Origin of the sequence: Chryseobacterium sp. KMC2, assembly GCF_016756935.1 — a bacterium.
Lineage (GTDB): Bacteria > Bacteroidota > Bacteroidia > Flavobacteriales > Weeksellaceae > Chryseobacterium > Chryseobacterium rhizosphaerae.
The window spans coordinates 1-230,686 of record NZ_JAESIT010000008.1; the positions used below are offsets into that span (position 1 = coordinate 1).

The 230,686-nt window shown below is 35.3% G+C and carries 220 protein-coding genes, 1 tRNA gene and 1 other RNA gene (1 of these 222 cut by a window edge); 118 read left to right on the forward strand and 104 right to left on the reverse strand.

What is annotated here, in order from left to right:
* Together JML65_RS10810 and JML65_RS10815 are read left to right on the forward strand one after the other, a co-directional pair.
* A partial coding sequence (locus JML65_RS10810) for a trehalase family glycosidase (protein WP_262896495.1) occupies positions 1-348 on the forward strand: 348 nt, incomplete at its 5' end.
* Between the two features lie 24 nt (positions 349-372).
* The gene (locus JML65_RS10815; protein WP_202270883.1) at positions 373-2,796 is read left to right on the forward strand and encodes a TonB-dependent receptor; all 2,424 of its coding nucleotides are present in this window, start codon (positions 373-375) and stop codon (positions 2,794-2,796) included.
* Between the two features lie 114 nt (positions 2,797-2,910).
* Here JML65_RS10815 and JML65_RS10820 read toward each other — a convergent pair whose 3' ends face one another.
* The gene (locus JML65_RS10820) at positions 2,911-3,549 is read right to left on the reverse strand and encodes an MBL fold metallo-hydrolase (protein WP_084085437.1); all 639 of its coding nucleotides are present in this window, start codon (positions 3,547-3,549) and stop codon (positions 2,911-2,913) included.
* Between the two features lie 70 nt (positions 3,550-3,619).
* Here JML65_RS10820 and JML65_RS10825 point away from each other — a divergent pair, with 70 nt between their 5' ends.
* Complete coding sequence (locus JML65_RS10825) at positions 3,620-4,846, forward strand: type IX secretion system plug protein domain-containing protein (RefSeq protein ID WP_202270884.1); 1,227 nt, start codon at positions 3,620-3,622, stop codon at positions 4,844-4,846.
* A gap of 377 nt (positions 4,847-5,223) precedes the next feature.
* The gene (locus JML65_RS10830; RefSeq protein WP_202270885.1) at positions 5,224-7,182 is read left to right on the forward strand and encodes a M4 family metallopeptidase; all 1,959 of its coding nucleotides are present in this window, start codon (positions 5,224-5,226) and stop codon (positions 7,180-7,182) included.
* 82 nt (positions 7,183-7,264) lie between these two features.
* On the opposite strand, the gene hemH is transcribed toward JML65_RS10830, so the two are convergent.
* From hemH to JML65_RS10845, 3 genes are read right to left on the reverse strand one after another with little or no spacing between them, the layout of a single operon-like run.
* Positions 7,265-8,299 carry a ferrochelatase gene (gene hemH / locus JML65_RS10835; RefSeq protein WP_047490311.1) on the reverse strand — a complete coding sequence of 345 codons (1,035 nt, stop codon included), beginning with the start codon at positions 8,297-8,299 and terminating at the stop codon, positions 7,265-7,267.
* A 15-nt stretch (positions 8,300-8,314) separates the two neighbouring features.
* Positions 8,315-8,842, reverse strand: a complete 528-nt coding sequence (locus tag JML65_RS10840; RefSeq protein WP_084085435.1) for an NADPH-dependent FMN reductase — start codon at positions 8,840-8,842, stop codon at positions 8,315-8,317.
* An 11-nt stretch (positions 8,843-8,853) separates the two neighbouring features.
* The gene (locus JML65_RS10845; protein WP_047490317.1) at positions 8,854-9,732 is read right to left on the reverse strand and encodes a NifU family protein; all 879 of its coding nucleotides are present in this window, start codon (positions 9,730-9,732) and stop codon (positions 8,854-8,856) included.
* Between the two features lie 166 nt (positions 9,733-9,898).
* Between JML65_RS10845 and JML65_RS10850 the strand changes: the two genes are divergently transcribed.
* On the forward strand, positions 9,899-10,435 hold the full coding sequence (locus JML65_RS10850) for a gamma carbonic anhydrase family protein (RefSeq protein ID WP_047490320.1): 537 nt from the start codon (positions 9,899-9,901) through the stop codon (positions 10,433-10,435).
* On the opposite strand, the gene JML65_RS24000 is transcribed toward JML65_RS10850, so the two are convergent.
* Both JML65_RS24000 and JML65_RS10855 read right to left on the reverse strand, forming a co-directional pair.
* Positions 10,423-10,557, reverse strand: coding sequence for a hypothetical protein (locus JML65_RS24000; protein WP_262896496.1), 135 nt, complete (start codon positions 10,555-10,557; stop codon positions 10,423-10,425). The two genes, JML65_RS10850 and JML65_RS24000, sit on opposite strands and share 13 nt — an antisense overlap.
* A 63-nt stretch (positions 10,558-10,620) precedes the next feature.
* Positions 10,621-11,073, reverse strand: coding sequence for a hypothetical protein (locus JML65_RS10855; protein WP_202270886.1), 453 nt, complete (start codon positions 11,071-11,073; stop codon positions 10,621-10,623).
* Positions 11,074-11,155: 82 nt separating this feature from the next.
* Between JML65_RS10855 and JML65_RS10860 the strand changes: the two genes are divergently transcribed.
* A complete protein-coding gene (locus JML65_RS10860; RefSeq protein WP_202270887.1) occupies positions 11,156-13,282 on the forward strand; it encodes a helix-turn-helix domain-containing protein in 2,127 nt (708 codons plus the stop codon).
* 41 nt (positions 13,283-13,323) lie between these two features.
* Here JML65_RS10860 and JML65_RS10865 read toward each other — a convergent pair whose 3' ends face one another.
* Positions 13,324-14,172, reverse strand: a complete 849-nt coding sequence (locus JML65_RS10865; protein WP_202270888.1) for a M12 family metallopeptidase — start codon at positions 14,170-14,172, stop codon at positions 13,324-13,326.
* Positions 14,173-14,411: 239 nt separating this feature from the next.
* Positions 14,412-14,861 (reverse strand): hypothetical protein, encoded by a 450-nt coding sequence (locus tag JML65_RS10870; protein ID WP_202270889.1) that lies wholly within the window; start codon positions 14,859-14,861, stop codon positions 14,412-14,414.
* Between the two features lie 182 nt (positions 14,862-15,043).
* On the opposite strand from JML65_RS10870, the gene JML65_RS10875 reads away from it, so the two are divergent.
* From JML65_RS10875 to JML65_RS10885, 3 genes are all read left to right on the forward strand, one after another.
* A complete protein-coding gene (locus JML65_RS10875; protein ID WP_202270890.1) occupies positions 15,044-16,051 on the forward strand; it encodes an LLM class flavin-dependent oxidoreductase in 1,008 nt (335 codons plus the stop codon).
* 64 nt (positions 16,052-16,115) lie between these two features.
* Positions 16,116-17,237, forward strand: coding sequence for a 3,4-dihydroxy-2-butanone-4-phosphate synthase (gene ribB / locus JML65_RS10880; RefSeq protein ID WP_047490331.1), 1,122 nt, complete (start codon positions 16,116-16,118; stop codon positions 17,235-17,237).
* Between the two features lie 97 nt (positions 17,238-17,334).
* Entirely contained in the window at positions 17,335-17,916 is a 582-nt protein-coding gene (locus JML65_RS10885; protein WP_202270891.1) for a Crp/Fnr family transcriptional regulator, read from the forward strand.
* A gap of 82 nt (positions 17,917-17,998) precedes the next feature.
* On the opposite strand, the gene fmt is transcribed toward JML65_RS10885, so the two are convergent.
* The 6 genes from fmt to folK form a co-directional block, all read right to left on the reverse strand.
* The gene (fmt, locus tag JML65_RS10890) at positions 17,999-18,943 is read right to left on the reverse strand and encodes a methionyl-tRNA formyltransferase (protein ID WP_202270892.1); all 945 of its coding nucleotides are present in this window, start codon (positions 18,941-18,943) and stop codon (positions 17,999-18,001) included.
* A 106-nt stretch (positions 18,944-19,049) separates the two neighbouring features.
* Entirely contained in the window at positions 19,050-20,957 is a 1,908-nt protein-coding gene (locus JML65_RS10895; RefSeq protein ID WP_202270893.1) for an ATP-dependent DNA helicase RecQ, read from the reverse strand.
* 77 nt (positions 20,958-21,034) lie between these two features.
* Positions 21,035-22,471 (reverse strand): OmpA family protein, encoded by a 1,437-nt coding sequence (locus JML65_RS10900; protein WP_202270894.1) that lies wholly within the window; start codon positions 22,469-22,471, stop codon positions 21,035-21,037.
* Between the two features lie 220 nt (positions 22,472-22,691).
* The gene (locus tag JML65_RS10905) at positions 22,692-24,215 is read right to left on the reverse strand and encodes an OmpA family protein (RefSeq protein WP_202270895.1); all 1,524 of its coding nucleotides are present in this window, start codon (positions 24,213-24,215) and stop codon (positions 22,692-22,694) included.
* A gap of 43 nt (positions 24,216-24,258) precedes the next feature.
* Positions 24,259-25,371: a flagellar motor protein MotB gene (locus tag JML65_RS10910; RefSeq protein ID WP_084085425.1), complete on the reverse strand. Its 1,113-nt coding sequence runs from the start codon at positions 25,369-25,371 to the stop codon at positions 24,259-24,261.
* Positions 25,372-25,388: 17 nt separating this feature from the next.
* Positions 25,389-25,805, reverse strand: coding sequence for a 2-amino-4-hydroxy-6-hydroxymethyldihydropteridine diphosphokinase (folK, locus tag JML65_RS10915; protein ID WP_084085423.1), 417 nt, complete (start codon positions 25,803-25,805; stop codon positions 25,389-25,391).
* Between the two features lie 22 nt (positions 25,806-25,827).
* Between folK and sppA the strand changes: the two genes are divergently transcribed.
* Positions 25,828-27,582 (forward strand): signal peptide peptidase SppA, encoded by a 1,755-nt coding sequence (sppA, locus tag JML65_RS10920; RefSeq protein ID WP_202270896.1) that lies wholly within the window; start codon positions 25,828-25,830, stop codon positions 27,580-27,582.
* A gap of 81 nt (positions 27,583-27,663) precedes the next feature.
* Here the strand turns inward: sppA and JML65_RS10925 are convergent, their stop codons facing one another.
* From JML65_RS10925 to rpmB, 6 genes are all read right to left on the reverse strand, one after another.
* A complete protein-coding gene (locus tag JML65_RS10925) occupies positions 27,664-27,924 on the reverse strand; it encodes a GlsB/YeaQ/YmgE family stress response membrane protein (protein WP_202270897.1) in 261 nt (86 codons plus the stop codon).
* Positions 27,925-27,996: 72 nt separating this feature from the next.
* On the reverse strand, positions 27,997-28,950 hold the full coding sequence (ftsY, locus tag JML65_RS10930) for a signal recognition particle-docking protein FtsY (protein WP_047490360.1): 954 nt from the start codon (positions 28,948-28,950) through the stop codon (positions 27,997-27,999).
* A gap of 19 nt (positions 28,951-28,969) precedes the next feature.
* Entirely contained in the window at positions 28,970-29,371 is a 402-nt protein-coding gene (locus JML65_RS10935) for a RidA family protein (RefSeq protein ID WP_237390847.1), read from the reverse strand.
* 152 nt (positions 29,372-29,523) lie between these two features.
* Positions 29,524-29,676: a DUF4295 family protein gene (locus tag JML65_RS10940; protein WP_081989060.1), complete on the reverse strand. Its 153-nt coding sequence runs from the start codon at positions 29,674-29,676 to the stop codon at positions 29,524-29,526.
* 19 nt (positions 29,677-29,695) lie between these two features.
* Positions 29,696-29,878, reverse strand: coding sequence for a 50S ribosomal protein L33 (gene rpmG / locus JML65_RS10945; protein ID WP_027373683.1), 183 nt, complete (start codon positions 29,876-29,878; stop codon positions 29,696-29,698).
* 6 nt (positions 29,879-29,884) lie between these two features.
* A complete protein-coding gene (rpmB, locus tag JML65_RS10950) occupies positions 29,885-30,127 on the reverse strand; it encodes a 50S ribosomal protein L28 (protein WP_002976757.1) in 243 nt (80 codons plus the stop codon).
* 240 nt (positions 30,128-30,367) lie between these two features.
* On the opposite strand from rpmB, the gene JML65_RS10955 reads away from it, so the two are divergent.
* Both JML65_RS10955 and JML65_RS23845 read left to right on the forward strand, forming a co-directional pair.
* Complete coding sequence (locus JML65_RS10955; protein WP_237390849.1) at positions 30,368-32,077, forward strand: T9SS type A sorting domain-containing protein; 1,710 nt, start codon at positions 30,368-30,370, stop codon at positions 32,075-32,077.
* An 835-nt stretch (positions 32,078-32,912) separates the two neighbouring features.
* On the forward strand, positions 32,913-33,149 hold the full coding sequence (locus tag JML65_RS23845; protein WP_123863299.1) for a hypothetical protein: 237 nt from the start codon (positions 32,913-32,915) through the stop codon (positions 33,147-33,149).
* Between the two features lie 366 nt (positions 33,150-33,515).
* On the opposite strand, the gene lnt is transcribed toward JML65_RS23845, so the two are convergent.
* Entirely contained in the window at positions 33,516-35,150 is a 1,635-nt protein-coding gene (gene lnt / locus JML65_RS10960) for an apolipoprotein N-acyltransferase (protein WP_047490367.1), read from the reverse strand.
* A 55-nt stretch (positions 35,151-35,205) separates the two neighbouring features.
* On the opposite strand from lnt, the gene JML65_RS10965 reads away from it, so the two are divergent.
* Positions 35,206-35,619, forward strand: coding sequence for a VanZ family protein (locus JML65_RS10965; protein ID WP_047490370.1), 414 nt, complete (start codon positions 35,206-35,208; stop codon positions 35,617-35,619).
* On the opposite strand, the gene proC is transcribed toward JML65_RS10965, so the two are convergent.
* The 4 genes from proC to JML65_RS10985 all read right to left on the reverse strand — a co-directional run bounded on the left by proC (position 35,609) and on the right by JML65_RS10985 (position 39,289).
* Positions 35,609-36,412, reverse strand: a complete 804-nt coding sequence (proC, locus tag JML65_RS10970; RefSeq protein ID WP_047490373.1) for a pyrroline-5-carboxylate reductase — start codon at positions 36,410-36,412, stop codon at positions 35,609-35,611. The two genes, JML65_RS10965 and proC, sit on opposite strands and share 11 nt — an antisense overlap.
* A gap of 160 nt (positions 36,413-36,572) precedes the next feature.
* Entirely contained in the window at positions 36,573-37,586 is a 1,014-nt protein-coding gene (murB, locus tag JML65_RS10975) for a UDP-N-acetylmuramate dehydrogenase (RefSeq protein ID WP_202270899.1), read from the reverse strand.
* Positions 37,587-37,589: 3 nt separating this feature from the next.
* Positions 37,590-38,075: a hypothetical protein gene (locus tag JML65_RS10980; protein WP_228450329.1), complete on the reverse strand. Its 486-nt coding sequence runs from the start codon at positions 38,073-38,075 to the stop codon at positions 37,590-37,592.
* Positions 38,076-38,083: 8 nt separating this feature from the next.
* On the reverse strand, positions 38,084-39,289 hold the full coding sequence (locus JML65_RS10985; RefSeq protein WP_115917741.1) for a pyridoxal phosphate-dependent aminotransferase: 1,206 nt from the start codon (positions 39,287-39,289) through the stop codon (positions 38,084-38,086).
* Between the two features lie 225 nt (positions 39,290-39,514).
* Here JML65_RS10985 and JML65_RS10990 point away from each other — a divergent pair, with 225 nt between their 5' ends.
* Both JML65_RS10990 and JML65_RS10995 read left to right on the forward strand, forming a co-directional pair.
* The gene (locus JML65_RS10990) at positions 39,515-41,314 is read left to right on the forward strand and encodes a T9SS type A sorting domain-containing protein (RefSeq protein WP_202270900.1); all 1,800 of its coding nucleotides are present in this window, start codon (positions 39,515-39,517) and stop codon (positions 41,312-41,314) included.
* Between the two features lie 108 nt (positions 41,315-41,422).
* The gene (locus JML65_RS10995; protein ID WP_047490386.1) at positions 41,423-41,878 is read left to right on the forward strand and encodes a DUF1801 domain-containing protein; all 456 of its coding nucleotides are present in this window, start codon (positions 41,423-41,425) and stop codon (positions 41,876-41,878) included.
* Positions 41,879-41,997: 119 nt separating this feature from the next.
* Here the strand turns inward: JML65_RS10995 and JML65_RS11000 are convergent, their stop codons facing one another.
* The 5 genes from JML65_RS11000 to JML65_RS11020 all read right to left on the reverse strand — a co-directional run bounded on the left by JML65_RS11000 (position 41,998) and on the right by JML65_RS11020 (position 51,051).
* Positions 41,998-43,266 (reverse strand): TolC family protein, encoded by a 1,269-nt coding sequence (locus tag JML65_RS11000; protein ID WP_202270901.1) that lies wholly within the window; start codon positions 43,264-43,266, stop codon positions 41,998-42,000.
* Entirely contained in the window at positions 43,256-46,351 is a 3,096-nt protein-coding gene (locus tag JML65_RS11005; RefSeq protein ID WP_202270902.1) for an efflux RND transporter permease subunit, read from the reverse strand. Before JML65_RS11005 ends, JML65_RS11000 begins: the two co-directional genes overlap by 11 nt.
* A 106-nt stretch (positions 46,352-46,457) precedes the next feature.
* The gene (locus tag JML65_RS11010) at positions 46,458-47,561 is read right to left on the reverse strand and encodes an efflux RND transporter periplasmic adaptor subunit (protein ID WP_202270903.1); all 1,104 of its coding nucleotides are present in this window, start codon (positions 47,559-47,561) and stop codon (positions 46,458-46,460) included.
* 95 nt (positions 47,562-47,656) lie between these two features.
* A complete protein-coding gene (gene mgtA, locus JML65_RS11015) occupies positions 47,657-50,329 on the reverse strand; it encodes a magnesium-translocating P-type ATPase (RefSeq protein WP_202270904.1) in 2,673 nt (890 codons plus the stop codon).
* A gap of 23 nt (positions 50,330-50,352) precedes the next feature.
* The gene (locus JML65_RS11020) at positions 50,353-51,051 is read right to left on the reverse strand and encodes an MgtC/SapB family protein (protein WP_202270905.1); all 699 of its coding nucleotides are present in this window, start codon (positions 51,049-51,051) and stop codon (positions 50,353-50,355) included.
* A 532-nt stretch (positions 51,052-51,583) separates the two neighbouring features.
* Here JML65_RS11020 and JML65_RS11025 point away from each other — a divergent pair.
* On the forward strand, positions 51,584-52,429 hold the full coding sequence (locus JML65_RS11025) for an EamA family transporter (RefSeq protein ID WP_047490400.1): 846 nt from the start codon (positions 51,584-51,586) through the stop codon (positions 52,427-52,429).
* Positions 52,430-52,448: 19 nt separating this feature from the next.
* On the opposite strand, the gene JML65_RS11030 is transcribed toward JML65_RS11025, so the two are convergent.
* Positions 52,449-53,816, reverse strand: a complete 1,368-nt coding sequence (locus JML65_RS11030) for a sensor histidine kinase (protein WP_115917735.1) — start codon at positions 53,814-53,816, stop codon at positions 52,449-52,451.
* Between the two features lie 24 nt (positions 53,817-53,840).
* Positions 53,841-54,545, reverse strand: coding sequence for a response regulator transcription factor (locus tag JML65_RS11035; RefSeq protein ID WP_084085395.1), 705 nt, complete (start codon positions 54,543-54,545; stop codon positions 53,841-53,843).
* Between the two features lie 135 nt (positions 54,546-54,680).
* Between JML65_RS11035 and JML65_RS11040 the strand changes: the two genes are divergently transcribed.
* Together JML65_RS11040 and JML65_RS11045 are read left to right on the forward strand one after the other, a co-directional pair.
* On the forward strand, positions 54,681-55,307 hold the full coding sequence (locus JML65_RS11040; protein ID WP_237390850.1) for a YiiX/YebB-like N1pC/P60 family cysteine hydrolase: 627 nt from the start codon (positions 54,681-54,683) through the stop codon (positions 55,305-55,307).
* 158 nt (positions 55,308-55,465) lie between these two features.
* Positions 55,466-55,777, forward strand: coding sequence for an NIL domain-containing protein (locus JML65_RS11045; protein WP_047490408.1), 312 nt, complete (start codon positions 55,466-55,468; stop codon positions 55,775-55,777).
* Positions 55,778-56,012: 235 nt separating this feature from the next.
* On the opposite strand, the gene murA is transcribed toward JML65_RS11045, so the two are convergent.
* Together murA and JML65_RS11055 are read right to left on the reverse strand one after the other, a co-directional pair.
* Entirely contained in the window at positions 56,013-57,320 is a 1,308-nt protein-coding gene (gene murA, locus JML65_RS11050; RefSeq protein WP_202270907.1) for a UDP-N-acetylglucosamine 1-carboxyvinyltransferase, read from the reverse strand.
* Complete coding sequence (locus tag JML65_RS11055; protein ID WP_084085394.1) at positions 57,320-57,994, reverse strand: DUF4290 domain-containing protein; 675 nt, start codon at positions 57,992-57,994, stop codon at positions 57,320-57,322. Before JML65_RS11055 ends, murA begins: the two co-directional genes overlap by 1 nt.
* Positions 57,995-58,181: 187 nt before the next feature.
* Between JML65_RS11055 and JML65_RS11060 the strand changes: the two genes are divergently transcribed.
* Positions 58,182-59,621, forward strand: coding sequence for an alpha-amylase (locus JML65_RS11060; RefSeq protein WP_084085393.1), 1,440 nt, complete (start codon positions 58,182-58,184; stop codon positions 59,619-59,621).
* 180 nt (positions 59,622-59,801) lie between these two features.
* Here the strand turns inward: JML65_RS11060 and JML65_RS11065 are convergent, their stop codons facing one another.
* Together JML65_RS11065 and JML65_RS11070 are read right to left on the reverse strand one after the other, a co-directional pair.
* Complete coding sequence (locus tag JML65_RS11065; RefSeq protein ID WP_202270908.1) at positions 59,802-60,212, reverse strand: thiol-disulfide oxidoreductase DCC family protein; 411 nt, start codon at positions 60,210-60,212, stop codon at positions 59,802-59,804.
* A gap of 5 nt (positions 60,213-60,217) precedes the next feature.
* Entirely contained in the window at positions 60,218-60,685 is a 468-nt protein-coding gene (locus JML65_RS11070) for a heme-binding domain-containing protein (RefSeq protein WP_202270909.1), read from the reverse strand.
* 476 nt (positions 60,686-61,161) lie between these two features.
* Here JML65_RS11070 and katG point away from each other — a divergent pair, with 476 nt between their 5' ends.
* The 5 genes from katG to JML65_RS11095 all read left to right on the forward strand — a co-directional run bounded on the left by katG (position 61,162) and on the right by JML65_RS11095 (position 70,963).
* The gene (katG, locus tag JML65_RS11075) at positions 61,162-63,438 is read left to right on the forward strand and encodes a catalase/peroxidase HPI (RefSeq protein WP_202270910.1); all 2,277 of its coding nucleotides are present in this window, start codon (positions 61,162-61,164) and stop codon (positions 63,436-63,438) included.
* 823 nt (positions 63,439-64,261) lie between these two features.
* A complete protein-coding gene (locus tag JML65_RS11080; RefSeq protein WP_202270911.1) occupies positions 64,262-65,719 on the forward strand; it encodes a tyrosine-type recombinase/integrase in 1,458 nt (485 codons plus the stop codon).
* A gap of 798 nt (positions 65,720-66,517) precedes the next feature.
* A complete protein-coding gene (locus JML65_RS11085) occupies positions 66,518-66,811 on the forward strand; it encodes a helix-turn-helix domain-containing protein (RefSeq protein WP_202270912.1) in 294 nt (97 codons plus the stop codon).
* Between the two features lie 240 nt (positions 66,812-67,051).
* A complete protein-coding gene (locus tag JML65_RS11090; protein WP_202270913.1) occupies positions 67,052-68,446 on the forward strand; it encodes a hypothetical protein in 1,395 nt (464 codons plus the stop codon).
* Between the two features lie 102 nt (positions 68,447-68,548).
* Entirely contained in the window at positions 68,549-70,963 is a 2,415-nt protein-coding gene (locus JML65_RS11095; protein ID WP_202270914.1) for an ATP-binding protein, read from the forward strand.
* 379 nt (positions 70,964-71,342) lie between these two features.
* Here the strand turns inward: JML65_RS11095 and JML65_RS24005 are convergent, their stop codons facing one another.
* Positions 71,343-71,468 carry a hypothetical protein gene (locus JML65_RS24005; RefSeq protein ID WP_262896497.1) on the reverse strand — a complete coding sequence of 42 codons (126 nt, stop codon included), beginning with the start codon at positions 71,466-71,468 and terminating at the stop codon, positions 71,343-71,345.
* Positions 71,469-71,792: 324 nt separating this feature from the next.
* Here JML65_RS24005 and JML65_RS11100 point away from each other — a divergent pair, with 324 nt between their 5' ends.
* Complete coding sequence (locus tag JML65_RS11100; protein ID WP_202270915.1) at positions 71,793-73,055, forward strand: hypothetical protein; 1,263 nt, start codon at positions 71,793-71,795, stop codon at positions 73,053-73,055.
* 193 nt (positions 73,056-73,248) lie between these two features.
* On the opposite strand, the gene JML65_RS11105 is transcribed toward JML65_RS11100, so the two are convergent.
* The 3 genes from JML65_RS11105 to JML65_RS11115 all read right to left on the reverse strand — a co-directional run bounded on the left by JML65_RS11105 (position 73,249) and on the right by JML65_RS11115 (position 74,209).
* Complete coding sequence (locus tag JML65_RS11105) at positions 73,249-73,452, reverse strand: hypothetical protein (protein WP_202270916.1); 204 nt, start codon at positions 73,450-73,452, stop codon at positions 73,249-73,251.
* 60 nt (positions 73,453-73,512) lie between these two features.
* Complete coding sequence (locus tag JML65_RS11110; RefSeq protein WP_202270917.1) at positions 73,513-73,761, reverse strand: hypothetical protein; 249 nt, start codon at positions 73,759-73,761, stop codon at positions 73,513-73,515.
* Positions 73,762-73,879: 118 nt separating this feature from the next.
* Positions 73,880-74,209, reverse strand: coding sequence for a hypothetical protein (locus JML65_RS11115; protein ID WP_202270918.1), 330 nt, complete (start codon positions 74,207-74,209; stop codon positions 73,880-73,882).
* A 1,199-nt stretch (positions 74,210-75,408) separates the two neighbouring features.
* Between JML65_RS11115 and JML65_RS11120 the strand changes: the two genes are divergently transcribed.
* From JML65_RS11120 to JML65_RS11140, 5 genes are all read left to right on the forward strand, one after another.
* Positions 75,409-76,317: a ParB/RepB/Spo0J family partition protein gene (locus JML65_RS11120; protein WP_202270919.1), complete on the forward strand. Its 909-nt coding sequence runs from the start codon at positions 75,409-75,411 to the stop codon at positions 76,315-76,317.
* A 3-nt stretch (positions 76,318-76,320) separates the two neighbouring features.
* Positions 76,321-77,724 carry a recombinase family protein gene (locus tag JML65_RS11125; RefSeq protein WP_202270920.1) on the forward strand — a complete coding sequence of 468 codons (1,404 nt, stop codon included), beginning with the start codon at positions 76,321-76,323 and terminating at the stop codon, positions 77,722-77,724.
* Positions 77,725-78,188: 464 nt separating this feature from the next.
* Positions 78,189-81,269: an Eco57I restriction-modification methylase domain-containing protein gene (locus JML65_RS11130; protein ID WP_317194058.1), complete on the forward strand. Its 3,081-nt coding sequence runs from the start codon at positions 78,189-78,191 to the stop codon at positions 81,267-81,269.
* On the forward strand, positions 81,262-81,978 hold the full coding sequence (locus JML65_RS11135) for a hypothetical protein (protein WP_202270921.1): 717 nt from the start codon (positions 81,262-81,264) through the stop codon (positions 81,976-81,978). The genes JML65_RS11130 and JML65_RS11135 overlap by 8 nt, the downstream gene beginning before the upstream one ends.
* 59 nt (positions 81,979-82,037) lie before the next feature.
* A complete protein-coding gene (locus tag JML65_RS11140) occupies positions 82,038-82,601 on the forward strand; it encodes a hypothetical protein (protein ID WP_202270922.1) in 564 nt (187 codons plus the stop codon).
* Positions 82,602-82,815: 214 nt separating this feature from the next.
* Here JML65_RS11140 and JML65_RS11145 read toward each other — a convergent pair whose 3' ends face one another.
* From JML65_RS11145 to JML65_RS11155, 3 genes are all read right to left on the reverse strand, one after another.
* On the reverse strand, positions 82,816-83,388 hold the full coding sequence (locus JML65_RS11145; protein ID WP_202270923.1) for a DUF6705 family protein: 573 nt from the start codon (positions 83,386-83,388) through the stop codon (positions 82,816-82,818).
* A 9-nt stretch (positions 83,389-83,397) separates the two neighbouring features.
* Positions 83,398-85,071: a hypothetical protein gene (locus tag JML65_RS11150; protein ID WP_202270924.1), complete on the reverse strand. Its 1,674-nt coding sequence runs from the start codon at positions 85,069-85,071 to the stop codon at positions 83,398-83,400.
* Between the two features lie 327 nt (positions 85,072-85,398).
* On the reverse strand, positions 85,399-86,577 hold the full coding sequence (locus JML65_RS11155; RefSeq protein ID WP_202270925.1) for a T9SS type A sorting domain-containing protein: 1,179 nt from the start codon (positions 86,575-86,577) through the stop codon (positions 85,399-85,401).
* Positions 86,578-86,677: 100 nt separating this feature from the next.
* Between JML65_RS11155 and JML65_RS11160 the strand changes: the two genes are divergently transcribed.
* Positions 86,678-87,055, forward strand: a complete 378-nt coding sequence (locus tag JML65_RS11160; protein ID WP_237390851.1) for a helix-turn-helix domain-containing protein — start codon at positions 86,678-86,680, stop codon at positions 87,053-87,055.
* A 1,043-nt stretch (positions 87,056-88,098) separates the two neighbouring features.
* Here the strand turns inward: JML65_RS11160 and JML65_RS11165 are convergent.
* The gene (locus JML65_RS11165) at positions 88,099-88,794 is read right to left on the reverse strand and encodes a hypothetical protein (RefSeq protein ID WP_202270926.1); all 696 of its coding nucleotides are present in this window, start codon (positions 88,792-88,794) and stop codon (positions 88,099-88,101) included.
* Entirely contained in the window at positions 88,791-89,129 is a 339-nt protein-coding gene (locus JML65_RS11170; protein WP_202270927.1) for a hypothetical protein, read from the reverse strand. The genes JML65_RS11165 and JML65_RS11170 overlap by 4 nt, the downstream gene beginning before the upstream one ends.
* 417 nt (positions 89,130-89,546) lie before the next feature.
* Between JML65_RS11170 and JML65_RS11175 the strand changes: the two genes are divergently transcribed.
* Positions 89,547-90,071 carry an antirestriction protein ArdA gene (locus JML65_RS11175; protein WP_202270928.1) on the forward strand — a complete coding sequence of 175 codons (525 nt, stop codon included), beginning with the start codon at positions 89,547-89,549 and terminating at the stop codon, positions 90,069-90,071.
* Positions 90,072-90,219: 148 nt separating this feature from the next.
* Here the strand turns inward: JML65_RS11175 and JML65_RS11180 are convergent.
* Positions 90,220-90,290, reverse strand: a tRNA-Gln gene (locus tag JML65_RS11180).
* Between the two features lie 256 nt (positions 90,291-90,546).
* Between JML65_RS11180 and der the strand changes: the two genes are divergently transcribed.
* Together der and upp are read left to right on the forward strand one after the other, a co-directional pair.
* Complete coding sequence (gene der / locus JML65_RS11185) at positions 90,547-91,857, forward strand: ribosome biogenesis GTPase Der (protein ID WP_047487968.1); 1,311 nt, start codon at positions 90,547-90,549, stop codon at positions 91,855-91,857.
* Between the two features lie 157 nt (positions 91,858-92,014).
* Positions 92,015-92,665 carry a uracil phosphoribosyltransferase gene (upp, locus tag JML65_RS11190; protein WP_202270929.1) on the forward strand — a complete coding sequence of 217 codons (651 nt, stop codon included), beginning with the start codon at positions 92,015-92,017 and terminating at the stop codon, positions 92,663-92,665.
* A gap of 1 nt (position 92,666) precedes the next feature.
* Here upp and JML65_RS11195 read toward each other — a convergent pair whose 3' ends face one another.
* From JML65_RS11195 to JML65_RS11205, 3 genes are all read right to left on the reverse strand, one after another.
* Positions 92,667-93,353, reverse strand: a complete 687-nt coding sequence (locus JML65_RS11195; RefSeq protein ID WP_202270930.1) for an alpha/beta fold hydrolase — start codon at positions 93,351-93,353, stop codon at positions 92,667-92,669.
* 106 nt (positions 93,354-93,459) lie between these two features.
* Entirely contained in the window at positions 93,460-94,113 is a 654-nt protein-coding gene (locus JML65_RS11200; protein ID WP_084085873.1) for a ComF family protein, read from the reverse strand.
* Positions 94,114-94,213: 100 nt separating this feature from the next.
* Positions 94,214-95,686, reverse strand: coding sequence for a helix-turn-helix domain-containing protein (locus JML65_RS11205; RefSeq protein WP_084085384.1), 1,473 nt, complete (start codon positions 95,684-95,686; stop codon positions 94,214-94,216).
* A 126-nt stretch (positions 95,687-95,812) separates the two neighbouring features.
* On the opposite strand from JML65_RS11205, the gene aceB reads away from it, so the two are divergent.
* The 14 genes from aceB to JML65_RS11275 all read left to right on the forward strand — a co-directional run bounded on the left by aceB (position 95,813) and on the right by JML65_RS11275 (position 109,710).
* Positions 95,813-97,387: a malate synthase A gene (aceB, locus tag JML65_RS11210; protein WP_047487981.1), complete on the forward strand. Its 1,575-nt coding sequence runs from the start codon at positions 95,813-95,815 to the stop codon at positions 97,385-97,387.
* Between the two features lie 146 nt (positions 97,388-97,533).
* Complete coding sequence (aceA, locus tag JML65_RS11215; protein WP_047487984.1) at positions 97,534-98,814, forward strand: isocitrate lyase; 1,281 nt, start codon at positions 97,534-97,536, stop codon at positions 98,812-98,814.
* Positions 98,815-98,946: 132 nt separating this feature from the next.
* The gene (locus tag JML65_RS11220) at positions 98,947-99,519 is read left to right on the forward strand and encodes an OmpH family outer membrane protein (protein WP_202270931.1); all 573 of its coding nucleotides are present in this window, start codon (positions 98,947-98,949) and stop codon (positions 99,517-99,519) included.
* A 452-nt stretch (positions 99,520-99,971) separates the two neighbouring features.
* Positions 99,972-100,994: a terpene synthase family protein gene (locus tag JML65_RS11225; protein ID WP_202270932.1), complete on the forward strand. Its 1,023-nt coding sequence runs from the start codon at positions 99,972-99,974 to the stop codon at positions 100,992-100,994.
* Between the two features lie 54 nt (positions 100,995-101,048).
* Positions 101,049-102,032 carry a terpene synthase family protein gene (locus tag JML65_RS11230; protein ID WP_047487993.1) on the forward strand — a complete coding sequence of 328 codons (984 nt, stop codon included), beginning with the start codon at positions 101,049-101,051 and terminating at the stop codon, positions 102,030-102,032.
* 121 nt (positions 102,033-102,153) lie between these two features.
* Positions 102,154-103,161, forward strand: coding sequence for a terpene synthase family protein (locus JML65_RS11235; RefSeq protein WP_202270933.1), 1,008 nt, complete (start codon positions 102,154-102,156; stop codon positions 103,159-103,161).
* A 524-nt stretch (positions 103,162-103,685) separates the two neighbouring features.
* A complete protein-coding gene (locus tag JML65_RS11240; protein WP_047487998.1) occupies positions 103,686-104,069 on the forward strand; it encodes an acyl-CoA thioesterase in 384 nt (127 codons plus the stop codon).
* A 65-nt stretch (positions 104,070-104,134) separates the two neighbouring features.
* Positions 104,135-104,557 carry an SRPBCC domain-containing protein gene (locus tag JML65_RS11245; protein ID WP_047488001.1) on the forward strand — a complete coding sequence of 141 codons (423 nt, stop codon included), beginning with the start codon at positions 104,135-104,137 and terminating at the stop codon, positions 104,555-104,557.
* Position 104,558: 1 nt separating this feature from the next.
* The gene (locus JML65_RS11250; protein WP_047488004.1) at positions 104,559-104,942 is read left to right on the forward strand and encodes a hypothetical protein; all 384 of its coding nucleotides are present in this window, start codon (positions 104,559-104,561) and stop codon (positions 104,940-104,942) included.
* 92 nt (positions 104,943-105,034) lie between these two features.
* Entirely contained in the window at positions 105,035-106,477 is a 1,443-nt protein-coding gene (locus JML65_RS11255; protein ID WP_202270934.1) for a serine hydrolase, read from the forward strand.
* A gap of 70 nt (positions 106,478-106,547) precedes the next feature.
* The gene (locus tag JML65_RS11260; protein ID WP_047488007.1) at positions 106,548-106,991 is read left to right on the forward strand and encodes a 6-pyruvoyl trahydropterin synthase family protein; all 444 of its coding nucleotides are present in this window, start codon (positions 106,548-106,550) and stop codon (positions 106,989-106,991) included.
* Positions 106,992-107,018: 27 nt separating this feature from the next.
* Entirely contained in the window at positions 107,019-107,789 is a 771-nt protein-coding gene (locus JML65_RS11265; RefSeq protein WP_202270935.1) for a UDP-2,3-diacylglucosamine diphosphatase, read from the forward strand.
* A gap of 199 nt (positions 107,790-107,988) precedes the next feature.
* The gene (locus JML65_RS11270; protein WP_202270936.1) at positions 107,989-108,975 is read left to right on the forward strand and encodes an acyl transferase; all 987 of its coding nucleotides are present in this window, start codon (positions 107,989-107,991) and stop codon (positions 108,973-108,975) included.
* Between the two features lie 189 nt (positions 108,976-109,164).
* Entirely contained in the window at positions 109,165-109,710 is a 546-nt protein-coding gene (locus JML65_RS11275) for a hypothetical protein (RefSeq protein ID WP_202270937.1), read from the forward strand.
* Between the two features lie 54 nt (positions 109,711-109,764).
* Here the strand turns inward: JML65_RS11275 and aqpZ are convergent, their stop codons facing one another.
* A complete protein-coding gene (aqpZ, locus tag JML65_RS11280; protein WP_047488488.1) occupies positions 109,765-110,481 on the reverse strand; it encodes an aquaporin Z in 717 nt (238 codons plus the stop codon).
* Between the two features lie 221 nt (positions 110,482-110,702).
* Between aqpZ and JML65_RS11285 the strand changes: the two genes are divergently transcribed.
* The 17 genes from JML65_RS11285 to JML65_RS11365 all read left to right on the forward strand — a co-directional run bounded on the left by JML65_RS11285 (position 110,703) and on the right by JML65_RS11365 (position 130,013).
* Complete coding sequence (locus JML65_RS11285) at positions 110,703-111,323, forward strand: DUF5715 family protein (RefSeq protein ID WP_047488016.1); 621 nt, start codon at positions 110,703-110,705, stop codon at positions 111,321-111,323.
* A 65-nt stretch (positions 111,324-111,388) separates the two neighbouring features.
* A complete protein-coding gene (locus tag JML65_RS11290; protein WP_228406064.1) occupies positions 111,389-112,159 on the forward strand; it encodes a hypothetical protein in 771 nt (256 codons plus the stop codon).
* 13 nt (positions 112,160-112,172) lie between these two features.
* Positions 112,173-112,796 carry a hypothetical protein gene (locus tag JML65_RS11295; RefSeq protein WP_047488021.1) on the forward strand — a complete coding sequence of 208 codons (624 nt, stop codon included), beginning with the start codon at positions 112,173-112,175 and terminating at the stop codon, positions 112,794-112,796.
* A 50-nt stretch (positions 112,797-112,846) separates the two neighbouring features.
* Positions 112,847-113,581: a sensor histidine kinase gene (locus JML65_RS11300; protein ID WP_228450327.1), complete on the forward strand. Its 735-nt coding sequence runs from the start codon at positions 112,847-112,849 to the stop codon at positions 113,579-113,581.
* Positions 113,547-114,224: a response regulator gene (locus JML65_RS11305; protein ID WP_047488024.1), complete on the forward strand. Its 678-nt coding sequence runs from the start codon at positions 113,547-113,549 to the stop codon at positions 114,222-114,224. The genes JML65_RS11300 and JML65_RS11305 overlap by 35 nt, the downstream gene beginning before the upstream one ends.
* A gap of 158 nt (positions 114,225-114,382) precedes the next feature.
* Positions 114,383-115,738, forward strand: a complete 1,356-nt coding sequence (locus tag JML65_RS11310) for a T6SS phospholipase effector Tle1-like catalytic domain-containing protein (RefSeq protein WP_202270938.1) — start codon at positions 114,383-114,385, stop codon at positions 115,736-115,738.
* Positions 115,739-115,994: 256 nt separating this feature from the next.
* Positions 115,995-116,732 (forward strand): hypothetical protein, encoded by a 738-nt coding sequence (locus tag JML65_RS11315; protein ID WP_047488026.1) that lies wholly within the window; start codon positions 115,995-115,997, stop codon positions 116,730-116,732.
* Positions 116,733-116,777: 45 nt separating this feature from the next.
* Complete coding sequence (locus JML65_RS11320; RefSeq protein WP_047488029.1) at positions 116,778-117,419, forward strand: hypothetical protein; 642 nt, start codon at positions 116,778-116,780, stop codon at positions 117,417-117,419.
* Between the two features lie 6 nt (positions 117,420-117,425).
* The gene (locus JML65_RS11325; protein ID WP_047488033.1) at positions 117,426-118,451 is read left to right on the forward strand and encodes a hypothetical protein; all 1,026 of its coding nucleotides are present in this window, start codon (positions 117,426-117,428) and stop codon (positions 118,449-118,451) included.
* Positions 118,452-118,511: 60 nt separating this feature from the next.
* On the forward strand, positions 118,512-118,760 hold the full coding sequence (locus tag JML65_RS11330; RefSeq protein ID WP_047488035.1) for a hypothetical protein: 249 nt from the start codon (positions 118,512-118,514) through the stop codon (positions 118,758-118,760).
* A gap of 213 nt (positions 118,761-118,973) precedes the next feature.
* Positions 118,974-120,899: an ABC-F family ATP-binding cassette domain-containing protein gene (locus JML65_RS11335; protein ID WP_047488038.1), complete on the forward strand. Its 1,926-nt coding sequence runs from the start codon at positions 118,974-118,976 to the stop codon at positions 120,897-120,899.
* 147 nt (positions 120,900-121,046) lie between these two features.
* Complete coding sequence (locus JML65_RS11340; protein WP_047488041.1) at positions 121,047-121,403, forward strand: hypothetical protein; 357 nt, start codon at positions 121,047-121,049, stop codon at positions 121,401-121,403.
* A 355-nt stretch (positions 121,404-121,758) separates the two neighbouring features.
* On the forward strand, positions 121,759-124,080 hold the full coding sequence (locus JML65_RS11345; RefSeq protein ID WP_237390855.1) for a TonB-dependent receptor: 2,322 nt from the start codon (positions 121,759-121,761) through the stop codon (positions 124,078-124,080).
* 43 nt (positions 124,081-124,123) lie between these two features.
* Positions 124,124-124,714: a hypothetical protein gene (locus tag JML65_RS11350; RefSeq protein WP_115917709.1), complete on the forward strand. Its 591-nt coding sequence runs from the start codon at positions 124,124-124,126 to the stop codon at positions 124,712-124,714.
* A gap of 162 nt (positions 124,715-124,876) precedes the next feature.
* Entirely contained in the window at positions 124,877-126,211 is a 1,335-nt protein-coding gene (locus JML65_RS11355) for a trigger factor (protein WP_047488050.1), read from the forward strand.
* 120 nt (positions 126,212-126,331) lie between these two features.
* Positions 126,332-127,018: a hypothetical protein gene (locus tag JML65_RS11360; protein ID WP_047488052.1), complete on the forward strand. Its 687-nt coding sequence runs from the start codon at positions 126,332-126,334 to the stop codon at positions 127,016-127,018.
* 136 nt (positions 127,019-127,154) lie between these two features.
* Positions 127,155-130,013, forward strand: coding sequence for a M16 family metallopeptidase (locus JML65_RS11365; protein WP_202270940.1), 2,859 nt, complete (start codon positions 127,155-127,157; stop codon positions 130,011-130,013).
* 77 nt (positions 130,014-130,090) lie between these two features.
* On the opposite strand, the gene JML65_RS11370 is transcribed toward JML65_RS11365, so the two are convergent.
* Both JML65_RS11370 and JML65_RS11375 read right to left on the reverse strand, forming a co-directional pair.
* A complete protein-coding gene (locus JML65_RS11370; protein ID WP_047488059.1) occupies positions 130,091-130,675 on the reverse strand; it encodes a DUF3109 family protein in 585 nt (194 codons plus the stop codon).
* A 6-nt stretch (positions 130,676-130,681) separates the two neighbouring features.
* Entirely contained in the window at positions 130,682-131,587 is a 906-nt protein-coding gene (locus JML65_RS11375) for a DUF6427 family protein (protein WP_047488062.1), read from the reverse strand.
* A gap of 42 nt (positions 131,588-131,629) precedes the next feature.
* Between JML65_RS11375 and JML65_RS11380 the strand changes: the two genes are divergently transcribed.
* On the forward strand, positions 131,630-131,863 hold the full coding sequence (locus tag JML65_RS11380; protein ID WP_047488066.1) for a DUF6341 family protein: 234 nt from the start codon (positions 131,630-131,632) through the stop codon (positions 131,861-131,863).
* 83 nt (positions 131,864-131,946) lie between these two features.
* On the opposite strand, the gene JML65_RS11385 is transcribed toward JML65_RS11380, so the two are convergent.
* The 5 genes from JML65_RS11385 to JML65_RS11405 are packed head-to-tail and all read right to left on the reverse strand — an operon-like array spanning position 131,947 to position 135,063.
* The gene (locus JML65_RS11385; protein WP_047488068.1) at positions 131,947-132,384 is read right to left on the reverse strand and encodes a universal stress protein; all 438 of its coding nucleotides are present in this window, start codon (positions 132,382-132,384) and stop codon (positions 131,947-131,949) included.
* A gap of 60 nt (positions 132,385-132,444) precedes the next feature.
* A complete protein-coding gene (locus JML65_RS11390) occupies positions 132,445-133,050 on the reverse strand; it encodes a fumarylacetoacetate hydrolase family protein (protein ID WP_202270941.1) in 606 nt (201 codons plus the stop codon).
* 49 nt (positions 133,051-133,099) lie between these two features.
* Positions 133,100-133,522 (reverse strand): DUF2007 domain-containing protein, encoded by a 423-nt coding sequence (locus JML65_RS11395; protein WP_047488074.1) that lies wholly within the window; start codon positions 133,520-133,522, stop codon positions 133,100-133,102.
* Between the two features lie 3 nt (positions 133,523-133,525).
* Positions 133,526-134,290 (reverse strand): 3'-5' exonuclease, encoded by a 765-nt coding sequence (locus tag JML65_RS11400; protein WP_047488077.1) that lies wholly within the window; start codon positions 134,288-134,290, stop codon positions 133,526-133,528.
* A gap of 59 nt (positions 134,291-134,349) precedes the next feature.
* A complete protein-coding gene (locus tag JML65_RS11405; RefSeq protein ID WP_047488079.1) occupies positions 134,350-135,063 on the reverse strand; it encodes a CDP-alcohol phosphatidyltransferase family protein in 714 nt (237 codons plus the stop codon).
* Positions 135,064-135,152: 89 nt separating this feature from the next.
* Between JML65_RS11405 and JML65_RS11410 the strand changes: the two genes are divergently transcribed.
* From JML65_RS11410 to JML65_RS11475, 14 genes are all read left to right on the forward strand, one after another.
* Positions 135,153-137,081 (forward strand): LTA synthase family protein, encoded by a 1,929-nt coding sequence (locus JML65_RS11410; RefSeq protein WP_202270942.1) that lies wholly within the window; start codon positions 135,153-135,155, stop codon positions 137,079-137,081.
* 156 nt (positions 137,082-137,237) lie between these two features.
* Positions 137,238-137,657, forward strand: a complete 420-nt coding sequence (locus tag JML65_RS11415; RefSeq protein ID WP_047488084.1) for a DUF2147 domain-containing protein — start codon at positions 137,238-137,240, stop codon at positions 137,655-137,657.
* A gap of 101 nt (positions 137,658-137,758) precedes the next feature.
* On the forward strand, positions 137,759-138,256 hold the full coding sequence (locus JML65_RS11420) for an RNA polymerase sigma factor (protein WP_202270943.1): 498 nt from the start codon (positions 137,759-137,761) through the stop codon (positions 138,254-138,256).
* Position 138,257: 1 nt separating this feature from the next.
* Positions 138,258-138,875 carry a hypothetical protein gene (locus JML65_RS11425; protein WP_202270944.1) on the forward strand — a complete coding sequence of 206 codons (618 nt, stop codon included), beginning with the start codon at positions 138,258-138,260 and terminating at the stop codon, positions 138,873-138,875.
* 100 nt (positions 138,876-138,975) lie between these two features.
* Positions 138,976-139,956 (forward strand): pyruvate dehydrogenase complex E1 component subunit beta, encoded by a 981-nt coding sequence (locus JML65_RS11430; protein WP_047488092.1) that lies wholly within the window; start codon positions 138,976-138,978, stop codon positions 139,954-139,956.
* A gap of 117 nt (positions 139,957-140,073) precedes the next feature.
* Positions 140,074-142,065: a KUP/HAK/KT family potassium transporter gene (locus JML65_RS11435; RefSeq protein ID WP_202270945.1), complete on the forward strand. Its 1,992-nt coding sequence runs from the start codon at positions 140,074-140,076 to the stop codon at positions 142,063-142,065.
* Positions 142,066-142,132: 67 nt separating this feature from the next.
* Positions 142,133-142,606, forward strand: coding sequence for a Fur family transcriptional regulator (locus JML65_RS11440; protein WP_047386665.1), 474 nt, complete (start codon positions 142,133-142,135; stop codon positions 142,604-142,606).
* Positions 142,607-142,609: 3 nt separating this feature from the next.
* The gene (locus JML65_RS11445) at positions 142,610-144,352 is read left to right on the forward strand and encodes an OstA-like protein (protein ID WP_202270946.1); all 1,743 of its coding nucleotides are present in this window, start codon (positions 142,610-142,612) and stop codon (positions 144,350-144,352) included.
* 348 nt (positions 144,353-144,700) lie between these two features.
* Complete coding sequence (locus JML65_RS11450) at positions 144,701-145,606, forward strand: hypothetical protein (RefSeq protein WP_202270947.1); 906 nt, start codon at positions 144,701-144,703, stop codon at positions 145,604-145,606.
* Between the two features lies 1 nt (position 145,607).
* Positions 145,608-146,435, forward strand: coding sequence for a hypothetical protein (locus JML65_RS11455; protein WP_202270948.1), 828 nt, complete (start codon positions 145,608-145,610; stop codon positions 146,433-146,435).
* A 1-nt stretch (position 146,436) separates the two neighbouring features.
* Positions 146,437-147,213: a hypothetical protein gene (locus tag JML65_RS11460; RefSeq protein WP_202270949.1), complete on the forward strand. Its 777-nt coding sequence runs from the start codon at positions 146,437-146,439 to the stop codon at positions 147,211-147,213.
* Positions 147,214-147,346: 133 nt separating this feature from the next.
* Positions 147,347-148,522, forward strand: a complete 1,176-nt coding sequence (locus JML65_RS11465) for an aspartate aminotransferase family protein (RefSeq protein ID WP_115917757.1) — start codon at positions 147,347-147,349, stop codon at positions 148,520-148,522.
* Between the two features lie 189 nt (positions 148,523-148,711).
* Positions 148,712-149,098 carry an START-like domain-containing protein gene (locus JML65_RS11470; protein ID WP_034696870.1) on the forward strand — a complete coding sequence of 129 codons (387 nt, stop codon included), beginning with the start codon at positions 148,712-148,714 and terminating at the stop codon, positions 149,096-149,098.
* Positions 149,099-149,176: 78 nt separating this feature from the next.
* Positions 149,177-149,989 carry an aminotransferase class IV gene (locus JML65_RS11475; RefSeq protein ID WP_202270950.1) on the forward strand — a complete coding sequence of 271 codons (813 nt, stop codon included), beginning with the start codon at positions 149,177-149,179 and terminating at the stop codon, positions 149,987-149,989.
* A 79-nt stretch (positions 149,990-150,068) separates the two neighbouring features.
* Here JML65_RS11475 and JML65_RS11480 read toward each other — a convergent pair whose 3' ends face one another.
* Both JML65_RS11480 and JML65_RS11485 read right to left on the reverse strand, forming a co-directional pair.
* The gene (locus JML65_RS11480) at positions 150,069-150,650 is read right to left on the reverse strand and encodes an N-acetylmuramoyl-L-alanine amidase (RefSeq protein ID WP_084085338.1); all 582 of its coding nucleotides are present in this window, start codon (positions 150,648-150,650) and stop codon (positions 150,069-150,071) included.
* Between the two features lie 105 nt (positions 150,651-150,755).
* Complete coding sequence (locus JML65_RS11485) at positions 150,756-151,304, reverse strand: YqgE/AlgH family protein (RefSeq protein WP_084085336.1); 549 nt, start codon at positions 151,302-151,304, stop codon at positions 150,756-150,758.
* Positions 151,305-151,328: 24 nt separating this feature from the next.
* On the opposite strand from JML65_RS11485, the gene pdxH reads away from it, so the two are divergent.
* Positions 151,329-151,970, forward strand: a complete 642-nt coding sequence (gene pdxH, locus JML65_RS11490; protein WP_047488116.1) for a pyridoxamine 5'-phosphate oxidase — start codon at positions 151,329-151,331, stop codon at positions 151,968-151,970.
* A gap of 236 nt (positions 151,971-152,206) precedes the next feature.
* Here pdxH and JML65_RS11495 read toward each other — a convergent pair whose 3' ends face one another.
* The gene (locus JML65_RS11495) at positions 152,207-152,497 is read right to left on the reverse strand and encodes an HU family DNA-binding protein (protein ID WP_084085334.1); all 291 of its coding nucleotides are present in this window, start codon (positions 152,495-152,497) and stop codon (positions 152,207-152,209) included.
* 399 nt (positions 152,498-152,896) lie between these two features.
* Between JML65_RS11495 and panD the strand changes: the two genes are divergently transcribed.
* The 8 genes from panD (at position 152,897) to JML65_RS11535 (ending at position 160,386) form a co-directional block, all read left to right on the forward strand.
* Positions 152,897-153,247 (forward strand): aspartate 1-decarboxylase, encoded by a 351-nt coding sequence (gene panD / locus JML65_RS11500; protein ID WP_029294648.1) that lies wholly within the window; start codon positions 152,897-152,899, stop codon positions 153,245-153,247.
* 3 nt (positions 153,248-153,250) lie between these two features.
* Entirely contained in the window at positions 153,251-154,279 is a 1,029-nt protein-coding gene (locus JML65_RS11505) for a lysylphosphatidylglycerol synthase transmembrane domain-containing protein (protein WP_202270951.1), read from the forward strand.
* Between the two features lie 165 nt (positions 154,280-154,444).
* Positions 154,445-155,020, forward strand: coding sequence for a TerD family protein (locus JML65_RS11510; protein ID WP_047488127.1), 576 nt, complete (start codon positions 154,445-154,447; stop codon positions 155,018-155,020).
* Positions 155,021-155,046: 26 nt separating this feature from the next.
* Positions 155,047-155,721, forward strand: coding sequence for a TerD family protein (locus tag JML65_RS11515; protein ID WP_047488130.1), 675 nt, complete (start codon positions 155,047-155,049; stop codon positions 155,719-155,721).
* A gap of 88 nt (positions 155,722-155,809) precedes the next feature.
* Positions 155,810-156,448 (forward strand): vWA domain-containing protein, encoded by a 639-nt coding sequence (locus tag JML65_RS11520; RefSeq protein WP_202270952.1) that lies wholly within the window; start codon positions 155,810-155,812, stop codon positions 156,446-156,448.
* A gap of 18 nt (positions 156,449-156,466) precedes the next feature.
* Positions 156,467-157,510, forward strand: coding sequence for a TerY-C metal binding domain-containing protein (locus JML65_RS11525; RefSeq protein WP_084085330.1), 1,044 nt, complete (start codon positions 156,467-156,469; stop codon positions 157,508-157,510).
* Positions 157,511-157,599: 89 nt separating this feature from the next.
* Complete coding sequence (locus tag JML65_RS11530; RefSeq protein ID WP_202270953.1) at positions 157,600-158,868, forward strand: PP2C family serine/threonine-protein phosphatase; 1,269 nt, start codon at positions 157,600-157,602, stop codon at positions 158,866-158,868.
* A gap of 6 nt (positions 158,869-158,874) precedes the next feature.
* The gene (locus tag JML65_RS11535) at positions 158,875-160,386 is read left to right on the forward strand and encodes a helix-hairpin-helix domain-containing protein (protein ID WP_202270954.1); all 1,512 of its coding nucleotides are present in this window, start codon (positions 158,875-158,877) and stop codon (positions 160,384-160,386) included.
* A gap of 25 nt (positions 160,387-160,411) precedes the next feature.
* Here the strand turns inward: JML65_RS11535 and JML65_RS11540 are convergent, their stop codons facing one another.
* The 7 genes from JML65_RS11540 to JML65_RS11570 all read right to left on the reverse strand — a co-directional run bounded on the left by JML65_RS11540 (position 160,412) and on the right by JML65_RS11570 (position 165,735).
* The gene (locus JML65_RS11540; protein ID WP_202270955.1) at positions 160,412-160,849 is read right to left on the reverse strand and encodes a GNAT family N-acetyltransferase; all 438 of its coding nucleotides are present in this window, start codon (positions 160,847-160,849) and stop codon (positions 160,412-160,414) included.
* A 23-nt stretch (positions 160,850-160,872) separates the two neighbouring features.
* On the reverse strand, positions 160,873-161,394 hold the full coding sequence (locus JML65_RS11545) for a 3'-5' exoribonuclease domain-containing protein (protein WP_047488142.1): 522 nt from the start codon (positions 161,392-161,394) through the stop codon (positions 160,873-160,875).
* Between the two features lie 204 nt (positions 161,395-161,598).
* Positions 161,599-162,801, reverse strand: coding sequence for a tyrosine--tRNA ligase (gene tyrS / locus JML65_RS11550; RefSeq protein WP_202270956.1), 1,203 nt, complete (start codon positions 162,799-162,801; stop codon positions 161,599-161,601).
* 337 nt (positions 162,802-163,138) lie between these two features.
* Entirely contained in the window at positions 163,139-163,729 is a 591-nt protein-coding gene (locus JML65_RS11555) for an NAD(P)H-dependent oxidoreductase (RefSeq protein WP_202270957.1), read from the reverse strand.
* Between the two features lie 79 nt (positions 163,730-163,808).
* Positions 163,809-164,633: a helix-turn-helix domain-containing protein gene (locus JML65_RS11560; RefSeq protein WP_237390856.1), complete on the reverse strand. Its 825-nt coding sequence runs from the start codon at positions 164,631-164,633 to the stop codon at positions 163,809-163,811.
* Between the two features lie 5 nt (positions 164,634-164,638).
* Positions 164,639-165,106, reverse strand: a complete 468-nt coding sequence (locus JML65_RS11565; protein ID WP_202270958.1) for a GNAT family N-acetyltransferase — start codon at positions 165,104-165,106, stop codon at positions 164,639-164,641.
* The gene (locus JML65_RS11570; protein WP_052188590.1) at positions 165,103-165,735 is read right to left on the reverse strand and encodes a TetR/AcrR family transcriptional regulator; all 633 of its coding nucleotides are present in this window, start codon (positions 165,733-165,735) and stop codon (positions 165,103-165,105) included. Before JML65_RS11570 ends, JML65_RS11565 begins: the two co-directional genes overlap by 4 nt.
* A gap of 93 nt (positions 165,736-165,828) precedes the next feature.
* Between JML65_RS11570 and JML65_RS24010 the strand changes: the two genes are divergently transcribed.
* Together JML65_RS24010 and JML65_RS11575 are read left to right on the forward strand one after the other, a co-directional pair.
* Positions 165,829-165,963 carry a hypothetical protein gene (locus tag JML65_RS24010; protein WP_262896498.1) on the forward strand — a complete coding sequence of 45 codons (135 nt, stop codon included), beginning with the start codon at positions 165,829-165,831 and terminating at the stop codon, positions 165,961-165,963.
* Positions 165,963-166,349 (forward strand): hypothetical protein, encoded by a 387-nt coding sequence (locus JML65_RS11575; protein WP_202270959.1) that lies wholly within the window; start codon positions 165,963-165,965, stop codon positions 166,347-166,349. The genes JML65_RS24010 and JML65_RS11575 overlap by 1 nt, the downstream gene beginning before the upstream one ends.
* A 69-nt stretch (positions 166,350-166,418) precedes the next feature.
* Here the strand turns inward: JML65_RS11575 and JML65_RS11580 are convergent, their stop codons facing one another.
* On the reverse strand, positions 166,419-168,794 hold the full coding sequence (locus JML65_RS11580) for a TonB-dependent receptor domain-containing protein (protein WP_202270960.1): 2,376 nt from the start codon (positions 168,792-168,794) through the stop codon (positions 166,419-166,421).
* A gap of 135 nt (positions 168,795-168,929) precedes the next feature.
* Here JML65_RS11580 and JML65_RS11585 point away from each other — a divergent pair, with 135 nt between their 5' ends.
* Both JML65_RS11585 and JML65_RS11590 read left to right on the forward strand, forming a co-directional pair.
* The gene (locus JML65_RS11585; RefSeq protein WP_202270961.1) at positions 168,930-169,505 is read left to right on the forward strand and encodes a Crp/Fnr family transcriptional regulator; all 576 of its coding nucleotides are present in this window, start codon (positions 168,930-168,932) and stop codon (positions 169,503-169,505) included.
* Between the two features lie 59 nt (positions 169,506-169,564).
* Complete coding sequence (locus JML65_RS11590) at positions 169,565-170,584, forward strand: NAD-dependent epimerase/dehydratase family protein (RefSeq protein ID WP_237390857.1); 1,020 nt, start codon at positions 169,565-169,567, stop codon at positions 170,582-170,584.
* A gap of 23 nt (positions 170,585-170,607) precedes the next feature.
* Here the strand turns inward: JML65_RS11590 and JML65_RS11595 are convergent, their stop codons facing one another.
* Together JML65_RS11595 and JML65_RS11600 are read right to left on the reverse strand one after the other, a co-directional pair.
* Complete coding sequence (locus JML65_RS11595; protein ID WP_202270963.1) at positions 170,608-171,216, reverse strand: hypothetical protein; 609 nt, start codon at positions 171,214-171,216, stop codon at positions 170,608-170,610.
* A gap of 91 nt (positions 171,217-171,307) precedes the next feature.
* On the reverse strand, positions 171,308-171,763 hold the full coding sequence (locus tag JML65_RS11600) for a VOC family protein (RefSeq protein WP_237390858.1): 456 nt from the start codon (positions 171,761-171,763) through the stop codon (positions 171,308-171,310).
* 104 nt (positions 171,764-171,867) lie between these two features.
* Between JML65_RS11600 and JML65_RS11605 the strand changes: the two genes are divergently transcribed.
* Together JML65_RS11605 and JML65_RS11610 are read left to right on the forward strand one after the other, a co-directional pair.
* A complete protein-coding gene (locus JML65_RS11605; protein WP_202270964.1) occupies positions 171,868-172,419 on the forward strand; it encodes a TetR/AcrR family transcriptional regulator in 552 nt (183 codons plus the stop codon).
* Positions 172,420-172,458: 39 nt separating this feature from the next.
* A complete protein-coding gene (locus JML65_RS11610) occupies positions 172,459-173,871 on the forward strand; it encodes an MFS transporter (RefSeq protein ID WP_202270965.1) in 1,413 nt (470 codons plus the stop codon).
* A gap of 3 nt (positions 173,872-173,874) precedes the next feature.
* Here JML65_RS11610 and JML65_RS11615 read toward each other — a convergent pair whose 3' ends face one another.
* From JML65_RS11615 to JML65_RS11650, 8 genes are all read right to left on the reverse strand, one after another.
* Complete coding sequence (locus tag JML65_RS11615) at positions 173,875-174,960, reverse strand: serine hydrolase domain-containing protein (RefSeq protein WP_237390859.1); 1,086 nt, start codon at positions 174,958-174,960, stop codon at positions 173,875-173,877.
* 124 nt (positions 174,961-175,084) lie between these two features.
* On the reverse strand, positions 175,085-175,816 hold the full coding sequence (locus JML65_RS11620) for a class I SAM-dependent methyltransferase (RefSeq protein WP_202270966.1): 732 nt from the start codon (positions 175,814-175,816) through the stop codon (positions 175,085-175,087).
* Positions 175,803-176,225 (reverse strand): hypothetical protein, encoded by a 423-nt coding sequence (locus JML65_RS11625; protein WP_047488180.1) that lies wholly within the window; start codon positions 176,223-176,225, stop codon positions 175,803-175,805. Before JML65_RS11625 ends, JML65_RS11620 begins: the two co-directional genes overlap by 14 nt.
* A gap of 142 nt (positions 176,226-176,367) precedes the next feature.
* A complete protein-coding gene (locus JML65_RS11630) occupies positions 176,368-176,568 on the reverse strand; it encodes a YqaE/Pmp3 family membrane protein (protein WP_047488181.1) in 201 nt (66 codons plus the stop codon).
* A 29-nt stretch (positions 176,569-176,597) separates the two neighbouring features.
* Entirely contained in the window at positions 176,598-176,981 is a 384-nt protein-coding gene (locus JML65_RS11635; RefSeq protein ID WP_047488184.1) for a tetratricopeptide repeat protein, read from the reverse strand.
* A 122-nt stretch (positions 176,982-177,103) separates the two neighbouring features.
* A complete protein-coding gene (locus tag JML65_RS11640; protein ID WP_202270967.1) occupies positions 177,104-177,637 on the reverse strand; it encodes a hypothetical protein in 534 nt (177 codons plus the stop codon).
* Positions 177,624-178,064 carry a hypothetical protein gene (locus tag JML65_RS11645; protein WP_202270968.1) on the reverse strand — a complete coding sequence of 147 codons (441 nt, stop codon included), beginning with the start codon at positions 178,062-178,064 and terminating at the stop codon, positions 177,624-177,626. Before JML65_RS11645 ends, JML65_RS11640 begins: the two co-directional genes overlap by 14 nt.
* Positions 178,065-178,078: 14 nt before the next feature.
* Positions 178,079-180,097 (reverse strand): M3 family metallopeptidase, encoded by a 2,019-nt coding sequence (locus tag JML65_RS11650; RefSeq protein WP_047488516.1) that lies wholly within the window; start codon positions 180,095-180,097, stop codon positions 178,079-178,081.
* 210 nt (positions 180,098-180,307) lie between these two features.
* Here JML65_RS11650 and JML65_RS11655 point away from each other — a divergent pair, with 210 nt between their 5' ends.
* The 6 genes from JML65_RS11655 (at position 180,308) to rimM (ending at position 183,944) form a co-directional block, all read left to right on the forward strand.
* Positions 180,308-180,838 carry an SRPBCC family protein gene (locus JML65_RS11655; protein ID WP_047488191.1) on the forward strand — a complete coding sequence of 177 codons (531 nt, stop codon included), beginning with the start codon at positions 180,308-180,310 and terminating at the stop codon, positions 180,836-180,838.
* 151 nt (positions 180,839-180,989) lie between these two features.
* Complete coding sequence (locus JML65_RS11660; protein WP_047488195.1) at positions 180,990-181,439, forward strand: hypothetical protein; 450 nt, start codon at positions 180,990-180,992, stop codon at positions 181,437-181,439.
* Between the two features lie 42 nt (positions 181,440-181,481).
* Positions 181,482-182,117 carry a DoxX family membrane protein gene (locus JML65_RS11665; protein ID WP_115917655.1) on the forward strand — a complete coding sequence of 212 codons (636 nt, stop codon included), beginning with the start codon at positions 181,482-181,484 and terminating at the stop codon, positions 182,115-182,117.
* A gap of 46 nt (positions 182,118-182,163) precedes the next feature.
* The gene (locus JML65_RS11670) at positions 182,164-182,676 is read left to right on the forward strand and encodes a nitroreductase (protein ID WP_202270969.1); all 513 of its coding nucleotides are present in this window, start codon (positions 182,164-182,166) and stop codon (positions 182,674-182,676) included.
* A gap of 143 nt (positions 182,677-182,819) precedes the next feature.
* Positions 182,820-183,386, forward strand: coding sequence for a 30S ribosomal protein S16 (locus JML65_RS11675; protein WP_047488204.1), 567 nt, complete (start codon positions 182,820-182,822; stop codon positions 183,384-183,386).
* Positions 183,387-183,401: 15 nt separating this feature from the next.
* A complete protein-coding gene (gene rimM, locus JML65_RS11680; RefSeq protein WP_047488208.1) occupies positions 183,402-183,944 on the forward strand; it encodes a ribosome maturation factor RimM in 543 nt (180 codons plus the stop codon).
* Between the two features lie 205 nt (positions 183,945-184,149).
* Here rimM and JML65_RS11685 read toward each other — a convergent pair whose 3' ends face one another.
* The 5 genes from JML65_RS11685 to JML65_RS11705 all read right to left on the reverse strand — a co-directional run bounded on the left by JML65_RS11685 (position 184,150) and on the right by JML65_RS11705 (position 189,744).
* Positions 184,150-185,064 carry a helix-turn-helix domain-containing protein gene (locus tag JML65_RS11685; protein ID WP_084085865.1) on the reverse strand — a complete coding sequence of 305 codons (915 nt, stop codon included), beginning with the start codon at positions 185,062-185,064 and terminating at the stop codon, positions 184,150-184,152.
* A gap of 131 nt (positions 185,065-185,195) precedes the next feature.
* Complete coding sequence (locus tag JML65_RS11690; RefSeq protein WP_115917653.1) at positions 185,196-186,035, reverse strand: SDR family NAD(P)-dependent oxidoreductase; 840 nt, start codon at positions 186,033-186,035, stop codon at positions 185,196-185,198.
* Positions 186,036-186,302: 267 nt separating this feature from the next.
* Positions 186,303-187,946, reverse strand: coding sequence for a serine hydrolase domain-containing protein (locus JML65_RS11695; RefSeq protein ID WP_202270970.1), 1,644 nt, complete (start codon positions 187,944-187,946; stop codon positions 186,303-186,305).
* Between the two features lie 66 nt (positions 187,947-188,012).
* The gene (locus tag JML65_RS11700) at positions 188,013-188,816 is read right to left on the reverse strand and encodes a helix-turn-helix domain-containing protein (RefSeq protein ID WP_047488219.1); all 804 of its coding nucleotides are present in this window, start codon (positions 188,814-188,816) and stop codon (positions 188,013-188,015) included.
* A gap of 1 nt (position 188,817) precedes the next feature.
* Complete coding sequence (locus JML65_RS11705; protein ID WP_084085280.1) at positions 188,818-189,744, reverse strand: transcriptional regulator; 927 nt, start codon at positions 189,742-189,744, stop codon at positions 188,818-188,820.
* A gap of 106 nt (positions 189,745-189,850) precedes the next feature.
* Between JML65_RS11705 and JML65_RS11710 the strand changes: the two genes are divergently transcribed.
* The 5 genes from JML65_RS11710 to rpoN all read left to right on the forward strand — a co-directional run bounded on the left by JML65_RS11710 (position 189,851) and on the right by rpoN (position 195,732).
* Positions 189,851-190,486, forward strand: coding sequence for an LA_2272 family surface repeat-containing protein (locus JML65_RS11710; protein ID WP_202270971.1), 636 nt, complete (start codon positions 189,851-189,853; stop codon positions 190,484-190,486).
* A 21-nt stretch (positions 190,487-190,507) separates the two neighbouring features.
* Positions 190,508-191,167 (forward strand): LA_2272 family surface repeat-containing protein, encoded by a 660-nt coding sequence (locus tag JML65_RS11715; protein ID WP_202270972.1) that lies wholly within the window; start codon positions 190,508-190,510, stop codon positions 191,165-191,167.
* Positions 191,168-191,179: 12 nt separating this feature from the next.
* Entirely contained in the window at positions 191,180-191,779 is a 600-nt protein-coding gene (locus JML65_RS11720; protein WP_202270973.1) for a CDP-alcohol phosphatidyltransferase family protein, read from the forward strand.
* 881 nt (positions 191,780-192,660) lie between these two features.
* Entirely contained in the window at positions 192,661-194,109 is a 1,449-nt protein-coding gene (asnS, locus tag JML65_RS11725; RefSeq protein WP_047488235.1) for an asparagine--tRNA ligase, read from the forward strand.
* A 159-nt stretch (positions 194,110-194,268) separates the two neighbouring features.
* Complete coding sequence (gene rpoN / locus JML65_RS11730; RefSeq protein WP_047488238.1) at positions 194,269-195,732, forward strand: RNA polymerase factor sigma-54; 1,464 nt, start codon at positions 194,269-194,271, stop codon at positions 195,730-195,732.
* 68 nt (positions 195,733-195,800) lie between these two features.
* Here the strand turns inward: rpoN and JML65_RS11735 are convergent, their stop codons facing one another.
* The 10 genes from JML65_RS11735 to JML65_RS11780 form a co-directional block, all read right to left on the reverse strand.
* Positions 195,801-196,169 (reverse strand): cysteine peptidase family C39 domain-containing protein, encoded by a 369-nt coding sequence (locus tag JML65_RS11735; protein WP_202270974.1) that lies wholly within the window; start codon positions 196,167-196,169, stop codon positions 195,801-195,803.
* A 16-nt stretch (positions 196,170-196,185) separates the two neighbouring features.
* Positions 196,186-197,421 carry a DUF6625 family protein gene (locus JML65_RS11740; protein WP_084085270.1) on the reverse strand — a complete coding sequence of 412 codons (1,236 nt, stop codon included), beginning with the start codon at positions 197,419-197,421 and terminating at the stop codon, positions 196,186-196,188.
* A 1-nt stretch (position 197,422) separates the two neighbouring features.
* Complete coding sequence (locus tag JML65_RS11745; RefSeq protein ID WP_202270975.1) at positions 197,423-200,473, reverse strand: lantibiotic dehydratase; 3,051 nt, start codon at positions 200,471-200,473, stop codon at positions 197,423-197,425.
* Positions 200,470-201,627 (reverse strand): lanthionine synthetase LanC family protein, encoded by a 1,158-nt coding sequence (locus tag JML65_RS11750; protein WP_202270976.1) that lies wholly within the window; start codon positions 201,625-201,627, stop codon positions 200,470-200,472. The genes JML65_RS11745 and JML65_RS11750 overlap by 4 nt, the downstream gene beginning before the upstream one ends.
* A complete protein-coding gene (locus JML65_RS11755; RefSeq protein WP_084085264.1) occupies positions 201,620-202,537 on the reverse strand; it encodes an LLM class flavin-dependent oxidoreductase in 918 nt (305 codons plus the stop codon). The genes JML65_RS11750 and JML65_RS11755 overlap by 8 nt, the downstream gene beginning before the upstream one ends.
* A gap of 62 nt (positions 202,538-202,599) precedes the next feature.
* Entirely contained in the window at positions 202,600-202,785 is a 186-nt protein-coding gene (locus JML65_RS11760) for a class I lanthipeptide (RefSeq protein ID WP_047488251.1), read from the reverse strand.
* A gap of 200 nt (positions 202,786-202,985) precedes the next feature.
* On the reverse strand, positions 202,986-203,876 hold the full coding sequence (locus JML65_RS11765) for a carboxypeptidase-like regulatory domain-containing protein (RefSeq protein ID WP_202270977.1): 891 nt from the start codon (positions 203,874-203,876) through the stop codon (positions 202,986-202,988).
* A gap of 385 nt (positions 203,877-204,261) precedes the next feature.
* Positions 204,262-205,887 (reverse strand): AMP-binding protein, encoded by a 1,626-nt coding sequence (locus JML65_RS11770; RefSeq protein ID WP_202270978.1) that lies wholly within the window; start codon positions 205,885-205,887, stop codon positions 204,262-204,264.
* Between the two features lie 59 nt (positions 205,888-205,946).
* Positions 205,947-206,621, reverse strand: a complete 675-nt coding sequence (locus JML65_RS11775; RefSeq protein ID WP_047488257.1) for a hypothetical protein — start codon at positions 206,619-206,621, stop codon at positions 205,947-205,949.
* The gene (locus JML65_RS11780) at positions 206,614-207,105 is read right to left on the reverse strand and encodes an RNA polymerase sigma factor (RefSeq protein ID WP_027374652.1); all 492 of its coding nucleotides are present in this window, start codon (positions 207,103-207,105) and stop codon (positions 206,614-206,616) included. Before JML65_RS11780 ends, JML65_RS11775 begins: the two co-directional genes overlap by 8 nt.
* A gap of 138 nt (positions 207,106-207,243) precedes the next feature.
* On the opposite strand from JML65_RS11780, the gene rnpB reads away from it, so the two are divergent.
* Positions 207,244-207,568: RNase P RNA component class A (gene rnpB, locus JML65_RS11785), an RNA gene on the forward strand.
* 66 nt (positions 207,569-207,634) lie between these two features.
* Here rnpB and JML65_RS11790 read toward each other — a convergent pair.
* The 4 genes from JML65_RS11790 to JML65_RS11805 form a co-directional block, all read right to left on the reverse strand.
* Positions 207,635-208,165 carry a hypothetical protein gene (locus JML65_RS11790; protein ID WP_047488260.1) on the reverse strand — a complete coding sequence of 177 codons (531 nt, stop codon included), beginning with the start codon at positions 208,163-208,165 and terminating at the stop codon, positions 207,635-207,637.
* A gap of 57 nt (positions 208,166-208,222) precedes the next feature.
* On the reverse strand, positions 208,223-208,600 hold the full coding sequence (locus tag JML65_RS11795; RefSeq protein WP_202270979.1) for a hypothetical protein: 378 nt from the start codon (positions 208,598-208,600) through the stop codon (positions 208,223-208,225).
* A gap of 136 nt (positions 208,601-208,736) precedes the next feature.
* Positions 208,737-209,606 carry a polyphosphate kinase 2 family protein gene (locus JML65_RS11800; RefSeq protein WP_202270980.1) on the reverse strand — a complete coding sequence of 290 codons (870 nt, stop codon included), beginning with the start codon at positions 209,604-209,606 and terminating at the stop codon, positions 208,737-208,739.
* Positions 209,607-209,735: 129 nt separating this feature from the next.
* Positions 209,736-210,200: a DUF1573 domain-containing protein gene (locus tag JML65_RS11805; RefSeq protein WP_047488266.1), complete on the reverse strand. Its 465-nt coding sequence runs from the start codon at positions 210,198-210,200 to the stop codon at positions 209,736-209,738.
* A gap of 128 nt (positions 210,201-210,328) precedes the next feature.
* Here JML65_RS11805 and JML65_RS11810 point away from each other — a divergent pair, with 128 nt between their 5' ends.
* The 6 genes from JML65_RS11810 (at position 210,329) to JML65_RS11835 (ending at position 216,973) form a co-directional block, all read left to right on the forward strand.
* On the forward strand, positions 210,329-212,944 hold the full coding sequence (locus JML65_RS11810) for a valine--tRNA ligase (RefSeq protein ID WP_202270981.1): 2,616 nt from the start codon (positions 210,329-210,331) through the stop codon (positions 212,942-212,944).
* A 221-nt stretch (positions 212,945-213,165) separates the two neighbouring features.
* On the forward strand, positions 213,166-213,801 hold the full coding sequence (locus tag JML65_RS11815) for a DUF4241 domain-containing protein (protein ID WP_202270982.1): 636 nt from the start codon (positions 213,166-213,168) through the stop codon (positions 213,799-213,801).
* Between the two features lie 67 nt (positions 213,802-213,868).
* Positions 213,869-214,759, forward strand: coding sequence for a ribokinase (locus JML65_RS11820; protein ID WP_047488274.1), 891 nt, complete (start codon positions 213,869-213,871; stop codon positions 214,757-214,759).
* A gap of 89 nt (positions 214,760-214,848) precedes the next feature.
* A complete protein-coding gene (locus tag JML65_RS11825) occupies positions 214,849-215,694 on the forward strand; it encodes a serine aminopeptidase domain-containing protein (RefSeq protein WP_047488533.1) in 846 nt (281 codons plus the stop codon).
* The gene (locus tag JML65_RS11830; protein ID WP_084085252.1) at positions 215,691-216,335 is read left to right on the forward strand and encodes an HD domain-containing protein; all 645 of its coding nucleotides are present in this window, start codon (positions 215,691-215,693) and stop codon (positions 216,333-216,335) included. Before JML65_RS11825 ends, JML65_RS11830 begins: the two co-directional genes overlap by 4 nt.
* A gap of 38 nt (positions 216,336-216,373) precedes the next feature.
* Complete coding sequence (locus tag JML65_RS11835) at positions 216,374-216,973, forward strand: hypothetical protein (protein WP_081988979.1); 600 nt, start codon at positions 216,374-216,376, stop codon at positions 216,971-216,973.
* A 52-nt stretch (positions 216,974-217,025) separates the two neighbouring features.
* On the opposite strand, the gene JML65_RS11840 is transcribed toward JML65_RS11835, so the two are convergent.
* From JML65_RS11840 to JML65_RS11870, 7 genes are all read right to left on the reverse strand, one after another.
* Complete coding sequence (locus JML65_RS11840) at positions 217,026-217,256, reverse strand: hypothetical protein (RefSeq protein WP_202270983.1); 231 nt, start codon at positions 217,254-217,256, stop codon at positions 217,026-217,028.
* A 178-nt stretch (positions 217,257-217,434) separates the two neighbouring features.
* A complete protein-coding gene (locus tag JML65_RS11845; protein ID WP_202270984.1) occupies positions 217,435-218,325 on the reverse strand; it encodes a DUF72 domain-containing protein in 891 nt (296 codons plus the stop codon).
* Positions 218,326-218,426: 101 nt separating this feature from the next.
* Entirely contained in the window at positions 218,427-220,586 is a 2,160-nt protein-coding gene (locus JML65_RS11850; RefSeq protein WP_202270985.1) for a T9SS type A sorting domain-containing protein, read from the reverse strand.
* 222 nt (positions 220,587-220,808) lie between these two features.
* Positions 220,809-221,525, reverse strand: a complete 717-nt coding sequence (locus JML65_RS11855) for a hypothetical protein (protein ID WP_202270986.1) — start codon at positions 221,523-221,525, stop codon at positions 220,809-220,811.
* A 198-nt stretch (positions 221,526-221,723) separates the two neighbouring features.
* The gene (locus tag JML65_RS11860; protein ID WP_262484686.1) at positions 221,724-223,391 is read right to left on the reverse strand and encodes a ribonucleoside-diphosphate reductase subunit alpha; all 1,668 of its coding nucleotides are present in this window, start codon (positions 223,389-223,391) and stop codon (positions 221,724-221,726) included.
* Positions 223,392-223,438: 47 nt separating this feature from the next.
* A complete protein-coding gene (locus tag JML65_RS11865) occupies positions 223,439-223,729 on the reverse strand; it encodes a hypothetical protein (protein ID WP_047488308.1) in 291 nt (96 codons plus the stop codon).
* 103 nt (positions 223,730-223,832) lie between these two features.
* On the reverse strand, positions 223,833-224,807 hold the full coding sequence (locus JML65_RS11870; RefSeq protein ID WP_047488312.1) for a ribonucleotide-diphosphate reductase subunit beta: 975 nt from the start codon (positions 224,805-224,807) through the stop codon (positions 223,833-223,835).
* A 423-nt stretch (positions 224,808-225,230) separates the two neighbouring features.
* On the opposite strand from JML65_RS11870, the gene JML65_RS11875 reads away from it, so the two are divergent.
* From JML65_RS11875 to JML65_RS11895, 5 genes are all read left to right on the forward strand, one after another.
* On the forward strand, positions 225,231-225,920 hold the full coding sequence (locus JML65_RS11875; RefSeq protein WP_047488314.1) for an ABC transporter ATP-binding protein: 690 nt from the start codon (positions 225,231-225,233) through the stop codon (positions 225,918-225,920).
* Positions 225,921-226,003: 83 nt separating this feature from the next.
* The gene (locus JML65_RS11880) at positions 226,004-227,233 is read left to right on the forward strand and encodes an ABC transporter permease (protein ID WP_047488316.1); all 1,230 of its coding nucleotides are present in this window, start codon (positions 226,004-226,006) and stop codon (positions 227,231-227,233) included.
* 82 nt (positions 227,234-227,315) lie between these two features.
* Positions 227,316-228,587 carry an ABC transporter permease gene (locus tag JML65_RS11885; RefSeq protein ID WP_084085238.1) on the forward strand — a complete coding sequence of 424 codons (1,272 nt, stop codon included), beginning with the start codon at positions 227,316-227,318 and terminating at the stop codon, positions 228,585-228,587.
* A gap of 124 nt (positions 228,588-228,711) precedes the next feature.
* The gene (locus JML65_RS11890; RefSeq protein WP_047488322.1) at positions 228,712-229,917 is read left to right on the forward strand and encodes an efflux RND transporter periplasmic adaptor subunit; all 1,206 of its coding nucleotides are present in this window, start codon (positions 228,712-228,714) and stop codon (positions 229,915-229,917) included.
* Between the two features lie 136 nt (positions 229,918-230,053).
* Positions 230,054-230,686 carry the start of a glycosyltransferase family 39 protein gene (locus JML65_RS11895; RefSeq protein ID WP_202270987.1) on the forward strand. Its footprint extends 891 nt past the window's final position, so the window shows 633 of its 1,524 coding nt (coding positions 1-633); the start codon lies at positions 230,054-230,056; its stop codon lies beyond the right edge, outside the window.

Consider the following 230,686-nt stretch of genomic DNA (forward strand, 5'->3'; position numbering starts at 1 on the left):
GAACAGGCTGAAGGAGTAGCCGGAATTATTGCTGAAAAGTTCCTGTACCAGGGAGGATTGGTTACCACAACAAAAAAATCAGGGCAGCAATGGGATTTACCCAATGCATGGGCTCCTTATCAGTGGCTGGGTTTTAAATCTATGAAAAATTATGGGTTTAATGAGCTAGCAGAAAAAATAAAAAATAACTGGTGTTTGAATGTAGAGAGAGTCTACAACAATACCGGAAAACTTATGGAAAAATACAATGCATTAGATACAGAAACAATTGCAGGCGGAGGGGAATACCCCAATCAGGATGGATTCGGTTGGACCAATGGAGTGTATTTAAAATTACAACAAAACTGAAACTAACAACAAAAAAATAGGGCTATGAAAAATAAATCAATCTTTTTAATTGCCGCCACAGCTACATTGTATTTCAATAATGTGTATGCTCAGGAAACACCGCAAGATTCAGCGAAAGTTTCTTCTATCGATCAGATCGTTATTACAGGAAATTCTAATCCAAAGAAAAAAATAGAATCCAGTACTGCGATTTCTACTTTCAGTGCTAAGGAAATTCAGAAACAAAATCCTATCAGTGCTGCTGCTTTGCTGCAAAGAGTTCCCGGGTTTGCGGTAGAAACTTCCGGAGGGGAGGTAGGCAACAACCTTTTTGCAAGAGGAATTCCTTCTGCAGGAGCTTACGAATTTGTACAGGTACAGGAGGATGGTCTTCCGGTTTTTGAAGATGGAGCGCTCCAATTTGCCAATGCTGATAATTTTTTTCGTGTAGATAATACAGTAGGCCGCCTGGAGGCTTTAAGAGGAGGATCGGGTTCTATTTATGCCAATAATTCTCCCGGTGGATTAATCAATTTTATTACTAAAGAAGGAACTAACGACTTTAAGGGAACGGCGAAAATTGAAACCAGTACTTATGGATTAATGCGTACCGACCTCAATATAGGAGGAGCATTGGTAAAAGATCAGTTGTTCTTCAATATAGGAGGTTTCTACAGAACGGATGACGGAATCAGAAAAACGGGTTTTAAAGCCAATAATGGAGGTCAGATCAGAATGAACCTGAAATATGTCTTTGATAAAGGATATGTGAAAGTATATTATAAAAAACTGGACGACAGAAATACATTCTTCCTTCCAATTCCTTTACTTCAGAATGGAAATGATTTAAAAGGATTCCCTGGCTTTGATCCTAATTACGGCACGTATAGCTATAGAGCGATCAGTCAGTTGAATATCCCTCAGGCCGGAGGAGGATTTTTTAATAGAAATCTGGAAGATGGAATTCACCCGAAAGTGGATGTAGTAGGGGCTGAATTCAAATATGATCTGGGAAATAATTTCAGTGTTTTAAATAAGACGAGATATACCAATATCAATATGAATTATACAGGGATTTTCCCTGCCGGAAGTCCAAAGACAACTTCTGAGTTTGCAAAGGAGATGGGGATGTCCAGTTATCAGTATTCCCTTGTGAGTAATGGAGCCGTTGTTGATCCTGCGTATGTTCAAAAGTTAGGATTCTGGGCCATTGACAAGCAGATGAATAATTTTGTAAATGACTTACAGCTTAATTATAAATTTGACAAAGGAAATCTAACAGCAGGTTTTTATAAATCTAACTGGAAGTCTCATCAATACTGGAACTGGAGCAATATTTTGGCTACAGCTACAGACCGCCCTCAGCTGCTGAATCTTGTAGACCCTTCACTCAATCCTTCAGATACAGGATATTCTAAAACCTATAATGGGGTTACAGATATGACTTTCCTGCAGAGAGATACCCAGACGCAAGGGAGCTTAAATGATCTGTATTTAAATGTGGATTATAATGTGACAGAAGCACTGAGCCTGAACGGAGGTATCCGTTACAGTCATGATTTTTATAAGGGTAGTTTTGCCAATACGACAACATCCAATTTAAATAACTCAGGATTAACGACAGATGGAACTCATAGCTTTGCAACGACTACGGCTGATGATAACATGAGTGTATTAGGAAATAAATTTACATATTGGAACTACAATATAGATAAGGTGTCTTTCACATTAGCGGCCAATTATAAGATCAACCGAGAAAATGCAGTCTATGCCCGTTTCTCTAACGGTTTCAGATCACCCAATGAAGAAGCTTATTATAATTACTTTTCCAATCCAGCCCCTGATAAACCTTTAAAATCAGTATTAACCAATCAGCTGGAGGTTGGATATAAATATTACTCCCGTACTTTTGATGTGGCGGTAATTCCGTTCTATTCTACATTGAAGAACCTTTCCTTTACAGATATCTTTTCTAGCGGGAAGTCTGAAAACACTTTTGCCAATACAGAAAACTATGGGGTTGAATTAGAAGGGTATGCCCGCTTATTTAATAATATTCTGGAAGTTACATTCAACGGAACTATTCAGAATCCTAAATATAAAAACCTGGAAGCAGGAAGCCTTTTGGAAGGGAATACCGTAAGAAGAATGCCTAAATTTTATTTTAATATTGCTCCTGCAGTCAATATTACAAAATCCTGGAGAGCCTATGTAAGCATGAATTACTATGGAAAAAGATTTCAGGATGAATTAAATGTTCAGACGTTACCTTCTTTCTCAGAATTTGGAGCAGGAATGTCTTACCAGCTAGGGAAAATTCGTTTTGCTGTAGATGGGACCAATATTTTTAACACTATTGGAATTACAGAAGGAGATCCTAGAGCAGGCTCACCAACAGGTGACGGTATTATCATGGCCCGACCTATTATGGGTGCAGCAGCCAGAGCATCCGTTACTTTAGATTTTTAAACTCTATTTCTTTATAACAAGAAACCGTCAGGATTTTCCTGGCGGTTTCTATTTTTATAAGCTTTCACAGATCGGGCGGATGTTTGCACTCGCTGACCTGGTCTTGTATCCCGTTTATTTAAAAAATGGATTATACTGTTTTTCAAAACCGATTGAGGTAGGATTTCCATGGCCTGAAAATACCTGAGTGTCACTGTCCAGTACGAAAAGTTTCTTGGTGATACCTTCAATCAGCTGTTCATAATTTCCTTTATATAAATCTGTTCTTCCAATGCTTCCTTCAAAAAGTACATCACCTGAAATCATGAACTTCTGATTTTCATTGTGGTAGACTACACTTCCAGGTGAATGCCCAGGAACATGATAGATCTTAAACTTTTCTCCATCAAGATCCAGCTCGTCACCTTCTTTTACATAATTTACCTCTACTTTTACAGGATCTATAGTCATTCCGAATCTTAGTCCGCTGGCCTGAAGCATATCCAGTACCTCCTGGTCTTCCTGATGCATATGGACAGGTACTTTAAATTTGTCAAAAGCCCACTGAAGTCCCAAAACATGATCAATATGAGCATGCGTCAGAAGTATTTTCTGAATATGTAATCCATTTTCCGTGATGAAATTGTCAATAGCCTGAGTTTCCTGTGCACTCATATTACCCGGATCAATAAGCCATGCATTTTTATTTTCGTTGTAGATGATATATGTATTTTCGCTCGCAAAATTGAAAACGAAACCTTGAATCTGAAGCATATCTGAATATTTTTATTTCAAAAATACGATATTATTAAGAAAATGGCTATTTTTCGTTATCTTCGTCATAATGAAAACTTTGCGAATACTTTTACTCTCTTTGGGCGGATTGGTGTATGGACAAAATATCCAGAGTATCCAATTATTCAACCCACAAACGAATGACGAAACTCCTGTCATTAGGTTTAATTCAGATGAAAAACTGGTGCTCACCTTTGATGATCTCACTAATGCCAGTGAAATTTATCGATATACGATTAAACATTACGACAGAAACTGGAATGATGACAATCTGTTTTTTACAGAGTTTGCCACAGGAAGTATGAATGCACTTCTTGATCAGTTTCAATATTCTTTTAATACATTACAGGCTTATACTCATTATAAACTGACTTTTCCCAATGATAAAATTCAAGCGAAAATTTCAGGAAATTTTGAGTTGATTGTGTATAAAGATTCTGCGGATAAACCACTTTTCAAAAGAAGATTTTACCTGGTAGAAGATGCTGCTTCATTAGCTCTTAACATTACAAGAATAGCGGATGCCAAGAAACCTAATATCAATCAAAGGGTAGAGGTAAAAGCAGTGCCGAATGGGGGTGATCTTTCTTCCAATGTTAATTCTATGACCCTGAATGTGATGCAGAATAACAATCCGAATATGACCATTTCGGATTTGAAGGCAAGTAGTGTTTTAGGAAACCAGCTACTTTTTCAGCAGCTGAACCTTAGTTTTCCGGGAGATAATGAATTTTATTATTTTGATAATAAAAATATGAATACTCCAGCGGATATGGTTCGTACCGTAGAAGTGAAAGATGGAGTGAACCAGACGTATTTGCACCCGGTTTGGGCTTTTCCTTTAAATTATCAGTATCAACCAGATGTAAACGGAGCATGGTACTACAGAAGAAATGATTTAGGAAGAGAAAGAGATGCCGAAAGAGAAGCAGATTATTCATGGGTATATTTTTATCTGGATTCGGATCCTGTAGATAAAGATATATATATTCTGGGAGGATTTAACGGGTTCAAGCCCAGCAAAGAAAATCAGATGCAGTATGATGCCGCCACTAAACAATATGTGGCTAAAATTTTCCTTAAGCAAGGGTTTTATAATTATGTTTTGGCAACTAAAGAAAGTGATGGATCATTAAATTTTGGTGAAGTCAACGGGAATTTCTGGCAGACAGAAAACTTATATCAGGCATTTTTATATTATGCTCCATTCGGAAGAAATTATGATGGGCTGATGGGATACGGAGAATTTAGAACTCCAATTGGCAATAAACGCTAACGAATTCTTTACTTTTTAGAGGATAAAAAATATTATTTAGTATATGTAAAACAAAGGCTGTCTTATCTGAGACAGCCTTTGTTTTTTGTGAAGCCTTATGAATACTGGTTTTTAAGAAAATGAGCGATTTATTTCAGATGTAAAATATAATGCTAAGCATAATTAAAATTTTAATTCACAAAATTTTGATTTGTATTAATATTATCAATTAAAATCTTTTTTAATAATAAAATTATCTTTAATTAATCATTTTTTTTATAAAATCATAATTGTGTTTTGTTAATTGATTCATAATATCTATTGAATTTTATTCATCAAATTAATCATTTTGTTGTGAAAAGTTTATAAATTCGTTTTTCACACTAACAAAAATTATTATGAAGACAAAGTTTATTTTAGTGGCAAGCGTTGCTGCCTGCTCTTTTGTTTTTGGACAAAACACACCATCAAAATTAATTCCGGGTAAAGACGGATTGCATGCAGAATTCATGAGATTCGATAAAAATGCACCTACTTTTCAAGGAAGCCCGGTTTTATTTGATGAAACTTCTCAGAGACTTTCTACCGGACAGGCTCGTAAATTAGGACTTGAAAAAGATGCACTAGGTTTTGAAACTCAAAGATTTCAACAGACCGTTAATGGTATTCCTGTAGAATACGGAATGATGGCTGTACAGACGAAAGGAGGCAAAATTGTAGGGCAGTCCGGAAAATGGATTCTTAAAGTTTCTGAAAAAATTGAGAAGAAAGCAAATATCTCAGAAAATATAGCATTACAGAGTGCGTTGTCATTTGTAGGAGCAGACGCTTATAAATGGCAGAATAAAGAAGAGGAAGATTTTCTTAAAAAAGAATCTAATGATGCCAACGCCAGCTTTGCTCCAAAAGGTGAACTGGTATATTATTCAGATCCTACTGATGAAAAGCTGAATGATTTAGTATTAGCGTATAAATTTGATATCTATTCAGAGAAACCATTGAGCAGACAATATGTTTTTGTAGATGCTAAGAATGGAAAAGTGTTAGGAGTAGATGCCATCATCCATGAAGTAAATACTCCAGGAACAGCTACTACCGGTTACAGCGGAAATCGGAATATCGTAGCTGACTCTTACAATGGAAGCTACAGATTAAGAGAAACAGGAAGAAATGCAGGGACAGCTGTAGAAACCTATAATTTGAAAAAAGGGACCAACTATTCATCAGCTGTAGATTTTACAGATACTGATAATGTATGGAATAATGTGAATACCAATAAAGATCAGTATGCTACAGATGCCCATTGGGGAGCAGAGATGACTTTAGATTATCTGTATACAAAATTTGGAAGAAAAAGTATTGACAACAATAATTTTGCGATCAAATCCTATGTTCATTATTCAACCAATTATTTCAATGCTTTCTGGGATGGTTCCAGAATGACTTATGGGGATGGAAGTTCCACTACAAATGGAGGTAAGCCATTAACAGCGATTGATGTTTGTGGTCATGAAATCACTCATGGAATGACTTCTAAAACAGCTAATCTTGTGTATCAAAGAGAGCCGGGGGCATTAAATGAAGGGTTCTCCGATATTTTTGGAAATTCTATCGAACGTTGGGCAAGACCTACTCAGGCAAGCTGGACTTTAGGAGAAGATTTCAGCTATGTTATCAGAGATATGGCCAATCCTAATGCTTATAGTCAGCCGGATACTTATAAAGGGAAATACTGGAAAGATGCTACTACTACAGGCTGTGCCGTACCGGGACAAACAACAAACGATTATTGTGGAGTTCATACCAATTCAGGAGTCCTTAATTTCTGGTATTATTTATTAGTAACAGGAGGCTCAGGAACTAATGATAATGGATTTGCTTATAATGTTTCCGGAATCGGGTTGGATAAAGCTGGTGCTGTTGCTTACAGAACATTAACGTCCTATTTAACCTCAACATCTACTTATGCCAATGCGAGAACCTATTCTCTTCAGGCTGCCACAGATTTGTATGGAGCAGGAAGCAATGAAGTAACACAGGTTACAAATGCATGGAATGCTGTAGGTGTTGGAGGAGGTACTTCTGCGGCGGGACTTATTGCTACTGCATCAAAAGTTTCTCCATATACCATCAGCCCGAATCCTGCTACAGACAGGTTTACGGTAGAATTTGAAGCGAAAGCCGGAAATGGAATCGTAGAATTGGTAAGTTTAACGGGTAAGAGAGAACTTTCTGAAAAAGTGAACCTTACTGACGGAGGAAACAGAATCAATATACAGCTTCCTTCTAATATCCTTCCTGGTGTATACGTTGTAACCGTGAATGGTCAGAATGCAGGAAACTTGATTAAAAAATAATCCTTTAGTTATAATATAGTCAATTAAAAAAGGCCACAAGTACATTACTTGTGGCCTTTTGTATGTTTTTAGTAAAGTGAGATTACACTAAATAGAAATCATTCAGCTTTTCTTCGCAAAGCGTTTTTACTACTTCAATCCATCGGTCTTCATCATTCAGACATGGAATATAATGGAAGTTTTCACCTCCGCCATGCAGGAATTGTTCTTTTCCTTCCACAGAAATTTCTTCTAAGGTTTCAAGACAATCAGAAACGAAAGCAGGACAAACTACAGCAAGGTTTTTTACTCCTTTTTTAGGAATAGTTTCCAAGGTTTCATCTGTATAAGGCTCGATCCATTTGTCTTTTCCCAGTCTTGACTGGAAAGAAACAATTGTTTTTTCTTTTGGAAGACCCATTTTAGCAATGACTGCTTCAGTGGTTTTATAACATTGATGTCTATAGCAATAAGCGTTGTGCGTGTCTACCTGACTGTTGATACAGTTTGCATCATCAATTTTACAGGTTTTGGACGGATCTGTTTTATAAATATGCCTTTCTGGAACACCGTGATAAGAAAACTGCAGTGCATCAAAGTTTTCCGGAAGTTTTTCTTTAATACTCTCTGCAAGACAGTTAATATAAATATCCCTGTTATAGAAAGGTTGGATATAATTGATCTTTACTTTCGGGAATTTCTTCTTTCTTACCTCTTCTGCCATTTCAATCACTGTTTCCGTTGTACTCATCGCATATTGAGGGTACAGTGGGAAAAGTACGATCTCTGAAATGCCCTGATCCACCAATTTCTGAATACCGGTTTCAATACTTGGCTGGGCATACCGCATTCCGATTTCTACCGGAACATCTACAACTTTCTGAAGTTTCTTCTTAATTTTTTCAGTAATAACGATAAGTGGAGATCCTTCGTCTGTCCAAACTGTTTTATAAGCTTCGGCAGATTTTGCAGGTCTTGTGTTTAAAATAATTCCACGGACAAGAAGTGCTCTAAAGATCCAACGGTAATCAATTACCCTTTCATCCATCAAAAATTCATCAAGATATTCCTTTACGTCGTTTACCGCTGTAGACTTTGGCGATCCAAGATTTACCAGTAAAATTCCTTTTTTATCCAATATTTTTTATTTTAATTATGAAACAGACTTGTTGAAATCTGTTACTAATTCTGAGACTTTGGCAAATGTATTATTTTCAACTAAGCCATCGCTATTTAATTTCCCCTTTATTCCTTTTATCAGCAGCTGATGATCTGCTGCTATTGTTGCTCCGAGAGTTTTTAAAATCATTAATAGTTCTTCGTGACCTTTTTCTCCATTTGCCGAAGCAGTAATGACTGCTGCAGGTTTGTCAGAAAAAACAGTCGTAGAAACACACCATTCCAATAGATTTTTTAGTCTGCCTGGAATACTGAAAATATATTCCGGTGTACAAAATAAAACACCCTTTGAGTTTTTGATGTCTTCTCTTACGCTGAGTATTTCTTCCGGTGTATGATGATCTGTTAATGCAGTATCAAAATGAGGAAGAACAGAAAGATCTTCAATCATTTTGAAATCAACATATGGATGTTGCTCCAGCACCTGTTCTATCAGTTTCTGATTACTGGAGTTTTTTGAAGCACTTCCAATAACTACTATGATTTTATTTCCGGGAGGCATTTTTATTTCTGTTATCCGTTCACAGCCTCCACTCTTTCTACCAAATCAGGAACAAATTGTTTTAAAATGTTCTCAATTCCGTTTTTCAAAGTAGCGGTAGAGCTTGGACATCCTGAACAAGCGCCCTGTAGAAGCATTTTTGCAGTTTTACTCGCTTCATCATATTCCATTAAAGAAATTTTTCCACCATCATTTTCTACTGCGGGAGCAACATATTCATTCAGGATATCAGAAATCTTCTGCTCATCATCCGTATACTCTCTGTTGATGATTTTTTCAACAGGATTTTCATGTTTCTGAGGTTCAGCTTTTGATATTTCCCCTCCGTTTTGAAGATATTCTGCAATCTGGGCACGAACAGTCATCATTACCTGATGCCATTCTACAGAATGATCTTTAGTAACAGCCACGAAATTGTCAGAAATAAAAACTTCAGTAGCAAAATCAAATTCTTTGAAGATCGCTTCAGCTAAAGGAACTTCAGCGGCTGCATCTCTTGATTTTACTTCCACGAAACCATCCATCAGTAATTTGCTTGACACAAATTTCATCACGTTGGGGTTAGGAGTCATCTCAGAATAAATCTGATACATCTCCTTTTTCTTCTGAAGATAAATTCTTGGGTTTGCCAATAGCTCATCCTCAATCACATTTTTCAGACTTTCAGCTACATGTTCCCATTCTATGGTATCCTGTTTTGCGATAGCTACAAAATTAGCTGTAATAAAAATTCTTTCTACAAAAGGATAATTGAAAAGCTCTTGTGCTAAAGGAATTTCTGAAATATCTGAGTTTCTGTCCAATTCTAAAGATCCCGGGATAAGATTGTAATCTGCTACAAACTTCATCACTTTTGGATTTTCAGTTGGTTCTATAAGTACGGTACGCATTTTTTCGTTAAATTTGAGATACAAAAATACGCATTAGAAGTTAGAAGCTGAAAGTTGAGAGTTAGATTTTTGCTATCGCTTTAATTTAGAAGTTAGATACACTGAATAGAAGTAGGTAAATTATAATTTTCAAGTAAGCTTATTTTTTAAATTTCAAATTAAAACTATGGCACTTATAAAAGAACTTTTAGGGAAAATACCACAGATTGGAGAGAATACTTTTTTAGCAGAAACAGCAACCATTATTGGAGATGTTACCATGGGAAGAGACTGCAGTGTTTGGTATAATGCAGTGATCAGAGGTGATGTACATTATATTAAAATGGGAGATAAAGTAAATGTTCAGGATAATGCAATGCTGCACTGTACTTATCAGAAACATCCTTTGAATATTGGGAACAATGTTTCCATTGGCCACAATGCTATTGTGCATGGATGTACAATCAAAGATAATGTACTGATCGGAATGGGAGCTATTGTAATGGATGACTGCCTGGTGGAAGAAAATTCTATCGTAGGGGCGGGATCTGTAGTGACTCAGGGAACTCACATTAAATCCGGAGAAGTTTGGGGAGGAGTTCCTGCCAAGAAAATTAAGGATATTAATGCCCAATTGCTGGAAGGAGAAGTGAACAGAATTGCTGATAATTATGTGAAATACTCTTCGTGGTATAAGGAAAATGTAAAAGACTACGAATTATAATCGGGGATATCTGTTGCAGGTTTCGGGATGGAAATAATTTTCTCTTCTGAAACCAAAACTTCATTTATCGTTACATCAATATACAACAAAGCTCCATCAAAAGATGGAGCTTTGTATATCATCCTAGTATAAAAATTCCTTAAAAGAATTTGTAATGATTTGATTATAGAACCTTTGCTTTATTTTTAATTGATATCCGGGGTGATGAGTCTTATCTTTCCGTTAACACATTTAAGAGAGGTAGGAGGAGTGATCATCACACAATCAGACACAATATTATATTTTTCATTAAAAATTCTGACCTTATCCGTATAGTCTTTAATTCTTGATACGATAGAGGCTTCTATTTTTTTTGGGTAAGCAATATACTGCTGAGGTCCGCCGCATGATTTTAATCCCATTGGAGCAAATGCCCATTCATTGGCGTCAGTACATTTTTCACCGGAAACTTCAGATTCAATAGATGCTTTTAATTTATCCAATAATGCCTGGTCGTATTTTTGACTGTCCTGATCAGCAGGTCTTTCAGAAATATCTTTCGGAAGATTGGTATTTGCATTCTTTGAGGTATTACATGAAATAAGACTGAATGTAGTACATAATACTAACGCAGGAATAGGGATAATTTTTTTTTTCATTATAAACATTGTTCTTAGTAAGAATTTTCAAAACTTGTGCCAAGGTAAGAAAATCAAATTCATTTCCGTATTTTTGACAACGATGAACAATCATTTTTTTGACTTATTAGAGCACACGAACCGAAGTGTCTTTCTGACTGGAAAAGCCGGGACAGGAAAGACTACATTTCTTAATGACTTTGTAAAGCGGACAAAGAAAAAACATGTTGTGGTAGCACCTACGGGTATTGCCGCAATCAATGCAGGTGGTGTTACCATCCATTCGATGTTTGGATTACCATTGAGAACTTTTCTGCCCACTACGGAAAGGATAGATACCAGTTTGGCTAATAATATAGCTGATCTGATGCCCCATTTTAAATACCGGAAGGATAAACTTAAGCTTTTAAGAGAAGTTGAAATCATTATTATAGATGAGGTTTCTATGTTGAGAGCAGATGTTTTGGACATGATGGATTTCTCTTTACGGTTTATCAGAAGGAATAACCAAAGGTTTGGAGGAGTACAAATGCTGTTTATCGGAGACCTTTATCAGCTTCCGCCGGTAGTGAGGGATGAACATATTCTAAAAATGTATTACAATTCACCATTCTTTTTTGATAGCCATGCTATTAAAGATATTCCTTTGGTTACCATTGAGCTGACGAAAGTGTACAGACAGTCTGATGAAGAATTTTTGGAAATCCTGAATGCTATCCGTGATGGTGATGTGGCGAATATAGATTTTGATTACCTGAATAAAAGATATGATCCTGATTTCAATATCGGGAAAGAATCATACGTTTACCTTTGTTCTCACAACAAAATGGCTGATGAGATCAATCAGGAGAAATTAGTAGAAATAAAAGTAGATGCTCAAACCTATGAGGCTAAACTTGTAGGAGATTTTAAAGAAAATCAGTTCCCAAACGAACAATTTTTAGAATTGAAAATTGGAGCACAGATTATGTTCATCAGGAATGATATTTCCGGGGAAAAGAGATATTTCAATGGGAAATTGGGGGAGATTATCGGGTTGGATGAAAATGAAATCCGGGTTGTTCTGGATGAAAGTGAGCTTGAAATCACGGTGAAAAGAGAGACCTGGGAACAGAAAAAATATTTCCTGGATACCGATAAAACCATTCAGGAAGAGGTATTAGGGAGTTTTGAGCAGTTTCCGATAAAATTGGCCTGGGCAGTTACCATCCACAAAAGCCAGGGACTAACCTTTGATAAGGTGATCATTGATGCAGGAAAAAGTTTTACTGCCGGTCAGGTATATGTAGCATTGTCCCGTTGCAGAACATTGGAAGGAATTGTTTTAAAATCAAAAATTACTCCTGAAGTTATTTTTAAAGACAACAGGATTCTTCATTTCCATACAGATACAGTGGCTAATGATCATATTGAATCTATCCTGAATCAGGAAAAATATGATTACAGTATCAGAAAAGTACTTCGTACAGTAGATTGTTTATGGTTTTTAAAAGAGGTGGAAGACTGGAATAAGCTGTCTGTAGTTACCAAAAATTTAGACCATGTTAAAACCAATCAGCTGTACCTTCAGCTGAAACATGAAAGCGTAAATCTTGGAAAGATCTTTGAGAAATTAGAAAGAGTTATTTTCCAGAAGGTTAATAATTTTATTGAGAAAAAAGAAGAATGGGCTGAAATTGAGAGCAAAACAAAAGGGGCAGTTAATTTTTTCTTTGTAGAAACCAGAGATAAAATTTTTAATCCTTTGAAAGAATTTTATGCTGAGATCAAAGGAGCCAAAGGCCTAAAACAGTATAATGATGAATTCAGAAACTGGTTGGAGGATATTGAGGAATATTTGAACAGCCTGAAAGATATTCACCTTCTTGAAACGAAGCTTTTAGATGAAAAGAATGATAAAGAAATCAATCTGAAAATCGCTAAAGTGCCTTCACAGGTTTTAACTTTCCAGTTATTTGAACAAGGAAAAACCATTGGAGAAATTGCTTTGGAAAGAGGCTTGGTAAAAGAAACCGTAATCGGTCACCTTGCTAAATTTGCAGAACAGGGATTGCTGGATATTTCAAGAGTCATTACTTCCGATAAAATCAAAGCTTTTGAAACAGAGTTTTATAAAAATCCTCAGGAAACTTTGACAGAATGGAAGAATGTACTGCCAAGTAATTTTGAATTTAATGAGATCAGGATTCTGATCAATCACTATAATTATAAAAAGGAAAAGAATTCATGAGAATTCTTTTCCTTTTTTAATTGATATCTTGGTTACAAAAACTAAGGATACATCGCATTGATTGTATTAATATCTCCGGTTGTAAAACCTGTTCTGTTGTAGGTAAACGTAGTATTGTTGGCCCTCTTAATCGTAGGCTGTCCATTTTTAGAATAGGAATTAGGCCAATACATCATCACTGAATTAATATTGAAAGGGCCTATGTCTGTTCCGGAATTGTACATATTGAAATTATAAGCCTGCCCATCCTGAATATTGTTCCACTGGATACTCACATACTGATCCCTGTCTTTACGGGCATGTTCATGATAAAGCCCTACAGTATGCCCCATTTCATGGATCACAGATCCCACAGAAATATATTGATCCAAAGAAATAGTTTGTTTTCCTCCCTGATATCCGATATGAGCCCATCCATCTGATCCGGATGAACTTCCGAAAATAAATTCTACATAATTGGTCTGGTTGGTGCGGGGAATCCATTGGGTATTGGTTTTGGAATTATATTCATTAACCGCTGTAGTTATTTTATTGGCGTTGATAGAACCCATATTACCCGCAACAGTATAATAAATTTTAGCTCCCGGCCATCTTGAGAAACTGGCACCTCCTTTATGAAGAGCATTATCTCCTGCCAACTGTTGGTCGGAAAGTACAATGTCTCCCTGGAAAAAATTCATTCCATTCTTTCTTTCATACGTAATATCTTGCCCTCCCAGTCGTCCGTTTTTAACATTTTCGAGCTGTAAAGCATTGGTCTGGGTCTCTGTAGCCATTTCATCGTTATTTTTACTACAAGATGCTAAAGTAGCAGCGATAATGAAGCTCATAAAGACCATTCTTTTTGTCAACAGCTTCCGATACAGTAAGTCATTCAATTTTTTGTTCATAAGAATATTTTTAAGTGGTGTTAAAATGTATTTATTTTCTTTTTAAAGTACTAATATAATAATTTATTTCTCTTATAAATGAATTATTTTTATTAAAATGTTGATTATTGTGATAATTAGTTATTTTTAATTATAGACATTAAAAAAGAGAAAATCTAAACGTTATATCAAAGAAAAAGGCTTTGACCGCAGCCAAAACCTTTCTTTATATTTATTACTTGAAACAGCTTCTTTAAAATTCAGATATCTAAAATTAATTTTCTACGGTTGTTATCATAAAAAGTAGCATGATAACTGTTATCCCGGTATTCGGTTTTTGAGTTTTCTATTGTATTGAATCTTCTTTTATCCATGGTGATGAACTCAACGATCTCAAAGTGATTAACATCAATACTATTAAAATCTACTAATTTCAGATACTCATCAACCGAATTTTTATCCAGCATGATTTTTCCTCCACCGAACTGATGCCTATTTTGTCCATTTTTTTTAACACCAGAAACCCAGTATTCTTCTCCGGTTTCTATGTCAAAATAATTAGCAACATATTCGGGTCTTTTGAGTTTCTTTAATGCCTTATTATTAAAATAAAGGGTTTGTCCGGATTTTGAAAATTCTACAAAACCAATCCAAGCCGGTCCATAGTGGCCAAAGGACTTGTTTTCGATATACATTATTTTTGTTTTCATGATTGTAAGTTTTCTTGAGCAATTTACTTAATTTATAGCTGTAAGCAAAAGGAATCAAACAGCGTTTCAATTCCAATAGTTTTTGCCTGAACTAGGCGATCAGACTTATCAATTACAAAAAGTAACTAATGCAATTTTTATGTTTTAAATTTGTTTGGTTTTTTAAGCCCCAATTTATAATTATGAAAAATTTTGAAATTTCTGTTTTAGACCTTGCTCCGGTAAAGCAGGGAAAAAGCATTCATGATACGTTTCAGGATAGCTTATCTTTAGCTCGTCATACTGAAAACTTAAACTATACAAGATTCTGGCTTGCCGAGCATCACAATATGGAAAGTATTGCGAGTTCTGCCACCTCAGTTTTAATTGGTTTTATTGCCAATGGAACAAAAAAAATAAGAGTAGGTTCAGGGGGTATTATGCTTCCTAATCACAGTTCTCTGATTATTGCAGAGCAATTCGGAACTTTGGAATCTCTTTTTCCCGGAAGGATTGATCTCGGTGTGGGAAGAGCTCCAGGGACAGATGGATTAACAGCTCAGGCATTGGGAAGAAATCCAGCGATTATTAATGAACAGTTTCCAAGACAGATTTTAGAGCTTCAACGGTATTTTTCCAAAGAAAATGCTGATGCAATGGTACGGGCTATTCCGGGAGAAGGTCTTGATATTCCTATTTATATACTAGGATCAAGCACAGACAGTGCATGGCTGGCAGCAGAGCTTGGACTGCCTTATGCATTTGCCGGACATTTTGCTCCTGAGCAAATGGAAATGGCCTTTAAAATTTACAGGGAACATTTTCAACCTTCTCAATATTTAGATCAGCCTTATGTAATGGCTTGTGTGAATGGAGTAGCAGCAGAAACTTCTGAAGAAGCTCACAAGCTTTCTACCACATTATTCCAGGCATTTATCAATATTGTAAGGAATGACAGAAAGCCTTTTGCACCGCCGGTAGATGATATGGATGACATCTGGTCACCTATGGAAAAATCTATGGTTTTACAGAAGCTGAGATATACTTTTATAGGAGATCAAACAGAAATTCAGGAAAAAATTAAAGATTTCCAAAACAAATTCAACGTAGATGAGCTGATCATCAATTCTCATATTTATGATCATCAGAAAAGACTGAGATCTTACGAAATCATAAGAGAAGCGGTCAACTCTTTATCTCAAGCACAATAAACCATTGATATTAATTGGCAGATGCTTATTTTTATAAGTATCTTTGCAAAAATAAAAAGTAAAAATGTCCGATATTAAATTAAATACTATTCCAGAGGCTATTGAAGACCTTAAAAATGGTAAAATAATCATAGTGGTAGATGATGAAGATAGAGAAAATGAAGGTGACTTTCTTTGTGCTGCTGAACTGACAACTCCGGAAATTATCAACTTTATGGCCCTTCACGGTAGAGGATTGATCTGTATGCCTCTTCCTGAAAAAAGATGTGATGAGCTTGGATTAGAGGTTATGGTAAGCAGAAGCAGCGATCCTAAAGAAACTGCTTTTACTGTATCTGTTGACCTTTTGGGTAACGGAACTTCTACCGGTATTTCTGCTGGTGACAGAGCTAAAACAATTCTGGCTTTAATGGATGAAAAATCTAAGCCTACAGATTTTATGAGACCCGGACATATTTTCCCGCTTCGTGCAAGAAAAGGAGGGGTTTTAAAAAGAGCTGGACATACTGAAGCGGCTATTGACCTTACCCATCTTTCAGGTTTGAAAGAAGGTGGAGTAATCTGTGAGATTATGAATGAAGATGGTACCATGTCTCGTTTACCGGAACTTCACGCATTCGCCCAGAAGCACGATATGAAAATTGTTTCTATTGAAGATTTAATTCATTATCAGCTTAAAAAAGGAAATCTGGTTGAAAGACTTGAAGAGAAAAAAGTAAAAACACATTACGGTGATTTCGATTTCTACGCATTCAGAGAGACTTCAAATGACCAGATCCACTTTGCTTTGACAAAAGGAGCATGGACTGTGGATGAGCCTGTTTTAGTAAGAGTACAGTCTTCAGATTCCTATTTTGATGTGTTGACAAGATTAAATAACGGAGAAAAACCTTTATTGGAAAAAGTAACCGGTATGGTAAACGAAGCAGGAAAAGGAGCTATTATTTTCATCAATAACGTTTCAAACTCTGAAAATACATTGAGAAAACTTCAGCAGTTCCTGAATTATCAGGACGGGCAGGAGCAGCATCCTACTTTAGCATACAACTACAGAGATTATGGTATTGGAACACAGATCTTAAAGAATTTAGGAATTAATAAGTTTAAAGTAATCACTCAAAACCCTAATATCAAACCTCAGGTTGGAGGATATGATGTAGAAGTTACTGAGCTGGTTCAGTTATAACAAATAAATGATCAATAGAGGACCGGCTTTGCTGCGAATATATTGATGAATGAAAAAAGGTTTAGGATTTTTCTAAACCTTTTTTTATTTTTAAACCATGACTAAGGCTTTAAAGCCACACATCAGAGGTTATGTAGATATTCCAGATGAAAAACTGGAGCAATATTGCAATGCTTTTCATCTTCAGAAAATAAAGAAGAAAGATTTTCTTTTAAGAGAAGGAGATGTTTGTGGATTTGAAGGATTTGTTGTGAATGGGTGTTTTAAAGTTTCCCATACCGACCACAATGGTGCAGAACAGATACTGTACTTTGGGATTGAGAACTGGTGGCTTTCAGATATAGACAGCTTCATTACCGGTATTCCATCAAAACTTAATATTCAGGCTATTGAAGACAGTGAAATTCTTCTTATTTCAAAGCAAGATAAAGAAAGGTTTTATCTGGAAATTCCTGAGATTGAGAGATTGATGAGACTGAAGTTTCAACGGTCAATTATTGCATTACAACGTAGAATTATTGATAATCTAAGCAAATCGTCAGATGAACGTTATCTTGATTTTCTGAAGGAATATCCTGAAATAGCGCACCGTCTTACCAATATACAAATTGGAGCCTATTTGGGGGTAACTCCGGAGTTTATAAGCAGAATACGCAGGAAAATTGTAAGTAAGACTTAGTATTAACCACAAAAGGCTTTATCTTTTGTTTGAAATAAGATGGTAAGCCTTTTGTGATTGAAGTTTTAATATATAGCCAGACTTATAATGTTATTTCGTCAAAATTTCTGAAGCCGTTCAGAAAGTCTTTTACGGTCATTCTTTTCTTTCCTTCCAACTGAAGTTCCTGTGGAAAATAAACTCCATCCTGGGTATAAATCTTAAATTCATTTTTTGAGATATCTAGAGTTCCGGAAGATTTTCCATGGTCTGAAATTTCAAATTTACCACTGAATATTTTCAACCCTTTTTCATCTTCTCCAATTTTTAGAGTGGTGAAAGCTGCAGGATAAGGAGACATTCCAAGGATAAACTGATGAACGGTCTTAGAAGGAGCATTCCAATTGATTTTGGTATCTTCTTTAAAGATTTTATATGCGTTTTTTGGATGTTCTACTTGTGGCTGAGGTCTTTCTTTGATGGTGTTTTCAGCCAACCCATCCAGTGTTTTAACCACCAGTTTTGAACCCATTTCCATCAGCCTGTCATGAAGAGCTCCTGCAGTCTCGTCAGGTAAAACGTTAAGTTCTTCCTGTAGGAGAATATTCCCTTCATCTATTTTTTCATTGATAAAGAAAGTAGTGGCTCCTGTTTTTTCTTCTCCGTTAATTACGGCATAATTGATAGGCGCTGCTCCTCTGTAATCAGGTAATAAAGAGGCGTGAAGATTAAATGTTCCCATGGCAGGCATTTCAAAAAGAACTTTAGGCATCATTCTAAAAGCGACTACCACAAAAACATCAGCTTCAAGATTTCTAAGCTCTTCTAAAAATTCAGGGTTTCTCAGTTTTTCCGGTTGGAAAACAGGAATATTATTTTCCGAAGCATATATTTTTACAGGTGACTGGTGAATTTTCTGCCCACGTCCACTTGCTTTATCTGCAACGGTTACAACACCTACAACGTGATGATGAGATTGATGAATAGCCTCCAAAGAAGTCTTTGCGAATTCCGGAGTTCCTAAAAAAACAACTTTCAATGATTTCATAATACAAAGATAAGTTTTTCGCGGAAAGTTGCAGGTTTGAATGGGATAGAAGGTATATGTCCTATCAAAAAAAATACATCTTTATTCTCATCTCTAAACCTCCAGTCTATTCATGATTCAGTGCATATGTTCTGAAATTAAGCATTTTCACTTTTCCGGAATCCAACAGATAAATCAGGTTTTCTAAAATGTTTTCTTTAGAATGGTAGCTTAGCTGCACCGAAAGCTCTTCAATAGTTGCTGATCTTTTAGCCAGTAAATTGATAATTTGCTGAGAAATATTTTTTCCGAAAATAGATTGCTTATTCTTTTCACATACAGAACACTGGCCACAGTTTTTTGAGTTTTTTTCACCAAAATAGGAGAGGATCAGTTTCATTTTACAGTAGTCTTTATTTTCCACGTAAAACTTCATTTCTTCCCATTTCTGGATTTTGTTTCTCTGAATATGCTCAAAAAGTTTCCAATAGCTATGAGTAATGATTCTTTCGTCACGGGGTTTTAAAAACTTGATGCTGGCAAGCGCACCATCTATATATTCCAGATAGTTTTTCTGCTGAAGTTCTTTCAGGCGTTCTTTGATCAAAGGAATGCTTACTTCAATCTTATTGCTTACCTGCTGTTCACTGAACATTACTTTATGAGTGGTGAGACCGGATATGGTCCGGAAAAGAAGTTCAATAAAATAGGCGTCTTTCTGTGGCAGCTGATCTATTTCATCTGCTTTCATAAAAAGCTCCAGTGAAGAAAGACTTTTGTTGTCATTATAGTAAATGATTTCCTGATTGTGAAGGAAATTAAGAACATTATTAATTTTTGCTTTTGAGAGTCTGGTGAAATTCTGAATTCCGACAATATTCAGCTGAAAGGTTTTTTCCGGCTGCTCAAATTCAGCAACCTGGAAAATAGAGTAGAGGTAACTGATAATTTTTAAAAACTCAGCTTTATTGGGAATCTGATTTTTTAAGATCTGATCGAAGTTCAGCAGCTCCTGCTTATTCCAAAGCATAAAAGCGAAACTGTCTTTTCCGTCTCTTCCGGATCTACCTATTTCCTGGTAATAATTCTCCAGAGAAGCAGCAGGAGAGTAGTGGAGGACAAAACGTACGTTATCTTTGTCAATCCCCATTCCAAAGGCATTGGTAGAAATAAGAACGTGATTGTCACTTTTGTTCCAGGTATTTTGTTTTGTATTTTTCTCTTTTGTTGTTAAACCTGCGTGGAAATAATCTACATTTTTCAACTGGTTTTTCTTCAGAAATTCTGCTAATAATTCTGCTTCCTTTCTGGTCCTTACATAGATGATTCCGGAATCTGTATTGTATTTAAGGATGTCAAAAACACGCTGAAATTTATCTCCAACTTCTTCAGTGAAAATTTTAATATTGTCTCTTTTGAAGCTTTTTTGAAATACAGAAGGCTTTCTAAGTTCAAGTTTGTTTTTAATTTCTTCCAGCACCTTTGGAGTTGCTGTAGCTGTTAATGCAAGGCAAGGGATTTCAGGATTGTTTTTTCTGAAGTCCTTTATATTTTGATAGCTGGGACGAAAATCTTGTCCCCATTCTGAAATACAGTGGGCTTCATCCACAGCAATGAATGAGAGCTGAATATCCTGGATATTTTGTAAAAACTGGGTATTGGTAAGTCTTTCCGGAGATACATACAATAATTTTGTAAGCCCTTCCTTACAGCGGCCATAAATAGCTTCTGCATCATATTCATCCAATTCTGAAGACAGGTACTCTGCTTCAATATTTCGGAATTTAAGCTGATTTACCTGGTCTTTCATTAATGCCAACAGTGGGGAAATAACCAGGCAGGTTCCTTCCTTTAGCAAAGCCGGTAGCTGATAGCATAAAGATTTTCCGGCACCGGTAGGCAGTAAGACCAGTGTATCTTTTTCGTTAATAACAGAATTGATAATTTCTTCCTGAGAATCTCTGAAGTCATTGTAACCCCAGAAATACTTAAGAGTATCATATTTTAGCTTTTGAAAATCTTGTGGAGAAATCATAGGGTAAAAATAAGGAAAGTATTATAACAAAAAAAGCCACGCAATGCGTGACTTTTATATAATACTTAATAAGTTTATTATTTAGCTTCGAAGTATACTCTTCTGTTTGCTCTGTTTTTCCATTCAGGGCATTTTGTAGCTGGCTCACACTCAGGGTATTTAAGGTCTTTTTCACCTTTTCCTACTGCATTAAGTTTACCATTTTGAACTCCGTTTTTAATCAGATAGTTCTTCACATTATTAGCTCTTCTTTGAGATAATTTTTGGTTATAAGCGTCAGTACCTCTTGTATCAGTAGCACCAATTACACTGTAAGAACCATTTGAAGAATTGATATAATTAACAGCATTATTTAAGATTGGAGTATTTGATGGTAAAATTCTGTCAGAATTTAAGTCAAACTCAATACCTTCCAATTTAGTTTCAGTTTCTATTACTGGTCCTGTAGTAGTTGTAGGACAACCGTTGTTTTCCACAGGTCCTGGAACAGTTACACACTTATCGTAAAGGTCAATAACACCATCTAAATCTGTGTCAAGAGCAACACCTGCACCATCCACTCTCGCTCCTGCAGGAGTGTCAAGTTGTCTGTCCCAGTCGTCGCATACACCATCATTATCAGCATCACCTTTTTTACATACTTCAATATCCTGGTTTTTGTTAGCCAGAACGTCAAGTTTGTAATAGATTTCCTGAAGTGGGTCATGCCACATTAAGTGAGATTCGTGTTTTCCTAACTTGATGGAAAGTCCTAAAGTAGCGTTGAAGAAATTATCTGAAACCTGCTCAGAACGCTTGTTGATAGCGCTGTATGCATCTCCGCCACCGTCAAATTCATCATCACCGGTAACAACATACATCAATCTACCTTCAAGATCAATTCTTCTGTTTACTTTAAATTTAAGACCGGCACCAGCCTGCATAAACATAGAACCTAGTTTGAAAGGTTTTACTTCTGTCATTAATCTCTGTCCTTTGCTGTCTTTCTGATATGCTCTGTAGGCAATAGTACCTACCCCTGCATATCCGTGAAGAGCCCATCTGTATGTAGAATGGTTATCTACTCTTCTTAAAAGGTTAGAGAAGTTAATATCTCCCAAGATAGAGATTGCATCATACTGAGTTCTTGCACCTACAGCCGTAGCATCAGGAGCAGCATCTTTAGTATTGAACCAACCCTGTCTCGTTTCTCCTCTGTCATACTGTAGATTGATACCAAAAGCATGAGTAATGGCTTTATCGATACTTACATAAGCTGAGTATCCGAAAAGGTTTTTACCATTTCCATTCTTAATAGATGTCAAATCTGCTGATTGAAGGAGAGGAACACCCGCACCCACGGAAATTGACCAATCATTGAATCTCTTCGATTGATTAGTAAATGGGGAAACATTAGCAGATCCTGAAGAAAATGTATTAGGATACGTTCCTGTTGAAACTGCCGTTGAGTCTTGTGCATAGTTGGCGCCTGGTATAGCTAGTGCCAATGCAACAATTGCTAAACTTAATTTCATAGTGTTATTTTTTTAAGTTAAGTTATTTTAAATGATTTTATTTATTGAAAACTAATTTTATATTAATTTTTTTCTATATTGCTTAAAAATTACCTAATTATTATTTGCAAATACCAGAGTTTTAGCCCTGAAAATGATATAAAGATAAGTAAAAAAAATCGTAATTGGAAAAAAAAACCGAAAAGAAGAATTCTTTTCGGTTTTTAGTTGTTATAAAAAATTATTTTTTCTTTTTCTTAGCAGTAACTTTTTTTACTGATTTTTTTACAGGAGCATCTTCATAATCTTTCTTTTGGATAGAATTCCATTCAGAAGCTTCTATGAATTTTACAGTAACTTTTCTGTCTGCTAATCTCTCAGCATCAGAAGCTGATGCAGGGATTGTAGCTTCGGCAGAACCTACCCCTTTTGATTTCAGTACATTTTGACTGATACCTCTGTTTTCAAGAGCACCAACTACTGCAGCAGCTCTTTCTTTAGACAGTCTTAGATTATAAGCTGCATTTCCTTTGCTATCTGTGTGACCAGTCAGTAAATAATTACCTCCGTTTTCTTTGATAATTGAAGCAGCAAGATCTAATTTACTGTTAGATTCAGGTCTGATTGTAGCTTTATTGAAATTAAAGTAGATATCTTTAAGTGATTTCTCTACTTCTACTGCGGTTTGATTGTTATCTTTTTTGATCGGGCAGCCGTTGTTTTCCACAGGTCCTGGAACAGTTACACACTTATCGTAAAGGTCAATAACGCCATCTAAATCTGTGTCAAGAGCAACACCTGCACCATCTACTCTCGCTCCTGCAGGAGTGTCAAGTTGTCTGTCCCAGTCATCGCATACACCGTCATTATCAGCATCGCCTTTTTTACATACTTCAATATCCTGGTTTTTGTTAGCCAGAACATCAAGCTTGTAATAGATTTCCTGAAGTGGGTCATGCCACATTAAGTGAGAATCATGTTTTCCTAACTTGATGGAAAGTCCTAAAGTAGCGTTGAAGAAATTATCTGAAACCTGCTCAGAACGCTTGTTGATAGCGCTGTATGCATCTCCGCCACCGTCAAATTCATCATCACCGGTAACAACATACATTAATCTACCTTCAAGATCAATTCTTCTGTTTACTTTAAATTTAAGACCGGCACCAGCCTGCATAAACATAGAACCTAGTTTGAAAGGTTTTACTTCCGTCATCAATCTCTGTCCTTTGCTGTCTTTCTGATATGCTCTGTAGGCAATAGTACCTATCCCTGCATATCCATGAAGCGCCCATCTGTATGTAGAATGGTTATCTACTCTTCTTAAAAGGTTAGAGAAGTTAACATCTCCCAAGATAGAGATTGCATCATACTGAGTTCTTGCACCTACAGCCGTAGCATCAGGAGCAGCATCTTTAGTATTGAACCAACCTTGTCTCGTTTCTCCTCTGTCATACTGTAGATTGATACCAAAAGCATGAGTAATGGCTTTATCGATACTTACATAAGCTGAGTATCCAAAAAGGTTTTTACCATTTCCATTCTTAATAGATGTCAAATCTGCCGATTGAAGGAGAGGAACACCTGCACCTACTGAAATCGACCAGTCATTAAATCTCTTAGATTGGTTGGTAAATGGGGAAACATTAGCAGATCCTGAAGAGAATGTATTGGGATACGTTCCATTAGAAACTGCAATGCTGTCTTGCGCATATATAGCAGTGGGGATTGCCAGTGCTAATGCAGCAATTGCTAAATTAAATTTCATCGTGTATTATTATTTGATATTTTTTTTTGATAAATCGCTTACCTTATTTTGTTGGGCATCCGTTGTTTTCTACAGGTCCGGGAACCGTTACGCATTTATCATATAAATCTATAACTCCGTCAAGGTCCATGTCTAGAGCAACACCAGCACCATCTACTCTTGCTCCTGCAGGAGTATCAAGTTGTCTGTCCCAATCGTCACATACTCCGTCATTATCAGCATCTCCTTTTTCACATACCACAAGATCATTTGTAGCGTTTTCTAAAACATTAAGTCTGTAATAACCTTCCTGAAGTGGATCATGCCATGCTAAGTGAGAAGCATGCTTTCCTAGTTTGAAAGACACTCCTAAACTAACTGTCCATGCATTATCAGATCTTTTCGGATTAATCATGTTGTATTTTGAATTTTTTGACGCTGGATCATAATCATTGGCATCAGCCCATCCGCCACCGTCAAATTCATCATCACCACTAATGAGGTACATAGTTCTTGCTTCAATATCAATAAGTTTTGAAACATTGTATTTTACCCCTACACCTCCTTGATAGAAGATAGAGTTGATGTCAATATCCTGTTTGATAAATAGAGGAACTCTTTTGGGGCTATTGCTCCATCTGAATTCATCATTGTCATGCAATGAGGTTCTGAATCCTTGAACTCCAAGTCCTAAATATCCATGGAATGCCCATCTGTAAGGAGAATGATTATCAGTTCTTCTTAATAAATTTGAGAAGTTGATATCCCCTAATAAAGATATTTGATCAAATTGAGTTGTAGCGGTACCTACACCTGCTAACTGACCTGCTGCCCCTGGAAGCTGGCCTGTTTGCTTAGTTTCTCCTCTCATATACATTACGCTTAAAGCGAAAGTATGAGAAATTTGCTTATCTACGCTTACGTAAGCATTGTAACCCCAGTTCGTTTTGTCCTTATTGATTGATTTAAGATCCGAGTGGACCATAAATGCAGCACCTCCACCCACAGAAATTGACCAGTCATTGAATCGTCTGGATTTGTTGTCGAATGGTTGTACGTTAGCGGAACCTGAAGAAAAAGTATTAGGGTACTCAGTTGAAGAATTAACTGTAGTACTGTTGTTTTGCGCATAAGCTGCAATTGGCAGTGTAGCCAATAATAATAAACCTAATTTCATACAGTATGTTTTATGTTTTAAATAAAATCTTTTAATAATACTCTGGAAAATTCCCTTTCAAAAAGATGTTTTTTATGAGGGATTTCTAATCTTTCTGATATAAAATTTAATTCATTATATGTAATGATATCAATATCTATTATTCTATCAGCATAGCCTCCAGATACTTTTGAATCATTAATTCTTCCCATTTCAACTTCAATATCTTTAATAAAATCAAGCAGTTGAATTGGTGAAAGATGAGTGAATATTATTGCTGCAATATTACAAAAAATATTGGAACTGGCAAATTCTACGGGTTCAGACATTAAAAATTCGCTAATTTGTGAAATGTTATTTCCACCTTCGCTAATTTTCTGTAAGGCAAGCTCTAAATTTTTTTTTTGCTCTCCAAGGTTACTTCCTAGTAACAAAATCACCTTTTGCTGCGACATATTAAAAAAAATTGATTGATTTATGAGAAGTTTCTTTAAAAATGTTTTGGCAAATATAGTTGCAATTGTGATACTTTGCGCTTTATTTTTCATCTTTTTCATTATGATGCTTGTGTTCAGTTCTATGGGGAATGATAAGTCTGTGACGGTAAAAAAGAACTCGGTTCTTACGATTAATTTAAAAACACATATCATAGACAGCCCTACTGAAGAGGAAGGTGGATTGTTCGGAATTAGCAACCAGAACAAGAGTGTTCTTCTGTATGATGCGTTGGAAGCAATCAATAAAGCAAAAACGGATGATAATATTAAAGGGATTAGTATTGAAGTGGATGATTTAAATGCCGGGCTGACCCAGATTGATGATATCAGAAATGCTATTGAAGATTTTAAGAAAAGTGGAAAGTTTGTGTATGCTTATGGAAACGGGGTTTCACAATCTTCCTATTATCTGGGATCAGTAGCTGATCAGTATTATTTGAATCCAGCGGGTGGTATTGAGTTGAAAGGATTGTCTACAGAAGTTACTTTCTTTAAAGATTTTGCTGATAAGTATGGGATTGGTATTGAAGTAATACGTCATGGTAAATTTAAATCGGCAGTAGAGCCTTTTTTACGGAATGATATTTCTCCGGAGAACAAAGAGCAGCTAAGTACGCTTTTGAATGACCTTTGGAAAAATACATCCAATAAAATGGCTGTTTCAAGAAAAATTGATACTGCTCAGTTTAAAATGGTTGTAGACAGCTTATACGGAATGATTCCTGAATTGGGATTAAAATACAAGCTTGCGGATAAACTTGTTCAAAAGACAGAATATGAAGGTATGATCAAGTCGAAGCTAAGCCTGAAAGACAATGAAAAGCTAAATAAAGTTTCATTGGCTAATTATATAAGCTCTTATGCAGATGATGATAAGTCGGGAGAAAAAGTAGCGGTATTATATGCTTCCGGATCTATTAACAATGGTGATGGATATAATGATATCTATGCTGATAAATATGTAAAATACATCAAAAAACTTCAGGATGATGAGAAGGTGAAGGCGGTTGTTTTGAGAATCAATTCTCCTGGAGGAAGTGCTAATGCGTCGGATGAGATTTTATTTGAACTTCAGCAGCTGAAAAAGAAAAAGCCTTTGATTGTTTCTTTTGGGGACTATGCGGCTTCCGGAGGATATTATGTGGCAATGGCTGCGGATAAAATCTATTCAGAGCCTAATACACTTACCGGTTCAATTGGTGTTTTTGGAGTGATTCCTTATTTTAAAGATATTGCCAATAAAAACGGAATTCGTGCAGACGTTGTCGCTACCAATGCCAACTCTATGTATTATTCCGGGCTGAACGGAGTGACACCTTATGGAGTGAATATGATGACAAGGGGTGTAGAGGGTACCTATAAAAGGTTCGTGCATTTTGTAACGCAAAACAGAAAACAGACTTTTGAGCAGATTGATAATATCGGTGGTGGTAGAGTATGGAGTGGGGTACGTGCTAAGCAGATTGGTCTGGTAGATGATTTGGGAACCCTTAATGATGCCATAAAGTTTGCTGCACAGAAAGCAGGATTGAAATCTTACCATGTAGATTCATTTCCTAAAAGAATGTCTCCTTTCGAACAGATATTTAATGATCTGAATGAAGAAGATGTTTCTGCAAAATTGATTAAAAATAAGATAGGAAAAGCCAATTATGAAATCTTACAGCAGATTACTGACAAAAAGCTTCAGGCTGATGTAAAGATGGCAATGCCTTACGAGATTAGAATCGACTAACTAAATTATATTGTAAACAAAATCCCGGATCTGATTTCAGATCCGGGATTTTATTTTTTTATAATAAGTATTGGCTAAATATTAGCTTTTCTTTGTGGCCATTCCATAAATCCAGAGAATGATTAAAGCTCCTCCAATAGATAGGATCCAGCTTCTTGGATTCCAAAATGAGGCAATATCTCCCCAATGTAAAATATAAACTCCTATAGCTCCTCCTAAAAAGGCTCCCAGAATTCCCAGGATAATAGTGATTAGCCATCCTCCACCTTGAGTACCTGGCATGATCATTTTAGCGATAGCTCCTGCAATAAGACCGAATAAAATCCATGTTATTATTCCCATAGTTGTAAATTTTTTATTGTTAATATTTAAAAAATAATTTGTGTACTAATATAAGGGAAAACATGATATAAATCATCTTTTCTTGAAGAATGAGTCTACAAATTCCGTACCATTAAAAAGCTGTAAATCCTGCATTTTTTCACCTACGCCTATATATTTTACAGGAATCTGGAATTGATCTGAGATACCGATAACAACTCCACCTTTAGCTGTTCCGTCTAATTTGGTGACCGCTAATGCATTGACTTCAGTGGCTGCTGTAAATTGTTTCGCCTGTTCAAATGCATTCTGTCCTGTAGAACCGTCAAGAACCAGCAGAATTTCATGGGGAGCATCAGGAATAACCTTTTGCATAACTCTTTTGATCTTGGAAAGCTCATTCATCAGATTTATTTTATTGTGAAGTCTTCCGGCAGTATCTATAATAGCAATATCTGCATTTTGCGCTACAGCGCTTTGTACAGTATCAAATGCTACAGAAGCAGGGTCGGAACCCATCCCTTGTTTTACGATAGGAACACCCACTCTTTCACTCCAGATAGTAAGCTGATCTACAGCTGCCGCTCTGAAGGTATCTGCAGCCCCTAAAACTACCTTTTTACCTTCTGATTTGAATTGGTGGGCAAGCTTTCCGATAGTCGTTGTTTTCCCTACGCCGTTTACTCCTACCACCATAATAACATATGGCTTTTTGGAGGCGTCGATATTTCCGGTTCCGGCGTGAGGGTTTTCAAGAAGCAGTCCTGAAATTTCATCACGAAGAATTTTATCTAATTCGTTTACGCTAACATATTTGTCTCTGGCAACACGCTCTTCAATTCTTCCTATAATCTTAATGGTAGTAGAAGCACCTACATCAGATGCAATCAGTATTTCTTCAAGATTATCCAGTACTTCATCATCTACTTTACTTTTACCGACTACGGCTTTCGTCATTTTTTCAAAGAATCCCTGGCTGGATTTTTCCAATCCTTTATCTAAGGTTTCTTTTTCTTCCTTTTTGAAAATATTTTTAAACCAACTCATAGTTTTAGTTTATTCTTATTTATTTTTTAATAACTGCTGTGGCCTCTACTTCTATAAACACATCATTTCTGAACAGACCACTTACTTCTACAAGACTGCTTACCGGAGGATTTTGAAGATTGACATAGGCATCCCTGACTTTTCTGAAATCCGGTGTTTTAGAAATATCTGTAATAAATATCCCTAGTTTTATAATGTCTTTCGTTGTTCCTCCATATTCTTTCAGAACGTAGTCTATATTTTTGAATATCTGCTGTGTTTGCTCCTCTACATTGTTCCCTATCAGGTTTCCATCTGTATCAAGGGGAACCTGCCCAGACAATAAAACCATTTTAGAAGTTCCACAATCAATACTTACTGCTTGTGACAATCCTTTTATGTTGAAAACTTTTGGAGAACTTTTATATTCTAAGGTATTCATAGTTTTCTGACTGAATGAAAATAGAAAAATTGCTGTGCAAAACAGAACAAGAATCTTTTTCATATTTTATTGATTAATAATCTGGTGAACAAAGATAACAAAAAAACTACCCAAAATCTGAGTAGTTTTTTATATTGTAAATAAAGTCTTGATTATTTTTTCAAATAACCATCAACTTCGTCTGCATTCATTACTTTTTCTTCGAAAACGTAAGCTCCTGATTTAGAAGACTTAGTCATTTTCACCACTTTAGTCATTTTTTTAGACTGACCGCTTTGTAGGGTTGCTACTACTTTCTTTGCCATTGTAAATTATATTTATAAATTACTTGATTTCTTTGTGAAGGGTAGATCTCTTAAGAACAGGATTGTATTTTTTCAATTCCAATCTTTCTGTAGTGTTCTTTTTATTTTTTGTAGAAATGTATCTAGACATTCCTGGCATACCGCTCTCTTTGTGCTCTGTACATTCAAGGATTACTTGAACTCTGTTTCCTTTTTTTGCCATGATGTATTAATTCTTTTTAATCAATCCGTTTCTAGTAGCTCTTTCAATAGCTTCTTCGATTCCAATCTTGTTAATCACTCTCAATCCATGAGCTGATACTTTCAGTGTTACGTGCTTATCTTGCTCCGGAAGGTAAAACTTCTTCTCCAATAAGTTAATTTCAAAACGACGCTTCGTTTTGTTATTAGCGTGAGAAACGTTGTTACCAACCATTGCACGCTTTCCTGTTATTTGGCAAATTCTTGACATATCTCGATGTTCTTATTTGTATAATATTTGAGAGTGCAAAATAACGAAGAATTTTTTAGATAGACAAATCTTTTGGAAAATATTTGTAAATAACTTACTGATTAATAATATTGATTTTAAAATAGCCGAATTGCCGGAATTGGGTGGTAGAGCAGGCCTGATATATTTCATGCAACGTTTCTTTACAGAAAATAATTTAATAGCCTATCTTTGTTTTTAATTAATCTAAATAAAAATAACATGAAGAGAATTTATATTCTGTTGTCTATGGTGCCGATTTGTTTAGCTGCTCAGAATTTCACTGAAATACAGACGGGGATGAACAATTTTTATTATTCAGCAGCGGATATCGCTGATATTGATAATAACGGGACTATGGATATTGTATTCAATGGAGCTATAGATTCAGACGGAGATGGAACAGCAGATATGACTTATAACGAAGTTTATAAGAATAGTGGCTCAGGATTGTCTTCTTATGCGGGGCTTGGTGTAGGGCCCACGCATTTGGGAGATATCAAGTTTATTGATTTTAACAATGACGGACTGCTGGATATTGTCTCTACAGGACTTAGCTATATGGATGTGGTTAATTATAAACAATACAGATTCAGGAATACGGGAACAGGTTTTGTAAAAGAAGAAAACCTCTCGGGAAAAATTTATGGATCTCTAGAAGTTTTTGATTTTAATCACGACGGAAGACAGGATTATGCACTTAATGGAACTCAATACTCCCATGGGGGAGGTTTTAGAAACAGCCTGGATTTTTACCGGAATACAGGAGCTGGTTTTGACATGACTGAAAACTGGGTAGATGGAACTCAGAACGGTAGCTTTAAAATGGTTGATCTTAATAATGATCAGCTTTTAGATCTTGTCATCATTGGATCTGATATTAATGGAGCCCCCATCTCCAGGGTATACATGAATCAGTCCGGAGTTTTGACCTTCACCCAGGATTTTGAACCTCTGACAAGCGGAAAGATAGATTTTGCAGACTTTAATGCTGATGGTTTCCAGGATATTCTTGTGGCGGGAAAAGATGATAGTGATAACGGATATTTTGCTGTCTTAATGAATGACGGTACGGGTGCCCTAACGACTCATCAGCTTAGTCTGCCTGATATTTCCGATGCCTCTATAAGCATTGGAGACTTAAACAATGACGGTTATTATGATTTTATAATTGCCGGGAACGATAATGATGCAGCGGTAAAGACCTATCTGTATAATCCAAATACTCAAAACTTTACTGAAGGAACCACTACGGGAATATATAACCTGGGAGGTCCCGGAGTTGTTCAGCTGTTTGATTTTAATAATGATCACCATCTGGATATTTTGTTGAGCGGATTCGACTGGTCAAATTCTGATATGCCCTCCCTGACGAAGATTTTTAAAAATACATCTACGGAAACCAATGCAAAGCCTACACCTCCCACGAATCTGAATCTGACAAGAAACGGAAACAGGTTTAATTTTGCGTGGAGTGGGGCTACAGATGATAAAACACCTGTCAATGCTTTACGATATGAAATCAATGTTGGATCAACGCCGGGAGCAACAGATATTGCCAAATATATAGTGACAACACCATCATGGTTTCTGGAGCTGGATCCTTCTGTTCAGAATGTGTACTGGAGCGTCAAGGCAATAGATGCATCAAAAACCTATTCTAATTCTTCTGCAGAAAACAGTACATTAGGAACGCGTGATACGATGGCAAGACAGCAGCTTGTAGTATATCCGAACCCTGCTTCTGAGAAAGTATATATCAAAGGAGAAAAGGTTTCTGAAGCTGAAATGTTTTCAATGGATGGGAAAAAGCTGAATATTACTTTGAACAGTGACCAGTCTATTAATATCTCTCACTTACCAAAAGGAATTTATGTATTAAAACTGAAGATAAAAAACGAAATAACCACCAAGAAACTTACGATTAAGTAATTGAATCATTCTATCTTCTATCAATGAGAAAAGCCAGACGTCCAGCTGGCTTTTCTCTTTTTTTATAATTCTATATAACCTGTAACATTCATGAGGAAATATAACTCCTTAAAATCATTTATATAGAATATTTTTTTATTGTTAAAACAGTGTTTTGTTATTTAAATTAAGTTACCGTCGGAAAGAATTTATATTATTTCTTTTCAATAGAACTGATTGTATTTTACAACTGAAGTATTGAAATACAAAAAGAAAGAATAAAGGGAAATAGAATAAAAAATATCTTGGTAAAGGGGCTACTGAATAAAACAGTAGGTAAAATATAAATAATATCCCAAGAAATGCTGCTTGAAATGTAAAGCTTGATTTTAGCTTTTGAAATAATATATAAATTAACAGCAGATTGAAAATTAATAAACTAATACTGTATAAATAGGGGACTGTATTGCCTGAAAAATTATAGTTCCCCGGATAGTAATTCAAAAAATTAATTCCAATTTTTTTAAAACTATTCTCAATAAACAGTTTAGGATGTGATGCAATAAAATTCTTGTTGAGTTGATTGAGATAGCTATCTATTTGCTTTTCATTTTCATAATTAGCGCGAAGATACTCATCCGTTAATATTATTTTTTTTGACGGATCATAGGGGAAATTACCGCTTGAGAAAATATCATATTTTTCATGATTTCCTTTAGCAAAATTATAACTTAAAGAAGTTGAGTAATGAAAAGTTCCTATTTTTTCATAATTTCTTATACACCAGGGAAGGTATGTGATCAATATGAATGCGAACAGAATCAGGAGGCTGTAGTACTTTAATTTTTTATACAATATGAGTACGATTGTTGAGATAATCATTAAGAATAAAAATTCATACCGAATATATAATCCCAGTATTGATACGATTGAAACCAACACTATATTTTTGAGAGTGATTTTTTTTGATAATTTTAATATTAGAGCAAAGAAAACGCTGAATATTGAAACTGTTAGCGCAAAAGAACTAATTTTTGTACTGCCAAGAAGGATAGGGGGAAAGAAAATAATACACGCAAAAGCAATGAAATAATTATTCTTATTCTTGTCATTTTCTTCGAAATTTTGGACAAGTGATAAAACTGAAAAAAATAAAATAACAGACTGTAAAATACAGGATATCATTATCCATTGAGGGATTTTAAATATACTTTGTATCAAAAGTAAATAGTAGGGATATAGAGGAGGCATGTAGCTTGAGGGCTTCCCTAGATAATAATAGTCATGATAAACCGCAAAATCCTGTATAATGACTTTCCACTCAAATATGAGCGTTGCATTTTTACTTAGATAAGATACCATTATACAATAAAATAGAAAAATGATAGAATATCTGTATCTGAATATTTTTTCCTTCATTTGGGCTTATGCTCTAATAGGTTCAATCATTCTATAACAACTATCCTTTCTTTGCTCTGTTCTGGAACCTTTTAATCAGAAAATAAAATAGCAGGAAACCTAAGGCAAAGATTGAAAACCTTGAAAGAAGATCTCCGGCTCTTGTATAGAAAGTCATCGTATCATAAAGATTTACCTTAGCAAATAAAGTAGTCTGATCACCATAAAAAGTATCGGCTACAACTTCTCCTTTGGCATCAATATGTGCGGAAATTCCACTATTGGCTGCACGGGCAATTTCTCGTCTTGTTTCAATAGCTCTTAATCTGGCGTAAGATAAAAGTTGTTTGTGTCCTTCTGAAACTCCCCACCAGGAATCATTGGTCATGATCCCTAAGAAATTGGCTCCCTTTTTTACATAATCAGTAACAAATTCACCATAAATGCTTTCATAGCAAATGATAGGAGCTATTTTTCCCTTATTGTAAGGGTTTGAAAAAGCAAGCCTTTCTTTATCTGTGCTTAAGGAAGCTACTGTACCACCCAGATTGAGCATAGCATCTCCCAATAAAGGTTTAAGAACGCTCATATAAGGAAAGATTTCAACTCCCGGAACAAGTTTTCCCTTATGGTAAACCTGTGTTTTCTGATGGGGAGCTAGCTGAATGGCCGTATTGTAACTCGTCACCCAAACTCCGGAATTGATCTGGTAAGCTTCTTTTGGCGCTTGTAACGGATCAAAATAAAAGCGGTGTGAAGAAATTCCCGTAGCAAAAACAGATCCGGGATGTTTTACTAAAAAGTCTTTGATATTGTTTAGCAGTAAACTCTTTTCAAAACCGGTTTCTGAAATTGAACCTCTTCCCGGAATGGCTGTTTCCGGAGCAATGAAATAATCAATTTTTCCTTTTGAATTATTTTCAGCCAGCTTCAGCAGGTCATTTTCAATGGTAAGACTGTCTTTTGAGTATTTTTCCATGTACGGATCAAGATCAGGCTGCAGCATCAGTACATTCACCTGTCCGGATGGTTTTTCATTAAAGCTGTTGTATTTGATTAATGAAATAATCATTGGAACAGCAATTAATGCCGTTACAATTGAAGAGTTTTTAATCAGATCTTTTCTCTTTCTTCCGGCTTCCCAGGTTCTCAGGGTATAGAAAATTAAAACGTTGATCAGTAAGATCCAGAAACTTCCTCCTGTAGCTCCCAGGGTATCATACCATTGGATAAGCTTGGGATATTCAGAAAATACATTTCCTAAATTCAACCATGGCCACGTCAGTTCCCAACCCAGATGGAATTTTTCAAAACTCATCCAGATGGCGATCAGAAATCCTAAGCCCCAATACGTTCCCTGGGCATTTTTGTACCAATGATAACATTGGAAAACCAAAGAATATAAAAGTGAATTGACCAAAACAGGGAATACAACAGCCATCATAGAATGGCTTCCATCCGGATTTTTAGAGCCATATAACCATCCTGTAGTGACGATATTCCAGATGATAAAACACAGATAGGAAAGTCCGAAAACCATCCAGCTTTTTCTTTTATAGCTGGAGAATTTTGAAATTCCATGTTCCATCATCAGGAGAGGAACAAGGGCGAAAAATATAAAAAAAGGAACTCCATAAGTAGGCCACGAAACCGACAGCAGCATTGCTGAAATAAGTGTAAGTAAAACGTATTTCATTAATTTATTTTAATATACAAATTTAATGTTTTTGAAATGAATATCTTAGCACCTGATGTTAAAGAAAGTATACAAAATTGCAATTATTCCCTATACCTTATTTTTGCTTTACCTGATGTTTTTGGGGATGGGCAGATATCAGTATGAAGATAACCTGATCACCGTAAAACCTATTTTTTCTACGATTAAATTTATTCAGACTGCAGATGGATGGAAAGATATTGTGATTATTGTCTTAGGAAATATTATTATGTTTATTCCTTTTGGTTTTCTGGGTTGGATTTTTCCGAGGCTTAAGGATTTGAAAACATTGTGTATTGCTTTCATTTCAGCTATTGTTATTGTAGAAGCGCTCCAATACTTTACCAGAATGGGAATATTTGAGGTAGATGATATCCTCCTGAATACTTTCGGGGTGTATTTGGGCTGGCAGATCAGGATATTTGTAGAGAAAAAGCTTAGTTGTTGAGCTCTTTAGCCCGCTTTTCAGCATTTAGAATTCCCTGTTTTAAAATGTCTTTAAAGCTGTTTTCTTCAAATGTCTTTAATGCAGCTTCTGTAGTTCCACCTTTGGATGCGACATCTTTTATCAGCTCTTCAAGGCTTTTTTCAGAATTGTTGATCAGGTGGTAAGCCCCCAGCATCGTTTGTTTGACAAAAAGCTTGGAAAGGTTTTCTTCAATTCCCATTTCAATTCCCGCTTTAATCATGGCGTCAATGATATAGTAGAAGTAAGCCGGTCCACTTCCTGATAATGCAGTAACACCATCCAAAAGATCCTCGTTTTCCAGATAGACAGAGCGGCCGGTACTGTTGAGCAGTCTTTCAATATTGATCAGCTGGCTGAAAGAAATTCCGTCTGCAGCAGTATAGCCCGTAATTCCCATACCCAAAAGAGTAGGAGAGTTAGGCATAGCTCTTACCACAAGCGGATGATTAAGTGATTTTTGGATTTTATCGATATTGATTCCTGCCATAATGGATAAAACCATCTGGTTTTCCTTTAATGTAAACTGGATATTTTGAGCAACAAGCTGAAAATCCTGAGGTTTTACAGCGATAATAACCAGGTCTGCATCCAGTTCTTTAACCTCGCTGAAAGTTGAAATGATAGACTTGGGAAAGTCCTCAGCTATTTTAGCTACTTTAGATGGATTTCGGATGATCAGATGAAGGTGTTCAGGTTTGATCAGTTCGTACTTCAAAAAAGATTTTGAAAAAGATAGTCCCATATTTCCGGCTCCCAGAATCGCTATTTTCATATTGTGTCTTTATTTTTAGCTAAAATAATGATTTTATGGAAAATGGATGTGAACTACTTCAGGATAAGTTGCTGTTTTATACTCGTACATAAGATGATGCATTGAGAAGACGGTAAAAATTAAAGGCTGTTTCAATATTGAAGCAGCCCTTGTATTTTAATTAAATGATATTCACTTCCCGTTCAAGTTCTATCCCAAACTTCTCTTTCACGGAATTGATAATGTCTGTGGAGAAGTCAAAAATTTCTTTTCCGCTTGCGTTTCCTGTTGCGTTGATGATTACTAATGACTGGAGCTTGTGTGAGGCTACATTCCCAATCTGTTTCCCTTTCCATCCGCATTGTTCGATCAGCCATCCGGCAGGAACCTTTACCATGTCTCCATTAGGGTATCCCTGAATGTTTTCAAACTTTTGCTGTAAAGCTTCAAACTGGACCAAAGGAATTGTAGGGTTTTTGAAAAAACTTCCGGCGTTCCCGATTTCTTTAGGATCCGGCAGCTTGCTTTGTCTGATATTGATTACTGCTTGAGATACATCCTGGATAGTGGGGTTTTCAATGCCCAGATGTTTCAGTTCAGAGGTAATCGCTCCGTATTCTGTTTTTACATGATGTTCTTTCCGGGTCAGTTTAAAAGTGACTTCCAGAATAACATATCTGCCTTTTCCTTCCTGCTTAAAAATAGAATCCCTGTATCCGAATCGGCATTGTTCAAGGTTGAATGTTTTAACTTCAAGGTCTTCCAGATCCAATACCTGACAGCTAACAAAAATATCTTTAATTTCCGTTCCATAAGCACCGATGTTCTGCATGGGAGAAGTTCCTACATTTCCGGGAATTAAAGAGAGGTTTTCTAGTCCACCATAATTTTTATGTAAGCAATACATCACGAATTCATGCCAGTTTTCACCAGCTTTGGCTGTGATAAGTACTTCATTATCACTGAAGTTTTCTTCGGATATTCCTTTTAAATTAAGTTTAATAGCAAGGCCGTCAAAATCTTTGGTCAGTAAAATATTACTTCCGCCTCCCAAAAAAAGAAGTGGAAGAGACTGAGATGTTGAGTAGCTGAGCGCTGCTTTTAATTCTTCGGTATTGCTGACTTCAGTAAAATATTTAGCGTTGGCGTCAACTCCAAATGTGTTGTAAGGCTGTAAGGAAAAATTTTCTTGCATGTTTTATTTGTATTCTTTTGGCAGAATGTGGTCTATATGTTCTTTAAGTTGTTGAAATTGTTTGTAATGTACAGTATCAACATAAGAATTAACATAAATATGTGACTTTTTCGGAGTTCGGATCTGGAAAGTTTCATCTATACCGTCTACAGATTGCTGGCTTGGAGAACTCTTTATATGATCAAGATCCACCATATGGATGGATGAGGTAAGCTGTTTCCAGGTGCTGGCATTGATAGCTGAATGCCATTTTTTGTGATTTTGAGTGGAGGTTGTTCCTTTTTCCACGGTGATAGAATCTTTGGTGACTTTTATAATTCTGTAATAGCCAAGGTTTCCTCCGATATTGGATATACTGATAGATGTAATCTCGTAAGGATCTTTATGGGCTGTTTGTACCGATTCCTTTTTGTCACAAGAAAAAAATGCCGACAGCAAAAAGATCGAAAACAGTATTTTCAGATGTATATTTTTTGTTGTCGGCATCATATTATAATTTATAGGCTAAATTCTTCTCTGTACTTTTTTAGAGCTTCTTTAAGGATTTCAGCACTTCTCTTTAAATCTTCTTCTTTCAGAACATAAGCAATTCTTACCTGTTTTTTACCCAGTTCAGGATTGCTGTAGAATCCACCGGCAGGAGCTACCATAATGGTTTCGTTATTCAATGAATATTTTTCCAGTAACCATTGAGCAAACTTTTCGGTATCATCTACCGGAAGTTCAGCTACACAGTAGAATGCTCCTCTCGGTTTAGGGCAGATGACCCCCGGAATAGCATTTAACAGGTCAACCAATACATTTCTTCTGTGGGTGTATTCTTCTCTTACCGCTCTAATATAAGCACCATCGTTCTGGTGTGCAGCAGTGGCAGCAATCTGTCCCAAAAGAACAGGACTTAGTCTTGCCTGAGCAAAAAGCATTGCCGCATTACGGATTTTTGAAGAACGGGTAAGCATACATCCGATTCTTACTCCACACATAGAATAACGTTTGGATTCCGAGTCTATTATGATGCAGTTCTCACTCAATTCTGGGAAATCAAGCATTGAAATCTGTTGCTTTCCGTCATATACATATTCTCTGTACACTTCGTCAGAGATGATTACGATATCATATTTTAAAGCAATTTCTGCAAGTTTTTGCAACTCTTCACGGGTATACAGGTATCCTGTTGGGTTACCAGGATTACAGATGACAATAGCTCTTGTTTTTTCTGTGATTTTTTTCTCAAATTCTTCTACCGGAGGCAGGGCAAAACCTGTGTCAATAGTAGAAGGAACTGCTACTACATTGACATTAAATGTACTGGTGAAACCATTGTAGTTTGCATAATAAGGTTCAGGAATAATCACCTCATCACCATCGTCACATAATGTAGAAATAGCAAAATTAAGGGCTTCTGATCCACCATTGGTAACAATGAAGTTCTCAGGTGTCAAATCAGCAAAACCTAATGAATGATAATATTCAGTAAGGGCTTTTCTGTATTCTATATTACCTTCAGAAAGGGCATATTCCAATACTTTTAAATCAATATTTTTTAAAGCATTTAAAGCTGTTTCCGGAGTTTCAATATCAGGCTGCCCGATATTAAGGTGGTATACTTTTATCCCTTTTTGTTTTGCTTGTAATGCGAAAGGAACTAGTTTTCTTACCGGCGATGGCGGCATGTGCAGTGCTCTGTTTGAAATATTCGGCATTGTTTAAAAAATTTGTATGGCAAAAATAAGATTTAATTTCTCAATAATAAAATTAAGCGGTAAGAAGAAGCGTCTCATTATGTTACAAATCTCCGTTTTAAAAGCGTATCATATTAATGTCTAAATATTAATATGAGTATTAAATTAATTTTAAATTAAATATTCAATAAAAATATTCTTTTTATATTGATATTTTTCTTAATTTTCCGCTCAAATGTGAATAAAATGACAATAAATTTATTTTTGAGAGCACTTCCTGCTATTGCTCTATTTTCGACATCATTCATGATGGCTCAAAATTTTCAACCTATGCCCGTTCAGTCCGGATATACAGCTGACGTTATCGCCAACGGGATAGGACCTTCTATGGCTTCTACCACAATGGATGTGGATGGAGTTTCCTATAATTTTATCTCCAGGGATTTTCAACTCACTGCGAGCAGTACACCACTTACCTATGGTCTTCCTGCCAATGGGATTATAAACTCAGTAGTGGCTTCAACGCCGGGTTTAAGTTATCAGCTTGGAGATTATTCGGGAAATAATTCTTTAAGAATTAACAGTAATACCGCAGGAGCAAATACCGGGACTCTGGTATTTACCAATCCTGTGGCTGCTTTCAAATTATACATGCTTTCGACCAGTGGAAGTGGCAACTCTACAGTAAATGTGACAGTTAATTTTACAGACAACACGACCCAGGTTTTTACCGGGCAAGGAATCACAGACTGGTATGGAGGAATGAATTATGCAATTCAGGGGATTGGGAGAATTCTCAGAACTTCAGATGCACTGGATGCCAATTCTACTAATCCAAGATTATATCAGGCTGTTTTAAATATTGATGCAGCCAACCAGGCTAAACCTATTCAGAGTATTACAATAACCAAAACCAGTAGTGCCGGTGTAGCCAATATTTTTGCTTTCTCAGCAGATGTTTATACTGATTGTGTAGCGCCTACATTATCTGCTACAGGAACGGTTACCTCAAGTTCTGCGGATATTTCATGGACGGTTCCTGCCGGCACACAAGCGGTAAGCCATGATATTTATTACAGTACAAGTCCCACAACTCCTACCAGCGCTACAGTTCCTGTTTATTCGGATGTGACAGGAACCTCTTATACATTGGGAAGTTTAGCTCCAAGTACAACCTATTATTATTGGGTAAGAACAAATTGCAGCACTGCAACGAGTAAAAGTGCATGGTCATTCTTTAAATCATTTACTACGCTCTGTGGTGCTTTGGTGCCTCCATATACTAATAATTTCAGCAGCGTTCCGGGAACATGCTGGGCCAATAATATCTCTGGCGGAAGCCCTTCCACAGGACCTACTGCAACTACAGTCTATTGGGATCAGCGTAATTTTTTAAATACATCAGCTAACGGTCCGTCCATCCATATGAATTTGTATTCTACCAATAGAACGGGCTGGCTTAAAACAGTGCCATTCGATCTTTCAGCGGGCGGGTACAGAGTGAAATTTAACTACGGAGTTACAACGTATTCCGGAACTGCAACTTCTTTAATGGGAGGCGATGATATTGTACATTTTATGGTTTCTGAAGACAATGGAACAACGTGGACGATATTACAAACCTGGAATACGGCTAACGGTCCTTCCAACACATCGAATGAATACAGTTATAATTTAACGGCCAATACCAATGCCCATACGGTATTTGCATTTTATGGAACTTCCGGAGCCGTAAATGAAGGTCTGGATTATAATTTCTATATAGATGACTTTACCGTTGAAAATGCCCAGCTGAGTACTTCGGAAGTGAATAAAGTAACCAAGAAAGCTGAAATTCATCCGAACCCTTTTAAAGATATTCTCTATATATCAGATACAAGAGAAGTGAAATCTGTCACAGTGGTAGATCTGTCAGGAAGAATTGTGAATACCATTGAGGGCCCTGTAAAAGAGCTTAATCTAAGTATGCTGAACTCCGGGCTGTATTTTGTTACCCTTTATTTTAAAGATGGAACTCAATCTACTGTAAAGGCAGTGAAGAAATAAGTTTTTTTTATGTAAATAAATTGTATGGCAGTATAGTGATGTACTGCCATTTTTTTATCCTGAGATGAATTTTTTTTATTAATTTGATCCTTTAAAAACGAACTGAAAATGCAAATTTTATCTAAGTCCATTGAAGATTATATTTCAAAGATTCCTGAAGAGAGACAGGAGGCTTTCAAAAAGCTTTTTGATAGTATTCATACAAACTTACCAAAGGGTTTTGAGGATGCCACCAATTATGGAATGATAGGCTGGGTTGTCCCTTTGAAAACTTATCCTGCCGGCTATCATTGTGCAGCCAATACCCCTTTACCTTTCATTAATCTGGCTTCTCAGAAAAATTTTATAGCATTATACCATATGGGGCTGTATTCCAGACCGGAACTTTTGGAATGGTTTGTTTCAGAATATCCCAAATATTCCAGAAGAAAGCTGGATATGGGAAAATCATGTGTCCGCTTCAAAAAAGTGGAAGATATTCCTTTTGAATTAATTGCTGAGCTGAGTAAAAAAATGACTCCTGAAGATTGGATCAGTACCTATGAATCTCAATACAAGAAATAAGTAAAAAAGCTCTGGAATCATATAGATCTCAGAGCTTTTTTGATAAAGAAAAAAAAGGAATATGGAATTAATCTGTAGTCTTATAGTTTTTTGATGAAAAATGTTCTCAGTTTTATTTTCTAAAATTCAATATCCCAGATTCCGGCTTTCCGCTCAAGTTCAATTAAAGCAGCGGCATTGTCTGCAAGAGCCTGGTAATAGTCTTTCCTGATACTGTTGTAGGTTCTCTGGGCATTCAGAACCTCCAGAATAGAACTTTCCCCTCTTTTGTAGCTGTACGTAATCCCTTCCAATATATTTTTGGCTTCTGTGAGCATTCCGTTATGAAATTGTTTTACCTGCTTCTGAGTGGCTGTATATTGCTGATAAGCCTGCATCACATCTGCCCGTATGCTTTGCTCAACCTGCTGGTACTCGACCTCAGCCTGAGAATGGGTCATTTCCGCTATTTTTAATCCCGCATTTCTTTTGTTTGAAAATTTCAAAGGAATGCTAAGTCCTATTTTTACTGCATTTACGGTTGGTGAAGGAGCTATTTCATTGATCGCTTCAGTATGTCGCTCTGCACCGGCACTGATGCCTAGGTCTATGGCACGGTTGGCTTTTTCAAGGTTGATTTGGCTTTGGGTGATCTGTGTATTTTGTCTGGCTGCTAATAAATCTGTTCTTTCATTCAGTGCCTGGAGGATCAGATCATCTACACTGAAATCTCTGTTGAAAGCATTAAAATCTCCGGTAACCTCTCTGCCGGTCATTTTGTAGTCACTGAGAAATACCGATAAATTGGTTAATGCTTGTAGCTCCGCACTTTCAGCCTGAAACACTTCGTTGAGTAAGGAGGCTGCCTCCAATTTACTCTGTTTTGCCGTAACCAGTGATATTGTTCCTAGGCGGTATCGGATGCTGTCGGACTTGGCCAGTTGCAGTATGTTTTTGTATGAGTCCTGCTGTACTTCCAGAAGGGCTTTGGATTTTAAAGCATCGATATACCCTAAACCTGCATCGGCACGGAGGTTTCTGAAAAAATCCTGCAATTGTATTTTGCTCAGTTCAGATTGATTTCTGGCCAGATTTATTCTGGCTTTTCTTTTACCTCCCAGCTCCAGTGTCCATCCGATAGAAGCTCCGTAAACATACCCCATATTCTCTCTTACCCCATTGTTGGTGGTTTCCATTTCCAATTGGGGATCCGGAAACATACTTGCAGTCTGGATCGATGCTTCGGCTATACCTACGTTGTATTTTTGGGCAGCATAGCTGAGATTTTTCTTTCCTACAAGACTCAGGTATTCTTCAAAACGTATAAGTTCTTTTTCCTGTGCCTTTACGATATCTGTCATGCTGAATAATACAGCAAATAGTATGATAAAGTGAGCTCTAATTTTCATCTGATTCTAAATTTTGTTTTTCGTTGCGGCGTTCAGCCATATAATAAATAGCTGGCAGAACAAACAGTGTTAAAATAGTAGAGAACATCAATCCGTAAACGATCACTGTAGCCAGAGGCCGTTGTACATCTGAACCGATTCCTGTAGCTAATGATGCTGGAAATAATCCGATTACTGCAACGGTTGCCGTCATCATTACCGGTCTGAAGCGATCTTTTGCTCCCTTGGTGACTGCAAGCTTCAAATCATAGCCTTTTTTACGAAGGTCGTTGATGTGGGAAATCATAATGACCCCGTTCTGAATGGCGACCCCAAATAATGCAATAAACCCGACAGCAGAAGACACATTAAGAGACATTCCGCGTATATTGAGGGCCAGCATTCCACCGAATAATGCCAATGGAACGATAGACATAAGCACCAAGGCCTGTCTGAAATCACCAAATGCACTATACAATAGCAGAAACATAATTGCTAATGCCAGCGGAACAATAAATGCCAATCTGGAATAAGCCCTGTTTTGGTTTTCAAACTGACCGCCCCATTTGACCTGGTATTTTCCATGATCGTATTGAATGTCTTTTTCAATTTTATCCTGAGCTTTTTTCAGAAAAGAAGAAAGATCGGTACCTCTTAAATTCAGTTTTACGGTGAGATGACGTTTATTCATTTCTCGGGTAATGGTACTTTCACCGGTGCTTAATTTTACTTCTGCTACCTGTGACAGTGGGATTTTGGCTCCGGAAGCTGAGGTAAGCATCAGGTTTCCTATTTTGTCCGGAGTGTCGCGGCTGTCTTCGGTGTAACGGCAGGAAATATCATATACTTTATTGCCGATAAAAATTTGGGAAATAGCTTTTCCTCCCAATGCAACTTCAATAAGGTCTGCTACATCTGCCACATTGAGACCATACTGAGCAATCTTATCCCTGTCTGCAATAATTTGCAGTTGAGGTAAAGGAGGTTCCTGATCGATGGCAAGGTCAGCAGAACCTGGGATGGTATTCAAAGTAGACATTATATTTTCAGCAATCCTTCTGGTTTCCTTGAATTCTTCTCCGTATACCTTTACAACCAGTTCACTGTGAGCCCCGGAAATTTTATCCATAACCCCGTCAATCATAGGTTGTGAAAAACCTACCGTGAATCCCGGCATATTTTTATAATCTGCAGCCAGTTCTTTAATTAAATCTGCTTTAGTTTTTCCCGAAGGCCATTCGCTGTAAGGCTTTATACCAACAGATACTTCAAAATGAGAAGCGGTCCATGGGTCAGTACCATCATCATTACGGCCTGCCTGAATCATCATATAGGTGACTTCCTGGTGTTTCAGTGTTCGGGCACGCAGGGTATCACTCATTTCTTTTGATTTGGCTAAAGAAATACCGGGAGGCAGCTGTACCTGCAGCCATATAGAGCCTTCATCCAGCTCAGGAAGGAAGTCTTTTCCTACGGTATAGGAAAGTATTCCTGCAGATAATAATACAATGCTGACCGGTATAATGACTTTTTTAGGAGTCTGCATGATCTTTTCTATTCTTTTTCCATAGGCAGTACTTATTTTTTCCAACCATTTGTTATGATATATTTTTTGTGGTTTACGGTAGATCACATAGGCTAATCCCGGAATCAGAAGTAATGCTACTGCCAGTGCTCCCAATAAGGCATAACCTACTGTGAACGCCATTGGGGTAAACAGTTTTTTCTCCACTCTTTCAAATGCGAATAACGGGAGATACGCAGTAATGATAATAATGGTGGAAAAGAATATAGGCTTGGCCACCTCAATCACTCTTTGGGTAATTGTTTTTTCTTCCAGGGTTTCTTCTGCATTATCTTCTCTTTTCTTAAGGATAGTTTCCAACATGACGATGGCACCATCTACAATAATCCCAAAATCGATGGCTCCGAGTGAAAGGAGATTGGCAGGAATATTAGTGAAATGCATTAAGATAAATGCAAATAATAAGGAAAGCGGAATGGTAATAGCAACCAATAATGCACCTCTCCAGCTTCCAAGGAATACAATAAGTACAATAATAACCAGCACAATTCCTTCTGTAAGGGTATGGGATACAGTGGTAAGTGTTGTTTTTACAAGGTCTGTTCTATCCAGGAAAGGATGGATTTTTACCCCCGGAGGAAGGGTCTCTTTATTCAATTCCTCAATGGCCTGATGAACACCTTCCAGTACCTGTGACGGATTTTGTCCTCTTAGTAAAAGTACAATTCCTTCTACACTTTCGGAGTAGTTGCGTTTTCTGTCTGTATAGCTTAGAATACCTTTTCTTTCGAGGTTTCCATATTTAAGTGTTCCTACATCATTCAGGAAAACAGGAACTCCATTCTGTGTTTTCACCACAATTTTTCCAAGGTCTGTTAAATCTTTTACCAAACCTATCCCCCGGATAACATAGGCCAGATTTCCCCGGGGTAGCATACTCCCGCCGGCGCTTACATTATTTCTGGAAATAGTTTCGGTAACTTCAGATAGTGAAAGACCATACTGCTCTAGTTTATGAGGATCCAGCTCGATCTGAAACTGGGTAGTAATGCCTCCGAAATTGGTTACATCAGCAATTCCTGAAACCTGTTTAATGCGTGGAATAATTACAAAATTTTGCAAATCTGTAAGTTCCCGCAGACTATGGGTATTACTTTCGATAATATAACGATAGACTTCGCCGATAGGAGAGGTAAGGGGATCCAGCCCCGGCTGTGCCCCATAGGGAAGCTCCACATCTGTCAGCCTTTCCTGGATTCGCTGTCTGGCCCAGTAATCATCTACACCGTCATCGAATACCATTGTGATAATAGAAAGTCCAAAAGTACTTTTGCTTCGCATGACATGCATTCCCGGAAGTCCGTTCAGAGCCCTTTCTAACGGAATGGTAATTTGCTGTTCTACTTCTTCAGCAGCCAGTCCCGGTACCTGTGTAACCACCTGTGAGCTGACATCGGCAATGTCAGGATAAGCTTCTATGGATAATCTGGTCCAGGAATAATAGCCAAAAAAGCCTAGTAAAAGGAAGAGCGCGAGCATCAGCCACCTCTTCTGTATAGAGATTGTAAGTAATTGCTTCATAATTCTTAATTTTTGTACAGTATATAAAGTGTGGCGTATCATGTAATTGTGCTGAGCAGGATACTGTCTTTACAGGTTTTAGATTGTACATTTTATCACATTCATATTATTTTGCATCCAGCATATAAATTCCGCCCTCAGTCATGATGGTTTCTCCTGGTTTTAATCCTGAAATAATTCTTACTGATTTCTGGTCTGTTTCACCTATGGTTACTGAACGTCTGGTAAATTGGTTCTTTCCCGTTTTTATCCATACATACTGAGTATTATCCTGCTGCATTAAAGCCGTAACGGGGATCATAACTGTTTTTTCGGGGGTCGTTGAGAAATTAACGGTGGCATACATACCCGGTTTTAACTTTCTGTCCGGATTGTCACATTCTATAAGGACTTTTATACTTCGGGTATTTTCGTCTACTATTTCATTAATGTGGTATACTTTTCCTGTAATATTTCGATCCGGATAAGCACTTATTTTTACAGAGACATGATCTCCGATATTGACAAAACGAATGTCTTTTTCTTTAACATCCCCGGAAATCCATACTTTGGAAAGTTCTGCAATAATAACCACAGGATCTGCATCCCCCTTCAGATACTGACCGTTAACAATCTTATTGGAAATAATTTCTCCACTGATAGAAGCTCTTACAATAAGGGGGCTTCCTATACCTCCTCCTTTGCTGTTGTATACCTTTAGGGCAGAGGAGGCATTAGAAAGTGAGGTCTTTTTATTTTTAAAATCTGTTTCCGCTTCATCCAGCTCTTTTTGAATACCAACCCCATGTTTTACCAGATCCTGTTGGCGTCTGTAGTTTTTCTCTGCAAGCTGCATATCATTTAAGGCATCTGTATAATCTTTCTGAACTGAAAAATAATCGGAAGAAAGAATTTCAAAAAGTGGGCTTCCCGCAGAAACATTTTGGCCGAGCTGGATAAAGGATTTTGTAATTCTTCCGGAAAAAGGACTGGCAATTTCTGCATAATGATTGGGGATTGCCTGGATAGTTCCTGCGGATACTACACCATCACTGTGTTCCTCTTCGGTGACCACTTCTGTTTTAATTGTTTTTAAAACAGGATTGTTTTCAGGAATCATCACATGATCTCCTTTGATTTGAAGGTCCTGGCTTTGTGGGGTTTCACTTTTGGGATCTTTACAAGAGGTAATAAAAGCCAAAAGTAGTATTGATAATACGGTATTTTTCATATAAAATGTTTATAACCAATTAATTATTTATTTCTAGTTGAGCTGATGCTATAATGCAATAGTTATATGCAGATTTTTATTTTGCCATACACTTATCATAGCCACTGTCCGAATTTTTTAATGAACCATTGCTTTACGAACTGAGTGAGGATGCAATATCCAGTAAGCATGACAACCAGATAAGGAAAATACCCCATAGGTAAAGGTTGCATTTTAAGATATACAGCTAAGGGAGTAAAAGGAATCAGTATTCCAATCAGCATGATTAAACTCGTTAAAGCGACTACAGGGGCGGTTGCCCAGCTTTGGATAAAAGGGATCTTTTTCGTTCTGATGATATGTACAATCAGGGTTTGTGAAAGCAATCCTTCTACAAACCATCCTGTCTGAAATAAACTCTGATGCTCCGGAGTATTGGCTTTGAAAATAAAGAACATAACAGCAAAAGTCAGATAATCAAAAATGGAACTCAAAGGACCTATATACAGCATAAACTTTTTGATACTGTCAGCTTCCCATTTTTTTGGTTTTTCCAGAAAATCTTTATCCATTGTATCCCAGGGGATGGAAGACTGTGATATATCATAGAGTAAATTCTGGGTTAGAATCTGCAGCGGAAGCATTGGCAAAAACGGAAGTAATGCACTGGCTCCGATCATGCTGAACATGTTTCCAAAGTTACTGCTGGCTGTCATTTTTATATACTTAATGATATTTCCGAACGTTCTTCTGCCGTAGATTACACCACTGCGTAAAACCATTAAATCTTTTTCCAACAGGATGATGTCTGCGCTTTCTTTTGCAATGTCTGCACCGGTATCAACGGAAATACCAACATCAGCTTCCTTAATGGCAGCCGCATCGTTAATCCCATCTCCCATAAATCCTACGGTATGCCCTTTAGATCTCAGTATTTTTACAATACGTTGCTTTTGTAACGGACTTACTTTTGCAAAAACAGAATAAAGATCCATGTCTTTACTAAGCTCTTCATCGGTTCTGTTGTCTAATTCATCACCAAGCATAATCATGGTAACGGGAATCCCTACGTCATGACATATCTTTTTAGCGACAATATCATTATCTCCGGTTACTACTTTTACTTCCACACCCAGCTTATGTAAAGCTTTGATACTAGGTTCCGCCGATGGCTTTGCCGGATCAAGGAATCCTATAAAACCGGTAAGTGTAAGTTGATTTTCGTCGGCAACAGAATAATTCAATGGATGGTTTCCGTCAAATTCTCTGATTGCAACCAGTAAAACCCGTAACCCTTCAGCATTGAGCTTTTCAGACATTCTGATGATTTTCTGCTTCATACATTCATCGAGAGGAACAATATTATCGTTCTCAATATGCAAACTGTTGTCTTCTCCAGGATCTAAAGCATATTTGCATAAGGAAAGCATTTCCTCTACTGCACCTTTGCAAATCATCAGGTGTTTACCACTGGAAGTGTTGAGGATAACGGACATTCTTCTTCTTTCAAAATCAAAAGGGATTTCATCTACCTTCAGATACAGTTCATCTGCTTTCATCATGTTGTGAACCTCAGCATGATCCAAAACAGCCTGGTCTAACAGATTTTTGAGCCCGGTCTGATGGTAGCTGTTGAGGTAAGCCCATTTCAATACTTCATCATCTTCAAGCCCCTGAACATTGAGATGAGTTTCCAGTACAATCTTGTCCAGGGTAAGTGTTCCTGTTTTATCAGTACAGAGAATATCCATGGCACCAATATTCTGAATGGCATTCAACCGCTTAACGATGACTTTCTTCTTGCTCATATTAACAGCTCCTTTCGCAAGGTTGGCGGTAACAATCATAGGGAGCATCTCCGGGGTAAGTCCCACAGCTACTGCAATGGCAAAGAATAAAGCCTGCATCCAGTCTCCTTTTACCAATCCGTTGATAAGAAAAATAATGGGGGTCATCACCAGCATAAACCGGATGAGCAGAAAACTTACTTTATTCACACCTACATCAAAAGCAGTTTCGGATCTTTTGGAAACCAGGCTTCTGCTGATGCTTCCGAAATAGGTGAAAATACCAGTGTTAGCTACCACAACCGTGGCTGACCCACTTACCACGTTAGTGCCCATAAAACAGATATTTTGTAAGGATAATGGGTTTTGATTCTTTGCATCTTTGATGGGAAGAGCATTTTTCTCTACAGGTAATGCTTCTCCGGTAAGAATGGATTCACTGATAAAGAGATCTTTGCTTTTCATAATTCGGCAGTCGGCAGGAACCATATCGCCGGCAGAAAGTATAATCATATCACCGGGAACAATTTCACTGATATCTATTTCCTCACTTTCTTTAAACTTTCTTTTGGTAAGACAGCTCGTTTTTACCATTCTTTTTAAAGCTTCTGCTGCTTTGTTGCTGCGGAACTCCTGAATGAATCTTAGGGTGGTGCTGAACAGAAGCATCACTGAAATAATAATGCTGGTGCTGAGGTCCTTTTCATCTGCAGGCACCAGGATAACATCAATGAATAATGAAATCACGGCGATACAGGCAAGGATATAATTGAAAGGATTAAAAAAAGAATGGGCAAACTGCTTCAGCCATGAAGGTGCTTTCTGAGTGGCAATTTCATTTTTACCATATATTTTTAAACGGTCTTTTACGGTGTTTTCGCTAAGCCCTTCTTCTGAAGTTTCCAGCATAGCATAAATCATTTTTTCGTTCTCTGATGCAGCTTCTTTCAATTTTACAAGAGCTGCGGAGTTGAGATTTTTGTTGGAATATTTTTTTAACATGGCTTCAGGGTTGGTGTTAAATGTTATAAATCAGTTTCAGTACCTATAATTTTCCAGCTTACCCTGATGACTTTATCTTCAATAGTAAGTCTGCTGGTTATTTTTTCCATGAAACTGTCCTGTGGAGTAGAAGCGTGCACTTCTGCTGTAATAATGGCATTTTCAGGAACGCCGTTATCATCGCTGGTGAGAGATTTCAGTAATATTTTATCATTCCCGCTTAAAGACTGCATCAGCTGTATCCGGATGTGGTTTTCCACCTCACTTTTGCATTTGATACTGATTAAATATTCGGTATAATGATTTCTGCTGCTGATATTGTTACCAAGCTTTACTCCTAAAGGGCGGAGAATGACATGCGTGAGAATAATAAACCCGCTTGTAATAGCAGCTTCAAAAGGAAGTCCTATAGCGCTGAGGGCTCCTACGGAAGCTGAACACCAGATAGTAGCTGCAGTGTTGAGTCCCCGTACGGTAAGACCGTCTTTCATAATAACACCTCCGCCCAGAAAACCTATACCACTCACAATATAGGAAGCTATTCTGCCTGTAGCATCACCGCCGATTCTGATGGAAAGCAGTACAAAGGCCGCAGAGCCCAGGCATACCAGTGTATTGGTACGGAGGCCTGCACTTTTTTGACGCCACTGTCTTTCGAAACCAATGCCGGCACCCAGGAGGAATGCTGTGAAAAGACGAAGGGTAAATTCTAGTGTATTCATAATCTTTTTGTTGTATGGCAAGCAGCCGATATACAGAAAGATATATTGCTGAATGCCTAGTTATGGTAATAATGGGAAGGATCGGTATCCATAGTGGTTTTTATTTGCTGCAAAGGTATTCCTCCTTTTGGGGAGAAGCCGTTAGAAAAGCTTTAGAATGTTATTAGAAAATGATTAGAGAAAACAGAAGGAAAATGACCTTTGAAAATGAATGTATACATCGGAAAGTGTCAAATGATATTGTGTATAGGATTTAAAAAAAGACCTATGTTCTCACCGTACATCATCATCTGAAACGGATAGAATAGAAGGAAACCTTGAAAGGATTTGGAAAACATAATTAGGAAATATTCATTAACTAAGTCTTATTAATAAATAAAAACTGTACCCATATTGAACGCTAAAATTTCAATACATTTGCTGGCAAGCTATTTTGCATTCGGAATTTCCCGGTTTATAATGATAAAATAAGAGTTTGCCTAATCCCGGAAAATTCTTTCCAAAGTTGTTTTATAAGTTATAAATTTTAGAAATGAAAAAGTCTAATGTAGCTATACCTGCTACACTTTTAGCAATAATCTGCGTGCAGGGTGGGGCTTCCATTGCCAAGCAGCTTTTTCCTGCCATCGGCGCTATTGGTACCGTTAGTTTAAGAATTGTACTCTCAGCTGTTTTGCTCACCTTGATTAACCGTCCAAAATTTTTGCAGTTCACGAAACAAAAATGGAAATACTGTGCTCTGTACGGTATCGGACTGGCGGCGATGAATCTTATTTTTTATATGGCTATTCAGCGAATTCCGCTAGGGCTGGCTGTTACGGTAGAATTTGCCGGACCTTTATTCCTGGCTCTGGCACTGTCGCGTAAGTTACTGGATGTTGTCTGGGCATTATTGGCCTGTGTAGGGATTTTACTTATCGTGCCCTGGCAGAGTAATAATATAGATTTATTGGGGCTTGGACTGGCCTTTCTGGCAGGAATGTTTTGGGCAGGTTATATTGTAATGGGCGGAAAAGTAGCTAAAATAATGGATGGAAAAGATGCTGTTACTACCGGGATGTTATTTGCAAGTCTTGTGATTATTCCTTTTACCATTTGGGATGGCGCGGTTTTCAATCTTACACCAACCCTTTTTATAAAAGGGCTTGGAGTTGCTATCTTATCCAGTGCGCTACCGTTTTCTCTGGAAATGATGGCACTTAAAAAACTTCCGGCCAAAACTTTTAGTATTCTGATGAGCCTGGAGCCTGCATTTGCTGCTTTTTCGGGATTATTATTCCTATCCGAGAGTTTAACCTTTTTACAGTGGATATCCATTGCCTGTGTGATCGCAGCCAGTATAGGAACTACTGTTTTCAGTAAAACTTCAGTGGAGTAGTGTGAAAATCGTTAAATGATTAGGATCCTGGTATTTCAAACTGTATTGTAAAAATGGTCTTATTATGCTCTGATGCTACAGAAATTGTTGCATGATGAAGATGAATGATTTTTTCTGTCAGAAATAGTCCAATACCATAGCCTTTTTCCTTTTTTGAGGTTTCACTTCTGTAAAAGGGTTCAAAAATACGCTGTAAATCTTCCCTGGAAATAATGATGCCGGTATTGGTAAAACTGATCGAAAGTGTATTTTTATGGGCTATCACATCTATTGAACATATATGCTCAGGGGAATATTTACAGGCATTGTCAATAAGATTATTGAAAGCTACCTGCAGCAGATATTCATTTCCCTGTGTGATCAGCTGATGTTCTTCCACCTCATTTTCTATATTCAAAGAAACTTTATACGCCGGATTTTCTCTTGTTATTTTGGTGTAAGATTCCAGAAGTATTTCATCAAGGCGTACTTCAGAAAAGCTGATTTCATTAGGATCATAGCTTGCTTTGGCAAGATCCATTAAACTGTTGGACAGTTTGGCCATATTCCGTGCATCTTCCAACGCATATCGGATGGTCTGCCGGTATTCTTCTTTGGTTTGTTCTTTTTCAGAAGCCAGTTCCAGCTCAGTGATAATTGCGGATAATGGAGTGCGGAGTTCGTGTGAAATATTGGATACAAAATGTTTTTGAGAGTCAAAAGAATTTTCCAGACGCTTCAGCATTCCGTTGAAATTCTGGGCAAGCTCGTTAAGTTCATCTTTTTCTCCGGTCGTTTTTAAGCGCAGCTGTAATTTTCCGGCAGTAATTTTTTTAATTTGATTCACCATTTCACTCAGGGGGCTCAATGCTTTTTTAGAAAGGAATATGCCGGCCAGGTAAATCAGGATCAGGATGCTGATGAAAGCGATAATACTAATGGTAAGAAGATGAGTGAGATATTCATACCCATACTTATCATAGGAAGCAGCGGTTACAGCGTACGATTTTCCGGAATGATGATAGACCATCCCGATAACCTGTAAGTTGTTTAAAAAGAAGTTGATTTTTTTCTTTTGAAATATCTGCGAGAGCATCGCCGGAGTTTCTTTTACGTAATCAACTTTTGCATCGTCATGATAAATGAGCTGGTGATTAGAGTCATAAATAGCGACTTGAACTTCGTTAAGTGTTCTGTTGTTATTTTTGTACAGCTTATGCATTTCCTGTTCCGGGAGTGAACTTTGGAAAAACAAATCAGCTTTGGCAATAGCCTCGTTTTGCAATTCGCTGTAGAAAGATTTTTCTCTGGCTTCTTTGGAAGAATAATAAATAGAAAAGCTGTAAACCCCTAAAAGCATTGCCGTGATTAGGGTAAAAAGGAGTGTAAGCCTGGTTCTTATTTTCATCCGTTTGTTTTTAGTTCACCTCGGTTAATGTATGATGCCCGTTTCGTAATCTTTTTTTAAGATAAACCCCATACCTGCTTTGGTATGAATAAGTTTAATTTCAAAATCTTTATCAATTTTTTTTCTTAGATAATTGATGTATACGTCAATGAAATTGGTTCCTGTATCGAAATGGGTTTCCCATACTTTTTCCGCAATTTCACCGCGGGAAAGTACCCTTTCAGAGTTTTCCAGCATGAATTTCAAAAGATTGAATTCCTTTGGAGTCAATTTTATGGGAACCTGATCTCTGCTGACTGTTTTTTGTTCCAGATTCATTTCAATGCCTTCATATTTAAGAACAAAAACTTTTTGCTGCCTCTGTTGTGAAAAACGTTTTAGAAGAACTTTAATTCTGGCCACCAGCTCCCGCATTTCAAAAGGCTTGGTTAGGTAGTCATCAGCTCCGGCATCAAACCCTTCCAGTTTATCGTCCGTCGTTCCGAGAGCGGTAAGCATTACCACCGGAAGATTGGGTTTTAAAATCTTTATTTCATTACAGAATTCAAGGCCGTTTTTTTTAGGAAGGACAATATCTGTGATGATCAGATCAAAATCTTTTTGTAATGCCAGTTTAAGCCCCGTTATTCCATCATAGGCTGCCGTTACTTCAAACTCAGCTTCCTGAAGTCCCTTGGTAATCAATTTTGAAAGTCTGTCATCGTCTTCAACGAGTAAAATATGTGGCATAGGAATATAGGGAATGTTTGGGTTGATATGAAGAATAGATCAATACTTCCTACAAATGTAATAAATTCTATTTTGTAATTTTGGCGGCGAAACAATATCAGAATGCTAGGATTTAATATATCTTTTTTAAAAAAAATGAACTTTGCAGGAAGCCTGTTCTTTTTGATTGTACTGCTTGTCAATTGTAGTGCTTCTCCAATATCAAAGCTTAAAAACGGTGACCTACTTTTTGTAACGGCAAAAGAAAGTGGACTCTCCGGAGCAATTAACAATGTGACACAAAAGCAGAAAGCTGCTTCTTTTGATCATATTGGTATTTTAGAAAAAAATGGAAACAAACTGTTTGTATTGCATGCAGCTCCAAAAGGAGGCTCACAAAAGCAGGAATTAAAAGAATTTCTTCAGGATCAGAAAGGAGACGGCCAGAAAGTTGTGGTATACCGTTTAAAGCCTGAATATCAGAAATCAATTCCATCAGCTGTTGATCAAGCAAATCAAATGCTGGGTAAACCTTATAATTTCAATTATATCCTGGACGAAAACTCCTATTATTGTTCAGATTTTATTGAAAGGGCATTTAGAGAAAACCATATTTTCAAATTGGAACCCATGACGTTCATAGATCCTAAGACTGGAAAAATAAATGTTTTTTGGGAAGAATTTTATCAAAAGAAAAATCTTAAGGTTCCGGAAGGAGAACCTGGTTGTAACCCCAATGGATTGGCTGGTTCAGATAAGCTGGAAAGAATAAAAGAATTATAAAAAAAGGTAAAAGAAGCTATAATGGCTTCTTTTTTTTGTTAAAGTTTTAAAAATATTAGTCTACTAATTTGGTAGACTAATATTTTTTTATATTTTTGTCACAGATTTAATGCAGAGTGCAATACAATCTGAAAGTGTTTAACCAAAAATGTTTAGTGATGATTACACCTAATCCTGGCCTGCAGGTTTTGCAAAACAAAATTACCCTGCCTAAAAAAGAATTGATCCTGGAAATAGAGTTAAATGGGAAAATGAAATTCGAACATTTAATGAATACCATTTATAATCAATTGGGCATTTGTCATAGAGTGTTGTCTGCTAATGTGGAATATGTGAACGGATACAGTTTTGGTACAGTACAGTTATATATTAATGTCAATTCAGAAGATTATCAGAACCTAGAGTTCTATCTGAATAAAAATAAACTTTTGAGTACAACGGTAGAGTATCTCTGCCGGAAATATTCTTAAGGGAGATTCATATAGTTTTAATTACTCAAAGTGTCCGGTTTTAATCGGGCACTTTTTTTATGTAAAAGCTAAGATTTCCTTTATAAATTACAGGAGATCACAAACCGAAGATCTGATGGGGGACAGCCGGCAACAATTACTTTTACCGCAAAATTTTCATCCAGACCCTGAATCCTGTAAACAAAGAAAAGAGCGCTCAGATCACTCTGAACGCTCTATAGTAATAAAAATAATTTTATATTCTTTCGATATCAGCCCCAATAGCTTTTAGTCTTCCATCAATATTTTCATATCCTCTGTCGATTTGCTCGATATTGTGGATAATTGATTTTCCTTCTGCAGAAAGTGCTGCAATTAAAAGTGCATTTCCGGCTCTGATATCCGGAGAAACCATTGTGGTTCCTCTTAACGGAGCTTCCTGGTTCAATCCGATTACGGTAGCTCTGTGTGGATCACATAAAATGATCTGAGCACCCATATCGATTAATTTATCAACAAAGAATAATCTGGATTCAAACATCTTCTGGTGTACCAAAATACTTCCTTTAGCCTGAGTAGCTACTACCAGGATAATAGACAATAAATCCGGAGTAAACCCTGGCCATGGTGCATCTGAAATGGTAAGAATAGAACCGTCGATGAATTTCTGGATCTTATAATGTTCCTGAGCAGGAATATAAATGTCATCACCACTTTGCTCAAGCTGAATTCCCAGTTTTCTGAATGTATTCGGGATAACCCCTAATTGGTTCCAGTTTACATTTTTAATGGTAATTTCAGATTTTGTCATTGCAGCAAGACCTATCCATGATCCGATTTCTACCATATCCGGAAGCATCGTATGCTCAGTTCCTCTCAGATAATCAACCCCTTCAATGGTAAGAAGGTTAGAGCCAATTCCTGAAATATTTGCACCCATTCTGTTCAGCATTTTACACAATTGCTGAAGATAAGGTTCACAAGCAGCATTATAGATTCTTGTTTTCCCTTTTGCCAGTACGGCAGCCATTACGATATTAGCCGTTCCGGTTACGGAAGCTTCTTCCAACAGGATGAATTTTCCTCTAAGTTCAGTAGCTTTTAAAGAATAAAAATATTCTTCTTCATCATAATTAAATTCTGCACCAAGCTCTACTAATCCCTGGAAGTGGGTGTCCAATCTTCTTCTCCCGATCTTATCACCCCCCGGAGTAGGCATATACGCTTCTCCATAACGAGCCAGCATCGGTCCCATAAGCATGATAGAACCACGCAGTTTAGCACCATCTTTTTTGAACTCGTTGGATTTTATATAATCAAAATTTACTTTGTCGGCCTTGAACGTATAATCTCCATGTCCGTTTTTAGTAACTTTTACCCCAAAGTCGCCCAGGATTTCAATTAATCTGTTGACATCATGAATATCCGGGATATTTTTAATAGTAACCTCCTCATCAGTTAACAGAACTGCACATAAAATTTGAAGAGCTTCATTTTTAGCCCCTTGTGGAGTTATTTCACCCTGCAATCTTTTTCCTCCTCGTATTTGAAATGTTCCACTCATTATTTTCTGTTTTTATGATTATTGTTATGTCTTCTTTTGTTAGGTTGGTTCTTGTTATTGCTGTTGTTGTTATTACTCCTATTATTGTTACTGTTGCTGTTATTATTTCGGTTGTTGTTACTGGTGTAATAGATTTTACTTTTTTCAAGAGAATCAATTCCTGTAAGATCCAACCTGTTTTCAGACAGTTCCTTCAAGTGGCGGAAAATAACATCATCCGTCACATGTTCCTTATTATAGACATTATAAGATTTCTTCATATTGTTGGCAATCACTTCGATAAGGGCTTCTTTTTCATCGCCCGCCTCCAGTTCAATTGCTTTTTCGATCAATTGAAGAATACTTTTTCCGTAAAACTTAAAGTCACCTTGAAGTTTCGGATATTCCATCCTTTTAGGTTTTTCTGCCAATTCTTCCATTGTAGGAAACGGATAAGGAGAATCTACATCCAAATCGTAATTTGCCAGAATAAAAAGATGATCCCAAAGTTTATGTTTATAATTTTCTTCGTCACGAAGTTGTGGGTTTCTCTGACCCATAAAATCGATGATTGCCATAGCCATTTCACTTCTTTCCTCTTTGGAAGCAAGTTCTTTGCAGCGCTCAACCAACTGTTGTATAATTCTGCCGTATTCGGGCATATGAAGCTGAGTTTTTTGGGTATTGTATTCCATAGTATGCAAATATATGGATTAAAAGAAAAATTGTTTCGAGAATATTAAAAATTTATGATTTTTTAATGAAAAGTGGAGTTGACCTTTCCTATAATTTATTATTGAAAATTAAAATATTTCACCTGAATAAGAATTTGTATGCAAGGAATTTGTAACTTGGTTAGTAGATTGATAATTAAATATTGCAATGAAAAAAACATATTTTCTTCTTTCTGTATGGGGTTTAGCACTTGTCAGTTCTTGTGAGAACAATGATGATATTGGCAATAAATCTTCACAAGAGCAGGAAGTACACGACAAAATTGTAAATGTCACTCATCATGACGGGAGGCCTTTCAGTACGGGAGGAGCATCCGGTTCTTTACAGGGCAAGTTTGTAGCCGGTCCCGGTGGGGGAGTTCTGATGCAGGGATTTTATTGGGATGTTCCTGAAGGTGGTAACTGGTGGAATACTGTTAAAGATAAAGTGACAGCATGGTCCAATGCCGGAATTGGAGCAGTATGGCTTCCTCCGGCTTCTAAAGCTCAAAATGGGCCTCTTTCAATGGGATACGATCCTACAGACTATTATGATTTTGGAAATTTTAATCAAAACGGGACTACCGAGACCCGATTTGGATCGAGAACTGAGCTGGAAGCACTAATTACTAAAGCGCACAGCGAAAATATGCAGGTGTTTGCTGATATTGTCATCAATCACAACAGTGGCGGGCAGTCTGAAGCCAATCCTTATACCGGAACGAATACCTGGACCAACTTCTCAGGAGTAGCTTCCGGAAAATTTCAAAGAAGCTATGAAGACTTTTATAAAAATGCATATGGAAATAATGATGAAGGTTCTTTCGGTGGATTTCCAGACCTGTGTCATGCCAATCCTCATGTACAGGACTGGTTATGGGGAAGGGATGATTCTGTAGCAAAATACTATAAGAATGTGATGAAATTTGATGGCTGGAGATTTGATTATGTAAAAGGGTTCGGACCTTGGGTAGTGAATACCTGGAACGCTAAGGTAGGCGGATTTTCGGTTGGTGAATTATGGGATTCTAATGTCAATACACTGGAATGGTGGGCGAATAATGCAAACAGTTCCGTATTTGATTTTGCTGCTTACTATAAAATGGATGAAGCTTTTGATAATGGGAATCTGAATGTTTTAAATGATGATATGATGTGGAAGAGGAATCCCTATAAAGCAGTCACTTTTGTTGCCAATCATGACACGGATATTATTAACAATAAAATGCCGGCGTACGCTTATATTTTAACTCATGAAGGCTATCCAACCATTTTTTACAGAGATTATGAAGAATGGCTGAACAAAGAAAGGCTGAATAACTTAATTTGGATTCATAATAATAAAGCTACCGGAACAACTTCGATCTTATATACTGATAATGATGAATATATTGCAAGACGTAATGGGTATAATGGAAATCCAGGGCTTGTCGTTTATATCAATACTTCGTCAAGCTGGCAGGAAAGATGGATTGAGACCAATTGGGCCAGTCAGCAGATCAAAGATTTTACAGGAAGCTCAAGCTGGTATCCTACAACTCAGGGAGATAAATGGGTGAAGATCCAATGTGCCCCGAATAGTTATTCAATTTGGTCACTGAATCAATAAGTACTAAAAGCGATTAATTTAAAATTAATCTATATATCATACTAGTCATTCTTTAGGAACCTTAATAATGTATTTTACTATTAAATCGATTAGGTTTTTATGGAATGACTTTTTGCTGTTTTGGTAGGAAAAAATGCTTTTCTTGAAGAGAGAAAAATGTATTATTGAGACTCTGCCTGATTAGACCTGAATAAATTTTTTCTTCTGATGCTGATCCGGCAAATAACATTTTTGGTTAGCCAGTTTCATTCTGTTTCTGGAAATCATATTGTAAACCTTATCACTTAGAAATGCAGGCATTAGTTTTCCAATGGCTGAAAGTTTGTAAATTCCACCCAGCAGGTCAGCAATTTTAAGTACTGCTCTCGATTTAATCAAATAGTATTGTTCCGGCTTCCAAAGATACATGGTATTGAAATCCTTTGTTTCCAATCCTCTTTCAGATAAAAACTGCTGTCCGAAATCAGATTGCAGTGAAGCAAACATAAATCGGTCTTTCTTATCTCTCTCCAAAATCCATTGTACCCAGAAATTACAGACACCACAGTCTCCGTCAAAAAATACAATATATTTGTTTTTCCAGTCTTTCATGATTTCTATTTATTAAACATGATACTTCTTTCGGTATCCTCTTTTACTTTTTTAAAATATTGAGAAAGTGCTGTACGCTGCTCATCTGTCAGTTTTGCGTTCTGATGTCCCAAATAATAAGACTCCAGAGGCATTTCTTTTTTTTCTATCATTTCTAAACATTCTTCAAGCTTATGAAGCTGTCTTTTAGATTCGTATACTGCAAAGGTAGAAAAATTAAGATGTTTTCTGCCTTCATTGACATGATTTTTTACAACCCATGATGCCGGTGAAATATTGGCATACCATGGATATTTGGTTTCATTGGAATGACAGTCATAACAAGACGTACGTATAATTTTGGCTATATGATCCGGAGTGTTTTTAATTTTAAGAAAATCCATACCCGGTGTGGGAACAGGATTGGTCTTGTCAATAGGAAAAAACTGGATCATAATAAATGCCACAAGAATGACAACTAATACTTTTTTCATAGATGTTCATATTTCTTATTAGGATAAAGGTAGTTAAATTATTTTTTAGGCTAAGTAGAGATTGAAATATTTTGTGGACAGCCGGAGGAAGGAAATGGCAGCACGAACTTTAGATAAGTCATAGACTTTTACTAATTAATACAAAGATCATTGATTCCCCTTTGATAGGGATGAAACTTCTTGCTTTTAGCTTTCTTATGTATTTATTTTTTAGAAATTATTACGTTGATTTATTCTAAATTGAGTAGGGTATTGATGTTTTTTGTCCACATTAATATGAATTTTCACTAACTTAATACCACAATTATGTCTTTAGTTTGGATGCTGTCGGAAATGCTTCTTTATAGTTTTTAACTATCATTGAAATAATTATTAATAGATTGTATTTATTAAACGAACGTTGTAAGTTTGTCATGTTCTTACAACAGAACTTTACTTAAACTATAGTAATCAATATAAAAAATAAATAAACGACAATGGAAAAAGATTCGAATGACATCAGTAAATGCCCGTTTCATAATGGGACTATGAAAAAGAATGTAGCGGGTGGCGGAACCCAAAACCTGGAATGGTGGCCTGATCAGCTTAGAGTTGATATGCTGCGCCAGCATTCATCACTGTCTAATCCTATGGACAAAGACTTTGATTATGCTGAAGCATTTAAAAACCTTGACCTAGAAGCCGTAAAAAGAGATCTTCATGCATTGATGACAGATTCTCAGGACTGGTGGCCGGCCGATTTCGGACACTATGGTCCTTTGTTTATCCGTATGGCGTGGCACAGTGCCGGAACCTATCGTGTGGGTGACGGAAGAGGTGGAGCAGGAGCGGGACAACAACGTTTTGCACCCCTGAACAGCTGGCCTGATAATGTTAGTTTAGATAAAGCAAGAAGATTGTTATGGCCGATCAAACAAAAATATGGGAGAAATATTTCCTGGGCAGACCTTTTAATCCTTACCGGTAATATCGCGCTGGAGTCTATGGGATTCAAAACGTTTGGATTTGCTGGTGGCCGTGAAGATGTTTGGGAACCGGATATGGATGTATACTGGGGTTCGGAAAAAACATGGCTGGGCGGAGACGTACGATATGCTCACGGTTCAGATGGCGTAGTGGAAGGACATGCAGCAGTTCTTCCTACCGATGATAATGCAGACGGTGATATTCATTCCAGAAATCTTGAAAAACCTCTGGCAGCCGTGCAAATGGGATTGATCTATGTAAATCCTGAAGGTCCGGACGGAAACCCTGATCCTATTGCTGCCGCTAAAGATATCCGTGATACTTTTGGACGTATGGCGATGAATGATGAGGAAACTGTAGCCTTGATTGCCGGAGGACATACTTTTGGAAAAACCCATGGAGCCGGTCCTGCAGATCATGTAGGTAAAGAACCTGAAGGTGCAGGAATAGAATTACAGGGATTAGGATGGGAAAGCAGCTACAAATCGGGAAGCGGAAAAGACGCGATCTCCAGTGGTCTTGAAGTAACCTGGACAGAAACTCCGACTGAATGGAGTAATTATTTCTTTAAAAACCTGTTTGAAAATGAATGGGAATTGACGAAAAGCCCTGCCGGAGCTCACCAATGGGTAGCAAAGGATGGTGCTGAAATTATTCCTGATGCATTTGATTCCACTAAAAAGCATAGACCAACAATGCTTACTACAGACCTTTCATTGAGACTGGATCCTGTTTACGAAAAAATTTCAAGACATTTTTATGAAAACCCTGATGCCTTTGCCGATGCCTTTTCAAGAGCATGGTTTAAACTTACCCACAGGGATATGGGACCTCGTGCCCGTTATTTGGGACCGGATGTTCCTCAGGAAGAACTGATCTGGCAGGATCCTATTCCGGCCGTGAATCATGAGCTGGTCAATGCTGCAGACATTGAACATCTTAAAACTAAAATTTTAGATTCCGGATTGAGTGTTTCCGAGCTGGTATCTACAGCCTGGGCTTCCGCATCTACTTTCAGAGGAAGTGATAAACGTGGTGGTGCCAACGGAGCGAGAATAAGACTGGAGCCTCAGAAACATTGGGAAGTAAATAACCCTTCGCAATTACAGAAAGTATTGGGGATTTTGGAAGGAATTCAAAACGAATTCAATGCTCAAAATGGAGGCAAGAAAATTTCACTGGCGGATATCATTGTATTGGCCGGAACAGCAGCTGTAGAAAAAGCTGCGAGAAATGCGGGACATGATGTTAAAGTAACATTTGCTCCCGGTAGAATGGATGCTTCTCAGGAACAAACGGATGTGGAATCTATGGGATACCTGGAACCTATTGCTGACGGATTCCGTAATTACCTGAAAAGAAAATTCTCAGTTTCTACAGAATCTTTATTCATAGATAAAGCACAGTTATTAACGCTTACCGCTCCTGAACTTACTGTTTTGGTAGGAGGAATGCGTGCTTTAGATACGAATTTTGACGGTTCAAAACATGGGGTATTTACTACCCGTCCCGGAGTGCTTACCAATGATTTCTTTGTTAATCTTTTAGATATGGGAACACAATGGAAATCCATGTCAGAAGATAAAGAACTCTATATAGGAACAGACCGTTCAACAGGTCAGCCAAAATGGACAGCTACTCGTGCTGATCTTGTATTCGGATCCAATTCTGAATTGAGAGCTGTGGCCGAAGTGTATGCAAGTGCTGATGCACAAGGTAAATTTATCAATGATTTTGTAGCCGCATGGACAAAAGTGATGAATCTGGATCGATTTGATTTGGATTAAGAGATCATCTCTATCATATAAAAAAGACAGCATCACTGCTGTCTTTTTGTTTTTTAATATACTTGGAGCCTGTTATGTAGAGTCAATACCTTAGTGGGTTAATATTAATTACGCAACATTTTTGCAGAAATAGAAGGGACCCATATTAACAAAAGCTGATAAAAGAAAATTATGATGGGAATGACTTTAATAAAAAAGATGTTTTTTACATTTTTATAGTTATTTCTAAAGCCGTCATTATTTTTTAGTACAGCATTATTTTCTATGTTAATAAAATTTTTCATGATATTTAATATTACCACTGATAATGAAAACATGAGTAATATATAAAATAATTTATTTGAAATACTGGTATAAATCGTATTCAGACAAAATAATAATATCAGATTTAGGAGTAAAATGATAAGCAGCTTGGGTTTTATAGAAAATGCTTTGTTATACTTCATGAAGAGGATGAAAGATATTGCTGCAAAAAATAAAGAGTATAATAATTTGATGATGAAATCCATTGAATAGATAATTGCTTTTAATCCTGTTAAAAATGTATGAAGTTTGTATAAAATAGTTTCAATGCAATTGATTAAGAATATATAAAAAACAAAAACCATCCTTAAAAAAGGATGGTTTGTAGACCCACAGGGAATAACATCTTATATTTGTTTACATCTTATTGAATTAATTTATTTGTTCAAAATATTGATTAATAGTAAATTAAATTTTATTGCATGTAAATAAATTCAAATAGATTCAGAATTTACAGTGGCCAAAATAGTGACCAAATTTTAAATATTCGTATATTTGTTATGCGAATATTCTTTATTTTATGGCACAATACAACAACGAAACAGGAAGCGTAAATTTTAGACTGAAAGAACCTAAAGCGGAAATCTCCCGAATAATGGGAAGATATTCGTTCAAAGGTTTACAGGCGGATTTTTCGACAGGATTAAAAGTTGCTCCGTGCAACTGGGATTCAGATACTAAAACGATTACTTCTGGGATAGAAAAAAGAGAGATTAATCAGAAGTTAAGTAAGTTCAAAATTTCCATTGTAGATACTCACAAAAATTTCAATGAGAATTATAATCGTATGCCAACAAAAGAAGAACTTAAAACCATTGTTGATAACGCTATAGATGGAAAAGAACTTAATACAGTTCAGAGAAATAAAAAATCTTTTGATGATGTTTTTCAGGAGTTTATGAGATTGATTGAACTTAAAATTAAGCGTGCTATTGCGTCAGGACAAAAACCATTACATAAAAGTTATGTATCATCTTTCAATGTGATGTATCGAGATTTAAAAGATTTTGCCGTAGATAATAATATTTTCCTAGATATTGATAAATTTGATGAAACACAGTGTTTAGAGTTCCAGAACTGGCTTTTGGGTACTGAAAGGGTAGGAGAGCTGAGTACGCTCAGAACCCGAATCAAAAGATTATCTGCGGTACTTAAGCGAGCATTTGAAAAAGGCTATACAGAGAATAGAAGCTATATGCAGGATGAGTTTAGTGTTAAAGTTCCTCCAAGTTTCCATACAGTACTAACAGAACCTGAAATCAAAATATTATACGAACATGATTTTTCTGGTTCGCCTAGATTAGAGAGAGTTCGAGACTTATTTGTTCTCGGTTGCCATAGCTCACTCAGGTTCGGAGATATTACACGAATCGAAAATGGACATATTGAACTTAGCTTAGGAAATATCAGTATTTTGTTAAATAAAGGTTCTCGTGTTGATAAATACAAAACGGTTAATTTCCCGATTTTTGGATATACAGGAGAAATCCTGAGTAAATACAATAATGATATTAAGAGTATTGCTATATCTAACCAAAATACGAATGATTATCTCAAAGAACTGTTTAAGGTTGTTCCTTATTTTGGTGAAAAGGTAATAACTCGTGAACGTCCTACTAATGATGGGGTAGTATTTGAAACGATAAACTTTGCTGATAAAGTAGCTTTTCATGATTCTAGGAGGAGCTTCTGTACTAACCGATATATAGAGGGATGGGATTTGTTGGAGATTTGGCAGTATACTGGACACACGGACGAATCTGTTTTCAAAACCTATTTCAAACCTACCTTTGAACATGAACAGGTAAGACAGGAGAGTATCAAAGCAAGAAACGAAAAACTTCAAAAAGTTGACTTACAAACTAAAGAGATTGAAGAATTGAAAGCCCAAATGAAGAAAATGAAAGATCTTCTTATTGAGAGTGGGAATAGCGAACAGTTAGGCGAGATCATTAATATCAACAAAAATATTTCATAATCCCGAAAAGTTAAAATTTCGGCACGGTATTTGAATTTTTTTTTAAAAGTTTCAATTCTGAAAAATAAATTATATCACTTAGCAGTGATTAATATGTAAGTAAGATGTGAAACGAGCGAAAAAGTTCTTTAAGATTATTTCAAGTAATTATATAAGTCTTCATTGGAGCGACCATACCAAGCATTATTCTAAATATTGGGGGAGCAGGATCTTTTTCAGGCGGATAATTATGTCCGAACTTTAAAAAGTGAAAATAATTACACCAAAGATTGTGTAAATACAGTTTTTGAAGGTTGCGGGAATCCCTCCGAACTAAAATAAGAGGCGAAGATTTATATTTCAATGGAGGAAATCTGTTTAATCTTGAAATAATCATATCTGAATGTAATAAAAAGACCAATTACTTTAAAGAGTACTAGGGGAGTCACCTATTTAAAAACGATATTGGCAAAAATCGAAAGTACCTAGAAAATAGGGTCGTGGGATGCACACATTATAACGCAATTTTGGAAATGTAGGGAATAATTATGTCCTAGCAATAACAATAAGTCGGAAGCGGTCACACAATCGCAACAAGGGGCTACACCTTATAAAACACGTATTCTGCGAAATGTCGATGAATAATTATGTCCGAACATTAAATTTTTAACAACTATTAACAAATATATAGGCTCAACCTTAGCGGTTGGGTCTTTTTTTATGTCTAAATAACAATATCAGGAAATCTCGAAAAGGGGTTTCCTTTTTTTATGCCTGTATGCCAGGTGATTGAACAAATAACAATAAAAAATATACATTATGAACAACACTAACACCAACAGTGACAACAGACCACTATTCCAACTTACAAAAGAAGAACTTATGCAGGATTTTGAGCAAATAGTTCGTAAAGTAGTCAACCAAATTCAGGTTGAGCAAGTTTCAAAAGATGAAAAAGAATTTTATACCCGTAAAGAAACGTCTGAACATTTAAATGTTAGTTATTCAACACTCCACAATTGGAGAAAAAGCGGAATTCTAACTCCTATTAAGATGGGGGCAAAGGTATATTACTCTAAAGATGAGGTATTATCAAGGCTGAAAGGAGAATAGTGAGCGCATAAGAAAGATCTTTTTATTATTATGCCGTACAAAACAACTTTTTTCTACTCGCCGATGAGTATAACGCTGAGAAAGCAGGATCTTTTTACTACTACATCGCACAACACTGCGCGCAAACCGTAAGAGCCTTTTAAACGCTCCAAAATCAACTAAAATTTTTCTTTTAAAAATCTGAATGCATTGCAAAAAAGTTATGTACAGCCATTGTTATGCCCTTTTTATAACATTATTATGGATGAATATTATATTTTAATACCCAAAAGTCTGAATCTAGAACAAAGATTATCTAAATTCCCTCCTGATTTTGAACTGAGCCGAGATTATTGTTATTATTTTATCTCTGAATTGATAAAACAAGTGTCTAATCAAAACTGTTCGGATGAATTCAAAGATTTCCATACTGCGACAACTCATTTTACCTCAAGATGCGCAGGAATTAATCAATCTATTTATAGAAATTCAAGATTGCACATAGATTATCTTTATCAGGACTTCGGAGGTGAGGGCAGAATGTTGTGGAGACATAATTATAAGCCTGGCAGTTGTTATTCATATTACTTACCCAAGTATTATTGGGGAGATGGTGAGTTGGAATTGATTTGTATCAGAGAAAAAGCGTTAGTTGAAAAAGTCAGAAAAATCAACAAACCAAGTGTTGATAATGCCGTCCGAAAACATCTTAATTTTACGATTCAATACTTTGACACTAAACGTATCGAATTAGATCATAAATCACCCTTAAATGAGCTGTATTTGGACTATAAGCGGACAGGAGATTACGCAAAATACTTGAAAAATGCAGTTATGATACAGAATCTTAAAAATAACGGTTTTCACTTTCATTACAACCCAGAAACGGACGGCAGATTGCATACAGCATTATCGCAGTTCCCTAAGATAGGTCGAAAATATTTGAAATATGACGGGGAACACATAGCCGAAGTCGATTTATCATCTTCAGTACCTTTTTTTCTAGCTTATCTACTTTCTCTACCTGCATCTAGTAAATCCGCCGTACTACATGCACACTTACCACATAGTGAAAACCTATTATACCATTATATGCTAGTAGAATCTTCGGTAAGCCCCTCTACAAAGGAGATAGCAGATTTCAGAGAACTTGTGCTAAATAATCAGCTTTATGAGTCATTTATGACAAGTTTTATGGACTTACAAAACTTTGATTCTGGCTTTGAAAATATGTTTGGGAGAGAATTTGACGGGGATGAAGATGAACTCCGAAAATATACTAAAAAAAGACTGTTGTCTATGTTCTTTGCTCATCAGAAAGAATACAAGCAGGAACAAACTGTTTTTTATAGTTATTTTCCAACGATATATCAACTTATCAAAAAATATAAACAAGCGAAATTTCAGGGTGTTTCGAAGTTTGAAAGACACAAAAGGTTTTCGCATTTATTGTTTCAGTTAGAATCTCATTTTATGCTGAATATTATTGCTCGTGAAATCAACAATAAATTCAAACGAAAGATTCCATTTTTTACACTTCATGATTGTTTAATGGTCAGAGAATCTGATTTAGAACAGGCTTATGAGTTGATGAATGAAATATTTATACGTGAGATTGGTTATGCTCCGAATATGACTAAAAAAGTCTGGAAATAAAAGAATTAACATTAGTTTGTTTCTGTCAAATAATAATTTATTATTAATTTAAAAGTTTTTATTTTTAAAAACTCTATGTATTTTTACTAAAAAAACATTACCATGATTGACGACTTCAAAGATGAATATTTACCAAGATTAAATAAAAGTTACTTATATCAAACTATAACAAAAAAATGTAGCGAAAAGGACAGTGAAGTAATAGCTTTAATTAATGATATTGTTTCATATTCTTTAAATAGAACTAAAACTATCATAAAACATATGGGAGAATTCACATTGCATGATAGTGAACATCTATTTAGGGTTTTGTTATTAATGGAAAAGTTACTACCTGAAGATGTAATAGAAAACTTAAGCGTTCCTGAGCTCATGCTTCTTATATGTTCTGCTTTTATGCATGATGTAGGAATGGCTCCTGAAGAAGAAGAAGTACTAGAATGGAAAAAAGTTTGGGATTTAAAACCATCCCTTAATGAGAAGTTACAAAATACATTTATTGAATTTAAAAGATTTTACTATTCTCAACCACATCAAGTTGAGGGAATTAACAAATTAATTTCACAAAATAACTTTAGTCAAGCAGATATTATTAAATCTCATATAATTACTGAGTATATAAGAAAGACACATGCTGATAGGATTAAAGATATTATTCAAAAACATTGGGAGGGTAAGATTAAGTTTAGAGATAATGATTTAACCGTAGAACTTGCTCAGATATGTCTAAGTCATAATGAAGAAGCTTTAAAATTATTAAGGTTTGAAAAATATATGATTTGTGGGGAACAAATTCATGTTTGTTTGCCTTTAGTAGGGATAATACTAAGACTAGCTGATATTCTTGATTTTGATGCTAAAAGAACTCCCGCAGTATTATTCTCTCACTTATATGTTAAAGAACCTGTTTCATTAAAAGAATGGAATAAGCATAGAGCGGTTGAAGCATGGGATATATCGTCAGAAAGTATATATTTTACGGCTAAATGTGCACATCCTGCCATTGAATCCTCTATTCATAGGTTTTGTGATGATATAGATCATGAATTGTCCGTCTGCTATAATTTAGTTTCGGAATTGAATGAATTTAATAAAATGAAACATCGTGAAATTCTTATTAAAATACCATATAAAGTTTCAAGAGAAAAAATCACCACTAAAAAGAACATTCATGACAAACCAATTTACATTTATAAAGATGTTCAATTTAACTTAAGCAAGAAGCAAGTTATTGAGTTGCTTATGGGAACAAAGCTTTATGGAAATCCTGAAGTAGCACTGAGAGAACTTGTTCAAAACTCTATTGATGCGTGCTTATTGAGACAGAAGCAGGAGAATAAATGGGGAACTATTTATAAACCAGAAGTAACAATAAAATATTTAACTGAAAATGAAGATAAAATTTTAATTGTTGAAGATAATGGCACTGGAATGGATGAATATATAATTGATAATTACTATTCAAAAGTTGGATCATCATTTTATAAGTCATCCGATTTTTACAATATGTTATCTGAAAATAATGCTGAATTTACCCCTACTTCAAGATTTGGTATAGGTATATTATCATCTTTTATGGTTGCTGATACAATAATTGTTGATACTAAAAGAGTATATGCAGCACACAAGTCGAGTGAGCCAATAAATCTTACTATTGAAGGACAGGAAAGTATTTTTTGGATTAAAGAAGGTTCACGAGAATTACCAGGAACAATGACTAGGTTGCAACTTCGGAAAAATAAAAACCCATGGCAGAGTTTCAATGATGCAGCGTTTATTAAATCTGTAAAAAATAGCATTCGTAATCCACCATTTACTATAAATATAATAACAGATAATGAAAATATTAGTTATAATGAAGAGAACTTTGACTCTATTACAACTAATGATTTAAAAGATGGCGATTGGTCAACTCATCCAAACGTTCAATATTATACTATTAAATTTGATGATGTAGATAGAGGAATAAAAGGTGTTTTAGAGATTGGTATTTTACAAAGCAAGGGAGTTCCAACACATGAAATAGAATTACCTTCTAAAACTATAGATATAGCAGGAGTAAATTATGAACTAGATAAAAAAGTTTGGTTAAGAGATAATTCTATTCAAGAAAATTCAACACATATAAATATAAGTGATGATTATAATATAAATACAAATAATTCATCAAGAACAATAGCAAAATCAAAATCAAGACTTTCATTACATGGTATAGATATACCAACATCACTATTTCCTGAATGGTATTATAAAAGAGATAATCAAGCAGTTTTGTCATTTCCATTCCCAATATTAATAATAGTTGATGCATTTGGAAAAACGGATTTGGATTTAAATTCAGCTAGAACCGAAATTGTTTTAAGCGATAAGTGGAGAGATTTTGAAAAAAAACTTTCACAAATAATTTGTAAAGAATTATCAAATCAGATAGATCCTGAAAATTGGAAAAAATTAAAAGATATTTTTTTAAAATCCTCTAATAATGAAGTGTTTAAAGATGTTTTGAATAGCTTCTAAATTTCCTTATTTTGAAGTACGAATAGCCTTAATTAGTTTCAGTTGGTATTTTTTGTGGAATGTTTATGTAATGTATGTTTGAAAATAAAAACAACTCTATTGTGTCTTCCCGTAAGGAAATATATTAATATATAAATATCTTTACGTGTACATATATTTAATTTTATATATTTGATTAACAGTGGCTTATGTGTGAAGTGTATAAGTGATTAGTCTGCTATTAGCAAACTTTTTATACATAAAATGTACACAAATTTGAACAAATGTACGTACATTTACACAATATGTGTAATTATAATTACAAGTCTCTGTATAGTTGTACAAGTTGCATAAAAAAAATACTCCTTGTTTGTACAAGGAGTATAGATAAAAAAGCTGGCTATTTTATTTCAACAGTGAAAACAAATACGCCTCCTTTTGGATGGTAGATTACTTTACCATTTTTTCTGATAGATCTGGTAAATACTTTTTTATAAGTTTTACCGTCTTTTTCAAAAATTTCCATTGACTCGGATTTTTGAAGTTAAACAGATTACCAAACAGCTCAGGTTGCACCCTGAGTTGTTTTGTTTACATGCTGAGCGTCTCCGCCTGTGTGATAAATTAAGTCGATTTATCATGTCACATAACCTTCTCTCACAAAGATAGAATAAAAAAAAACTAGTAAACAACAATATGTTAGTAATTACCTATTAATGTTAGCTTTTTTTCGTTTTTTGTTGTGTAATTCAAGATTTTATTGTATAGATTATCCATTGTTTTTTATTAAATAATTTATTATCACAATAAAAATGGATATTTTAGTGATAAAAACTTGTAACAAAACGTAATGGATAAAATTTTTGAGAAACTTTTTGGCGATTTTACAATTCAAAACTTTATTAAATGGTTAAAAGAATTATTGGTTTTTTATAGACACCCATATATTACAATAGAACATATTTCGAGGCATTCTTCTGGGAATATTTTTTCTCAATTTTTATTTTATCTTCTTTTTAGTAATTCCTTTTATTTTCTTTTTTCTAGGAATGAAAATGGATTTCCTTTAAATTTCAATCTTGCATTAGACGGGGTTTTAAGTCAGTTTCCTCTCTTACTTTCTTTTACTGTTTCTTCAAAAATTGTAACAAAAAAATTTAATATAAGTAAAATTATTATTTTCTTATTGTTGGTTTTGTTTTCTTATACACCTCTACAAATCATTGTTTATAGTAATTTTCTTCGTTTTGAAAATTATGTTTTCTCATATATTTCAAGCATACTTTCATTTATTCTAAGTTTGGGTATAGTTTTTTTATGGTCTTTTGCAATTGAGATAAATAAGATGAAAGCAATAAAAATGATATTAATCAATTTAATATTCATTAATTCTTCAACTTTTTTTCTTGATTATGTCAAAATTGACCCTTATTCACAACCAATGACATTTATAGGAGATGATCCCATATACAAAGATTATAATCAAATAATAAAACATATTTATTCTAAAGAAAAGACACCTATTGCGTTTGTTTATGAAAATATTGAAACCAATCTGGATTTAATTGGTTTGGAAAAAAAGAAAAAATTAAATGTTTTGATTGGTACAATTGATGGAAAAACAAATCAATTTACAACAACATACAAATCTACACAAGAATATAAGGAAAGTATTGCAGTAAACATTGAAAATTTGCAAAATTTAGATAGTATGATAGTTTTTCGTCGAAATAAAATTATTTTGTCCAAGTGGTATAATCAATTTAACAAGATAAATCAAATTATAAATGAGCATTCAACCACTGAATATTTTAAAGAAAATGTGAATACATTTGAACATATTCTTCCAAATAAATATCTGCAAAGAATCGTTTACACAGATTTAATTGTAGACTTAGTAAACTTAGAAGATTATCATAAAAATGTTTTGAAAAATCATACGAACTGTAAAAATATTGTAGAATTAGCCCCCTATATAATTAACTTACCTGCACGTTTCGTAGATAATTTTATTGTTTCTAACCTTAAAAGTGATACCTTAAAGAAAGGACCATTAAGATATAACTTTGAAAATTTAGATGATGAGATTTATCATCGATATAATACTAAATAGTTTTATTACTTTAATAGAATATAAAATAAATATCCTAATTCTATTAAGGTAAGAATAATTGAAATGAAAATTACATAGGTAGAGAGCTGACCTAATTCATGAGTATACTTTAAATCAATTTTTTCATTTTCTTTCTTTTCAAGTTCAAAGTATGCATGTCCGATTGCTCTAAAAATTATTAACTCATAAAGAGTTATAAAACAACAGAAATAAAAGGCAGGATATTGAGAATTTTAATATGTAGGATATTTTTGTCGAATTGAAATAAAACTAAAAATGCAGCACTTAATATCGTATTTAGAGTGAACATCTTATTAATCAAACTATCTCTAAATTTATCACCTTCCTTCATTATTTCATTTTGAAGCTCCAGTTTTTCTTTTTCTATTTCTTCCATGGTTATAAAGTAATAAGATGTATCCCGAGTTCCAAATATACATAAACATATAATATATAGCTAATCTTGCTTATTTTTACCAAAATATAAGTCGCTATTGATCCTATGTTCTTCTAATAACTTAAAACCAGGGGTTGTTAAGTCTAAAGGAATTTTAAAGCATTTAGTATTCTTGTCGTAAATGACTGATCTATTGTTTTCCTTGTGAATAGTGGATAACTCTATCATTTTTAAAGAATCTTCGTCGGCTTGAATTGAATGCTGTTTGAAAATAGCTAAAACCGTTTTCTTGTCAATCAAACTGTTCATGCGTTCAAGCTTTTTTATTTCATGGTATCTGATATAAAAATACTGGATGCTATTTGTTGTATAAGTAGAAAGATATTTAACGTCAACCTCAATGTCTTTACAATTTTTAATAACAAAATCAGCTCTTTTTTACAGTAAAGGAATCTATGATATTATAGTTTATAAAACTTGTTTGATCTTGCGGGATATCTTCTATTATAAAGCTCCTTTTTATAGCTTCTTTTTTGAATATCTCTTGGGCTAGAATACCATTCCGTAGTTTTTCGCTACACAAGTTTTTATATTCCTCAGAGTCTCTCAGAAAAAAAGGTTGAGATTTCTTTTTTCCAGATACAATTATAGCATCATTAATATCACCTTTGATATGATAGATTAAATCTTCAATTCTTTCTACATATTGTGAGAATGGTTTATCAGGATCATCTCTGTTTATTAAATAGTAACCCATGATTATTAATATTTGTTTTAGACAAGGTAGAAATGGTAATAAGTAAGAGATAATTTACTTACTTTATATCACTAAACATGGATAAATACACAATTTTAAGTAGGGAATTCGTGTGAATTTTATTGTAAATCAAACACTTTTTATTATGTAAGTAGATAATTTTATTTACATTTTTGTAATTGTTTTAAACACTCTTGGTGAATTATCATTATTAAAAATGTGATCCTTAAAATCTTTGTAATATTTTAGCCTGCATTGTAGTGAACAGGTGAAAATACCAAAATTATACGGTTCATAATAATCTCTAAACCCATCACATCTTAAGAGTCTGAAAATGTAAAAATCTTTTTCCTTACTTACATGAGCTTTATAAATAACTCTGTTGTTATTAATTTATAAAATCATTTTATGATTTTTTACACGTATACAATACGAACTAATCATTTATAGGTTTGCTAAATTTCAAAAGACCTTCAAAGGAATATCTAATATTCAAATTCCATTTTCCTTTGTTGTGTGAGGATATTGAGATCTTTAAGGTTGCTATAGATGAGCAAGGATCGTTCAAGCTGTCTCCTAGACTTTTGCAACAGGTTGAATCTTATTGTGTGATTGATACTATTACAAAGCAGATTTCAAAAATATATCCCGATATGCTACTTTGGACGATACATGATTCATTCTGTACTACACAGGGGTGGTTTCCTATATTATAATCTATGGTACAAGAACTATTTTTAAGCTATTCTCTAGGTATTCTGCCTAATTTTAAGACGGAGTTATAGTGCACCTGAAAGTGGCTTAAAATCAAAATGATTGGTTTTACTGCAGACGGTTAAAGCTAATCATTCTATATTGAATTGATTAGAACTTGATAAGATATACTTTAATCCAAATATCAATCTTATTGCTAAAATGTATAAACAGAAATATTTAAACGTAAAATTCCACTTTTTACACTTCATGTCTGCTTAGTTGTAAAAGAATCTGATTTTGACCAAGTTTATTGATTGTTGCATGAAATATTTAACCATGAGATTGATTACTCTAAATATTACCTAAAAAGATATGGAATTAATTTTTAGGTAATATTTTCGTAATATTTCATTCAAAAAAACATAATATCATAACCGATTGTTTTTCATGTGTTTAATTGTAGATTAGGATGGATTTAATTTGAAATAATTAAAAATAAAATTATGAGTGAAAGTAATAAAAAAAGTCTTTTAGACTCATTTAAACCTCGTCCATTTAAGTTTATGGAATTACCACTCGATGTAATTGAAGGGGACCCAAATCAGCCCCGTAAAGCGTTTGGCTTAGAAACTGGTGGTGACTATGACCGTCTTATGAAGTCAATTTTACATTATGGCATTGAAGACCCGATTAAAGTAAGTGAAATTGAGCAAGGTCGGTATTTAATAATGGATGGACACAGAAGATTTGCGTGTGCAAAAGAGTTAGGACTTGAAACTGTTCCTTGTCGCATCTATCCTAAAATGAGTGATGGTGAATTTGAAACTCGTAGATATGAAATGCAAAATAATCGGAGAAGCTGGAAACCAATGGAAAAAGCAAATGCAATTCATAAAATAAAAGCAGAATATATTAATGCAAGTAAAAAAGAAATAGCTGATTTACTTGGAATATCACAAGTTCATCTATTCCATTTTACAGAGTTAAGGGATATGAGGATGGAATATTTAGAGCTAATGTCTGAATATAATATGAAAGAATATCAACGAATTGCTTTTATGCAAATGCTTCCTAAACTACGAAAAATTAAGCAATATGAAATTGATGATATTGTGAAAATTTTGTTTAAAAAAATCAGTGATAATATAATGTATAGAGCTTCTGAATTTAAAGACCTTGCTAAAATATTTTCAAATGCAACCCTTCACGAAGAAGAAATTTTATCATTTCTGACAGAGCCATTGTTAACCGTCACTGAACTATCTGAAAGGTCTCAATTATCAGGATTTTCAAGTCAAATTAAAATTTTAATAAAGGAACTAAGTACAAAGAAGAATCAAAATGTCCAACTGACAGAAAAAGAAAGTGGTTTGCTTGGCGACCTGAATAAACTTTTGGAAGCCTTTACATAATCCATGTTCAATATTACTCAACAGAATTCTAAAAAGGCGGTTGCTTACTATCGGCATTCTGCTGAAGATAAACAGGAAAATTCAGTAGCAATTCAACGTAATCATGTTGAAAGGTTTGCTCTTGAACATAATATTGCAATAATACATGAAGAGATTGATGAGGGGGTAAGTGGGCTACTTGCGAATCGTCCTGGATTTGAAAGGCTTTTTGATAATTGGATTAAAAATTTCAACGCTCCACATTTTGAATATGTTTTAGTTTATGATGTTTCACGTTGGGGACGATTTCAAGACCAGGACCAAGCAGGGCATTATGTTTATTTATGTAAGAAACATGGTAAGGAGGTAGTGTATGTTTCAAGAGGATTTGTAGATGTAAGTAATCAATTATTTTCAAGTTTGGAAATCTCTATTCAACGTTACATGGCGGCAGAATATAGTCGTCAGCTGAGTGAAAAAGTATTTCATGGTTGCGTAAAGGTTTCACAACAGGGCTATTCAGCAGGCGGTACGGCAGTTTACGGAATGGCTAGACAGTTACTTGATGTAAATAAAAAACCTATTCGTATTCTTAAAGCAAGAGAGCATAAGCAAATAGCAAATGAACGTGTTTCTTTTACTCCTAAAAATGATGATACAACTGAAACAGTACGAAAAATATTTTATTTATTTGTAAATGAAAGATTAACTATACCTGAAATTGCTTCATATTTGAATCAAAGAAGAATATTTTCATCAAATAACAAACATTGGGATAAGTCAAAAATTATAAAAATACTGACTGATGAAACTTATATTGGTACTCGAATATATAATAAAACATGGGGACGATTAAAACAAAAACCATACAAAAATCCACGCTCAGAATGGGTAATAGTACCTGATGCTTTTGAAGCTGCAATTGATAAAAATGTTTTTAAAAAAGCACAAGAAAAGATTTATTGGATGTTTCCCAGCAATTGGCGGAAAGGTATTAATGCTATTAAAAAAGCAAGGAAAATTATTTATAATGATATACGAAAATGGCTTTTAAGTAAGGGAGCAACTGAATTTGAAGCTGATGAGATAATACTTAGGCTACCTATAATTTTCAGTATCAAACTTGAAAACCAGATTACTTCATATTGGTGCTTTCTGATTTCAGAAAAAATGCGGAATTTTGATAATGTATTGGGAATAAGTGTTCATGAAGATTCAAAAAAGGCAATAAATGAATTTTTTATTTTGTCAACCTACGATTTTACTTCCTCCAATTTTCTTATTTTATCTGAAAATAGCCCTCTATATTACGAAACTAAAATTGAAACTAAAAATTTAGAAGAAGCTGTTGGAGATCTAATCAAACAGTTCAAAAAATCTAAATCATGGTATAAGCATAAATATACATTTATTGATGGGCTAGTGTGATAGTTGTACAATGTATTTATATAAATATTATTGACAGTATCGACACTCAAGAAATCTGCGGGAAGAAAAAACAGTTATTGAACTTGGCAAAAGCCCCCATTATTGGCGGGAAATAAAAAATAGTAAATCATCTAGCTACTATTATGACCTAAGAGCAAGGTTTAATAACCTCCTAAGAAAATATAACCTAGATACCATAAAATTAGAGTTACGGGATTTGCTTGTGAGGAAGTTTCAGAGTTTGATAGAGGGTAGTAGGGTTGAGGAGTGATTGAGGGTGAAAAAGGACAAAATCGGTTTATATATTAAGGAGAATTTGTAAGTTAAATTATGTTATACAAAAAATTGAGTAAACATATTGATAATAGCTAATGTTTTTTAATTACCTACGTATCAAATATTACACGGAAATATAAATTTTATAAGTAAATATTTTAGTAAATTATTGTAGATTTGCAAGTAGAGTGAGAAAATCTGAATTACATAAGTTATTGATTAAGTTGAATTTATATGAATCTGTCTTTTTTAAAATAGAAGACGAAAATTCGTATGGTTTTGACTTTCATCCAGATATATTAAACAAAATCAACAGGATAAATCCAGATGCGATTTATGTTTTCAATAATCAACCTTTAATTCTTTTCTTTGATTTAACATTAAACGAAGATTTGAACAAAGAATCTGAAATTCATAAGCAAGTATGGTCTTTTGATAATTCTCCAATAGCATTTATTATAAATGATAAGGATATTTCTGTATATAATGCTCTAAACTTTATAAAAAATAAAGATAATAAAGGAGGTTGGCTGGAAAAGCTTAATTTATCTGAAGAAGAAAGAGAAGAAAGATTTTCATTTTGGAACTTACAATCAGGAGAAACTTGGGCTTGGTTTCAGGATGAATATTTAAGCAAAAAAAATGAAAATCATAAGCGTGTAAATCAAAGATTATTTCAAAATATTAAAGAAGTTAGGAAATACTTAACTGACAAAACAAAATCTAATTATTTAGATGAAAAATCTTCTAATTCATTAATATTAAGATTAATTTTTATTAGGTATTTGATTGACCGAGATATTAAGATTGACGATAACTATATATCAGGTGAAAATATTAATGAGAAAAGGAAAAACTTTATTTTATTAATTTCAGAACCCAATAGATTAAATAAGTTGTTTGAGGTGTTGAATGAAAAATTTAATGGCGTTTTATTTAAAGAAACAGATATTAGATTAAATCAAGTTCAAGCAAACTATTTAGCAAATGTATTTAAAGGTGAATTAGAGCAACAAGGTTCACTGTTTGAAGGTTATTTTTTTGAAATATTTGATTTTTCAATCATTCCTGTTGAAGTTATTTCAGGTATCTATGAATCTTTAATTGATGATGAAACAAAAGATTTAGATTCTGCAGTATATACTCCGTCGTTTCTTGTTGATTATATATTAACGGATACTGTTGATGAATATTTAGACAAAGAGAATATCTCAGAATGTAAAATCTTTGAAGTAGCTGTAGGCTCAGGGATATTTTTGGTTCAATCTTTAAGAAGAATGATTGAAAAGGAGATTGAAATTAATGGTTTTGGAGACAAAAAAGAATTTAGTAGTAGAATTAGAGAAATTGCTAAGAATAATCTTTTTGGAATTGATATAAACCGAGAAGCATTAAAAGTTACTTGTTTCTCAATTTATATTGCATTATTAGATTATCAACAACCAAAAGATATTGATAAATATCCTTTTCCAAGTTTGTTAGGAACGAATTTATTTGAGGCAAATTTTTTTGATACCGCTCACGAATTTAATACTGTAATAGAGAAAAATAAACCAAATTTTATTCTAGGAAATCCGCCATGGAAAAGTAAAAAGGAAGATACTATTCACGTTAATTGGCTAAAGAATAACAATAAGACTGTTGGTAGGTTTGAAATAGCACAATCATTCCTTTTAAGAACTAAAGATTTTATGTCTGAAGGAACTAAATCAGCACTTATTGTTACAAGTACTATATTTTATAATGTTTCTGATAAAACAAGAAGCTTTAAAGATGAATTCTTGACTACATATTGTGTGGAAAAGTTTTTTGATTTATCTCCAGTAAGAAGATTAATTTTTGAAAAAAAGAAAAGCCCTGCTAGCATTATTTATTATAGACTATCAAGAAAAGAAGAATATCTAACTAATACCATTAAACATCATTCAGTAAAATACAATCGTTTTATCAAATATTTCAAAATGTTAGTACTTGAAAAGTTTGATCAAAAAGTCTTATTGCAGAGAGATTTTTTAGAAAATGATTGGATGTTTAAAGCAGCTCTTTATGGGGGGAGATTAGACTATAATTTTATTAAAAAGTTATATTCTAAAAGTAAGGTTTCGAAATTTATTTCGGAAAATAACGCAGAAAAAGGATTAGGAGTAATTAAAATAAGCGAGAAATCTAAAACTGAACCAAAATATTATTCTGAATATATTGGTAGAAGAATAATTGAGAATGAAGAGGTCGAATTATTTTATACTCCGTTACCTGAAAATAAATTAACTGAAGATAATGTATATTTTATTCGAGGTCGAAAAAAAGAGTTATTCGATTATTCTAAAATATTATTAAAAGAGCAATGTTTAGATGAAACCTATGTGAGTGCTTCATATCATGATTTTGATAGTATTTATGTAAATGGTGTTTCAGGAATAAGTTTCCAAGATGAAAATATTACAAAGTTTTTGTATAGTTATTTCATATCGGATATTATTACATATGTTCTATATATGACATCTTGTTCTTGGGGTGTTGGAACTCGACCTGCAATAAGATTTCAAGAGGAATTTCTAGGATTTCCTTTTGCGGACTCAGATATAAAAACTAGAAAAACACTAGTTAATTACGTAAATAATTTTATATCTGTTCTTAAAGAATATCATAGTGATACACTAAAGTATGAAGTACCACCAATTGATAAATTTTCTTTATCCAGAATAAATGAAATTATTAATGAATTGTATGAGGTCTCTGATTACCAAAAAGATTTAATAAATTATACATTAAATGTATCACGCTATCAATTTCAAGAAAGTAAACAAAATCTTATAATTAATTTCAATAGCACAGACCATAGAAATAAAGAAAATGTTTTAGAAAGCTATGCTAATATCTATATTAAAGAATTTGAAGAGGTATATTACGATGAATTTGTAAAAATAGAAATCTATCCAATGAAATATTTTATTGCGATGAATTTTATTATTACAGATCTAAAACCAAAAACAAAAATAAGTTATCCCCAGAATTCCAATGAAAAAGAAGTTTTAGAAAAGCTGGCTAATAACTTGAGTATTGAAAGAATAACCGATACTAAAGACCCTTCAAAAAATCTCTACATTCAAAAAGATATAAAAGGTTTTGAGAGTGACTCATTCTATATTATTAAGCCTAATGAATATAAATGTTGGCATCCTGCAATGGCATGGTATGATGTTGCCGAGTTTAAACAAGCAATTCAAGAAGCGGAATTAGAACGATTAAATTCTTCTGCAGATGATTAATAGTGCTGCTGGTTTTAAGTCAGGTTCTAATAGGGTGATAGAATCTCATGTCAGAAAGATACTACAATATGTAGTTTCATGCTATCAACTTATATTAAAGGATGGTAAAAAATATAATTATTCTATAAGAGGTAAAATAAAGCAAGAAAACTTTTTGCGAAATGGTTTGGTTGATGATTATTTAAGGAAAAATATAAATTTACTTAACTCTGGAGGTATTAATCAATATACAATAATTAATCGAGAATCAACTGAGACTTATCATAGTGAATCAGATGGATTAATTCATGATGATCCAATTGATATAAAAATTGAGTATTCACCTTTGAAAAATGACTTGCAAGATGATGCTGTTTATTTTGCAATTGAATGTAAAAGAATTACAATAGATAGTGATTCTAAAGACTATGTTTCAGATACAGAAAAATTTTCAGATAGAATTTACACTTCAAAAAGATTACCTTTTGAGGGGCAAATTGGTTTTTTAGAAAACCCGAAAATATCTCATTCCACCATTTGTGTAAAAGTTAATGAACGCCTACAATCTTGCAAAAAATTAACAACTACTCAGAATTTAAAGCTAGTTCAAATTAGCCCAGATTTTGAGGGTTCTTATAAATCAATGCATAAAAAAATAAATGAGAATAAAGATGACTTTTCCGTCTTTCATTTATTTCTTGATTATTCTAAAATAGTTGTAACCAATTAATTTTTAGCTGATAATATCGAATTGGCTTATTTCATATATTTATTTTTAATATAAATATTATGAATCAAAAAAATCACATTGAAGAAATTAGTAAGTACAATGCTAAGATTTCTATTTACAATTTAGTTTACAAAAAGTTCAAAATTAAATGGTGGGCTTACATTATAATCCCGCCATTGTTACCTACAATAGCATCTTTTATATTTTTATTCTATGAAAAGGAATCATGGATATTTTTGACATTTTTTCTTATGATAGTATTTTGTGGTATATCAGCTAATTTTTTGGTAACTAAGATTGAAGTCGTTATTAGAACCTATTATAGCTATGCTTTAATTGACAATAACAAGTATAATTATAGTTCATTTTTGGAAATTCAAAAAAGGACACTAATAGATTTGCTGGGAGATACTCTGACTAAAAAAGATAATTTGCTCTTTTTGATTGATAAACTTTCAGCTCAACAAAATAAATATTCCTATGGGCTTTCAGTGCAAACGGTAGTAATAACGATTTCAATTATTACAGGAGGGTTCTTATCTAAGTTCTTGGATTATTCATCAGATATGCAGGATTTTTATGATGGTTCCAGGATTCTAATTTCTATTATACTATTAATTTAATGGGCTTTACAATAATTATTGTTGATTTTTTCTTCGTGAAAGGCTTTGTGGAGCAATATATAAAGAATAAAAACAGATTGGTAAGAACGTTAATTAATATTTACTTGGATAAATATGCTGAATAATAAAATACTAATATCTTAAAATCAAAATGATTGGCTTTACCTATCTGTGGTAGAACCAATCATTTTTTAGTTAAAGATATTGAGTGTAATTACTGCTTAGTAAAAATCAAATCTTTTGTTTCGGGTAAATATATAGTTTTATCAGTTCCTTGTGGACAGTCTCCTGTTGTAAAGACCATATCATCAGGTCTGTATTCCCATGATATTTGAGTGGAATTCATTTTCTTTAAATAAATATCTCCCCAGCCTACATGGCAATTGGTACCACTATAATAAAAAATTATTGTATTTAGTGTTGGACGGGTTCTTGTACTATATAGTTCAATATTTGGGATGTTGTTATTTTGCGTATCCTGTAAAACTGCTCCAGAAGAGTTTTTAACTATATATTTAATTACTAAAGCATCCATATAATAGTTTTTATTTGTACTTTCTTCTAATTTATCTTCAATTTTCGTAATGAATAAAGTAATTTCATTTCCTTGATAATTAGCCTTATAATTTCCAATGTATGGCGCTAATTCATTGTTCAAATCTTTGACATGTGCATTTTGTGGGATATTTTCCATTAGAGTATTCAAAGGAAGTTGTTGTGCTTTACATGATATTGTATTTGCAATTAATCCTAATATTATTGCTGTTTTAAAATATATTGTTTTCATAATGTTTATTTAAGGGCATGGTGTAGCTGTTGTACTATTTCCATTGCTGTCTAATGTTATATTTTGTACTGTTCCGTTATCTTCTATCTTTTGAAGATTTACTTTCCCTTCCATCCCCATATTTTTTAAGGTATCAAAAAATAACTTCTCCAATCCTTTGTTATTTAAATCAGCTCCAAAGTAATCTACATAAGATAAATTTGCGGATAAATCCTTTTCTGTTTTTCTATAGTCCTTCATTAATTTGACTAAATCATATTTAGTGCTAAACAGAAACCCTGCCAATTCCTGTGCCGTCCCACTAAAGTTGGCGATATAATTATAATATCTATAACCATCTGGACAGGTTGAGCATCTCTCGGAACCAAACATTCCCATAAAGCCATCTCGAATATTTCCATTAGGTTGTGCCATTGAAAAATCCAGCATCTTTACAATATCAGGAGGAGAAAGCATCTTAATGCCTGTTGGGGTATGATTATGATATCCTCCTTGATATCCAGCGGTGTCTCCTAATTCAACTTCGTGTCCTCCGCCACTAATTGTTTCTGATGTAGTTCCGTCGGCTTTTATTTTAACCCCTATTTCACCTCCTATTTTAGACTTATTTTTAAGTTCTGTAATTTTGGACTGCACATCAGGTTTGCTCATTATATTTTTTGTTTTCTCACACGGTGTAACTAAGAACTGATTATAAAAATCATCCCAGCTAAGGCTAGCATTATCTAAAAACATATCCACTGTATTATTTAAAATATCGGGCTTTGTTCCAAAATAACTCAATAATTTAGATACGGTATATTGGTCTTCAAATTGATATAGATAAAGATAAAACAATTTTGTTCTTAAAGTTGAATTAAATCCATAAGAATTAATATGAAAGATATTGCTGAATTCCTGATATTTTGCAAGCATCAAATCACTGTCATCAGAATAGGGAAGTGTTCCATACCCTCCTGTATTTCCTCCTGGTGAATCGGGATTTGGGTAAGAAGGAATTCCTGTATTTGTTCCACCAGCACCACCAGAACATGTATTTACAATTGAAATAATACCAGGAGCTGATGCAGCCCCACTTCCTGTCAGTTGGCAGGTGTCATCTCCATATCCATGTTGTCCAGAACCACAGACTCCATTTTCCCATGTTACTACATAGCATCCCAAAGCAGCTGTTACTATTTTTTGAGAGAGACTAAGGTTATTGATATCAAATATCTTTATTTTATTTTCCATGTCAATTTCCTCACCTAAGACAAAAAGGTCTTTTTCTAGCGGGGTAATGTCATACTGAATCAAAACTCCCGAAAAAGTACCATCGGCAGTTTGTTTGAGTACGAGATTTTCTAATCCAGAATTTTTAGATGCTCTCTTTACAGGGAATGTGTAAGTTTTTTGAGTGCCGTTTTCTACAAGTATAACCCTGTCTGTTGAAATAGTAGCCCCGTCCAAAATTGAATTGTTTTTTCCCAGTAGTTTGTTGGAAGAAAATAGTTCTGTTTGTAGTTGTGTGACCTTTTGAAGGAGAGATGTATTGTTGCTGATTTCGTGAAATCTTAGTACGGATGCTCTAAGGTCTTGTTTTTGCCGTTCATTCTCCTGATACATATCCTCAGTTCGACAGGAATGAAAGATGAGATTAAAGGCTATCAATAATGATAACCACAAAATAAATTTGTTTTTCATTTGTTTTTTTTATTTAAAGGTTGTAAAAATAGCTTTTTTTGTTAACTTATACGTATTTTTTTATTGATATTACAAAGGTATACATTCATTGCGTCAAAACTTGACGTGTTTTTTCTCTGAAATTTGTCGATTAATGGGTTTGAGTTGGTTTGACAGTGATATAAGAATGATAATATTTGATATAAATTTGTAGTATGTATTGGTACTATCTTGCGGATTCTTTGTTAACTCCCTTTTTCATCGGTATTTGCAGAGATTAAAACAAGCCTCAACCCAAGAGGTCAAGGCTAAAATCTGCTATTTTTCAACACCATTTTTATTAAATAATCAGTTTTTAAAAATCTTCTTTACAACATAATCTGTTCCGCTATATAATTTCAAAAAATAAATACCGTTAATCAATAATGAAGTATCAATTTTAGATTGCTGTAAATTGCCTGATTGAATAATTCTGCCTTCTAAATTGATGATTTCATACTTCGTAAAACTTGAATCAGAAATTATATTGATTGAATTTTTAACAGGATTAGGATAAACACTAAACTGTTTTTTGGTTGTTGTTTCTGCTGTTGCAAGCACTGAATTACATTCAGCAGTCGTTACAACATAAGTAGCAGTATAGGGTTTTACCCAAAAATTTGTCAAAGTAGAACTATCTTTCCAATCCACAAAAATACATCTCAATAATGGAGATTGTGTTACATTTCCAAATAGTACATTTAGCATATTGCTATTGTTACCATTACGAACATCAACACTGGTCAAATTACTACCTTGTGTATATAATTCCTTCAAGCTAGTATTTTGAGCAACATTTAAAGTTGTCAAATTAGAACTGGTTGTTAGCTTTTTAAGATTGATATTGGAGTTAAGATTGATATTTAAAATCGGAGTTACAGAAAAATTGAGTTCTTCTAAATTAATATTAGAAGTTAATGAAAGAGTTGTGATAGGATTGTTTTCAATTCTCAAAACTTTTAAACCTACATTATTGTTTGTGTTTAGATTTGAAATTTGATTATTGGTGCAATATAACTTTTGAAAAGAATTTGAATTTGGTAGATTAATAGTTGATAAGCTATTCCATGAACATGATAAGTATTCTAATAATAAATTTTGATTTATAACAAGACTTGTAAGACTGTTATTATCACAAAATATTGTTTTTAACTGGCTGTTTTGGCTTAAATCAAGGTTTGTAAGATTGTTACTGCCAATCTCTAAGACTTTTAAATTTGAAAAATGCTCAATGCCATTCAAAGATGAAATATTGTTACCTAATAACCATAATTCGGTTACTTGTTGTGCTTCACTGACTTGTATTTCCATATCATTATTAGTGTCAACCTTAATCCAATTACCCGCAGAATTTTTTGCTATGTGTGCTGAGGGAGTTGAAAATACAAGTTTAGATTTAAATGTATTATCAGTAAAATTTACAATAGCCTGGGAAAATATATTCGCAGTAAGAGCGACAGTAAATACAAGAGATAATTTTGTTCTCATTTTTTTTAATTTTTGAAAACAAAAATGCAGACTTATATCTTATTTATTATATTTGTATCATTGTATAATATAACCAAAATGGTTATAATTCATAACCGTTATGATAGGAAACAAGATAAAAAATATACGAGAGTTAAAGAATTTTACTCAGGAATATATGGCTGAAAAATTAGATATTTCTCAGGCTGCCTATAGTAAATTAGAAAAAGGAGACATAAAGGTTTCATCTGATAAGCTTTCTCAAATTGCTAAAATATTAGATGTTAATCCAGAAGATATAACAGCTTTTGACAGTCAAAAATATTTTAACAGCTTCAATAATGTTAAAGGAAGTAATAACGGGAGCATTATCATTGGAGCAGATGAGACTGAATTGATAAAGAAATTGTATGAAGATAAGATTTCGTTACTCGAAAAATTATTAAGTAATACCGAAAAAGAATTGGAAAATTATAAAACAAAATATGGAGAGCTTTAATGGCTCTTTTTTTATTTTTAAAAGGTATGGTAAACAGTTTCTATGGTTTGGTATAGGGATATATTATGTGACAGTTTAGTTTTTTATCTCCGTTAAATATATTGAAAATATCAAATGCAGTTGGAGATACAAAGGTGAATGTAGGAGTGTGTAATTATACTGTCTGTTGAAATCCCAGAATCAAAATGATTCCTTTTAAGAGGAATTTGTGTAAATTTTGTACCAAAGTTTGGGATGCGTAGCTAGTACCTAGATAAAACACTCTCTTGCTCCGTCATACATGCTTGAATTTCGATTATCTTTTTATTTTGAAGTTTATCCCCTTATTTAGCTTAAAAACAGTTTTAAACTATTTGTATTGCATTGGTGGGTGCGTAGATATTTGAGATACCCCTGTACAGTTGCATAAAGGTGTTAAATTTCGACTTTATTATTGTTTTGGTATGAAGGTTGTTTTGTTTTAAATACGGGTTAAAAGAGCTTGTTTTGAGTTTGTAGGTAGGTGTGAATAGTTTGCAGAATCTTTTTTATGATAGGCGAGCACTGAAAAACTGTTTGTTAAAGATAATTACACTGTAACGGGTGGTTGTATGTCGTATATATGGTTTGTGTGAGTGTGCTGGAAAATAGATTTTTTGTGGATGTGATTTTGTTAATATATTATCCGCCGATTTACCCCAAAACAAAAAGTTCTCCGAATTTAGTTGAGGGACTTTTAAAGCGTAAGTGATGAAAAAAATATTTCATACTACTAATATCAATGTATCACTTTTGCTTGGTGATTCCAGCCTTCTGGTTAATCTCTGTAAATACTGATTAATACAATTGTTCATAAAGAATCTGCAACATAGTACCTATATATACTAAAATTATTCTACTCCTATATCACACTCTAACACTCCTCTAACACTCTTAAATCAATATTTCAGGGTTTCTTTGGGATAAACATATGTGATGTATTGAGTAGGGTGAAGTTTTTCCTGCGGGCTGAAAGGCAAAATGTATAATACTTAGTCCGTTATTTACATCAAATTGGAAAAATATTATTTAGTTTTATTTTTTCGCCGAATTTTTTCAACTGAGATTGTATTAACAGAGTCGTTTTCCTTTTCAATGTTGTATTCTATCTTATAATTTTCTTTTATAAGTTTAAGCGCCGCCTTAAGATTTGAGACTTCATTCTTGTAATCTAATCTTTCTTGATCAATTTTATTAGTTTTTTTAACTAAATCATCGTACTCTCCAATTAGAGTATTGCATTTTGCCCTTAAAGAATTATATTGATTAATAGTTTCTTCATGCTGTGGATCTTTGGTTGTAACCGTAATTGTTCCATCCTCATTCTCTTTAGATTTAATATCATATTTCTTGGCTAAAATCTCATAAAGATTTTTATAATAGTTAGCTTCCTTATAGAGCTTATTGACGTATCTAAGTAATTCTTCTGAACTAATTGATTTACCATCCATAGTAAATCCTCCTATGTTATTTACTTGATGTGTAACATTTCTATCTCTTAGTAAACTATCAATAGTTGCTTGTTGGCGCTTAACCAGATGAGACATTGTTGAATCATTTTTTTTAGGTATTGTTTCATTTACCTTTTTAATATCAGCTATTTTTGTTTTTACCTCTTGCTCTTTGTGTTTGTATTCGTTTATTAAATAGCCAACATATCCACACGAAAAGCAACCAATAATAAAAAATAGTGTTAAAAATATTTTAAATTGTATTTTCATTTCTTTGGTGAATAATGTTTTAGTAATTCTTTTAATTCTATACCAGAGTTGCTATTGCTATCTATAGAAATATATGCCGATTCCTGAGTTTCCTGTACAGCCTTCATTTTAGCCATTTCTATGTCTCTTTGATGATTTTCTTTTAAATTATTAATCTGTTGCTCATAAGCAAATTTCATATCATCTATTCTGTTTGTAAAGTAATAGATTAAAATACTAGAAATAGCAACAGCAACAGCGACCATGCTTCCTAGGTAAAAAGAAATTGGATGTTTCTCCCAAAGTTCTTTTACGGAATTATCGTTGTTGTTTCTATTATTTGAATTTCGCGCCATACATTATTGTGATGAAGCCAAAAATACGATTATTTTTTACTAACATAAAAGATGCTCACTATACTAAATTTCAAAATTTTTGTATAGATATCGAGACAAAGGGTACTATTTCAGAAAGTGGGTGGGGGTTGGCCCACTTTTTCCGACCAGCCCCTATGTTCGGATTTTGTTTTTCTTGGACCTGTTTTACCTTTCTACCGTTTTGAGTGGTTAAAAAGTTTTTAACAAGCGTTGATATTTTGGTTAAAAAGCATTGTAAACCCTTGTAGTTATCAGATTTTTATCGTATATTTAATACAGTTTTACAAGCTACTTTTTACTAAAATATATCTCAATATATACATAAAAAAGCCTTGAAGCACTGCAATGCAACAAGGCGGATCAATAAATTTTAAACCAATCTTAAAACTTATCAACATGACAAAGTTACACAATTGTCTTGATACTGCTAGTATCTACGTAGGGACTTACGCAAAATACAACAACGGCTCACTATTTGGGAAATGGCTGAACCTTTCCGATTATTCTGATTATAACGAACTGCTCAGTGCAATGTATGAACTTCATAAAGATGAACAAGATCCTGAATTTATGTTTCAAGATTATGAATGTCCGATTCTGGAAAAGCTAGGGTTATTGAGCGAATGTCATATATCAAAAGATATTTATGATGTTCTGGAACAAATTAATGATTCAGGGCATGACGTAGAGGTGTACGAAGCCTGTTTGGATAATCTCGGGAAAATGGATTTTCAAAGTTTGTATGAATATGTAAACAATTTTTACTACGGCGAATATGACAGTGATGAAGATTTTGTACAATGGCTGTATGAAGATGATTCGTTTAATATTCCTAATTGGGTTGTGATTGATTGGAGCGCAACTGCACGGAGTATAATGTTTGATTATTTTGAAAGCAACGGGCATTATTTCCGTAGCTAAAATACAATCAGATTCAAATAGGTTCAATCGGGTTCACTCCAAGCATTTTTTAAGAAAACAGTGACCAAAATCGTGACCAAGTGACCAGAAGTGACCAAAATAAAAAAAGCAACTTGCTGTAAATTAGCGAGTTGCTTTTATTTGGTTGTAGACCCACAGGGATTCGAACCCCGACTGACGGTACCAAAAACCGGAGTGCTACCGTTACACTATAGGTCTGTTTCGATGCTGCGAAATTATAGAATTTATTTTAAATATAAAAATGAAATAAGGAGATAATATAAGACTTTTACCTGTCTTATGGGTTTACTGGCTGATATCCAAATAATTATTTTTGCGAAAAATTTTCGAAACAAGGGATGTTTTTAATACTAAATAATAAAATCTTATCTTTGCAAAAAATTGGGCTCTAAAAGTTGGAGTAACCCATTAATAACTTGTCCCGAGCATAGCAAGGGATTATTAAACATTTTTTATGTCGAATATTGTCGCAATCGTTGGGCGTCCCAACGTAGGAAAATCCACGCTTTTTAACCGTTTACTAGAGAGAAGAGAAGCTATTGTAGACTCTACAGCCGGTGTAACCAGAGACCGTCATTACGGAAAATCTGACTGGAATGGAGTAGACTTCACTGTAATTGATACCGGAGGATATGATGTAGGTACAGATGATATCTTTGAAGAGGAAATCCGTAAGCAGGTACAGCTGGCAGTAGATGAAGCGACTTCCATTATCTTTATGATGAACGTGGAAGAAGGGCTTACTGATACAGACTATGAAATTTTCCGTTTACTGAGAAGATCCAATAAACCTATTTATATTGTCATTAATAAAGTAGATTCTTCTAAGGAAGAACTTCCTGCAACAGAATTCTATCAGTTAGGAATTGATAAATATTATACTCTTTCTTCTGCTACAGGTTCAGGAACAGGAGAACTGTTAGATGATATCGTTAAAGATTTCCCTACAACAGAATATAAAGATCCGTTTGAAGGATTGCCTAAAATCACTATTGCAGGTCGTCCTAACGTAGGAAAGTCTACAATGACCAACGCTTTACTGGATGTAGAAAGAAATATTGTAACCGATATTGCCGGAACTACAAGAGACAGTATCCAGACCTTATATAATAAATTCGGACATGAGTTTGTATTGGTAGATACTGCCGGTATGAGAAGAAAATCTAAGGTAAACGAAGATTTGGAATTCTATTCCGTAATGAGATCTATCCGTTCTATAGAATTTTCTGATGTTGTAATCATCATGGTAGATGCTACCCAGGGATGGGAATCTCAGGATATGAATATTTTTGGACTGGCTCAGAAAAACAGAAAGGGGATTGTTATTTTGGTAAACAAATGGGACTTGGTGGAAGACAAGCAAACCAATACAATGCGTGATTTCGAAAAAGCTATTAAAGATAGAATAGGACAGTTCCAGGATATTCCAATTCTATTTGTTTCTGCTTTAACGAAGCAAAGAATCTTAAAAGCGGTAGAAGTTGCAATGGAGGTGTATAATGACCGTAAGAAAAAGATTAAAACTTCAAAACTGAATGAGGTGATGCTTCCTATTTTTGAGCAAACTCCTCCTCCAGCCAATAAAGGAAAATATATTAAAATTAAATACTGTGTTCAGCTTCCTACGCCATCACCACAGTTTGTATTCTTCTGTAATCTTCCACAGTATGTGAAAGAACCATATAAAAGATTTGCTGAGAACCAATTGAGAAAAGAATTCGGGTTTACCGGAGTTCCTATTGAAGTGTATTTCAGACAAAAATAAAATGACTTTTAAATAAAAATCTGGTAAGGAAATATTCTTACCAGATTTTTTATAGATATACGTATTCATTTCGACGCTTCCTGCAGATTCATTTTTTAATTGTAATTTTGTAGAAATTCAATGTCGATTAACTGTAATTTTAAAACTTAAGATATTCATGCTTAGTATTTTATCACAAAATTTTTCTCTTATAAATGAATGGATTAATGAACTTCGAAACGTGGAAGTTCAGCATGATCGGATGAGATTCCGAAGAAATATGGAAAGAATCGGAGAGATTGCAGCTTTCGAAATCAGCAAAGGGCTGGAGTACCGAGAAGTTGTAATCCAAACTCCTTTAGATACGATAAAAAGCAGAGAAATCGCGGTACAGCCGGTTATTACTACAATTTTACGAGCAGGAGTTCCATTGTTTGAAGGAATTCTGAGCTATTTAGACAGAGCAGATTGTGGTTTTGTAGCAGCGTACAGAAAGCACGATGCCAACGACTATTTCTCAATTAAGCAGGATTATCTGACTTGCCCAAGTATCGAAGGAAGACCCTTGATCGTAGCAGACCCAATGTTGGCAACAGGTGCTTCTTTAATTGAAGCTATTAAAGATCTACTGACCAACGGAAATCCTACCCAGCTTCATATTGTAGCAGCAATTGCATCAAGACAAGGAGTAGAGACTGTGCAGAATGCCTATCCTGACGCTCAGATTTGGGTGGGAGCCATTGATGAAAACTTAACTTCAAAAGGGTATATTACCCCGGGACTTGGTGATGCGGGTGATTTAAGCTACGGAGAAAAACTTCAAAGATAACTTAAGAAAGATTCCAAAAATCTTTTATAATATCCAATAACAAGGTTGGTCGTACTTTATCCATCGGGTGTTTTGTATCCGGAAGTACGGCCAATTTTGCATATGGAAGGCTTCTGTAAACATGGATACTCTCTTCGATGGTCACCATATTGTCTTTGTCTCCTACCATAATCTGGACTGGGAGGCTAATCCCGGCAAGATTGCCTTTTAGCGGTGTCTTTTTCCCTAAATCAACCATTAAATCAGCAACCGCTGGAAGTAGCTCTGTCCATTTTTGACCATGTTGAGCTTCTAAGAGTTGTGCATATTGCGGAACTTTATGAAGAATAACTTCAGGGTTCAGCATTTTACTTTCTTTTACAGCCTGCTCTTCAGTCCAGTCAAATTTCGTCCCCAAAGTGATGATTGAATTGACATTCTCGGGTGTTTTCATAGCATAACAAAGGGCAACATAACCTCCCATGCTGTGTCCGAAAAGATATACATCTGCCAGATTTTTACTGTTGCAATATTCTTCTAATTCCTGAGTATATTTTTCAATACTGATACCTTCTGCAGGAAGCATGGTACTCCCGTGTCCTGAAAATAAAGGAGTATGAATGGTAAAATACTGAGATAACTGCTCCACATAAGGATGGAAAAGATCACTGTGACCTAACGCGCCGTGCAGTAAAATAAGATGAGGCATGATGATATAGTTTTCCGGAAAATTAAGAAAAAGAATTTGAAGACGAAAGAAGTTTGTAAGATTTCAGAAGGTGAGCCTGGAAGTTGTCATCAGTGAACTTCAATTATTAAATATCTACGGCCATGATCAGTACACTTATTTTATTATCACCGGCTTTTAAAATTTCCCATGCAATTGATGAAACGGTGTTTCCTGTTGTAAAAACATCATCAATAAGTAAAATGTGTTTTCCTGTTACCGCTGTATTGAGTGAAAATGTATTGACAGATTCAAGACGGTGCTTCTTGTCCTTCAGGGCCTGGGCTTTTGAATAATGATTTCTTTTAATCAAGGTATGCTCAAATGGTATTTTATAAAAGCCGGATAGGGTTTCTGTGAAGAGATGCAGCTGATTGTAACCTCTTTCCCGCAGTTTTTTTGGATGTAAAGGAACGCTTACCATCAGGTCAGGTTTTGCATCTTTAAAATCCAGACGCTCTATAGTCCATTCTGCCAGAATTTTTCCTGTTTTTTCCCTGCTTCTGTATTTGAGCTCATGAATGATTTTTCTGCTTACCCCCTCTTCTTCAAATTGTATCAAAGCATAAGTATGCTCAACGGGGAAGAGTAGCCTGCATTTTTCTTTGATAAGATTATTTCCAAAATAATCATAATGGGTGAAATGAATCTGGTTAAAACATAAGTCGCAGACCAAAAGATCAGGTTCAATAATCCTGTTGCAGTGGATGCATCGGTTAGGGAATAATAAATCAAGCATCATCGGGGTGTTTTTAGCTAAGTTAGGAAATTGTTTTTTCACTAAATAACCATTTTTAAACTATTCACCCTCCTAAACTTCCATATCCTCCAGGTCTCAGTCTCTAAAATTCTTTCCTGATCTTTTCAATAGCATTTTTCATACTGAGATTAAAGTGTTCCTTTTCCAGGCGCACAGGAGGTGCTTGCCTTACTTCACAATCCGGAATACTGCAGGATTCACAGGTCACTCCCACGTTGATGGTTTTTAAAGATGGAGATTTTATAAAACTTATTTTTTTAATAGTCTGAGGGTTCAATAAGATACCGAGGCAGTAACTTCTGTTGCTTCCGTCAGAAAAAGGATTTTTTTGAGAAGTTGAGATAACCAGATAGCTTATCCCCTGATCTTTATAATGGGAGATTTGAGCATCTGTCAACGTTTCATTTTCCTTTAAATGATGCAGGTTTTTCACTGCAATCCATCTTTTGCAGTAATGTTCATGCATAGCATTGGCATGGGGAGCCTGTTGGTGGTTGAGGTGAAGCTCTTTTAAAATCTGTATTTTATCAGAATCTTTCTTCTTTACCAGACATAAGTAAAACAAGTCCTTGATCCCCATTTCAGCGGAAAGAATATTGGTTAACCTGTAATAGAACGTTTCCGGGGAGTTGGTAAAGCTGTTGATAAGATTCTCAAAATTTGTAGGTTCCCATTTATTTTGCTTAAAAAAATCTGAAGTTTTTTCAATGACAGGGTCTTTCGATATTAATAAAGCTCCGGCGAAATAAGACGCATAAAAATTATTAAGAATTTCTTCAAAACTTCCGAAATCAAGCCATGAATAAGTATTTGGACGAACCCTTAAGTCCAGTACATTGAAGGCTATTTCTTTAGCAAGAATGAATGTTTTCTGATCTTTTTCAAGTTTTTTGTTGAGGAGCAACAATTTTTTTTCAGGCACAAATAAAGACCGGAGATTATCCAGGGTTCCATACTGTTCGAAATCTTCAGATTGAATTTGATAACTGAATTTTTCAACGAGAATATTTTCCAGGGCTTCAGCCTTTAGATTTTTATCAATATACAATTGATTTTCTTGAGTAAATAAGTTGACCTTTTCTTCTATGTCCGGGAAATAATTATCATACAACTCTTGAAAAGACCTCAATACGGCAAAATAAAACCTTTCTTTTCCTAAATTATAGTTTTGGGAAATTTCAATCAGGGCATTGATAAAAGCAGTTACTTTTTTAGGAGCATCACTGATGATACTGATAAGATTATTTTTATTGATCCCAAACAATTCCAGGGGAACCTCTTTGAAAAAATCAGATTGCAGTATTTCATTGAATGGTGCTAAGCTTTTATCCAGTTTTGTGGATACCAGATCATCAAAAGTACAGTTCAAAGCATCAGAAAGCTGGATGATTTTATCGTGTTTAGGATATTTTTTTCCGTTTTCAATTTCGTTGAGGTAAGATTTTGATAATCCGGTTTTTACTGCAAGATCCTGGAGAGACCAATTTTTCTTTTGTCTCTGTTGCTTCAGCTTTAGCCCGAAAACTGTTTTGATAAAGTCACTTTCTGGATTCATTACTCAAATATAAATAATTGAATGCGATTATTCGCATAATAATTTTTAAAATAAATTAGCGAACGTTCGCTGATTGTGAAAATTTTTATTTATGTTTGTAACATCAAATCACAAAATCAACAAGTTATGGAAACGCAGGCTCAATTAAAAATAAAGACTCAGAAGCAGTTTGAAGAAATTTTAACTCCGGATTTGTTGGACTTTCTGACAGCACTTCATCAAAATTTTAATGATAAAAGGCTGGAACTTTTAAAAGAAAGGAAAAAAACTCAGCAGGAATTCGACAAAGGTATTCTTCCAAAATTTTTATATGAGACGGAAGAGATCAGAAATGGAAACTGGACTTGTGCATCATTACCGGAGGATTTGCTGGACCGAAGAGTAGAAATTACAGGACCGGTTGACCGGAAAATGATTATCAATGCATTGAATTCCGGAGCTCATACATTTATGGCTGATTTTGAAGACAGCAGCTCGCCAACATGGGAAAACTGCATCGAAGGCCAAATTAATCTTTCCGATGCAGTGAGCAGAAAAATTGATTTTACCAACGAAAATGGAAAGGCGTATAAACTGAATGAGAAAACTGCTGTTTTATTGGTTCGCCCCCGTGGCTTGCACCTGCCAGAAAAGCATATTGAGATCAATGGAGAAGAAGCATCAGGCTCACTGACTGATTTTGGTATTTATTTTTTCAGAAATGTAAAGAATCTTTTGGAAAAAGGAAGTGGTCCTTACTTTTATCTTCCAAAGCTGGAGCATTATAAAGAAGCCCGTTGGTGGAATGATGTTTTTGTATTCGCCCAGAATTATCTGGAAATTCCTCAGGGAACGATTAAAGCAACTGTTCTGATTGAAACAATCACCGCTTCCTTCCAGATTGATGAAATTCTATATGAGTTAAAAGAGCACAGCGCAGGTCTGAACTGTGGAAGATGGGATTATATTTTTTCCTATATCAAGAAACTAAGAAACCTTCCTGAGTTTATTGTTCCGGATAGAGATCAGGTAACAATGACGTCTCCTTTTATGAGTGCCTACTCAAAAAGGGTTATTGAAATATGCCATAAAAGAAATGTTCATGCCATTGGAGGAATGGCTGCTCAGATTCCGGTAAAAGATGATGATGAAGCCAATAGAATTGCTTTTGAAAAAGTAAGAAGCGATAAAGAACGTGAAGTAAAGAACGGACACGATGGAACCTGGGTAGCACACCCTGCATTGGTTACGGTGGCAAAAGAGATTTTTGATCAGTATATGCCTGAAAAGAATCAGATCGATAAAAAATTTGAATACCATATCAAAGAAACAGACCTCCTGGAAATTCCTAAAGGAGAAATAACAGAAAAAGGAGTCAGAAAAAATATCAATGTAGGAATTCTTTACCTTGAAAGCTGGCTAATGGGAACCGGTGCAGCAGCCATATACAATCTGATGGAAGACGCGGCCACCGCAGAAATTTCCAGAACCCAGATCTGGCAGTGGTTGAAAAATGAAGCGGTTTTAAGCGGTGACAGAACATTGACCCGAAGTATGGTCCTGCAATGGGAAACCGAAGAAATGGAGAATATTGAAAACTACGTGGGAGAAAACCGTTTCAAAACCGGAAAATTTAATCTGGCCAAAGAACTTTTCAATGAATTGATTTTCTCAGAAAACTTTGAAGAATTTTTAACCTTAAAAGCATATCCTTTTATTTAGTTTGAGGGTAAGAGCGTGAGAGCGTTGTAGTGATACACCTAAATGAGTGTGACTTATCAACTATCAACTGACAACCATACTCAAGACTCTCGCTCCTATTACCTGACTACTCATCCCTAATCCAAAATTAACAAAATCCAAATATTATGAAATCTAAACAAGAACAAATCCAGGCTATAGAGCAAGATTGGCTAACAAACCCACGTTGGAACGGAGTAAAAAGACCTTATACTGCTGAAGAAGTTTTAAAACTCAGAGGCTCTTATAAGATTGATTATACCATTGCGACAGAAATGTCTAAAAAATTCTGGGATAAATTAAATAACCAGGATTATATTGCCGGTCTAGGGGCCCTTACAGGTAACCAGGCGGTTCAGGAAGTGGATGCCGGGCTGGAAGCTATTTATCTTTCTGGCTGGCAGGTAGCAGCAGATGCTAACTTATCAGGAGAAATGTATCCGGACCAGTCTTTATACCCTGCTAATTCAGTGCCTTCTGTGGTGAAGAAAATAAATAATGCTTTATTAAGAGCAGATCAGGTACAGTCTGTAAGCGGAAACGGAGATAAAGAATATCTTGTTCCTATCATTGCAGATGCAGAAGCCGGTTTTGGAGGAAATCTAAATGCCTTTGAACTGATGAAGCAAATGATCGAAGCAGGAGCTGCAGGAGTTCATTTTGAAGATCAGCTTTCTTCAGCTAAAAAATGCGGACACTTGGGAGGAAAAGTACTGGTTCCTACACAGGAAGCTATTAACAAGTTGATTGCGGCACGTCTTGCTGCAGATGTTTTAGGGGTGCCAAGCCTTATCATTGCGAGAACAGATGCTGATGCAGCTGACTTATTAACATCAGATATTGATGACAGAGATAAAAAATTCGTCACAGGGGAAAGAACCTCTGAAGGGTTTTATGTGGTAAGAAATGGTGTAGAACAGGGTATAGACAGGGGGCTGTCCTATGCACCTTATGCGGATTTAATCTGGATGGAAACTTCAAATCCGGATTTGGAACAGGCAAGAAAATTTGCTGAAGGAATTCACGCAAAATTCCCTGGAAAGATGCTGGCTTACAACTGTTCACCTTCATTCAATTGGGCAGCAAAGCTAAACGTTGAGGAGATGTCTACTTTCCGTGAAGAACTGGCAAAATTGGGATATAAATTCCAGTTTATCACACTGGCAGGATTCCATGCCCTGAACACAGCAATGTTTGAATTGGCCTTAGCTTACAAAGAAAGAGGAATGGCCGGATATTCAGAACTTCAGGAGCGTGAGTTTGCACTGCAACAAAAAGGATTCAGAGCGGTGAAGCACCAGTCTTTTGTAGGAACAGGCTATTTTGATGAAGTACAGAATGTTGTGACAAACGGTTCTTCAGCTACCGTAGCTATGAAAGATTCTACAGAAACGGCTCAGTTTCATTAGTCATTTTTTCCATATTTTTTGATAGTAAACCTTCTCATTTCCGGGAAGGTTTTTTATTCTTAGAAGTCTGAAGATAACTAATAAAAATTTGGATTATATTTGAAGTCGAAAAAAAACAATTTTTTAAACAAAATGAATTTAATTAAAGCCCTTTTTATTACAGCAGGATTAGCGCTTAGCGCAAATACTGTACATGCTCAGCAAAAAATAGGTAGCGTAAATACTGATGAAGTTTTCTCAAGCTTACCTGAGGTAAAAACGATAAGTGCAACGATTGATAACCTTACTAAAACCAAGCAAGCTGAAGTTGAAAAGTTAATCGGTGACTATCAAGCTAAACTGAAAGTAGCACAAGATAAAGAAAAAACATTGACGGAAGCGAATAAAGAATCAGTGACTAAGGAACTGATGGCAGCGCAGACTGAATTAGATGTTTTAGGAAAAAAAGTAGAAACAGCAAGAACGCAAGCCGGTAAGGAGATTTCAGCAAAACAAAATGAACTGTTGGTTCCATTACAGCAAAAAGTACGTGGAGCTATTTTAGCAGTAGCAAAAGAAAAAAGTCTGAACTTTGTATTTGATACAGCTTCACAGGGTAACAACAATCTTATCTACACAGATGGGAGTGAGGATATTACTGATAGTGTAAAAGCTAAATTAGGCGGGACAGCAACAACTTCTAAGCCTGCAGCAAAATCTAAATAATCTTTCAACAGATTAAATATTCTAAAAACGGAATCGGATTACCATCTGATTCCGTTTTTTTATATTGTTGGTATAAAGGAGATCGAGGATATTGGGGTAGAGGAAGTAGCTGAAGAATCCCAGAATGCTAAGAGACTTGATAGTATTACTGACTACACCTCTTGATTTTGGTGCTTTGAATAGCCGAAATTCTGTATCTGATAATTAGAGTTTTAATAAATTAATAAGGTTTTAATCTCGATGGCTATTTGTTTTTAATTAAAAAAATATTTTTATAGTACAATAATCATAAAAAAATATATATTTGATTTATATTATTCGTGATTGTATCTAGTTGGTAGCGAGTGCGATATGTTGTTTTTTTAATATGGGAGATCTTTATAAATAAGAAACTGTATTTTAAATAATATCACATATTCTCTGAAAAACAAAAACCATTAAAACATACAATCATGAGCAATGAAAATTTTAACACTCTTGAACTGCTTCGCAATAAGTTCAGGTATCCATTCCCAACATTAAAAAATCCCCACGCTGATCAATTACAGGAGATTACTGAGAATCAGTGGATCGACGGAGAATATCTATGGCTTTATGAAAAGAATTCTGATCTGCGCAAAAAGTACAAAAAAACCAAGACAGCCCATATTGCTGCCCAGTGGTTCCCTACAGCGTCAGCTGAACGATTTCAACCCATTTGCAGGTTAATGCTTTGGACGTTGTATAATGATGATCTTTATGAAGAAAGTGAACCCGAGGATATTGAATATGTACGTACTCAATCTATTGCAATACTGAATGGTAAACTAAGCGCTGCAGAATCAGCCATACCTTTAGGGGCTATGCTGTCTTCATTGAGAGAAGAGCTGCTGCAATTCATTCCGGAAGAGTCAATTTTGCGCTTCAGTCAAATGATCAATAGGTATTTTGTCGGCTTGGAAAGAGAGCTGAAGTATAAGAAAAGTAAGATGTTCCCAACGGTAACGGAGTGTATTGCTTTGAGGGAGGACTCCATCTGCTTATATCCTTTCTTACAACTCACAGAAGTAGAAACAGGTATTGTTCTGCCTCCGGAAATACATGAACATCCGGTAATTCGCCGCCTCCAAGCTTTGGCCTGTCATCTGGTCACTTTTTTCAATGAAGTACAATCCGTTGTAAAAGATGAAGCTACAGATAGTATTTATTATAACATTGTGAAAGTAATCCAAAATGAACAGCAAGTCTCACTAGAAATGGCCTGTCTGGAAGATCTGCGGTTACATAATGAAGACCTGAAAGAATTTATAGTCCTGCAAGCCTCTCTTCCTGATTTTGGTATCTGGCAGGAAGCTGTTGTTAATTGGGTGCATTATATGAGTATGGTCCTCAGTGGTTGGAAAAATATTTCTACTAAACTTGACCGTTATAACAGAACTGAATTTCCAAGTGCATTAGAACTGAAGGAAAGATTGGGCAAAGAACAAATTCAATAAAGAAGGATGTTCGTGTATCAATTCAATATTTTTTAATATTAATATAAAAAAATCATGCAACGAAAATTAAATATGCCACGTCTTAAATACCCATGGCCTCATATTGCTCCAGCTCATCCCTATTATTTTACTGAAGAAGAACGACAGTGGCTGGTTGAAGATTATAAACCCTTTATGAGCGAAGCCTCAGAAAAAATAAAAGGACATAATTTGGCTAATGGAGCATCCTGGATGTCACCCACAACTACCAATATTGACCATCTCCGACCGATAGCGCGTTTTTTTATATGGCTTACTTTATATGATGACTATTATGAACGTTGGCCGGTAGATAAAGTGGCCATAGAGAGGGACCGTATTATAGGAGTAATGTTGGGGGATACTCCTAAATCAACTGACATTGGTCTGTACTGGCAGATTGCAAAATGCAGAGATGAATTCCTTACTTATATGCCTTCTGAATGGATGGAGCGACTGGCCAAAAACTTGTATCGTTATACAACTTATGGCATCATGGAGGAAGCTCCTTACCGTCTCGAAGGCCGTTATCCAAGTTTATTGCGACTACAATTTATGAGGGAGTATACTATTGCAATGTATGTCTATGGAGATATGATTGAAGCCGGCACCAACTTTATGTTGCCAAAGATTATTATAGAACATCCTGTTATCATGCGCCTTAGAACATTGTTGTGTAGGATTATGTCTATCCAGAATGACTGGTATACATTAGAAAAAGAAATGGCTGACGGCCAGTTTGAAGTGTGTAACCATATTTTGGTACTAATGCATCAGAATAAACTATCTCTTGAAGAGGCTATGCAGGAAACTGAACGTATTCATGATTCCTATGTGGAAGAAATGGATGCTATACAAAAGGACTTACCTGATTTTGGTATTTATCAGAAGGAAACAGAGAACTATGTATACCATATATTGCTGAATATAACCGGGCTGGATGACTGGTATAATGGGGATACTGTTCGGTATATACCTTCTGAATTTCCAATCCATACTTATCCTGATATAGAATCCTGATATGACGAGGTGTATTGAATCGGTTGAAACTTTAGACAAGTTATGTGTTTTAGAACACGAGAAAAGTTTTGAAATATAATGCAAGGACTCAAAAATAGTATTTAACAATAAAACAGTCACAATGGAACAATATAATTATAAAAGTGCAGACTATTTGCCACTGGGATATTATCCTTGGCCAGATCTGATTAATCCTCATGTGGATCAAATGGGAAGGGATATGGATTTCTGGATTGACAATGATTATACTTTTTTGACAGAGAAGCAAAGGGAGAAATACAAAAGGATGAAACTGCAGTACCGCACTGCCAGAATGCTTCCACAGGCGAGCTATGAACAAGTATTGCCTTGTAATAAATTTATGCTCTTCTATATTGTATTGGATGACCAGTTAGAACATGCCTCTCTTGAGGAAATTGAGTGTCAGCGGGATCGTTTTACAGCTATATTAAAAGGAGATAATCCAGGACCTGACGAAAATGGCTTGTACCGTCATGTGGCACTTCTGAGAGACGAATACCTTGACTTTATGCCTGCGGAGTGGATGGAACGATTTATAGAAGACTTTTATCGTGCTACCCGATATGGAATAGAGGTGGAAACTCCTTATAAAGCTGCTGCCCGCACACCTTCGCTTGCACTTTTTAAAGCCATCCGGGAATATTCTGTATTGATGTATCCTTATCTGTGTTGGACAGAAATTTTACCGGGTTTTGTTATTCCAAAACATATTTCCGAACACTCTGTTTTTCAAAGGATAAAAGCATTGATGGTCCGGGTAGTCGCCTGGCAAAATGATTTTCACTCTCTCCCAAAAGAATTAGCAAAAAAAACTGAAGTATTTAACCTGATTATAGTATTACAGGAAGAGTATACTATTTCTTTAGAAGAAGCATGCATTAAAGCATTACGGATTCACAATGAAGACCTGGCAGAGCTTCTTGAGCTGTATAATGAATATAGAGAATTTGGTGTTTATCAGGAATATGTTGATAAATACGTCTACAACTTTGGACTTATGATACAAGGGATTAATACTTTTTATCTTCAGGATACGGTGCGTTATTTGCCTGGTGGAGTCGGTTTTGTCTGGCCTGAAAAGCAATTTAGTGAGGATGCCAGCCTATGATACCTGCAAAAGATAAAAATATAAATAGAATAAAGAGGCTGTCCCAAAAGGTAAAATACAGCTCTGAGGATCTCCTAAATGACAAAAGTTGTCAGAAACGAGTCCGAGAGAGGGGTATTTTTGAGACAGTTTCTTTCTATTGATATATTTTTTCGAGTTGTACGAATTGAAACTATACAGGGGGTGTCATTCCGTAGGAATCTAAACCCCCGTTTTATTTTTTTCAGGCTGGATTCCTACGGAATGACAAAGACTCTGCAAATGCAAACCCTTAAGAGTGATTATCCGATGAGTGACCATACATATTGGTCATAAAAAAACGGCCCTATTGAGACAGCCTCTTGTTTTCCTTTAGCATTTTATCCTTAGCAGTTTGTGTAAAATTTTATTGGGCGCAAAAAATAGGAGAATTCATGGGATTTAAAAGCCAGTGCGATTTGAAGAATTTGAGAAAAAATAAAAAAAATATCAGCAAAATTCGAGCTTAAAAATTTCTATATTTGATTATCAATAAGCTGTAGATAATGGATTTAGTATATCAAAAACAGATAAAAGTAACGGAAGAACATATTGATCAGAATCAGCATGTCAATAACGTCCAGTATGTACATTGGGTGGAAGAAATAGCTGCCGAACACTGGGATTTTTTAAAACATAAAACAGAATATAAAAATGATGCCTGGATGCTTCTGGATCACCATATTCAATATAAAAAACAGGCCTATCTGAATGATCATATTACCATAAAAACCTATCCTCTGCCTCCTGAAGGAGCTAAGCAACCGAGAAAAGTTGAATTTTACTGTAATGACAAGCTTTTGGTGGATTCAAGTACGCTTTGGGTTTTATTTGATCCTGAAACAAAAAAGATTAAACGGCTGGAGACTAACTGGCTGGAGAAATTTTAAATAATAACATACAGTAGCAGATAAAGCTAAAAACAATATATAATCATTCTGAAAAACCGATGCACATGGCAACAAATATTTCAACAATAGTGATCAATGCGTCCAAGCAAAAAGTTTGGGATACTTTGACAATACCTGAGTTGGTAAAACAATGGCAATACGGAAGTAATCTACTCACAGATTGGATCGTAGGAAGTGCTATTGAGTTTATAGCAGAGTGGGAAGGGAATGTATTTAAACAATGGGGAACCGTTTTGACCTTTATTCCAACGGACAGTTTAAGCTATAACCTCTTTGCCCCCAGACCGGACCTTGAAGATAAACCTGAGAATTATTTTGTGATGAAATATATTCTGACCGATCTTGGCGGAAAAACGAAACTTGAAATCATACAGGAAGATAACAGACCTAACGCAATACAGGAAGAGCCACAAGGTGGAGAGAATCCGGTTCTTCAGGGATTGAAAAATATTGCGGAAACAACTTGAGATGAAACGTAAATTAAGAAAAATACTTATCCACAATATGGAGTATCTATATTCTGTCACAGATAAATATCATGCAGGTACGGAAACCAATACTTTAACGGTGAAAATATTTTTAAGCGGACAGAAGCAGACACCCTTACTCATTGAATTTCTTACTTCTGATGATTATTTCATGGGGCAGCCCTTAAATTCTGGAATCAATTTGATGAATACAGTAAGAGATTCCATAGAAAACATCAATATAAATGAGCCTAAATATATTCAACAACTTATCGTAAAGGGAAGGGAAAAGGGTTGGAGTGGAAAGAATAAGATGGAAAAACAAAATGGACTGGATTATTTATCCGAGCTTGGATATGAAATTGATTCATTGAAACCTAAATAAAATATGCTTGAACACTTATTAAAATAAAAGTTAAAAATCTTTGTAACATAATAAAGCCTGTGGTTGTCTTATCGACAATAGATCAACAAATAATGAAGAAATCCGTTTTAGCAGCTATATTTTTTAATGTATCCATTTTAGGATTCAGTCAGACAGCAGAACAGTCAAAAGCAATTGACAGCTATATAAAAAATGTTATTCAAATCAATGAAATTCCCGGAATGGCCGTAGGAATTGTAAAAAATGATAAAGTAACATTCCAGCAGTACTATGGGCGTGAGAACCTGGAAACTGATGAAAAAGTGAGTTCTAAGTCCATGTTCAGGGTGTACTCCAATACAAAATTAATTGCCAATGTTGGTCTTTTTAAACTTATTGAAGAAGGAAAAGTATCGCTGGATGATAAGATTTCAAAGTATATAGACAACCTGCCGAAAGACTGGCAAAACATACAGGTGAAAAATCTTCTTTCTCATTCTTCAGGACTTCCGGACATGTTAGATGCGAAAGATCTTCCTGAAAAAGCGACCTTTAATGAAGTTATTAAACGCTTGTCAAATGAAAAAATAGAATTTGAAGCTGGAGATCATTATCGGTATAATCAGACAAATTATATGTTGATTAGTATGATTATTGAAAAAATGACAGGAAAAACTTTCGAAGAGTATATCCTTGAAAATCAATTTCCGGAATCCAGAAATCAGGTCGTTTTTTCTTCTAATTCTGTTGAAGAAATCCCTAATAGAGTGGGGAAATATAATTATAATCCTGAGAAGAAACTGTATGAAAAGCTAACTGAGGTTGGTGGCTTGAGAGCCCATTCTGCCAATGGACTGGCGGTTACCCTTCCTGCTTTTTTACAGTGGAGCATCCATTTCAGCAAAAATGATTTCCTGAAACCTGAAACTAAAAAGATGATGTGGAAACCGTTTAATTATAAAAATAATGACTGGGAATTCGGCCATGGTTGGGAAATTACAGATAACAATAATACAAAGTCATATGGATTCTCAGGCGGAAACGTAAGTGCTTATAGTATTTTTCCAGATAACAATATGGCTGTTGTCGTCATGTATAACGCGAATAAAGGATTTCCTGTAATGTATCAAATGATTAATCATATTGCCGGAATTATGGATAAACGTCTAATGAATCCGTATGCATTAGTAGAAGAAATGACCATAGCTGAACCTTTTGTACATCCTGACCTTAAGAAAGAAATATATGGATACAGAACAGAAAATGACAAAGTGATTTTTTCTTATCAATATCCTGAAAATCTAAGTACTGAGTTTATCAAGACTGTTTCAGTAGCAGGTTCATTTAATGACTGGAACAGTGAAAATAAATCTTATCAGCTGACTCTTAAAAAGAACAATACTTTTGAACTGGCAGTACCAAAATCACAGTTTGAAAAAGGAAAAACATATGGTTTTAAATTCGTCATGAACAAAAGTGGCTGGCTGACTATTCCTTACAACGCAATCAATACAGACGGATCCAGAGACAATAATTTAACCTTAAGAATTGATTAAAAGATTAGTTTAATACCTGTAATAGAAACAGTCTCTTCTGTGTTTAGCTGTTTTGTCATATCTTTGCACCATGATACGTATAACAAAAATTTTTACATTCGAAACAGCTCACGTACTGTACAACTACGATGGGAAGTGTAAAAATATGCACGGACATTCCTATAAACTGTTTGTAACGGTAAAAGGAAGACCTATTAATGATATTGAAAACCCTAAGAATGGGATGGTGGTGGATTTTGGAGATATCAAAAGTATCGTAAAATCTGAAATTGTAGATGTGTGGGATCATTCCGTTTTGGTGAATGCCTTGTCTCCTCACAAAGAACTGGGAGATGACCTTGAGCAGAAGGGACACAAAGTAATCTACTGCAGTTTCCAGCCGACTTGTGAAAATATGCTGTATGCTATTGCTGCAAAAGTAAAATCAAAACTTCCTGAAGGAATTTCTCTGGCTTATCTTAAACTTCATGAGACCGAAAACTCTTATGGAGAGTGGTTTGCAGAAGATAATTAATAATTCATTTCCAATAAAGTTCAGACAGTGTTAAAAACAACAATTAATTTAGAACCTGGAAAAAAGGTGTATTTCGCTTCAGATCAGCATTTTGGAGCTCCCACTCCTAAAGAGAGCCGGATCCGTGAAGAGAAATTTATACGTTGGATGAATGAGATCAAAGAAGATGCTCAGGTTTTATTTTTAATGGGAGATCTTTTTGATTTCTGGCATGAATGGAAACATGTTGTTCCCAAAGGATATGTACGTGTTCTGGGTAAAATTGCTGAACTGAAAGACCGGGGAATCCACATTTATTTTTTTGTGGGAAACCATGATCTTTGGATGAAAGATTATCTGGAAGAGGAAATAGGATGTACTGTTTTTTATCAGAAACAATATTTTGAAATGGGAGGGAAGCAGTTTTTGCTGGCTCATGGAGATGGACTGGGACCGGGAGATAAAGGATATAAAAGAATGAAGAAGCTGTTCACAAATCCGGTGGCACAATGGTTTTTCAAATGGCTGCATCCCGATATTGCCATGAAAGTGGCTTTGTATCTTTCCCAAAAGAACAAAATGATTTCCGGAGAAGAGGATAAAGCATTTTTAGGTGAAGACAAAGAATTTTTGATCATCTATTCCAAAGAAAAGCTGAAGACCGAAAAGATAGACTATTTCATTTATGGGCATCGTCATCTTCCTATGGTGCTGGATCTGGAGCAGAATTCAAAATATATCAACCTTGGTGATTGGATTTCCTACTTTACTTACGGAGTTTTCAAAAAAGATTTTGAACTCAAGGTTTTTGAGAAATAAAAACAAAAAAAATTGCCCCTAAAAGAGACAATTTTCGAATGAACCTAAGCGCATTCTTGTTTTTAATCCATATTCCGAAAAAGTAATTGCAAGAATTTTACCAAAGTTTAATTTTGCAGTAAAAAATATTAAATAAAAAATATTCTTTCTTGAAATTCACTGTATTGAAGGGATGGGAGGTGTAAAAAAGATTTATCAATTGAAAAATATATTCAACATACAAACAGAACAGGATTTTGTAGATGCATCATTGGAAACATTTCGTTATCAGTATGAAAATGTTGAGATATATAGAAAGTTTGTCAACTTTTTAAAAGTGAATCCTGATGAGGTAGACAGCGTATTGAAGATCCCTTTTCTGCCTATAGAAATGTTCAAAAATCATCAGATTCTGGATAAGAATGTCTCTGCAGATTTATATTTTCAGAGCTCAGGAACCACCCAGATGAATCTGTCGAAACATTTCATTGCCGATCAGAATTTATATGAAGAAAGTATTTATAAAAGTTTCGAACAGTTTATAGGTAAGCCGGAAGATTTTATTTTTCTGGGGTTACTTCCAAGCTATTTGGAAAAACAAAATTCATCATTAATTTATATGGTGGATTATTTGATGAAAAAATCGGGAAAACCGGAAAACGGTTATTTCCTTTATAATCACGAAGACCTTTTTGACCTTTTAAACCAATTGAAAGATCAAAAAGTTATTCTCTTTGGAGTTTCTTTTGCCTTGTTGGATTTTTTAGACTATTGTCAATCAAATCCCAATAATAAATCTCTAAGTTTTCTTGAAAATTTAGTGGTTATAGAAACCGGAGGAATGAAGGGCCGAAAAGAAGAGATGACAAAAGATGAACTTTTGCTCATTTTACAGGAAGGTTTTAATACCCACAAAATATATTCTGAATATTCGATGACGGAACTGCTTTCACAAGCGTACTCTCTTGGAAATAATGAATATCAATGTCCGAACTGGATGAGGATTATGGTAAGAAATGCAGAAGACCCGCTGTCTTACGAAAAAGAAGGAAGAACAGGGGCTATTAATATTATAGATCTTGCCAATACCCATTCCTGTTCTTTTATTGCCACTCAGGATCTGGGGAAAATAAATGGTGATAAATTTCACGTGCTGGGAAGAATAGACCACTCTGATATCAGAGGCTGCAGCTTGCTGGTAAGTTGAAAGTTGAAAGTTGAAAACTACGCAGGTGTGCGATTTGAGGTTCCTGAGATTTGAAGCATTAAATTAAACATTGGACCTTAAGATTATACACTTCTCAACAGCTTAAAATCTCCTGTCTCTAATCTCTAAGTCTCCTGTCTTCTGATCCAATACATTGTACTTTGTACCTTTTACATTATTATAAAAACCATGATCAAAATAGAAGAACTTGTACATGCCTATATTCACTCTCACTGTGATTTTGAAAAAGAGCTCGTTCTGACTAATTATTTTCAGGCAGATTGGGAAGCAGATATTCTGATTATAGATGCAGAAGGATGTAGCCATGAAATTGAAATCAAACTTTCTAAAAGTGACTTTAAAAATGATTTCAAAAAATCATATATCAATAAAGAAACCGGTGAAAAATTTCTGAAGCACGATAAAATTTCTTGTGGCGACTATATCTGTAATACTTTCAGTTTTCTGTTACCTATGGGAATGGTAGACGCTAACCTTATTCCTGAACACTGCGGAATTATTGAGTTTTATCATAATGTGGATACCTGGGAAACCGAATTTTATCCAATCCGCTCTGCTAAAAAACTGCATGAAGATTCTTACTGGAGTCTGAATGATAAAGATCTTTTTATCAGGAAAATAGCTCTCAATCTTCTTCAGCGTAAAATGGAGATTAAAGGAAAGCACGAAGAACTTATTTTTAAAAATCCTTTTGATATTAAAAAGACAAAATAAAAAAATCCTGCCAGCCGGCAGGATTTTTTATTTCGTTATAAATTGAGATTCTTATTAATCTGTTATTTCTGCAGTATCTCTCTGAAGTAAGAATTTGTAGATCAATCCACCTACAATTCCTCCCAGGATAGGAGCTACCCAGAACAGCCAAAGCTGTGACATGGCAAGTCCACCCGCAAAAACTGCCTGCGAAAGGGATCTTGCAGGGTTTACTGACGTATTGGTGATTGGAATAGAGATTAAATGGATCAAAGTAAGGGCAAGACCAATAGCAAGCCCTGCAAATTTACCATTTGCCCATTTATCCGTTGCTCCCATGATGACAATAAGGAAAAAGGCTGTTAATAAAAATTCAGCAAGGAATGCTGCTCCCATACTGAATGCCTTTCCGTTGTAAACGGCTTCACCATAGAAGTTTGTGGCAAAATCACCCGGTTTTGAAAAATCTACCGCTCCGGCACCGTTAAGGATAGTGTATAAACATCCGGCTGCTACAAGTGCTCCTAAACACTGTGCTACAATATAAGGGATCAGGTCCTTGGCAGAAAATCTTCCTCCGGCTAGAAGCCCGAAAGAAACTGCCGGGTTGAAATGCCCTCCGGAAATATGACCTACAGCGTAAGCCATAGTAAGGACAGTAAGACCAAAGGCTAAAGCAACTCCTAAAAGTCCTATACCAATATCGGGAACTCCGGCGGCAAAAACTGCACTTCCACAACCTCCGAAAACAAGCCAAAATGTGCCGAAAAATTCAGCAAAAAGTTTTTTTATCATGTTGTTTATTTTTAAAATGTATCTCAAATGTAAAATTTATATCTTAAAGTAAAAAGTTAAAACTGAAAAAATATTTCAAAAATAGGAGAACAAAAATTGTAAATTCAATAATTTGGTTTAAAGTTTGTTTGGGATTTATTTATATAGTACTATCATCGGAATGAAAGATATAACATAAACATTTTATCTTTCATTCAGTAAATCTAAAAGTGGAGTTAATGAAAAAGTTTCTTTGTGTGGTCTTTGTACCTTTTATTTATAATCTACAGTATGCGCAGGTGGCCAAAAATACAATGCGTGACTTTAAAGGGATCAAGTTTATAAATATTGAACCGACTGCTCTTTATAAGCCTCATATTGATGCTTCAAAAAGTTTTGGAGTACAGCTGCTGAAAGATTCTAAAACAGTACAGAAATACATTAATAACGGAAAGTTTCATAAAATAAAAAAATCAGGGAAAGGGTATCATGTTCAGAAGCTTGATCACAGCAGACCCTGGATGGTATCTAAAGCAAAGGCAACATTAGAAAAAATGGGTACAAAATTTAGCAAAGATACAAAGGGTGGAACATTTACCGTTTCCTCCATTACCCGAACACTTGAAGATCAAAACAGGTTAAGAAGAGTCAATTCTAATGCTTCGCTGGGGATCAGCTCCCACAATTATGGGAATTCTTTCGATATCTCCTACATACGATTTAATAATGTCCTGAAATATAACCCAAAAATGGAGGTGGCATTAGAGAAAGTTTTAAAGTATTATACTAATGCTGGTAGAATTTATTACATCAAAGAGAAGCAACAGCGTTGTTATCATATTACAGTGAGAAATTATTAATTAAAATTCTTACTTGCATAGCATGTGTAGTTTGTATATTTTTATACAACTTAAAAACTATGATTATGACAACATTAAACAGCGAAGATTTCATGCTCTCTAAAGAGGAATGCAAAACAGCTATGGATCAATGGAGTTTACTTCTTTCCAATTTTCCAGAGGTTAAAAAATTAATTCCTGCCAATTATATTTTTGAAATAAACAAAGGACATCTGGATTGGATGAGAGGTAACAGCGAATATCCGGAATTCTGTGCTGGTGTAGGGGTTTACAAAGAAAACCTGATCATTATTTTATATCCCATGGATGAAAACGGATTGAGAAGAAATATGGAAGAATATCCATGCAGTCTTCTTTGCCCGCTTGCCTATGATTTGAAACTGCAGGAAATACAGCAGTATACAGTTGTTAAAAATGCTCTTCTCTCTAAAGACCTTCAAAATATTGATAAGAATGCAGATATGTCTTTCCCTATTTCCAGCAAACCGGTCCTTGAACAGGATAAAGCAATAGAAGCTATTGAAAGATGGAGAAATGAAGGGATGGATTGGTTTTATCAGGAATGTACAGTATACAAAGGAACGAGAATCTTTACTAAGTTTTATGTTCCTACAGAAGATTTATGTCTTTCAAACAAAAACTTAACCAGAATAGTGTGTTCATTCGGATTAAGATACAGTGATATCTATGGTAGAATGCTGGTTACGCTGATTTTTATTTCTTTCCTTGAAAACCTGGAAAGCAATAATACAGGAAGCAGTGCAATAACTGAAGCCAATACCTACGATTGGGCAAAACCTTGTCCTCCTATTTGCCGTATACCGGACGCAATATAATTATACCTGAGGAATGGCTGATTTTTATAAGGCAATTTTATTCCTGAACTATGGTCTTCTTCTATCAGTGATATTGTTAGGAGCAGGAAAATACCGCATATTAAATAATAAAGAGAAGCAATATTTTCACTGTATTGCTTTTCTTTTTTTTATTGAGCTGCTGAATCTTATCCTGCCTTATATTTTCAATCTCAATGATACATCATTTCTCTATCCTCTTTATATTGCCGGGGAGTTCTTTTTGCTGTCAGTTTTATTTATCAGAAAATTAGATTGGCCCAAATATTTTCTGGGGCTTGTTGCATTAGTGGCTGCCGGATTTATGATTTCAAAATATGGGTTTAATTACCCTTTCAATGCAGATATAGCTAAAGTAGTTTCTAATATTATAATCATCTGTCTTTCCGGATTTACATTGATCCGGGAAATAAAAGATACTTCGGCACAAAACCGTTTTCTTTTGACAGATGCCAGTATTTTTTTCTATTACTCTGTTTCGGTATTTATTTTTATCGTTCAGCATCAGATAGCTAACCTGTCAGAGGACGATTATTATATTATTTTTAGTGCAAACAATATCCTGTCCGGGATTTTGTACTGTTCATTTTTATATACCTTCATCAAATTAAAGAAGTAAGTTTAAATATTAACCTGTTAATCCTTATAATTGTTACCATAACAGTTATAGTGGCTTTTATTTTGCTTGCCTACAGGTCTTTTATCAGCAGAATTATAAAAGAGAAAAATGTACAGCATGAAGCAGAAGTCCTTCACCAGAAAAAGCTGGCACTGGAAAACATCAAAGCTCAGGAAGAAGAAAGAAAAAGAATAGCGGTAACTATTCATGATGATATCGGAAACAGGCTCAATATCCTTTCTTTATGGCTGAACAATCTCGACACTAAGGGAGATGAAATTATTAAAAAAAATATCTACAGTCAAATGTCTGCCCTGATTGATGCAGCCAGAAGTATTTCCCATTCATTATACCCCGTTAACCTGGAATCTGTAGGGTTGGTGCTGTATGTGGAAGAACTGATTGCTAATCTTTCCCATAAAATCAATATTTCAATGCAGGTAATGCCCGGGTACAAAAAGAAAGATCTTTTTGTGGAAGTACAGCTGTACAGGATTATTCAGGAATTTACCACCAATGTAATCAAACATTCTGATGCTACGGATATTTGGATCTATATTAAAGACTACCCTTATAATATGGCAGTTGTGATCTCAGATAACGGCCAGGGTTTCGATTATGATAAGGTGAAAAAAGGAATGGGTATTAAGAATATCGAATCCAGAATCCAGTCAATGAATGCCGCCTATAAATGGAAAAATACTTTTTTAAATAAAGGAAGTCGTATAATTATTAAAATTCCCAAACATAATGAGTTCCCAAATCAAGATAGCCCTGATAGATGATGAACAGCTGATCCTGGAAGGAGTGAAAATGCTGCTGTCCAATGAAAAAAATATATCGGTATGCGTTACGGCAGATAATGGTCCCGATTTTATTGAACAACTGGAGAAAATTTCGGAAAATGATTTTCCTGATATTGCCCTGGTAGATGTTCAGATGAAACCCATGAATGGTTTTGAACTGGTAGAGATTCTTAAAGAAAAATATCCCGACCTGAAAATTATCATTCTTTCTTCCCATTACAAAACCTCTATTCTGGGATATATGGTGAAGTTGGGAGTTTCTGCATTTCTTCCCAAAAACTCCAATAAAAAAATATTTATTGAAGCCATTACAATGGTCAATAAAAATGGAGTTTTCTTTACTGCGGAAGACCATCAGATGTTATTCACTTATATGAATAGCTCGGCAAAGAAAAATTCTCTTTTTGAAACAGAAGATGAGCTGTCTGAAAGAGAAAAAGATGTGGTAAAACTGATTTGTCAGGAATTTACCAATAATGAAATCGGCGAAAAACTCTTCATCAGTCCAAGAACCGTGGAAAGCCACAGACAACGGATTCTGGAGAAAATTGGAGCCAAAAACACAGTAGGCATAGTCATTTACGCCATAATAAACAATATCTATTCACTTGAAAAATTATAACCCCATTCCGTAGAAATACGGAATTTTTTATTTGGTACTTTTCACGCTAGTTTAGTATTCCTTTCTTCTGTTACTTTGAAAATATCCAGGTCAGAGACCTTTTGGATGAAATTTGAATGTAAAATGCAGATCAATCTGTAACATAAATGATTAAAAGAATGGAGGACAGCAACATAATTTCTGTTGGGATCTTCTTTGATGGTACTGGAAACAATGGAGTAAACGCTTTTTCGCCGGATAAACCACTAAAGAATAATGAAAGCTACTATGGTGCTTTTACCAATATTTACAAACTATACAACCTATTTCATGGGAATCAAAAAATATACATTGAAGGAATAGGAACAGTGATAGGAGGTGAAGACAATAATTTTGCCATGGCCACATGTGCCAACCCACCTTACGGTAACGGATATTCTTCCGACGATAAAATTCAGAAGGCAGATGCTTTTATACAGGAAATAATCAGGGATGAAAATAAAGAATATCATTTCTATATCTATGGATTCGGGAGAGGGGGAATGCTTGCCCGGACTTTCTGTAACCGACTTTTGGCTCACTATCCATCAATGCACATTAAAATTAAGTTTTTAGGAGCTTTTGATACTGTAGAATCCAAACCTTTTAATACATACGATTTAAGCCTTTCCGGCACGATAGAGCATGCACTTCACCTCTGTGCCATCAATGAATGCAGATTCTTTTTTCCCCTCACAGGCTTTTTCGAAGATTCTAAAAGAATGCAGGATAAAAAATCTGAAGATTGGAATTCCGTATGGAAGGAAATATTTGTCCCCGGAGCTCATGCTGATGTGGGTGGTGGATATCTGGAAGGACCTCAGTCTGTCTATATCTCTACAGATTTTATAAATGATAATGATCTTGAGAATTATATCTCAGATATAAGAAACGCAAAAACCGATGCCGCAGGAAACCGGATTTGGGAGCATTTGTTTTCCGGTTATCAGATAGAGAATGAAGACCATTTTTCTCAGGCTTTTGTATCACGGGATAAAGTATATAACCATCTTTCAAAAATATATGGAAAGCTTATGCTGGAAGAAACCAATAAGAATGCGGTAGTATTCGATGCTGATCTTGCAGAATTATATTTTGAAATAGATTCCGGAAAACATCCTTACCTCAATACGTTCTATACACAGCTTACAGAATATGTGAAATTGATCTCTACAGGTATAAAGCCGGCCTATAAGTATAATGAGCTGGCAGACTATATCCATATTTCGGCTAATTTTGGATTATACAGCGATGCTTTACTGAAAAGGTCAGAATCCGAAATTAATGCAGAACTGATCAACAATGGTTTGAATGTCTCCAGCAGTACCTTAGTAGATAAAGAAAGTAAGAAAAGACTTTCTGTGGAACTTCATCTTCCTGAAGACAGTTTTGTAGCCGACTTTCTGTATGGAACCAATGTTCCGAATAATGATATCTGGACTCGCTCAATCGTAAAAACTCCGATAGCAATCAGAGTCAATGAAATTAACAATTAATCTCAATACTTTTCAGTTTTAAATTTAGGTTAGGGGGCATTCTTTTGGATGTTCCCTTTTATTTGTAAGACATTTATTATCAATTGGGTATAATTACTGAAGGTGTAATTTGGTATTTTATACTGTAGTTTTTGGCTTCTAATTCTCGTTACTTTGAATTGTTCATTTAACGAAGCTTCAAAAATAAAATATGAGCAAAGGCGTATTCTGAAAAGCCCAATAACAAAAAGAGTAAGAACATCAAAAATTAAAACCAATGGAAAAGACACTCATTCAAACAGCAGCAACTACTGTATTCTCAATTGATTTCGATTTTACATCCAATGATCAAAAAACAATTTTACAGTATCTACAACAAAACAATTACAAACTAATGGGGTACAAAGGTGCTTCAGGACCTAATCAGGTTTCTACAGGAGTACCGGCATGGTTTGCTATAAGCTACCAGGAAATGTTTGGCGAAGTAGAAATTGATTATGAGCCAAAATATAAGGTATATATTTTCAATAAGTCAAATATTGGCACCAATACAACCATTCAGATGCAGGCATTATCCAGTGAAGTTCCTTTGGGAACCGCTGTAACTTTCCACCAGGACGGTTCTTTTTCTACTACTTCAGGAGCTCCGGCAGGAGTAATTACGGTGAAAAATGACAGAGGAGCAGGGACATCAAATATTACGGTAGGGCTTGCTGCAAAAGTGAATGGAGAATTTCAGCCTTTCTGTGCATTTATATGTACGCCACAAGGATCTGTAAGTATGGAGCCTAATGAAAAAGTAGTCTTATTTGCCGCGCAGACTAATATGACTTCAGGATCTGTTACCGGGAACGCTACAGCACCTGGATGTAATTTTATATTCAGTGCTCAGAATATACAATATGATTTGCAGATGATCGCAGGAACTTACGGTATTGAAAGTGTACCTGGAGGAGCGCCTGTCAATCCTGTATCTTCAGGAGAATCATTGACGCAGCTTTTAAATATTTTCTAAAAAGATAAATCTTCCCGAAGGATCTAATTCCTTCGGGATTTTATTATGGATACTACATTAAACATATATTTTGATAAAAACGGAATAAACTATTTGACCCATACCAATCAGCTGGTAGGTATCATAAGATCTTATCCCGGAACAGCTGATTTGAAGTATATATGTCTGGCTTTTGAGCCTTTTATTAATAACAATCCATGTACTTTTTCAGACTCCTGGCAAGCATTGGCAAGTAGAATCCAGCCACAAAATATGGAGGTTTATAAAGGTAGTGTATCAACAGATGCAGAATATGGGAACAGGTATTCAGTTTCAAATATAGGTTTTTATGGTACCCCTGGCAATTGCCCTTCGGAAGTCTTGGGGATAGACAATACGTCTACCTCTATTCTATATCCGGCCATTTCTCAGAAAATAAACGGGACTTTTGGCGTTTGCAATGCAGATTCTGCTTCTGTCAATACGATTATTTATTTTGATTATAGTGATGAGTTATGGCTTTTCACGGCAAGTGGAATCTCTTCCAATATGGCCATTTCTTCTTCTCTTTTGGTGCCCTCAGGAATGCAGGCCAGAAATGTGACAATAAATAAATACCTCACTATTGATTTTCAAGATGATACAGACGTGTATTTTGATTCAGCTACTAATGTATTCAAAATGGGAAAACTCCCTCAAAAAAAATAAGGAACCATGGAAAAAATAAATAGTACCACAGAAGATTATCTCTATGCATTAGGACAAAATAATTTAGTGTATAATGATGACTTCCGCTATTTCAGCAATCAGATATCCAGAAATGGGGCCATCATTTATGGTATTCCTGATGGATGGCTATATAACGATAGCGGAGCCAACGGAAAAATTTCTTTTGATTCAAATGCTAATCAGCTGGTTATTCTAAAAAGTCAGACTTCTGATGAAATGACTTTCAGACAGGCCCTTCATGAATTTCCAAGATGGAAACAGATGTTGCCCGGGGAAACCGTTTCTGCTCAGGTTGTTTTAAATTTAAAAGTGAGCGGAGATGTAACGGTACAATTATCAGATGGTATAGATTCCAGTTCGGTTACCGTATCTCAAACGGGAGATCATGAATTAAATCTGTTGCATATCATCAATCCCTTAGCAACGAAGCTCATGCTCACTGTTTTATCAAAAGTTCCAAACGCCGAAATAAGAATTTCACGTTGCTGTACAAACTTAGGCTTGATCAGTCTTAAAAACCTTCCCTGTATTATTCAGGGAGTGATAGGGGAACGCAGACAGTATATCGCTACGGAATTTGCCCCTGAAGGAGAATTTTCATTATGTAATCCTCCTGTTGAACTGGATGCCAATTACACAAGATTAAATTCAATACTTAATTATCGGTTTGGAAAAGGACCCAACGGATTTTCTATGTTATTGGATATGCGCGGATATTTCAGCCGGGCATGGAATAATCAGGCTACGGTAGACATGAATGCTACCGAAAGAAAAGCTCCTGGAACAGGAACCATTACAGGAGATCATGTCAGTACTTTTGAAAATGATATTTTTAAAAAGCATGATCATGGACTAAAGTTTTCCACAACAGCAATGATTCCCCCCGGAAATGGGCCGACTCCTATGAGTATTATTGATACAAAAAGTACCTCAAAAACAGATATTGAAGCAGATGGCCTGGAAACAAGACCTAAAAATATAGCAGAATTATATACCATCAAATGGGCTTAGCTCTATCCAACCTTCAATATACTTTACTCCAATATTTTTTAACTCCAAAAACAATGTATTATGACAGTTTCAGCATGGCTTAAAAAAGCCAATAAACTTTTAGACACTTGCAACTACGAGATCAGTATTAAAAATGGCAGCAAACCGATTACAATGTCTGAAGCTACCACTTTGAATGAATTGCAGAATGAAATAGGTTCTCACCATGGGATCAAACAGGTAAAATATAAAGAGGCTGCGGAAAGCCTTGAAGAAATGATTGTCATGGTGAAAGCGGGGCAGAAAACACCACCGCTCACTCCGGGATAGACATTTTTAAACTTTCTAAGGTTTAGAAGTTTCAGAGGTAAACACAGAAATCTATGTTTTTAAACTATTTATTAAGACAATAAATTAAGTTTTGAATCTGGATTAAAAACTGTCCGAAAGGGGCAGTTTTTTTATTTCTGGACTATTTCATTTCTTTTTCCGTATTTTTGCCCTCGAAAATTCATTATTCATTATTAATTATTACTTAAAAAAATGCTTTCGGTTCAAGGTTTAGGATTACATCACTCGGGAAATTATTTATTTCAAAATGTAAATTTCACGATTAAAAAAGACGATAAAATTGGTTTAGTCGGTAAAAATGGAGCGGGGAAATCCACTTTATTGAAAATGCTTTCAGGAGAAATTAACTTCTTCGAAGGTGATGTTGTAGCTGAAGGAAGCGCAACAATCGGGTTCTTGAAACAGGATCTTGATTTTGTAAAAGGAAGAACCGTTTGGAACGAAACCATGCAGGCTTTTGAGCAAATCAATGCCTGGAAAAATGAGCTTGAAGAGGTAAACCATCAGATGGCGACGAGAACCGACTACGAAAGCGATTCTTACACGGATCTGATTAATAAAATGACTGAGCTGAATGACCTTTTAATGAACCATGATGCCTACAATCTTGAAGGGGATATGGAAAAGGTACTGTTTGGTTTAGGTTTTAAAGCGGATGATTTCCAAAAGATCACCGATGAATTTTCAGGAGGATGGAGAATGAGAATCGAACTGGCAAAGCTTCTTCTTCAAAAGAATGATATTATGCTTCTCGATGAGCCTACTAACCACCTGGATATGGAATCCATCATCTGGCTGGAAAACTTTCTGAAAGACTATCCGGGAGCAATCGTTCTGGTAAGTCACGATAAGCAGTTTATGACGGCAGTTTGTAACCGAACTTTTGATATCAACAATAGAAAAGTAGATGATTACAAAGCCAATTATACAAAATATCTGATCATGCGTGAAGACCGCCGTGAGAAACTGATTCAGGCTAAAAAGAATCAGGATGCGGAAATCAAGCAGATGGAAGACAATATTAATAAGTTCAGAGCCAGTGCTACTAAAGCATCTTTTGCTCAGTCTCTTATTAAAAAATTAGATAAAATTGAACGTATCGAGGTTGATAATGAAGACGTTTCAAAATTCAATATCCGTTTCGTACAGTCTATGGTTCCCGGAAAAGTTATTTTTGAAGCTGATCATTTAGGGAAGGCTTACGGGAAAAAACAAATTTTTGATGATGTAGATTTCATCGTTCAGAGAGGAGATAGGATTGCACTTTTAGGACAGAACGGACAAGGAAAGACTACTTTAGCTAAAATTCTGGCCGGGGATATTAAAGATTATTCAGGTTCCTGGAATCTTGGACACAACGTAAACATCGGTTATTTTGCCCAAAATCAGGAAGAAGTTTTAACACCTAATAAAACAGTTTTGGAAGAAGCAGAAGATGCTGCTACCGAAGAAACAAGACCTAGAGTAAGAGATTTATTAGGATCTTTCTTATTTCAGGGAGAGGCTGTTTCTAAAAAAACAAAAGTACTTTCCGGAGGTGAGAGAAACCGTCTGGCACTTTGTAAACTATTACTTCGTCCTTTCAATACGTTGATTATGGATGAGCCTACCAACCACCTGGATATCCAGTCTAAAGAGATTATTAAGCTGGCTTTGCAGAACTTTGAAGGAACATTGATTGTCATTTCTCACGATAGAGAATTCCTTCAGGGGCTTTGTGATAAAATCTACGAATTCCGTGATGGAAAAATGAAAGAATTCCTAGGTGATATCAATGAATATCTGGAATACAGACAAAAAGAAACGATCAGAGAGATTTCTGCAGAAAAAGCTAAACTTCACAATGAAGAGCCAAAAGCAGAGGTGAAAAAAGCGGAAGCAAAACCTGTAGCTGCCAATCAGTCAACGATTGTAAGTAAAGAACAGAAAAATATACAGAATAAAATTAAAAAAGTAGAAGAGAAAATTTCCGAACTTGAAATTAAAGTGGAAGAAATGGAAGCTTCTTTTGCCAAAGAAAACCCTTCTGATGAAACGTTGGAGAAATACAATAAAACTAAAGAAGAATTAGATTCTGCATTGCAGGAATGGGAATACCTGGGAACTCAGGTTAACTAAACTAAAATATAAAAGCTTCATAAATTAAAATTATGAAGCTTTTTTTTGTAACATACCCCCATTCATTTCTACATATTACCAGTAAGCATAAAAGTAATTTAATAAAAGGGTAGCTCCAGAATTAAATTATTTTCATAATTTTGAAGAATGATTTTAAAAGAAAGCAGAAATCTGAAGAGTTTTATCTCCAAGCTATTGTTTGGAGTATATTTCCTCGCCCTGCTTTCTCAAAGCTTTCACCATCATGATTCTATGGACTACTTTAAAGGATTTAATCTTAAAAAGACCGAGAATACGATTACAAAAGCTATTACTAAAGAGAAAGCTGGCGACTGTCTGGCCTGCCACTTTTTGGTTACCGGACATACCTTAGCTCCTGAAGAATTCAGTTTTACTTTTGAGCACTATACGCATCAGGTAAAACAGATCATCGCCATTCAGGAGAAAATCTGGTCACAGACCAAATTTACCTTTCAGCTTCGGGGCCCTCCCACAATTTCATAATCAATACATTCATATTGGGTTTAAAGTTTCGTGCTTTAAAGTTCAATGGTTAATGCCCAAAAGTTTGAGGGGGTATACAGCAGTGGCTCATCTGATAGTTGTATTATTTTCACAATATCAGTCTCCGGCTTCTCATGACTAACATCCAACTTCTTTCATCATTAATACATTGCACTTTTACTTTTTACACTGTACATTATACATTGTACATTGTACAAATTAAGATAAACCCATTCAACAAATTTTAACGAAAAATGTACCTGTTAAAAGGGTACGCAATCAATCTATTATAATGAAATTGATATATTGCCTGTTGCTGATCTTTTGTGGATCAGTATTTACTAGTGCACAGAAAATGTACACTGTACAAGGAACCGTTCAGGATTTTCATGATAAAACAATGCTGGAAAATGCAGTGGTAAAAATCGGAGGTTCTACAGTAAAAACAGATAAGAAAGGGAAATTTTCTTTTGATAAAATTCCTGCCGGAGAATATTCTCTTACGGCACAGCATCCTGATTGTCATGATTATACTGAAAATATAAAAGTTGATCAGGATATTCACGTGGTTATCACCCTGGAACATCATATTAAAGATATTGAAACCGTTACCATACACGGTAATCATAAGTCCAACGGATCTTTAATTGTGAAGACTATTGATAAAAAAGAAATAGAAAGAAATGCCACAGATAACCTGGGAAATCTACTTTCTAAAATATCGGGAGTGGCCACATTAAAGACCGGAAATAATATTGCAAAACCTATTATCCATGGTTTATACGGAAGTCGTATTTCCATTCTCAATAATGGAGTAAAGCTTGCTGAGCAGGAATGGGGTGTGGAGCATGCTCCCAATGTAGACATCAATAATTTTCAGCATATTGATGTGATCAAAGGAGCGTCTGCTTTAAAGTACGGGAGTGATGCTATAGGTGGTGTTGTCATCATGGAACCGGAGATTTTTCCTAAAAAAGATACTATAAAAGGGTCAGTCAATCTTTCGGGAATTTCCAACGGAAGAGGATTGGGACTGGATGTAGATGTTGCCAAAATATGGAAAAACGGTTGGGCGGTAAAATCAGGAGGAAGTATTAAAAAGCTGGGTGATCAGCATACACCTGATTACAATCTGATGAATACAGGAATGGATTTCTCATCCTTTAATTTTACCGTGCAGAAAAATGAATATGACAAAGGAATTTCTTTTGATTATTATCTTACCAATCAGAATATTGGAATTTACAGAGGATCTCATGTAGGAAACAATAATGATTTCTATAATGCGATGACCCTGAAAATTCCGGTGTATACAGGAGACTTTAGCTATGATATTGATAATCCACGACAGGTTATCGAGCATCATATTGCGAAAGTTTCAGCTTTCAAAAGATTTGAAAATATTGGGAAAGTTTCTGCAACGTATAGTTTTCAGTATAACCATAGACAGGAATATGATGTAAGAAGAGGTGATCTTAAAGACATCCCTTCTTTGGATCTTGCCTTGATGACTCACCAATTTAATCTTAATGATTTATTGGAAAGAGAAAAATGGTCTCTTGAAACGGGGATTGATGCAAGTTTTCAAAATAATTATTCAGATCCGGCTACCAAAGCGAGACGTCTGATTCCTAATTATGACAAATATGCGGCGGGAATATATTCTGTATTTAAATATAAAATTTCACCGGAATTGAATGCTGAAGCTGGAGTAAGATATGACTTCACCCGTTATGATGTAACGAAATGGTATGACAAAAGTGATTGGAGCAACCGATATGCTGACTCATACCGTGAATTCTATATTAAAACTGATAAAAACAGAGTGTTGACACGTCCAAAACTTAATTATCAGAATGTTTCATTTAATGCAGGCCTGGAATACCATCCGAATGCAAATTTTAATTTGAAATTTAACTATGCAAAAGTGGGAAGAACACCCAATATTGCAGAGTTGTTTTCTGATGGATTACATCATTCTGCAGCGGTAATAGAAATAGGGGATATGGGACTGAAAAATGAAGACGGACATCAGTTTAACCTTACTGCGGATGCAAAATTCAATGTACTTAAAGGATTGAATGTTTCTGTAAACCCTTACTTTTTCATAACTAAAAACTTTATTAATGAAATTCCAACGGGAGTACAGAATACAATAAGGGGAGTGTTTCCGGTGTGGTCATACCAGCAGATTGATGCAAAAATGTATGGTATAGACCTGGATATTAACTGGAAGCTTACAGATAACCTTACTTATACAGGTAAAGGAAGTTATCTGTATGGGCAGGATGATACCCACAATGAACCGTTGATTCTGATGATGCCTCCTAATTTCTCCAATGCATTACAGTTTAAAAAAGAAAACTGGAATAATTTTTATTTCAATCTTGAAAATCAGACCTTTTTAAAACAAAGCAGATTTCCTGTCCACAATGCTTCAGTTACCATTTATGAAAATGGGGTGGAAGTTAATAAAACGGTGGATCTAAGTACACCACCAGCAGGGTTTTCCCTTTGGAATATCGGAACAGGAATTAATCTTAGCAAAAATCTTTCTGCAGGGCTTATTGTAAACAACATTTTTAATGTTTCGTACAGAAATTACCTTAACCGTATGCGCTTTTTTGCAGACGAAGCAGGAAGAAACTTTATTCTGAATTTTAGATACCGTTTCTAATATTCACTCTTAAAAACAAAATTTTTAATCTTAAATCAAAAAAATGAACAATTTATTCAATACTAAAAATATCACCAGATTATTAGCCGTTTTATTCATTACTTTCTCTGTAATGTCTTGTCAGAGAGATAATGCATCAGAAGAGGACGACCTTCCGCAAGAAGATCTTACCAATATTATTTTACTGGTTAAGGATGTGGCTGCACAAACAACAACAACTTATAATTATAGTGTTGGAGCAGGTGGAGCGCAGCCGATAAGCCTGGTAGATGGGAAAACATATGAAGTAGAAGTACAGTTTAAAAATGGAGATGAAGATTCTACCCAGGAGATCAAAGATGCAAAAGACGAACACTTTTTAGTATTCAACTTTCCTAATTCTGATCTTACTCTTACCCGTACTGATGATGCGAGCTCCACAAGAGCAGACCATAATCATGTTGGTTTGAAAACAAAATGGGTGGTGACTAAAGCCATTAAGAACGCATCAGTACAAAGCCAGTTGATTTTAACGCTTTATCATGAACCTCAAACAGTTTCTGAAGCTTCTGCAGTAAGTGGAAACGGAGTGGTATACGGACAGCAAACCGGAGGTGAAACAGATGCCCAGGCTACTTATGGGATTATCAACTAAGCAGACCTTGAAAAAATACAAATTTTAAATATCATATTTCGTAAAACCACTGATCATTCAGTGGTTTTCTAATTTATAAATATTTGAAGGCTAAGAATTTATTTGAAATGAGTTATTCTCATAAAAAATTCATATTTTTGCAACCTAAAATTTTAATCAATAATGAAGGTTACCGCACAAAACCATGATGACGTAAGTTCATTGCTTACTGTAACATTGGAGAAATCTGACTACAAAGAAAAAGTAGAAAAGCAATTGATTAATTATGCTAAAAATGCGCAAGTTCCTGGATTCAGAAAAGGGAAAGTGCCTTTAAGTATGGTTAAAAAACAATATGAAGCAGGGATTGCATTTGAAGAAATCAACAAGCAAGTTTCTGATGCTTTGAACAACTATGTTAATGAAAACAAATTAAGATTAGTTGGTCAGCCAGTTCCTCAGCCAGTGAATGAATTAGACTATAATGCTGATAAGATTGAGGTTGCTTTTGAAGTAGGGTATGAGCCTGAATTCACTATAGATTTAGCTAAATATGAGGCTCCTCACTATAAAGTAGAAGCTGCTGAAAAAGAAATCAACAAGAGTATTGAAAACATGCAGAAGCGTTTTGCTGAGCAAGTTCCTCAAGATAAAATCACTAAAGATTCTTATATCGCTTTAGAGGTTTCTCAGGTTGTGGAAGAGGATGCTGAAGGAGAGCACCACCACCACCCAAAGAACGTTACAGTTACTGCTGAAAACAAAGAAGCTTTCAAATTAGTAAAAGCTTTGAAAATGGATGAGTCTGTAAAAGTTTCTAAAGAAACTCTTGCTGGTGATGAAGAATTAGCTAAAGAATTAGGATTCAGCAAAGAAGAAGTAGAGCACTTACACCACAATGAGGTAGAAGTAAAAGTAAAAGACTTCTATTCATTAAACTTAGCTGAGCTTAACGAAGACTTATTCAACAAAGTATACGGAGAAGGAACAATCAAGTCTGAGGAGGAGCTTAAAGAAAAAGTAAAAACTGAATTAGACGAGTATTTCCAACAGAATGCTGATGTTCACTTTGTGAACAAAGTATTAGAGCAGGTAACAGAAAAAGAAGAAGTAAAACTTCCTGAAACGTTCCTTGTAAAATGGTTATTATTCTCTAACCAAAACATTCAGTCTGAGCAGCAGGCTAAAGAAATCTTAGAAGCAGAGAAAAACCAATTAAGATATCAGATCATCGAAGGTAAATTGATGACTGAGAACGAAATTCAGTTAGATTATGCTGATGTATTGGCACAAGCTGAGCAGTTAGTTAAAAACCAATTGGCTATCTATGGAATCCACCACCTAGGAGATGAGGAAATCCAGAAATATGCTGTTGAGATGCTAAAAGATCAGGAGCAAGTAAGACAAATCTCTTCTGAAGTAGCTATGGCTAAATTGAAAGATGTTATTCTTGAAAAAGCAACAAAAAAGGAAACTAAAATTTCTCACGACGAATTTTTAGAAGAACTTAAAAAATAATTATACACTGCTATAATATTTTAAAACCGTCAGTTTCTGGCGGTTTTTTTATTTGGATATGCCCTTCATGTATGTCGGCCAATATTCATATATTTACCCTCTAAACTTATTATTACATATATGAAAAAGATTATCATTCCTTTTTTCTGTGCTGTGCTTTTCTCAGTTCCGGCAGCAGCTCAGAAGAAAGAAGCGGCTTCTGTTAAGACAGAGGCTACAACATCTAAACTGACTGCTAAAGAAGTAATAGATAATTATTTTAAGGCATTGGGAGGTAAAGATAAATTGGAGGCTGTAAAATCTACCATTACAGATAATACACTGAGTGTACAGGGGATGGAAATTACAATGTCTACTAAGAAATTAGGGAATAAATTTAAATCTGTTCAGTCTTTAATGGGACAGCAGATGGTTCAGCTTTTCGATGGTGAGAAAGGGTATTTTGATCAGATGGGAAAGAAAACAGATATTCCCGCAGATAAGATTGCTGATTTGAAAAAAGGAAGACCTGTAGATGCATTAGCTTTTGATGCAGCTAATTTCAAGACGGTAACCGTGGAGAATGTGGATGGTAAAAATTATAATGTACTGTCTTCAGAAAAAGGTAAATTTTACTTTGATGCAACTACCGCACTTTTGTATAAAACTGTTTCAGGAGAAGGAAATGTAACCATAAAGAGCTATATGACTGTTGATGGAGTTCAATTCCCTTCCGAAGTAGATGCTGAAGGTGGAGGTCAGAAAGTGAATATCAAGACAACAAAATTGGTAATCAATTCCGGAGTAACGGACGCTGATTTTAAATAAGAACTTTTATTGATAAGAAAGCCGGATATTGTCCGGCTTTTTTTATGAACTATAATTAAAGTTTAACTATAGTTTAGAGCTATGCTTTTCTTTAGTCTACAAATAATATATACTTTTGTACCGAAAAAGATGACATATGAAGAAAAGATTATTTTCAGTGGTAGTTTGTGGCTTGATCTCTTCAAGTATTTTCGGACAAAATATTCCTTTAGATCCTTCCGTAAAAATGGGTGTCCTTTCGAACGGAATGAAGTATTATATCAGGAAAAATGCACTTCCCGAAAAAAAAGTGGATTTTCGTTTGGCGATCAATGTGGGATCTATTCTTGAAGATGAGAATCAAAGGGGGCTGGCTCATTTTATGGAGCATATGAATTTCAATGGAACTAAAAATTTTCCGGATAATAAATTAGTAGATTTTCTACAGTCAATTGGAGTGAAGTTTGGTCAGCACCTTAATGCGTATACCGGTTTTGATGAAACCGTTTATATGCTTCCCGTTCCGCTGGATAAGCCGGGAAATCTGGATGCCGGACTGAAAGTGATAGAGGACTGGGCATTTAATGCCACCCTCTCTGATGAACAGATTAATAAAGAAAGAGGTGTCGTATTGGAAGAGCTTAGATTAGGTCTTGGTGCCGATAAAAGAATGCAGGACAAATACCTTCCAAAGCAGCTTTATAAATCTCAATATGCAGAGAGACTTCCGATGGGTAAAAAAGAAGTCCTGGAAAATTTTAAGCCTGACCTGATCCGGAAATTTCATCAGGATTGGTACAGACCAGATCTGATGGCAATTATAGTCGTAGGAGATATTGATGTAGAAGAGATGGAAAAGAAGATAAAGGATAACTTTGGTAAGTATAAAAAAGCTATAAACCCGAAAGAAAGAAAAAGTTTTGATCTTCCCAATCATAAAGAAACCCTTGTAGCCATTGAAACGGATCCTGATGCTACAAGCTCAGGAGTACAATTTATCATTAAAGATTCTGAAGCCTACAAACCGGAGGTTACTGTGGAACAGTACAATCAACGGATTGTAGAAGGTCTTGTGAATATGATGTTGAACAATAGGTTGGGAGAGCTTATTAATTCAACAAATCCTCCGTTTACATATGGTGCTGTTTATCATGGTGGAACTTATGCGAGAACAAAAGAAGCTTTCCAGGGATCAGCTGTTACAAAAGATGGCGATCAGCTGAATGCTTTGAAAGTCCTGTTGAAAGAAGTGGAAAGAGCAAAAAGATTCGGTTTTACCTCGTCTGAACTGGACAGAGCAAAAACACAGATCCTTTCTTCTTATGAATGGGCTTATAATAATCGGGATAAGAGTGAAAACGATGAATTGATTGGCGGATATGTCAATCATTTTCTGAGGCAGGAACCAATGCCGGGAATTACCTGGGAATATGATCAGATTAAAAAGTTTTTACCTGCAGTAACTCTGGTACAAACAAATGCAATCATCGGGAAACAGGTAAAAGATGACAGCAGGGTGGTGGTAATTACAGGTCCTAAGAAGGATAATATTGCAATGCCGACAGAATCCATGGTTCTGGATATGTTTGAAAAGTTGAAATTAGCAGATCTTACCCCTTATCAGGAAAAAATGAAAGCTGAGAGTTTAATAAAACCTTTTAAGTCTGAGGGGAAAATTACAAAGACGGAGACGGATACAAAACTTGGAACAACAACATGGATTTTAAATAACGGAGCAAAAGTTACTTTTAAGAAAACAGATTTCAAAGATGATGAGATTGTATTTGCCGGTTTAAGTTTAGGAGGAAGTTCAATTATTCCTGATACTGATTACAACAAAACGGAATTTGCTTTCGATGCTTTATTGGAAGCCGGATTAGGGGGGCTTTCCAAAACAGATCTTACCCATTATCTGGCAGGCAAACAGGTGAGTGTAAGTTCTTATATCAGTGGAATGACAGAAGGCGTTTCAGGAACAAGCTCTAAAAGAGACCTGAAGACGGCTATGGAGCTCATATATGCCTGCTTTACGGACTTAAATTACAACCCGGACTCCTTCAATGCTTATAAAATGAAGAAGTCCTCAATGCTTACTAATGTAGAATCAGATCCGGAATATTATTTTTCTAATGAATACGCCAAGTTTATCAATCAGAAAAATCCAAGATTTATCGGACTTGCTCCAACGGAGAAAGATTGGGCCAATACAGACTATAAAAAGGCATACGATATCTACAGGCAGAAATTTGCCAATGCAGGTAATTTCCACTTTTATTTTGTAGGAAACATAGAGGAGGCCCAGCTTAAAAGTGAAGTGCTGCATTATATTGCCAGCCTTCCTGCTACAGGAAAATCTTCTACTTTTAAAGATACCGGTTATCGACCTTTGGAAGGTGAGTTTACAAAAGTTTATAAAAAAGGAAAAGAACCTAAAAGCCTTGTGACGATTTCTTATAGCGGAGAAACGCCATACAGTGAAAAAGAAGCATTTGCATTGTCAGCACTTGGGGAGGTAGCTACGATTAAAGTCCTTGAAAAGCTCAGAGAAGATGAAAGTGGAATTTATGGAGGGGGCGCAAGCGGAGGTTTAAGTAAAGTTCCCTACAGTAGCTACAGCTTTAGTATTAATTTCCCTTGCGGACCTGAAAATGTAGATAAACTTACGAAAAGTGCTCTTGCCGAACTTCAAAAGCTGATCGATCAAGGTCCTGAGCAAAAAGACCTGGATAAATACAAAGAAGGGGAATATAATGAATATAAAACAAGCCTTAAAGATAATGGATTCTGGTTGCAGGGAATTGCCCAAAATCAAGTAGACGGAAGCGATCCATATGCTATCCTGAATTACCAGGATAAAGTAAAGCTGCTGACTGTAAAAGATCTTCAGGATGTTGCTAAGAAATACCTGTCTAAAGGCAGAAATATAGCGGTTCTGATGCCGGAAGACGGGTGGGAGAATGCAAAAAAAGCTGATTCCAACACTGGAATGACCGATAGAGCAGGTGTACAACAATAATTTATATCAGCTTATGTACAAAAAGCCGCAGAAATAATTTTCTGCGGCTTTTTTATTTCAATTCAAATCCTTACGGGTTAAGAACCGTATTCTTTTTTCCATTCGTCAGCTACTTCGCTGAGAACGTTATAAAAATCTTCACCGTACTTTCTGGTTAATGGTGTTTTCAGGAATTTATAAACAGGAACCTGAAGTTCTTTTCCAAGACTGCAGGCATCACTGCAAACATTCCATTCATGATAGTTTAAAGCAGAGAAAGTAGAGTATTCTGTAATCCTGATAGGATAGAGGTGACAGGAGATAGGTTTCTGCCAGTCTACAGCACCATCTTCATAGGCTTTTTCAATCCCACATTTGGTAATTCCTTTATCATCAAAAGTTACATAAGCACATTCACGGTCCTCCACCATTGGAGTAACATACATTCCGTCGTGTGGATCAGTAGTCCATGTTCCCTGTTCTTCAAGGGCTTTCACTCCTTCCTGAGTAAGATAAGGCTTTATTTTATCAAAAATACTGTCTAAAATCTCAAGCTCGTCTTTATCCAACGGAGCTCCTACATCTCCTTCCACACAACATGCACCCTTACACTTGCTAAGGTTGCAAACAAATTCTTCGGAAAAAATATCCTCGGAAATCAATTTATCGTCTATCTGAATCATAATTTTTTAAAATAAATCAAAAACTGTACCTGCTTTAAAGCCAAGTAAACTGATAATAATAAGCCATAAGCCGGCCTCCTGCATCCAATATTTTGGTAAAAACCTCACCATCCTGCTCAGAATAATACTTGAAGGAAATGCTAAAAGCAACAAATATTCATAGTTTGTATTCATATACAGAATGATCGTTACAAGCTGAGCAAGGGAAAAGACCAGTAAGAAAGTATATTTATATCTGCTTATCGGGCTTTTCTTATTATAATTTTTAAAATGATCATATACTGCATAGATGAGCATAAGAACAATAGGGGTCAATGGTAACAGCTCTGTATAGTCTGTTACGGGTTTCATTTTTCCAAATGGAAAATAATCTATATTCCATGAAGTAAACTGAACAAAATACATCACTGAGAAATAACTGAACACAATTAACACCATTCCCAACAGAAACCTGAAGAGGTTTAATCCTATTTTTGCAGATGTAGCCACCACGTGGATGATAACAAAAACAGCCATAGGCCAGGTAGTGGGAAGGAATATAAAATTCAATGCCACAATAGCACCCACCAATACATATGACTTTTTTCTGATGTCTTCATCCGCACTGGTCAGAAGAAGGATAAGAAAAGAATTGGTAAGCAGGGAAACTGCAATTCCAATATCTAAATTTCCCGGATAGAGCCCAAAAATAAAAACCGTATACAGAAATAAAGGCAAATGGGTCTGATAATTAAGAGCAATACTGTGAAAACAAAAATATCCCAAAGCAATTCCCAGAAAAGTAATACCTGCGACAATTGCCTCATATGTATTGAGATTCAGTATGTTAAATATTATTACTACTAAAAGAAGAAAACCAATATAAACAGGAATTGAAAAAATATTGCTTTCTTTTGAAAGTAATTTAAACATTTTTTATAAATTTGTACAAAGTTAATTTAAAAAAGGAAAATAATGACGTCTTTCTTTCTATTCTTAAGCAAAGTTTTCAAATGGTCTTTTGGGTTCTTTGAGACCTTTGGTAATGTTTTAAACTGGATTTTATTTATCGTTTGTTGTGTAATGTTTACTTATTGGTGTTATGTGCTGGTAGCTACATTGGGCGGTGATAAAGATAAAGACTATTATTCTCCTACGGAAGGTAAGAATCCTTACTACGATCCAAAAATCTATAAAAAAGAAGGTTAATTAATTGGTTATATAGTAAAAAACCGATCAAATAATTTAATTTGATCGGTTTTTTTATTACTAACGATTAAAATTTAATTTTCTTAGTCATGAATAGGAAGTACTAAAACAGGAACAGGCGAACTTTTCGTAAGCCCTTTTGTAAGGCTCCCTACAAATACATCATAAATCCCACTTCTTCCATGTGATCCCATGACGATATAATCAGCATTTTTTTCCTTTGCGTGTTCAATGATTATATCTTTAGCAAGTCCTTGTTTCAGAAGATGTTCACAATCAATATCGTGGGCAATAATTCTCTGCTCAATTTTATTAAGCTGAACAAGTTCTTCTCTGATCTCATTCGCTTCCACTTCCGGAAAATATTGAAATCCCATATCCCCGATCGCAAATCCGATATCAGATGGAGCTACATGAATCAGATAAATTCTACCATTAAGCTGTTTGGCAAATTTGATGGCACCTTCTACCAGCTGTTCTGTTTTATCCCCAAAATCTACGGGTAATACAATATTTATCATAAGCCTTTCATTTTGTTACCTAAAGATAAGAAAAATTTGCCAGAGTTGATGTTAAATAACTTATAATATTCGGATATCAAGGATTTTTTCATCCTCAAGGTAGGCTTCCAGAATATCATTTTCATCTACCTTTCCTACACCTTTTGGAGTCCCGGTAAAAATAAGATCACCTACTCTTAACGTAAAATATTGTGAAGCAAATGCTATGATGTCATCAAAACTGAAAATCATATCTTTGGTGTTTCCATCCTGTACTTTTTCTTTATTCTTAAGTAAAGAAAACGGCAAGCTGTCAAGATTATAATTCTCTTTCTTAAAGAAATTCCCTACGACAGCGGAACCATCAAATCCTTTGGCAAGTTCCCATGGAAGACCTTTTGATTTCAGTTCGCTTTGAAGGTCTCTGGCGGTAAAATCTATTCCTAAGCCGATCTCTTCATAATGCTTGTGGGCGCTCTCCTTCTGAATGTATTTTCCTCCTTTTGAAATTTTCAGGACAACTTCAAGCTCATAGTGTACATCATTTGAAAATTCGGGAATATAAAAATCATTTCCTTTTAAAACCGCTGTATCAGGTTTCATAAAAATAACAGGGTTCTCAGGGATTTCGTTCCCTAATTCTTTTGCATGTTCGCTATAGTTTCTTCCTATACAGATTATTTTCATAACTTTTATTTTTTTTGCTTGTCATGAGAACAAAGCAGTCTTTTATTTTTTAATGGGTAAATTCATTACCACAATAATAACAGTGGTATTGGTTTTTAGAAATTTTTATTGGGAACCCCAGAATCAACCAGCTGATTCCAAAAACACCACCAGGTTTTTCATCCTGATAAATATGATTGGACCCACATTTCGGGCAGACAAAATTGAATTCAGGATTTTCAATAGTATGTTCCACCTCCAGCGAATATTCTTCATTGTCTTTATAATCCTGAAGAATCTGTTTTGCCCTTTCTAAATCATTTTCAAAAACCTGAAGCTGAATACCTCCTACGGCCTGAGAAAGCAGCCAGTCCGATTGGATAAGCTGTTCATTGGCAATGAAACTGTTAATGCCGTTTTCGGCCAATATCTGTTTGTCCCTATTGGCTTCAAGGGCATTATCATGAAATTTTAAGCGAATCAGGTTGGCCATTTTTTAAAATTTTCCTGAGAGTTGAATCTTTGTAAAAACTTTCTTGGTGTACAATGGGAAATCAGCATTCTGAAGCCATCCGTAGTAACCAAGATCCTTTTGGAATACCGCTTTCACTCCCTGTCCTTTATATTTTCCAAAATTGAAAACCTCTTCCTTTTTTTCATTATATCCTATAAAACCTGCAAGATCTGCATTTTTATTATGGAAAGTAAACTCACTTAAGGGAGCTATCTCATTCGGAATATCATCATATTTCCCTATTTGTGCATCCAGTACCTCAAAAGTTGCCAATACATCAGCTTCTGCAGAGTGGGCATTTTCCAATGTTTTTCCACAGTAAAACTGGTAAGCAGCGCCTAAGTTTCTAGGTTCTTTTTTATGGAAAATAGTCTGTGCATCCACCAGCCTGAATTTGCTGAGATCAAAATCAATTTCTACTCTCAGGAGTTCTTCAGCCAATAAAGGAACGTCGAATCTGTTGGAATTAAAACCTCCCAGATCACTTCCGGTAAGCATTTCCATGATTTTTGGAGCAATTTCTCTAAAAGAAGGAGCTTCTTTTACGTCTTCGTCATAAATTCCGTGGATCTCACTGGATTCTTTAGGAATAGGCATTCCCGGATTTACACGCCATGTTTTGCTTTCTCTGGAAGCGTCAGGGTTTACTTTCAGAATACAGATTTCAACAATTTTGTCTTTTCCGATATTCGTTCCTGTTGTTTCAAGATCAAAAATACAAAGCGGTTTATGGAGTTTTAAATTCATGTTGATAGTGATAATTTGAATAAGTGATAATATGTATTGATGCTGTGCGGCCTTATTTTTTATTTCAGTTGTCTCTGGAAAACAAGGGAAACCAAAATATAATAAATGACAAGCATTGGGATTCCTACAATACGGAATATGGCCAGAATAGCAATACCTCCCACCAATAATACGATTTTTGGATAGTTATCTTGTAATTGTGTGGATTTAAATTTCATAGCCATCATCTTAATCGGGCTGATCAGAAGCCATGATGTAATAATGGTTAATAGAAGCAATAAGAGTTCATTTTCAAATAAAATACTGAAAGAACCGGTTTCTTTAAACGCATAATATAAACCAAATAACAGCACTGTGTTGGTAGGTGTATTCAACCCTTTAAAATAATACCTCTGTTCTTCATCAAGGTTAAAGATTGCCAATCGTAAGCAAGAGAAAAGCGTAACCAGCAATCCCATGTATTTGATTTCAAATGGCAAATGAAGGCCAAGGAGCTCGGTTCCAAAAGGTTCCAGTGCTTTGTACATCGTAAGCCCGGGAATCAACCCAAAACTTACCATATCGGCAAGGGAATCAAGCTGGAGACCAAGATTGGAGTTTGATTTTAAAGCTCTGGCTACAAAACCGTCAAAAAAATCGAAGATCGAAGAAAGGATAAGGCAAATTGCCGTTGTCTGATAATCTCCTAAAATAAGATGTATTGCACCTATGCAGCCTGCAAATAAATTAGCCAGGGTCAAGGCATTGGCCAGATTATTTTTTATAAAATTCATAGCTACAAAAATAATGTTTTTAAAAATTCTATCTTAAAATATTATGCACTAAAAAACACAATAAAGTGATTTTGATGTAAATTTGCCGCATGAAATTTTTAAAAGGATTGAGAAAACAGGAAGTTCTGGTATTAGTTTACAGGATTTTTTTAGCGTATGTCTTTTATCAGATTGCGAGACTTTTATTCTGGTATTTCAATAAAGGACTGATCAAAATCGACTCAGTTTCGGATTATCTAAAGCTGGCCTATCATGGGACAGCCTTTGATACTACGGCGATTCTATATGTCAATTCGTTGTTTATACTCCTTAGTCTGATTCCTTTGGTGATCAATACCAAAAAAGTCTTTCAGAAAATTCTCTTCTGGATCTATTTTATAACCAATGGGATTGCCTATTCGATGAATTTCGGTGATTTTATTTACTATAAATTTTCACAGTCCAGGCTTACGTCAGCAGCATTGCAGGTAGCGGAGCACGAGTCTAATCTTTCGAAAACATTCATGATCTCTGTTGGTGAGCATCCTTTTGTACTGATATGGTTTGTTGTTTTGATGGGATTATGGGTATTTCTATACAAAAAAGTGAAAATTGAGGAGCAGAAACCAGCAAGATTATTACCTTATTTCCTTTCCTCAGTTGTTATTTTATGTATCACAGCAGTATTGGTAGTGGGAGGAATCCGTGGTGACTTTAAACATAGTACAAGACCGATCAATATGGTGGACGCCAATCGTTTTGTAACCAACCCGCTTCAGGGAAATGTAGTGTTGAACAGTACTTTCTCCTTTTTCAGGACATTGGGTACCAATAGTTTTAAAGAAGTTCATTTTGTAGATGAAAAATATATTGATGAAAATGTACAGTCTCACAAAGTATACGACAGGAAAGTGGAAAACCGCCCCAATATTGTTATTTTTATTGTAGAATCTTTCGGACGTGAGTATTCCGGGGCTTTTAATAAAGATAAAAATATCAAAGACTATATTTCCTACACACCGTTTATGGATAGCCTGGCAACACAGAGTCTTATTTTTCCAAATACGTTTGCGAACGGAAGACAGTCTATCCATGGGATGAGCAGCGTGTTGGCAGGTATTCCGAGTCTTACGGATGCTTTTACCGGATCACCCTATTCTAATCAGAAAATTCAGTCTATTGTTTCGGTATGTAATGACTTAGGTTATGATACTTCTTTTTATCACGGTGCACCCAATGGTTCGATGGGATTCCTCGGATTTGGGAACATCTTAGGTTTCAAACACTACTTTGGGAAAACAGAATATAACCATGATGAAGATTTTGACGGCATGTGGGCTATATGGGACGAACCCTTCCTTCAGTATTTTGCTAAAAATGTAGGAAAAACACAGCCTTTTATGACTACTGTATTTACGGCTTCATCTCACCACCCTTTTAAAATTCCGGAAAAATATCAGGGAAAATTTAAAAAAGGGAAAATAGAAATGCATGAGCCTATTCAATATACAGATTATGCCATTAAAAAGTATTTTGAAACAGCTAAAAAACAGCCTTGGTTCAATAATACAATTTTTGTTTTTACAGGAGATCATACCAATCAGGTATACTATCCGGAATATGAAAAAGCAATGAACCGTTTTGCTGTTCCACTGATTTTTTACTCTCCAAATCCTGAATACCAGCTTAAGGGAGAGAATCCTGAGACAGCTCAACAAATAGATATTTATCCTACTTTAGCAGACCTTATCGGTTACAACAAGCCTTTAAGAAGCTGGGGGAGAAGCTTAGTGAGCGATAAAAAATATCCTTCTATTGTCGTTAATTCCGACGGAACTTCGGAGCAGTTCATTATTGGGAACTATATGTACCGTTTTGATGGTAAAGAAATTATAGGGGTATACGATAAAAGTGATTTAGGACTTGAAAATAATTTGATCAGTAAACTTAAAACTCCTGAAGTAGAAAAAGGAAAACAAACGGCAAAAGCCTGGTATCAGGATTATATGAATAGAGTGATCAACAGAAAACTGAATTAGCCCAAAAGACAATAGGTAGGCTGCGGATAAAAAATAAAGAATGTTTCTTACCTTTTATGCTTTGTATAACAAAAGTTTTTGTTTGTTGAAAATTAATTTATATTTTTATCAATACGTAGGAAAGACTACTGTATCAGAATTAAAACTATAAGAAATATGAAAAAACTGTTATTAACATTCGCGCTTTCACTATTCAGTGTGCTTTCATTTGCACAGATAGAAGGCAAATGGAAAACGATAGATGATGAAACTAAGCAAGCTAAATCTATTGTCGAGATATTTAAAAAATCAGATGGAAAATATTATGGGAAGGTTTCTCAGTTGCTTATAAAACCAGCTGATCCGAACTGTACAGCTTGTAAAGATGACAGAAAAGGTAAACCGATTCAGGGATTAGAGATCATCAGAGGATTGAAAAAAGATGGTGATGAATTTACAGGAGGAAGTATTACCGATCCTAAAACAGGAAAAACTTACAAATGTACCATTACAAAAAGTGGAGATAAATTAAATGTAAGAGGTTACTTAGGATTATCTTTATTAGGAAGAACCCAGGTTTGGGAGAAAGCTAATTAATTTAAGTTTAAATAGAATTTTAAGACGGCATTTCAGAAATGAGATGTCGTTTTTTTTGTGAAAAAACTGTAACGAAAATAAAATTCCTCCACTTATAGCATATGAGCACAGAACAGGAAAGATTATTTATGGGATTTTTTAAACCTAATCAAAAACTTATCCACAAAATATGTAAAATATATACAGATAATGCTGAAGATCATGAAGACCTTTTTCAGGAAATCACCATACAGCTTTGGAAATCATTTCCTGGATTCAAAGGGGAGGCTAAATTTTCTACCTGGATGTACCGTGTAGCGCTTAATACGGCCATTACTTTATTTAGGAAGCCTCAGAAAAAACAAGGCCAGCCCGTGGAACTGGATATTGGATCCCTGAAAATAGAGCATGAGGAATATGTAGATGATGAGCATCAGTTAAAAAGAATGTATAAAGCCATCTATGAACTGTCTGATGTAGAAAAAGCACTCATCATGATGTATCTTGAAGATAAGCCTTATAAAGAAATTGGGGAAATCCTGGGGATTACTGAAGGCAATGCAAGGGTAAAGATGAACAGAGCAAAAAATAATTTGAAAACGAAAATAAGCACAACATAATATGGAAGAACTTGAATTGTTAAAAAAAGACTGGAATAAAGAATCTGAAGAATTTAAAGAATATTCCGAAAACGAAATTGATGGAATGATGAAACATAAATCTGTTTCCATGACCAAAAAATTATTAATCATCGGACTTATTGAAATTGTATTATGGACTTTTTACGGTTATATGAATGGTCAGTTTCCCTACATCAGGATGGTTCTGTTTTTTGCCTTTATGACGGGGATTATATTTCTGTTTCGTAAGATGACAGCAGGGCAGAATAGCATTACATTAATGAAAGCTATTTTAAATTTACGAAAACTTGTATTAAGCTATGCCTGTATTTCACTGCTTTTGGCAATCGCAGACAGTGTTATTCATTTTGAACACAATACAAAGGAGGTTATGGCTGGATTTAAAGATGGTTGGGGCAGAAGCTCATCTGTTGAAAACCTTTCTACTGATCCTGGAATAATGGTGCCCGGATGGGGAAATTACCTTGTCTTTGGAATTTGCCTGCTGATTGTTTTCTATCTTTTGTATGCAATATATAACAGAACCTATGGGAAAATTCTGAAAAACCTTAGAAAAAACTATAAAGAACTGAGCTTGCAGGAGGAAAAAGCAATTTAAATAAAATTAATATTAAGGGATCTCATTGAATGAGATGCCTTTTTTATTATGTGTATAATAAAAAAACACTATTTTTGTAGTCTAAATTTTTCAAGAAAATATGGCAGAATATACTTTTCGTGAGGTAATTGCACAGGCAATGAGCGAGGAAATGCGTAAAGACGAATCCATTTACCTGATGGGGGAGGAAGTGGCAGAATATAATGGTGCATATAAAGCTTCAAAAGGAATGCTGGATGAATTTGGTCCTAAAAGAGTAATTGATACTCCGATTGCAGAGCTTGGATTTACAGGAATTTCTGTAGGAGCTGCAATGAATGGAAACAGACCAATCGTAGAATTTATGACATTCAATTTCTCATTAGTAGGAATTGATCAGATTATCAATAATGCAGCAAAAATACGTCAGATGAGTGGTGGACAGTGGAACTGTCCTATCGTTTTCCGTGGTCCTACAGCTTCAGCAGGACAGCTAGGAGCTACTCACTCTCAGGCATTCGAAGGTTGGTTTGCCAACTGTCCGGGGCTTAAAGTAGTGGTGCCTTCTAACCCTTATGATGCAAAAGGATTATTAAAAACAGCTATTCAGGATAACGATCCGGTTATCTTCATGGAATCTGAGCAGATGTATGGTGATAAAATGGAAATTCCGGAAGAGGAGTACTATTTACCAATAGGAAAGGCAGATATCAAAAGAGAAGGTACAGATGTTACGTTGGTTTCTTTCGGTAAAATCATGAAGCTGGCTATTCAGGCTGCTGAAGATATGGCTAAAGAAGGAATTTCTGTAGAAGTTATTGACCTTAGAACAGTTCGTCCTCTTGATTTTGATACGGTTTTAGAATCTGTAAAGAAAACAAATAGATTAGTTATTTTAGAAGAGGCTTGGCCATTTGGTTCAATATCTTCAGAAATTACATACATGGTACAGCAAAAAGCATTCGATTATTTAGATGCTCCAATCAAGAGAATTACTACTCCTGATGCACCTGCACCTTATTCTGCAGCACTATTTGCAGAGTGGTTCCCTAAGCTTGAAAAAGTGAAAGAGGAAATTAAAAAAGCGATGTACGTTAAATAGATAATAGAAAAAAACTTCCGAAAGGAAGTTTTTTCATTTATTATATTCATGGATAAAAGTTCTTGGGGTCATAAAATTGATATAAATTTGCGCTTTTAAAAAAATAAATTGGCTGATATGGCAGAAGTTACAGAAGGCGGTCATCACTTTGACTTAAAGAAGCTTTCATTTGTAGGTGTTATAGTATCTCTCGGGATCGTTTTCGGGGATATTGGGACCTCACCGCTTTACGTAATGAAGGCGATTGTGAATGCAAGAAAAGATGGCGCCTCAATGCCGTTTGATGAATACATTGAAGGAGCTCTTTCCTGTATCATCTGGACGTTGACGCTTCAAACCACCCTTAAATATGTGATCATTGCTCTGAGAGCGGATAACAAGGGAGAAGGGGGAATTCTTGCACTTTATTCATTAGTGAAGAAACTCAAAAAAAAGTGGCTCTATGTAGTGGCCATTATCGGAGCTTCTACATTGGTTGCAGATAGTGTTATCACACCTTCCTTAACAGTCATGTCTGCTATTGAAGGGCTGAAAATATACAATCCTGATACGCCGGTAGTATTGATCACATTGGTTATTTTATTTATCATTTTTGTGGTCCAGCAGTTCGGAACAGCCTCTATTGGTAAGTTTTTCGGACCTATCATGGTAACCTGGTTTTTGGTTTTGGGAGTTTCCGGATCACTTCATATTTTCGATCATATTGAAATTCTGAGAGCTTTTAATCCCATATACGCCTATAATCTGATTACTCATTCCTCGAGTGCTATTGTGATTATGGGAGCTGTTTTCCTTTGTACAACAGGGGCAGAGGCTTTATATTCCGATTTAGGGCACTGTGGAGCAAAAAATATCAGGATAAGCTGGATTTTTGTTAAAGTAATGCTTATTCTAAACTATTTGGGACAAGGATCATGGCTGCTTGATAACTATCAGCAGGTGCACAACGGAGTGAATCCTTTCTTTGGAATCATGCCGGAGTGGGCTGTTTTACCAAGTGTAATTTTAGCTACTGCAGCGGCAATCATTGCCAGTCAGGCTGTAATTACGGGCTCATTTACGATGTTTTCAGAAGCAATGTCTATCTCTTTCTGGCCAAATCAGCACATTGAATATCCTTCAGGGATTAAAGGGCAGATGTATATTCCAAGAATAAACTGGGGGCTGATGGCATTTTGTTTCGTAGTGGTTATATTCTTCCAGAAATCGGAAAGTATGGAAGCTGCTTACGGACTTACGATCACCATTACGATGCTGATGACAACCATACTTCTATTGTTCTGGCTAAGCCGTACAAGAGTCAATAAAATCTTTATTATAGGATTTGCTATTGTATATCTGTTCCTTGAATCAGGGTTCTTCTATGCGAATGTTATCAAGTTTGTAGACGGAGGTTGGTTAACAATGGTGTTAGGTGGATTTATCGCGGTATGTATGTATGCATGGTACAACGGTAGACTAATCAAAGCTAATTTTATCCAGTATGTAAAAATAGAGAAATATGTGTCTATCATTAAAGACATGAAACTGGATGAAACCATTCCAAAATATGCAACGAATCTTGCTTATCTGAGCAGAGCGAAAAGAAATGATGAGGTAGAATCAAAAATTATCTATTCTATCATTAAAAAACAGCCAAAAAGAGCTGATCACTATTTCATCCTAAGTATTGTCAATCAGGAGGATCCATATACGTTCAAATATACGGTAGACGAAATTCTTCCGGGAACAGTTTATAAAGTTAATTTCCTTTTAGGATTTAAAGTAGACCGAAGAATTAATGATTACTTCAATATGGTACTGAAAGACTTAATGGCAGATGGTACTATTCCTTCAAGAAGTAGCCATCCCTCTTTAAGAGCTCATAACATACCGCCGGATTTGAAGTATGTAATTATAGATAATACATATATCAACGATATCCTTTTAACTGTTAAACAGAAGATTACCCTTAATATTTACAACTTTGTGAAGTATATAGGAAGTGATGACTTTAAGGCTTGGGGAGTGTCTTCTCATAACGTTGAAGTGGAATCTGCACCGATTACGGAACTTACTGTTTACGATAATAAAATTGAACAGTCTGGGTACTTCCGTCACAATTCTTAAACGTAAGGGGATACAACCATACTATCTATTTAAATAAAAATCGATAAATTTGTAGATAATTTTTTTAATGGATACAGTACAAAAAGAAAAGAATATAGCTTTGATCAAGGATGTTTTGAGAAACTACTTATTAGAAAAGGGGTTTAGAAACACACCTGAGAGATATACGATATTGGAAGAGATTTATAATATGGATCATCACTTTAATGTTGATGATCTGTATCTTCTGATGATGCAGAAAAAGTATCATGTTTCCAAAGCGACCATTTACAATACTATTGAGATTTTCCTTGATGCAGGCCTTATTCGTAAGCATCAGTTTGGAGAAAAAACGTTAACCTCTTCGTCTTATGAGAAGTCTTATTTTGACAAGCAGCATGATCACCTTGTGATCTATAAAAAAGACTCTGATAAAGAGATTGAAGAGATTATCGAATTCTGTGACCCACGAATTCAAGGAATCAAAGAAGCCATTGAAGAAGCATTTGGCGTAAGAATTGATTCTCATTCGCTGTATTTCTATGGCACTAAGAATGACTAATTAATGAGAATAATCCTTTTTCTGTTACTCTGTATTTCTACGCTTGGCTTTGCGCAGGACAAAATTCCTGTGAAAAGAGATCCGTATCTACAGAATCCTTCAACGGCAAAACCACAACCGCAGAGACCTGAAGATAAAATAAAAATTATCCATGCGGATAAAATTATAAAAGATCCTGCAAAATACGAGGGTAATCAATACTTTACCGGGAATGTTCAGATTGAACATCAGGGATCCATACTTACAGCAGACGAAGTGGTGCTGTATAATGAAGAGAATTTTGTAAAAGCAATAGGCAATACAAGGCTTCAAAATACTGATGGATCAGTAATTACAGCGGGGGAAATGGAATATGATGGTAATACCCAGAAAGGTGTTGCCCGCAAAAATGTTGTCCTTACAGATCCCAAGCAGACTATAAAAACAGATATTCTTTATTATGACAGGCTTTCCAATCAGGCTTATTTTAATACCGGAGGGACCATTAATGACAGCCAGGGTAATGTCATGTATACAAAGTCTGCGACCTATTTTCTAAACACCAAAATGATAGATTTTGTGGGTAATGTTAAAATAGACAATGCACAATATATTATCGAAGGTGTCAACATCAAGCAGAATCAGAACACGAAAGTGGCTGAGTTTTTTGGTCCTACTACTATTACAAACAGAGCTAATCCTAAAAACAGGATATATACGGAAAGAGGTACCTATAGGATGGAAACTAAGGAAGCTTTCCTGAATAAAAATTCCAAGATCTTCTACAATGACAAAATCCTTACCGGAGATGATATGTATTTCAACCAGATCACCGGTTTTGGTAAGGCAACAGGAAATGTAATGCTTGATGATCCTAAAGAAAGAAGGTACATCAAAGGTGGTTATGGTGAAATTTTTGAGAAAAAAGATTCTGCCATGATGACCAAAAGCCCCTACGCTGTAAAAGTAATGGAAAAAGATTCAATTTATTTTGCTGCCGAAAAAATCCTTTCGTACCAAAGACCGGATTCTTTAGATATCAAAGTAAAGAAAAGCTTTTTACGAGCCTATAAAAAGGCCCGTATTTACAAATCTAATGCCCAGGGTAGAGCAGACTCTATTGCTTTCAATGAAACGGACGGAGTAATGCATATGTACACAAAACCTATTCTTTGGAGTGGAGAAAAACAGGTGACGGGTGATAAGGTAGAAGCATATTTTAACACCAAAAATGAAAATATAGATTCATTGAAAGTCATTGGAAATGCTCTTGCTATCAGTAAGGTAGATTCATTAAATCTAAAAGATGAATTCAACCAGGTGAAAGGAAAGTTCATGACCGTTTATTATGAAAATAATGACATTAAAGAAGCAAGAGTGGTAGGAAATGCACAGTCTATTGCTTATGTAGATGATACGGACCAGGAGACTAAAAAACCGGAAAGAATAGGAATCACACTTTCTGCCTGCGGTATTATTGGGGCTTTGTTTGAAGAAAAAGGACTGCAAATTATTTCCTGCAGTATTGGAGCTACATCAGATACTTATCCTATGAGTAAAATAGAACCGGCAAAAAAGAAGTTCCCTGACTTTAACTGGAATACTAAAGATAGGATCAGGAAATGGCAGGATATTCTTGTAGATACTCCTAATAATGAAGAAATCATATATACCGGAGATAATGAGCTCTATGAGGAAGCTCAAAATGCTATAGAAAAAGAAAAGGCTAAAGAAGAGGCAAAGAAGCCAAAAAGAGTCAGAAAATAAAATATCAATATCCGTTTCACAATTTGTGAAACGGATATTTTTTTTTCCACTTCAATATGAAGTGGAAATTTCAGTCATTTAAATTCACTAATTAGTGATGTATTTTGGATTTTTTTGAACAGTTTTCCTGATTTAAAGGGAATATTTTATGGTGAATTATTAAATCGTAAACTATTGTTATATAAGGATTAACCTCGTGTTTTGTTCTTTAAAATTCACATTTCGGCTCTTCTTTTTTTGATAGAATGACCTTATTTCTTTGAAATTGTTTTTTTTTAATACAATTGTAATATTTGGTATCATAATATTTATTAAATTTATTATGTCAAATTGAAAAAAAATAATGATATGAAATTAAAATCTATTATCATGTTCTCTCTTATCTCCATTGGGGTGAGTGCACAGGTTGGGATTTCTAAAAGTCTCACTTTTGATCCCGATACCAGAACGCAACTGCATGTGAAGCAGGATAATTTTGCGGCCAGAATGCCAAGAGCCAATACCGCAGGAGTTCTTCCTACTTCACTAACAGGTACTATCGGAGATGGAACTCAGGGTTCTGTAATTTTCAACAGAGAAACAGGAAGTATTGTTCAGAACGACGGTACAAGCTGGAAGATCTCAGATCCGATTGTTACTGTGATGAAAAATAATAAAATGGCCCGCTTTATAAGAAGTGGGACCACTACCACTACCTGTCAGCCTTGTACTATTTTTCCACCTAATATCTGTTTAATAGGATCCGATAGGCAATGTGCTGCGACAGATGTAGCTTTTACGTCAAGCAGCCCTGCTTTGAATGAAATTTCAAATGATATTGCATTGGTAAGTACTACAAGTAATATGATCACTTTTAAAACAAGAGGTTTATTTAAACTTTCATTTAAAAGTGGAGCATTGGATGTAGGAGAAGCGCTGTGTGTAGGAGCAACCACTAACCTGTTTTCCAGATTGAATCTGGAAGTTAGTTCTGATAACGGAACAACATGGAGACCTATTAACAATACTGTAAGCAATACTACAGGAGGATTACTTTCACTAGGTTCAATACCTGTAGGGTCTGTAGATGTAGGCCAATCATTAGCATTTACTTATGTAGGGGTTTTTAATGTAAATGATAGAGTAAGATTGAGATTTTTTGGAAACCAAACCATGTCAATCGGAGGTTGTTTGGGATCTAATATGTACTTCGCAATGAATACCACAGGAAATTCCATATCAGAAATTATTGTTGAAAAAATAAATATGCAATAAGATGAAAAAAATAATATTAATTGTAGCACTTTTTTCTCAATACTTTCTACAGGCGCAAGTGGGTATTGGAGGAAATATTTACAGCAGTAAAAATATCGTTAAGGTTCAGGATGGAACCAAAGGGATCATATTACCTTATTCCAATACCTTTACTACTTTTCCAAAGTATAATGCTGCCGTAACGGATCTATATAATGATTATCCTAACCTTATTGGTGGTCTTATCTACAGTAAGAATGATGATCAGTATTATAAATATGATGGCTATGCCTGGAATCCGGCAAGACAGATACAAGGGATATATCAGCCGAAAGGCTCGAGACTGGGAATCTCTTCGGGAATTTCAATTCCTTGTATTGCATTCGGTTTAGGATTATGTCTTTCAACAGGTTCTGCAGTCTATTTGGCTCCGGATGATAAAAGTGAAGTGCTTGTCGATAACCTTGGACTGAAGAACGCAAGTAGTGTGACCATAAAACAAGCTGGGATTTACGATGTAGCGGCGGCTTTAGGATTTACCGGTGGTTCCCTGGGTGCTCAGATAGGGGTTACGGAATTTAAACTGACATTACAGGTTAGGTATACCTCAAATGGTGCTTGGGAAACAATTGTTACCAAGTCCAATTATTCCCTCATATTTATTGTAGATACACAAGGAAATAAAACCTGCAGTTTTGCTCAGACTATTTCTTTACCAGTTAACGCTGAGCTCAGAGTTATACCTACCATTAGAACGATTGGTGGATCAGGAGGATCACTGGCAGCCTATGGTACAGACTCCAATTCGATCAGTTCTTATATTGCAGCACGTTTAATTAAAGCTTTTTAAGATGAAAAAATATATATTCGGACTGTCTTTATTCATCATGAATATCTACAGCGCACAGGTGAATTTTACAAATATTCCTAGCCCTGATTCAAATGCCAATGGAAACGATCAGGTAATGATGTATATTACCAATACGAATGAAGCAGCAGGAGTAAAAGGTTTTGGACTTCCTGCAGTAGATGCAGAAGTAGATCTTCCTTATACAGGAGTAAATGCTCCGGGGTCAAGAATAGAGGTGTTGCGAGGGCTGCTTTTGTTTGTCAAAAGTACAGGCGAGGTAATGGTTTTTGATGGGCTGGTCTGGAGTAAAGCTTTTGAAATAGAATCTGATAATATCTCAAGGTTTCAGCTGAATGCTGTTTCAACAACTACAGGTACTGCTTTGTTGCCTATAAACTCCCTTATTGATAAACCTAACTTCCTTGCAGATCCATTAAAGCTTAAAACAAATGTACCTACAACAGGTGTTAATCTTAACAGATTGTATGTTCGGCAGACAGGATTATACCGGATTAATGTAAACCTGAATTTTACAGGTGCTGCAGGTTCTTTTAGCAACAGATTAGGAGCCAGTTTATATGTGAATGATGTGAAGAGGTTTCAGTTGTTGGAAGAAACAGTCAATTTTGATGGCACTAACCGTAAAATCAATTTAGATTTTTCTGTGTATGCTGTTCAGGGACAGTATATTACTTTGGAATCCATTTCAGAGGTAAGTGGAACTACCACGTATAATGTGACTAATAACAGTTATGTAACGGTAGAAAAAGTATTGTAGATCAAACAAATCTTAATATTTCAATTAAAGATCACCCTTAATTTACTAAGGGTGATCTTTTTATTCCCAATCAATAATTTCGGCATTTGACGAATCTTTTATAGCTTTGCTGAAATTTTTTGAGACGATGGAAATGCATAAAGACTTTTTTATATATCAGGCACAGACAACGAAATTTGCTGCAGGTTTTGAGGTTGAAAAAGCTGTTGGAAACTATATTTATGGAACTGACGGTAAAAAGTATCTGGATTTTGTAGCCGGAGTTTCTGCCAATACATTGGGACACTCACATCCTAAAATTGTCAATGCTATCAAAGAGCAGGCAGATAAATACCTTCATGTAATGGTTTATGGTGAATATGCCCAGGAGAAACCTGTCGCTTTATGCCAGTTGCTTGCAAAAGCTACACCGGAGCCATTAGAAGTTACTTATTTGGTAAATAGTGGGGCAGAAGCTATTGACGGAAGTTTAAAATTAGCAAAAAGATATACGGGAAGAGAAGAAATCATTTCTTTCAAAAATTCTTATCATGGTAATACACATGGAGCATTAAGTGTTTCAGGAAATGAAAACCACAAAAGAGAATTTCGTCCCTTGTTGCCTATGATCTCTTTTATTGAGTTCAATAATGAAGAAGATCTTGAAAAAATTACAGACAAAACAGCCTGTGTTATTTTAGAAACTATTCAGGGGGCAGCAGGGTTTTTAGTTCCCAATGATGATTATCTGATCAAACTGAAAAAAAGATGTGAAGATGTAGGAGCACTGTTAATTCTTGATGAAATCCAACCTGGTTTTGGAAGAACGGGAAAACTATTTTCTTTTGAGCATTTTGGAATTGTCCCTGACATCCTGGTTATGGGAAAAGGAATGGGTGGAGGAGTTCCTGTAGGAGCTTTTATGAGTTCCAGAGAAATTATGGAAACATTATCCCATTCTCCAAAGCTGGGGCATATTACTACCTTTGGAGGAAATCCACTGATTGCAGCAGCAAGCTATGCTACTTTAAAGGAAGTGCTGGAAAGTGGCCTGATGAATGAGGTAGCAGAAAAAGAAAAATTATTCAGAGAGCTGCTGGTACACCCCAAAATTAAAAATATCAATGGTAAAGGTCTGATGCTGGCTGTAAACCTAGGTACCCCGGAATATACACTGGAGGTTGCCAAAAAATGTATGGAAAAAGGACTTATTGTTTTCTGGCAGCTGTACAGAAATGAATATCTCAGAATTTCTCCACCATTAACTCTCTCCATGGATGAAATTAGGCAAGGTTGTCAGATTATACTTGATATACTGAATGAAAATTAAAGATTAAATCTCTCCAAATCGGAGGGATTTTTTTATGCTTTACATGGTAACTTTAATTGCTGGTATTTAACATAATGTAGATTTAATCCCTCTGATAAATATCATACAGATTCTTTAAAAAAGTAATTGCTTTTTTGTGTAATAAAAAAATTAATTTATATATTGCGGAACGATAAAAACAAAGATTATATGGCGAAACATAAAGTCCATTACGAATTTCCAATGCACTGTTTATCAGAGATTTTATATGAATATCTGGCGACTGCAGAGGGGTTGTCTGAATGGTTTGCGGATGAGGTGACAGAGAAAGGCGATGATTTCTTTTTTAGCTGGGGAGGAGGACCTGCAGAAAAAGCTACTTTAATCAGATATAAGCCTGAAGGTTTCGTACGTTTCAGATGGGAAGAGGATGAAGGAACTAAAAATTTCTTTGAAATGACTATCACAATAGATGATATTACAGAAGATTTAGCTCTTAATATTACAGATTTCTGTGAAGAAGGAGATGAAGAAGAAAACGCAATGTATTGGGAAAACCTTATTGAAAATCTTAGGATAAAGTTAGGTGCGGCATAATGTCGGACGATATGAAATGATAAAACTGATGAACGATTTATCGTTCATTATTTTTTTATAAATAAATCACAGCAAAAATTGGAAAATCAATATTTTACTTCAGATACATTAAATGTAAAGAATAGAGCCTTTCTTTGGGGCGATACTGTGAAAGTTTCTTTCTTCGTAAAGAATGGAGGGTTGATCATGGATGAAGAGTGCTACTTCTTTCTGATGGCTTCCATGCGAAAGATGAGAATGAATATTCCTCTTACGTATACGTTGGAATTTTTTCAGAATATTTTTCAACAAGATATTATTGATGGAAAAGGAATTCAGAACGGGATTATCAATTTTCAGGTTTTCAGAAACACTGATGGCGTGACGCTGGCAAAATCTTCAGTTTCCTATTTTTATGAAGTTGTGGAAATGGATGATGTTTTGGCTGTTCATGGAAGACCTTTAGAGATGGATCTGATTAAGGAAATTAACGTTAATAACAACCTGTTAAGCAATATCAGGGTTCATTGCCCGGAAAATATTTACGGTGGGATTTATGCACAGGAAAATGACCTGGATGATGTGATTCTTTTGAATCCCAATAAAAGAATTGCACGTGCTACTTCAGGAAACCTTTTATTTTTGGAAGGCAATGTTATTAAAGTTCCAAAACAGTCGGAAGGGGCTTACATCTCTCCATTAATGGAAAACTTTGTAACGCATCTGCATAAAAATAATCTTGCCGATATTCAGGAACATGAAATCATAGCATTTGAATCCCAGAAAGCTGAAGAGATTTTAATGATTTCGGATGAAAAAGGTATATTCTCTGTAGGTAAAATAAGAAATAAAACTTTTGCAAACACCCGTTTTACGGAGCTGGTGGAAAGCTGGAGAAACAGTTTTCAATAAAAATTGACAAACCCGGTAAACAACAACAAAGTCCTTTACCGGGTTTTATTCTGAGTAAATCAGAAATTGTTTCTTATTCTTAATATTCGTCGAAAACGTCAACGAATTTTTGTGCGATTTCTTTTTGCCCCTTTTCACTGGTTATATATTCCCGGTCTTTGGAATTATTAATAAATCCAAGTTCTACCAATACAGTGGGAGCTTTGGTTTCTCTCAGCATATGAAGGTTACGCCCTTCAATTTTGCGTGCATCAAATTTTTTAGAAATTTTTTCAGCCAGCTTTTTAGAATTTTCTGTGTCTTGAACATAGATTTCAGTTCCCTGCTGTACCGTTTCTTCTTGAGGAGATCTGTTAACATGAAGGGAGATGACCATTTCAGGATTTAAACTGTTAATCTGGGTTGTTCTTTCAGAAAGGCTGGGATAGCTGTCATCGTTTCGTGTTAAAACGATTTCATATTTGTTTTGACCTTCATTAATCTTTTGAATTTCTTTAGCAATATTCAATGAAATGTCTTTCTCAGAAAAATGCCCATATACTGAACCAAGATCATTTCCACCATGACCGGCGTCTATGATTATGTATTTCTTGTTAATAGGGGTAAATGATAAAAATGCTATACAAAAGATGGATAAAGCAAGTAATCTTATACCTTTCATTTTTATTGATTTTGGTTTTTCAAATAACGGAAAAACTTTTTTAAAAATTAGTTAACATAATCTTAAAATTTGTTAATTATATTCAAACTATAGATAGATCGGTTATTAATTCAATGAAATGTCTTCAGGAGAATTAGCCCAAAGTAAAAATTCTCCACCAAGATTCTGCATAATAGATTTCCAGAGTGTCTGATCATTAGGAAGAGTATAGTCCAGATTATATACATCCACTACGGTCCACACTTTTCTTTGAACCTCTGTGTCCAGCTGATTGGGAGACCATCCGGAATATCCGGAAAAGATCTTGATGTCCTGAATGTCAAGCTCATTGTTCAACACAGCATTGATAATCCGCTCAATGTCTTCCGTAAGATAGAATTCATCTGTGATATCAGTGAAAATTTCTGTTACTTTCTTCCCTTTTACAATAAAAAAAACTTTATCATTTTCTACAGGTCCGCCGTCGTAAACTTCAATTTTGAAATCAAAGAAATCTTTGAATTTAGTACTCATCTGGCTGTTCTTTTTATTTAATATCAAACCAAATGCTCCACTTTCATTATGTTCAATAACCAGCACTACCGATCTTGAAAAAATATCGCCGGAAATGTCAGGGGTCGAGATTAATATTTTACCTTTGTATGAGTGATTCATACTCAAATTTAATAAAAAATATTTATGGAAAACCTGCATGACAAAAGAAAAGTGTATGATAAATCCCAACTTATTGAAAGTGAGATAAAACAAAATCCTGTTGAGCAGTTCAGAGACTGGTTTTTGGAGGCTAATGAGAGCGAAATGATCTCTGAAGCCAATGCTATGGCGGTTTCTACACTAGAAGAAGATGGGTGTCCAAGAACCAGAATGGTATTGCTTAAAGCTTATACCCATGAAGGATTCATTTTTTATACAAACTACGACAGCAGAAAAGGAAAAGCAATAGCACATACTCATAAAGCCTGTCTTCATTTCTTTTGGCCGAATCTTGAAAGACAGATTATTATTAAAGCTAATCTGGAAAAAATAGCTGAGAATCTCAGTGACGGTTATTTTCACTCAAGACCAAAAGGCAGCCAGCTGGGAGCAGCTGTTTCTCCTCAAAGCCAGGTTATTCCTAACCGGGAATTTTTGGAAGAAAAGCTGAAAGATCTGGAAAAAGAATATGAAAATACTGAAGTTCCAAGACCGGATAATTGGGGAGGGTATATAGCAAAACCATACGAAATCGAATTCTGGCAGGGAAGACCAAACCGCCTTCACGATAGAATCATTTATCAACTTGAAGACCTGGATTGGAAAATTTCCAGACTGGCACCATAGTTTTTTAGACAGAAAGTTAAAATACAAGCGTTGAAAATTACTCAGCGCTTATTTTATTATTCCCAGCCTTTTACATAACACTGTTTTACGTCTATTTCTGATTAGTCAAGGTAATCATGGATTATAGATATTCAAAGTTTATTCTGCCGGAATAGGAGATAGGAAATGTGGGGATTTACACCATAAAAAAAAGCTGTTTCTAAGAAACAGCCCTTGAATTTTTGTAATCTGAATGATTATTTTTTCTTAACACCAGAAACTGCATTTGATAAATCAGCTCCAGCTTTAAATTTAGCAACTTTTTTAGCAGCAATTTTAATTGGTTTTTTAGTTGCAGGGTTAATACCTTGTCTAGCAGCTCTCTCAGCTACTGAGAAAGTACCAAATCCTACTAAAGAAACTTTTCCATCTTTTTTCTTTAAAGTAGTAGTTACATTAGAAATGAAAGATTCTAAAGCAGCTTTAGCTGCAACTTTAGTGATCCCTGCATCTTTTGCGATTGCGTCGATTAATTCAGACTTGTTCATAATTTTTAATATTAAAGTTAGTTCGTAATTATAGCAAATATAATACTATTTTCTAATTGTGCAATTTTTTTATTAAAACTTGCGCAATTTTTTTACTTTTACGTGAAAATGGTTAAAATATGATAATTCGGGTTTCCACGAAAAATCTACGTTACGGGCTACTAAAATCATGCCAAATGCTTATGTGTATTGACTTTAGCAAAAAATTAATATTATTTCCTGTATTTATTAAATCCTAAATTGTGTGTAAACTTTTAATGTTTTTGAGCATATGTTTGTTAATTCTGTAATTAAAATTCAAAATTTTTATATTTTGTAAAAATAAATGGCTGTGTTTGTGGGAGTTTTAAAATGATAAGACACACCTGTTTTATTAATTTTTATTAATAAATTTGCAACATGTTAATAGAAGTTTTTAAGTCCAAGATTCATAGGGTGAGAGTTACGGCCTCAGACCTTAATTATATAGGAAGTATCACAATAGATGAAGATCTTATTGAAGCTGCCGGTTTGGTGGTGGGAGAAAGGGTCTATATTGTTAATGTGAATAACGGGGAGCGTTTCGATACCTACGTTATCAAAGGGAAAAGAAAGTCTGGAGAAGTATGCCTTAATGGCCCGGCAGCCAGAAAAGTACAGAGGGATGATATTATCATTATCATTGCTTATGCACAAATGACTCCTGAAGAAGCAAAAGATTTCCAGCCGAAAATAGTTTTCCCGGATGAAAAAACAAATCTTCTTACCTAATTCATGGAGAAAACATCAAAAAATCCTTTAAAATCAATACTTACAATAGTAATATCGCTTGCTTTTGCAGGCTTTTTTTTATGGCTTGCCTTAAAAGGACTTGATTTTAAAGTGATTCAAAAATCGTTAGCTAAGGCAAATTACCTTTGGGTATTATTTGCTTCTGTTTTTGGGCTTCTTGCTTACTGGTTCAGAGCAATTCGCTGGAATCTGATGCTGGAACCGATGGGGCACAGGATTTCCAATTCCAATGCACTTTGGTCTATATCATTTGGATATCTTATGAATCTTACGATTCCCAGAAGTGGGGAACTGGCAAGAGCAACAGCTTTATACGGAGTGGAAAAAGTACCGGTAGATAAGTCTTTTGGGACCATCATTCTGGAAAGGGTGGTAGACCTTATATGTATGCTTGGTTTTCTTGGACTGACTTTGCTCTTTAAATATGATGCTATTCTTTCTTTCTACGAAAATTCAGGAGTGAGTATCAATCCTAATAAGATTTTACTTGTTCTTCTGATATTGGCAGGAGGAACAGTTCTGTTTTTTGTATTTAAAAAGAAACTTGCAGGCGTTCCTTTTTTAGGGAAAATAGTCAATTTTATAGACGGGATTTTTCAGGGCCTGACCACCATTTTTAAATTAAAAGAGAAAGGAAAGTTTATCCTGTATACCTTAGGAATCTGGATTTCCTATTATTTTGCGGCATACCTGGTATGTTTTGCACTTCCTGAAACTTCAGGATTTACAATGGCAGATGGTTTTTTTATTATTGTTGTAGGAACATTAGGAATGATCATTCCTGCAAGCGGAGGAATCGGGGCGTATAACCTGGCGATGAAATACGGATTTATGGCACTCTTTATTTCCATAGGGAAAAGTGCTGATCTGGGAGGTGAGATGGGACTTACCTATTCATTTATTTCCCTGCCGCTTCAGATTGTCATTATGCTGGTAATGGGACTGATTTCTATTCCGATGTTGGCAAAAGCAAGAAATGCTGCGGTTTCGGATAAAAATTTTCAAGAATAAATTTCACATAATATACCTTATAAAGTTCAATTGAAAAATTGGACTTTTTTTGTGGAATTCTACTACACAAAGGTGTAGTGTCCAGATTATTTTTTATAAATAAATTTGGTCAGTTCATAAATCAAATTTAACTTAAGGCAAAAATAATTTATAACATAGTACATTATGGCAATTAATTTACAGAAAGGACAAAAGATTGAACTGGGGCTGACCAAAATGACAATAGGATTAGGCTGGGACCCGAATGAAGGAACAGGCTATGACTTTGACCTGGATGCTTCTGCCATCATGATTGATTCCGACAGAAAATTAGTAAGCGAAGAATATTTTGTTTTTTATAATAATCTACAGTCTCCGGATGGTGCATTAACGCATACCGGTGATGATCCAAACGGTAAAAACAGCGACGGAGATGATGATGAAGCCATTGTTATAGATCTTGAAAAGGTAGATGCAAGAGTGGAAGAAATCCTTTTTGTAGTAACGATAGAGGATTTTGAAAGAAGAAGACAGAATTTCGGACAGGTAAGAAATTCATATATCAGAGTAGTGGATAATAATAACAGCCAGGAAATTGCAAAATATGAACTGGATGAAGATTTTTCTATTGAAACGGGAGTTGAGTTTGGAAGACTGTATAAAAGAAATGGAAGCTGGAAGTTTGAAGCTTCCGGAATAGGCTACAGAGCAGATTTAGGATTCTTCCTGGAAAAATATTATAAAGGACAAATCATTAAATAAATTATCAAACACACAAAACGATAACTATGGCAATTAATTTACAGAAAGGTCAGACGATTGATTTAAGAAAAAATGACCGTGGAGAAAGTATTTATGACCTTTCGAAAGTTACGATCGGTTTAGGATGGGATGTAAGAAAACAAGGAGGTTTCTTTGGAAAATTATTTAATAAAGAAGCTGAATATGATCTTGATGCAGTAGCGTTCCTTTTAGACGGAAACGGAAAAGTAGCCAATCTTGGAAGAACAGTCCAAACCAATGACGGAAGACAGATGGGGCTTTATCAGGGTGATGTGGTCTTCTTTAATTCTATGCAGCATCCAAGTGGAAATGTATGGCTGACCGGAGACAACAGAACAGGCGCCGGAGATGGGGATGATGAGCAGATCATTGTTAAGCTGGATCAGCTGGATCAAAGTTATCAGAAAATTGTTTTTGTAGTTACCATTTATCAGGGAAGAAGCAATAATCAGCATTTCGGAATGATCGACAATGCATTTATCCGTGCAGTAGATGCTTCAGGAAAAGAGATTACAAAATATAGTTTATCCGGAGATTCAAGCATGAACGGAATGTGTGCAATGGTTTTTGCCGAAGCATACCGCCATAATGGCGACTGGAAATTCCGGGCAGTGGGAGAGCCGCACCAGACAGATAACTTTATTGATATTCTGAGACAGCAGTACGCTTACCCAAACTAGACTTTATTTCTATTAACCATAAAAATGAATGCCGGCTTGGAAGTCTTCGACTTCCTCCGCCGGCTTCCCAATTAATACTTGTCTTATAATGACCAGAAGATTATTAGCCTATTTTTTATTGGATACCTCAGGTTCTATGAACGGAGAGCCAATTCAGGCCCTGAATAACGGATTCAATGGGCTTATCAGTATGCTTCGTACAGATCCGCAGGCGATGGAGAGCCTTCATCTCAGTGTCATTACTTTTGACAGAGAAGTTAAAAATAATGTTCCCCTGGTGGATCTTGCGAGTTTCTATCCTATGGAAATTACCTGCCCGGATAGTGGACCCACCCATACAGGAGCTGCTTTGGAAATGGTTTCGGAGCTCGTTCAGAAAGATCTGATAAAAGCAACTTCTGAAGTGAAAGGAGACTGGCAGCCTTTACTCTTCATATTTACAGATGGAAAACCCTCAGATATTCAGAAATACAGGCAGATGATCCCGGTGATCAAAGGGCTTGAATTTGGAGCTATTGTAGGCTGTGCAGCAGGTCCAAAAGCGGACGAGCAGTATCTTAAAGAACTTACTGATCATGTGGTAAAGCTGGATGCTACAGATGCCATTACACTTTCCTCTTTTTTCAAATGGGTAAGTTCTTCCATTACACAGGGTGGGCACTCCCAAAGTACAGGAGAAAACATAACACTTCCCCCGCCACCATCTGAACTTAATATTATTATTTAAAAAACTGTCTTTACAACCATGAGAAGACTACCTATTTATTTTTTAGTAGACATCTCCGAATCTATGGTAGGAGAACCTATTGAGCAGGTACAGGAAGGTATCGCCAATATTGTAAGAGAATTGAAAAAAGATCCCTACTCGCTGGAAACCGTTTATATTTCTGTGGTAGGTTTTGCCGGTGAGGCGGAGGTTATTGTCCCTCTCCAGGATATCATCAGCTTTTACCCTCCAAAAATTCCTATTGGAAGCGGGACATCCTTATCCCAGGGTCTTATTAAAATCATGGATTGTATAGACCGTGATATTGTGAAAACAACTTATGACAGGAAAGGAGACTGGAAGCCTATTGTTTTTTTATTTACCGATGGAGTGCCCACTGATGATGCTACTAAAGCCATTGATAGGTGGAATACCAAATATGGCGGAAAAGCTAATACTATTGCTGTTTCTATAGGTGAGAATACAAACTATAAACTACTGGGCTCCCTGGCAGATAATGTTTTATTGTTTAACAATACGGATGAAAATTCCTATAAAGAGTTTTTCAAATGGGTGACAGATTCCATAAAAACCACCAGCCAGAGTGTTACTGAGGCTAAAAAAGAAGGAATTAATCTTTCTAAGATAGATTCTGTTATTTTAGAAAAGGTGGACCCGGAAATGGAACAACGGTTTCCGGATAATAATTTTGTGGTTTTAAACGGTAAATGTTCAGAAACAGAAAAGCTGTATTTGATGAAGTTTAAAAAAACATTTGCCGCATCAGGTATACCCGGAATGTCTACGAGATATTACAAATTGGATGGAGCCTATAAAATTGATGAAAAAGCGTATTTCAGACTTTCTTCTTCCCAGAAAAATATACTGAAAATTTCCATAGAAGAATTACAGGGCGGAACTTCATGTCCTCATTGTGCTAATCCTATTGCACTGGCAACCTGTTCCTGTGGAGGTATCCACTGTCTGCAGGGAGAAGGATATAACAAATGCCCATGGTGTGGTACATCGGATTATTATGGGTTTTCCAGTGAAGGTTTTGATATTAACAGGACGTTGGGCTAGCAGCAGGACTGAGCTGAAAAAAAAGATTCATTATCCGGGTTAGAAAATATGGGATAGAATTATAGTACTAATTGCTGAATATACAACGCATGAAAATACCTAAAATTTATTTTGGAACTCAGAAAAAGACCATGGAAAAAACTGTTATTGATCGAGAAAAAGAGGAATTTAAAGAGGCCCATTGGGTCCTGAAAAATGCCAATTCAAAACAGTTTTATGAATTCATTTTTGACCTGGCAATGTTTCCGAATATAGAGATTAAAAGTATAGGAAATCTTGAAGAAACGGGACTTGTTTTCGAAAACAATACCCTGTCAGGAACCCCGGTAACGAGTAATGTATATCATTTAGATATCCAGTTCTTTCATACCCATGATGAAGGCAGCATGGAGATAAAACCCATACAGTTGTTTGTCAATGCTAACCCTAAAGATTTGTGGAAAAATATTCCAAGTGCTCAGGATGCTGAGTTTCCTAAACAGGATGAGACTTCCTATAAAGGTAATTTTTTAGACAAAAAAATTGTTGTGGTTTCTAAACGGGGCCGTTCTCATGCCCACGAAGGAAAATTCAGGGATGATGATTTTGCAGTCAATGAGCTTTCTTCCTCCTGGAGTATAGTTTCTGTTTCAGATGGAGCAGGCTCGGCAAAGGCCGCAAGGGAAGGGGCCAGATTAGCGGTTAATTCGGTGAATATGTTTTTCAGTGCAACAGAAATAATCCGTGAAATTGAAAAAAATGTCAGGATAATCTATGATACTGAATATCCCCGGGATAGAAAAGATGAAGCCGGGCAGAATATTGTAAAATATTTATATGAAAGTGTCACTGAGGTTTATTATACCTTAGAAAAAGCGGCGGCTGAGCATAGTCTATCTATCAATGATCTGCATACTACCTTGATCTTTACTCTGGCTAAAAAATTTGAATTTGGGTATGTAATTCTCAGTTTTGGAGTAGGAGACTGCCCGATTAACCTTATCAGTAAAGATTTTTCAGAAGTACAGCTTCTGAATTCAATGGATGTAGGAGAGTTCAGTGGTGGTACCCGATTTATTACGATGAAAGAAATTTTTAATGATCAGATAGCATCACGTTTTAGAATCACCTGTGTGGAAGATTTTTCTTTCCTTAGCCTGATGACAGACGGGATCTATGATCCTAAATTTGTTACAGAAAATAAGCTGGAAGATATTGACAGCTGGAAATTATTCTTTAATGATCTGAGTGGGAATAATGATGACAGGGCAAAGGTAGATTTTCTCAGTGATGCAGAGATTGATAAGCAGCTTTTGACCTGGGCGGATTTCTGGAGCAGAGGAAACCATGATGACCGAACTTTGGCCATAATCTATTAATAAAGTATGAAAAAAACAATTAAGGTCGTTTCTGTTTTAGATGCAGCCAAAACTTATGAATATGTTGATGAAAGCCCGATCCGGGGTGGCGTGAAAGATGTTTACTTTTCGCCTGATAAGGACTATGTGGTAGCTTTTTACCGAAGTCCGCTGGATGAAGGACAGAAAGAAAGGATTATGAGAATTGTTTCTACATATTTGGGAAATATACAGAACGGGAATGCTTCGGAATACTTTCTGAATGAAATATTCAGATGGCCGTATGATATTGTTGAAAAAAATAAACTGACGGGGATTATTGTCCCGATTTATAATAAAAAATTCTTCTTTGCTAAAGGATATGTGGGTTCAGATAATATCCTGGGTCAGGATAAAGTAGGGAAATGGTTTACAGCACCAATGTTCCGGAATCATCAATATCCACTAAGGCTTGATCAGTCTGAACTTGGAGATTGGCTGAGCTATTTTCAGATCGCTATCAATATCAGCCGCGGCGTTAAAAAGCTGCATCAGATGGGGCTGGCCCATTCCGATCTCTCTTACAATAATATTTTGGTGGATCCGGTTACAAAATCAGCCTGTATTATTGATATTGATGGTCTTGTAGTTCCTAAGTTATTTCCCCCCGAAGTTATCGGGACAGCGGATTTTATTGCCCCTGAAGTTTTAAAAACGCAGCATTTGAACCTTACCGATCCGGATAGGTATTTACCCAATCAGAAAACGGATCTTCATGCTCTTGCCGCTCTGATTTATATGTACCTTTTAAGAAGGCATCCGCTGCGTGGAGGGAAAATATGGGATCTGGATTCTGAAAAAGACGAAATACTATCCATGGGAGAGAAAGCAATGTTTGTGGAACATCCTGAAGACCCTACCAATCATGTGAAAACCGATCAGCTGAGAAAATGGGATACTTTCTGGGGAGATCCTAAAAATATACCTTATACCATTGTTGGACCTTATCTTTCTGATCTGTTTAAAAAAGCATTTGTAGATGGATTACACGATCCTATCAGGCGTCCTACAGCTAATGAATGGGAAACAGCTTTACTGAAAACAGTAGATTTAATACAGCCTTGTCATCATTCTGCCTGTACAGAAAAATGGTATGTCTTTGATAATACAAGTACACCCAAATGTCCTTTTTGCGGAACACCTCATCAGGGAAGCCTGCCTGTTTTAGATTTATATTTTAAGTTTGATGATGAGGTATGGAAGCCTGAAAATCACAGGTTGATGGTGTATCATAACCAATATTTATTCAAATGGCATGTATCCAGAAAGGTCATCCGAAATGAAAACCTTACCATGCAGGATAAAATGCCTGTAGGATATTTTACTTTTCATCAGGGGAAATGGGTATTGGTGAATCAAAGTTTACCCGGTATGAAAGATATTACAGAACAGAAAGAAATTCCGCCTGGTTCTATGGTGGAACTTACGGATGGTAAAAAAATACTGTTGTCTGCTGATGAAGGTGGACGGCTGATTTATGTAACGATGGCTAATCAGTAGTGTTTCTTTGTTTTAATTGCCCCTGTTAATTTTTCACTTCCATAAAGTAAGAATGCTCATCTTCTCCTACAATTTGAAAACCTAAACTGGAATAAAGCTGCTGTGCCTTATTGGTTTTTAAAACACTTAATGAGACTGTTTTTCCTGTTTCCGAAGCTTCATCAAGAATATTTTTTAAAATACTTCTTCCCACTCCACGGCCTTGCAATTCGGGATCGATCTGAAGCTGGAGAACTTCTGTTTTCTCAGCAGTTCTGTTTATTTTTAAGAGCCCGATGGGATCCTGATTCAGGAAAATAATATGAGCTTTATCAAACTCATAAAGAATCCTTTTAAGAGTCGTTTCCTTGTCGGTCGGAAGATGAGATTCAGCATAATGAGGATTCATAGTTTTCATTCTCAGATCGAGAAGAAAATCAATATCAGTTTCAGTGGCTTTTTCGTAATGCAGGTCAAGATCCATGTTGAAGATAAAAATTAGTGATGCTATTTCAATGCAATTTTCAGTCCCATTTCTTTTTTCAAATATAACAAAACCTCAGCATTTCCGCGGGCATCGTCTACCGGATGATGGGTGTGTTCAGTTTTACGTAGGTGTTTCCATTGGGCAAAAGTATCCCTTTCCAATCCACAATACAGATCAGACAATCTCCTTGAAGAGTAACCGAAAGGATTTCGCCCAAGGAAATGATGAAAATACCAGCAGATGAACATCCAGTCGAAACCATTATTATCACTGATGAAAATAGGTCTTCCTTTAGAATGGGTTTTGATCCATTCTTCAAAAGTAGACATCACTTTTTCAGGATCTTCAAAATCCATGGTTTCTTCTCTTGTGAAGCCTGAAACCGCTAAAGCATCGGGATTGTATTTTCCGGAAATAGGCTTTAGCTTCCCATAGAAAGTCTTGTCCAGTTCCTCATCTACAAGCACGGCACCAAAACATACCATAGAAAAATCCCCGGGAATCGGACCGTCCGATTCTATATCGACCATGATATAGCTCATTGAATACTGATTTTTAGTATAACGAAGATATTGATTTAACCTGAGCTCCAAACACTAAATTTCACTATGTGAGAACAGAAGCTGAAAGAAAAGGCTGGAAGTATCATTTGAACCTGTGTTTGGTAATAGGATATCCCTCAGCATAGCCATACTACTGAATGAAAACTATTTTTTTTCTTCTTCCAGCCTTCGGTTTCTCTCTCTTTACTCTAATTCAAAAAAGCTTCTCTTGCCTATTTTTATCTTAAGCCCCTTTGAAAGTTCAATTTCCTGATCCGGTTCTATGATTTTGACAGAATTGAGCTGAACACCTCCGCTTTGGATGAGCCTCCGCACAGCAGATTTACTCAGGCTGTTTTTTAAATGATGACATAGTTCAAGGATAGTCTTCTTATTTTGGAGATGATTCAACACAATAGCAATCGAAACAGGCTCAAAACTTTTCTCCTCAAAATTTTTATTCTGAAACTGTTGATTAAAGAACAGTTCTGCATTTTCGGCAGAGACTTTATCATGGTATTGACTGATGATGTTTCTGGCAATCAGCTTTTTTATATTCATTGGATTTTCTCCATTTTCTATCCTTGATGTTAATACAGCTTTTTCTTCCGGTGAGAAATCTGTGGTGAGTTCAATAAATTCATCAATTAAAGAATCCGGAATAGACATGGTTTTCCCAAACATCTCATTGGGCTCATCAGTAAGACCAATCGTATTATTCAGAGATTTACTCATTTTTTCTTTTCCATCAAGTCCTTTTAAAAGGGGCATGCACATGACAATTTGTGCAGGTAACTGATGAACTTCCTGGAGCTGCCTCCCCATAGTACAGTTGAAAAGCTGATCAGTTCCTCCCATTTCAATATCACATTCAATTTTCACTGAATCAAAACCCTGAAGGATAGGATATACCAATTCATGCATGGCAATAGGGGTATTTTCTGCGAACCTTTTATTGAAATCGTTTCTGTGCATGAGCTGGGCTACCGTTACTTTTGACATCAGCTGAATAACCTCCGAAAAATCAAGAATGTCTAACCAATCAGAATTGAAGGCGATTTTTGTTTTTTCTACATCAATAACTTTAGATAGCTGATTGATATAGGTTTTGGCATTATGCTCTACTTCCTCGGAACTTAAAGGTTTTCTTGCCTTATTTTTCCCTGTGGGGTCACCAATTCTTGCTGTGAAACTTCCTACAACAATCACAATCTGATGTCCCAGATCCTGAAACTGTTTCAGTTTTTTTAGCACCACCGCATGCCCTAAATGTAAGTCAGGGGCTGTTGGATCAAAGCCCAATTTTACAGTTAATTTTCTGTTTTCCTCTTTGGAGAGTTTCAGCTTTTCCTCCAACCCGTTCTCAGGAAGAGTAATGGCCACATTTTCTTGTAATGTACTGATCATATTGAATAATTTTAAAATGAAAAAGCCCGGACAGTATCTGTCCGGGCTCTATATATATGTAGATAATTTTACTGAATAATAGCTATAGAAAGTCTTCCCGAACGATAGGTCGGGGAGTAATACTCACTGAAAAAAGGAAGACGTAATATGCTGTTTAAGTGTTTCATGAGATACAAATATAGAAACTTTTTAATCGAAAGCCAATATTTAAACCATCAAGATATATAGTGATGTTAAAAATTAACTAATTACTAATCTTAATGGTTTAAAATAATGGTTCAAAACAATTTTACTTATCAATCTTTAAGCGAATACCATGCCATTATAAAATTTTATTTTAGTGATTAAGAACAGGCTGGAGGTAAGCTGCTGAGATCTGTTTTTTCCATAATTCAAGATCTTCTGCAGAGGCTCTGTCGGCTTTGTCAAAAAAGAGATGTTGGATGATCTCAAAGCCGCAATAGGTAAAAATACCCTGATCAGAAGTAAGAGAAAGTGCCGTATCCATTCCTGTTTGTTTATATTCTTCATGAGACTTTCCATGGGTATTGATGATAACGGCTTTTTTCCCTTTTAAAAGTCCTTTTTGTATTCCCTGGTCATAACGATAGGCAAAACCGTAACTGAAAACACGGTCTATATATCCCTTCATGATAGCAGGAAGTCCAGTCCACCAGATGGGATAGATAAAGGTGACTTGATCTGCCCATGAAATAAAATCCTGTTCCTGCTGTATATCATCAGCTACTTGTCCACTACGCTGCCCCTGCATATCTGCTAACGATAAAACAGGATCGAAATTCATCTGATAAAGGTCCCTGATTCTGATCTCGTGATGTTCAGACTGAAGCGTTTCTATAACGTGGTTTAAAATGTTGTGATTTAAACTGCCTTCGTTAGGGTGTGCATAAATAATTAAATGTTTCATTGCGCTGCTTTTTAAAATTTATAAGACAAAAGTAAAGCAGTGGAAATGTTAAAAATTGTAAGAAAACGAAATCTGAAGATCAGGATTTAGGATTGCAGATATCCTGTTGAAACTTCAGGTATTGGGCAGGGGAAATATTCAAAAAATGTTTGAAATCATGAATAAGCTGGCTTTGATCATAATAACTGCATTCATCGATGATGTGAAACCACTGAACTTTTTCCTGCTTTGCGGTCTCTTTTTCTATGATTTTTATGGCTTTTAAAAAGCGGTTGTAACGGTTAATCTCCTTAATAGAATATCCAAATTGTTCCTTCTGTTTGCGCTGAATATTTCTTTCGGTCTGGTTCGTCTGTTCAGAAACGATTTTTATCGGATTCAAATGATCATTTTCAATACCACTTAAAAGTTTGCTGATAGTATCCTGATCCTGTAAATATGGAATACAGAATTCTAAAATATGATTCACCTGTTCTGTAGCAGACTGGAGGTGGGAAAGTTCATACCATAAATTAGTAAAGCAATTTTCATCCAGAAGTTGATCAGGGTGTTTAGCTGTTGTATGGACAAAAGAAAGTTTTCCAAAAAACCTAAAGAATGCATCATCTTTAAAATTAGCTACAAGTATAGAAGAACCTGCCGGAAGCATATAATCAAAAGCTTGTCTTACAGGACCGAAAACGATACACTTATCAACACTGATAATTGTTTTTTCACGGGTAGACATGGATGCCTGCTCCCCAAAGCAGAATAATAACAGGGTTTGGTAAGTGGGAAGTAAAGTTTTGACGATAGCCTCAGCAGAAGTATTTTCAGCAAAATAGAAATGAGTGAATACATTTTCAAACTCCTGAGGAACAGGAATTCTAAATTCATGATATTCGGGCAGTTGGTCAGGCATCATCTTTTTTATGTAATCAGATTTTTACTCATCTTGTAGTTGATGAGGTCAACTCCTTTGAGGTGTACAGTCTGTTCGGCATTCACCTTAAACCCCATTTTTTCAAAAAAAGGTTTTGCTGTCTTGCTGACATCGGCATTTAGTATGGATGCCTCCTGTTGTAGAGCTTCCTGTTCTATCTGAGTATACAATGCCTTTGCAATTCCCTGATGCTGATAATCCTTATGTACAAAGAGCAAATCAATATAGTTTTCCTGATCGAGAGTGCAAAACCCAATCATTTTATTTTCAGAAACAGCAATCAAAATGTGCTGTTTCTCTATTACTTTTAGCCATCTTTCTTCATTCTCAGTACCTGACTTCCAAACTTCAATCTGTTCGTTATTGTAGTCTTCCTTGCAGACATCCGTAATGGTTTCCGCAAAAAGAAGCTTCATATCCGCAAGATCAGCTGTGTTTCCTTTCCTGATGATCATGGTGTAGGGGTGATATATTGTTTTTCATATAATTTCTGCTGTTCTTTATTCAGAAAAGGATAGAAAAGATTCATCTGCAGTAAGGTATAATGCGATATCGCTGCCTCCTGATCCAGTTTTAAAATTAACCTGTTGTGGGTAAGCCAGTTATCGGCAATAATGAAAATCTGCTGGATAAGGCTGTCCATCATAAATTCAGGTACATCTTTTTTAAAAATATTATTCTTTTGTAATCCGGAAAAGATCATCTGAAATTCTTCTTTTCTACTGGTATGGATCTCTTCATACTGTGATCTTATTTCAGGAATTTCTTTTAAGATATCTACAAAATTCACGAATATAAACCGGAAAGAATAAAATATTTTACACGTTGAAAAAGTAAACTGATAAAGGTTTTCCAGTGTATTATTTTCCATTTCTTTCATTGTATTCAGCAGTTCGTCCATTTTTAGCACTAGTTCCTGAAAGAGTATTTTAATGATATCTTCTGAATGTTTGAAGTGATAATGCAAGTTTCCCGGACTGATATTGAGCTCCGCAGCGATATGCCTTGTAGTGATTGTAGTATAACCTTTCTCATTAAAGAGTTCGAGGGCCTTCAGTAAAATTTTTTCTTTGGTTTTCATCATTTAACAAATATAATATTTTATTGATACTATTTTCAAAATTAGAACATTTGTTCTAATTTTGAAGTATATTTGTGATAAAAAAATATAATCAATATGGAAGGGAAAAAAATATTTGATTATGAAGAAGCCGGAAAAAAAGACAAGAAAAACGAAAGTAATATTCAGGATGCTCTGGCAAAAGTTCTGCAGGTACTCATCGGTGTAATAATGGCATTGCTGCATATGTGATGAGAAAAAGAATTTCGTATTGGTTTTTTGTGGGATTGATAGCCTGGATATTCATCATTGCATTAAGAAAAAAAGGATTGTATATTCCAGTGATCAATGATCATTTTACGGATTGTATTACCGTTCCTATGTATTGTTACCTGATAGAATATATAATGAACGACTTATTAGGCTATCATTGGAAGCCTGACTTAAAATTTGTTCTGACCTCAGTACTGTATTTATCTTTTTTATTTGAAGTGCTTTGTCCGGGAGTATCGCATCGGTTTACAGGAGATATTTTGGATGTACTGGCGTATTTTGCCGGTGGAATGGTTTATTATTTTTTTAGATTTAAAACATTCAGCTTGGTACAATTTTCTGATAAAAAGGCCAACAGATCCTGACAAAAGCAGGATTCTGTTGACCCGAGTTATAGTTTTTATCCGTTTTTAGATTATTGAGGAGATACGGTTTTAATTACCATTACCACCTGCTCTGTTGGATTCTTCAAATTTTACCTGCTTGGTAGCTCCTTTCACACTATTGTTCCCGAATTTATAGGTAAGAGAAAGGTGAACATTTCGGGTAATACCTTTGTACTGATAATCTATAGTATAAGTGGGGTAATATTCTATACCTTTTTCACGGTTGGTATTCAGAATATCATTTAAATATAAATTAACGAGAAGTTTTTTATCCATCAGGCTTAATTTTAATCCTGTATACAGAGAGGCATTGGTATAGTAATAGGTGTTTCCATTTCTGTTCGGAAGACTGCCCCAAAGCCCTAGCATTAAGGTGACTGTCTTTTCTTTATTAAGAAAGAAATTATTGTCCAGATTAATATTAGCACTGTAACCGGCCGGTGCCGGAAGAATGGCAGGATCATAGGATTTTGATTTCGTATAATACCCATTCACAAAAAGAGTAGATTCCAGCCATTTCAGTTTATTGTAATTGTAGCTGACATTGATTCCTGCCTGGTCTTCATTATAGAAATTCTTCACGATAGAATATCTTGTTTGATCACCAACCATTTGGATTCTGTCCCAGTTATCTTTATTATAATTGTAGTATAAAGTAATATTCAGGTTATTATTCAGCACATATCCGAATTCAAAATTGTCTGAAAATGAAGGCAGCAGATACGGGTTACCGGTGCTGTATTCATATTCTGAAGTATAAAATTTGAATGGGTTCAGATTTCCGAAGTAAGGACGCGAAATCCTCCGTGAATAGTTGAGTGAAAAAGCATGATTTTCATTGGGCTTATAGCTTATATAGGCTGTAGGGAAGAATTTACCATATTTTATCTTTGCTGAAGTATTATCATTCATTGAAACTCCTTCCAGCGTAGTGTACTCATAACGGAGCCCGGCCTTAGCATCCCATTTATCATTGATTTTAAAATTGGTCGATACATAAGCGGCATAGTTTTCTTCATTGTAAAAGAAGGTATTGGTACGACCGGGGTTTAGCACATACTGATCATTTTCAATATTGAAAAAATTAAACTCTGAGTCATTTTTAATGCGGGTATATTTCAGTCCCGATTCGGTCTTTATCTTGGCAAAAGTTTTTTCCATATCGGCCTGCCCGGAATAAATTCTGTATTTACTGATAGGGTTTGCCAGAGTAGCAATAGTTTCCGAAGTAATAGTATTAGAGAAATTTCTGGCATTGGAATTATTGATCATCATATTTGCTGTCAAATTCAGTTTTCCTCCTGCACTGTCTAATTTGGCTTCATAGAATGCTGTGGCATTGTGAACATCCCTGCTGTTCCTGTTTCTAAAATTGGAGAGAATATTCAGCAGACCTTCCTCATTGAATCTGGCTGAAGTACTTTCTCCCTTTTCCAAAGGATTACTGTGCGAGTAGTTATAATTGATGCCTGCCAGGTTCTTATCATTGATTTTGTATTCCGCTTTTATATTTCCGCTTTTGTATTTGTAATTATTGAGATTGTCACTGTCTCTGTTCCAGTAATTAGTATTGGTGGTACCTTTCAGATAATTGTAGGTATCATATTGCCAGTAATTATCCCCTGCGGAAAGATTGGTGCTTAGTGAGAGTTTCTCTCCCTGATAATTGAATGTAGCACCGCTTCTTGTAGAAACTGTAGGTTTTCCCCAAAAATAGTTTCCGGAGGTTTGGATAGAGCCATTCCATCCGAGATTTGCATTTTTCTTGAGAATAATATTAATCAGTCCGCTTTTTCCTTCTGCATCATATTTTGCAGGTGGAGTGGTAATGACTTCTATTTTTAGGATATCATCAGAGCGCAGTGTTTTTAGATAGTTAATAAGTTCCTGTCCGTTTAAATTCAGAAGTCTGTCGTTGATCATAACGGCAACATTGCTTTTGCCTGCAATACTTATCGCATCGTCACTGGTTTTTACCATGGGGGTTTTGGATAGTGCTTCAATAGCATCAATGCCTTGGGAAGCCACAGAGTTCTCAACATTAAATACCAGACGATCTACTTTTCTTTCAAATAATTTCTTTTTTGCTGTAATGGTTACCCCTTCTACTTTCTGTACTGTAGGAGGAGCTTCACCAAATTGAACATCTTTTTTGACGGCCCCTTTTACTGCTATTTTTTCACTGTTTGTTTTTATCCCGTCTTTTATAATTTCAAATACATAATTTCCATTTTCTTTTAAAGGGATTTTAAACATTCCCTTTTCATCTGTGATCGCAGAAAATTTAAGATTATCTTTTGTGATCAGTACCTCTGTTTCTACCGCCGGCTTATTTTCCTGGTCCGTAATAGTTCCTTCAATGCTTTGTGCAAAAATGAATGAACTTGATACAAGACTTAAAAGAATAATTATCTTCCGATTCATACTTAGTTTTTATACAAGACAATTTTTAAGAGAAGGATATTACATAGGTCTGTGAAAAATCTTTTTTTAGCCGGAAGAGGGTCCGAAGTTTTCTTTTGGCTATTTTTGTGACAGATTCATCAATATTCATCCTCAATGCATGATAAACTTTTGCAATATATACGTTCAGGACAGGAGATTACCCCCGAAGAAATTGAAACGGTAAAAACCTGTTTTGAACCTGTAAAATTCTCCAGAAACACGGTGATAGAAGAAGCAGGTAAAGTACCCAACTATCTTTATTATATTGTTTCAGGATACCTCAGGTTGTTTTATATGGATCAGAATGGAAACCAGGTCACTACCCATATCAACTGTCCGCCCGGTTTTTTTACGTCTTATACTCATTTTATCAACAAAACAAGATCTGATGATTTTGTGGAATGCATTACAGATTGTGAGCTTTTGCGGATTTCCAAAGCGAATCTTGATCATCTGGTTGCCCATAGCCGGATGATGAAAGATTTCAGTATTTTGGTTTTTCAACAGTCTATTGCCTACAATGAAAACCGCTCCAGAGAATTATCTGCTTTGAGTGCTGAGCAACGCTACCTTAAATTATTGAAAGAATTTCCCGATATCATTCAGCATGTTCCCATTCAATACATCGCTTCATTTTTAGGGATGAAACCGGAAAGTCTCAGCAGAATCAGGAGAAAAATAATTAACTAACAAAAGTCAAGTGGTTCCGCAAACAGGAAAGTGAACTTTGCAGCATTAAAATGAATGCAATGACAAAGAATACTTTAAGCCTGGTTTCAGGAGCAAACGGACATTTGGGAAATAATTTAGTGCGATTTTTATTGCAGCAGGAAATTCCCGTACGGGCAACGGTAAGGAATATAAGGAATAAAAAGCCTTTTGAAGGGCTGGATTGTGAAGTAGTTCATGCGGATATCACCGATAAAGCCTCTTTTGTAAAAGCATTACAGGGAGTAGAAACATTTTATGCTGTAGGTGCTTCTTTTAAATTATGGGCTCAGGATCCCCAGAAAGAAATCTATGATGTTAATATCAACGGAACACGTAATACTATTGAAGCCGCTGCAGAAGCAGGGGTGAAAAAAATAATCTATGTAAGTTCTATTGCTGCACTGAATTATACAAAACTTCCCACCAAAGAAAGTAATGGTTACAATCCGGACAGAAGGGACATGTACTATAATTCCAAAAATGACGGTGAAAAACTGGCTTTTGAGCTGGCTGCCAAACTCGGAATAGAGCTTGTTTCTGTAATGCCTGCTGCTATGATAGGGAGTGAAGCGTTTTCACCCTTGAACGTTTCTTATGGAGTTCTGAAACTTATTCTGAATAAAAAAATCCCTGTAGATACTAAAATCACCCTAAACTGGGTAGATGTAAAAGACGTTGCAGAAGGGTGTTATCTTGCTGCCCAAAAAGGAAAATCCGGAGAACGTTATATTCTTGCCAATGAAAAATGCATGAGCATTACAGACACCACCATTTTAGCAAACAGACTTTATCCTGAACTGAAACTTAAAATACCTAGCTCAGTTCCAAAAGGAGTTTTGTTGGGTATTGCTGCCATCATGGAATTTACAGCCAGACTAAGTGGAAAAGCTCCGGTACTGACCAGAAAAGATATTGCCATGTTTTCAGGATTGCAGCAGGATTTTGATATTTCCAAAGCAAGAAATGAATTAGGATTTAATCCGAAAAAACCTGAGCAGGCTGTGGCAGAGGCTTTAAGCTACCTGATAAAAAATCCTGAAATCTTAAGAGAGGCCTGAAAGCCTCTTTTATGATCGTCATTTTAAAGCTGGATAATAGAACCTTTATAAAATTTTGTCATATCATACAGATCATTGAAATAAAGTTGAAGATTAGTACTGTTTTGGATATCAGATTCTTTTAAATACAACTGGTTTTCAGCCAGAACATATAAATCCTGATGGTCAGCTTTTAAATAATCACAAAGAATATTTTCCTTGTCTCTATGGAGTAATGCTGTGATAAATATTCCGTAAATCAGGAACTGGTTAAAATTCTGAGAATTGACAATATAACCCATGGGCTGCTGTGAGTACTTTTCATAATCTGAAAGAATCTGTTGGAAACTTTGTACCTTATCATTAGATGGTATTTCGTAAAAGAGATCAATACCATGGATGAAAAGCTGTGTTTTGGTTTCTTCAGGATCTGAAGGATACATATGGCTGAACCATGAAAAGATATTCATCAATTCTTCCTTGGTAAGCTCATCTACAGACTCTTTTACTTTCTCCTTAATGGTTTCAAGCTGGGCCGTGTTGTTGGTTTGGAGAAAATTTAAAATATTCTCTTCTTCCCGACAGAGCTTATTGTATAAATTAATTTTAGCAATATTAGGGTTTGTTTTGATAAAATGAAGTTCTTCTGTCATAAATTTTCACCCAATATTTTTATGAATATGGTAATTAAAGATACAAAATATGCAGATATTTCAATGAAAAAATAATATGTACTAAATTGTATTAATCGATCGTCTCATGTAATGCAATTCTGTTTCCTTCGGAATCTTCAAATTCAGCAACTGCAAAGCCGTGTTTGGGATCTATTTTCTTTGAATAGAGTAATTTTCCTCCATTTTGAATAGCTTTTTGTAAGGTTTCGTCTATATTTTCGGTTTTGAAATAAATAATGACGCCGTCTTTAGAAGGTTTGTATACATCTCCTTTAGCCAGTGCTCCTGTAATTCCACTGTTTTTTTCTTCAAATGGAAACAGTGCCATTTCATAATGGTCGATCACCTCTTTTTCAAAGCTAAAATTAAAAACGGCAGTATAAAATTTTTCTGCACGGTCCAGATTAGTGACAGGAATTTCAAAATAAATAACAGGGTTGGAAGTACTCATAGGGTTGGAGTTGGGAGCCTGATTACAAGATAGGACCATCCAGAAAGAAAAAATAATTGATGCAGACCTTCTCATAAATTTCTTGACCAGTTTATATAGACTAAGATAAAAATTTTATTTATCATTTAAAAACAGATAGACTTATCTATTTTTTATTTAGCTTTGTAAAAATTTTCAGGATGAAAAAAGAAAAAGTGAAAGATAGAATCATCAGGGTAGCTTCGGATCTGTTTTACAGACAGGGCTATAATTCTACCGGGATCAATCAGATTATTGCTGATGCCGATATTGCAATCGGGTCCCTGTATAATCATTTTTCATCCAAGAATGAGCTTTTACATGCATATCTTATTAAAGAAGAACTGGCATGGTTTGAAGGTGTTGAAAAAAGTATTGAAGGCTGCTCGGATCCTAAAGAAAAAATAGAAGCTTTAATGGATTACAGGAAACAGCTGCAAAAATCCTCTAAGTTTGCCGGATGTCATTTTATTAAAATTATCTCAGAAATAGGGGACACTAATCCTGTAGTGTCTGACTTTGTAAAGAAACATAAAGAAAAACATAAAGATCTCATCAGAACATTAGTGGAACAAAGTCAATTACCGGAGATTGATCTTGCGGCAGAAACTATTTTTCTGCTTATTGAAGGTGCTGTGGTAACCTCTACAATCCAAAAAAAAACAGATTCTTTCGATCACGCTAAAAAAATTGTTCAGGGACTGTTGTCCTAATTTTTTTTACTATTAAAAAATAGATATATCTATATAATTATGAACTATAAATATTTGAAATTGCTGATTGTACTTTCGGGGCAATTGCTTACCATCATGGATATTTTTATTATAAATGTATCCATTCCATCTATCCAGAAGGATATTCATGCCTCCAATGGAGAAATGCAGCTGATGATCTCTTCCTATCTTATTGGATTTGCTTCTTTTCTGATTACAGGAGGAAGGATGGGGGATGTATATGGCAGGAAAAAGATTTTCATTGTTGGGTTGATATTTTTTATGCTGAGCTCTGTAGGCTGCGGAATTTCAACGGGTGCCGGACCATTGATCATCGCCCGTTTTATTCAGGGAATGAGTGCTGCTTTGATGGCCCCACAAGTTTTGTCTATGATACAGATCCTGTTTCCGATTCATGAAGAAAGAACAAAAGCAATGGGGTGGTATGGAATAACAATTGGGATTGGAACCATTGCAGGACAGTTTTTTGGAGGGTATTTTTCATCGCTATCCTTTATGCAGGAACCGTGGAGACTGATTTTTCTGATAAATGTACCTATCTGTATTTTATCTGTATTTTTCAGCATAAAATTTTTGAATGAATCTAAAACTCCGGTAAAAAATGCCTTTGATATTTGGGGGGTAGCAGCGTTGTCTGCCGTCCTTTTTTGTTCAACATACACCTTAACGATGTCTGAACATCAGGGCTTTAATCTCAGAAATACTGCCCTTCTTCTGATCTCAGCCTGTATTCTGATCTATTTTATAAAAAATCAGAAAGGGAAAATAAAAAGGAACCGCCCTTATCTAATTGATTTTGAATTGTTCAGGTATAAGAATTTTAACCTGGGAATCTGGGCGGTGGTTTTCTTTTTTATTATGCTGGATTCCTACTTTTATATTGTATCGCTTTTTTTTCAGGATGGATTAGGAATCAGTCCGCTGCATGCCGGTGAGATTATTGTTTTTCAGGGGCTTGGGTTTATTTTGGCTTCCCTTTTTTCTGCAAAACTGGTTTTAAAATATGGAAAGAATACACTAATTGGAGGGATAGGGCTGATCGCTGGTGTTCTTATTATACAGATTTTTACTTTCAATTCACAGACACCTTTTTACCTTTTTTACCTCCTGTTTTTTTTGCATGGAGCAGGAGTAGGTTCTGTTATCCCTTCTCTTGCCAATATGGCATTGTCCGGGATTTCTGTAACCCTTGTAGGAAATGCATCGGGAGTTTACAATACCTTTCAGCAGGTGGCAGCGATCATCGGAATTATTGCGGTGGGTGGTGTTTTTTATTATTTTCTGGGAAAACAGCCGTCAGCGCAAGATTACCACTATGCTTTTTTAATGGCTATTGTCATCAATATTGTATGTCTTGTTTTTGTGGCAGCTTCTATTTTTATGCTTCCTGAGCATATCCTTCCGAAAAGTAAGATGGCAAAGAATCCGTAAGTGCTATTTCGAATGATTCAACACGATTTTCGCAATATTTTGGGTAATTTCAGTTGGTGAATGGCAGTCACAGTTGCTTAAACCGATCACATAAATATCTTTGCCCGGGATATAAACTCCCATACTTTTGAATCCAAAAATACTTCCGCCGTGCTCTCGGTCCGGAGTGCCGTTATTATCTTTCAGATGCCATCCGTATCCATAGGTAAATTCTTCACCCGAATTCAGTTTATATTTTTGAAATGCTTTTTGGGTTTCTTTAGCATTTAATAGAATATTCTGGTTTAAAGCCTGCTGCCATTTCAGCATGTCATCCACAGTAGACATTAATGAGCCTGACGAAAAGGGAATGCTAAAGCTGATCATTGTTTTGTTGACAAATCCAGATTCTTTTTTATGATATCCATAAGCCCTTTTGGGAATAAGTTTTCTATCGGAAGCGTAATAGGAATTCGACATTCCTGTCTTATCAAAAATATTTTTCTTGATGAAGTTTTCATAAGTATCTCCTGAAATAAGTTCTATAATATATCCTAAAACCACATAGCCGGAATTATTGTATTCAAATTTTTCTCCCGGAGCAAAATCAGCCGGTTCATTTTTGAAAAAATCTACCATTTCTATGGGTTTCATTTCTTTCTGGGCAATACCGGAAAGAGATTTCATCTTTGTAAAATCCTTAATTCCCGAAGTATGGGTCAGAAGATGATGAATACTTATCTGGTCCCCCGAAGGATAGTCTTTGATGTATTTTGAAACAGGATCGTTTACAGAAAGTTTCCCCTGTTGTTCCAGCATCAGAATGGCAACGGCTGTAAATTGCTTGGTCATAGATCCGATTTGAAAAACTTGGTCCGGAGTCATATTGACATCAAGTTCCAGATTAGCTTTTCCAAAAGCCTTCCGATAGAGACTTTTGCCATGTTGACTCATCATAAATACACCGCCCGGCTCATTTTTATTTCCAAATTCGGTTTGGATCAGGCTGTCAATTTTCTTTTCAACGCTTTTTTCAAGGGCTTGGGCACTCATCTGACTGCTAAAGAACACAAGCAGTATAAGAGTGGTTATAAGTTTTGTGATAATCATATCGATTTGTATTGTGTTATACAAAGATATAAATTATTTTCATTACCATGTTATGCAAAATAGCTATTGGTGTTTTCTTGATTTAAAAATAGGATGTTGATTTTCAAGGGTATTGAAAGGACGATTATTTTTCTACAGAGATTAACAGCATCATTGGCCTGCGAAGTTCATCTTTCATTTCCGGAATTTCCTTCAGCATATTGTGACTGGGCTCCGGTTCAATGATTTCTTTAATTTTAAAACCGTGTTTCAATAAAGTATTGAGATAAGAGGTTAAAGTCCTGTGGTATTTGATGACATTTTCTCCTAAAAAGGTGGTGTTTCTTTTCCCTTCGATAAAATACCGGTCAACAGGCCAGCAAACTTTTTCCCCATCTTTATCATATACCCAATCCTGACCTCCTTCCGCGGTAAACACAGGATGCTCCACTGAAAATACAAAATGACCTCCTGAAACCAGCCAGTGGTAAATGTTTTGAGCAAGAGCATCAAATGATTCCACATAATGAAGGGTTAGTGAACTCAAAACAAGGTCAAATTTTTCAGTAGGGTATTCTACATCTTCCAGTGCTTTTCTTTCATAGTGGATACCTTCCAGATTGTTGATCTCTTTAGCTTTAGCAAGCATTTTCTCCGAAAGGTCAATTCCAATAACAGATTTCGCTCCGTTTTCCATAGCATAGCGGCAGTGCCATCCGAATCCACAACCCAGATCAAGGATTTTTTTTCCTTTGATATTGGGTAACATATTTTTCAGAGCATGCCATTCTCCTGCTCCTTCTAAGCCTAATTGTGACCGAAGCATTTGTTCATACTGGTCAAAAAAAGCCGGGTTGTCATATTTATTTTCTTTCATAGGATAAAAGTGGATCTTGGTCTCTTAATTTTGATCGAACTTCATTAAAGAACGTTTCGAACTTTGGAAGATCATCCGGGCTGATCCGTGATCTTACCACCTTCAGGGTCTTACGGGAAGTCGTGAACGTGTAGTCATTGAGATTGTAATCTGCCGAAGTTATTTCATCAATATTGATCTGCTTTTTAGGGAATATATTAACCTGAATCTGCTTATCGCTAATGATGAGATATTTATAGAAATATTCATAGGAAGCCATGATGATATAAGCTATTCCCAATGCTATAATGACATAAGGCTTCCATAGTTTTTTTTCTGATTCAAAAAAATAACTGATTCCTATCCCGATCCAAACAAGACCGAGTGCTATATTGGTAATAATTCTTTTATTCTTAAACGCGATTTCCATGATAGGGTAATCTGGTTGAATGGGTCAACCGAGTCTATTGTAAAAATACGACAATTATTTAGTAATTTCTGACGAAGAAGGTATAATTAAGTCTTAAAAATTCCCTTGCGTGAATAAAGATATTCTGACGGTAAACGCCAATTTATTTTTGATTATTGCGCATGGCCTTAATCAGTTTATCCGTTCTCTTATCTGCTCTTGCATTATTTAAAGATAAAACCGCCCATATGGCAGCAGGAAGCCAGCCGATTAAGGTGATCTGTAAAATCAGGCAGATCACTCCGGTGATAATTTTTCCACGAACCATAAAGGATAAGAAGGGAAGTAAAATGGCTAGTAACATGGTTTAAAATTTTAATTAATATTAGATTTCTAATGAGACTGAGGATCAAAATACGCTTTAAAAGTAAGCGGATCTTCAATTTTATCTTCCACTTCCTCAAGGTATTCCAAATATTCTTCCTGGTGTTTTTCCATATAAATAAGCACAACCGCAAGATTTACATATAAATTTTTGTCGCTCGACCCAAGATCTAAGGCCTTCTTTAAATAGGATAATGCCTTTTCATTTTCTCCCATATCAGAATAAATAGCCCCGATATTGATTAAAGCGGAGGTGTTTTCAGGCTCAATAAGTAAAATTTCATCTAATTCCTGGACTAATAAATCATTTAAAGTATCCCAATGATCTTCATTTTCCCATCTTTTTGCCTGAAGTTTTTTTACGTTTTCTAATCTGGATGTTATATTGCTCATTATTTAAAATTACAGAATGAATGCTTATGTTGTACAGTACAAATTTAGCTTTCTTAAAATAAATCTTGCTGAAAGAATGTGATCTATTTGCTTTACCTCTCAATATATTTCACAGGGTTGGCTTATGCAACTCTTACAAAGTCACTTTCCGTTGCGGTAATACAGAGCTTGAATCCACAGTCTGGAAACTTCTGAGCCACATTATAAAAGGCAATGCTTGTTCTAAACATTAAAAGAATACAAACGGCTGAACTTATTTTGTTGGTGAAAAAAGCTGATTCTGCGGTTTTTTTGTAGATTTCTGAGAAACCTCTTGTTTTTCCAAGTTCAATCCAGCTTTTGCTTTCAGAAATCCAGGAACTGTTCTCCTTGGTATAGCCTTTACAGATATACATGGTACTATCCCAGCCATTGTCTACACTATAATACAAACAAAGGGCTTCGGCATTTTCTTCTCTTGCCTTTTCCAGGCAATCCTTCATTTTTCCTTCAATTTTTTTCTCAAAACCCTTTAAAGAAACAGTCATTATTTTTTCCACTAATTCTTTAGAAAGTCCAAGTTTTGAAGTCGTTTCAAGAACAAAATGGGTTGCTTCTTCAATCTTTCTGCTTTCTATCAAATCAATACAGGTTTCCCAATATTTATAATTTCTCATCGTTGAGGGGGTAGGAGTTGATTAATTCTCTTATTGTTTGATCTGTTTTCATAAGCTCACCGTGGGGAATCTGATGAGTGAGATAAGTGAAAAATAAATCGTTCACCCATTTATGATCAATATTATGAATGTAATAGGCGCAAATAAGACCTACATCATCAGAAATATAGGCCGACATATCAGATGAACCAGTGATTCTGAAAACAAATACAAAAATATCCTTTCGGATATCATTGATTTTTTCCTCTGTTTCCAAGTTTATTGCTTTTCCGTCCACAGCCTGATAGGCTTCCATCCATACATCTGAAAATTCGGGAAGGTCTCTTTTATCGAGGAGAGCATCAATGTATTCGTGATCTACATTAATGAAAGCTGTTTTTAGGGATTCCCTAAAAACAGCTTCAAATTTATTAAGTTCCTGTATCATGTTCAGTGGTAGGATTATCCGAAAGCTCTTTTCAACAGGCTTTCAACTTTGGGCTCACTTCCTCTGAAATCTTTATACAGTTCCATGGGGTCTTTCGTTCCCCCAGAGGAAAGAAGTACTTTATACTGAGCTGCAATTTCCGGATTGAAGATTCCGTTTTCTTTAAAATACTGGAAAGCATCAGCATCCAATACTTCTGCCCATTTATAAGAATAGTATCCCGCAGAATATCCTCCCTGGAAGATGTGGGAGAAACTTGGGCTCATTGCTGTTTCCGGATTTGTAGGGTACAGCGTAGTTGCTTTGGTGTATTTATCTTCAAATTCCTTTACAGTCTCATGTTCTAATTCTCCGGCTTTAGTATGATAATTCATGTCCAGAAGTCCAAAACCAATCTGTCTCAGAGTTTGATATCCTTCCATAAAGTTTTTAGACTGTTCAATCTTTTCAATTTTTTCATCAGGAAGAACTTCTCCTGTTTTGTAATGTTTCGCAAAAGTTTTCAAGAACTCAGGTTCATAGCAGAAGTTTTCCAGGAATTGGGATGGAAGTTCCACGAAGTCCCATTTTACAGAAGTTCCCGAAAGAGAAGGGTATTGGGTATTGGCCATCATTCCGTGAAGGGCATGTCCAAATTCATGGAATAAGGTGGTCACTTCCTGGAATGTTAATAAACTAGGAGTATCTTTTGTCGGTTTACTGAAATTGCAGACAATAGAAATATGCGGACGTGAATTTTCTCCGTTCTGCTGATACTGATTTTTGTAGCTTGTCATCCATGCACCCGCTCTTTTCCCCTTTCTTGGGAAATAGTCAACATAAAGCAGAGATTTATAAGTGCCATTTTCTTTTACTTCATATACCTTTACTTCTTCATGGTATTTCGGAATGTCATTTCTTTCTTCAAATGTTAATCCGAAAAGTTTTCCAGCCAATCCAAAAACAGCATCCTGTACCTGGTTTAAAGGGAAATAAGGTTTCAGTTCCTCATCATTGAGGTCGAATTTCTGTTTACGAAGTTTTTCAGCGTAAAAAGCATGGTCATATCCTTGCATATCCTCAATGCCATCTGCTTTAGCCAATAATTTTAATTCTTCGATTTCTTTATCAGCATAAGGTTTGGCTTTGGTTAGAAGTTCATTTAAAAAATCAAAAACTTTTACCGGGGATTTGGCCATTCTTTCCTCAAGAACAAAATCAGCATAATCCTGATAACCTAAAAGTTCGGCTTTTTGCTGCTTTAAGGACAGAAGTTCTTTGATCATATTTTGGTTATCGAACTCACCACCATCAAAAGATTTTTTGCCATTGGCCAAGGCCAGTTCTTTTCTCAGTTCACGGTTTTCCGCGTAAGTCATGAATGGGATATAGCTTGGGTACTGCAAGGTAACAACCCAGCCTTCAAGGTTTCTTTCTTTAGCTTCCTCAGCATATTGGTCAATAATAGCTTCGGGGATACCTGCCAAATCTTCTTTCTGGGTAATATGTTTGAAATAAGCATTGGTAGAGGCCAGTACATTTTGTCCGAACTGCAGGGATTTCAGAGAAAGATCCATACTGATCTTTTTTAATTTTTCTTTGTCTTCCTCATTCAGTAAAGCTCCACTTCTTACAAAACCTTTGTAGGTTTCATTCAGAAGCATTTTTTGTTCCCCGTTGAGGTTATATTTTTCCTTTTCATCATATACCTTTTTGATTTTGCTGAAAAGAGCTTCGTTTTGAGAAATCTTTGAAGAATATTCCGTTAAAATAGGAGAAACTTCCTGAGCAATCTGCTGGATTTCATCACTTGTTTCTGCAGAATTTAAATTGAAAAATATATTGGAGACAACATCCAGCTGCTCACCAGAATACGCTAAAGCTTCAATTACATTTTCAAAAGTAGGCGCTTCAGGATTATTAACAATCGCATTGATTTCCTCTTCAGATTTTTGAATTAATTCTTTAAAAGCAGGAAGATAATCTTCATTTTTAATAGAAGTAAACGGTGCGGAATGATATGGAGTGTTAAATTTTTCAGTTAAAATATTCATTTTTTGATTTTTAATTAAAGTTAAATGTAGTGATTCATCAGGAATCACAGCCGAAAAGTTCAAAAATAATGCCTGAATAACAAGTTATGACAAAAATACTTATCTTTAAATAATCTTGTCATATGGAAAGTGGGGGTGATGTTGAAATATTTAATTTTGAGAACAGATTTAAACGTTGTCATTACAATAAATAACCTAAATATATAAACTATGAAAACACTCTTAAAAATTATCGGAATTATCATTCTGTTGATTGCTGTATATGCGATTATTGCAATGCTGGCTTTCAGTAAAGATTATCATTTTGAAAAATCTGTTGTTATTAAAGCTCCAAAAGAAAAAGTATGGTCACATGTAGGTTCTTTAAAAGAATATAATGTATGGGATCCTTTTTCTAAAGCAGATAAAAATATAGTGATTACCTATTCAGGTGATGGTGACAAAATAGGAGATTCCTATCACTGGAAAGGAGATAAAAATGTAGGCGAGGGAGAACAGGCAATTGCCGAAATAGTACCTAATGAAAAAATGGTTACCAAACTTCATTTTATACAGCCTTTTGAAGGAAATGCTAAAAGTACCTTTGTACTGACTCCCGAGGGAAATGGAACAAAAGTAACCTGGATGATCGATAATGAGCTGAATACTATGATGAAGATTATGAAACCTATGATGGATAATAATATGGATAAAATGTTTGGACAGGGCCTTGACGGACTGAAACAAATATCAGAAAAATAAAACAGAAGCCTTGTAAATTTTACAAGGCTTTTCTATTGCTTTAAGGATTATTACCCTTGCTGGTAGGATTTGAATCATTCATTTTTTGATGAAGAAATGAAAATATAAATTATTATGAGAAAAATATTATCTTTATATAAAGATTCGATTTATGGAGAAGATTGTATTTGAAAAAAGTGATATCAGAGACTTCGTAAAAACTACCATTACAGAGAAAATTGAAAAACTTAAAAGATTTATTGAGTTTACTCTGGAAGCAAGCCGTGACATCAAAAAAACTCCGAAATATGACAGTATGAGAGAAGAAATGCAGGAGGAGATTTACCAGATGCAACGACAATTGGGAGCTTTGAATGATCTTAAAAGAAATATGGCAAAAGTTCTTAACACAAGTACAGACAGAGCACAGCTAGGCTCATTGGTGATTACCAATAAAGCCCGTTTTTATATTTCAGTTTCATTAGGTGAATTCTTTTTTGAAGGAGACCGTTTCTATGCGATCTCACCCGAGAGCCCAATGGCTAAAAAGATAATGGGAATGAAGGCTGGAGATGAGTTTGTGTTGAACAAAATTCATCAAAAAATAGTGGAAGTATTGTAAGAAGATACTCTGATGATGAAGCCATAACTATCCACAATACCCATGAAATTCGCTAATTTAAGAACAAACAGAATCAATCAATGGATTATTATCCATTTGCGCTATCTGGTGGGCTTTGCTTTTTTTCCATCAGGATTAACCAAATTAATAGGAAATAGGTTTACCCGTATTTCAACAGAAAATCCAATAGGTTACTTTTTTGAAGCATTGTACCAATCCGGTTTCTACTGGAACTTTTTAGGATGGGCACAGGTAACGGCAGGCATTTTACTGCTGACACAGCGTTATGCAACGCTGGGAGCCTTAGTGTTTTTTGCAATATTAACTAATATTTGGGTGATTACACTTAGTCTTTCATTCTCCGGAACCTGGATGATCACTTCGTTAATGATGCTTGCTGTTTCTATATTACTGATATGGGACGGGCATAAATTGCTTCCAATTTTTAATTATAACAAATCGAGTATCGTTAAGGAATATCCTGATCCCGGCCGTATCTGGATTATTGCAGGAATGATATATGCTTTCAGCTTTATCGTATTGTATATGCTGGATCCCGTACATGGAGCGGTATATGAAAAGTGGCTAACGAAGGCATTTGCAGCAATAATTCTGCTGACCTTTGCTACAAGCAATTATAAAGCCTATAAAAACTGTAAAATAGTAGTAAATACCTGATGTTTTAAATGTTGGAGATTGGATCTCATATTGTAAATTTGCAGTTATGAATAAAGCAGAAATAGTAAAACAAATCATAGAACAAAGGAGAAGTATTTTTCCAAAAGATTATACAGACGCAGCAATTTCTCAGGAGGTTATTGATGAAATTCTAAGCTCGGCAACATTTGCACCCAATCATAAGCGTACAAAGCCTTGGCGCTTCAAGGTATTCAAAGGAGAGGAAAAGGCAAATCTGGCTTCAGAAATGCAGGCTATCTATAAAGCTACACAGCCTGAACAGCTTTTTTTAGAGAAAAAATTTAATGATATCGGTTTTAAAATCAATAAAGCTGATGTGGTTGTTTCCATAGTGGTTAATTTCAGCGGGATGGTTCCGGAATGGGAAGAGATTGCTGCCACTTCAATGGCTGTTCAGAATATGTATCTTACCTGTACGGCCTATAATATAGGATGTTACTGGAGTTCTCCCTCTATTGTTGACCTTTTGAAGGAATCTTTAACCATCGAGGAAAACCAAAAGTGTTTAGGGCTTTTCTATATGGGGGCAGTGGATTAATGAATCATTTTGATGAGGTGATAATGAATGAGTGAAAAAAAATATCAAATTATCCCATTTTCAAATTACCAAATTGAAAAATTTGTTTATCTTTGCACTCTTAAATATTTAACTGGGACGAGTTCCCGTAAAATTCAAACATTATGTCAGTAAAAATCAGATTACAAAGACACGGTAAAAAAGGTAAACCTTTTTTCCACATCGTGGTTGCAGATTCTAGAGCAAGAAGAGATGGTAGATTCATCGAAAAACTAGGAACTTACAACCCAATTACTAACCCTGCAACTATTGAATTAAACGTTGATTCTGCTGTACAGTGGTTAAACAATGGTGCTCAGCCTACTGATACTGCTAGAGCTATCCTTTCTTACAAAGGTGCCCTTTACAAAAAACACTTACAAGGTGGTGTAGCTAAAGGTGCTTTTGACGAAGCAGAAGCTGAAAAAAGATTTGCTGCTTGGGTAGACGCTAAAGATGCTAAAGTACAAGGTAAAGTAGAAGGTTTATCTAAAGCTCAGGCTGACGCTAAGAAAGCTGCTTTAGAAGCTGAAGTTAAAGTAAACGAAGCTAGAATTGCTGCTGCTGCACAAGCTGATGCTGATGCTAAAGCTGCTGAGGAAGCTGCTAACGCACCTGCTGAAGAAGTTGTTGCTGAAGCTACAGAAGGAGAAGCTCCTGCTGCTGAAACTGAAGAAAACACTGAAGCTTAATAAACAAATCCTGTTATGCGTAAAGAAGATTGCTATTTTTTAGGTAAAATCACACGCAGACATGGACTTGCGGGTAACGTTATCCTTAAATTGGATACCGATCAGCCCAAGCTTTACAATAAATTGGAATCAATATTCGTTGAAATCAACGGATTATTGGTTCCATTTTTTATTGAAAAATCCTCATGGAGCAAATTAGATGCTTTAAACCTTGCTTTTAAAGGCTCCTCAGAATCTATGGTAGATCAGGTTTTAGGTAAAAGTGTTTACCTGCCGCTTGCTACCCTTCCCCAACTTTCAGGAAAACAGTTCTATTATCACGAAATAATAGGGTATAATATCCTTGACGAAAATGATAATGACTGTGGGGTAATACGATCTGTAAACGATCAGACGGCCCAAAATTATTTCATTCTTGGATTTGAAGGCCGTGAAATTGTGATCCCTCTTATTAAAGATTGGATCCTGGAAGTGAACAGAGAAGAAAGATTTATTAAAATGCAGTTGCCGGAAGGCCTGATGGACGTTTTCCTTGTTCCGTCAAAAAAAGATGAGTAATCCCTTTTTCAGAAAATACACCTGAAATTTATTCTCTTTCGCATTATTTACTAAGAAATATTTCCCATAACTTTTGTATAGGATCAGAAACCATCGGTTTTGTATGGTCTTCTTTGATCAATTTTTATGTATTTGATCAATGTTATGCTCCAATGTGGAACCATGACTTTAAAAGGTTAAGGTATCTACTGATTCCCTATAGAATCTAGTTAAATAACTTTCTGAATTCTCCCGGAGACTGATTCGTCTTCTGTTTGAAGAGTTTGCTGAAAGACTGTGGATGTTCAAACCCCAGTTCGTAAGCAATTTCACTCACAGATAAACTTGTAGTACTCAAACGTTCTTTGGCAGAATCAATTAATTTATTCTGAATATGCTGTTGTGTGTTTTGCTGAGTATGAAGACGAAGTAAGGTCCCAAGATAATTAGGAGAAATATTCATCTGTTCGGCAATACATTTCACAGAGGGAATACCATTTTCGAGGAGATTTTCGCTTTTAAAATATTGGGAAAGAATGTCTTCAAACTTAAATAACAATTCGTGGCTTGACTTTTTTCTGGTGAAAAATTGACGCTCATAAAAACGTTCAGAATAAATCAGTAATAATTCAATCTGAGCAATGATAAGCTCCTGTGTGAACCTATCGATATTTGACTGGTATTCCCTTTCAATATTTTTAAGAATATTAACAAGGATTTTCTCTTCTTTATCAGAAAGGAAAAGAGCCTCTTTCACCTGATAGCTGAAGAAGTCATAAGATTTTATTTTCCTTGTTAATGAAGTGTTCCACAGAAAATCAGGATGAATAAGCAATAAAAATCCGGTAGGCTCTACCTCAACATCGGGATTGATTTCAAGGCTTAAAAACTGCTGGGGTGAAACAAAGCACAAGACTCCGGAATCAAAATCATATTGCTGTTGTCCATAATTGAACTTTCGGCTGACATTCTTTTTCAAACCAATTGAATAAAAATTCTGAATCCATTTCAGTTCTTCATTGTCTACAGTATAATGGACTTTGCTGTAATCTATTAAACTGATCAGCGGATGTTCAGGATTGGGCAGACCACAGAAAGCATGAAAATCTGAAATAGAGTTAAAGCGGACAGGCTGTTTCATAATAGCGAAGTTAATTGTTTTTGTAAAAAGTATAATGAACTGTTTTAGAAAACCTTCAGCTCCATTCTGACCGACTTTTGTAAGTATCAGGAAGGTCACCCCGAACGGAGCTGAAGATTATTATTACAAAGTTAAATCGCTGTTGAAACTGTCAGACTTTCCCATTTTTCAGCATCCTTTTTTAAAATATCAATCTTATTATTCAGAAATTCCATCGTTCCTACACCCAATAACAGATGTACCGGAGGATTTTTCTCTTTACTGATCTGAATCAGGACATCAGCTGCTTTTTCGGGATCATTAGGCTGGTTTCCATTGATTTCATTAAGGTGAGCCTGTTCTGAATTTCTTGCTGCTTCATAGGCTTGGATAGGATTAGAAGGCGTTTTCACAGAATCTTTAGTTAAAAAATCTGTACGGAAATATCCGGGATAAACAACAGTAGCATGAACTCCGAAGTCTTTCACTTCTTCGGCCAATGCCTCTGTAAATCCAGCAACAGCAAATTTTGTAGAACAATAGATTCCCCAACCAGGAAAATTAGCGGAATATCCGCCAACAGAAGATATATTGAAGATATTCCCTGATCTTTGTTCACGAAGATAAGGCATGGCATTTCTGATCACATTCAATGTTCCGAAAACATTCACTGCATAATTTTCTCTTGACTCTTCATCAGTAAGCTCTTCAAGGGTTCCGATTTGTCCATAGCCTGCATTGTTGACAACCACGTCAATTCGTCCAAAATGGTCAACTGTTTTTTCAATGGCAGATTTTATGTCGTTGTTGTCTGTGATGTTGACGCTCAGCGGAAGAAAATTCTCTGATGTTTCTCCAATAGTTGAGAAAAGAGATTCAACAGTTCGGCTGGTTGCAGCAACCTGAAATCCTTCGGATAATAATTTTTTTACCAACTCAAATCCTAACCCTTTTGAAGCTCCTGTTACGAACCATACTTTTTTTGTTTCCATTTTTAAATATTTTTTTGTTTAAATGATGATACAAAGATGGAAACTTGCAAAAAGGGAAATGTATCCAAATCGGGGAATGATGTATCTAAATCGTGGATGATGATTCTATCTCCTTTGGTGTAAACATGTTTTTGGGTGATTTTTAAAGGATTTCAGGGTGTAATCACTCAGATTGAGTTGGAAATAATCCCTGCTGAGATGAATAGGGTGGATCTTCAATGTTGTGCTCCGATGCGGAACCATGATTTCAAAAGCTTAAGGTATCTGCTAATTCCCAATTGCCGGGAGTAAATATTCCTGTACAATTTTATCAGCCTGGGAATGGGCATAAGATGTATTATAGGCTTTAGCTGTGATCACCATCACTACAGGAATTTCAGTAAATATAATAATTTTGTTACCCCCATTTCCACTACACTGATACGCTTCAAAGCTTTGGTTTCCCACCCGGTATACTTTTCTCCAGAATAAATAGCCATATCCCTCAAAGTCTTTATCATTGGTAAAGTAGTTGGTAAAAGACTTTTTTATCCAACTTTTATCAATAATGTTATGACCATTCCATATTCCCTTATTTTTATAAAGCTGTCCAAATTTTGCGAAGTCTAATGCTCTCATGCGCAATCCACCGGCCAGAGAAGGTTTTTGCTGTGGGGTATACTGCCATTTATAGTTTTTGATACCCAGTGGACGGAATAATTTCTGTTCTGCATAATTTTCCAGCCCTTTGGGAACAGACTGATTGAGGATATCTCCTGTCACTACAACACCTGCTGTGAAATACTGCCAGTTTTTTCCGATTGTATTTTCTGTTGCAGGTAAATCTAACGTAAATCTTACCCAATGATCAGTAGGATACATATTTTCTTCATTTCCAGGTGATTCCTCATCTGCATCATTGCCGTCAAAACCTGAGCTCATGGTCAATAAGCTTTTTATAGTCATGCTGTCTTTATGAGATGAGTAATTTTTGAATTGCTTAAGATCATAGAAGTCCTTCAGCATTTGGTTTTCACTTTTAAGATAGCCTTCTTTAATCGCAATTCCTGTTAAGGCTGAGGCAAACGACTTACCAACCGAACGTGTATCCTGCAGTGAATCTCTGGCGGAATTACTGAAGTATTCTTCCACCAGAAGTTTTTCATTTTTGATGACCACAATTCCTGTGATATTCCTGAATCTGTTTTCTGCAATTTTTTTATTTAAAAGCCTTATTTTTTCTTTGTCCAATTTTTCATCAGAGACTTTCCATCCGCTGTTTGGGTTTATAGTTTGAATAGCAATCTGCTGTTCTGAAATATTTTTTTTGGGAATGGTTAAGTGAATTTCACCTGAAGCAATCGTATTTCCTACCTTTAAAGTAGTAGCCTTCAAATAGGGTTTTATTTCAACTTTTAAAAGGTGATTTCCTTCATTGAGCTGATCAATTCCCCCATTGACAAGATAAAATCTCATCCATAAATACCTTCCCCAGGAATCTTCATTTTTTGAACTGATGAGAGGAATTCTAAAAGTGGTTTTCTTCTTTTTATCTTCGGCCGTTCCTGCTCCGGGATTCAGATTTTCTGTATAGATTAATGTTCCGTCAATGTAAAAATTAAATTGATAATTTCCTTTTTTCAGCAGTTCATCTACAGCTAAAGAAGGTTCAAGCTGATGCAGGTAATTCACTAAAGAATTGTTTAAAAAAATACGGAGATTTAAATCTTTATCTTCCTGAAATACTTCTTGGGTAATAAAATCAGCTTCTTTCAGGCTGTCCAGAGAAATTGCTTTTGATAGAAAAATAATGTTGCCGGTATACTTTTTATGGATAGTATTTATGGCTGGTTCAGGATCAATAATGTTGTTAATTTGTCCGAAATAAAGGCCAGACATAAAAAATAAGGTATATACAAGGATAGATTTCATTTCAGTATTTTATTTAAACAAAAATAGGGTGTAATGTTATGAAAAAATAGAATGAAATTAACATTGCTATTTCTTTAAGAGATTTCTGTAATGTAAAGGGGTAATTCCTGTATTTTCTTTGAATGACCTGATAAAATGGCTCTGATCTGCGAAACCACATTCCAGTGCTGTTTCGGATAAAGATTGAGAAGTGTGAAGAAGCGTTATGGATTTATTGACCTTCAGTTTTCTAATGTATTCCCCTAAGCTGCAGTTAAAATGTTTCTGAAAATCTCTGCTCAAATGAACCGGATGAATATCCAAAATCTTCGAGAGTTCTGTGAGGCTCTGCTTCTCAATGAAATTTTCACGAAGCATCTCTTCAATCTTATGTACCCAACCTGGCTTTTTATCTGTATTTTCATTTTTTCCGGACAGCTGACTGAAAATAGCAAGCAGATGTTGATGAACCGAGAGTTCAAAAGAAAGATCATTCATTTTCGTTTCCTTGAAAATCTGATGAATTGAGAGCTGTAAAGAGGGATTTTTGATGTTAAGGCTACCCTCAATTCTATTGTGTGAAATCTGAAATTTTTCAAACCAGCTTTCTGAAATTTCGATATGAAAACCTCTTGTAAAAATATCCGGTTTTATATTGTAATGAGCATCTTCCCAATGATGATACAGTAAAGTTCCGGCAGAGCAGTCGTAGATTTCTTTTTTGTTTCCTTCTTTCATATTTCCCTGAATAAGAAACGTGAAATAAGCATTTTCATGATAATGCCAATCTACATAAGGATGTGTATATTCTGTATCTGTAATTGTGAGTCCGTCAAAATTCAGGGTTTCATTGGTCTGCCCAAAGAATTCTCCATTATAAAGGGTATTCATTTTATAATTTTTGTTTTAAACTTTCAATCTGTTCATACATTGTATTGAAAAATAAGGCCCGGTCACGGTTTCCCGAAGCATTCAGTGATTTTGAATTTTTAATCTGATGTTCAAAATAACTCAGAGAATCCTGGCATGTCATTTCATCCGTAGTCATCATGTACCCGAACATACTGAACGGGATAAAAAAAGAAGACTGCTGTTCATTTTTAAATAAAATGCTATTGTTTAAAATAACCAAATCGTTTACAAATATTTGGAAATTAGGTTTTTCAAGTGTTTTATGTTCTAGATTTTTTATTAAACTTTTTAGATCATCCAATATAAGATCCGTGTCATTCTTTTTTAATAATCCGATTTCAAAATAGAAGGAAATCTGCCGTAAAGCACTTAAAATAGTTGTGTCATTCCATATTTCAGTGACATTTTGTTTTTCATAAAGATCAATGAGCAGTTCATTTTTTACAGAATGATATTCTAAATTAAACGTATCGAAAGGACTTAAAAATTTATCCTGATTCAATAAATTCATCCAGACATAAAACTTGAAGCGCGACAGTATTGAATCTGAAATGGTATAGAAAAACGGAATATCTTTCGCGGAGTAAAATACCTGGGAGTTTGTAATATCCTGAAATACATGCAAGATCTTCAGAGAGCTTTCAAAATAGTTTAACAGATCTTCAGTTGTTTTTACGGGTTGGGTGCGTCTTACAACCAGTTGGTTTTCTGTTCCCAGAAACTGATCCAGGGAAATCTGATAGTATTTAGCAAGTTCCAGGGCTTCCTCAAAGCTGAATTTGGCCTTCATAGAAGTTCGCCGGTGTGCTGCATCGTAGCTGATGTTTAGAATATTGGCAATTTCATCGTTTAATGATTTGCCACCAATCTTTCTTCGGATTTCCTTTAATAAAGCTTCCTGATGCATGGTTTTGTGATTTTCACAAATGTAACCTTTTTTTTAATTCTTTTTCACATTCAGGAGATGGTGTTCTGATGATAATTTTGAAATGTAATTTTTAAAATAATGAGTTATGAAAACACGAATCTTATTAATAACAGTTTTTTTTGTGAATAGTCTGGTGTATGCATCAGATACCATAAAAGCAGATTCTTTGAAGCCTAAAATTATTGCCGCTTCACCTTCGAAGAATACCAGCAATGTGAACGGAATTTTATTTAAATATTTTGACGAAGAAGAGGGGTTTACGCCTAAAAAAGTAAATGGCTTAGGAATGGGATTTAATCTTGTAGGTATTTTTATTCCGCCACTTTTACTATTTAACCTACCAGGGGCCGATCACTGGAGCTTCAACAGTTATGAGATCATGCCCAGGGAGCGTATGAACAAAATTAACGGTGTACAGCTTTCACTTATCAATATGGAACCTACTGTAACCAATGGACTGGAGGTAAATATCTCAAGCAATATTGGAGTGTATACCGTGACGAACGGAGTTTCTGTTTCACCACTTTTTAATATACATGATGAGATAAAAGGGATTTCTGTAGCATCCTTAGCCAATGTGGGACAGAAATGCAGAGGAGTCCAGATTGGTCTGTATAATAAATGTAATGATTTCAGAGGTATCCAGATCGGGGCATGGAATGAGAACGGGAAGAGAAAACTTCCTTTGATCAATTGGAACTTTAAAGGCTCTAAGCAATAATCACCATAAAAATAACAGATCATGAAAAAATTATTTTTAATAACAGGCATTTTTTTATTGTCAGGAATACTATACAGCCAGGATGCTCCTGAAATAAAAACAAGATGGGTATCATTGACTCCACTGAGTGAACATGTACAAGAAGTTAATGGGCTGGCAGTGGGATTGGGAGGCAGTCTTGCTGATCGTAATACACAACGTACCCAGTCCATTAACGGGCTTAATCTGGATGTTAATCCCGTGGGGCTTCTCATCTGGATGTTTTTTGATCCCGCTAAAGAAAAAAATGAACATACTTTTCTTACGGTAAACGGAATTACACTTTCCGGTGCCGGATATGGAAGAAATGTGGATCAAAATGGACTTTCCGTTTCTGTTTATAATTATGGAAGAAAAGTGAATGGCTTTTTGGTTTCCGGGCTTTCCACTTCTATTGATAAAGGAAATGGTATCGTCATCTCCGGGTTGATGAATGGTGTGGATGATATGAGAGGCGTAAGCATCTCCGTATTTAATGGGTCTGAAAAGATGAAGGGCTTACAGCTTGGGCTCATCAATAAGGCCGAAGAAATGAGGGGTGTACAGGTGGGCGTGGTCAATTCATCTAAGAAAATGAAAGGACTTCAGATTGGAATATGGAATAAGAATGCTAAAAGAAGCTTACCAATCATTAATTTTTAAATAATAAGACTTATGAAAAATATACCATATATACTCATTGCTTCCCGTTTTGCAGCAGCTCTGATTATTCTGTATTTGGGTTACTGCATTGGAGAGGGGGCCCGCGGATATATTGTAGGATTAATGTATTTCGGGATATTTACTGATGTTTTTGATGGGATTATTGCCCGTAAAACAGGAGTTTCTTCTGAAAAACTAAGGCGCTTAGACAGCCAGACGGATCTTATTTTTTGGCTTTCACTGGGATGGATTTCCTATCAGCTTAATCCGGAACTGATAAAAGGAGAATGGAAAAGTATCCTGTTCATTTTTATAATGGAAGCCTCATGCTATATCATCAGTATCTGGAAATTTGGAAAAGAAACCTGTACTCATGCTTTTTTGGCAAAAATCTGGGGGCTGAGCCTCTTACTGGCCTTTACCTATCTCATCGGATTTCAGGAAACGGGCTGGCCTTTTTATCTCTCTGTTACTTTAGGATTGATTTCCCATATAGATGTTATCCTGATTATTCTTATTCTTCCCCAATGGAGGTATGATGTCCCCAGCTGTTACCATGCCTGGATGATCAGAAAGGGAAAAAAGAGAAGAAAAACAATTTTCTTTAATTGAGTATTGAAATAATTAAAAAAAATCATTCTATGATAAGAGGTTATTAATGCTGGGGAATTTTGAACATAAAATATCCCACATGATAGAATATTATGGAAAAATGAAACGAATAAAATCGATAAATGATGCGTTGATCTGTTAAAAAAAGAATAGAAATGCTATTTTTCATGAAGTGAAAATAAAATGACATAATCCATATGAAATAATATTAATGTATTGGTTTTTAATTGTTTGTTGTTTTTTAATTCATGAATTTAGATATATAAATTTATGAATCTATAGAGTATTCACTTGTATTATCACATCGCTTTACTGCATCTTTGCTTCAAGGTAAAAACACAGCATTTATATTTTTGTATGTGTACAGTACAAGAATGTAAATATTAAAATCCTACGTGAGTTAATGAATTAATTAAAAAGTTAGAGTAGTGATCACCAAAAGTAATTTATTATGTTGTAAGTAAACAAAATTTGTTTGAAACCATTAGCGATGTCAGGGAATGAATTCTAACTGAATAAGACAGAGCTAATGATGAACTTGAGAAATCAGAATTATCATTTAAAAACTAAAAACTAATAACTATTTTCCATACATAAGAAGCCTGTTCTTATGAAAAAACCAAGAATAAGTCAACTTATTCCTCTTAAAAGTGATATGATGTGAGTGTACCAGGTTCAAGTCAGGACAAATTTTATCAAGTTCAGAATCTTAAAATTATACTTTAGAAACGAATGCAGAAGAGTGAAAAAAGATAATTTTACTGAACAGAAAGTTTAATTACCTGATAAATGATTTTTAAAGACAGCGTAACCATTAAGTTGCGCTGTTTTTTTGTAACTTTGCAAACATTAATTTTTATACAAAAATTTATCATCAACAAATGAAAAAGCAGACGATCAAAGAAATCCTGAAGGATTACAAGAAAGTATTACATCATGACATTACAGTTTACGGATGGGTAAGAACATTCCGTGCTAATCGCTTTATTGCACTTAATGATGGATCTACTATTAATAATTTGCAGATAGTTGTTGATTTCGAAAATTTTGATGAAGAGGTTATCAAGAATATCAGTACTGCTTCTTCCCTTAAAGTGGTAGGAGAAGTGGTAGAAAGCCAGGGTGCTGGTCAAAGCGTTGAGATTATTGCTAAAAAGATCATCGTTTTAGGAGATAACTTTACTGAAGAGCTTCAAAGTACGATTCTTCAACCTAAAAAACATAGTTTGGAAAAACTTCGTGAGCAGGCCCACCTAAGATTCAGAACCAATTTATTTGGAGCTGTTTTCAGAGTACGTCATGCCGTGAGTTTTGCGGTTCACTCGTTTTTTAACCAGAATCAGTTCTTCTATATCAACACACCAGTAATTACCGGTGCAGATGCAGAAGGAGCCGGAGAAATGTTTGGAGTTACCAACTTTGATCTTGAAAATATGCCAAGAACAGAAGAAGGTGAAATTGATTTCTCACAGGATTTCTTTGGTAAAAAAACAAATCTTACAGTTTCAGGACAGCTTGAAGGGGAAACTGCAGCTATGGGATTAGGAAGAATTTATACATTTGGACCTACTTTCCGTGCTGAAAATTCAAACACAACAAGACACCTTGCTGAATTCTGGATGATTGAGCCGGAAGTTGCTTTTAATAACCTGGAAGACAATATTGACCTTGCTGAAGATTTCTTAAAGTATGTGATCCAGTATGTATTGGATAACTGTAAAGACGATCTTGAATTCCTGGATAAGCGTTTTGAAGAAGATCAGAAAACAAAACCTGAGAAGGAAAGAGCAAAAGAAGGTCTTATTGAAAAACTTCAGAATGTGATTGCTAAACGTTTCAAGCGTGTAAGCTATACAGAAGCTATTGAAATTTTACTAAACTCTAAAGAAAATAAGAAAGGTAAATTTGCTTACCCTGTTGAGAAATGGGGAACAGATCTTCAGTCTGAGCATGAAAGATATCTTGTTGAAAAACATTTTGAGAGCCCGGTTGTATTATTTGATTATCCGAAAGAGATCAAAGCTTTCTATATGAAACTGAATGATGACAACAAAACTGTGGCAGCAATGGATGTTCTTTTCCCTGGAATCGGTGAAATCATCGGTGGTTCCGAAAGAGAAGCAAGATTAGATGTACTAAAACAGAAAATGACTGATATGCATGTAGATGAGCACGAACTTTGGTGGTATCTGGATACCCGTAAATTTGGTTCTGTTCCTCATGCAGGATTTGGTTTAGGATTAGAAAGATTAGTTCTTTTTGTAACAGGGATGACGAATATCAGAGATGTAATTCCTTTCCCAAGGACGCCGAAAAGTGCTGAATTCTAGAATAATAAAAAAAAGCCTTAATGAAATTTAAGGCTTTTTTTATTTTTTAGTAGTTTATTATGATGAGAACTATACTGCAAAAATCATGCTAAATGTGTTTATTATCAAATAAATTTATTAAATTCGTAGAATATGTTATGTTAAAACGCCAATATTACTATGCTTAAACAACACTTACAACTCAAATTAGGACAGAAGCTGGCTCCCCAGCAGATCCAGTTGATGAAGCTTATTCAGCTTCATACTCTTGAATTTGAAGAGGAGTTGGAGAGAGAGCTAGAAGAAAACCCTGCATTAGAAATTGCAAAGGAAGAATCTAAGGAAGATGATTATGCTTCTTTGGAAGAAACTTATCAGGATGAGGGTACCGATAGCATTGAAACAGATTTTGACGTCAATGAATATATTTATGACGACGAACCCAACTATAAAACGGCATCCAGCAACTATTCTCCTGACGATGAAGAATTTGATAATGAAAGTCTTTTAACAGAGGGGCAGTCATTGTATGATTACCTGATGGAACAAATTCATTTGGTAAATATCAATAATGAAGATTTAAGAGTCGCGGAATACCTTATTGGAAATCTGGATACGGATGGATATTTAAGAAGGGAAATCAAGTCTATCGTTGATGATCTGGCTTTCTCACAGGGAATCTATACTACTAAAGAAAAAGTGGAAGATATCCTGGAGAATTATGTTCAGAAACTGGATCCATCAGGAGTAGGGGCAAGAGGACTTCAGGAATGTTTATTACTTCAGATTGAAAAGAAAGTAAGCTCGGATAAAGCGGTTTCTTTGGCTGCAAGCATTCTGAGACATCAGTTTGATGCGCTGACGAATAAGCACTATAATAAGATTATTCAGAAATATGATATTGAGGAAGAAGATCTGAAAGATGCTTTGGAAGAAATCTCAAAATTATCACCTAAAGTGGGAGGGAACTTTGATACCCAGACTATTACAATCAACCAGGAAATTATCCCTGACTTTGTGATCCAGGTGAAGGATGGATTGGTAATTCCTATGCTTAACAGCAAAAATGCACCTACTTTAAGAGTTTCAGAAGAGTATAAGGATATTCTTACCACCTACTCTCATGATAAAAATTCATCTGAGCATAAACAGGCTGCCTTATTTATCAAACAAAAGCTTGATGCTGCCAAATGGTATATTGATGCCATTAATCAGCGCCAGAATACCCTTTTACAGACCATTACGGCCATTGTAAAGTTCCAGAAGGATTACTTTATCACAGGGGATGAAAAGTCGCTGAAACCGATGATTCTAAAAGATATAGCAGATATTACAGGATTTGATATTTCTACCATTTCAAGAGTAGTAAAAAGTAAATATGCTGATACACCAAACGGGATTGTATATCTTAAAGATCTGTTCTCGGACAGTTTAACTAATGATGATGGGGAAGAAGTTTCTACAAAAGAGATTAAAACCCACCTTCAGGAAGTGATCAGTAAGGAGAATAAGAGAAAACCGCTTACCGATGATGCTTTGGTAGTGATCTTAAAAGAACAGGGCTACAATATTGCCAGAAGAACAATTGCAAAATACCGTGAGCAGCTGAATATTCCTGTAGCAAGATTAAGAAAAGAGTTATAGTTGTCAATACTGTACTTTCAATATATAAAAAGGTGAACGCTAATGTTCACCTTTTTTATTTGTATATATTAAGAGATCAGAAATACAGTATCACTTATTCTTTTAAAAAGACTGAGGGTATTGATCTGTTTTCCAAATTCTTTATTTTCCCAATACACTTTCCCTTCTTTATAATCATTAATTAATGCAAAAGTACCGTTATTGATCTTCAAAAATGCAATGGCAGGGAAGGGTAGGTCTTCAAGATCTTCAAGCTCCAGTCTTACCACCATCGTTTCAATATCAAAATCATCTTTTAAGATCGTGTGGAAACTCAAAAAATTATAATCTTCCACAGGGATGTCGTAATTTTTTATTTTACCGGCCTTTATATTTTGTTGTATAAATTTTTTCAGTAGAAAATTAAAGGAGGTCACATGTCCATTTTTTTCAGTCATAGATGCAGAAATATATTTAATAGATATAATATGCGTTTTCGTTGATCCGTTTCTGGATATTATTTATACTTATTTTATAAGGAATATCTTCTTCATTTTTATAATGAAAATCGATTGTACTGATTGCCTTTTTACTGATTCCTATCCATTTATTGTCCTTAATTTTATAAAGGGAAAACTGATTGTAGTGCAGTGTATAGTCTGCTTCATTGATAATGACCAGCTTGTTTTTATCCTGCGGATAAAAGGTAATATGTGTTTTTCCGATTTTGTATGATTGCTCTTCCAGAAAATTTACATGTTCTTTTTGGGTATAAGAAAGCAATTTTGATTTTAGCAGCAGAAACCTGTAATTGGTTTGTCTGATATTTTCATTGATCCTGCTTTTTATTTTTTTTAAGGTATGAGAATACTGGCTGAATTTGTAGTGGATGCCCTTTGGCGAAATCGAAAATTTAGCTTTGTTTTCAAATGGATCTATAAAGAAAAATTGATTGTCCTTTACATTGATAAGATGAATCAGTAGGTACTGCTTTTCAGTAATACTATTGAAAATATTACCCTCTACCCAATGGTGAACGACATCTGTATAGGTAAATTCCTGTACAATGGGTTTATGATAATACTTAATTTCCTTTTGAAGTTCCAGCCTTCTTAACACCAAGGTGAAGCTTTCAATCTCTGTATTGATCTGGGTAATATCTGTAGTATGAACCCTGTTGAATTCAAAATTACATTCATCAAAACAGAAATGACGGCTGTTCTCTAAAATACGGGCATAATCTTTACTCTGTTTGAAGAGATTGATGCATTGCTCATTATTTTTCAATAAGGTGAAAAAGCCTGCAGGATAATTCTTATGAGGAGAAATGACATCGTATTTCTGCAATATTTTTTCAGTCATAAAATACCTGATATTACCGAAAACAATATCGATATCACAATATCCCCAGAAATCATAATTTTTCAGATATTCCTGAAAGATCAGCCCATAGGTAGGTTTAAAATCACATAATTTGTAGCCATCCAGAATGTTGATATTCAGATTGAGCTTTTCACTGGCTAATGCACTGAATTCAGTAAGGTCCTTAATGTGCACAAAGTGTACATTGGGGATATGAAAAGGAGCTTCTAAATTAGTAAACAATATAAAATCAACATCCGGATTATATTTGCAACTGAACAAAAAATGGCTGAAATAAGATGGCCAGCTTTTTCCGAAATAACAATTTATTAATGCGATTTTGGTCATCCTACGTCAGTTTTTTAATATTGAGTAATGAGTCATAACTTTTGTGCAAGAAATAATAAAGAATGGACTCATAGAGATTCGGTTTCGAGGCAAACATTCGGTTAATAAACATATGAATATAACTTATCACTAATGATTTAACCATTTGCTTAGATTGGAGCTCTTTAACTTCAGCTATATATTTTTTTGTTTTTTTGGTTCTGCCATTCAATATCGTACAAAAATCATCAACACCTGTTAAGAGACCCAATATTTCACTTCTATGGTTTCTATATTTATCTTTTAAAGCTGCCTTAGAGTTTTCATCCAGCCTCATACCATACCCATTGGCCAGGTGATTCATAATATCTCTTCTTTCGGTTTGCTCATAGCCAAAATCATCCAAAATCCTGTTTACTCCAACAATAGCTGCTTTCCAAATTGCAGTTTCCGTCAATTCAGCCTCTTTCAATAGCTGGCAAACGCATTCACTGTCAAAATGAAATATACTTTCCATGTAGTCTATGGTAGATTCTCCATATCGCTCAATCTCTCTATTATAGGTATCCAGAACAATTTTATGGATAATCATCTCCTGTGTCAAATACTTATCGAGCAATTGATAGATCTGATTGGATATATTATGATCAGATGATGTTGTCAGAAACCTTATTCTGATATGATGATCCGGATCGCTGTAACGGATGAAAAACCATTTTTTGATAATCCCTTTTTTAATGAGTCCACTGGCAAATTTATAAATAGAATCTTTGATGATCTGATCCGAAACTTTGGTACTGCTATAGATTTTATAGAAGAGCCATTCGCTTCCCGGAATAAAATTTCTGGTAATGGTATTTTTAACAGGAAAGACGGAAAGTTCTTTGTTTTTTGTACTGCTTAGGTTATGCCATGGAATAACAATCTCATTGCTATGGATATTTCCTTCCGTATCTTTGGCTATACTTTCATATTGATTCGCAAGGTTTTCAAACACTCTTATTGTCTTTTCCTTCACAAGATGATCCAGTAAGATTTCCAGAGAAAGGTCATTGTTCATAAATACAGGGAGTTCCATATCCCTCTCCGAGAAAGTAAAGATTTCAGGAATATTCTTTTCTCTTAGATAATCCCTGAGAATAGCTACTGAAGCCTGCTTTCCATTGAATATTTTCTCGGATGAAAGTCGCCATGATGTTCTTGACAGGATGACGTTGTTGACCATTATCCTTGGTAAATAATCATAATTGGTAAACATTCCCCAGTTCCAGTTATAAGACGGGGTGATATTCTGATACTGAAGATCACATAAGAAATGATACATCGGTACTTTATGCAGATTATAATTATGGGCAGATGAAAGACTAGGAATAACCTCATTATTGTATTTTTTGGAACGAAGGACAACCCTGTTGTTCTTGATGGAAATCATAAGGTCATTCAGGTAGATCGGTTCACTGTCTGAATGATGGGGGCTAAGAATGGGAATTTCATATTTTCTCAGATGCGGTCTGAGAAGGATATTACCTACCCTTGGTTGCGGATTATGCACAATCTCAGCAATGATCTGATTTTCAAAGAAATTTTCTTCCTCTAATAAAGCTTGTTTTACTGATTCTTCCAGTTCGTTGTCCAAATGACAAAAACGTCCCAGGTAAGTAGAGGACGAAGGTCCGTCACTGAATTTATGAAAAATGACAGGTTGTCCCTCCTCGTCCTTATATACCTGTACCAGAGAAGACATTGAAAAAGGTATATTTTTATTTTCGTCTGAAAACGGAGCAACCTCATCTTGAGTGATTATAATTTTATCTTCGTTGTTCTTAACGGCACTAATTAATTTTTCACCCAAAAATTGATTCCATTTTACAGATCCCTGAATAATATTAGAATTATTTTCAGACTTGAACTGGATTCCTCCAATCAGATCCGAAGCATCATTATCCGAATGTACAGGATAATTGATTCCTGATAGGGGATCAAGCGCTAACAATAAAGGTATTTCCTGTTGATCATATCTTTCAAGAAATACATTTTTAAAACTCTCCAGTGCATCAATTTTATCTGATGTACCGATATTAAAGACTGTTGAAAGCACCTTTTTGAAATCTTTAAAAATAGTATTGTTCAGTGTGTTGGATACTTTACCTTTGAGCAGGTCTGTCTGGATAATATTTTTTTTATAGCTTTTAATCCCTGCTTCAGTTAAGATTTGAGTAATTTTCTCAACAGCATCATCAATGTCATTGGTTATATTTATTTTTTGAACAATTTCAAATATGCTGATGATGTGGCGAATGAAAGCTGCATCATCATTATTTTCTTGGGTAGCAGGAATTTTCAGTCCTTTTAAAAACTGATAGATAAAATCCTGGAAGTTTTTGTCAGTAACCTTTGGAGAAAGTTCACTGACAAGTATTTTTGAGTCGATAAGCTCATTGACATAGTCAAAGCTGTCTTCATAAGAAATACCCTGCTTAACCAATACCTCTATTATGGAGGATAGCTCCAGCCCGTTGGTACAGGCTTTTATAATAGAATTCAGATATTTGTTTTTTTCTGTAGAAATAATTTCATATTTCAATCCTCCGTTATTTGCAGAAGACTCAATATAACGGTATTTATTTTTGGTACTGTATATGGTATTGTTGGTATATAACTTACAGATTTGTCTGACAAACATTTTTTGCTCCAGTTCTGTAATGATATCATGTACCAGCTGCATATCCAGTCGTGCATAAATCTTATCCTGCCCTTTATCCAGTGTGATCAGGGTATTACTGTCCCATTGTCCCATGCTTACTCCTGCATTGGTTCCAAAGGGGATGGTTCTGAAATGTATTCTAAGCCAGTATTTAAGCAAAGACTTTTTTATTTTATCTGCTTTTTCTTTCGAAAGTTTTTTTTCATCCCAATTGATAAGCTGCTCATAGAGATCCGGTGAAGATAAATAAATGGCCTTACGAAAGTTTTCACTATTGATGTCTTTTTCCCATGTATCAATACTTTTTTGTGGAAAAAGAGGAGTCCTCAACAGGTAAAAGTTCAGCTTTTCTATGTCGTTGTATTTCATTCTATGTTCATTAAATAAATTTTATCCCAATCTTTAGCTTTCTCAGGATACTGATAATCCAGTAATACCATTCCCACTCCTGAAATTCCTTCCAGTAATCCGGTATGTTCTACCCATTCATCATTTTTCAGATCATAAGGAAACTTGGTTCCTTTATCCAGTTGCTGAAGGGTAATAGCCATCCAATAATCATGTGCTTCTTTGAGCTCTTCCCGCTTAAATACTCTGTAAAATTTATTGAAAATATGTGAAATTCCGGATGATCCATGACAGATCCCAGTGTCTATACAATCATTTTTGTTACTGTAAAAAACCCCGGCGTTATCCAATCTGATTTTTGATGAATTCAAAATGATAGAAAGACTCATTGTTTTCAGGTCTTCATCCTGCAAAACAGTATAGGCTTTCCATATCCCTATTGCAATACCTAAGTCACCATAGCACCATGCCAACCTGTTTGCGGGTTGCTTTTTGCGGGTAACAACATTGATTTTTGAAGGAAATATATACTGAGAATCTTTATTTTCCTCATACAGTTCAGAAAGAAAATGTACCGCTCCCTGGATCAGTTTTTTACAGGTTTCTTTTTCACAGCCTTTATGATAACATTCTGCTAAAAAGGATATGATTGAAGGAAGACCATGGGCAAGACCCAGATCACAGATGTTTTCTTCTTTTGTTATATTATGATCAACCCAGAAAATGGATTTGTTTTGTTCATATTTTAAGTGGTCAATATATGACACTATTTTTGCGACTGTATCAAGTTTCTGGATTTCCAGAAAGTAAAGACCCAATCCAATCAAACCTGTAAACAGGTCATATTCTTTTTTGTCTGCATAAATAGAGATCAACTCTAAAAAGAATTCTATAGAATCTTCTTCTATTGCATCAATATCCTCATCTGTAATAATATTGGAAGTATGGAGAAGCCTCATGAAATAAATCACGGCTAAACTTCCGCTGGCAAAAGAATAATAAGTGTCTTCAGAAGCCAGGTCTATCAGACTTTCAATTTTTTCAATCTCAATATCATTATTGTAGAATAATGAGTAATAATTACTCCCCAAGCTGAATGTGATATTGTCACCTTTATCTGCAATACATTTTTTTGAAATCTCGCTTAAAAAAAAATCAATTTTATCTTTATACATATTGGCTTAATATTTCAATAGCTGTTAGAGAGTCTTTGTGTGTTCTGGAAACATTATTAAACATAAACTCATTGTATCCGTAGAGTTCTTTAAATTCCAGTAATTTTTCCTGGAAAAAACTTCCGTCTCCAATAAGACTTATATTGTCTATAGAACCATTAGTACTGCTTTTTGCTACTTTTAGTGCTTTTTGTTTGGTTTTATGACAGCATCCGGAAAATGTCAATACCATAGACGGATCTTTTCCGTGTTTTGCTTTGTATTCTGTTCTGAAGTTTTGTAGCTCTTCCTTGAGGTAATCTTTGTTGGACTCTCCATGAAATATAGATCTTGCAAAATTGAGGTCGTGCTGCAAAGCTACTTTCAACCCTGAATGTGAAGATCCCATATACCATACGTCAGGAATGTTTCCTTTGTAAGGCGGGATAATTAAATTTTCTTTCAACAGTTCATTTTCTTCCCTCAGAAAGCGTAGGGTAGATTCAAGCTTCGGAAGAAATGATGAAAAATAGCTGTCTTTATCAACATCTACGTTAAAGTATTGAAGATCATATTCTCCCACTAGCCCTTTTACAAAACCAAGATCTAGCCTCTTGGGATATAGGCTGGATAATAGTTTATAATTATGAGCTACTCTGAATGGACTTTGTAATGGCATAATAACCCCAGCAATTCCTATCTTTATTTTATCTGTTAATCCCAATAGTATGGGTAGAAGCATTTCAGGAGTAGACCAGGCCATGTCATGTGCTTTTGAAAAATAATTTTCAGTAACCCAAAACCTCGAAAAACCAAGCTCGTCTGCTCGGGTTGCATAGTCAATGATATCGTACAACGATTTTTTAGAATTGTTAAGAGAATTTTCTCTTATACCAAATTCCAAAAGCCCTATTTTTAATTTATTTGCCATAACTAGTTATTAAAAAGTAGCTACTCCCGCAAAGGAGTAGCTTTAATACTTTTTGTGAAATATTATACTTCAGTACAAACACACAGTTCAGAAGATCTGCTGCTTCCAGCTGTACATGTCCAGTGTGTACAATCAAAAATAGATAAAAATGCCTCTTTTCCAGCTTTTACTGATTTCATTTCGTCAGAGTTTAATTGAGATAACTTCTCTTTTTTAAGAGTTAACTTTTTTGTAAGCTTTTTGCTCATGGTTAAAAAAATTTAAATAATTTACCTACTCGTTAGCTTTTCGGTTTCCGCTTTTTTATATGTATTTATTATATAATACCTTGTTTATCAGTATTTAAATGAAAAACCAGTCCTTTGGTTTTAAAATATAACGGTATACTGCTCTATAAAGAACATAATGTGTTGCGTAAAGCAATTATCGTTATAAAATTAGAAGTGGTTTATTCTATACTTTTAGAAACAGCTTCATCCTGATTCTTCATTGTACTTACCTTTCCGGGTTTATCTTTATTATAATTAATATCGATGTTTGAGATAAAACTTCCTTTCCTGGCCTCCCATTTTCCCTGGCTCTGATAACGATAGAGCAAGTCATTGGATAAGGTCTTTTTAGCAGAGATTCCAAAGACAAAATCAATAGCATCTTCCTGTATATAATCTACAAGCTGCAGGGTAATAGCCAGCTTGCTTGAGCCTGTATAGATCAGTTTGTAATTTTGCAGATCGATATTCTGCCAGCCCGTTGTACTGGTCTTATATATTATATTTTCAGTAAGGAGAGTTTGTTCTGGTAAACCATCCTTAACAGTATATATATTTAATTTTAAGGTAATTTCTTTGAACTTGGAGCTTGGAATAATATAAAAATTATAGGCGTTTAGCTTTGTCCAGTTATAGATATCAAATATCTGCCCCTGTTCAACGGTGGGAATGTTTTTATCAAACATTTTAGAGAAGGTAAACATAGGTCTTTTTTCTGCACCTATGATTTCTCTTTTGGTTTTTCTTCCGTTTATATTAATTTCCTGAATAGCATATACTCTTTTGTTTAAAATAATGTTTGGGTTTTCAGTTATTTCGTTGACGCTCAGTTTTTTAGTTTCATAGCCGTTGGATTCAAAAATGATCTCGTCACTTTTATCGGTATTTTGAGGAATTTCCAGAGAATACTTACCATTGATATCGGTAATAGTACTTATGTTTTCATTCCCAAAACTTATTGAGCAGTAAGAAATAACTTCTTTGTTTTCATTTTTGACAGTTCCTGAAATTTTTTGTGCATACATATGTATAGTAAGTAGTAGAGCACAAATTGCCAGTCCGATCTTCATTATTAGTTTTTTTGTCTGGTCTAAATATAGGATTTTATTCTACATTACTCACTTGTAAAGGAGAAAAAAACAAATTTTATTTATCATATGTATGTATTTTCCTTAAAATAGATAACTTATTCACATTAAATATCAAAAATAAGCATTGAATATTCAATAACTTTGTATTGGCTCTAATCCTTTATTCAAGAGCTTTTCACTCAGTAGTGCTTTACATAATTCTAATTTTTTTGTATTTTAATTCGAGAAGGCTAAATTTTTTCGAAAAAAATAAAGTTCACCGATTAAATGGTGAACTCATTCCGCTTTTTTATAAAATTTTTCATAAAAAAAAGGAAAGCATTTTTTTCCTTTTTTTCCTTTACAGTGGGCGATTCCGGATTTTTTATAAATTTCTTGAATTTTCCATACCTAATTCCTTTATAGAAATCTCTCTCATTTCCACTTTTCTTACCTTTCCGGAAATGGTCATTGGAAATTCATCTACAAATTTCCAGTACTTTGGGACTTTATAATGAGCAATTTTTCCTTTACAATAGTCTAATAGTTCTTCTTCCGTGATTGTGAAACCTTTTCTCACCTTTACCCAGGCCATTACTTCTTCTCCAAATTTTTCACTGGGTACGCCAATGATTTGAACATCAAGAATATGGGTGTATGTATATAGGAAATCCTCAATTTCCTTTGGGGAAATATTTTCTCCACCTCTGATAATAAGATCTTTAATTCTTCCTGAAATTGTAATATATCCGTCCTTATCCATGACCGCCATATCACCGGTGTGCATCCATCGGGCATTATCCAGCACTTTTTGGGTATTTTCAGAATCATTCCAGTATTTCAACATGACCGAATACCCTCTGGTACATAGTTCGCCATGCTCTCCCCGTTTTAGTATTCTTCCATTCTCGTCAATGATCTTTATTTCCAAATGATCCTGAACGGTTCCTACCGTGCTGACCTGCTTTTCCAAAGAAGTTCCTATCAGCGTCTGAGTAGAAACAGGGGATGTTTCCGTCATTCCGTAGCAGATGCTCATTTCTTTGATATTCATAAGGTTTTCCACTTTTTTCATGATTTCCGGCGGACAGACCGATCCTGCCATAACACCGGTTCTTAAACTTGAAAAATCATAAGTATCGAAATCTTTGACAGCCAGTTCCGCAATAAACATAGTAGGGACACCATATAATGAGGTACATTTTTCATCAGAAACTGTCTTTAATGTCATATCAGGATCAAAACTGTCGTTGGGAATAACCATACAGGCTCCGTGAGTCGTACAGCAGATGTTTCCGATAACCATCCCAAAACAGTGATAGAAAGGAACAGGAATACAGACTCTGTCTTTTTCTGTGTATTTCAACCTTATTCCAATAAAGTAGCCATTATTTAAAATATTATGATGGGATAATGTCACGCCTTTCGGAAATCCCGTAGTACCTGAGGTATATTGAATATTAACCGGATCATCAAACTGTACATGTTCCTCAAAACTATGAAGGACCTCATCTGAAATGTTCTGTCCGTTATTCACAAAATCATCCCAATTTTCGTCAAAGAAAATTTCATGTTCAAGGCTGGGGCATACTTCTTTTGCATACTCTACCATTTCCTTATAATTACTGGACTTAAAACTTAATGAAGAAAAAATAAAGCGTACCTCAGACTGGTTGAGAACATAGGTGAGCTCATGAGTTCTGTAGGCTGGATTAATGTTGACTAGAATAGTTCCTATCCTGGCGGTAGCATACTGTAAAAGGACCCATTCATACCGGTTAGCAGACCATATTCCGATCCGGTCTCCGGATTTTGCTCCTAAAAATAATAAGGCTTTTGCAATAGCGGTTGTCTGATTATAAAACTCCTGATACGTGGCTCTGTAATTCTGATGAACACAGACTAATGCTTCCTGGTTGGGGTGTTTTTCAACTGTATTTTTAAGATTTCCTCCGATAGTTTGTCCTAATAACGGAATTTCAGAAGCTCCGTAGACATAAGATAGTGGCATAGTATAAGATTTGGTTAAATAAATTTAACAAATATATCTTTAACTATGGGCTGTCTATATTAATTTTCCTCGGAATCTATCCTTTTCAGCTGGTCCAGATTTTTGTCAAGCTTTTTAATGATACTTCCATATACTAATTTGTAATAAAACCATATCATCGATACAGCAAGAAGAGTGCTGACTACAATTCCGACAATAATGATTGTGAGATTAGAATTGGAAGGCTGGATATTCTGGGAATTTAAAGTATAAAATATGAACGCAATTAACACAAAGGTGAAGGCTACCAAAAGAACAATACTAATGAGAATAAAGGCATTCACTGTTTTCTTGAACTTGATAATTCTTGTAATAAGCCCTTTAAGATTCTCTTCAATCTTTATTTTACGGTAGTTTTGATAGAATTTCAATACAAAGTATGCCGTGATGAGCAGGCTTAAAACTTTTATTGCTAAATAAGCATGACCGAAATTATCTTCTACTTCAGGAGCTCCCTGTGCACCCAATCTTTCCAGTACTTTACGGAAACTGTCTGATTCCTCCTCCTGGAAAAAATAAAACAACCCTAAAACAGAAAAGAAAAGGAATTCTACAACACTGATCCAGAAAATATACTTTACATAATTACGTGATTTTCTATTCAGCATCTGAAGGATCTCAGTGTTGTCATATTTTGGCTGTACAGGCTGTTCCTGCCATGTCTTCTTAAAGCTATCTAAATCAAATTCAGGCATATTTTTCCATCTGTTCTTTAAGGGTTTTCTTTAATCTGTTCATTTTCACACGTGCGTTGACTTCGGTAATCCCGAGGTTTTCTGCAATATCCTTGTAAGGCAGATCGTCAAGATACATCATGACAATGGCTCTTTCTATATTAGGAAGAGTCTTGATTACAGTATACAAAAGCGAAATCTGTTGTTGTTTTTCATCGTCATCTTCCACAAAATCTTTGTGGTTGATGTCCAGTTCATTGGTAGGAAGGCTTTTGCTTTTTTTTCGGAAAAGAGTAATGGCTGTATTAAGCGCTACACGATACATCCATGTTGAAATTTTGGAATTTCCTTTAAAAGAATCATAACTTCTCCAAAGCTGTAAGACGATTTCCTGGAAAAGATCTTCTTCATCTTCAAGAGAATTGGTGTATAAGCGAGATACTTTAATAATCAGACCCTGATTATCTTTAATAAGCTGCGCAAATTCTTTTTCCCTGGAATTCATAGATGTATAATGGCACGAAGATAATAATAATGTGGTAATTGATGAAGAATTATATTGGACAAATGCTAAAAAGGCAAATCGACTTATTTATCTGCTCGGTTTTCCAGTCTTCCTTAAATTTATGTATCTTTGCAGCCGCGAGAAAATCGGCTTGTTGATTTCCCATCTTATGGGAGGTAGGAAAGTCCGGACACCATAGAGCAGCAAAGCGGATAACATCCGTCACCCGTGAGGGTAGGACAAGTGCAACAGAAAGCAGGTACAGTTCGGCTGTAGTGAAACCAGGTAAACTCTTTGCGGTGCAATGGTAAGTATATCGGTTCTTTTCAGTAATGGAAATAGGGGCGGCTCGTCCTGAAAGCCGAGGGGTAATCAGCTCAAGTCTTGCAGCAATGTAAGACGTAGATAAATAACAGGCACTTCTTCGGAAGTACAAAATCCGGCTTATAGATTTTCTCGTATTTTTCTTGTATTGAAGATACTCAAATAGTATAAAAAATAAGCGGAGATTTTTCTCCGCTTATTTTTTTTAGTTTTCATATACATGTAAGCTTACATAGTCGGCAAACTGAATCCATTCTGCATGAACGTTAGGCATTTGTAGTCCATATTGGATTGTATTAACAGGTGCCGGGTAGATATTGGGATCTCCCATTTGGAAGCCATCCCAAACTACTCCCGAGCTATCGACCGTTCTGAAGTCATAGAATGCCCATCTTGTATTAGGCATTATGCTTGTAATATAGGGATCATTATAATTATAGATGGCTGTATTACCGAGAGATGTAGTAACTGCCCATTGATAAACGGGGATTATGGCTGTACCAGATGTATCAAAAGAATCAAACTTCATTTCAGTATGTGGGGGCACAGTAAACAGTCCGGAAGGATTGGTAGATATAGGTTTAACAACAGGGTAAAAATTAACAGGATTACAGGTGATTAATCTGCCTTCAATGGTGAGTGAAGTATGGTTGGAGATCACAAGTACATTATCCTGTGTTTGTGAAAAGCTGAGTATTCCTAAAAGGAACAACGTGAATGACATTATTTTTTTCATGATAATAATTTTAAATGGAATAGAAATAATAAATAAATGATTAAAAAATGTTTGAGCTTAATGGTCAGATTTCATTTTTCTATATATTTCATCTTTCTTTTTAAAATTAATATCTAGAGCCCAGGCTATAATTTTTGCTTTATCGCCTCCGGTTTTTTTGTTTATTTCCGTTTCTGAAAACCCTGTCGAGATAATTAATGCTTTGGAAGCCGGAATAAGAATTTCTTTTCTACGGTCACTAAGTTCTACAGAGTTATTCCTTCTTTCTTCTTGTGTAGGCTGATTTTGCGGTTCCCCTAAGCGTATAAAAGCTTTATCAAAAGCTTCCATCTCGGAAGTTTTCATATTCTCCATAGTGTTGAGAGCAGTTTGTTCATTACTGCAGGAAGCTAAGCCTAAGAGAATAAAGGCTGATAGCAAGAGCTGTTTTTTCATAGTTAAAGTTTTAATGATATAGGTGAAAAATTGAGATGGTGAATATATAAAAAAATAATGTGAATAGAAAATTATTCACATTACTGAGTGTTTATGTTTAAAATATTTACATTAAATAGTTAATTATATTAAATCATTATTCATTTTCAAGAATGTTTTTAGAGTCTATAAGACCCTGTTTGTCTTTTTCAGAAAGCTCCGGGTATTTTAAATTCATTTTTTCAAGAGTATCAATAATGATCTGTATAGCGGCCACCCTGGCAAACCATTTATTATCGGCAGGAAGTACATACCATGGTGCGTGATCCTTCGATGTTTCATTGATGGCAGTCTCATAAGCTTCCATATACTGATCAAATAATGCTCTTTCCGGAAGATCTCCGGCAGAAAATTTCCAGTTTTTTTCCTGTTCATTAATTCTGTCCAATAACCTTTTTTTCTGTTCATCTTTAGACACATTCAAAAAGATCTTAATAATGGTTGTTCCATTTTGCGAAAGATGCTTTTCAAAATTTCTAATGCTTTCATACCGGTTTTCCCAGAATTTGTTATCAAAATCTTCTACCGAAGACCAGGTTTTCTCACTTAGATTATATTCAGGGTGTACTTTACATACCAGGACACTTTCATAATGCGAACGGTTGAAAATACCTATCATTCCTTTCTGAGGCAGTGCCAGATAATGTCTCCATAAAAAATCATGCGAATATTCCCGGGAACTTGGCGTTTTAAAACTGGTTACGTTACAGCCTTGTGGATTTACTCCTCCGAAGACATGTTCTATCATACTGTCTTTCCCGGCAGCATCCATTGCCTGCAATATAACAAGCAGAGACTGGCTACCGTCTGCATATAATTTTTCCTGTAATTCGCGGAGCTTTTCCTTTTCTTTAATTAACAATTGTGCTCCTTCTTCTTTGGTAAGTTTTCCCTTATAAGCTGTTGACGTTTTTTTTATCGAGAATTTGCCGTTTACCTGAAAATCATCTGAGAAATTGGTGTCCATATATGTATAAAGATTAAAAGATTAAAAGATTAAAAGATTAAAAGGACTTCGCTAAACATCTACCCTTATATAAATGTAATAAAAAAACCGCCTCAAAGGAGACGGTTTCTTTATTTTTTTAAGTAGAATTTACTTCACTGCAGCTTTCTTAGCTAGTTTTGCAGCTTTTTTCTCAGCTTTTGCAGCTTCTTTCTGCTCAGCAGGAGTCAATACTTTTGCTTCAGGAGCGTTAGCATCTACATTACCTTTGATGTAAATTACGCTTCTGCTGTTGGCAGGGTCATTAGAGAAAACTTCAATCATTTTGTTGAATCCTCCATTAAGAGCTGTATTGTATCCAACTTTGATCTTAGCAGATTTTCCTGGCATAATAGGATCCTGGCTGAATTCCGGAGTTGTACATCCGCAAGATGGTTTTACGTTTGAAATGATCAAAGGTTTGTCACCAGTGTTTGTTACTGTAAAAAACCTTGTCCCATCGGCATTAGGCTTAATAGTACCGTAGTCGAAAGTCGTTTTATCAAATGTAATAGTTTGTGCAGATGCCAGAGCAAATGTTCCGAATAAAGCAATTCCTGCAATTAATTTCTTCATATTCTTGAATGTTAATATGTTTGTTAGATAAATTTTGTGAAACAAAGTTAAAAATTATTTTAATTCATGCTTAAAAATTTTTTTCTTTAGACTATTTTTGCAAATTGCAAGCCAAAGAAATAGAATTTATGCAGATTTCAGAAAAGTACAATCCACAGGAAACAGAACAAAAATGGTACAATTACTGGTTGGAAAATAAGTATTTCCACTCAGAACCTAATGAGAAACCTCCATATACTGTGGTAATACCTCCGCCAAATGTTACGGGGATATTACACATGGGACATATGCTGAACAATACCATTCAAGATGTTCTGGTCCGTCGTGCAAGAATGCGTGGATTTAATGCTTGTTGGATTCCGGGAACAGACCATGCTTCCATTGCTACCGAAGCTAAAGTTGTTGCTAAACTGAAGTCTGAAGGAATCAGTAAGTCAGATATTACCCGCGAACAATTCCTGGAGCATGCCTGGGAATGGACGGATAAATATGGAGGAACAATCCTTGAGCAGCTAAAGAAATTAGGATGTTCATGCGATTGGGACAGAACCCGTTTTACCTTGGAAGACAAACTTTCACAACAGGTAATTAAAAGCTTTGTTGACCTTTATAACAAAGGATTAATATACAGAGGCTACAGAATGGTAAACTGGGATCCGGAAGCGAAAACCAATATCTCAGATGAAGAGGTAATATTTAAAGAACAGAACGGGAAGCTTTATTTCCTTAAATATAAAATTGAAGGCTCTGAAGAATTTCTTTCAGTGGCTACAACCCGTCCTGAAACTATTTTTGGGGATACCGCTGTATGTATTAACCCTAATGATGAAAGATATGCTCATCTGAAAGGTAAAAATGTAATTGTTCCGATTGTAGACCGCGTCATTCCGATTATTGAAGATGAATATGTAGATATTGAATTCGGAACCGGAGCATTGAAAATCACTCCTGCACACGATACCAATGACTATGAGATCGGTCAGAAGCACCAGCTGAAAATGATTGATGCTTTGGATGATGATGGAAATCTTAATGAGCACGGTCTTCATTATGCAGGGAAAAACAGATTTGAAGTAAGAAAACAGATCGCTAAAGAATTAGAAGAAAAAGATCTTTTGTTAAAAGCAGAAGACTATGTGAATAAAGTAGGAACATCGGAAAGAACAGGGGCTGTTATTGAGCCTAAAGTTTCAGTACAGTGGTTCCTTAAAATGTCTGACATTGCTAAACCTGCTTTGGATGTAGTAATGGATGATGAGGTGAAATTCTATCCTGAAAAGTTTAAAAATACCTATAAGCACTGGATGGAAAACATCCGTGACTGGAATATTTCCCGTCAGCTTTGGTGGGGACAGCAGATCCCTGCGTATTATTATGGTACAGGAGATGAAGATTTTGTAGTAGCTGAAACTAAAGAAGAAGCTTTAGAACTGGCAAAACAAAAAACAGGAAATCAGCAATTAACGGCAGAAAGCCTTAGACAGGATGATGATGCATTAGATACCTGGTTCTCATCATGGTTGTGGCCCATGTCTGTATTCGATGGATTGATTGATCCTGATAATAAAGATATTAATTATTATTATCCGACATCTGATCTGGTTACCGGTCCGGATATTATTTTCTTCTGGGTAGCAAGAATGATTATGGCCGGGTTGGAGTACAGAAAAGAAGTTCCTTTTAAAAATGTTTATTTCACAGGAATTGTAAGAGATAAGCAGAGAAGAAAGATGTCAAAATCTTTAGGGAACTCTCCGGATCCACTTGAGCTGATGGATAAATATGGTGCTGATGGTGTTCGTGTAGGAATCCTATTGAGTTCCGCAGCTGGAAATGACCTTCTTTTCGATGAAGATCTGATGCTTCAGGGAAGAAATTTCATGACAAAAATATGGAGTGCTTTCCGTTTGATTCAAGGATGGAAGCATGAAGACAAACCTGCAATAGCTACAGACCATCAGGCTATTGAATGGTTTGAAAACAAATTAAATAAAACGATTGTTGAAATCAATGATCAGTTTGATAAATTCAGGATCTCTGATGCCCTGCATTTGATCTATAAATTAATTTGGGATGATTTTTGCGGATGGTACCTTGAAGCTATTAAGCCTAACTATGGAGAGGGTATTTCTAAAGAAGTATATGACAGAACAATTGTTTTCTTTGAAGAATTAATGAAGCTACTTCATCCGTTCATGCCTTTCCAGTCAGAAGAAATCTGGCAGCTGATTTCAGAAAGAAGTATGGAAGAAGCTCTTGTTATTGCTCAGCAGAAAAATGCAGATAGCTTTAATGAAGAAATCATCAGAAACTTTGAAATCGCAAAAGAACTGATTTCGGGAGTTAGAAATTATCGTCAGACCAAAGGGATTTCTCCAAGAGAAGAAGTTGAAATATTTACGAATGCTTCTGAATTTGCCAATGATAATGTGGTAAGAAAATTAGCTAATATTTCGGAGATCCACTTTGGATTGAAAACAGATAAGCCAAGTTTCACCTTCCTGGTAGGAGCGACAGAAGTGTCTATTCCTCTAAGTGAAAACCTAGACCTGGGAGAAGAAAAAGCTAAAACTGAAGAAGAAGTAAAGTATTTAAAAGGGTTTTTAATTTCAGTTGAAAAGAAACTTTCCAATGAAAAGTTTGTTGCCAATGCCAAACCTGAAGTGGTAGAAGTTGAGCGTAAAAAACAAAAAGACGCTCAGGATAAAATTGCCATTTTGGAAGAGAAACTGAAAAGCTTGTAATTAATCAAGGAAATTCCCTGAAAGCTATACCTATAAAAGAAGACCAGTTAATCTCGTCTTCTTTTATGTATTAATGATAGAAATCAGGCCCCTGCGCCTGAAAAATAAGTGTACGGCTGGAGTAGAATGAAAAATAAACCATTGCCAACGATCACTGGATCAGTTGAAGGTTTTATTTTCGACGATATCCAGCTGGCCATTGAAAATAAGTAATAAATAACATGACACATATAGAAAACATACGGAAACTATTCTCAAAAGACTTTGTAGAAAGCCCTTTGTTGGAGAGTTTTGAAGTTGGGAAAATTTACCTTTCCAGTGGAAAACTGATCGCTTGTGATCCTTTAATCACCAATGATATGCTTCCTTTTACCACAGAATTTCCAAAAGGAAATTTCTCAGTGATGTTACACAAAGAAAGAGAAAGCAATTGTGTAGCGTATGCAGAAATAATATTCAGTAATTCTGCGATCACAGATTGGAAACTGGCTACTACAGCGGGACAGAATATCAAAGATCTTGCAGAAGGAGAAGTTTTCGGATATCCTGTAGAAAGTGGAATGGGTTGTCTGATGGATGTGGATACCCAAACCAGTCTTAATGATTTGGAGCAAAAACTGTATCAACAGAAAGGAGGAGACTTTATGGGAATCTATGAAGAATTTTTCCACGACTATTTCTTTGATGAGAATGGCGCTATAGATCAATATGCCTTCCTGAAACCGGCAGACGAACACCCTGGAACTATATTTGCTTTTGAGACCGGATATGGTGAAGGTTTTTATGCCAGTTATATAGCTTATGATAAGGATCAGCAGCCTGTAAAGATAATTACTGAATTTATTGAAATAAGTTAATTAAAATAGTTACTTTTGGATCACTGATTTTCACCAGATATAAATGTTAAAACTAATATAAAGCACAATGAAATTCTCCTCAGAACAACCCAGAATTATTGTTGTAGGCAGCTCATCAATAGATTTGGTTTTAGAAACCGAAAAGCTTCCTTTACCTAATGAAACCGTTTTAGCCGTTAATTCAGACAGCTATTTTGGAGGGAAAGGAGCCAACCAGGCGGTAGGAACGGCGAGGCTTGGGGCAAGTGTTTATTTTATAGGGTGTGTGGGGATGGATCCACTGGGCCAGCAGATCATGAGGAATCTTGTGAGTGAAAATGTGAATGTAGGTTTTGTTCATGAAACAGACAAAGAGTCCACAGGAACAGCTTATGTAACAACCTGTAACGGAAATGCGGCTATTGTAGTGGTTCCGGCGGCAAATAAATATCTTAATAAAGCCCATATAGATGAAGCAGACCGGTATTTTCATAGCGCAGATCTTGTTCTTGTGCAGCTTGAAGTTTCTATAGAGGTTGTAGAATATACAGTAAAAAAAGCAAAAAAATATGGCAAGAAAGTGGGGCTTTATGCTTCTCCTGCTATGCCTGTAAATGAAGCAATTATTGAAAATGTCGACTTTATTGTAGCAAAAAGCAATGAACTCTATATTATTTTTGGCGAAGAGAAAAGGGAAGAAGTTCTTAAAAAATACTTCAATAAAGTATTTGTAAGAGATGATACAAATTCTACGATTTATTTCGACGGTACTGAGATGAAATATTTCAGGAATGACAAAGATAAGACTGTTTATAAGATGGGAATGGGAGATGCATTCACTTCAGGATTTGCTATAGCGCTGTGCCATGGAAATACGATAGAAGATTGCGTGAAATTTGGAAATGAAGTTTCGGCAAGAGTCTCGGGAGGTAAAGGTTCACAGACCGGATTACCTAAGATGTCAGAATTCTTTTCTTAAAATTATTTAAGGCATATCAAAACTTTAAAACTTAACATAAAAATATAATGAAAATGTCCACTTTTATAGTGGATTTTTTCTTTTATACTATGGAAAAACTAATACTTACCACAGAAGATCATGTTTCTTTAACAGCACACCTTTTCAGGCCTGAAAAAAGCAATGGAAAATTACTGCTTATTAATTCCGCAACAGGGGTTAAGCAACAGGTGTACTTTTCATTTGCCCAATATTTTTCGGAACAGGGATTCACAGTTATCACTTATGATTACAGGGGAATAGGGCTTTCCAAACCTGAGAATATGAGAGGATTTCATGGCTCTATGAGGCTTTGGGGCTCAAAAGACTATAAAGAGCTCACCCGCTATATCAAGGTGAAATTCTCGGACTACAGGAAGTATTGTTTGGGACATTCCGTAGGAGCATTGATTCTGGGAATGAATAAAGATTCTGAGATGTTTGAAGAACTTATTTTTGTGGGAACTCAGAATGCTTTTGTGGGAAACCTTAAAAAGAGAACCAAAATAGAAGCCTATCTTGGCTTTGGAATTGTGCAGCCCTTAACGACCTCGCTGTTAGGGTATTTTCCGGCGCATTGGTTTGGGCTTGGAGAAAGTCTTCCAAAAAATTGTGCATATGACTGGAGAACCTTAATTTTAAACAAGAAATCAACCAACAAGCTGTTGGAGAAAATTGATGACTATTCTAAAAATTTAAAACAAAAAGTATTCGTGGTCAGGGCGGAAGATGATATATGGCTAACCGAGAAAGGAGTATTAAGTTTATTAAACAATACCTATCCTAATCTTACACCCACGTACAGACTTGTAAAAACTTCCGAATCTGAAAAAAAAGAAATAGGACACGTTAATTTTTTTAGAAATTATAATAAAAAACTTTGGGATATTATTTTAAATGAACTGATAGATAAATGAAAAGTACAATTGACAACACCGTAGAATTTGTAAAAGAAAAATTAATGGGGGCAGAAGCCGGACACGACTGGTTTCATATTGAAAGAGTTTGGAAGCTGTCCAGAAAGATTGCGGAAACCGAAACCTGCGATCAGGAAGTGGTAGAGCTTTCGGCGCTTCTTCATGATATTGCAGATCCTAAATTTCATAATGGAGATGAAACGATAGCTCCTAAAATATCCAGAGAGTTTCTTACAGAGCAAAATGTTTCTGAAGAGACTATAGAAAAGGTTCTTTTTGTTATTGAAAATATATCATTTAAAAACAGAGGCAATGCTCCTGTAGATCCTTCTATAGAACTTAAAATAGTACAGGATGCAGACCGTATTGATGCTATTGGTGCCATTGGGGTTGCCAGAACATTTAATTTCGGAGGATTCAAAAATAATCCGATGTACGACCCTGAAATTAAACCCAGCCTACATATGTCTAAAGAAGAGTATAAAAAATCAAATGGGACAACCATCAATCATTTTTATGAAAAATTATTGCTTCTGAAAGATTTAATGAACACGGAGACGGGGAAAAAACTGGCTGAAGAAAGACATAATTATATGCTAAACTTCCTTGACCAGTTCTATAAAGAATGGAATGTAGACTAAGGCTCTCCTGAAAATTCTGAAATCAGTATCTTTGCAATATGGAATTTATCATTTTTGTTATCTTTTGGGCTTGTGTGTTTTCTTTGGTTTTTTATAAAGTGAAATCAGGAAAGGTGGCAAAATGGGCAAAGCTGTTTCGTATTCTCACGGTTGTTTTTTCAATTTCTTTTTTTGCGTATTGGTTTATCAAAAAAAGTGCTGTCGCATTTGTTGACAATTCAGTGGGGCTTCAGGTTGTGAATAAACTTCCACAGACGCTGGATTTTTATCTGATCAATGTGAATAAGGTACAGTCAAACATAATACTGGAGCCTAAGCATATAGGGAAAATACGTCCGGAATACTATAGGATAGAGTATCTTAAAATGGATACATCTGATGAGTATTGGATTGTGGGGTATTTGGGGAAAAAGAACCTCGTTTATTTTTCTCAACATTCTGTTCCCAATAAGAATATTGATCAGATCGTAGAGGTACAAAATTATATCAATCAAAGTGTAAAGCTTTCTGAAGCTGCAAAAAAACAGGTTGATGCCTACAATTATGAAAATACAAAACTGGGAATCTGGATCTCATTGGATTTTCTGCTTTTATTCCTTAATCTGGTATTGCTTCTGAGAAAAAATAAATCACACTAAATAAAAAAAAGAGTAATAAACCATGGTTTATTACTCTTTTTTTTATTTTATATTAAGGATAATCCAGAATATGCATGACTTGCTCTTTAAGTTCTTCCGGGCAGCTTTTAACCAATTTATCTTTATTCAGTTTACTTATTTGTCCGGGTTCCAACCATTCAGTAACATTGGAGCTCATACTATGGTTATCATATATTCTTTTTATGGTACCATTTTCATAAAAAATATACTCATCGCCCAACCAGTTGTTGGTGATGCTAATTCTACAGATTTCCTTTTCCATTATCTCGTTTTTTTAAGTTTACACTATTGTGTGAAATATATTAGTTCACTAAAGTATAAAAATTTATGATAAGAAAAGATTTTTATCACTAAGAAATGAATTTTAGCAATAAACTGGAATCATTCTATATAAGTTTTTGTGAATGAGTATATTATTGTTTGACAGTAATCTGTTTGGATTAAAATAGTGTTCCTGTACTTTCACTGGCCATCTGCGGAACATGAATATCAGTTTTCCATTCTTCATTGACTTTTTTAATGAAGTAAGCAGACAGCAGAGGAGAAGCTTTTTCTATATTTTGATGAACAAAGAAATAAAGATTTTGTAAGCCTTCTTTTTTCCATTTTGTCAGATGCTTTAACCAGTCATCCAATCTTTCATAGTCACTCTCTGCGTTAGCTCCTACATAACGGATAAATGCATTAGGAGTAGTAAGACGCATATGGAGCATATCTCTTCTTCCCGCAGTATCTACGATGATGTTAGTGATGTTATGGGCTTCAAAGAGCTCGCAGGTTGTATTGAGTATCTCTTCGTCAGTAAACCATTCCGTATTTCTAAGCTCTATAGCCAGAGGAACTTCTTTGGGCCATTCTTTCACAAACTTTTCCAGCCTGTCGTAATCCTTCGGTTTAAAATTATCATGAAGCTGAAGAAAAGCCATTCCTAATTTTTCATCAAAATTCATGACGGCAGAAGCAAAATGAGTTACAGGATCCGTAACGTCAATAAGTCTTCTGAAATGCGATACTGTATTGGTGATCTTAGGAAAGAATTTAAAATTTTCAGGTGTTTTTTCCTTCCATGTTTTCACCTGCTCCGGAGTAGGCATTCCGTAAAATGTGGCATTCAGTTCAATAGAATTAAATTGAGTGGCATAATAGGTCAGCTCATCTTTTGTTCCTTTAGGATAAAATCCTTTAAGGTCGGTTTTGTTCCATTTGGCGCATCCTATAGATAGGTTTTCAAACCCTTTTTTATTAAGATTTAAAATTTCTTTGGTTTTAGAATGATCTTTGGGAAGGGTAAAATCTATTTTTGAAGGGTCTTCTACTTGTCCGAATTTCATATATCTCGTTTTATGGTATTAAACAATATACACAAATATAAACCAAAAAAATCATAGAACGTTCTATGATTTTTGGTAAAAAAGATGTGTTTTGAAGAAGGTTATCTTTTTATAATCTTCTCCGTTACTTGCCCTTTATCAGTTGTTATTTTCATGATGTAAACTGAATTAGGATAGCTTGAAAGATCAATTTTTATAAGCTCCTGATTAAAATCCTGGTTGAAGATAATCCTTGACTGAGTATCAACTATTTTTATATTTTTTATAACAGAGTCAGAATTAACCTGCAGGATATCTTTTACAGGATTTGGGAAAACTTGGAAAGATTTTATATTAGCTTTTACATTTCTGTTTTGAAGAAAGCTCCCACAGTTTGCTGTAAATGTAATATCAGGATACATTGATTGTAGATCGCTTAATTGGGCATCGTCGACACACATCTGGAGATTGGTGTTATAGCCATTGTAATCATGAAATTCCTCTATAGATCCATTTCTTATATTAACATAAGTGAGGTTTGGCATATTCCAAAGTGAAAGTCCTTCGAAATTTGTTGCAGTAGAAAAATTCAGTTGTGTTATTTGAGGACTGTTGCTAATAAATGCAGTTTTTAGCTTTATATTATTTAAAGTATTCACTTGTGAAATTAGAGGTAGTGACTGTAACGTAATGGATTCCAAGTTAAAATTGTTAGAAATGTCAATAGAAGATAGTAAGTTGTCATCTTTAAGCTCTAATGTTTTTAAAGCGGAGCATTGTGAAGTATTTAAGGTGTTTATTTCTGTGTTGTGAATGGTAATTTCTTTAATACCAGTGCATTGTAATAAATTAATTGAATTTAATTCAGGAAAAACACCATCTCTTTCTATTACGTAATAACCGATTGCTATTTTTTGTATAGCAGTACAGTTCTGTATATCTAATTCTTTTAAATGACTGTTGCCATTAAAAATGAAATTTGCTAATGAGGTACAATTTTTAGCAGTAATTTTTTGTAGATCATCGTTACCTTGAGTATTTACGGCCTCGATTCTGCCGGTTTTTAAAGTGGTAAGACTCGCAAGATTACTAACATTTACTGTATTCATATAACCACATGAGTTGGTGATATCAATATTTTCCAAAGCTTGTGCAGCACTGAAGTTGACAATATTGGATATTTTCTGATTAAAAGCCTTTAGTATTTTAAGTTTTGGAAGACCCGCAAGGTTCAATGCACTTACATTCCCAAAATAAATACCAGATGTAGTATTGTATCCGTATCTGTTGTAGAAAGAGCAATCTAATTCTTCCAGATTAACAAGCCCTGCTGTACTAAAATCGATAGAGGGAGCATTCAGTCCTTTTATTTTCTTTAATGAAGTACTGCCGTTCAGGTTTACTGCAGAAAAATAGGCTCCGGTTGAAGAATAGTGATCGGTATCTGCTATGATTTCCTGCAAATTAGTACAGTTGTTGGCAATCAGTTCGATATCCTGACTGTTGCTGGAGGAAAATGTTCCGTTATCACCCAATACGGATATCTTTGTTAAAGTGCTTAGATTAGGAACCGAAATTTTTGATAAAAACTTACACGAATTAAAAGTTAAACTGGTAATACTTGAGTTCTGAATATGAAGTTCCTTAAGTTCAGCTGAATCAATAATCGCATTGCTGTTGATCTGTTGACAGTTTTTTATACTTAAACTGTTTTCAGGAGAATACCACGGATTACCTGTAGCCTGATAGGCGATGACATCTGTAATATTTTGGATTCCCTGGCAGTTGTCAAATGAAAGATTAATAGGAGCTGCTGTATATTGTCCGGATTGGGAGAGGTCATAGTAGAAAGGTCTTCCCTGTACTTTCTTGATTTTACCATTATTGATAAAGCTAATATTGGCAGTTCTGGTATTCCAAAAGTAAAGTTCTTCAAGATTGGAGAAAAGTAAGGCGTCTGATATACCATCAGGAAGATGGCTGTTGTAATAGGTAGAATTTATATTATTAGGATCATATCGGTCTCCGGCAGGATTAATGTACATCTGGTCAGCATCCACCTTTATATTCAGAATTTTTACCTGTAGAGCCTCCGGAAGCTGAATTTCTCCATCCCCATTTTGGTCAATAACAATATTGTTTCCATTAAGGTCTTTTGCAATCTGATTGGTGGGATTGGCGCTTAGCAGAAGTGCTTTGAATTTTACATCAGAAAAGTTGAGGGTCTGAGTATAAGCCATAGAAAAACAGCTTACTGATAAAGTAAATAGTATTTTTTTCATAATTGAGTTTTTAATGGTACTAGATTTTTTGACTATCCATTCATGTGAATGCTAAATTAGTCCTTTTTTAATGAGTTGATTATTAGTGGTTTTAAATGTATTTCTATTTTTTATATGCTAAATGCGGTTGTTTTGATGTGTGGTGATTAAAATTTTTAATGAATTTAAAAAATAAATATGGTATTATTCTTTTGTATAGAAAAATATCTAGGCCTGTGGGGTCTATTTAAAATTCATCCAGTTTCCGGAATGAAGATTCCCTAAGAGTTTTTTCTCATATGTTGAATTACAGATAAAAAGGGTAGATTCTGTGATCCTGTTCTTTTCTATTTCTTGAATTTCTTTTTTATCCGCTTCACTGAGGATGTTGTGAGGATTGGAAAAATCTAAACGGGCATTGGTTGATAATTTAATGATCCGGTCTTTATCTTTCCATGTTATAATCTGGTTATTGGTATATCCGGATGAAGCCTCTGTTACTTCGGGATTGGGATATTCTTTTTTCAGTGCAGTGATGAATTTGAGAATATCGTCTTTGGAAGCCTTCGTAACGGCATTGATGAGCATGAGATTTCCTTTATCATCCACAAGTGATTCTACTCTTGAAAAATGGATATTGCCAAATTGGGCAACAACATCTGCAGGAGAATATCCTACGACACGATATTGTATTGCAAAAATTTTATTCCGGTCACCATTCCAGTCATGGTCATATTCGGTAATGGTATCTTTTTCAACATACTGTTTTCCGCTTAATAGTTTAACATTCTCCCTCTTCGTCGAGTTTTTATAAAAACGGTCAGCATTTAATCCGAGGTCTAGTTCTTTTAAGTTTAGAATATCCTTGTTATATTCCTGACCTTGACAGGAAATACAGCATATATACAGGAAAAATAAAATGTAATGTTTTATCCCATTGTGATTTGCATTGTTTTTCATGGTTCTTTTTTGCGGCAATATCCAATAATTTTTTAGAATCTTTACTCTTTTTTCAGCTGAAATTCATGATCATGCTTTATTCGGTTTAAAAACGGCTGGTAAATAATATATAATTATCTTGATTTCTGTAGTTCCCGAAAACAATAAAAGCACGCCGGAGGCGTGCTTTCGTTGATATGACGTGTTTATTATTTGGGTCTACGCTTCACAAGCAGAGCATGTTACGAAATTAACCATCATTTCTTTTGAAACAGAAGAACTTCTTTGGTAGTAAAGTGTTTTCACTCCTTTCTTCCAAGCTTCTATATACAGGTAGTTAACATCTTTTACAGGCATTGTGGAAGGAATCTGAAGATTCAATGACTGTGCCTGATCGATATATTGTTGTCTCTGTGCAGCCTGAGAAATAATTTCCATAGGAGAAATTTCTTTAAATGTTTTGAATACTGCTTTTTCTTCGTCAGTTAATTCAGACAAATGCTGTACAGAACCATGGTTCAGCATGATTGTTCTCCAGGTTTCCTCGTTGTCCAATCCTTTTTCTTCCAGTAATTTAGCAAGATATTTGTTCTTACGCATAAAGTTTCCTTTAGCCAGACCTGCTTTATAATAGTTAGATGCAAAAGGTTCAATTCCCGGAGATGTTTGTCCTAAGATAGCAGAACTTGAAGTGGTAGGAGCAATGGCCATTGTAGTGGTATTTCTCAGTCCATATCCTTTCAATAATTCCGGTTCACCATAAATATTGGCTAGTTCTCTTGAGGCTTGTTCAGCCTGTTCTTTGATATGTCTGAAAGCTCTTGCATTAAATTGAGTAGCTTCAAAACTTTCAAACGGGATCATATTTTTCTGTAAATAAGAATGATATCCTAATACTCCTAATCCAAGTGCTCTGTGACGCAGTGCGAAGTTTCTTGCTCCCTGCAGGTAATAATTTCCTTCAGTTTTTTCAATGAATTCTGATAAAACAGCATCAAGGAAATAAACAGCCAGCTTTACAGCATCAGTATCTTTCCATTCATCATATAGCTCCAGGTTCATTGATGATAAACAGCAGATGAACGATTCTTCTCTTGTAGATGGAAGCATGATTTCCGAGCAAAGATTACTTGCGTTAACAGTCATTCCCTGATCTTTGTAAACCTGAGGTTTGTTTCTGTTTACGTTATCTGTAAAGAAAATATAAGGAAGACCTTTTTGCTGGCGGCTTTCTAATACTCTTGCCCAAACTTTACGTTTTTCCATATCACCATCAATCATGTCCTGCATCCAGTAATCAGGTACACAAACTCCGGTAAATAAATTCTGAATAGGGCTTCCGATATCTTTGATCGATAAAAATTCTTCAATATCTCCATGGTCGATGTCCAGATAAGCTGCAAAAGCACCTCTTCTTACTCCTCCCTGAGAAACAACATCCATTGCGGTGTCAAACAATTTCATGAAAGAAACAGCTCCCGAAGATTTTCCATTATCTGTTACTGCAGTACCTCTGTTACGAAGTTCTCCAAAATATCCGGAAGTTCCTCCTCCAATTTTTGTCTGCATAATTACTTCACCCATTTTGTGGGTAATCCCTTCGATACTATCCGGGATATGAACATTGAAACATGAGATAGGAAGACCTCTCTGTGTTCCCATATTAGCCCATACCGGTGAAGAGAAACTGATCCATCCTTTGGTGATCATTTCCTTAAATGCAGGCTGTAATTCCGGCTTATATAATTTTTTTGCAGCAGCAGTGGTGATTCTGTCGATGGCTCCATCTACTGTTTCTCCTTTCAACAGATATCCTCTGTTCAGCATCTGCTCAGACTCTTCGTTGAGCCACCATATATTTGAATTTTGTTCTTCCATAGATGTTATATTTTCGAATTCCGGAGTGTGGTAATCACCCCGGAATTTTGTTGTATTTATATTATTGATTGTAAAATTTCTACTTTGTGGGAACCATTCAAGCCACTTTCATCTCTTAATTTCTGAAACTCTTTAAAAGAAGGAGTATTCAAAACTTCATGTTGCACTTCTTCATTAATGTAGTTTGAATAATGTAAAAAAGTAACACCATCCTCTTTTAAAAAAACTTTATACTCAAAGGCAGATTGATCCAGATTTTTAAAATCACTCAAAAACGTTTGAATATTAGCTTGATTTGTAGGAACAAACTCAGGTTTTACAGTGTAACTTACGATTACGTTAATCATCTTTTATATTTGTGCTTGTTGAATTAATTGACTGTGATTGGAATCAATAATTTATTAAAAAGTGATCTGTTTTGGCACTCGCTTCGCTCGCGCCCAGTATCATTTAAAATAAATCGTTTGCTGTAATACTCTTATCGTGTTTTGTATAATCTACAGGTCTCTTGGCAAAGAAATCATCCATAGAGTTGGCGAAAACCTCTTCTTCAAACCATTTCATTGGGCGGTATTGCTCCGGAGAAATGTTATAGCGGGTTTCCATATTGATTTTCTTTAAACTGTCATCAACACGGTATTTCATAAAGTTCAGAAGGTCTTCTCTTGAGAAAACAGTCAGCTCTCCTAATTCAAAGATCCAGTCCAGGATTTCACCCTCCAATTCTATAGATTGATCTACCAGGGTGTAGATATCTTCAATGTCAGAATCAGTCAAGAGGTTAGGTTGCTCTTCACGGATCTTATTGATCAGATAAATTCCTGCATTAGCGTGAATCTGCTCATCTACTGAAGTCCAGGCAATGATATTAGATACATTTTTCATGTATCCTTTGAATCTTGTGAAAGAAAGAATGATTGCAAACTGAGAAAACAGAGATACATTTTCAATTAAAATACTGAATAATAAAAGAGAAGAAACGTATTCTTTTGGTGTTGTAGAATTGGCGTGCTTAAGAACATTTGATAAGAAATCAATTCTCTTTTTCACGGCAGGAATTTCTACTACTGTTGAAAATTCTTCATTATATCCTAACACCTCCAATAAACGGGAATAAGCTTCAGAATGACGAAATTCGCATTCTGCAAAAGTAGCTCCCAAACCATTCAGTTCCGGTTTTGGCATGTGGTTGTATAGGTTTCCCCAGAATGTCTTTACAGACACCTCGATCTGTGCAATGGCTAAAAGCGCATTTTTCACAGCATGCTTTTCATTGGGCTCCAACTGCGAATGAAAATCCTGAACATCTGCAGTAAAGTCCACTTCCGAATGTACCCAGAACGATTTGTTGATAGCTTCTACAAATTGAAGAACCTCAGGGTATTCAAATGGCTTATAACTTACTCTTTTATCAAAAATTCCCATATTAAATATCTTTATAATTAAATAATTCAGATGTATGTGGATAACGTTCAGAAAACATTTAACTTTTTGTTTTTGTGTTGTTTGTGAATTAAACTTATTCACAAACTATGTTTGTGTTTCTGATCAGAATCTAACTACAAAGTTCGAAAAAAAGAACTGATTTTGAAAGGGGTAAATACTAATTGACTGACTTTTAGCTGTAAAAGTTTTCCACATTTACATGAAACCAGCACGGATAATAGGCTAAGCAGCAATATTGAGGATAAATGGATGTAAAACTAAAGTTACAGTTAAACAATTTGTTGTAAATTGCTTTTGATAAAGGGTTATTTTGTTAAACAAAAAAATATTTGAATAAATTTTTATTCTTGTAACAATTTGAAATTATCACCTACTTATTGGATATAAAACATACATCACTTAATGTTAGTAATTCAGGATTTACATAAGTCATACGATACAGGAAAAAGCAAGCTTCATGTCCTTAAAGGGATCAATCTGAGTATTTCAGAGGGTGAGTTTGTATCTATTATGGGAAGTTCCGGTTCCGGAAAATCTACACTTCTTAATATTATTGGTATTCTGGATGAAAAAGATTCAGGAGTATATGATCTTGATGGAGTTCCCATTGAACATTTATCTGAAATAAAAGCTGCCGAATACAGAAGTAAATTCTTGGGTTTTGTCTTTCAATCCTTCAATTTGATCAGCTATAAGACGGCTTTAGAGAATGTTGCTCTTCCTTTGTATTATCAGAATGTACCCAGAAAAGAGCGTAATCAGAAAGCCATGGAATATTTGGAGAAAGTAGGGTTGGCACAATGGGCTAATCACCTTCCCAATGAGCTTTCAGGAGGACAAAAGCAGAGAGTTGCTATTGCCAGAGCCCTTATTACAAATCCCAAAGTGGTACTGGCGGATGAACCTACCGGAGCCCTGGATTCAAAGACGACTCATGATATTATGAAGCTTCTTCAGGATATTAACAATGAAGGAAAGACAATCATTGTGGTGACCCATGAACCTGATGTGGCTGCCCAAACGAAACGAAACGTAATACTGAAAGACGGTATTATTGAAAGTGATGAATTTATTAAGCAGCTTGTACTGTAGATAAGTTAATTTGAGAATTTGAAAATGAGATAATTTGAAAATTTAACAATCATAAATTTTCAATCTTTTAATACTAATAAAAAATGTTTGATCTAGATCGTTGGCAGGAAATATTCAGTTCTATCCGTAGTAACGTACTTCGGACGGTACTTTCCGGATTTACTGTGGCCTTGGGGTTATTTATTTTCATTGTATTGTTTGGAATCGGGAAAGGGCTTCAAAACGCTTTCTCTGAAGGGTTTGCGGGAGATGCCAAAAATTTGATTATTTTTTCCACAGGAAAGACCACCTTAGCTTATAAAGGCTTGCAGTCTGATCGAAATGTGACAATGAATAACTCAGACTATGACTTTTTAATTAATGCAGACAAGGAAAAAGCAGGGCCTTCCAGTCCCAGGTACAGTGCCAGTTTAATGGTGAAATATGGAAAAGAGAGTGGTCTTTATCAGATCAACGGGGCTGATCCCGGGGAGCAGGTTATTGAAAACAGAAAAGTTATTGATGGTCGCTACTTGACAGCTATGGACATGGAAAGAAAATTAAATGTTGCAGTCATTGGAAGAATGGTTCAGCGGGATTTAATCAAAAATGGAAGCCCTGTTGGGAAAGAGCTTAATATTAACGGAACAATGTACAAGGTCATTGGAGTTTTTTCAGATGATGGAGGAGATAGAGATGAAAGACATATTACAGTTCCGATTACGACTTTGCAGCAGATGAAAAAAGGCTCTGATACAGTGAATATAGCCTATATTACATATAATGAAAAACTGACTCCGGATCAGGCCATCAAATATGGTGATGAGTTAAAAGATAAATTAAAAGCAAGAAAGAATGTTGCTCCTGACGATGAAAATGGAGTTCGTATCTGGAATAATGCCAAGAATATGAATGATACATTTACATTTATGGCGGTTCTTACAGCTATTGTAGGGTTTATCGGAATGGGTACCTTACTGGCGGGAATTATCGGGATCAGTAATATCATGGTGTACATTGTAAAAGAGAGAACAAAGGAAATAGGTGTTCGAAAAGCAATTGGTGCCAAACCTGGAGGTATTGTCGGGTTGATTGTACAAGAGAGTGTTGTCATTACCGTGGTTTCAGGTTTTGTGGGAGTAGCCGTAGGAGTTCTGACTTTAAACCTGCTTGGAGACAGCCTTGAAGAATTCTTTATTAAAAGTCCAAGTGTAGGATGGGGAACGATAGTAATGGCATTTGTAGCTTTGGTCTTTTCCGGATTGATTGCCGGATTTGTTCCCGCATACAGAGCTTCAAGGATTAAACCAATAGAAGCATTAAGAACAGAATAGCAGCAATTTGAAAATAGGGTACTGATAGATGGTTTTGCCTTTTACCCTTTTACAAATAGTAATAACTTATAACTAAGAAGAAGTGAATATCATATTTAAAAAAGACACTTGGCAGGAGATTTATTATTCATTGAGGAATAATAAGCTTCGGACATTTCTTACCATGATTGGAGTAGGATGGGGGATGTTTTTGTATGTAAGTCTTCTTGGAGCAGCCAAAGGAATGGAGAATGGTTTTGATAAATTATTTTCCGGGTTTGCTACCAACTCTATTTTCCTGTGGGCGCAGAAAACATCTATTCCTTATGAGGGATTTCCTAAAGGAAGAGAGGTGCATCTCAATTTATCCGATATGGATATGCTGAAAAGAAAATTGACAGAGATCGATTATATATCACCTCAGAATTCCCGAGGAAGTTTTACCGGAACACCTGGCGAATCTATGTCTAGAAATGGTAAAAGCAGTACGTACTCTCTTACCGGAGATTATTCTGTAGGGAATAAAATTTCAGAAAAGAAACTTATTTTCGGAAGATATATCAATGATGCAGATGTTTCAGGAAATAAAAATGTAGTCGTTATCGGAGAAGAGATCTATAAAAATTTTTTTGAGGCTAAGAAGAAAGAAAACCCGATTGGAAAATCTATTAATATAAAAGGAATATTCTTTAATGTAATAGGTGTTTTCAGAGTAAAAAAAGGAGGTGGCTTTGAAAATGACCAAACGGCTTTTATTCCACTTTCAACGTATACCAAAATGTATAATGCCGGAGAGCAGATTGACATGTTTGCTATTGTAAGTAAGCCCAATGCCAATGTAAATGACGTGGAGGAAAATGCAAAGCAGATTTTAAAATCTAAGAATAAAGTTTCTCCTGAAGATACCAATGCTTTTGGTAGTTTCAACCTGGGAAAAGAATTTAAAAAGCTGACAGGCTTTCTTACAGGAATGCAGCTTTTAACAATTATCGTCGGAACATTGACGATTCTTGCCGGAGTAATTGCCATTTCAAATATCCTGCTGATCACCGTAAAGGAAAGAACAAAAGAGATAGGGATCAGGAGAGCATTAGGAGCAAAGCCGGCTGAAGTAAGGAATCAGATTTTGTTGGAAAGTGTTGTGATTACCCTCTCCTCCGGACTACTGGGCTTTATGTTTGGGATTTTTGTGCTGATGATTTTAAATGCGGTTACACAGGGCCAGGATTCCTTTCCTTTCTATAACCCGACGGTAAATTACGGAAATGTATTTGCAGCCATGGCAGTAATGGTAATTTTAGGATTGATTATCGGAATGATACCCGCACAGAGAGCGGTAAAGATCAGACCTATTGAAGCATTACGATCAGAATAATAAAATAATTAGAAAATAACATAATTTGAAGATTTGAAATTACAGTAATCTGGCCATAAGCATACAGGATTAGTCTTTTAATTTCTAAATCATTCAATTTTAAAGTAAAAAATAAACTATACATATGAAAAAGAAATTCACTTGGAAAAAAGCCATTTATATTGTGTTAGGGCTTTTATTTGCAGTGGCATTGTTCTCCGGGATTGGCTATCTTGTAAAATCAAACTCTAAGGAGAGTGAGGCCTTCCTGACCCGTAAACCTTCTGTCCAGAATATGGATGATAAAGTGATGGCTACCGGAAAAATTACTCCCAAAGAAGAAATTGAAATTAAGCCCAATATTGCGGGGATTATCGATAAAATTTTAGTGAAAGAAGGAGATAAAGTAGAAGCAGGGCAGTTAATTGCTACAGTGAGAATTGTTCCTAGTATTTCTGAAGTGAATGCAGCACAACAAGAAGTTCAGAATGCACAGCTTCAAATCGGTAACTCTCAGCTGAATGTAAGTAATATGCAGAAGCAATTTGATATGCAGGAGAAACTGTATAAACAAGGAGTTGCTTCCAAGCAGGAATATCTTAATTCTCAGCAGCAATTGTTTTCTCAGCAGCAATCTCTTAAAAATGCTCAACAGCAGCTTAATACGGCTCAAAAAAGGCTACAGATTGCCAAAACAGGTGCTACCCCTGAATTACAGGGACAAGGATTGGCTACGACACAGATTCGTTCCAAAACTTCAGGAACTGTTCTTGAGGTTCCTGTAAAAGTAGGAAGCCAGGTAATTGAAGCCAATAACTTTAATGCAGGAACAACTATCTGTTCCGTAGCAGATTTGAACTCTCTGATTTTTAAAGGAGAAATTGACGAAGCTCAGGCAGGAAAATTAAAAGAAGGAATGGATATGAATATCGTAATCGGAGCATTACAGAATAAAACATTTCCAGGAAAACTAACAATGATTGCTCCTAAAGGAAAAGATAATGCAGGAACTATTAAATTTCCGGTAGAAGGAGATGTAACAAATCCTAATAATGAATACATCAGAGCTGGTTTCTCTGCTAACGGAGAAATTGTATTGAGCTCTCAGAAAAACGCTTTGCTATTGGACGAATCTTTAGTTCAGTATGAAAAGAAACAAGGGAAAGATGTTCCTTTTGTAGAAGTAAAGCAAAAAGACGGGAAATTTAAAAAGACCTACTTAAAACTTGGAGCAAGTGATGGAATTAACGTTCAGGTTCTTCCTGGATCAAATATCACAAAAGATTCAGAAGTGAAAGTTTGGAATCCATCAGACAAGGATAAAGAAGAATTAAAGTCAAAACAAAAATAATAAACTGACACTATACATTTAGCTGTTAAATCCCGGAGAATTCTTCGGGATTTTTTTATTCCCTCATGTGTATAAGCTGCTGATGTAATAAAAGCAATATGTAAAATGTCTTACCTTTAATTCTAAACAGTCAACCATGAAAAAAAGTTATTGGGTACTCTTCCTTTTTATCATTGCAAAATTTATTCTTCAATACGTTCTGGTAAGCCCGGAATATGACTTGCAGCGTGATGAATATTTACATCTTGATCAGGGGAATCATCTTGCCTGGGGCTATCTCTCTGTTCCTCCTGTCAGTTCATGGTTTGCATGGCTTATCAAAATATTGGGTGGATCCCTATTTTGGGTCAGATTTTTTCCGACTTTATTTGGAGCATTAACAATCGTGGTGGTCTGGAAAATTATAGAAGAATTAAAAGGAAGTATGTTTGCTCAGATATTAGCAGGTCTGGGAATTTTACTGTCAGTACTTCTTCGTTTAAATATGCTTTTTCAACCCAATTCCTTAGAAGTACTGCTATGGACTTTGTTTTTTTATATTCTGATAAAATATGTCAATACAGAAAAGGTGCAATGGCTTTATTGGGGTGGGTTGGTATTTGGAATAGGAGTTTTGAATAAATACAATATAGCATTCTTAGCCTTAGGATTTATTCCGGCGCTTTTGATTACAGACCAAAGAAAAATTTTCAGAAACCCACATGTATATGGGGCCGGAATTTTAACTTTAATTCTTATTCTTCCTAATCTACTTTGGCAATATCATAAT

Excerpts from the sequence above, each read along its gene's own strand:
- JML65_RS10815 (WP_202270883.1), top strand. The coding sequence starts at position 373 with ATGAAAAATAAATCAATCTTTTTAATTGCCGCCACAGCTACATTGTAT.
- JML65_RS10820 (WP_084085437.1), bottom strand. The coding sequence starts at position 3,549 with ATGCTTCAGATTCAAGGTTTCGTTTTCAATTTTGCGAGCGAAAATACA.
- JML65_RS10825 (WP_202270884.1), top strand. The coding sequence starts at position 3,620 with ATGAAAACTTTGCGAATACTTTTACTCTCTTTGGGCGGATTGGTGTAT.
- JML65_RS10830 (WP_202270885.1), top strand. The coding sequence starts at position 5,224 with ATGAAGACAAAGTTTATTTTAGTGGCAAGCGTTGCTGCCTGCTCTTTT.
- JML65_RS10840 (WP_084085435.1), bottom strand. The coding sequence starts at position 8,842 with ATGCCTCCCGGAAATAAAATCATAGTAGTTATTGGAAGTGCTTCAAAA.
- JML65_RS10845 (WP_047490317.1), bottom strand. The coding sequence starts at position 9,732 with ATGCGTACCGTACTTATAGAACCAACTGAAAATCCAAAAGTGATGAAG.
- JML65_RS10850 (WP_047490320.1), top strand. The coding sequence starts at position 9,899 with ATGGCACTTATAAAAGAACTTTTAGGGAAAATACCACAGATTGGAGAG.
- JML65_RS24000 (WP_262896496.1), bottom strand. The coding sequence starts at position 10,557 with ATGATATACAAAGCTCCATCTTTTGATGGAGCTTTGTTGTATATTGAT.
- JML65_RS10855 (WP_202270886.1), bottom strand. The coding sequence starts at position 11,073 with ATGAAAAAAAAAATTATCCCTATTCCTGCGTTAGTATTATGTACTACA.
- JML65_RS10860 (WP_202270887.1), top strand. The coding sequence starts at position 11,156 with ATGAACAATCATTTTTTTGACTTATTAGAGCACACGAACCGAAGTGTC.
- JML65_RS10865 (WP_202270888.1), bottom strand. The coding sequence starts at position 14,172 with ATGAACAAAAAATTGAATGACTTACTGTATCGGAAGCTGTTGACAAAA.
- JML65_RS10870 (WP_202270889.1), bottom strand. The coding sequence starts at position 14,861 with ATGAAAACAAAAATAATGTATATCGAAAACAAGTCCTTTGGCCACTAT.
- JML65_RS10875 (WP_202270890.1), top strand. The coding sequence starts at position 15,044 with ATGAAAAATTTTGAAATTTCTGTTTTAGACCTTGCTCCGGTAAAGCAG.
- ribB (WP_047490331.1), top strand. The coding sequence starts at position 16,116 with ATGTCCGATATTAAATTAAATACTATTCCAGAGGCTATTGAAGACCTT.
- JML65_RS10885 (WP_202270891.1), top strand. The coding sequence starts at position 17,335 with ATGACTAAGGCTTTAAAGCCACACATCAGAGGTTATGTAGATATTCCA.
- fmt (WP_202270892.1), bottom strand. The coding sequence starts at position 18,943 with ATGAAATCATTGAAAGTTGTTTTTTTAGGAACTCCGGAATTCGCAAAG.
- JML65_RS10895 (WP_202270893.1), bottom strand. The coding sequence starts at position 20,957 with ATGATTTCTCCACAAGATTTTCAAAAGCTAAAATATGATACTCTTAAG.
- JML65_RS10900 (WP_202270894.1), bottom strand. The coding sequence starts at position 22,471 with ATGAAATTAAGTTTAGCAATTGTTGCATTGGCACTAGCTATACCAGGC.
- JML65_RS10905 (WP_202270895.1), bottom strand. The coding sequence starts at position 24,215 with ATGAAATTTAATTTAGCAATTGCTGCATTAGCACTGGCAATCCCCACT.
- JML65_RS10910 (WP_084085425.1), bottom strand. The coding sequence starts at position 25,371 with ATGAAATTAGGTTTATTATTATTGGCTACACTGCCAATTGCAGCTTAT.
- folK (WP_084085423.1), bottom strand. The coding sequence starts at position 25,805 with ATGTCGCAGCAAAAGGTGATTTTGTTACTAGGAAGTAACCTTGGAGAG.
- sppA (WP_202270896.1), top strand. The coding sequence starts at position 25,828 with ATGAGAAGTTTCTTTAAAAATGTTTTGGCAAATATAGTTGCAATTGTG.
- JML65_RS10925 (WP_202270897.1), bottom strand. The coding sequence starts at position 27,924 with ATGGGAATAATAACATGGATTTTATTCGGTCTTATTGCAGGAGCTATC.
- ftsY (WP_047490360.1), bottom strand. The coding sequence starts at position 28,950 with ATGAGTTGGTTTAAAAATATTTTCAAAAAGGAAGAAAAAGAAACCTTA.
- JML65_RS10935 (WP_237390847.1), bottom strand. The coding sequence starts at position 29,371 with ATGAATACCTTAGAATATAAAAGTTCTCCAAAAGTTTTCAACATAAAA.
- JML65_RS10940 (WP_081989060.1), bottom strand. The coding sequence starts at position 29,676 with ATGGCAAAGAAAGTAGTAGCAACCCTACAAAGCGGTCAGTCTAAAAAA.
- rpmG (WP_027373683.1), bottom strand. The coding sequence starts at position 29,878 with ATGGCAAAAAAAGGAAACAGAGTTCAAGTAATCCTTGAATGTACAGAG.
- rpmB (WP_002976757.1), bottom strand. The coding sequence starts at position 30,127 with ATGTCAAGAATTTGCCAAATAACAGGAAAGCGTGCAATGGTTGGTAAC.
- JML65_RS10955 (WP_237390849.1), top strand. The coding sequence starts at position 30,368 with ATGAAGAGAATTTATATTCTGTTGTCTATGGTGCCGATTTGTTTAGCT.
- JML65_RS23845 (WP_123863299.1), top strand. The coding sequence starts at position 32,913 with ATGAGTACGATTGTTGAGATAATCATTAAGAATAAAAATTCATACCGA.
- lnt (WP_047490367.1), bottom strand. The coding sequence starts at position 35,150 with ATGAAATACGTTTTACTTACACTTATTTCAGCAATGCTGCTGTCGGTT.
- JML65_RS10965 (WP_047490370.1), top strand. The coding sequence starts at position 35,206 with ATGTTAAAGAAAGTATACAAAATTGCAATTATTCCCTATACCTTATTT.
- proC (WP_047490373.1), bottom strand. The coding sequence starts at position 36,412 with ATGAAAATAGCGATTCTGGGAGCCGGAAATATGGGACTATCTTTTTCA.
- murB (WP_202270899.1), bottom strand. The coding sequence starts at position 37,586 with ATGCAAGAAAATTTTTCCTTACAGCCTTACAACACATTTGGAGTTGAC.
- JML65_RS10980 (WP_228450329.1), bottom strand. The coding sequence starts at position 38,075 with ATGATGCCGACAACAAAAAATATACATCTGAAAATACTGTTTTCGATC.
- JML65_RS10985 (WP_115917741.1), bottom strand. The coding sequence starts at position 39,289 with ATGCCGAATATTTCAAACAGAGCACTGCACATGCCGCCATCGCCGGTA.
- JML65_RS10990 (WP_202270900.1), top strand. The coding sequence starts at position 39,515 with ATGACAATAAATTTATTTTTGAGAGCACTTCCTGCTATTGCTCTATTT.
- JML65_RS10995 (WP_047490386.1), top strand. The coding sequence starts at position 41,423 with ATGCAAATTTTATCTAAGTCCATTGAAGATTATATTTCAAAGATTCCT.
- JML65_RS11000 (WP_202270901.1), bottom strand. The coding sequence starts at position 43,266 with ATGAAAATTAGAGCTCACTTTATCATACTATTTGCTGTATTATTCAGC.
- JML65_RS11005 (WP_202270902.1), bottom strand. The coding sequence starts at position 46,351 with ATGAAGCAATTACTTACAATCTCTATACAGAAGAGGTGGCTGATGCTC.
- JML65_RS11010 (WP_202270903.1), bottom strand. The coding sequence starts at position 47,561 with ATGAAAAATACCGTATTATCAATACTACTTTTGGCTTTTATTACCTCT.
- mgtA (WP_202270904.1), bottom strand. The coding sequence starts at position 50,329 with ATGTTAAAAAAATATTCCAACAAAAATCTCAACTCCGCAGCTCTTGTA.
- JML65_RS11020 (WP_202270905.1), bottom strand. The coding sequence starts at position 51,051 with ATGAATACACTAGAATTTACCCTTCGTCTTTTCACAGCATTCCTCCTG.
- JML65_RS11025 (WP_047490400.1), top strand. The coding sequence starts at position 51,584 with ATGAAAAAGTCTAATGTAGCTATACCTGCTACACTTTTAGCAATAATC.
- JML65_RS11030 (WP_115917735.1), bottom strand. The coding sequence starts at position 53,816 with ATGAAAATAAGAACCAGGCTTACACTCCTTTTTACCCTAATCACGGCA.
- JML65_RS11035 (WP_084085395.1), bottom strand. The coding sequence starts at position 54,545 with ATGCCACATATTTTACTCGTTGAAGACGATGACAGACTTTCAAAATTG.
- JML65_RS11040 (WP_237390850.1), top strand. The coding sequence starts at position 54,681 with ATGAACTTTGCAGGAAGCCTGTTCTTTTTGATTGTACTGCTTGTCAAT.
- JML65_RS11045 (WP_047490408.1), top strand. The coding sequence starts at position 55,466 with ATGATTACACCTAATCCTGGCCTGCAGGTTTTGCAAAACAAAATTACC.
- murA (WP_202270907.1), bottom strand. The coding sequence starts at position 57,320 with ATGAGTGGAACATTTCAAATACGAGGAGGAAAAAGATTGCAGGGTGAA.
- JML65_RS11055 (WP_084085394.1), bottom strand. The coding sequence starts at position 57,994 with ATGGAATACAATACCCAAAAAACTCAGCTTCATATGCCCGAATACGGC.
- JML65_RS11060 (WP_084085393.1), top strand. The coding sequence starts at position 58,182 with ATGAAAAAAACATATTTTCTTCTTTCTGTATGGGGTTTAGCACTTGTC.
- JML65_RS11065 (WP_202270908.1), bottom strand. The coding sequence starts at position 60,212 with ATGAAAGACTGGAAAAACAAATATATTGTATTTTTTGACGGAGACTGT.
- JML65_RS11070 (WP_202270909.1), bottom strand. The coding sequence starts at position 60,685 with ATGAAAAAAGTATTAGTTGTCATTCTTGTGGCATTTATTATGATCCAG.
- katG (WP_202270910.1), top strand. The coding sequence starts at position 61,162 with ATGGAAAAAGATTCGAATGACATCAGTAAATGCCCGTTTCATAATGGG.
- JML65_RS11080 (WP_202270911.1), top strand. The coding sequence starts at position 64,262 with ATGGCACAATACAACAACGAAACAGGAAGCGTAAATTTTAGACTGAAA.
- JML65_RS11085 (WP_202270912.1), top strand. The coding sequence starts at position 66,518 with ATGAACAACACTAACACCAACAGTGACAACAGACCACTATTCCAACTT.
- JML65_RS11090 (WP_202270913.1), top strand. The coding sequence starts at position 67,052 with ATGGATGAATATTATATTTTAATACCCAAAAGTCTGAATCTAGAACAA.
- JML65_RS11095 (WP_202270914.1), top strand. The coding sequence starts at position 68,549 with ATGATTGACGACTTCAAAGATGAATATTTACCAAGATTAAATAAAAGT.
- JML65_RS24005 (WP_262896497.1), bottom strand. The coding sequence starts at position 71,468 with ATGGAAATTTTTGAAAAAGACGGTAAAACTTATAAAAAAGTATTTACC.
- JML65_RS11100 (WP_202270915.1), top strand. The coding sequence starts at position 71,793 with ATGGATAAAATTTTTGAGAAACTTTTTGGCGATTTTACAATTCAAAAC.
- JML65_RS11105 (WP_202270916.1), bottom strand. The coding sequence starts at position 73,452 with ATGGAAGAAATAGAAAAAGAAAAACTGGAGCTTCAAAATGAAATAATG.
- JML65_RS11110 (WP_202270917.1), bottom strand. The coding sequence starts at position 73,761 with ATGAACAGTTTGATTGACAAGAAAACGGTTTTAGCTATTTTCAAACAG.
- JML65_RS11115 (WP_202270918.1), bottom strand. The coding sequence starts at position 74,209 with ATGGGTTACTATTTAATAAACAGAGATGATCCTGATAAACCATTCTCA.
- JML65_RS11120 (WP_202270919.1), top strand. The coding sequence starts at position 75,409 with ATGAGTGAAAGTAATAAAAAAAGTCTTTTAGACTCATTTAAACCTCGT.
- JML65_RS11125 (WP_202270920.1), top strand. The coding sequence starts at position 76,321 with ATGTTCAATATTACTCAACAGAATTCTAAAAAGGCGGTTGCTTACTAT.
- JML65_RS11135 (WP_202270921.1), top strand. The coding sequence starts at position 81,262 with ATGATTAATAGTGCTGCTGGTTTTAAGTCAGGTTCTAATAGGGTGATA.
- JML65_RS11140 (WP_202270922.1), top strand. The coding sequence starts at position 82,038 with ATGAATCAAAAAAATCACATTGAAGAAATTAGTAAGTACAATGCTAAG.
- JML65_RS11145 (WP_202270923.1), bottom strand. The coding sequence starts at position 83,388 with ATGAAAACAATATATTTTAAAACAGCAATAATATTAGGATTAATTGCA.
- JML65_RS11150 (WP_202270924.1), bottom strand. The coding sequence starts at position 85,071 with ATGAAAAACAAATTTATTTTGTGGTTATCATTATTGATAGCCTTTAAT.
- JML65_RS11155 (WP_202270925.1), bottom strand. The coding sequence starts at position 86,577 with ATGAGAACAAAATTATCTCTTGTATTTACTGTCGCTCTTACTGCGAAT.
- JML65_RS11160 (WP_237390851.1), top strand. The coding sequence starts at position 86,678 with ATGATAGGAAACAAGATAAAAAATATACGAGAGTTAAAGAATTTTACT.
- JML65_RS11165 (WP_202270926.1), bottom strand. The coding sequence starts at position 88,794 with ATGAAAATACAATTTAAAATATTTTTAACACTATTTTTTATTATTGGT.
- JML65_RS11170 (WP_202270927.1), bottom strand. The coding sequence starts at position 89,129 with ATGGCGCGAAATTCAAATAATAGAAACAACAACGATAATTCCGTAAAA.
- JML65_RS11175 (WP_202270928.1), top strand. The coding sequence starts at position 89,547 with ATGACAAAGTTACACAATTGTCTTGATACTGCTAGTATCTACGTAGGG.
- der (WP_047487968.1), top strand. The coding sequence starts at position 90,547 with ATGTCGAATATTGTCGCAATCGTTGGGCGTCCCAACGTAGGAAAATCC.
- upp (WP_202270929.1), top strand. The coding sequence starts at position 92,015 with ATGCTTAGTATTTTATCACAAAATTTTTCTCTTATAAATGAATGGATT.
- JML65_RS11195 (WP_202270930.1), bottom strand. The coding sequence starts at position 93,353 with ATGCCTCATCTTATTTTACTGCACGGCGCGTTAGGTCACAGTGATCTT.
- JML65_RS11200 (WP_084085873.1), bottom strand. The coding sequence starts at position 94,113 with ATGATGCTTGATTTATTATTCCCTAACCGATGCATCCACTGCAACAGG.
- JML65_RS11205 (WP_084085384.1), bottom strand. The coding sequence starts at position 95,686 with ATGAATCCAGAAAGTGACTTTATCAAAACAGTTTTCGGGCTAAAGCTG.
- aceB (WP_047487981.1), top strand. The coding sequence starts at position 95,813 with ATGGAAACGCAGGCTCAATTAAAAATAAAGACTCAGAAGCAGTTTGAA.
- aceA (WP_047487984.1), top strand. The coding sequence starts at position 97,534 with ATGAAATCTAAACAAGAACAAATCCAGGCTATAGAGCAAGATTGGCTA.
- JML65_RS11220 (WP_202270931.1), top strand. The coding sequence starts at position 98,947 with ATGAATTTAATTAAAGCCCTTTTTATTACAGCAGGATTAGCGCTTAGC.
- JML65_RS11225 (WP_202270932.1), top strand. The coding sequence starts at position 99,972 with ATGAGCAATGAAAATTTTAACACTCTTGAACTGCTTCGCAATAAGTTC.
- JML65_RS11230 (WP_047487993.1), top strand. The coding sequence starts at position 101,049 with ATGCAACGAAAATTAAATATGCCACGTCTTAAATACCCATGGCCTCAT.
- JML65_RS11235 (WP_202270933.1), top strand. The coding sequence starts at position 102,154 with ATGGAACAATATAATTATAAAAGTGCAGACTATTTGCCACTGGGATAT.
- JML65_RS11240 (WP_047487998.1), top strand. The coding sequence starts at position 103,686 with ATGGATTTAGTATATCAAAAACAGATAAAAGTAACGGAAGAACATATT.
- JML65_RS11245 (WP_047488001.1), top strand. The coding sequence starts at position 104,135 with ATGGCAACAAATATTTCAACAATAGTGATCAATGCGTCCAAGCAAAAA.
- JML65_RS11250 (WP_047488004.1), top strand. The coding sequence starts at position 104,559 with ATGAAACGTAAATTAAGAAAAATACTTATCCACAATATGGAGTATCTA.
- JML65_RS11255 (WP_202270934.1), top strand. The coding sequence starts at position 105,035 with ATGAAGAAATCCGTTTTAGCAGCTATATTTTTTAATGTATCCATTTTA.
- JML65_RS11260 (WP_047488007.1), top strand. The coding sequence starts at position 106,548 with ATGATACGTATAACAAAAATTTTTACATTCGAAACAGCTCACGTACTG.
- JML65_RS11275 (WP_202270937.1), top strand. The coding sequence starts at position 109,165 with ATGATCAAAATAGAAGAACTTGTACATGCCTATATTCACTCTCACTGT.
- JML65_RS11285 (WP_047488016.1), top strand. The coding sequence starts at position 110,703 with ATGAAAAAGTTTCTTTGTGTGGTCTTTGTACCTTTTATTTATAATCTA.
- JML65_RS11290 (WP_228406064.1), top strand. The coding sequence starts at position 111,389 with ATGACAACATTAAACAGCGAAGATTTCATGCTCTCTAAAGAGGAATGC.
- JML65_RS11295 (WP_047488021.1), top strand. The coding sequence starts at position 112,173 with ATGGCTGATTTTTATAAGGCAATTTTATTCCTGAACTATGGTCTTCTT.
- JML65_RS11305 (WP_047488024.1), top strand. The coding sequence starts at position 113,547 with ATGAGTTCCCAAATCAAGATAGCCCTGATAGATGATGAACAGCTGATC.
- JML65_RS11310 (WP_202270938.1), top strand. The coding sequence starts at position 114,383 with ATGGAGGACAGCAACATAATTTCTGTTGGGATCTTCTTTGATGGTACT.
- JML65_RS11315 (WP_047488026.1), top strand. The coding sequence starts at position 115,995 with ATGGAAAAGACACTCATTCAAACAGCAGCAACTACTGTATTCTCAATT.
- JML65_RS11320 (WP_047488029.1), top strand. The coding sequence starts at position 116,778 with ATGGATACTACATTAAACATATATTTTGATAAAAACGGAATAAACTAT.
- JML65_RS11325 (WP_047488033.1), top strand. The coding sequence starts at position 117,426 with ATGGAAAAAATAAATAGTACCACAGAAGATTATCTCTATGCATTAGGA.
- JML65_RS11330 (WP_047488035.1), top strand. The coding sequence starts at position 118,512 with ATGACAGTTTCAGCATGGCTTAAAAAAGCCAATAAACTTTTAGACACT.
- JML65_RS11335 (WP_047488038.1), top strand. The coding sequence starts at position 118,974 with ATGCTTTCGGTTCAAGGTTTAGGATTACATCACTCGGGAAATTATTTA.
- JML65_RS11340 (WP_047488041.1), top strand. The coding sequence starts at position 121,047 with ATGATTTTAAAAGAAAGCAGAAATCTGAAGAGTTTTATCTCCAAGCTA.
- JML65_RS11345 (WP_237390855.1), top strand. The coding sequence starts at position 121,759 with ATGTACACTGTACAAGGAACCGTTCAGGATTTTCATGATAAAACAATG.
- JML65_RS11350 (WP_115917709.1), top strand. The coding sequence starts at position 124,124 with ATGAACAATTTATTCAATACTAAAAATATCACCAGATTATTAGCCGTT.
- JML65_RS11355 (WP_047488050.1), top strand. The coding sequence starts at position 124,877 with ATGAAGGTTACCGCACAAAACCATGATGACGTAAGTTCATTGCTTACT.
- JML65_RS11360 (WP_047488052.1), top strand. The coding sequence starts at position 126,332 with ATGAAAAAGATTATCATTCCTTTTTTCTGTGCTGTGCTTTTCTCAGTT.
- JML65_RS11365 (WP_202270940.1), top strand. The coding sequence starts at position 127,155 with ATGAAGAAAAGATTATTTTCAGTGGTAGTTTGTGGCTTGATCTCTTCA.
- JML65_RS11370 (WP_047488059.1), bottom strand. The coding sequence starts at position 130,675 with ATGATTCAGATAGACGATAAATTGATTTCCGAGGATATTTTTTCCGAA.
- JML65_RS11375 (WP_047488062.1), bottom strand. The coding sequence starts at position 131,587 with ATGTTTAAATTACTTTCAAAAGAAAGCAATATTTTTTCAATTCCTGTT.
- JML65_RS11380 (WP_047488066.1), top strand. The coding sequence starts at position 131,630 with ATGACGTCTTTCTTTCTATTCTTAAGCAAAGTTTTCAAATGGTCTTTT.
- JML65_RS11385 (WP_047488068.1), bottom strand. The coding sequence starts at position 132,384 with ATGATAAATATTGTATTACCCGTAGATTTTGGGGATAAAACAGAACAG.
- JML65_RS11390 (WP_202270941.1), bottom strand. The coding sequence starts at position 133,050 with ATGAAAATAATCTGTATAGGAAGAAACTATAGCGAACATGCAAAAGAA.
- JML65_RS11395 (WP_047488074.1), bottom strand. The coding sequence starts at position 133,522 with ATGGCCAACCTGATTCGCTTAAAATTTCATGATAATGCCCTTGAAGCC.
- JML65_RS11400 (WP_047488077.1), bottom strand. The coding sequence starts at position 134,290 with ATGAATTTAAAACTCCATAAACCGCTTTGTATTTTTGATCTTGAAACA.
- JML65_RS11405 (WP_047488079.1), bottom strand. The coding sequence starts at position 135,063 with ATGAATTTTATAAAAAATAATCTGGCCAATGCCTTGACCCTGGCTAAT.
- JML65_RS11410 (WP_202270942.1), top strand. The coding sequence starts at position 135,153 with ATGAAATTTTTAAAAGGATTGAGAAAACAGGAAGTTCTGGTATTAGTT.
- JML65_RS11415 (WP_047488084.1), top strand. The coding sequence starts at position 137,238 with ATGAAAAAACTGTTATTAACATTCGCGCTTTCACTATTCAGTGTGCTT.
- JML65_RS11420 (WP_202270943.1), top strand. The coding sequence starts at position 137,759 with ATGAGCACAGAACAGGAAAGATTATTTATGGGATTTTTTAAACCTAAT.
- JML65_RS11425 (WP_202270944.1), top strand. The coding sequence starts at position 138,258 with ATGGAAGAACTTGAATTGTTAAAAAAAGACTGGAATAAAGAATCTGAA.
- JML65_RS11430 (WP_047488092.1), top strand. The coding sequence starts at position 138,976 with ATGGCAGAATATACTTTTCGTGAGGTAATTGCACAGGCAATGAGCGAG.
- JML65_RS11435 (WP_202270945.1), top strand. The coding sequence starts at position 140,074 with ATGGCAGAAGTTACAGAAGGCGGTCATCACTTTGACTTAAAGAAGCTT.
- JML65_RS11440 (WP_047386665.1), top strand. The coding sequence starts at position 142,133 with ATGGATACAGTACAAAAAGAAAAGAATATAGCTTTGATCAAGGATGTT.
- JML65_RS11445 (WP_202270946.1), top strand. The coding sequence starts at position 142,610 with ATGAGAATAATCCTTTTTCTGTTACTCTGTATTTCTACGCTTGGCTTT.
- JML65_RS11450 (WP_202270947.1), top strand. The coding sequence starts at position 144,701 with ATGAAATTAAAATCTATTATCATGTTCTCTCTTATCTCCATTGGGGTG.
- JML65_RS11455 (WP_202270948.1), top strand. The coding sequence starts at position 145,608 with ATGAAAAAAATAATATTAATTGTAGCACTTTTTTCTCAATACTTTCTA.
- JML65_RS11460 (WP_202270949.1), top strand. The coding sequence starts at position 146,437 with ATGAAAAAATATATATTCGGACTGTCTTTATTCATCATGAATATCTAC.
- JML65_RS11465 (WP_115917757.1), top strand. The coding sequence starts at position 147,347 with ATGCATAAAGACTTTTTTATATATCAGGCACAGACAACGAAATTTGCT.
- JML65_RS11470 (WP_034696870.1), top strand. The coding sequence starts at position 148,712 with ATGGCGAAACATAAAGTCCATTACGAATTTCCAATGCACTGTTTATCA.
- JML65_RS11480 (WP_084085338.1), bottom strand. The coding sequence starts at position 150,650 with ATGAAAGGTATAAGATTACTTGCTTTATCCATCTTTTGTATAGCATTT.
- JML65_RS11485 (WP_084085336.1), bottom strand. The coding sequence starts at position 151,304 with ATGAATCACTCATACAAAGGTAAAATATTAATCTCGACCCCTGACATT.
- pdxH (WP_047488116.1), top strand. The coding sequence starts at position 151,329 with ATGGAAAACCTGCATGACAAAAGAAAAGTGTATGATAAATCCCAACTT.
- JML65_RS11495 (WP_084085334.1), bottom strand. The coding sequence starts at position 152,497 with ATGAACAAGTCTGAATTAATCGACGCAATCGCAAAAGATGCAGGGATC.
- panD (WP_029294648.1), top strand. The coding sequence starts at position 152,897 with ATGTTAATAGAAGTTTTTAAGTCCAAGATTCATAGGGTGAGAGTTACG.
- JML65_RS11505 (WP_202270951.1), top strand. The coding sequence starts at position 153,251 with ATGGAGAAAACATCAAAAAATCCTTTAAAATCAATACTTACAATAGTA.
- JML65_RS11510 (WP_047488127.1), top strand. The coding sequence starts at position 154,445 with ATGGCAATTAATTTACAGAAAGGACAAAAGATTGAACTGGGGCTGACC.
- JML65_RS11515 (WP_047488130.1), top strand. The coding sequence starts at position 155,047 with ATGGCAATTAATTTACAGAAAGGTCAGACGATTGATTTAAGAAAAAAT.
- JML65_RS11520 (WP_202270952.1), top strand. The coding sequence starts at position 155,810 with ATGACCAGAAGATTATTAGCCTATTTTTTATTGGATACCTCAGGTTCT.
- JML65_RS11525 (WP_084085330.1), top strand. The coding sequence starts at position 156,467 with ATGAGAAGACTACCTATTTATTTTTTAGTAGACATCTCCGAATCTATG.
- JML65_RS11530 (WP_202270953.1), top strand. The coding sequence starts at position 157,600 with ATGAAAATACCTAAAATTTATTTTGGAACTCAGAAAAAGACCATGGAA.
- JML65_RS11535 (WP_202270954.1), top strand. The coding sequence starts at position 158,875 with ATGAAAAAAACAATTAAGGTCGTTTCTGTTTTAGATGCAGCCAAAACT.
- JML65_RS11540 (WP_202270955.1), bottom strand. The coding sequence starts at position 160,849 with ATGGATCTTGACCTGCATTACGAAAAAGCCACTGAAACTGATATTGAT.
- JML65_RS11545 (WP_047488142.1), bottom strand. The coding sequence starts at position 161,394 with ATGAGCTATATCATGGTCGATATAGAATCGGACGGTCCGATTCCCGGG.
- tyrS (WP_202270956.1), bottom strand. The coding sequence starts at position 162,801 with ATGATCAGTACATTACAAGAAAATGTGGCCATTACTCTTCCTGAGAAC.
- JML65_RS11555 (WP_202270957.1), bottom strand. The coding sequence starts at position 163,729 with ATGAAACATTTAATTATTTATGCACACCCTAACGAAGGCAGTTTAAAT.
- JML65_RS11560 (WP_237390856.1), bottom strand. The coding sequence starts at position 164,633 with ATGATGCCTGACCAACTGCCCGAATATCATGAATTTAGAATTCCTGTT.
- JML65_RS11565 (WP_202270958.1), bottom strand. The coding sequence starts at position 165,106 with ATGATCATCAGGAAAGGAAACACAGCTGATCTTGCGGATATGAAGCTT.
- JML65_RS11570 (WP_052188590.1), bottom strand. The coding sequence starts at position 165,735 with ATGATGAAAACCAAAGAAAAAATTTTACTGAAGGCCCTCGAACTCTTT.
- JML65_RS24010 (WP_262896498.1), top strand. The coding sequence starts at position 165,829 with ATGGAAGGGAAAAAAATATTTGATTATGAAGAAGCCGGAAAAAAAGAC.
- JML65_RS11575 (WP_202270959.1), top strand. The coding sequence starts at position 165,963 with ATGAGAAAAAGAATTTCGTATTGGTTTTTTGTGGGATTGATAGCCTGG.
- JML65_RS11580 (WP_202270960.1), bottom strand. The coding sequence starts at position 168,794 with ATGAATCGGAAGATAATTATTCTTTTAAGTCTTGTATCAAGTTCATTC.
- JML65_RS11585 (WP_202270961.1), top strand. The coding sequence starts at position 168,930 with ATGCATGATAAACTTTTGCAATATATACGTTCAGGACAGGAGATTACC.
- JML65_RS11590 (WP_237390857.1), top strand. The coding sequence starts at position 169,565 with ATGACAAAGAATACTTTAAGCCTGGTTTCAGGAGCAAACGGACATTTG.
- JML65_RS11595 (WP_202270963.1), bottom strand. The coding sequence starts at position 171,216 with ATGACAGAAGAACTTCATTTTATCAAAACAAACCCTAATATTGCTAAA.
- JML65_RS11600 (WP_237390858.1), bottom strand. The coding sequence starts at position 171,763 with ATGAGAAGGTCTGCATCAATTATTTTTTCTTTCTGGATGGTCCTATCT.
- JML65_RS11605 (WP_202270964.1), top strand. The coding sequence starts at position 171,868 with ATGAAAAAAGAAAAAGTGAAAGATAGAATCATCAGGGTAGCTTCGGAT.
- JML65_RS11610 (WP_202270965.1), top strand. The coding sequence starts at position 172,459 with ATGAACTATAAATATTTGAAATTGCTGATTGTACTTTCGGGGCAATTG.
- JML65_RS11615 (WP_237390859.1), bottom strand. The coding sequence starts at position 174,960 with ATGATTATCACAAAACTTATAACCACTCTTATACTGCTTGTGTTCTTT.
- JML65_RS11620 (WP_202270966.1), bottom strand. The coding sequence starts at position 175,816 with ATGAAAGAAAATAAATATGACAACCCGGCTTTTTTTGACCAGTATGAA.
- JML65_RS11625 (WP_047488180.1), bottom strand. The coding sequence starts at position 176,225 with ATGGAAATCGCGTTTAAGAATAAAAGAATTATTACCAATATAGCACTC.
- JML65_RS11630 (WP_047488181.1), bottom strand. The coding sequence starts at position 176,568 with ATGTTACTAGCCATTTTACTTCCCTTCTTATCCTTTATGGTTCGTGGA.
- JML65_RS11635 (WP_047488184.1), bottom strand. The coding sequence starts at position 176,981 with ATGAGCAATATAACATCCAGATTAGAAAACGTAAAAAAACTTCAGGCA.
- JML65_RS11640 (WP_202270967.1), bottom strand. The coding sequence starts at position 177,637 with ATGAGAAATTATAAATATTGGGAAACCTGTATTGATTTGATAGAAAGC.
- JML65_RS11645 (WP_202270968.1), bottom strand. The coding sequence starts at position 178,064 with ATGATACAGGAACTTAATAAATTTGAAGCTGTTTTTAGGGAATCCCTA.
- JML65_RS11650 (WP_047488516.1), bottom strand. The coding sequence starts at position 180,097 with ATGAATATTTTAACTGAAAAATTTAACACTCCATATCATTCCGCACCG.
- JML65_RS11655 (WP_047488191.1), top strand. The coding sequence starts at position 180,308 with ATGAAAACACTCTTAAAAATTATCGGAATTATCATTCTGTTGATTGCT.
- JML65_RS11660 (WP_047488195.1), top strand. The coding sequence starts at position 180,990 with ATGGAGAAGATTGTATTTGAAAAAAGTGATATCAGAGACTTCGTAAAA.
- JML65_RS11665 (WP_115917655.1), top strand. The coding sequence starts at position 181,482 with ATGAAATTCGCTAATTTAAGAACAAACAGAATCAATCAATGGATTATT.
- JML65_RS11670 (WP_202270969.1), top strand. The coding sequence starts at position 182,164 with ATGAATAAAGCAGAAATAGTAAAACAAATCATAGAACAAAGGAGAAGT.
- JML65_RS11675 (WP_047488204.1), top strand. The coding sequence starts at position 182,820 with ATGTCAGTAAAAATCAGATTACAAAGACACGGTAAAAAAGGTAAACCT.
- rimM (WP_047488208.1), top strand. The coding sequence starts at position 183,402 with ATGCGTAAAGAAGATTGCTATTTTTTAGGTAAAATCACACGCAGACAT.
- JML65_RS11685 (WP_084085865.1), bottom strand. The coding sequence starts at position 185,064 with ATGAAACAGCCTGTCCGCTTTAACTCTATTTCAGATTTTCATGCTTTC.
- JML65_RS11690 (WP_115917653.1), bottom strand. The coding sequence starts at position 186,035 with ATGGAAACAAAAAAAGTATGGTTCGTAACAGGAGCTTCAAAAGGGTTA.
- JML65_RS11695 (WP_202270970.1), bottom strand. The coding sequence starts at position 187,946 with ATGAAATCTATCCTTGTATATACCTTATTTTTTATGTCTGGCCTTTAT.
- JML65_RS11700 (WP_047488219.1), bottom strand. The coding sequence starts at position 188,816 with ATGAATACCCTTTATAATGGAGAATTCTTTGGGCAGACCAATGAAACC.
- JML65_RS11705 (WP_084085280.1), bottom strand. The coding sequence starts at position 189,744 with ATGCATCAGGAAGCTTTATTAAAGGAAATCCGAAGAAAGATTGGTGGC.
- JML65_RS11710 (WP_202270971.1), top strand. The coding sequence starts at position 189,851 with ATGAAAACACGAATCTTATTAATAACAGTTTTTTTTGTGAATAGTCTG.
- JML65_RS11715 (WP_202270972.1), top strand. The coding sequence starts at position 190,508 with ATGAAAAAATTATTTTTAATAACAGGCATTTTTTTATTGTCAGGAATA.
- JML65_RS11720 (WP_202270973.1), top strand. The coding sequence starts at position 191,180 with ATGAAAAATATACCATATATACTCATTGCTTCCCGTTTTGCAGCAGCT.
- asnS (WP_047488235.1), top strand. The coding sequence starts at position 192,661 with ATGAAAAAGCAGACGATCAAAGAAATCCTGAAGGATTACAAGAAAGTA.
- rpoN (WP_047488238.1), top strand. The coding sequence starts at position 194,269 with ATGCTTAAACAACACTTACAACTCAAATTAGGACAGAAGCTGGCTCCC.
- JML65_RS11735 (WP_202270974.1), bottom strand. The coding sequence starts at position 196,169 with ATGACTGAAAAAAATGGACATGTGACCTCCTTTAATTTTCTACTGAAA.
- JML65_RS11740 (WP_084085270.1), bottom strand. The coding sequence starts at position 197,421 with ATGACCAAAATCGCATTAATAAATTGTTATTTCGGAAAAAGCTGGCCA.
- JML65_RS11745 (WP_202270975.1), bottom strand. The coding sequence starts at position 200,473 with ATGAAATACAACGACATAGAAAAGCTGAACTTTTACCTGTTGAGGACT.
- JML65_RS11750 (WP_202270976.1), bottom strand. The coding sequence starts at position 201,627 with ATGTATAAAGATAAAATTGATTTTTTTTTAAGCGAGATTTCAAAAAAA.
- JML65_RS11755 (WP_084085264.1), bottom strand. The coding sequence starts at position 202,537 with ATGGCAAATAAATTAAAAATAGGGCTTTTGGAATTTGGTATAAGAGAA.
- JML65_RS11760 (WP_047488251.1), bottom strand. The coding sequence starts at position 202,785 with ATGAGCAAAAAGCTTACAAAAAAGTTAACTCTTAAAAAAGAGAAGTTA.
- JML65_RS11765 (WP_202270977.1), bottom strand. The coding sequence starts at position 203,876 with ATGAAGATCGGACTGGCAATTTGTGCTCTACTACTTACTATACATATG.
- JML65_RS11770 (WP_202270978.1), bottom strand. The coding sequence starts at position 205,887 with ATGCCACTATCTTATGTCTACGGAGCTTCTGAAATTCCGTTATTAGGA.
- JML65_RS11775 (WP_047488257.1), bottom strand. The coding sequence starts at position 206,621 with ATGCCTGAATTTGATTTAGATAGCTTTAAGAAGACATGGCAGGAACAG.
- JML65_RS11780 (WP_027374652.1), bottom strand. The coding sequence starts at position 207,105 with ATGAATTCCAGGGAAAAAGAATTTGCGCAGCTTATTAAAGATAATCAG.
- JML65_RS11790 (WP_047488260.1), bottom strand. The coding sequence starts at position 208,165 with ATGAAAAAAATAATGTCATTCACGTTGTTCCTTTTAGGAATACTCAGC.
- JML65_RS11795 (WP_202270979.1), bottom strand. The coding sequence starts at position 208,600 with ATGAAAAAACAGCTCTTGCTATCAGCCTTTATTCTCTTAGGCTTAGCT.
- JML65_RS11800 (WP_202270980.1), bottom strand. The coding sequence starts at position 209,606 with ATGGACACCAATTTCTCAGATGATTTTCAGGTAAACGGCAAATTCTCG.
- JML65_RS11805 (WP_047488266.1), bottom strand. The coding sequence starts at position 210,200 with ATGAAGAAATTAATTGCAGGAATTGCTTTATTCGGAACATTTGCTCTG.
- JML65_RS11810 (WP_202270981.1), top strand. The coding sequence starts at position 210,329 with ATGCAGATTTCAGAAAAGTACAATCCACAGGAAACAGAACAAAAATGG.
- JML65_RS11815 (WP_202270982.1), top strand. The coding sequence starts at position 213,166 with ATGACACATATAGAAAACATACGGAAACTATTCTCAAAAGACTTTGTA.
- JML65_RS11820 (WP_047488274.1), top strand. The coding sequence starts at position 213,869 with ATGAAATTCTCCTCAGAACAACCCAGAATTATTGTTGTAGGCAGCTCA.
- JML65_RS11825 (WP_047488533.1), top strand. The coding sequence starts at position 214,849 with ATGGAAAAACTAATACTTACCACAGAAGATCATGTTTCTTTAACAGCA.
- JML65_RS11830 (WP_084085252.1), top strand. The coding sequence starts at position 215,691 with ATGAAAAGTACAATTGACAACACCGTAGAATTTGTAAAAGAAAAATTA.
- JML65_RS11835 (WP_081988979.1), top strand. The coding sequence starts at position 216,374 with ATGGAATTTATCATTTTTGTTATCTTTTGGGCTTGTGTGTTTTCTTTG.
- JML65_RS11840 (WP_202270983.1), bottom strand. The coding sequence starts at position 217,256 with ATGGAAAAGGAAATCTGTAGAATTAGCATCACCAACAACTGGTTGGGC.
- JML65_RS11845 (WP_202270984.1), bottom strand. The coding sequence starts at position 218,325 with ATGAAATTCGGACAAGTAGAAGACCCTTCAAAAATAGATTTTACCCTT.
- JML65_RS11850 (WP_202270985.1), bottom strand. The coding sequence starts at position 220,586 with ATGAAAAAAATACTATTTACTTTATCAGTAAGCTGTTTTTCTATGGCT.
- JML65_RS11855 (WP_202270986.1), bottom strand. The coding sequence starts at position 221,525 with ATGAAAAACAATGCAAATCACAATGGGATAAAACATTACATTTTATTT.
- JML65_RS11865 (WP_047488308.1), bottom strand. The coding sequence starts at position 223,729 with ATGATTAACGTAATCGTAAGTTACACTGTAAAACCTGAGTTTGTTCCT.
- JML65_RS11870 (WP_047488312.1), bottom strand. The coding sequence starts at position 224,807 with ATGGGAATTTTTGATAAAAGAGTAAGTTATAAGCCATTTGAATACCCT.
- JML65_RS11875 (WP_047488314.1), top strand. The coding sequence starts at position 225,231 with ATGTTAGTAATTCAGGATTTACATAAGTCATACGATACAGGAAAAAGC.
- JML65_RS11880 (WP_047488316.1), top strand. The coding sequence starts at position 226,004 with ATGTTTGATCTAGATCGTTGGCAGGAAATATTCAGTTCTATCCGTAGT.
- JML65_RS11890 (WP_047488322.1), top strand. The coding sequence starts at position 228,712 with ATGAAAAAGAAATTCACTTGGAAAAAAGCCATTTATATTGTGTTAGGG.